We start from the raw sequence: 230,686 nt of genomic DNA, 5'->3' as shown, positions 1-230,686 counted from the left end.
GCGCCTTGGCGAGCACCGTCTTGCCGGTGCCGGGGACGTCTTCGAGGAGCACGTGACCGCCCGAGAGCATCGCCGTGAGCACGAGCGAGATGACCTCGCGCTTGCCGAGGATGGCCTGATCGACGTTGTCGACGAGCTTGCCGAATGCATCCTGGAACCAGGCGGCCTGCTCTTGCGTCACTGCCACGTTCGAACTCCATCCCCACGGCCCGAAGGCCTGTTCTCAACACCGATTTCGCACCCCGTAGACCCCGATCGGGGGGATGCACCGGTCAACCTAACACAGCGGAGGCCAGCCCCCGAATCGCCTGTGGATGAGGCGATTCGGGGTGCTCACCACGCGGCGGTCGCTACCAACAGGTGCCGACGGGCAGATTGCGCCAGTCACTGACCGAGGCGGTGCCGACGCTCACGGTCGTCGGGCCGACGACCGACACGGAGACGGGCCCGGTCGTGTTCCAGATGTAGTTCTGCAGTGTCACCGACCCTGTCCCGCTGAGGTAGATGACCGGCTTCGTGCCGGTCCACCCACCTGCGATCGTCGCGTGGACGGTGTAGTTGCCGGCAGGCACGTTGTAGTAGTTCAACCCGACGAGCCAGCCCCGCCCGCTCGAGAACTCTCGCTTGCAGACCTGTCCGTACACCGGGGGCGGCGGCGGCTCCTGTGGGACGCCGACCGCCCGCGAGGTCTCGGGTCCGGGCTTCCCGCTGCCGACGTTCACCGCACGCACGTACACCGTGTGCGAACCGACACCGATGTTCGAGAACGAGAAGCTCAGTCCGGACACGTCGTTCCATCCGCCGCTGTCGATCCTGGCCTGATACTTCACCGCCCCGCCGCCGGTCACGCCGGGCGCCGTCCAGTTCGCCGTGACCGTCGTCGGACCGTAACCCGGAGTGGGGATCGAGAGGGATCCGACCGCCGAAGGCGCACCGTACGGCGTCACCGCGACGGACTGGTCGGAGGCCGGGCTCGACCCCTTCGCGTTGATCGCGACGACGCGGAATTGATACGCAGTGCCGTTGGTCAGGCCGGAGATCGTCTGATCGCGGCCCGCTTCGGCAGCACCGAGGTCACGGGATCCGCCGTTCCACGTCAGCAGGTACCCCGTGATCGGCGAGTTGTTGTTCGCCGGCGCGGTGAACCGCACGATCGCGGTGCCGTCTCCGGCACTGGCCGTCGGCGGATTCGCCTTGTCGGGCGCCGCGCGCACGACGACCGTCACACGACCCTGCGCTTCGCGCGTCGCATCCTTCGTCGCATCGCCGATGCGGTAGATGATGCTGAGCGTTCCCGTGAACGTCGGTCCGGTGCGGACCGAAACGTTCGAACCCGACACCACAGCACTCGCGTTCGCGCCGACGCTCGCTTGGTCGATCGACGTGTCGATGATGCGCAGCGGCTGGCCGTCTTGGGCGAACGGATTGAAGTCGTTGTCGAGCACTGGGATGAGCTTCGTCTCGCTCCGGCCCATCTCGATCTCGCCTGCACCCGGATCGTTGACCGCGATGGGCTTCGGACGCGTCGAGGACACGACCTTCACATCGACGTAGCCGGGAACCGTGAACTCGTTGAACTTCAGATCGAACGTGATCCGCGTCGATGTGTTGGTCGGCGTGCCGAGCGGCGATGACACGCGCAGCTTCGATCCACCGGTGAGCTGCGCGGCGATCGCACCGGTCGCACCCTTGAGGTTCTGGTAGCCGACCTTCTGGATGTTGTCGCGGTTCGTGTGATCGGTCGACGCGCGCAGGTCGATCTCCACCGGCGACTCGCCTGCCTCGATCGTGAGCGTGCGCGGCGTGAACGTCGGCGGCTGGTCGTTGAACTCGGGGTCGCCGACGATGATCTGCAGCCGGAGGAGCGCGGTACGTCCGACGGGGTCGTCTGCATCCTCGCCGTCGGTCACCTCGAAGGTGAGGGTCGCGAGGCCCCGATAGTCCTTCGCGGGCTGGAACCGCAGCGTCGTGTCGTCGACCATCGGGTCGTTCTTCGCATGCGTCGCCTCGGCGGACAGCAGGAGTGCGGGCTGCCCCGACGGCACCTCGACCAGGTCTTCGATGTCCCACTCGATCTTGCCGTTCTGCGGGACGACGATCTCGTCGAGGTCTTTCAGGTGAGGCGGCGGGAACTTCGCCTTCTCCTCGGCGTCGAGCTCTTCCTGCGTCTTCGGCTTCACCGTCGGAGTGGGAGTCGGAGTCGGGGTCGCTCCGGCTGCCGTGGGAGCCGGCGGTGCAGTCGGTTCGATCGTCTTGCCCGTTCTCGGGTCGATCTGCGGCTCGTCGAGGAGCTCCGGCGGCAGCGGCGGCACGATGACGAACGCCATCGCCGACAGGTCGTCGACCTCGTTCGTCAAGCGGAAGGCCACGGCGTAGCGCTCCTGACCCGGCGTCACGGTGATCGTCCCGTCGGAAGCGACCTCGGCGCGCTTGGCGTTCGGCCCTTCGACCGTCACGGCCAGATCCTCGACGAGCCCGCCGGGGTTCGTCGCGTCATGGAGCGGGAAGACCGCGACCGGCTCCTTCGAGACGACCTTCTCGGGCTCGATGATCTGGTCCTCGGCGGTCGGCGGTTCGATGACTGCGACATCGCTCACGGCGATCTGCACGAACGCCGAGTCCATGCCGCCATGCCCGTTGGAGACCTCGTAGCTGAGGGTGTACGCGCCCTCGGACTTCGGTGTCTTCACGACCACGCGCTTGCCGTCGCGGATCTCGGCCGTGATGCCCTTGTCGATCTCGGGAAGGTCGGTGACGGTCAACGCGTAGCCGTTGGGGTCGGTGTCGTTCGCGAGGACTTCGATGCCGAACGTGCGACCGGGCTTCATCTGCACCGAATCGTCGACCGCGACCGGAGGCGCCTGGGTCAGCGGCCGCGGAATGACGCCGATGCGGATCGTCCCCGTCGCGCGTTCGCCGAACGCGTCCTGAACCTCGTAGGTGAACGAGTCGGTGCCGGCCGTGCCCGCGAACGCCTCGTAGGTGAACGACCGACTCGTACGGGACGTGATCCGTCCGAGCGCCGGCGTCGAGGTGAAGTCGAGGAGCGTGACCGAGTCGCCGTCTGGGTCGATGCCGTCGAGGGGCACGTCGACCTTGACTCCGGACGACTCGAAGGTGCGCGACGTGATCGGCAGCGGGCTGGGCGCGCGGTTCGACCCGTCGCGCGCGACGACGGTGAACGTCACCGTCGCCCGCGCCGTCTGCTCGAAGTCGTCGGTGATCGTGTAGGACACCGTCTGAACGCCGGCCGTCTCGGGCGCCTGGAAGCGGATGCTCTCGTCGTCGATGAACGCGAGACCGCCGGGCGCGCCCGACTGATCGAGGTCGTCCAGCAGGCGAATGGGCGAGGCATCCGGATGGTAGTCGTTCGCCAGCACGGGAACGGTGACGATGTCGCCCGCGCGGACGACCGTCCGGTCGTCGAGCGCGACGGGCGGCTGGTGCTTGACGAGCGGCGGGACGGGCACGACAGTGACGGTCGCCGTCGACGTCCCTCGTCCGTCGGAGACCGTGTAGGTGAACTGCAGTTGGCGATCGAGCGCTTCGAAAGCGCTCACCCGGACAACCGTGTTCGTCAGGAGTTCGACGGATACGAGCCCCTGGGTCGCAGTGTCATCGACCGACTGGACGGCGAGCACCAGGCCGGCCGGCGAGACGTCGTTCGAAAGCACGGGAACCACGACGGGTTCGCCCGGCCGCAGATAGGCGGTGTCCTTCACGGCGATCGGAGCGGCGTCGTCGGTCGGACGCTCGGCCACCTGCACCCGCACCAGGCCGACGCTGAGCTTCTCACCCGCCGCGAGATCGTAGAGGAAGACGTACTCGCCGGGTGCGGCGCTCGAGAAGGTGATCGTGCCGCGATCGGGGTTCGCTGTCACCGTCGCCCCATCGGGCGTCTCGCGGACGCCGAGGAGTTCGAGCGGTGCGCCCGACGGTGACCGGTCGTTCGCGAGCGGTTCGATCGCGATCGATTCACCGGGGAACACACGCGCGAAGTCCGGCGTGCCCACGGGGTTGAGCGATCCTGCCGGTTTGACGTCGACCGTGAGCGTGCCGGTCGCCGTCGCGGTGCCATCGGACACGGTGAACGCCACCTCTTTGAGCCCGAGTTCAGCGGACTTGTGCTCGAACGTGATCGAACCGTCGGGGCTCGCACGCACGGAGTCGCCGCCCGTGGGCGACGCGTCGACGAGAAACACGTCGTCACCGTCGGGATCGACCCAGTCCGTGAGCAGGTTGTACGAGATCTGCTGGTTCTGCTCGATGCTGAGCGCAGCGCTCCGCAGCGACACCGGGGCGACGTTCTCGCTCTCGGGGACGAGTCGGACATTGACGGATGCCTCGGCCACGCCTTCGCGGCCGTCGCTGACCGAATAGCGGAACGATGTCGTTCCCGCAGCCGCCTCGGCGGGCAGGAACTGGAGCGCTCGACCGCCGTCGATGACCTCGAGGCGCCCCATCGACTCGGGAACCGCGGTCGTCGATGCGACGGTGAGGACGTCGCCGTCGGGGTCCGAGTCGTTCTGGAGGACGTCGATGATCGTCGCGCGACCGGCGCGTACTCCATAGGTGTCGTCGTGCGCGACCGGGGGCCGGTTCTGCTCGGTTCGCTGGGCGAGCGTGTCTTCGAAGCTCTCGGTCGAGGCCTTCTCGTCGCCCTCTTCGCCGTCGCTTTCGTCGGGTGGGCTGACCTCGCCCCAATTGTCGACGAGGCGCAGGTCGGAGTCGATGAGCCAGGCGTCGCCGTTGTCGAGGTTGTTGAGCGCGACGACGTCGCGGTTCACTCTGAACTCGAAGCGGCCGCTGCCCGACGACTGGTCGAGCGCGACGGCATGCGGCTCCCTGCCGTCGCACACGGCGAGATACCGGGCCGAATCGGCCCAGGCGCCGTGGACGCACGTTCCGACCCGCACCGGGGCTGCGACACGATCCGGAGTGGACCCCGACGCGCCGTCGGCCGAGCGCTCGACGACCTCGCCTCCGCCGAGCGGGATCTCGAGAAGCCCGTTCGAGGTCGCCACGATCGCCGACTCCGCGTCGGGCCCGCTCTGCTGGAGTCTGAGACCGTCGTCGGGCAGGTCGACCCTGCGGTCTCCGACGATCACGGTGTTCTTCGCCCGATCGAGGATGACCGGTTGCTCGCCGACCGCAGCCAGCTGATGCTCCCCGAGCGAGCCGACCTCCACGCGTTCGGGCTCATCGACGCCGCGCGCGAGTTCGAGGAGCTCACCCTTCTCGGCGGCCGTGGCGAGTACCGTGCCTTCGCCCGAGACGGCGACCGCGCCCCCCTCGCCGAGCTTCGCAACCGGCTCGGTGCCGCGCCAGTCGAAACTCAACTCGCCACCGGTCGAGATCCGCCAAAGCTCGCCCTTCGGCGAAAGCACGGCGAGCACATCGCCCCCGTATGCGAGCTTGGACGCCGGCGGGACGTCGATGCGTTCGATCAGCTCGGTGTATGAAGGATCGACGCGCTCGACGGCACCCGCGACGGCGTCGTAGAGGAAGACGTCGTCGCCGTTCTGGAAGACGTCGGCTGTCGCTGAGGCGACCGCGACCGCCGCGTCGAGTTCTTCGATCTGACGGTTCAACCGCCCGGCGAGCAAGTCCGAGGCGTTCGTCACCCACACGTCGCGCACCCGCAGATCGGGATCGGTGACGGGGAACCCCTCATGGAGCACCGCGATGCCGATCGGAACACCCGCGAGCACCGCGAGAACCGCCGTCGACGCCACCGACTTGCGCGCCGGACCGCGCAGGGAGAAGAACCCCATGGAAACTCGTGACCCTCTCGACGCCCGACGCCTGCGCTCGACTGTCCGAGCCGGGCATCACCGTAACACGGAGACCGTTCTCCTCCGAATGGGGAGGACTCCCCTGTGGAGGGCGCCGACCGAACCCCGCTCCCCTACCGCCAGTCCTGCGTATTGCTCGAGTAGGTTGTGCCGTTCGCATGCACGACGACCCGCACCCCGTTGTTCGCGCAGTGACCGCCGGTGCCGCTCTGGTTGCCGTCGAACGTGCCCGCTCCGGCCCCGTTCGTCGAGATCGTGACCGTGCGGAGCGGCGAGGACCCGCCGCAGTAGGTGTCGAGTTGGAACGTGCCGTTCGCCGGGAAGTTCGCGATGTCGACGCGGTAGTAGTGGCAGCCCCAGTTGCCCGACGACTGGCACGTCACCGTGCCCGACTGGCTCAGCGACACCGAGGGCGGCGGGGGCGGCGGATCGCTCAGCGAGATCGTGTTGCTGGCGACCTTGCCGCTCTTGTTCCCGCCGGCGTTGACGGCGTAGACCTCGACCCGGTACGTACCGGCACCGTTGCTCGACCAGGACTTCGAGGTGGTCGTCACCTTGACCGCGGTGCCGCCGTTGAGGCTCACCATGTAGTAGACGCCTCCGCCTCCGTCCTGCGTCGAGGCCGGCCAGGACGCCGTCAACGACGTCGGCGCGTAGGTTCCGCCCTTCGTCAGGCTCACGCTCGAGGGCGCGTTGGGCGTGCCCCAGGGGCTGACCGCAGCCGACTTCGGCGATGCGGTGCTGTCGCCCATCTTGTTGTGGGCGACGACCGAGAACTGGAACGTCTGACCGTTGGCGAGTGGGATCGTCTGGTTCTTCCCCGCGTCGGAGCCGGTGAACTGCTTGCTTCCGGATCCGCCGCCCGACCAGGAGAGCACGTACCGGTCGATCGGGGCGTTGTTGTTCGCGGGGGCGGACCACTTCACGGTCGCCGATCCGTCTCCGACGCTCACGATCGTGGGTGCGTTCGGCTGATCGGGAGCCGCCCGCACGACGACGGTGACGCGACCCTGCGCCTGACGGTCGGGGTCTTTCGTGCCGTCTTCGACGCGGTAGAGGATGCTGAGCGTGCCGGTGAAGGCCGAACCGGTGCGGACCGTCAGGTCTTGGGGCGTGAAGGTCACGCTCGCGGCGCTGCCGACGGCCTGCTCGACTTCGGCTGCGACGATGCGCAAGGGCACGTCGTCTTGGGCGAACGGGTTGAAGTCGTTGCCGAGCACGTCGATCTTCTTCGACTCTGCCCGGGTCATCTCGATCTCGCCCGCGCCGGGGTCGTCGACGGCTCGGGGCTTCGCCCGCGTCGACGAGACGACCTTGACGTCGACGTAGCCGGGGACGGTGAATTCGTTGAACACGAGATCGAAGGTGATGCGCGCATTCGCGCCCTTCTGCACTCCGAGCGGCGCGGAGAGACGCAGGGTCGATCCGTCGACGATCTCGGCGTCGATCTCGGTGGTCTCGCCCGCGAGGTTCGTGTACTCGACCTTCTCGATGTTGTCGGGGTTGGGTTGGTCGGTCGACTCGCGGAGCTCGAGTTCGATGGGCTCTTCGCCGGCTTCGATCGTCTCGGTTCGCGGAGTGAAGGTCGGCGCCACGTCGTTGAAGCCCGGATCGCCGACCGTGATGGGAATCGTCAGGGTCGCCTTGCGCCCGACGGGGTCGTCGGCGCTCGTGCCGTCGGTGACTTCGAATGTGAGCGTGGCCGGACCGCGGTAGTCCTTCTCGGGCTCGTACTTGAGCTTCGTGGGGCCCTCGAACGGATCGGAGCGCGAGTTCGTCGCGGTCGCGCCGAGGATCGTCGCGGGCTGCCCCGACGGGACCTCGACGAGGTCGTCGACGGTCCAGTCGATGTGGCCGTTCATGGGCACGATGATCTCGTCGAGGGCGCGGAGGCGCGGCGCCGGGAACTTGGCGCGTTCTTCGGCGTCGAGTTCGTCCTGCGTCTTGGGCTTCTCGCTCGGCTCGGGCGAGTCGTCTCCACCGGGGACGGGCGGGACGATGACGAAGGCCATCGCCGAGAGGTCGTCGACGTCGTTCGTGAGCCGGAATGCGACCGCGTAGCGGTCGCCTCCGGGCTTCACCTCGATGCTGCCGTCGGCGGTGACCTCGGCGCGGTTCGCGTTCGGTCCCTCGACGGTCACGACGAGATCATCGACGAGACCGCCCGGGTTCGTCGCGTCTTTCAGGGGCCGGACGACGACCGTCTTCCCGGCCGCGACCTGGGTCGGCTCGATCACCTGGTCTTCCGCGGTCGGCGGTTCGATGACGGCCGCTTCGCTCACGGCGATCTGGACGAACGCGGTATCGGTGCCGCCGTGGCCGTTCGAGATCTGGTAGCGGATGGTGTACGCGCCCTCGCCTCGCGGTGCGGTCACGACGACACGGCGCCGCTCGGTGATCTTCGCTTCGATGCCCTTGTCGACCTCGGGCAGCTTCGTCACCTGCAGCGGATACCCGCTCGGGTCGGAGTCGTTGAGGAGCACTTCGATGCCCACGGTCCGACCGGGCTTCATCTCGATGACGTCATCGACGGCCTTGGGCGGCGCCTGGGTCGCCGGCCTCGGAATGACGCCGATCCTGATCGTCGCCCGTGCGCGCTCGCCGAACGTGTCTTGGACTTCGTACTCGAAGCTGTCGGTCCCCGTCGAGCCGGCGAACGCCTGATACGTGAACGAGGTGCTCGTGCGTTCCACGATCCGGCCGAGCGAAGGAGTCGCGGTGAAGTCGGTGAGAACGACGGAGTCGCCGTCGGGATCGATGCCGTCGAGCGGGACCTCGATCTTGACTGCGGACGAGTCGAAGGTGCGCGACGTGAGCGGCACCGGGAGCGGAGCCTGGTTCTTCCCGTCTCGGGCGACCACCGTGAACGTGATCGTCGCGGTCGCGGTCTGGTCGAAGTCGTCGGTGATGGTGTAGACGACCGTCTGGACGCCCGCGGCGTTCGGCGCCTGGAAGCGAACGTCGTCGCCATCGACGAAGGCGAGCGCGCCGGTCGCACCCGAGAGGTCGAGTTCGGACGTCAGACTGATCTTCGCCGCGTCGGGGTGGTAGTCGTTCGCGAGCACGGGCACCCTGACGATGTCTCCGGCCCGCACGACCGCGCGGTCGTCGAGGGCGACGGGCGGCTGGTGCTTCACGAGCGGCGGAACCGGCACCACCGTCACGGTCGCAGTCGAAATGCCGACGCCGTCGGACACCGTGTACGTGAACTGCAACTGGCGATCGAGCGCCTCGGACGCGCTCACCCGCACGACCGTGTTCGTCAGCAGTTCGACCGAGACGAGTCCTTCGGTCGAGGAGTCGTCGATCGACTGCACCGCGAGTACCCGCCCGGACGGAGAGACGTCGTTGGCGAGCACCGGCACCGTGACCGGCTCCCCCGGACGCAGGTAGGCGGTGTCCTTGACGGCGATCGGCGGAGCGTCGTCGGGCGCCGTCGCCACGTGCACCCGCACGAGGCCGACGCTCACGGTCGGCCCGGCCGCGAGGTCGTAGAGGAACACGAAATCGCCGGGCTGCGCGCTCGAGAAGGTGATCGTGCCGCGATCGGGGTTCGCGACCGCGGATGCCCCGTCGGCCACGTCTTTGACGCCGAGCAGCTGCAGCGGCGCGCCCGACGGCGAGAGGTCGTTCGCGAGCGGCTCGATCACGACCGACTCGCCGGGGAAGACGCGCGCGAAGTCGGGCGTGCCGACCGGGTTCAGCGATCCCTCGGGCTTGACGTCGACGGTGAAGGTGCCGCTCGCGGTCGCCGTGCCGTCGGACACGGTGTACACGACCTCTTTGACGCCGAGCTCGGCGGACTTGTGCTCGAAGGTGATGAATCCGTCGGGGCTCGCACGCACGGCGTCGCCACCGGTCGGAGACGCGTCGACCAGGAAGACGTCGTCGCCGTCGGGGTCGATCCAATCCGCGAGCAGGTTGTATGAGATCTGCTGCCCCTGCTCGATGCTCACGGCGCCGACGCGTGCGGGCGCGGGGGCTACGTTCTCGGTCACGGGGACGATGCGGAGATTCGCCGACGCCTCGGCGACGCCGTCGCGGCCGTCGTCGACCGAGTATCGGAACGACACGGTGCCGGCGGCGCCTTCGGCGGGCACGAACTGCAGCGCGCGGCCCCCGTCGATGAGCTCGAGGCGACCGGCGGCGTCGGGCACCTCGGTCGTCGATGCGATCGTGAGTACGTCGCCGTCGGGATCGGTGTCGTTCGCGAGCACGTCGACGATCGTGGAGCGACCGGTGCGGATGCCGAACTGGTCGTCGTGGGCGGACGGCGGGTGGTTCTGCGCCGTACGGTCGGCGAGCGTGTCTTCGAAGGTCTGCACCGAGGCCTTCTCGTCGCCGTCTTCGTCGTCGCTCTCGTCGGGCGGCGTCACCTCGTCCCAGTTGTCGACGAGGCGGAGGTCGGAATCGACGAGCCACGCATCGCCGTTCGCGAGGTTGTTGAGCACGACGACGTCGCGGTTGACGCGGAACTCGAGGCGACCGCCGGCGGTCTTCTGCTCGATGTCGGCGCCGCGCGGCTCTTCCCCGTCGCACACGGAGAGGTACCGGCCTCCGTCTGCCCAGGCGGCGTGCGCGCACGCGCCCACGCGAACCGGCGCGGCCACGGCTTGCGCAGTCGCCGCCGCGGCTCCCCCTCCGGCCGGGTACGAAGCGACGTCGCCTCCGTCGAGCGGCACTGCGAGCAGCGCATCGGATGTCGCGACGAGCACGTCGTCGGACTCACCGCCGCTCTGCTGGAGTCGCAGCCCGGGAGCGGGGAGCTCGATCGTCCTCTCCCCCGTGCGCAGCGTGTTCGTCGCGTGGTCGAGCAGGACCGCGCGTTCGCCGACCGCGGCGAGCTCGTGGTCGTGGTCGGCGAGCTTCCCGACCTCGGTGCGCTCGGCTTCGGCCGAGTCGCGAGCGAACCGGAGCAGTTCGCCGTCGTCGACCGCCGTCGCGAAGATCGTGCCCTCGCTGGACACCGCGACCGCACCGCCCTCGCCGAGCTGCGCGAGGGGCTCGGTGCCGCGCCAATCGAAGGACAGTTCGGCCCCGGTGGGAATCCGCCAGAGTTCGCCCTTGGAAGACAGGACTGCCAGCACGTCGCCGCCATAGGCGAGCTTCGAGGCGGGCGGCACGTCGATGCGCTCGATGAGTGTTGCGAACGAGGGATCGATGCGCTCCACCGAGCCGGCAGCCGGGTCGTAGACGAATGCGTCGTCGCCGTGCTGGAACACGTCGGCCTCCGACGAGTTGACCGCGACGCCTGCGTCGAGCTCTTCGATCTGCCGGTTCAACCGCCCGGCGAGCAGATCTTCGGCGTTCGTCACCCAGACCTCTCGGGCGCGCAGGTCGGGGTCGGTCACGGGGAAGCCCTCGTGCAGGACCGCGATGCCGAGCGGGACGCCAGCGAGTATCGCGAGTACGGCGGTCGTGGCGATGGCCTTGCCGGCAGGGCGGCGGGAGGCGAACCTCACGTTGTGTCAACCCCCATCTCGACGTCGGTCGTCGGCGCACGGCCGATCCGGAGACTCGGTCCGCGGATCAACCTAACACGCGGACTTCTGTCCCCCGAACGGGAGCGGGCAGGTTGTGGAGAGCAGGCCGGGCTTCCGCTCAGGCGCCACCCGAAGGCTTCCGGTCGAGAAGCGGGAGGTCTTCGGCGCTCACGAGTCGGGTCGCGACGGCGTACTCGACGAGCCGCGCGCGGCGGTTGGTGGCGAGTTTGCCCTTGCCGCCGCGGAGACCGTCGACGCCGAGTTTGTCGAGCTTCTCGCACACGTTGTCGAGTTTGCGGTTGAACGTCGTCATGCTCCACCCGAGGCGCTCGGCCGCTTCGGCCGAAGAGGGTACGACGCCGCGTCCGGCGGTGGGCTGGGCCAGGACGTGCTCGCACATGGCCAGAACGAGCAGTCGTTGGCTCGCGGTCAGCGTCACGGGCATGACCGTCGTGCCGTTGGGTGTCGCCTCCGCCGTCAGCGAGGTGCCGTAGTAGTCGGCCTCGGCGTGGATCGTGAGGTCGTAGGTCGTGGGCCCGGCCGAGAACATCACGTGCAGCGTCTGGAACACGATCGGCAGCTTCGCCCCCGGCGCGAGCCACGCCTGCACGCTGCCCGTCGAGTCGGAGACCGTCGCCGAGAGCAGTTGCCCGACGTTCGAGAGCCACCAGAGCCCGTGCTCGTCGGTGATCGTCAGGAAGGTGCGATGCAGGTAGGGATTCTCGTCGACCACGAGGTCTGCGTCGCGACCGATCCCGAAGGGCCGGCCGGCCTCGACCGGGTACCACTCGCCGCAGAACTCGATCTTGAGCGGGTTCACTGCGTGCACCCGCGCTGCGCCTCGGACGTCCTGCCGCCCCGCTGCACGGCGACGTCGATGCAGACGGCCTGTCCCGGCGTGAGCCCCTCGACGACGATCTGCGGCCCGTCGGACGACTGCGTGCCGCCGATACCGTCGGCACGGGTCCAGCGGTAGCGGTCGCCGTCTTCGGCGCCCTCGTGGCTCACGGCGAAGGTCGCCGACGTGCCGTCGGCGGAGATCGCTCCCGGCGCGACGACGGCGGAGGGGACGGATGCCTCGACGACGGCGTCTTCCGGCTTGGCCGCCGTCGTCGTCTCGGGCTGGGGCGTCGGCGGCGACACCGAGGCGAACACGACGGAGACCGCGACGACGATCGCGACGATGCCGCCCGCGACGAGACCCACGACGAGCCCGGCCCGAGAGCGCTTCGGTCCCGCCGCGGCCGGCGCGCCCGCCGTGAGCTCGTCCTGCCGAGGACGGAGCACCGTCGACTCGTCGACCTCGGTCGAGACGGCGACGCCGGGCGACGGCGCCGGCGCCGTGGCCGCGGGTGCGGACGGTCGGCTGACCACGGTGCGGTCGTCGACGGGCGACGGCGCGGGTTGCGGGCTGATCGAGATCGGCGCTCGCGCACGAGTCACGTCGGCGAGCCCGCCCGTCGGAGCGGCGGGCGGCTGCGCCGCGACGGACTGGACGGTCCGTGCGCGGGTCGCGTCGGCGGCGTCGGGCTCGTCGGGTTCTCCGCGGTCGTCGGGCTGCGGCTCTGCGAGGTTCGGCACCTCGATGCCGGTCGCGGCGTAGCCGAGTTCGAGTTCGACGCGCTGGAGCGCTCGGGCGAACTCGACGGCGCTTTGGTACCGGTCGGCGGGCTTGGGTGCCATCCCCTTGCGGAGCACCTCGACGAAGCTCGTCGGCACGTCGGGGCGTCCGATCGGCGTGATCGCTCCGCGTTCGATGCGACCGATGAGATCGAGGGCGCCGTTGGAGCGGCCGGGGATCTCGAACGGCGAGCGGCCCGCGAGGAGGGTGTGCACCGTCGCGGCGAGCGAATAGACGTCGCTGCGGGGATCGGCGCGCGGGTCGTCCTCGAAGAGCTCGGGCGGCGACCACGGAACGCTCATGCCGACCGCGGTCGACCCGCCGGTGGTGGCGCCCGGCGCCTGCCCGGGCATGACGGTCATGGTCAGTTCGGGGACTTCGCCCTCGAGGTTCGACGAGATGCCGAAGTCGGTGAGCGCCGGCCAGCCGTAGCTGTTCGTGAGCACGTTCGCGGGCTTGATGTCGCGGTGCAGAATGCCGGCGGAGTGCGCGGTCGCCACTGCGCCCGCGATGCGGATGCCGGTGCGGAGCGCTTCGGCGACCCCGAGCGGTTCGCGCTTCAGTCGCGTCGCGAGACTCGGACCCGGGCAGTACTCCATGACGAAGTACGGCCGACCGTCGGCGGAGACGTCGGCGTGGAAGATCGTCACGATGTAGGGATGCGCCGACAGCTGCGCCATGAGGTTCGCCTCGCCGACGAACTGGGCGCGCGTGTCACCCGTGAGGTCGTCGGCGAGGAGCACCTTGACGGCGACCTGACGACGCGGAAGCCGCTGCTCGTATCGGTAGACGTCGGCGAAGCCGCCGGATCCGAGGTGGTCGATGTACTTGTACCCGGGGAGCTCGGGCGGCGCAGCCGCCTGCCGGCGCATCAGGCGTGCTCCACGATGACGGTCCAGCCGCCACCGAGGTCGAGGAGGGTGCCGACGAGCACCGGCGTCGGTTCGCCGGCGCGGAGCCGCACGGGCGCGCGCCCCGGTTGCACCGTCGTGGTGCCGTTGCGCGAGTGGAGGTCGGTCACGACGACCGTGCCGCCTTCGAGTCCGATGCGGAGATGGCTGCGCGAGATGTCGGGGTCGTCGGCGCCGATCGTGATGAGTTTCGGCAGTCGGCCGCCGCTCGCGCGCGAGACGTTCGGGGAGCGGCCGATCACGGCCTCGCCCGAGAGCTCTTCGGTGCGACCGCCGGGCAGGAGGAGGCGAACGGAGGGTGAAGGTGCCGCGACGGCGACGGGATCCTCGGCGTTCGTGTTCGCGGCGCGACCGGCGTTCTCGGCCCTGAGCCGTTGGATGGAGGAGACGGCGATCGTCATGCCGTCATGGTCGCCCTCGTCGGCGGGCGTCGCCGCCTCGATCGGTTCCGGCTCGACGGCCGCCTTCGCACGAGCGCTTTCGACGGTTGCGCGCGAGACGACGACCGTGGCGTCGTCGAACGACTCCTCGGCCGCCGGTTCGTCGACCACCGGTGCGACCTCGACCGGCTCGCCCTCGACGAGGGTCTGCTCCTCGATCGCGTGGACGGGAACGTCGACGACGGCCGCGAGGTCGGCATGAGCGGGTTCGGATGTCCCGGCCGGCGGTGTTTCGACCGGCTCCGCCGGAGGCGCCCAGGCAGACGGCGCCTCGGACCGCACCTCCGCAGACGGAACGTCGGAGACATCCGGCGACCACGGAGCATCCGCCGTCGCGATGTCCGCGATCTCGGGCGCGTCGCCGGCTTCGGGAACGACTGGAGCCTCGGGAACGAGGGCGCCCACCGGCTCGACGTCCGCCTCGATGGACTCGGGCACCGCGACCGGCGGGCTCGCCGCGCCCTCGGGCGCAGCCGCCGCGACCCGCTCCCCGAGGCGCACGACCAACGCCGGCACGACGCCGTCGACCACCGGCAGCCCCTGATCGTCGCCGGGCGCCGCGAACGGCGCGGCGATCTCGACCCCCGCAGCGAACGGCACCTGCCGTTCGACCCACGTCGACACGCCGGCGCCCGTGACGGTCTCGCCTTCGGCCCGCACGGAGAACCCGCCCCGCAACACGACTCGAGCGCTCTCGGCTCCGCCGACGACGAGCGCGAACGGCGGAAGGTCGACGATGCCGTCTCGCGTGAGACGACCGAGCACCGCGGTGACCGGGTCGCGTTCGGACAGAGCACCCCAGGCGGCCCGCACGAGCTCGGCCGACGCGAGCGGCGCGATGAACGCGGCGCCGCCCTTGATCGCGGCGAGCCAGCGCCCGCTGCGGTCGACGATGTACTCGCTCATGACTGTGCTCCGTCTCTCGGGGTGGTCGCCTCGACGTCGACGGCGACCTCGACGTCGTCGCGGTCTCGGGTGGTTTCGTCGGCCGCAGCCGCGGGGTCGCCGATCGTGCTCTCGACGACGACCGCGGTCACGTTGTCGCGACCGCCCGCCGCGAGCGCCGCGTCGACGAGTTCGCTCGCCCGCCCGTCGGGGCTCGTCCCGCACGCGAGGACGTGCGCGATGCCGGCGAGGTCGAGTTCTTTCGTGAGCCCGTCGGAGCAGACGAGGAAGGTCTGGCGGCCCGTCGTCGGGAGCAGCCACACGTCGGGCTCGACGTAGGCGTCCGCGCCGATCGCGCGCGTGATGACGTTCCGATCGGGGTGCCGCTCGGCCTCGGACGGGTCGAGCAGGCCGGCATCCATCAATTCCTGAACCGCCGAATGGTCGACGCTCACCTGTAGGAGGGTGCGACCGTCCCACGAGTACACCCGGGAGTCGCCGATGTTGAACACCATCCATCGCACACCCTGACCGGCGCCGGCGTCGACCAGCGCGACTCCGGCGAGCGTCGTGCCCGCGACCGAGGTGCCCTCGTCGCCGTCGTCGCTCAGCGCCCGGACGGCGTCGTTCGCGGTGTGGATGGCGTCGAGCACCTGCTCGGGCGTCGACACCCGACCGAACTCGAGGTGGCGGCGGAACGTCGCGACGACCGCCTGGCTCGCCGCGTCGCCCCTCGCGTGCCCGCCCATGCCGTCGGCGACGAGGAACACAGGCGTCTCGGCGAGGAACGAGTCTTCGTTGACGTGGCGCACCCGGCCGACGTCGGACCTCGCGCTCGCGGCGATCAGCACCCGGCCGCCGGGCAGCTCCAACGTCTGTTCGGCGTCAGCTGGCACGGTCCACCTCATCGCAAGCATGTCGGGCGTCGCCCGGGTCCCCAGGGCGGAACCGGAGACTACCGTAGCAACTCGGCGGCGACGTGGTTCACTCGTCGCGACTCGGCGCGTCCTCGGTGAAGTGCGGGATCTCGTCCATGAGCTTGTGTCCGCGCTTGCGGGCGTCGACGCGCGCCTTCAGGACGCTCGCGACGGTCGCGACCGCCATCGCCGCGATGATGACGCCGAGCGACATCCACGTCGAGATCTCGGGCGCCCACTCGACATGCTGACCGCCGTTGATGAAGGGCAGCTCGTTCTCGTGCAGCGCGTGGAAGAAGAGCTTCACGCCGATGAAGGCGAGGATGAACGCGATGCCGTACTTCAGGTACTCGAGGCGTTCGAGCAGGCCGCCGAGGAGGAAGTAGAGCTGGCGGAGCCCCATGAGCGCGAAGACGTTCGCGGTGAACACGATGAACGCCGACCGGGTGACGCCGAAGATCGCGGGGATCGAGTCGAGCGCGAAGAGCAGGTCGGTCGTGCCGATCGCGACGAACACGATGAGCATGGGCGTGAAGTACTTGCGGCCGTCGATGACGGTGCGGACCTTGACGCCGTCGTACTCGTCGGTGATCGAGACGCGACGACGCAGGAGACGCACGATGAAGGTCTCGCTGTCTTCGTCTTCGTGGCCCGAGCGCACCTGCTGGATCGCCGTCCAGACGAGCCACGCGCCGAAGATGTAGAAGATCCAGCTGAAGTTCTCGATGAGCTGCGCGCCGAGGAGGATGAAGATGCCGCGGAGCACGAGGGCGATGATGATGCCCACCATGAGCACCTCTTGCTGCAGCTTCCTCGGCACTGAGAACCTCGCCATGATGATGACGAAGACGAACAGGTTGTCGATCGAGAGGCTGTACTCGGTGAGCCAGCCCGCGAGGAACTGCCCCGCGTGCTCTGCGTCGCCGAGCACATACATGAGGCCTGCGAAGACGAGCGCGAGCCCGACGTAGAACACGACCCAGAGGGTCGACTCCTTGAACGACGGCACGTGCGGGCGCTTGAGCACGAGGAGCAGATCGGCCACGAGGATGAGCGTGAGGACGACGAGGGATCCGACTTCGAACCAGAGGGGAAGCTGCAGCAACGTGCGCCTTTCGGGAGGGTCGACAAGAGAACGAACGTCTCTCCCGGCCGGCACATCGTGCGGCCTCCAACCCCGGGACGTCGACGGCGACGTCCGTACTGACGGGTGATGGTGCGTGGCTCTCGCCTCGCGGGATACTCCCCTTCGCTTGGGCGAGTCTAGCGGACGACGAGACGGGTCAGGGGCGTCGTGTTCCGCAAGGTGACGAGCGAGGGTGCGGATGCCTCGGAGTCGCGCCACGAGGCATCCGGAAACGACGAATGCCCCCGCTTTCGCGAGGGCATTCATGGTGTTGCATCGGTGACCCCAGCGGGATTTGAACCCGCGCTGCCGCCGTGAGAGGGCGGTGTCCTAGGCCGCTAAACGATGGGCCGAGTGCGTTCGGAACCTGTCAGTTCCGTTTTGGCAACTCGAAGAGTATGACACATGTTCTGCGGCACCTCCAAATCGCGGTGGACGCACGCTCAGGCGAAGACCGAGACGGCCTTCGGAACGAGCTCGATGTCGACCGGCAGCGGCCCGAGCCGCTCGCCGTCGGCGTACGCCGAGATGTCGTCGGCCTCGATGCGGACGTGTTTGGCCTGCACGAACTCCACCGCCGGGTGGTCGACGTGCGTGCCCGAGTACACCTTGGGGAACACGGCGACGAGCCCGAGCCGGCTGAGCGGGTGGACGATGAAGACGTCGAGCAGCCCGTCGGAGAGGTCGGCGTGGGGCACGATGCGCATGCCGCCGCCGAGCGACGGGCCGTTCGCGACCGACACGAGCATGGCGCGCTGTTCGCGGCGCACACCGTCGATCGTGATCGTGTACCGGCGCGGCTTGAACGTCGCGAGTTCGGCGACGAGCGCCAGCGTGTACCTGCTCGGGCCGCGCGGACGGCGCATGCGGTTCGCCCGCTCGTTCACGACCGAGTCGAACCCGGCCGACAGCACCGCCGCGTACCACGTCGTCGTCTCGCCGTGACGCGTGCGCGCGGCGTCGATCGCCTGCGGGGGCCGCCGCAGCGCCTCGACGAGGGCGTCGGTTCCGGCCGCGGGATCGTCGAACGGGAGTCCGAGCGCACGCGCGAGGTCGTTGCCGGTGCCCGCCGCGACGATGCCGAGCGGCACGCCCGTCTCGGCGACGAGGTTCACCCCGAGCGAGACCATGCCGTCGCCGCCGACGACGATCAGGCCGTCGGCGCCGAGCGCGAACGCCTGCTCGGCCTCACGGCGCAGGAGTTCGAAGTTGGCCTCGCGGAGCATCTGCACCTCGTAGCCCTCGGCGATGAGGCGCTCGACGACGGCAGGGCCGACGGCCAGGTTGCGACCGAAGGCGGCCGACGGGTTCACGGCGACGAGGAGTCGCACGGGGGACGTGTCACCCTGCGATTCTCCCAGGCCCGCGGGCGTGTTTCGTCGTCGAGGGCGTCGCGGCACGCCGCGGGACGCAGTACGCGTCGCGCAGGCGCGCGGCACAAGACATCCGGATGTCCCGTGGTTGCGGCCGACCCGACGACCGTGTTGGCTCGGACCATGCGACTGACCAAGCTCGAGCACGCGGCGTTCGTGATCGACGACGACGGAGCGCAGCTCGTCGTCGACCCCGGGAAGTTCACGCGGCCTGTGGCCGATGCCGTCGATGTCACGGGCGCGGTCGCGGTCGTCGTCACGCATGAGCACGACGACCACTGGACACCCGAGCAGCTCGAGGGCGTCCGTGCGCAAGCGCCCGGCGTCCGCTTCTTCGGGCCGGCCGGCGTCGTGCGCGCGGCCGCCGCCGCGGGGATCGCCGTCGAGGAGGTGCATGCGGGCGACGAGGTCGAGGTCGCCCCGTTCCGGCTGCGGTTCTTCGGCGGCCGGCACGCCGTCATCCACTCGTCGATCCCCGTCGTCGACAATCTCGGCGTCCTCGTCGACGAGCGCGTGTACTACGCAGGCGACTCGTTCGCCGTGCCCGAGGGCGTCGAGGTCGACGTGCTCGCCGCGCCCGCGTCGGCGCCCTGGATGAAGATCTCCGAGGTCATCGACTACGTGCTCGCCCTCGCGCCGTGCCGCGCGTTCCCGACCCACGAGATGCTCCTCTCCCCCGCCGGTCTCGCGCTCTCCGACGCGCGCATCGGCTGGGCGGTCGGGCAGAGCGGCGGCGAGTATCTCGCGCTCCGTCCGGGCGACTCGATCGAGATCTGAGGCTCGGCGCCTCCGTCGACTCAGCGACCGACGGGGTCGTTCGGCCCGTTCGTCGCGCGACCCCCGAGGTCGCTCAGCCCGTCGCGCCCGATGTCGGCGGGCACCGGTGCCGCGGGCGGCCCGGGCTGGGCCGGCGGAGTCGACGGCGCCGGCGGCGAGTACGACTCGAAGTCGCCCGATCGCGGGGCGACGGCGCCCGGCCCGTCCTCGGTGAAGGTTCCGCCGCCGTACTTCGCGTTCGCGACCGACATCACCATGGGCCACATCCGATGGCGCGCCGTCGCGGCCTGTCCGCTGTCGAAGTACAGGCCGCGCTGATTGGCGTCGCCCGTGACGCTCACGACGGCCGCCGCAGTCGCGACCGACGTGCTCGCGCCGACCATCCACGTGTCCTTGGCGCCGTCGGTGGTGCCGGTCTTGCCGATCGCGGGGGCCCACGGCGCCAACGCCCCGTTCGACTGACTGCCCGTGCCGCTCGTCATGACCCGGCGCAGCCCGTAGTGCATGCCCGCCGCGACCTCGGGCGAGACCGCCTGGGTGCACGTCGACTTCGGGACGGGGACCTCGTTGCCGTCGCGGTCGACGATGCGGTCGATCGCGATCGGTGTGCACGCGAGTCCGTTGTTCGCGATGCCGGCGAACGCGGTCGCCATGCTCAGCGGAGCGACCTCGTTGATGCCGAGCACGGCCGACGGGAACTGCACGAGCGGATCGCCGTCGGCCCGGTGCACGCCGAACGCCTGCGCCTTCTCGGCGATGTGGCACTGGTCGAGGAGCTTCGCCATGCCGAGGAAGCCCGTGTTGATCGAGCCGATCGTCGACTCGAGCGCCGAATAGTTGCCGCCGGCCTCGCCCGCGTCGTTCCGCGGGTTCCATCCGGGGTCGGCGATCTGCGTGCCGAGGCAGCTGTCGCGGAACGCGCCCCAGTTCGACTTGCGCCGGGAGTCGACGCGCTCGGAGTACGAGTGCCCGGTCGCGAGCCACTCGGCGAGCGTGAAGACCTTGTACGACGATCCGGGCTGGAAGCCGCTCGACCCGCCGTAGTCGTAGTCGGTGTTGTAGTTGATGCCCGTATAGTCGGCCCGGCCCGCGACGACAGCCGGGTCTTGGCTGTAGTGCTTGTTCTGCGCCATTGCGAGCACGCGCCCGGTGCCGACCTGCACGCTCGAGATCACCGCACCGACGTCCCACCCGGGGAACGTGTACGGCACGTTCTGATCGATCGCCTGCTGGGCGGCGGCCTGCAGGTCGAGGTCGAGGGTCGTGTAGACGTCGTAGCCGCCGCGGCGGAAGTTGAGGAAGCGCTCGTCGGCCGATTCGCCGAACGCCGGGTCGTTCTGGAGGATGTGCGTCACGTAGTCGCAGAAGTAGGCTGCGTTGCCCGCCGTCTGGCAGCCCGTGCTCGGCTCGGTGATGGCCGGCGAGACGGGTTCGGCGATGGCTGCGTCGTGCTCCTCCTTCGTGATCTTCTTGAACTCGAGCATCCGGTCGAGGATGTAGTCGCGCCGGACGTGGTTCGCCTCGAAACCGTTCGCGACGCCGTTCGTCTCACTGTCGGGCTTGTCGAGCTGGAACTTCACGGGGTTGTTGACGATCGCGACGAGCGACGCGGCCTGCGCGAGGCTGAGATTCGCCGCCGTCGTCGAGTAGTAGTAGTTCGCGGCCGCCTCGATGCCGTACACGGTGCCCCGAAGCCCGCGATGTTCAGGTAGCCGAGCAGGATCTGGTCTTTCGTGTAGCGCTTCTCGACGCCGATCGCGAGACGCATCTCTTTGAGCTTGCGGTCGATCGTCGTCTCGGTCGCCTGGTCGTAGCAGGCGAGCCGCCCTTCGTCGACGGCGGCGATGCGCTCGTCGACCGTCAGCTCTCCCGCCTCCTCGCGCTCGAGCGCCTCGGTGCCGGCGTTGCGCTCGCACTCCTGCACGCGGACGTTCTTCACGTACTGCTGCGCGAGCGACGAACCGCCCTGCGTGTCGCGGCCCGCCGCGGTCGTGAGTGCCGCCCGGATGGTGCCCTGCAGGTCGATGCCGCCGTGGTCGAAGAACCGCGGGTCCTCGCTGGCCACCGCGGCGTCCTTGACGTACTGGTTCACTTGGTCCCAGCCGACCTCGATGCGGTTCTGGTCGTAGAACGACGCGAGGTGGACGACGCTCCCGTCGGACGCCGTCGCGTAGATGTGGCTGACCTCGCTCAGGTCGCCGATCTCGAGGTAGCCGGGCAGCTTCTCGAACATGTCGATCGTGCTCGACGCGGTGACCCCGGCGAGCGAGATGGCGGGTGTCGCGGCCGTCACGATGAGCGCCGCGGCGGCGGAGCTCGCGAGCACCAGCCCGAGGAAGCCGCCGAGCACGCCGAGCGGCGTCCTCGTCTCCTGGAAGTCGCGGGCCCGCTTGTGCCGATACGGCGCCGGCGCCTCCTCGACGGACGCACCCTCGTCTCCGCTTGCGCCACGCTTCGCCGCCATCGTCCGCGAACCCCCCGATCGCTCTGCCCGTTTCCCCATGCAAGCGCAGCGACGTGCGCTTGTCCAGGGGGCGCGCATTCCGGGTCGGTATCGACCGGCGCGTTCGGCGCGCGAGGGGGCGGATGTCTGAAGCCGGATGTCTCGGGACTCAGCCGCGCGGCGCCTGCGCCCGTGCAGCTTGCGGCTGGGGCATCCGCCTGACCGTGCCGAAGCGCTCGGCGAGCGGAGCGAGCACGAGCGGCTTCGCGAGGAACCAGCCTGCGATCCACACCACGATCGCCCCCGCGAAGATCGCGAACCCGACCCAGTCGCCCGCGTCGCGCGAGGCGAACATGTGGTTGAGGTTGCGGAGGATGCCCGTCGTGAGCACGAGCACGACGTGCACGAACGTGAACGCGAGGAAGAAGAGCATCGTCGGGAAGTGCAGGGCCCGCGCGACGCGCTCGCTCGGCAGCTTCGCGAACCGGCCTTCGAGCGGCCAGACGGGCGAGAGCCGGAGGCCCGTGAGGATCGCGATCGGCGAGGCGATGAAGACGACGGCGAAGTACGAGAGCACCTGCGCGTCGTTGTAGAAGAGCCAGGAGTTCTCGGCGGGCCAGTCGAGCGATGCGTACTGGAGCACGACCGAGAGCGCATTCGGCACGACGCCCCAGTCGGTCGGGACGATGCGTACCCACTGGCCGGTCGCGAACAGCAGGACGACGTAGACGATGCCGTTCAGCACCCAGAACGCGTCGACCGTGAGGTGCAGCCACACCGAGATCCCGAGGCGCCTGGGCGTGCCCTTCGTACGTGGGAAGCGCGAGTTGTCGCGGGTCCAGAACGCCGGCGGGCGCTGCTTCGAGCGGATGTAGAGGCCTGTGCGCACGAGCAGCACGAGGAAGAAGACGTTGAAGAAGTGCTGCCATCCGAGCCACGCCGGGATTCCGACGGGCGCCCCTTCGGGCAGCTCGCGGTGGCCGGGGTAGGTCGCGACGAAGTCCTGTACCGACGGCAGCGTGCGCAGCCCGCGCGCCGCGAGCACGACGATCGCGGCGGCGACGAGCGCGCCGACGGAGAACCAGGCGAGCCGTTTCCACGAGACGCGCGCGAGGAAGGGGCGGGAGTCGGTCGGCACGACGTTCAGCGTCGCAAACGGCGACGCGGCGCGCAACTCGGCGCGGCACCCGATGACGCGAAGCGAGCGACTGAGGATGCCTCACCGAACCGACGTCGTCACACCCTTTCAAGACGACGTGCGTTCCGACAGACTGAACGCGCACGATTCACCCTTGAGAGGAGCACCAGGATGGCCGCACGGTTCGAGGTCTACGAAGGCGGCGACGGCTGGCGCTGGCGCCTGATCGCCGGCAACGGCGAGAACGTCGCCTCGGGCCAGGCGTACGCGAGCAAGGACGGCGCGAAGAAGGGCGTCGACGCCGTCAAGCGCGCTGCCGCCGAGGCCGAGGTCACCGAGGCCTGAGACATCCGCGTCCCCGGTCTGCTGCATCGACGCATCGGACCGGGGACGCCGTCGTTTCCGGGCGCGGACGCCGGTCGCGAGCGCTCAGTACGCGATGTGCAGCAGCGTGCGGTGGTGCGCCGGGCGCTCGATCTCGTCGAGGACCGCGAGCGCGAAGTCGGCGGCCTCGAGCTTCGACTCGCCCTGCTCGTCGAAGAGCGCGATGCCCGTGCTCGTGCGGTACGTGCCACGCGCCTCGCCGTGCGGATAGAACGCGCCGAACGAGCCCGCGGGGCTCAGGAACACCCAGTCGAGACCGTCGGGCGCCGAAGTCTCGAGCAGCTCGCGGATCGAGTCGCCCTCGCGGGCCTCGGCGGCGAACGCCTCGGGGATCTCGCCCTCGACGAACCGCGGGGCACCCTCGGCGGGCCTGGTCGAGCTGAATCCGCCGACGATGAACAACCGCGCGCCCTCGTCTGCCGCGGCCCGCGCGAGCTTCGTGTACGTCTCGCGGAGTGTGCCCTCGGTGCCCGCGCGCGGCGACAGCGCGCCGATCACGACGTCGGCGCCCGCGACGAACCGCTCGGCCCCGGCCGCGTCGGCCTGCACGTAGGCCACGCCGTCGACGGGCTGCTCGGGGGCCGTGCGGCTCACGGCGGTCACGGCGTGTCCGCGCTTCACGGCTTCGGCGACGATCGCCGCGCCGGCGTATCCGGTGCCTCCGATGACGGTGATGTTCGACATGTGCGTGCTCCTCGATGAGTGGTCGGCGGTGGAGGTCGAACGGCTTTCGGCCGATGCATCCGCATCGAACGCCGTCGGCGAATGGAACCACGCCGGCGGCGCGCCTATTCCAGGATGACGTGGCGGGTCGTCAGAGCGCCGCTTGCGACTCCCGCATCGTCGCGGGGTCGATCTCCTGGATCTGCACGACGACGCCGTCGGGGTCGGTGACGCGAAGGCTCCGCCCGAAGTCCTCCCCCGCGAGTTCGTATGCGTAGCCGCCGGCGGCGAGCCTCGCCGCGACCTCCTCGAGCTTCTCGTCGGTCGCGAACGCGAGTTCGACCGCGCCCGGCGCGCGGCCCTTCGAGGCGGCTGCGTCATGGAGGCCCACGGCGCCGGCGGCGGCGTCGAGCTGCGCCCACACGGGCACGCTCGCTTCGGGCAGGTAATCAAGGCCGAGTCCTTCGTAGAAGCGGCGAGACGCCTCGACGTCGGCGACGTAGCGGATCGTGAGCGCGGTGAGCATGACCCCAGGATGCCGCGAATGCGCGACGCCGACCAGTGCCGACACCCCGGGTCATCCCGCGCTTTCGCCGCCCTCGCCGTGCACGTGCACGCGTTCGCCGACGCGGCTCAGGAGGTTGATGACCTCGGCGGGCCCCGTCGTCGCGCTCACGAACCCGTGCGGTTTGCGGGTGTCGAACTCGGCCGCCTCGCCGGGCTGCAGCACGAGTTCGTCGTCGCCGATCGCGAGCCGGATGCTGCCGCTCAGCACGTAGATCCAGTCGTACCCCTCGTGCACGCGCCGCGGCACCGCGCCTTCCGGCGGATGCCCGGGCAGCACGATCTTGAACGCGTGCACGTCGGGGTTGTGCCTCGTGAGCGGCACGATCGCCTTGCCGTCGCGGTAGAAGGGCTTCGGGTGGATGCGCGCGTCGGCGATCTGCGGCGCACCGACGAGGTCGTCGAGGCTCGCGCCGTAGGCGGCGGCGAGGCGGATGAGGAGGTCGAGCGTCGGACGGCGGAGCCCCGACTCGAGCCGCGAGAGGGTGCTGACCGAGATGCCGGTCTCGGTCGAGAGTTCGGCGAGCGTGCGCCCCTTCCGGGCGCGCAGCGCGCGTAGCCGGTCGGCGACGCCGCCCAGCACGAGGTCGATGGCGTCGTCCTGCATGGTCGTTCTCCTCATTCGGATGTCTCGGTGCCGAGCCTCGCCGCGCGTTGCCGTTTCCGCAAGCCCCGTTGCCGTTGTTGCGGACCGGTCGTCGCGCTGGATCCCACCAGGCCGGCACGAGACATCCCCTCACCACGCCGCCTCCGACCACGAAAGCGAGACGCCATGAACGCCGCACCCTCGACCCACATCCGCGCCGTGATCACCTGGATCGCGATCTTCCCGCTCGTCGCCCTGGGCATGACCGCCATCGCCCCGATCTCGGCCGACTGGCACCCCGTGCTGCGCGCGCTTGTGCTGACGCTCGTCGTCGTACCGGTCGCCGTGTACCTCGTCGTGCCGCAGCTCTTCCGCGGCTACGCCGCGATCATGCGTCGACGCGCACGCGCCTGACGCTCGCACCTCGACTCGCGACGCGCCCTCGCGAGGAAAGCGCCTCGGCACCCGAGACCGCGAGCGCGACGGCGGGTACTACGGTTGACAGAATGCTGCACACCGCGCCGAGCCGCTTCCGGCTCGCACGGCCGACCCGCGCCGAGACCGCCCTGCTGCTCCTGACCGTCGTGTGGGGCTCGACGTTCCTCATCGTCCACATCGCCGTGCAGTACAGCGGGCCGTGGTTCTTCGTGGGCGTGCGCTTCCTCGCGGCGGGACTCATCTCGGCGCTCGTCTTCCATCGCGCGCTCCGCGGCATGCGCCTGCGCGACCTCGGTGCGGGCGCCGCGATCGGCGTCATGATCTTCCTCGGCTACGGGCTGCAGACCGCGGGACTGCAGACGATCGACTCGAGCACGTCGGCGTTCCTCACGGCGCTCTACGTGCCGCTCGTGCCGCTCCTGCAGTGGGTCGTGTTCCGGAAGCGGCCGAACCTGCCCGTGCTCGTCGGCGTGACGCTCGCCTTCGTCGGGCTCGTGCTCCTCGCCGACCCCGGCGCGGTCGATTTCGGCTTCGGCCCCGGCGAGACGCTCACGCTCGTCTCGACGCTGCCGATCGCGGGCGAGATCATCCTCATCAGCGTCTTCGCGGGCCGCGTCGACCTCGGGCGCGTCACCGTCGTGCAACTGCTCGTCGCAGGCATCCTCTCGATGTCGACGATGCCGCTCGTCGGCGAGACCGTGCCCGCGTTCTCGTGGATCTGGCTCGTGTGCGCCGTCGGGCTGGGGACTGCGAGCGCCGCCATCCAACTCACGATGAATTGGGCGCAGCAGACCGTCTCCCCCACCAAGGCGACCATCATCTACGCGGGCGAGCCCGTGTGGGCCGGCGTGATCGGTCGCCTCGCGGGCGACCGGCTGCCGCCCATCGCGATCCTCGGCGCACTCCTCATCGTCGCCGGGTCGGTCGTGAGCGAGTTGAAGCCCGCGAAGAAGACGGATGCCTCGGAGGCGGACACCTCGGGCGCATCGGATGCCTCGGGCGACGCCCCGATGCATCCACTCGTCTCGTCGGATGCGACCGCGACCGGCCTTCAGGCGCCGACCGCTCGGGTCGACGCCTGAAGACTCCGTTCAGAGGAGAGAGATCCGCAGGGTGCGGATGCGTTCTCCGTCGATCGTGAAGCGGTACCGGAACGAGAGCGGGCTCTGGGGGTAGTCGCCGTGCGCTCTCGCCACGAGCTCGACCTCCGGCCCGAACGCATACTCGCGCAGGAGTTCGTGCTCGATCGGCGGCGTCGCCGCGAACCAGCGGCGGATGGCCCGGGCGCCGATGTGGCGCTCGTTCTCGTCCTCGACGGACCCGAGGTCGGCGAAGAGCGCGGCGAGCGATCGCGCGTCGTGCGCGGCCATCGCCTCCATCGCCTTCGCGACCACGGGGTGCTCGGACGTCGTGCTGTTGCGGTTCATGCTGCCGCTTCCTTTCCGCTCGGAGTCGATTCGAGCGCTTGTGCGATCTCCTCCTCGAGGAGGGAGATGTTGATCTGCGTCGCGGACTGGACGCCCGCCGCGACGGCGAGCGGGACGAGCGACTTGAGATCGGCGACGTTCCCGATCGCCCAGACCCCGTCGACGCTCGTCCGACCGGTCGGGTCGGTCGTGACGACCTGCCCCATGGGGGTCTCGTGGATGTCGCATCCGAGCCCCGTGAGCAGTGCGTCCGACGGGCTCGGGCGGGCGCCGACGAACAGCCTGGCGACGTCGTGCTCGCCGTCGCTCGTCCGGACCCGGAGTTCGCCGGGCCCTCCGACGACCTCGATCGCGGGGGGTGCGACGCGGATCCCGCGCGCGGCGAACGCTCGGAGCTCGGCGTCTGCGATGCCGGCTTCCGCGGCGCCGAACACCGTGAGGTCGGCCGTCCACTGCCGGAGCAGCTGCGCCTGGTTCCGGCTCATCGGCGAGGTGGCGACGACGCCGAGGGGCCGGTCGCGGACCTCCCAGCCGTCGCAGTAGGGGCACATCACCGCGTCGGTCCCCCAGCGCTCTGCGAGGCCGGGGATCGCGGGAAGGTCGTCGACCAACCCTGTGGCGACGATCACCCGCCTCGCAAGGACGTCGTAGGCGCCGCGGAGGAGGAACCCTCCCTCGACCTGTTCGATCGCGATCACGTCGCCGTCGAGGATCTGCACGCCGTATCCGCGCGCCTCCTTCCGACCGCGTTCGAGGAACTCCGCCGGGGACATGCCGTCGCGTCCGAGCACGCCGTGCAGGTGCGGTGCGCGCCGGTTGCGCGGTCGTCCGCCGTCGATGACGACGGTCGACCGGCGGGCGCGGCCGAGGACGAGCGCGGCGCTGAGGCCGGCAGGGCCTCCGCCGACGATGCCGACGTCGACGGTGCGGAGCGCGGGTCGGACATGGTGTGCGCCGTCGGCCGTCGTGAAGTATTCGTTCATGGGTGGATCGCTTTCCGTGGTTCGATTTCTGTGGTTCGTCTTCTGCGGTTCGGTTTCTGCGGTCAGCCGCCGTAGCGGCGCACGTCGTTCACACGCTGCAACGCCTCCCTCCATCGCGCGTCCGCTCCCTCGTCGAATCGCCGCCGCTCGCGCTTCGGGCGGCGGGGCGGCGGCGTCCTCGGGACGAACCCCCGCTGCTCGGGGACGGTCCAGCCGAAGCGCATCGAGGCGAGGCGAACGCCCGCCGTGAGCGCGACACCCGCGGCGGCTGCGAGCGGGACGTCCACGCCCCAGGCGACGAGCACGACGAGCAGTGTGCTCCCGGCACCCGCGGCGAGGGCATAGAACGAGCCGACGTGCAGGAACGCGATCGGAAGCCCCATCGAGACGTCGCGGAGGATCGACCCGCCGACCGCCGAGAGGATGCCGACGGCGATCGCGGGCAGCGCCGGGAGGCCGGCCGCGAGCGCCTTCGACGTGCCGATCGCGCCGAAGAGCCCGATCACGACGGCGTCGAGCGCGTCGATCGCGGCGTGCCCGCGTGAGAGCGTCCGTTCGACGGCCATGCCGAGGAGTGCCGCAGCCGCCGCGACGAACACGTACCAACTGCTTCGGAACACCGCCGGGAGCGTGTCGAGCAGCAGGTCGCGCAGGAGGCTCCCCCGAGCGCCACCCCGATGCCGATGATGACCACTCCGAGCATGTCGATGCGGCGGTGCCTGAACGCGCCGGCGAACATCGCGCCCTGGAGCGCGCCGAGGCCGACGGCGAGGAGTTCCGCCCAGAGCGGGAGCTGGAACGGGATGAGCATTGCTGGAATCCTCCGATGCGTGATGGATGGCTCGGGCTCGGCGCCGAACGCACGAAGGAGCCTCCTGCGGGCGCTCGGCCCGCTGAAGGCTCCCTCGTCGGAGCGTTCGGATTCGGCTCAGCCGACGGTCTGGAGCGCGCCGGCCGTGGCGAGCGCAGCCTCCTGGATAAGGCTCGCCACCGCGTCGGGCGCCGAGACCGAGACCGCGTGCGAGGCCTCGATCTCGACCGTCGTCGACTTCGCGCGCGCCGACATGAACCGCATGGAGTCGGCCGGGATCGCGAGGTCCTGCAGCGTCACGAGGCTCCACGAGGGGATGTCCTTCCATGCCGCGCGCGACGCTCGGTCCCCGAGGGCGCTCGCCGCGATCGGTCGCTGGGTGGCGGCCATCAGAGCGGTCGTCGCCTCGGGGACGTCGGCGGCGAAGACCCGGCGGAACTCCGCGTCGTCGATGTACAGATCGGTGCCCGAGCCGCTCGAGGTGGGGAACGGCACCTCGACGAGTGCCGGGCCGAGCTCGCCGCCGGGGTACTTCGCGGCCAGCTCCCCCGTGCTCTCCCCGACGTCGAGCTGGAAGCTCGCGATGTACACGAGCGCTCGCACGTCGGCCGCGCCCGTCTCGGTCTCGCCGATGACGCTGCCGCCGTAGGAGTGGCCGACGAGGACGACGGGGCCGTCGATGCTCGCGATCACGCTCTGCAGGTACTCGGCGTCGTGGCGGAGGCCGCGCAGCGGGTTGGCCACGGCGATCGTGCGGTAGCCCTCGCGGTGGAGCGACTCGATGACGCCGTTCCAGCTGGCGGACTCGGCGAATGCGCCGTGCACGAGGACGACGGTCGGCTTCGCGGTGTTCGTGGACATGGTGGTTCCTTTCGATTCGTCCCCGAGGCGGATGTCCCGGGGTCCCCCGTGAGCTCGAAAATCGCTCACGTGGATTGGAACGAGTATTGCTAGCAATATATTGCATACCTGAGGAAGTTTCCGGAACTCGGGACGATTGGTCACGCGGTGGTCGCCGGACGTTCACCGATGAAACGCCGAGTCCGGCAGTTGACGAAGGCCCGCGAGTGTGTGGAATATATTGCATGCCGATACCAATGGATGCTCCGGCAGTCGACCGCACACTGCTCCGCGACGACGTGTTCCGACGACTTCGGGACGCGATCACCGACGGCACGTTCGCGCCCGGCGAGCAGCTCAAAGACAGCGAGCTCGCCGCCTGGCTCGGCGTCAGCCGCACCCCGGTGCGCGAAGCGCTCCTTCGGCTCGCTCAGGGCGGACTCGTCGTCGCACAGCCGGGCAAGTCGACCTGCGTGAGCACCATCGACCTGCGTGCCGTACGCGACGCGCGCGACGTCGTCGCCGCCATGCACGAACTGGCCGTCCGGGAGTCGGCCCGGAGCCTGACCTCGGGCGACCTCGCGAAGATGCGGGAGGCGAACGCCCGCTTCGGCGAAGCCCTCGAGACGGGCGACGTCGAGGCTGCGCTGCACGCCGACGACGAACTGCACGCCGTGCCGGTCGCGATCGCGGCGAATCGCGCCGTCGAGGTCGTGCTCGACCAGTTCACCCCGGTCGTCCGCCGCGCGGAGCGCCTTCGATTCACCTCGCTCGGCGGCGCCGCATCGGTCGAACGCCACGAGCTGCTCATCGGCCTGTGCGAACGGGGCGACGCCGAAGGCGCGGCATCCGTCGCCTTCGACACCTGGCACACGCTGCCCGCGTCCTGACCGCCCGGCGGATCGACGCCGGACGCCCCCGGCGCCCGCGGAGTAGCGTTGCGTCGACGAGGAAAGGCTCCGAGATGCGCGAAACGACCGTGACCCTCACGACCGCCGACGGCGAGTGCCCCGTGCACGTGTTCGCCCCCGACGACGGCGCGAAGCATCCGGGCGTCATCATGTACACCGACGCCTTCGGCATCCGCCCGGCCTCGCTCGCGATGGGCCGCCGCCTCGCCGAGCACGGCTACGTCGTGCTCGTGCCCGACGTCTTCTACCGGATCGGCGAGTACGGCCCGTTCGACCCCGAAGCGGTGTTCGCGGGAGAGAACCCGATGGCGACCCTCGCGCCCATGCTGGCGGCCACCGACACGCACCGGGCCGCCCTCGACAGCAGCGCGTTCCTCGACTACCTCGCCTCCCGCGCCGACGTCTCGGGCACCGAGGTCGGGGTGACCGGCTACTGCATGGGCGGCGCGCTCGCACTCACCGTCGCCGGCACCTACCCCGACCGGGTCGGCGCCGCTGCCGCCTTCCATACCGGGCGGATCGTCGGCGAGTCCGAGCTCAGCCCGAGTCGCGTCATCCCGAACATCCGGGGGCGCGTGTACGTCGCCGGAGCCGACCGCGACCCCGGCTACCCGCCGCACATGGCAAAAGACCTCGACCGGCTCCTCACCGACGCTGGCGTCGACCACCGGCTCGAGATCTACCCCGACGCCAAGCACGGGTTCACCCAGCCCGACTCCGCTGTCTACGACGAAGCGTCCGCCGAGCGCCACTGGCGCGAACTCTTCGCCCTCTTCGACGAGACGCTGAAGGCCGACGCCTGACGTCGCGCCGACACGGCGCGAGCGGGCCCGCGGCTCTGGCGCGGACCGGCACGCCTCCGCCAAGATGTCGTGCAGCGGCACGGCGGCACGTGCCGACATGCGACGGAGAGGTCGGGCGATGGCAGCAGGTGACGAGCGAGGCATCCGGTCGACCGTGAAGCCGACCCTGAACGCCCTCGCCGACCTGGCACGCCCGACCTCCCGCGGCACCCGCATCGTCGGCATCGTCGCGGTGTCGGTGCTCGTGCTCGCCGGCAGCGCGCTCGCGGTCACCGCGGTCGTCGTCGCGGACCACGATCGCCGTGTCGCACTCGAACGCGCCGCACTCGCCGAGGCCGCCGCGAACGAAGCGGCAGCAGAGGCCGCTGCGGTACTCGCCGAATCCCGGGAGCACGGGGCCGAGGTCAACGCAGGCTTCGACGGATTCACGAGATCGCTCGCCGGCGCCGTGGACGCCGACGCCGCCGCTGCGTTCGAACGCGCGCGCGTCGCGCTCGCGGAGGCGCTCGTCGACGGCGGCGCCGACGACGTGTCACGCGCCATCGGCGCACTCGACGACGCACTCGCCGCCCTCGCCGCGAGCGCCGGACCGCACGCCGAGACGCTCCTCGCGGCGAGCCCGCTCGCCGACCAGACGTCGAAGGACGCGCTCACGACCATCCTCGCCGACCTCGGGCGAGCAGAAGACGTCAAGGCGTCGCTCGCCCGCGTGAAGTCCGCGGTCGACGCGGTCGTCGCGGCCCAGTCCGTAGGACAGGCGGCAGCCGACGCGGCCGCTGCCGAGGCAGCCCGCCAGTCGTCCGGAGACTCAGGAGGCTCGGCGGGCCCGTGGGAACCGTCGGGCCAGCCGTGGGGCCTCTCGATCATCCCCGCGCCCGGCGCGGGCATCGGCCCCGCCGTGACCGGCATGTGGCCCATCGAACCCCTCCAGGACTGCGGCGAGTACCCGGCCGGGCAGACCATCCACTTCGGCATCGGCTGGCAGGCGCGCGAGGGCAACGCCGTCGAGATCTCCTACGCGTTCAGCGATTCGCCCTCCCCGATGACGAGCGGCTTCACCGTGCTCGCGTCGGGGCTTCCGAGTACGGGAACCGCGTGGGTCCCGCAGGTCTGTCCCGTCGGCCCCGGCGTCATGCCGAACATGACGGTGAAGATCTCGGCGAGCATCCCGGGACAGGTCTGGAACGCGTACTACTTCAGCGGCTGAACGGCGTGACGCTCACAGCGTCGAGACCAGGCGGACCGACACCGTGCAGCTCAGCGAACGGGATCGAGGAAGCGCAGCACCGATCCGTCGCCCACGATGTGCTCGCTGAGCGCGGCGTTGAACGGGACGCCCGCCGGGTCGGCGAGGTGCGCCCGGAACGCGGCCTCGTCGACGTACCGCTCGTACACGACGAAGTCGTGGTCGTCGTCGACGCCGGTGAAGGGCTCGAAGACGAGCGTGCCGGGGTCGGCGCGCACGTGGTCGGCGAACCCGGCGATGAGCTCGGCCACGACGACCCGATGGCCCGGGCGTGCCGTGAAGGTCGCGATGAGGGTGACGGTCATGCTCGGCTCCAGGCGAGGTAGGCGGCGGGGTTGTCCACGAGGATCGTCGTCGTGAGGGCGTCGCCGAGGCGCGCGCGGACGCGCCGCAGATGGCGATCGCCGAGGTAGGCGAGCCCGGGCATCCCGCCGTACGCGGCGAAGCTCGACCGGCGCGCGACGTCGCCGCCGAGGAGCACCCGATCGCCGTGCCCCGCCTCGACGACCGCGGCGAGGCAGTCGAGGAGCACCGACTCGGGGTGGTCGCGATAGCGCGCGGCGCCGTCGTACCCGAGGTAGGCGCCGGCGGCGGCGATCTCGGCGTGGAGTCCCGCGTCGGGGTTGCGATCGGCGTGCGCGATCGCGACGCGCGTCGCCGCGACTCCGGATGCCTCGAGCAGCCCGAGCAGTTCGGGCACGGCGCTCGCCCGCTCGGTGTGCACCATCACGGGCGCTCCCGTGACGAGGTGGGCCGCCGCCGCCGCTTCGAGCGCGGCCCGCTCGGTCGTCGAGATCCGCCAGTAGTCGATGCCCGTCTTGATGAGGCCGGCTCGGACGGGGCGACCGTCGATGAGGGCCGGCGCCGGGGCATCCGTGACGCCGTACTCGTCGTCGGACGCCGCGATGCCGACCGTCAACTCGCGCTCGAAGACCGCAGCGAGGTCGAGCGCGTCGAGCCGACCGCCGCCCGCATAGTGCGCGTCGCGGTGCCGGCCCGTCGCCGCGACGATCGCGCCGCGCGTGCGCGCCGCGATCGTCGCGAGCGCCCCGGGGCGGCGTCCCAGCCCGATGGGCGTCGCATCGACGATCCCGTCGAACCCGCTCCGCAGGAACGCCGCGAACTCGGCCTCGCTCGCGGCCGGATCGTCGAGGTCTTCGCCGGGAAGGATGGGCGACCGGTGGAACAGGTGCTCGTGGTAGTCGATCGCGCCGAGTGTCGACGGTTCGACGTCGCCGAGCACCGTGCGGACCAGACCGGTCGCCTCCGTCACCGCACCGACTCCGCGATCGCCGCGAGCTCGTCGACCGTGCCTGACGTCATCGGGACGTCGAACACCTCGGCGACGACCTGCGACCACCCGTGGATGAAGTACACCCAGCCGTCGGCGACCGTGAGCGAGCGCGCAGCCTCCTGAGCCCGTGCCTGGTGCAGGAACTCGAGGCTGCCGCGGTAGTTGAACTCCCACACAACGGCGCGCTCGGGGAAGACGACCGAGTCGTCGAGCGGCGATCCCGGACGGTCCTTGCCGAGCCCCGTCGCGTTGACGACGACGGCGCCCGCGCCCGCCGCCGAAACGAACGCGCTCGCGTCGGCGGCGGGGTCCGCCGGGTCGAGCAGTCGGTAGCGGAACAGCTCGGGGTCGAGGCCGCCGCGCTCGTGGATCGTGCGCGCATGGTCGAGGCTCGCCTGGCGGAGCGCCGTGAGCGTCACGACCCGCGGTCGGTCGGCGCGGTGCGCGAGGTACCAGCTGAGCGCGACGCCCGACCCGCCCGCGCCGAGGATGACGACCTCGGCATCGGTCGATGCGAAGTAGTCGTCGGGGATGATCGCCTCGAGCGCGAGGCCTGCAGTGATGGGGTCCTTCGCGTGACCGAGGAGCTGCCCGTCGCGCTTCGAGATCGACGAGACCTCGCCGCACGCGCGGCCGAAGTCGTCGACGGCATCGAACAGGCCGCCCGCGGCGTCGAAGAGCCGCACCTTGTGGGTCGTGACGAGCGCGCCGGCCTGGGCGGGGTCGTCGCGGATCTCCTCCACGACGCCGACGTAGGCGTCGTCGGTCGCGTCGAGCGGCAGGTCGAAGCCCCGGAGCTCCCGAGACGGCAGCCCCAGGTGGTCGGCCCACAGCGGGAAGACCTTCTGGATCGACGAGTGGCGCGTGTCGACGCCGACGAATCCCATACGTCCGGTCGCGATCACGCGCGGACCTCCTTCGTGAGTACGGCTGATCGTGCTGTGCGGTACGCGGCGATGAATTCCGCCGCGCGCTCGGTGACGGCGTCCCAGCGACCCACGGCGAGGTCGGCCGACGACACGAGGTCGCCGCCCGCACCGACGGCAACGACGCCCGCAGAGACCCAGTCGCCGACGTTCGACGCCGACACTCCCCCGGTCGGCATGAACGGCGTCGTCGGGAACGGGCCTGTCAGATTGCGGATGACGGCGGGGCCGAACAGTCCCGCAGGGAAGACCTTGACGACGTCGGCGCCGTGCGCCTCGGCGGTCATGACCTCGGTGGGCGTGAGCGCGCCGATCATGGTCGTGAGGCCGGTCGCGCGCATCGCGGCCGCGAGGTCGGGAGCGAACCCGGGCGAGACGAGGAAGCGGGCGCCGGCCGCGGCCGCCTCGGCGACCTGCTCGGGCGTGCGGAGCGTGCCGGCGCCGAGGAGCACACCGTCGCCGAACTCGACGTCGACGCGTCGGATGGCGTCCGCGGCGCCGGGCGTGGTGTACGTGATCTCGATGCCCGTCACCCCTCCCGCGACGAGGGCGCGCACGCCCTCGACTGCGGCGTCTGCGGAGTGGGCGCGGATGACGGCGATGACGCCGACTTCGGCGAGCGTCTCGATGGGGATCTTCATGGGAGGACCTTCTGCGAATCTGCGTGGGCCGGCGCCGGTGCGGGCGCTGCGACGGGGGTGACGGGGCCGAGACCTGCCAGGACGGCGAGCACGTTGTCGACGGCGCCTTCGCCCATGCGGTCGATCGCCTGGACGGTCTGGGCGCCGAGGTGCGGCGTGACGAGGACGCGATCGGCGAGATCGGCCGCGAGGAGCGGGCTCGCCGGGACGTCTGCGCACCCCGCGACGTCGGCGCTCGACGTGACGGTCGCCGTCTCGACGTCGAGCGTGTCGCCCGCGTACGACGCGACGCGACCATCGCGCAGCGCCTCGGCGAGCGCGGCCTCGTCGACGAGGTCGGCCCGGGCGGTGTTGACGAGGGCGAGATCGCGCGCATTCGCGAGCCAGTCGGCGTCGACGATGCGACGACCTCCCGGCGCATGGAGCGACACCGCGTCGCACACGGCGAGCTCGGCGACCTCGTGTGCGCGGCGGACTCCCGCGGGCAACGTCGCGTCGTCGGGGAGGAACGGGTCGAACGCGACGACGGATGCCCCGAGTGCGCGCGCGCGGTCGGCGAAGAGCCGGCCGATCCGGCCGAAGCCCGCGACGCCCACCGTGAGGGAGGAGACCTCTCGTCCGCGGATCGCCGCCCAGTCGCCGCGGCGGACCGCGTGGTCGCCCGCGCCGACGGTGCGGAGGGACGCGAGCAGAAGCGCGAGGGCGAGGTCGGCGACCGACTCGGAGTTCGCGCCGGGCGTGTTCGTCACGGCGATGCCGCGGCGTTCGGCCGCCGCGACGTCGACGGCGTCGAACCCGACGCCGTACCGCGCGATGACCCGCAGGGCGGGCGCGGCGTCGATGAGCGCGGCGGTGACGGGCGCCGTGCCCGCGATCCACGCGGATGCCTCGGACAGCACGGGTGCAAGCGTTTCGAGGTCGTGGCGGGTGTCGCCGCGGACGACGCGGTGGCCGGCTTCGAGGAGTCGCCGCTCGAGGTCGATCGCGCCGCTCGAGAACGACCGGCTCGTGACGAGGACGGTGGCGCCGCTCATCGAGCAGACTCGGCGGCGCGGTCGGCCGCACGTGCCGCGTTCCACGGCTCGAGGGTCCGGTAGGCGTCGAGGAATGCGTCGTGGCGGGCACGGTACTCGGCACGACGCGCGGGATCGGGCTGGAACTCTGCCGTGACCTCCGACAGCGACCGCGATGCGCCGAGGTCGGCGATGACGCCGGCGCCGACTCCCGCGACGACCGCGGCCCCGAGGCTGTTGCCCTCGTCGACGATCGTGCGGCGGCGCACGGTCGCGCCCCACATGTCGGCCATGAGCTGGAGCCATGCGTCGGAGTTCGCGCCGCCGCCGATCGCGTCGACGCGGTCGACCGGCGCGCCCGCCTCGCGGAACGCGTCGACGCACGTCAGCAGGTTGAACGCGACGCCCTCGAGCACCGCGCGGACGAGGTGCGACCGATCGTGGTGCCGGGCGAGGCCGACGAACGCACCGCGTGCGTCGGGATCCCAGTACGGCGACCGCTCGCCGAGGAGGTGCGGCAGGAAGTAGAGGCCGTCGCCCGAGGCGCTCGCGGTGCTCGCGTCACCGACGAGCCGGTCGAACGTCGACCCGTCGGCGTCGGGCTCGAGGAGTTCGGCGATCCACTGGAGCGATCCGCCGCCGGCCTGCATCGTCGCCGTCGGCACGTACCGGCCGGGGACGACGTGCGTGAACGACATCGTCCGCATGAGCGGGTCGTGGAGCGGGCGATCGGCCGACATCGACACCCACGACGACGTGCCGAGGTAGGCGTACGCGCCGTCCTCGGGCGCGACGATCCCTGTACCGAGCGCCGCCATCGGGCCGTCGCCGCCGCCCATGACCACGACGGTCGACGTGCTGAGCCCGAGCGCGTCCGCGGCGTCGGGGCGAAGCGCGCCGACGACCTCGGTCGACGGCACGATCTCGGGGAAGAGCTCGCGCGCGACGCCCGCCGCGTCGAGGATCTCGTCGGACCACTCCCCCGCGAGCTGGTCGAACGCGTTCGTGCTCGAGGCATCCGACGGATCGGTCAGCAGGCGCCCCGTGAGCCGGTGCACGACGAAGTCCTTCGCGAGGCAGATATGCCTGACGCGCCGGAACTCGTCGGGACGCCGGTCGGCGAGCCACATGACCTTCGAAATCGAATAGGTCGGGTTCAGCCGGTGGCCCGTGATCGCGTAGCCGCGCTCCATGCCGACGGCCTCGACGAGACGGTCGCACTGCTCGGTGCTCCGCGTGTCGGCCCAGATCATCGACGGCACGACCGGGCGGTAGTCCTCGTCGAGGTACACCGCGCCCATCATCTGGCCGCTGATGCCGATCGCCGTGACCGCGAGCGCGTCGGCGCCGTCGTGCGCGAGGAGCTTGCGGGTCGCGGCGACGACCGCCTCCCACCAGTCCTCGGGGTTCTGCTCGGCGACGCCGCCCGAGGCGAAATTGCTGCCGTAGCGCACCGTGACCGCGGCGAGGAGTCGCCCGTCGTCGTCATGCAGCGACGCCTTGTTCCCGGTCGTCCCGAGGTCGTGCGCGATGATCATCGTTCCACCCCTGCCGTCTCGCGCTCCGCGCGGGGCGCGTCCGAGGCATCCGCACCGACGCGTTCGCCGGACGTGTCCGCTCCATCTTCCTCTTCCGAGCGCGCCGTGAACTTGGCCTTGAGGCCCGGGAGCGACTTCGGAAGCTGGTCGACCGCGACCGCGACGAGGATGAGCGCGCCGATCGCGATCTGGAGCCAGAACGGGTCGATGCCGAGCAGGCTGCCGCCGTTGTTGAGCATGCCGACGATGAGCGCGCCGATGAGCGCGCCGACCGCCGTGCCGCGGGCGCCGAAGAGGCTCGCACCGCCGATGACGCACGCCGCGATCGCCTGGAGCTCGTACCCCGCGCCCGCCGTCGGGACGCCGTTGTTGAGACGAGAGGCGAGCAGGATGCCGCCGAGTGCGGCGAGGAGGCCCGAGGCCATGTACACGCTCACGAGCACCGACTTCACGGGGACGCCCGAGAGGCGAGCCGACTCGGCGTTCGAGCCGACGGCGTGCACGTACCGCCCCCACGACGTCTTCGCGAGGACGACGGAGGCGATCACGACGACGAGCACCGTCACGATGATGAGGTTCGACACGCCGAAGACGTCGCCGCCCGCGAGCTCCTCGAACTGCTCGGGAAGGGGCTGGATGGTCCGGCCGCCCGAGAGCAGCAGCGCGACACCGCGCGCGATGCCCATCATGCCGAGGCTCGCGATGAACGGCGGGATGCGGAGCACCGCGACGAGGAGGCCCGTGATGAGCCCGCACAGGGCGCCCGCGACGAGCGCCACGCCGACCGCGAACCAGATCGGGCCGGCCCCGGTCGTCTCGTAGACCGTCTGCGCGACGACGATGCCGGTCAACCCGACGATCGAGCCCACGGCGAGGTCGATGCCGCCGGTCAGGATGACGAGCAGCTGGCCGATCGCGATGATCGCGTAGATCGAGACCTGCCGGCCCAGGCTGTCGAGGTTCGCGGGCGTGAGGAATGTGTCGGTCGTGAGGGCGAGCACCACGGCCAGGACGAAGACGATCGCGAATCCGCTCGCGTTCGCCGTGAAGAAGCGAGTGGCGGCGTTGCCACGAGATCTCTCAGACATGTTCGGACTCCGGGACTTCAGTCGATTGCGGTGACCGAGGTGGTCACGTCTTCAGGGGCGAATGCGTGGGCGGTGTCGATGCTCGCGAGCTGCATGATCGACTCCTCCGTGGCATCCGCTGCGGGAACGTCGGCGACGACCTTGTGGTCTTTGACGACGAGGATGCGATCGCACAGCCCGAGCAGTTCGGGCAGGTACGACGACACGACGAGGAAGCCCATCCCGGCGTCGGCCATGTCGGCGATCGCACGGTAGATGTCGGCCTTGGCGCCGACGTCGACGCCCTTGGTCGGCTCGTCGAGGAGCAGCGTCTTCGCGCCGAGTCCCATCCAACGGGCCAACAGGACCTTCTGCTGATTGCCGCCCGAGAGCGAGGTGATGGGATCGTCGAGCGAGTGGTACTTCACGCGGAGTCCGCGGAGTGCATCGGCGACGTAGCGGTCGATCCGGCCCCGGCTGAGCCATCCGCCCGCTTCGAGGCGACGGTACCCCGCGACCGAGATGTTCTCGCGGATCGACAGGTCGGGGAAGATGCCCGACTCCTTCCGGTCCTCCGTGAGGAGGCCGATGCCCGATGCCGACGCCGTGCCCGGCCGCGAGACATCCGCCCTCGTGCCGCCGACGAAGACCTCGCCGCCGGAGTTCGGGTCGGCGCCGAACGCCGCACGGAGGATCTCGCTGCGGCCGCTGCCGAGGAGACCGGCGACGCCGACGATCTCGCCCGCGCGAACCGTGATCGAGACGGGTGCGCGGTACCCGACCACGCCGAGTTCGCGCAGTTCGAGCACGGGCTCGCCGGGCGACGGCCGACGTGCCGGGTAGAGGTCTTCGAGGTTCCGCCCGACCATCGCCTCGACGAGCGACTCGGGCGTGTACGCCGACATGGGCTTCGTCTCGACGAGCGTGCCATCGCGGAGGACGGTCACGCGGTCGCCGATCTCGAACATCTCCTCGATGCGGTGCGTGACGTAGAGGACGCCGATGCCCTGGTCGCGGAGCGCCGAGATGCGTCGGAGGAGGTCGGCCGCCTCCCGCTCGGAAAGCGCCGTCGTGGGCTCGTCGAAGATGACGAAGTCGGTCTTGTGGCCGAGCACGCGGGCGATCTCGACGAGCTGGCGGGTCGCCGTCGGGAGGTCCTGCACAAGGGCGTGGAGCGAGAGCTCCTCGAGGCCCACCCGGCGGAGGTGCTCGCGCGCCTCCTTGCTGTTCCGCGCGCCGCGGAGGAAGCCGCCGACGGTCGAGAACGCCCCCATGAGCAGGTTGTCGAGCACGCTCAGCTCGGGGAAGAGGCTGAGCTCCTGATACACGACCCCGACGCCGCGGTCGCGCATGTACGTGGGCGAGACCTGCACCGGCACGACGTCGCCGCCGACGGCCACCTCGCCGTCGGTGCGCGACACCGCGCCCGTCAGGATCTTGATGAGCGTCGACTTGCCGGCGCCGTTCTCGCCCGCGAGGCAATGCACCTCGCCGGGGAGGAAGTCGATCGAGACGGAGTCGAGCGCGCGCACGGCGCCGTACGACTTCGAGACCGAACGAAGACTCACCAAGGGCGTCGCCCCGGAGCCTCGAGGCTCCGAGGCGACGCTGGTCGTGATGGTGGAACCCATGGGGATCAGTCGCCCGATTCCTTGGCGGGGTTGAGCAGCGACTGCAGGGCGGCGTCTTCGACGTTGTCGGGGCCGACGAGCACGGCGCCCGGGTCGAGGTTCACCGGCGGCTGGCTCCCGGCGACGGCCATGGCTGCCTCGACGACCCCCTGGTAGCCGAAGAAGAACGGGTTCTGCACGACGATCGCGCCGATGATGCCGTCCTTGACGGCGTCGACCTCTGCCGGGTCGGAGTCGAACGCGACGACCTGGACCGTCGAGCCCTTGAAGGCCGAGACGGCACGAGCGGCACCCGTGCCCGACGTGTTGTTGTCGGCGAAGACGCCCGCGAGGTCGGGGTTGGCGTTGATGACGTCGGTGACCTGGCTGACGGCCTTGTTGAGGTCGTTGTCGTTCACGAGCGTCTGGATGATCTCGGCGTCGGGGCAGGTCGCCTTGAGACCGGCCGCGAAACCGTCGTAACGGTCGACGAGCACCTGCTGGCCCGAGGCTGCGGATTCGTGCAGGATCTTGCCGTCGGCGTTGCCCTGCGCGGTGATGAGCTCGCACATCTTCTCGCCGGCCTGCTGGCCGGCCTTGATGTTGTCGGTGCCGATGAAGCCGTCGGAGGCCGTGGTGACGGCGTTGTCGACGACGATCACCTTGATGCCGGCGTCGCGCGCCTTCTCGATGACCGAGTTGAGCGCGGTCGACGAGTTCGAGGCGAGGACGATGGCGTCGACCTGGCGCGTGATCGAGTCCTCGACCATTGCGACCTGCTGGTCGATGTCGGTCTCGGCCGTCGGGCCCGTGAGCTTGATGTCGATGCCGAGGTCCGTGCCCGCGGCCTTCGAGCCGGCGAGCATCGACTGCCAGAAGTCGCTCTGGGTCGCCTTGGTGATGACGTCGATCTTCGTGCCGGCGACACCGGTCTCACCGGCCGCGGAGGCCGACGAGTCGCCGCCTCCGAAGATGAAGCGGCCGGCGACGAGGCCGACGAGCAGGGCGACGACCGCCGTGATGACGATCACCACCGTGGAACGAGCACTCCGTGCTTGCGCCATTGGGAAACTCCTTTGTTCACATGGTTGGGGTGTTGGTGGAGCGTGCGGTTCGGGCGATGCCCGGGTTCAGCCGAGGGTGAGGGCCGGCTGCGGGTACGAACGGAGCTCTGCGCCGGCGGCGCCGGCGTAGACGCGCGCGCCGAAGCCGTGCTCGAGCACCCATCCGTAGTCGTGCCCTGCGCCGCCGGGGTAGACGGCGAGGAAGCTGTAGTCGTCGTTCGAACCGACGTTGACGCTGCGATGCGCCCAGCCCGGCGGGATGTACCCGATGCGGTCGGGGGTGATCTCGAGGAACTCGATGTCGGTGCCGTCGAACAGCAGGAGGCCGCCCTCGCCCTCGAGGCCGAGGTAGATCTCGCCCTCGGCGACGGGGTGCATGTGGCCCTTGGTGAAGTAGAGCTCGCCTGCCACGTCGCCGGGGCGGATGCGTGTGATCGACTGCGGCAGTTCGGTGGCGGTCTCGGGCACGGGCGACGAGGCGACCGTGTAGACGATCGGGTCGCCGTTGTCGACGTCGGCGCGCCAGGCGGCCTCGTCGGCGAAGAGGCCCTCGAGGTCGGAGAGTCGGCGGGTGAGCACCGGGCCGGCCGGGAGCAGTTCGAGCGACGAGCGGTCGAGCCTGATCGAGAACGGTCGAAGCGGCGGGGCTGCGAAGTCAGCCATGTGGAGATGCTCCTTCGGATCTGCAACGTGGTACGTGATGAATGTAGTCCTGTCATGACAGGTTCGCAACTTGTCACTACATTCTCGGAGACCGCGTTCCGTCGAGGCGTCGGATGTCACGCCCGCACGGCGCGAAGGCGGCGGATGTCACAACGCGCGCCGGAAGAGCGCCCGCGCGTGCGGGCGCTCAGCGCGAGCCTGTGCCGGCTACCGAGACGCCGAGACCGGGTCGGCGATGAGCGACGGGCCCGACGTCACGAAGACGAGCGGCGGAGCCGGGGTGCCGCTCGCCGACCGTGTGAGGTCGACCTCGAACCGGCTCCGGTCGCCGCGGTGGTAGGCGACGAAGCTCTCGACGGGGCGGCCGCCGGCATCACGGCTGACGCTGCGGAGCACCAGGATCGGCGCGCCGACGGGGATCTCGAGCGAGTCGGCCACGGCCTTGCTGGCGATGGCCGCCTCGATCGACCGGTGGCCCGTCGCGAGTCGCACGCCGAAGTCGCGTTCGAGCACGGCATAGAGGGACTGGTCGGTGAAATCGACCTCGAGGAGCCCGGGCGCCACGTCGAACGGCACGTGCGTGACGGTCAGCGCCCACGGCTCGCCGTCGACCTTGCGGAGCCGCTCGATGAGGATCACCGGCTGGAACGCGCCGATCTCGAGGTCGGCGGAGAGCTTCGCGTCGGCCGGGATCACCTCGAGGCGGCGGACGACGCTCACGAGCTCGCTCCCGCGGGCCGCGACGTCTTCGTGGAGGCCCGTGAGCGACTGCGCGAGCCCTTCGGCGACCTTGGGCGCCGCATAGAAGGTGCCCTTGCCCTTGACCCGCTCGATGACGCCCTCGTACTCGAGGTCGGCGAGGGCCTGCCGCACGACCGTGCGGGAGACGCCGTAGCGTTCGCACAGCTCGAAGTCGCCCGGTACGCGATCGCCCGGATGGAAGTCCTCGTCCTGGAAGAACGCGATGAGCGCCTCGCGCAGCTGGTAGTACAGCGGGATCGGCGAACCGCGGTCGAGCTCCTTCATGGCGGCAATTCTACTTGTCATCTTGAGATGACAACATCACATTCGGTCCCGGGTTTTCCGGATTTGCTGCGCACCCGGATCAGATCGAGCCGCCGCGGGCGCCGATCGCGCCGCGGATCGCGGCCGCGAGCGGCACCGGGTCGACATCGTGCCCCTGCCCCTCGAGCACCTCGAACCGGGCGCCCGGCACGGCCCCGGCGAGTGCGCGGGCACCCCATCGCAGGAAGTCGGGCGATGCTCCCCCGGCGAGCGCGAGCGTCGGCGCGGTGATCGCCGCCGCGGCGGAAGGCACGGCGCTGTCGCCCATGACGGCGTCGTCGTAGCCGAGCGTCGGCGCGATGGCGGTCATGCCGGCCCATGCGGGCGACCGCTTCATACCCTCGACGCCCTGCAGCGGCACGCCGACGCGTGCGAGGAACGCTGCCACGGCCGCGTCCCGATCGCCGGCCGCGAGCGCGCGGGTCAGCTCGGCGGTGTAGGCGGATGCCTCGAGGCGGTCCTGCTCGGGCAGGTACGGGGGTTCGAAGACGACGAGGGTCGACACGGCGTCGCCGAGACGGGCGGCCGCGAGCGCGGCGAGCGCACCTCCCGACGACATCCCGAAGAGTGCGGCGCGACCGCCCACCGCGTCGACGAGCGCTGCGAGGTCGTCGATCTCACGGTCGATCGCATACGGCAGGGTGTCGCCGCTGCGCCCGCGCCCGCGTCGGTCGTAGAGCACCGCGGAGCATCCGGTCTTCGTGGCCGATCCCACCAGTTCGGCCGCAAGAGCGCGCATGGGGCCCGAGTCGCGGAAGCACATCGCGCCGTCGACGAGGACGACCGCGGGGCCTTCGCCGACGACCTCGTACGCGACGCGGGTGCCGTCGGCGGACACGAGTTCGGTCATCGGGGTGCTCCGTCCGGTCGGCCTTCGCGTGTTCGCGCCGTGGCGAGCAGCGCTTCGAGCTGGTCGAGCGCGCGGGACATCCCGCCTTCGACGCCGCGCGCGAGCGCCCTCGCGGCTTCGTCTTCGGAGACGTGCTCGACGTCGATGAGGAGGAGCGTGCCGGGACCGTCGTCGTCGCCGTCGGCGACGAACTCGACGGTCGTGCGGGCGGCCGGGCGGTCCGCGGTGGGCGCGCCCGAGGCATCGGCGGATGTCTCGGTGAACACGATCCTCGTGGCGGGTTCGATCTCGTCGAAGACCGCGCGCGACCGGTATTCGACACCGGACGCCGCGGACCGCAGCCGGTAGAGCCACTCCCCGCCCGGCCGGAAGTCGAGGGCGCTTTCGACGATCGGGCACTCGGGCGGGCCCCACCAGCGGGCGAGCGTGTCGGGGTCGGCGAAGGCTGCGAAGAGCCGCTCGGGCGCCTGCCGATAGCGTCGGCGGAAGGAGAGTCCGGTCGGTCGCCGGATGACGGTCGTGTCGGTCATGCGCCCGCGTCCTCGTCTTCCGCTCGGAGCACCGCGTCGAGGCGGTCGAGGCGCCCCATCCAGAGCGACTCGAACCGCCGCGACCACTCGGCGAGCCGCGCGAAGCCGTCGGGGTCGAGGCTGCAGCGGCGCGTCTGCGCCTCGACGTGCCGGGTCACGAACCCGGCCTTCTGCAGCACGTTGAGGTGCTTCGACATCGACGGCAGGGAGACCCCGAGGTCGCCTGCGAGATCGGATACCGTCGCATCGGCGCCTCGGAGCCGTTCGAGGATGCGAATTCGCACGGGGTCGGCGAGGGCTGAGAACGACGCGCTCGCAGAGACATACGCCTTGTTTCCGCTCTCGGCAATTTCCACAAGAGGAAACTAACCTCGATCGCCGGGTGCGTCAAGGCCGCCGGTACACCCCGTACCACCACGTGGCCGCGAGCTCCCACGCGAAGGAGGCGTCCTCGGCGGGATCACGCCGCATGATGTGGTCGACGATCGCGTGCTGTCCGGCGACGACGATCAACCGACCCGAGATCTCGGCGTCCACGGAGCCGGGCGTTCGTCCTGCGTCGCGCTCGGCGTCGATCCCCGCGACGGTCGAGCCGACGAACCGCGAGAGCTGCTCGCCCCAGAACTCACGGACGGCGCCGTCGTACGTCGAGACTTCGGCGATCGCACGCAGCACGCTCGAATGCTCTCGGAACACGGCGACGACGCGAACGAAGGTCTGAGCGAGAGCGTCGAAACCGTCGTCCGGCGCCCAGGCCGAGGTGAGGTCGAACGACTCGCCCATGGTCCCGACGGCGAGGCGCATGAGCAGATCCGCCTTGTCTTCGAAGTGCGCGTAGAAGGTCGACCGAGCGACCTGGGCCTCGGCGGCGATCTGCTGCACGCCGAGTTCTGTGAAGCTCATGCCTTGATCGAGCAGTCGCCGCGTCGCTGCGAACACGTCGGCTTCGACCTGGGCTCGTCGGCCCGAGCTCTCGGACGGGCGCCTCGTGATCGATGGCATTCGCGCTCCTGACTGACGTCGTCGTGCTCGTCGGGCGGATCACCTGAAGGGTACTACACAGCGTCCGGACATGATGTAGCCTCACATTCGGACACGGTGTCCGACACAGTGTCCGACTCTGTTGAATCGAAAGGAACACACCATGCCCTACTCTCCGATCGCCGCGACTCGCGAGTTCGCCGTCCAGCACCCCACCGGGCGCCGCATCCAGGCCTACGAAGCGGGAGATCCGACCGGTGAGCTCGTGATCATGCACCACGGAACTCCGGGATCCGGGACGATCTACCGGCCGTGGGCCGACGACGCGCTCGCACGGGGCATCCGTCTCGTCGCCTACGACCGACCGGGTTTCGGCGGGTCGGACGAGGACCCGGGCCGCTCGGTCGCGCGCGTGGCATCCGACACCGCCGCCGTCGCCGACGCCCTCGGCGTCGAGAAGTTCCGCTGCTGGGGGCCCTCGGGCGGCGGCCCGCACGCGCTCGCGTGCGCCGCACTCCTCCCCGACCGGGTCGTCGCGGTCGCCGCCGTCGCGTCCCTCGCACCGTGGGACGCTCCCGGTCTCGACTGGCTGAACGGCATGGGGGCCACGAACGCCGACGGCTTCGTCATCGCGTCCGAAAGCGTGCAGGCTCTCAGAGAGCGTCTGGAGCGGTCGGTGGCCGACGACCACGCCGAAAGCTTCGAGAGCATCTCCCCCGCCGTCGACGTCCAACTCCTCGAGGGTGAGATCGGGACCTGGATCTCGGCCGCAATGGCGCGAGGCCTGACGCACGGTATCGAGGGCTGGATCGACGACCTCCTGGCCTTCGTCCGCGACTGGGAGTTCGACGTCGAGTCCATCACGGCTCCGACCCTCGTCCTCCACGGGCGGCAGGACCTGTCGGTTCCCGTCGCTCACGGCGAGTGGCTCGCCGACCGGATCCCCGGCGCGACGCGACTCATCACCGGCGACGGCCACGCGAGCGCCGTCCTCCGCATCGGGGCCGACGTGCACGCCTGGCTCATGGCGCAGCCGGCCTGACGCGGCCCGTACCAGCGGCCCGTACAGGCGGCCCGTACCTGCGGCCCGTACCGGCCGCCCGCCACCGGCCGCGCTGGATCGGCCGCTCGGAGCCCGACGCCGAGGGGGCCCGCTCGACGAGCGGGCCCCCTCCGTGTGCGGCCGGACATCCGGTCGCTCCGCCGACCGATCACCCGCCCGCGCTCGCAGCCTCCTTGATGAGCCGCGCCGTCGTGTACGCGTGCGACACGAACCCGGCGTGCGACGCGTCGATCTCGACGGTGTGCGAACCGGCCCGCTCGGCGAAGAACCGCTCCGCGACGGGCGAGATCGCCTTGTCGCGGCTCGACACCTGGTACCAGCTCGGAACAGTGCGCCACGCGGGCGCACCCGAGGGCTCTTCGAACACCGAGAGCGCGACGGGCCGCTGCCGGACCGCCATCTTCGTCGTGAGCTGCGCCGGCAGGTCGGCCGCGAAGATCGCCGCGAAACGGTCGGGGTCGATGCTCGCCTCGAGTCCGCCGGGATACGGGCGCACGACGAGCGCCTCGGGGCTCAGGAGGGCGCCGGGGTAGGCCACCGGGTCCGCGAACTTCCCGAGCGGTTCGCCTTCGTCGGGCACGAAGGCCGCGATGAAGACGAGCGCGGTGACGTTCGCGTTGTCCGTGGCGGCATTCGTGATGACCGCGCCGCCGTAGGAGTGGCCGACGAGCACGAGCGGTCCCGTCAGGGTGTCGAGGATGCTTCGCAGGTACGCGGTATCGGACGCGAGTCCGCGCAGGGGGTTCGCGAGCGCCAGCACGGGGAACCCGTCCTGCTGCAGTTCGCCGATCACGTCGTCCCAGCCGCTGCCGTCGGCGAAGGCGCCGTGGACGAGCACGACCGTGGGCTTCGCCCCGGTCGTCGAGTGTGCGTTGTTCATGAGGATGTCCTTTCGTTGCGTCGAGGGGTCGACGTCGGATATTGCGGATGTGTCGTGGGTGCCGCGTGCTCGAGGTTCATCGCGCGGCATTCGCCGCCGACTCGATGAGCTCCGCGGTCGCGCGTTCGTGCGAGATGAACGCGGCGTGGGAGGCCTCGACCTCGACGGTCTCCGATCCGGCGCGGTCGGCGAAGAATCGCTGTGCCGCCGGCGAGATCGCCTTGTCCTCGGTGGAGACCTGGTACCAGCTCGGGATGTCCCGCCAGGCCGCCGGGCCCGACGGCTCGCCGAACACCGTGCTCGCGACGGGCCGCTGGCGGGTCGCCAGATTGGCGGTCACGTCGGTCGGCAGGTCGGCGGCGAAGATCTCGCCGAACCGATCGGGATCGATGCTCACTTCGTCTTCACCGTCGGGCGACGGTCGGTGCACGAGCGAGTCGGGGCCGAGGAGTGCACCCGGGTACGCTTCGGGATCGGCGAACTGGCCGAGCACCTCCCCCTCGTCGGGCACGAACGCCGCGACGTAGACGAGCGCCGCGACATCCGGGTCGCCGGTGGCGGCGTTGGTGATGACGGCGCCGCCGTAGGAGTGCCCGACGAGCACGAGCGGACCGTCGATCGTGTCGAGGACGCCACGGAGGTATGCGCTGTCCTTCCCGAGTCCGCGCAGCGGGTTCGCGACCGCGAGCACGGGGTAGCCGCCGTCGCGCAAGCGATCGATGACCCCCTCCCACCCGCTCGCATCCGCGAACGCCCCGTGCACGAGCACGATCGTGGGATGCTCCGCGGAACCGCCGGCCGGGTCGGGGGTCTCGGTCGGCGGGTCCGCCGAGGATGTGCCCGTCGTGCACGCCGACAGGGCGAGTGTCGCCGCGGCGGCGAGCGAGAATGCCGCTGCCGCGATCTTGGATGTGGCGTTCATGGCCGTACTCCTCTTCGTGGGCCACCACCCGCCGGGAGCACGATCGCGTCGAAGAAGTCGGCAGTCGATGCAGGGGTGTGCGCGGCTTCGGCGCCATCGACTCCCGGAGGGCGGTGGGGGGATCGCCCGGGTTGCGGGCAACCGTAGTCCGACACTCTCGTCAACCGTCAGCTGCAGACGCGCTCGACTTCACGGTCGAATCTTTACACTGTGACAATGGTGATGCGACTCGAGGACCACTGGATGCCGCTCAGCGACGTGCTCGAGCTCCCGTCGGTGAAGCTGGCGCACCCGCGTGTGCTGACGAGTCCTGACCGACTGCCCACCACGAAGGTGAAGTGGGTGCACGTCTGCGAGCAGGCCGACATGACCGACTTCGTCGATCCCGACCATCTCGTGCTCACGAGCGGGGTCGGGTTCGAACCCGGCCCGGGCGGCTGGGAGCGCATGATCGACGTGCTCGCCGAGAAGCGCGCGAGCGGCATCGTCGTCGAACTGCATGTTTCGGTCGACGAGCTCTCCGACGATCTGGTGGCGCGCGCGGAGGCCGCCGAGCTCACGCTCATCGTGCTCGATCTGCCCTCGCGCTTCGTCGACATCACGCACGCGGTGCACCGCGTCATCGCCGAGCGGCAGACGTTCGAGCTCGAGCGGACCGCCCGCGTGCACGAGACGTTCACCCGGCTGACCGTCACCGGCGCCCGCAGCCAGGAGATCGTCGACGCCGTCGCCGACCTGACCGGGGCTGCGGTGATCCTCGAGGATCTGAACCATCGGGTCATCGCGTTCCGCGCCGATACGGCGATCCCGGCCTTCCTCGAGCAGTGGGAGGAGACCGCGCGGCGCCCCGACGGCCGCGAACGTCCCAACGACCTCACGATGACGGTCGGCGCCGGCGGGGTCTCATGGGGCCGACTCGTGCTGATGCTGCCGCATCCGCCGACCGCGTCCGACTACGCCGTGGCGGACCGTGCGATCGCCGCGATCGGCTTCGCGCACTCGCGGGAGACCGGCGCGAACCTCCTCGACCAGGACGCCCAATTGCGGCTCATGAACGGGGTGCTGTCGCCGGGGTACGCGGCAGCGGATGTCACGGCGGGGCTCGAGGCATACGGTCTCCCCGTCGCCGGGCGTTCGCTCTTCGCGTGCCTCGTCACCGATCCGAAGCCGGCCGACCGCGACCTCGTCATGTCCGCCCTCTCGGCGGTCTTCGCGGACGCCGCCGTCGAGGGCATCTCGGGCGAACTGTCGCCGGGCGTCCGCCATGTGCTGCTCTCCGTCGACTCCGGCCGCGACAGCGACGTGGTGCTCACATCGCTCGTCGAGAGCCTGCGACGACGACTTTCCCCCGTCGCCATCGCGATCAGCGACCGGGTGTCGTACGTGCGCGACCTGGAGTCGGCGTTCGAACAGGCCGAACACGCACTCGCCGAGGCGCGGTTCCGCCCCGACCTCCGGTTCGTGCGCCCCGCCGACCTCGGCGCCCGCGGTCTGCTGTGGCTCCTCAGAGGCGACCCTCGGGTTCAAGCGTTCGTGGAACAGCGACTCAGCGCCATCCTGCGGCTTCCACGCGCCGATCGCGAGCGCATGCTCGAGACGCTCTCGAGCTATCTCGCGTCCGGGCGCAACGTCTCTGTCGCCGCCCGGCACCTGCATCTCAGCCGTCCCGCGCTCTATTCGCGGATCAGGCGCCTCACGGCGCTCCTCGACGCCGACCTCGACCACCCCGAGACCGCGCTCGCACTGCAGGTCGCCCTCGCGGCATTCGAATCGGGCGGGCAGTCGCCGGTCATCGACTGAAGGCGTCGCCGCTCGGCCGTTCGATGGCAGCAGGAACGGTGACGACGACCCGCAGTCCGCCGCCGTCGCGGGCGGCGAGGTCGAGTCGCCCGTCGTGCGCCCGCACGATGCTGTCGGCGATCGCGAGCCCGAGTCCGACGCCCGCCTGATCGCCGCGAACCCGGTCGGTGCCGCGTCGGAACGGTTCGGCGAGGGTGGCCACGAGCGCCGGATCGAGCACGTCGCCCGTGTTCTCGACCACGAGCGTCGCGCGACCCCCTCGCACCGCCGTCGCGACGTCGACGCTGCCGCCGCCCGCGAGGTTGTGCACGATCGCGTTGTGCACGAGGTTCGTCGTGAGTTGCAGGAGGAGCGTCGGCGATCCGTCGACGATTGCGAGGTCACCGGATGTCTCGACGACGACGTCGTTCGCCTCCGCGAGCGGCAGGAGCGTCTCGGCCGCCTCCTCTGCGACGAGCGACAGGTCGACGGGCTCGGGCGTGAACGAGCGCCGATCGGCACGGCTCAGCACGAGGAGCGCCTGCGTGAGCTCGATCGCCCGTGCGTTGACCGTTCGCAGTCGTTCGATGAGCTCGCCCGGGTCGGCGTCGGGATCTGCGCGCGCGACGTCGAGCATGGTCTGGGTGATCGCGAGCGGCGTGCGGAGTTCGTGCGACGCGTTCGCCGCGAACCGGCGCTGCTCCTCGACGTGCGCCTCGAGCTTTGCGAGCATCGCGTCGAAGCTGTCGGCGAGCTCGTGGAACTCGTCGTTCGGACCCGCCAGGTCGATGCGGTGCGAGAGCGACCCGCTCGCGGCCGCGCGCGTCGCCGTCGTGATCTTCGCGAGTGGTGCGAGCATGCGCCCCGCGAGAACCCATCCTCCGAGGAGGCCGAACGCCGCAAGCGCGAGCAACGCCCACGCCGCCGCCGGCGCGAACGCGCGGACGAGGTCGTCGCGTCCGGGGAAGAAGCCCTGTTCCGTCCACACGGCAGACGCCGGAACGTATCGCAGGAGGAACACCCACACGACGGCGAGCAGCAGCACGCCCGCGACCATGAGGAAGCCCGCGTAGCTCAGGGTGAGCTTCACGCGGGCGCTGAGCCCGGGCGCCCTACCCACGGGGGCCCCACGAGACATCCGGCCCGTCGCGGTGATCGCCGCCCTCGGGCGCGACGTCGATGCGATACCCGACGCCTGGAACCGTCGCGATGACCCACGGTTCGCCGAGTCGCTTGCGCAGCGCCGAGACCGTGATGCGCACGGCGTTCGTGAACGGGTCGGCGTGCTCGTCCCACGCCTGCTCGAGGAGGGCTTCGGCGCTCACGACCCCGCCTCCCGCGACGACGAGCACCTCGAGCACGGCGAACTGCTTGCGCGTGAGCGCGACGTAACGACCGTCGCGGAACACCTCGCGCCGGAACGGATCGAGCCGCAGGCCCGCGATCTCGCGCACGGGCGGGCGGTGATGCGCTCTCCTGCGGTCGAGCGCGCGGAGCCGCAGCACGAGTTCCCGCAGCTCGAACGGCTTTGTCAGGTAGTCGTCCGCGCCGAGCTCGAACCCCGAGGCCTTGTCGTCGAGCCGATCGGCCGCGGTGAGCATGAGGATCGGCATGCCCGATCCCGATTCGACGATGCTGCGCGCGATCTCGTCGCCCGACGGCCCCGGGATGTCTCGGTCGAGCACCGCGAGGTCGTAGCTGTTGACGCTCAGAAGTTCGAGCGCGGCATGCCCGTCGTGCGCGAGGTCGGCGGCGATCGCCTCGAGGCGCAGTCCGTCGCGGATCGCCGCGGCCATGAGCGGTTCATCCTCGACGACCAGTACCCGCATGCCCTCGATGCTACGAGGCGCGGTGTATCGCGGGCGTATCGGAATCCTCGTACGCCCTCGCAACACGCGTACGCATGGACTGGTCGCATGCTCAGTTCCACTCCCCCGGACCGCGCTCAACGGCGGTCCGTCCTCTCCCTCATCGCGACCGTCTGCGCGGTCGCCGCAGTGGCCGCCGTCGCCGCATGCGCGATGCTCTGGCTGCGCGGTCTCCCGACGCCCGCTTCGGCCGCAAGCGAGGGCCCGTCGATCGCGCACGCGGCGCCGTCGCCCGACGACGCAGGTGCCTCCGACGCAGAGGCCGGCGCCGAGACATCCGACGGCCGCTCGTCTGTCGGCAGCGGAGACGCCGACGGACGCGTCCTCGGCGACGTCACCGTCTTCGACGACGTGCCCGCCGTGACGCGACTCGACCCCGCCCTCCTCGATGCGCTCCGCCGGGCCGCGACCGATGCCCGAGTCGACGGGGTCGCGTTCATCGTGAACAGCGGCTGGCGCTCGCCCGCGTACCAGGCCGAGTTGCTGCAGGAAGCCGTCTCCGAGTACGGCTCCGAGGCCGAAGCAGCCCGCTGGGTCGCGACGCCTGAGACGTCGCCGCATGTCTCCGGCGAGGCCGTCGACATCGGCATGATGGATGCCACGGACTGGCTCGCGCAACACGGCGACGCCTACGGCCTGTGCCAGATCTACGCGAACGAGATGTGGCACTACGAGCTGCGGCCCGAAGCGGTGGAGCACGGATGTCCGGCGCCATACATCGACCCGACCCACGACCCGAGGATGCAGGGATGAGCGAACCGCGCACGCCTCGGCACTTCGCGGCGATCCTGTTCCTCGTCTACCTTGCGCTACTCGTGTGGCTCGTGATGTGGAAGTTCGAGACGCCGTGGATCGGCAACGACTTCGACCGCCAGATCAAGCTCGTGCCATTCATCGCCGCCGGCGCATTCGGGGCGAGCCGACCGCTCGAAGTGCTCGCGAACGTCGTGATCTTCGTGCCGTTCGGGGTCTACCTCGCGCTCCTCGCGCCCAGTTGGCCGTGGTGGAGGACGGCGCTCGTCGCCGCGGCCGCGAGCACCGGACTCGAGATTGGCCAGTACGCGTTCGCCGTCGGGAGCACGGATGTCACGGACGTCATCGTGAACGCGGGCGGAGCGCTCGTCGGGTTCGCGCTCGCGAGCCGGACGCGACGGATGCGACGAACACAGGGGCGCCTCGGCGCCGACGACCTCGCTCGCGCGCGTATCGTGCGTCTCTGCACGATCGGCACCGTCGTCGCGCTCGCCGTCACCGCGGTTGTCGTCGCCTCCCCGCTGCAGTTCACCCCGGCCGACACCGGGCCGCTCATGCACGAGCGGGTGCGGGGCGGGTGAAGCTGGACCGGCTCAGTCCCGGCGCGGAGACGTGCGGCCGTGCGGGTGCCGCGCGCACCCTCCGATCAGACGCCACCCGCTTGCGGGCGGGCTCCGGCTCGCGCTTCACCCAACACCCGAACGACCTGACGAACGAATGCCCCCGCGATCTGCTCGTCGGTCGCCGTCCAGTCGAGCCCGAGCGGCTCGATGGTCGAATCCTTGTAGGTACGACCACGGCGGTCGTAGACGTAGATCGCCGGATGGGCCGGATCCGCCGAGAACTTCAGCTCCACGCTCCAGTCCGCCGATGGGAAGTAGTAGGCGTTCCAGGTTTCTTCACGGATGCCTCCGTGCGCTTCCCGACCGGTCGACAGACCCTCAGCTGCCAGCAGCTCAGCGATCAGCGGCTCCAATCGCTTCCGACGATCACGGATCAGGCGACCGATCGCACTCCGTGCATCCTCGAACGCTCTGATCGCCTCCCCATGCGTCTCGAGGAGGCTGCGCCATTCCTCGAGCCGCCTGGACTCGTTCTCAAGGTCGGTCATGTCGCCGTCTCCGCTCCTGGCTTCGATGAACTGCTGAAGGAGGTCGAGGCTTCGACGCTGATCGAGATCCTTCGGACTCAGCAGGAACTCGATGAGTTCGGGTGAACGCTTGATCTCGTCGGCGAGTTGCGCATACGTCACCGCGACAGACACAAACCTTCGCTGCTCGACATCGAGGTGTTCGCGCACGGAGGGCGCGAGCACGATGACGATCACATTCGCGAACCCGTCGCCGCGTGCGATCTCGGCGTACCTTCGCAACGGGTTGTTCAGGACGTGACCGATCTTGTTCTCGAGCACGATCGCGACGTCGAGCTCCCGATTCGCGGCATAGACGTCGATGAACTCGACCTGCGTCGCGATCTCCCATTCGTCGGAACCGAGGAAGTCGGCCGCGACGATGCGTTCGCCTGACCGACCCGCCGACCCGATCGTGGGGGCGCCGTCGCACAGACGAACCAACGCATCGATCACGAGCGATCCCAACGCGTGGCGCTCGTGCGGGTCGAGAAAGAACTGCAGCGTCATGTCGACCCGCGTCTCTCGCCAACCTTCGCGAAGAATGTCGTAGACGTTCACCGGCCGCGCACGCGTGCGCGCAGGCGACAGTGAGGCGTCGAGGAACGCCAGGTCGAGCGTCATGGCATGAACCGTACTGCGGCCTTCCTCACCCTTCGAAGAAGGAACGCTCATGACGATGCGGGGAAGAACGCCCGAAGATGCTCGCGCAGCGCCTCGTCGCAGACGTACACGAACGTGCCTCGGATACCTCGGGTGAGCAGCACCGCGTAGACGTTCTTCACGTATCTGGCGATGTCTTCATCGGTGTAGACGATGCCGCGCTTTCGATTGTTCTCGACGCCCTTCTTGTCGAAGTATGCGCGCCGATCGAACCGGATCTCACCGGCCGCCTCGTCGAAGTACAGGTCACGGCCGATGATGACGCCGGCGTAGTTGAGGTCGTAGCCCTGCACGGTGTGGATCGAACCGACCTCGTTCACCGAGTCCGCCGAACGGATCCAGTCCTTGTCGGCCGAGTTCCAGCGCCAGCGATGCCCCTCGATCTCGATGTCGTATGGGCGCTTCGCGAGCGGAAGCCGCTTGATCGCCTTCTTCTTGGGATCCGACACCCACTCCCAGGCGTAACCGGCGGCGAGCCGAGACAGACCGTACTTCTCATCGCATGCGCGGATTCGAGCGTCCATCGCGCCGATGTCGTCGAACAACTCGAACTCGTAGTCGCCGAAGTCCATCGGAGCCGGACTCGCGCCACCGAGCATTCCTCGCACGTAGCCGACATAGTCGGCGTCGGCCTTCACACGCATCTGAGTTCGCAACGGGAAGTAGTGATGGCTGACTTTCGCTTCGCCGATGACCTCGCCGATGACCTCGGGCGGGAGGTCGGCGGGTCTGACCGTCTGCGCGGGATCGAGGAGGAGCACCTGATGCGTGCTTTGCTTGCGAATCCAGTCGAGCTGGGTGATGTCGTTCGAGTCGGCGCCGAAGAGCCGCTCATTGATCTCGGTGAACGCCTTGTTGAGAGAACCCGACGGCTGGTTCGCGCGCTGGTTCAACCGGTGCGCCTCGTCGACGATGAGGATGTCGAACGGTTCCGTCGACTTTCCGACATCGAACGCGGTGAGCACCATCGACTTCTTCAAACCGGGTGCGCGGTCGAAGACGCGCTGAATCGAGGTCCGCAGCGATTGCTGGGGAATGACGAAGCCGATGCGCATGCCGTGGAGCATCTCCGGGTATCCACTCGCGAAGAAGTCGGAGATCGAGCTGCGTTGCTCTGCGTCGTCGACGCCTCCGGATGCCTCGATGTCGCGCAGCGTCTTGATGAGCGACACCCCCACGATGGTCTTTCCCGTGCCGGGATTGCCCGCGACCACCATCGTCGACGTGCGACCCATCTCGATGGCTTCGAACAGCGACTTCAGAATCTCGAGCACCGCCCGCTCCTGATCGGGAACGAGCGACTTGAACGGCGAGAGCTTGAAGAAGTCGCTGTTCTCGATCTCCGCCAGCGTGTGCTGGAAGAGTTGCCTGTCTTTCAGCGCCTCGAAGATCTCACGGAATCGCGGCTGGAACTCCGCTCGGCCCGCGTACTCCTCGTTCCGGTGACCGTCGTTCGCATTGATGACGGTGAACTTGCCATCTGAGTAGAACCACTGGATCAACAGCGACTCGAGGTCGTAGCACGCCGAGCGATGGAACGTGCCGTCGAGCAGGATGCGGGCCATCTCGAGGTGCTGCTTCTTGGGGTCGCGTTTATGCTGCACCATCCGCAGGAGTGCATTGCCGGACTCTCCGACGTAGACGTCTCGGTGGTTGTTGATGGCGTATACCGCAGGCCAGTTGCTCAGCCGACCGCTCGGGTCGGGATAGTCGCGCAGTCTCTCCGAGTCGAAGGGGATCTCTTCGACTTCAAAGCCGGTCATACTTGGCGCTCCGCCCACGGGAGACCTCAACGGGATACTTCCGCCTTGTGATCTCGAGTTTCTCGAGAATGGCCGCTTCGGGGTCGACGCCGAGACGGTCGGCGAGTTCGTAGCAGTAGGTCAGTACGTCTGCGAGTTCCAAGCGAACACGATCGGCGTCGAACTCGGGTGCCCACTGGAATTCCTCGAGCAGCTCCCCCGCCTCGATCGCGATCGACTTCGCGAGATTCTCAGGCGTATGGAACTGCTCCCAGTCCCGTTCTGCGATGAACGTGCGGAGGGCGGCCGTCACTTGTTCACTCGTCACGTCGCTCAGCATAGACAGACGAGGGCCGCCCGCCCCGCATTCGGGTCGGGCGACCCACCGAAGCGGGGTTTGAGCGTGTGGCGACCGCCTCAGGCCGTGAAGAGTCCGGCCTCGTGGGATGCGAGCACCGAGATCACCACCCCGCCCGAGATGAGCAGTCCCGCGAGGCCTGTGAGAACCTCACCCCACTTGCGCGCGAAACGGGTCATGGTGCCGGTTTGCTTCGGCATGGTGTCCTCCAGGTTCGTGAACGAATCGATGGCCACAGGCTAGGAGAGACGCCGGATGTCACTGGGGTGATGCCCTAGATGTGATGTCCAGGCAGGTTGTTGAGTCTGCTGGTGGGCGGGGCTCCGATCGCGGAGTGGTGCCTGTGGTGATTGTAGAAGTGCAGCCAGTCGGGCAGAGCGTCGCGACGTTCGGTCTCTGAGCCGTAGAAGCGCGCATAGGCCCAGCCGTCCGCGAGGGTTCGGTGGAAGCGTTCGATCTTGCCGTTGGTCTGCGGGCGGTACGGGCGGGTCTTCTTCATCGTGATGCCGAGCTCGATGCACGCGTCGCGCCAGTCGTAGGACTTGTACGCCGACCCGTTGTCGGAGATCACGCGTTCGACGGCCACGCCTCGCTCGGCGAACCAGGCGACCGCGCGACGCAGGACCTCGACTGCAGTCGCGGCCTTGTCGTCGGCACAGATCTCGGCGTAGGCGACACGGGAGTGGTCATCGATGACGGTGTGCACGTAGGCGGTGCCGACTTTCGGCTCATAGAGCGCATTGCGGTTGCCTGTGCGGCGGGCGGTGGCTTGCCGGTGTCTCTCGCCCTGCTGTCGTCCGACGTAGCGCCAGCCGCCGCCGTCGGGGATGTTGCCGAACTTCGTGACGTCGACGTGGATCAGCGAGCCGGGGTGGTCGTGCTCGTAGCGGCGGATCGCCTCGCCCGTGACGCGGTCGATGCGGCCCAGCCGGTTGATCCGGCAGCGCACCAGGACGGCGTGCACGGTCGAGGTCGGCAGGCCGAGTTCGCCGGCGATCTGCGCGGGACCGAGGCGGCGGCGCCACCGGGCTTTGACGATCTGTTTGACCATTGGCCGCGGCGTCTTGGCCGGCATCGAACGGGGCCGGCTCGAGCGGTCAGCCATCCCGGCGATCCCCTCGGTGCGGTAGCGGGCGGCCCACTTGCGGGCGGTCACGGACGAGACCATGAACATCTTCGCCGCGACCGGCGGCGACCAGTGCTCGTCGATGATCAGGCGTGCCAGGCGAAGTCGAGCGCGCGGAGTCAGCAGCGCGTTAGCGTGGGACATGAAGGCCTCCAGTCGTCGAAGCGCTTCCTTGAACAGCTCCACTTCACAACCGGAGGCCTTCGCCCTTCAGCAGATCAGGGCCGTGTTCCGATGCAACGTCCCTGGACATCACACCGCGACCGGCCTCAGCGGTCGACGGGCAATCGAACCCGATCGAGCTCCTGTTGGAGGCGCGGGCACCGCTTGTTCGCCAGGCGGAGGTCGGCGATGAATTCGTCGATGTCGGCGGCGTGCTCGGTGCCGTTCGTGAGCTTCCGAAGGTGTTCCAGGCGGACAGCCGCAGACCGGTAGTGCTGTAGGCCGGAGTGCTGCAGTTCGATCACCGTGCTGCAGTTCGATCGCCGTGCGCGGCGTACCCGTCTCCGAATGCCGCTCACGCCCGGCCCTTGCCGTGCTGCTTGCTCATCCTGGCGACGCGACGAGCCAGCGTGAACTCCGCCCAGAATTGGGGGATGCCGCCCGTCTCCGCTGCCCCGTAGCATCCAAGCGCCCTACTTCCCCTCTTCCTCCGACCCGAACGGAGCATCCATGCCCGGCTATGCCGTCGTCGATCTCGAGACCACTGGATTCAGCCCGCGCTACGGCGATCGAATCGTCGAGATCGCGGTCGTCCATGTGAACGAAGCCGGCCGAATCACCGGGGAATGGGACACGCTCGTGAACCCCGAGCGCGACCTCGGGCCGGTGCACGTTCACGGGGTGCGCGCCGCGGACGTGATGCGGGCGCCGCGGTTCATAGAGGTCGCCGACGAGCTGCTGCGGCTCCTGGCGGGTCGGGTCGTCGTCGCGCACAACGCGCGTTTCGACCTGGGGTTCCTCGCGGCGGAGTTCGCTCGCGCCGGCTACGCGGCACCGGCGTTCGACGAGGCATCCCTGTGCACGATGCTGCTCGCACGCCAACTGCTGCCGGGCGCGGGGCGTGCACTGGCCGACTGCTGCGCCGCCTTCGATATCGAGATCGGGGATGCCCACCAGGCCGCCGCCGATGCGCACGCGACGGCGCTCCTGCTCAGCGAGTACCTCCTGCTCGCCGAGGACGGATTCTGGTGGGGCACCCTCGATCGGGCTTCCGAGGCGAGCTGGCCGTCGCCCACCGGCGCGGCTGCGCGCGATTGGATGCCTCGCCCCGCGAACACGGCACCGGCACCGGCCGAGTTCCTGGTGCGGATCACTGTGAAGCTCCCCGAGTTCGCCGGCCCCGTCGAGCAGCAGCAGTACCTCGCCCTGCTCGACCGGGCCCTGCTCGATCGGCACCTCTCGGCCCATGAAGCCGACTCGCTCGTCGCACTCGCCGAGGAGCTCGGTATCTCCCGTTCGACCTGCGAGACGCTGCACGAGCGGTACTTCGACGCACTGGTCGACGTCGCGTGGGCCGACGGCGTGCTCGAGGTCGACGAGATCGCCGACCTCGCCGCGGTAGCGAAGCTGCTCGCGGTTCCGGGCGACCGCCTGGCTGCCGCGATCAACGGTCCGACCGGCGTCACCGAAGCTCGCGAAATCATCGTGCTGGCACCCACAGCCTTCGCGCTGCAGCCCGGCGACCACCTCGTCATCACCGGCGAGCTCTCGGCGCCCCGTTCGGAATGGCACCGCCGCATTGAGGCGGCGGGTTTCGTGCCCCGTCCCGCGGTGACCCAGCAGGTGAAGCTCGTCATCGCCGCTGACCCCGACTCCCTCTCGGGCAAAGCCGCGAAGGCCCGCGCCTACGGCATCCCGATCGTCGGCGAAGCGCACCTCGAGCGGCTGCTCGCCGGCTGACGGTCGCGGGGCAACGCCTCTGAGCACCGTCGGAATCTAGATCGCGCAGCCCCATGTCAGAACTCCCTGGTAGAAACGCACCCGTGACCGCTCCCCCCGAACCGTCCTACACCGTGTTCCGGCATCTCGATGTCGAGCTCTCGCCGCTGTACCGACGGGTGATGCGCGCATTCGTCGCTGCCAAGGACCGGTTCCAGGTGCACCTGCGACCTGAAGACGTGCTGGCCGGCATGCAGCGCAGCGATGCCACGGAGCCGGCGTCGATCGATGCCGTCACCGAGGCCCTCGATCGGCTCGTGGAATGGCAGAACCTGCTCGCGACCCCCGACACGGGGCGGGTCGCACAGGTCGCCGACTTCTATCGGCGTCGGCGGCTCTTCCAGCTCAGTCGTGCGGGCGAAGCCGCCGAGCGGGCGCTCGACGCCTATGACGAGCACCTCGGTCGGCGCGGCGCCCTGCAGGCCGTGGCGCTCGACGACATCGCCGTGTTACTGAAGCAGATCGACCAGTTGCTCGCGGCCGATGATTTCGATCTCGGCACATTGCAGGCGAGCCTGACCTCGCTCACCGCGCGCTTCACCGAGCTCGCCGAAAACGCGAGCGCGTTCATGGGTTCGCTGCAGCGCACTATCGAACTCACCGATGCCGACGAGTCCGCCTTCCTCGCCTATAAGTCACGCCTCATCGACTACCTCGACACCTTCATCCAGGATCTGACGGTTCGGGGCCCGCAGATCGCCGGCATTCTGCTCGCTATCGACGCGGGACGACTCGACGATGCGCTCGATGCGCTCGCCGAGCGCGAGGCTGCATCAGCAGCCCCCGACCCGGACGATCCGGACGCGCGAGCGGAGCGCGATCGGGTGAAGACCTCCTGGGCGACCCGCTGGGCCGGGCTGCACGCCTGGTTCGTCGTCGAGGACGGCCGCGAGAGCCAGTCGCGGCTGCTGCGCAAGTCGGCCCTCGCCGCGATCCCCTCGCTGCTCGACGCCGTGCGCGCCGTCCAGGCGCGGCGATCCGGTCGCAGCGACCGCTCGACCGACTACCTCACACTCGCCGTGTGGTTCGAGACCGCGCAGGATGACTCCGAGCGCCACGCCCTCGCTCGCTCGGCATTCGGGCTCTACGCGCCCCGGCACCTCGCCGTCGACGCCGAGACCTGGCAGCGCTGGAACGACGACCCGACCCTCGTCGGAGCTCCCTGGGCGGAGGCGCCGCCCGTCGAAATCTCCCCGCAACTGCGCCGCACCGGCTCGTACGAACGACAAGGCCGCCCGAACCGGGTCATCGACCGTTCAGCCGACCGCGCGATGCTCGCGCTCAAGCTGCGCGAGCAGTCGGAGCAGATCGTGTCCGCACGGCGCCGGCTCGCGACCGACGGGGCCGTCGAGCTCAAGGCACTCGCCGGGCTCGACTCGGCGTCCTTCGGGCTGTTCCTCACGCTGCTCGGCGACGCGCTCGTGCGCAAGCGCCCGGGCGAACGGCACGTTGCCACTGCTTCGAGCGACGGCACGATGCGCATCGAACTCACCGAACTCGACGACGGCCGCACCGTCGCCCTCCCCACCGAGCGCGGCACGCTGCACGGGCCGAACCACCTCGTGCGCATCGTCGACCTCTCGGTCGGCGACAAGGCGGCTTCGGCCCCCTCGCCGAGCGGAGCATCGCGTGAGCGCATCGGGCATCGACGACCGCCAACTGGCCGCCCGGCTGCTGCTGAAACGGCCGCTCATCCGATCGAGCGACGTGGAGGCGTTCCGGCTCGTCCGTCGGCACGCGCAGCACTTGCGCGACTGGTTCGACCGCGAGACCGGCTGGGTGCTGCACCTCGACAGCACGCTCGTACGACTGCACCGCGAGCCGGCCGTGCTCGACGACGGCACCCACCCGTTCGCGCTGCGCGGCGTGCCGTTCTCCCGACGGCGCTACGTGCTGCTCATGCTCTGCCTCGCCGTGCTGGAGCGCTCCGACGCGCAGATCGCGCTCGGGCGGCTCGCGGAGCAGGTGACGCTGCAGGCGCAGCATCCCGAGCTCGCGGCGATCGGGTTCACCTTCAGCCTCGAGGGCTACGACGAGCGCCGTGACTTCGTCGAGGCCGTGCGGATGCTCCTGGAGTGGGGCGTCCTCGATCGCGTCGTCGGCGACGAGCGCGAGTTCACCCAGTCGACGGGCGACGCGCTCTACGACGTCTCCCGGCACGTGCTCGCCGAGCTCCTCGTCACCCGTCGCCCGCCATCGACGGTGGCCGGCGGCGACACCCGCTCACGCATCGAGGCGATCCGCGACCGCGGCCTGCCGCCCACCGAAGAGCTGCGCAATCTGCGGCTGCGCCAGTCACTCACCCGGCGCCTGCTCGACGACCCGATCCTCATGTTCGACGACCTCGACGACGACGAGGCCGCGTATCTGCGCACCCAGCGCGGCGCGATCATCCGGCGGATCGGCGAGTTCTCGGGCCTCGTTCCAGAGATCCGGCTGGAGGGCATCGCGATGGTCGACCTCGACGACGACCTCACCGACCAGCGGATGCCCGCCAAGGGCACCGAAGGCCACGTCACCCTCCTCGTCGCCGAGCACCTGGCAGCGGTCGGCGACCGCACCATCGCGGACCTGCACGCGTACGTTCGCGGCATCGCGCCGCGTTTCGCGTCGTACTGGCGCGGCGGCGCGAGCGAGCCAGGCGCCGAGGTTGGCCTCGTCGAGACCGCCCTCACCACGCTGCACGCGCTGCGCCTCGTTGCCCTGGACGGGGCGGTCGTCCGCGTGAACCCCGCGATCGCCCGCTTCAGCGTGTCCGAACCCATCATCCTCGGAGGCCCGAAACCGTGACCGACCTCACCATCGCATCCCCGCGTACGGATGCCGCGAGCCGGCCCCTGCCGATGCCCACGTCGGCCAGGTGGATGCCCCTGCGCCTCGGCCTCGTCGACCTCTTCTACTACGACGACGAGGTGTTCCCGTTCGTCGATGGCCGACTGCTGCTGCGCGGCAACAACGGCGCCGGCAAGTCTAAGGTGCTCGCGCTGACGCTGCCGTTCCTTCTCGACGGCGATCTGTCGGCGCACCGCATCGAACCCGACGGCGACCGCCAGAAGCGCATGGAGTGGAACCTGCTGCTCGGAGGCGAACACCCGAACAGCGAACGAACCGGCTACACCTGGCTCGAGTTCGGTCGCCTCGACGAGCAGGGCGTCGCGCAATTCACGACCATCGGCGCCGGCCTCAAGGCGGTGCGCGGCAAGCCCGGCATCGCGAAGCACTGGTTCTTCGTCACCTCCGCGCGCGTGGGCGACGAGTTCTCCCTCACCGACGACTCCCGCGTTGTGCTCGGCAAGGCGCGGCTCGACGATGCGCTGGAGTCGCTCGGTGCTGGCCATGTCTACGAGTCGAAGACGCAGTACCGGCGGGCGGTCGACGAACGGCTCTTCAGGCTCGGTGAACGCCGCTACACCGAGCTCATGGAACTCCTGCTCCAGATCCGCGCCCCCCAACTCTCGAAGCGCCCGAGTGAGAGCGCACTCGACAGCGCGCTCTCGGGCTCGCTGACCCCGGTCGGCGACGACGTCATCGCTTCGGTCGCAAACGGCCTGCGCTCCCTCGACGAGGTGCGCGACGAGCTCGCCGGACTCGTCGACGTGCGCCGCTCCCTCTCGTCGTTCCTCGAGCACTACCGCGCCTACGCGCAGGTGCTCCTGCGCCGCCGCGCCGAGGGTCCGCGACGCGACCAGGCCGAGCACGACCGGCTCGGCCGCGAGATCATCGCCGTCACCGCCGACCACGACGCCCACGTCGCCGTGCGCGATGCGGCTGTCACCGAGCTCGCCGAACTGCGCGCCGAACGCACGGAGCGCGAGGCCGAGCGCGAGGCGCTGCGCGACAGCCCGCACGTGCAGAGCGAACGCGAGATCGCACGGGCCGAGCAGCACGCAACCGAGGCCACGGAGCGTGCAGCGACGGCGTCGAAGCAAGCGGCGCGCGCGGTCGAAGCCGCCCAGGCTGCTCGAACCGAGTCGGAGACCGCGGCCCGCACTGCCGGCGCGCAGCGCGCCGCCGTCGAATCGACGCTCGCGACCGCGACGAAGGCGGCGAAGGCCGCCGGGCTTGATGCTTCGCACGGCGTCGCGCTCGACGCCGCGAGCGAGTCGGCCGTCGCCGCGGACCGCACCGCCGCCGGTGCGCGCATCGCCGCACGTCGGGAGGCGCTCGCCCGCATCGCCCGGCTGCGCACCGACCTCGCGGCCGCCGAGCAGGATGCCGGCCGGGCACGAACGGCGGATGCCGACGCCGAGTCGCGCTGGGCGGAGGCGACGGCGCGCGCAGCCGAGGCCGACGACGCCGTTGAGACGGCGATCACGCAGCACCTCGACGCCGTCCAGGCCGCCGTCGGGCGGCTGGCCGAGCTGTCGGTCGAGGATGCGGCGGTCGAGGCGTACGCCGACTGGGTGCGCGTCCGGGACGGCGTCGACCCGCTCGCGTCGGCGCTGCAGGCCGCAGCTACCGTCCGCCGGGCCGAACTGCACGCCGAGCGTGAGCGCACGCGCCTGCAGCGCACCGAGCAGATCGGCGTCCGAGACGACCTCCGTGCCGAGATCGGGGCGCTGGAGTCCGGTACGGTGCGCGAGCCCGAAGCCTGGCCGACGCGCATCCAGTCAGGCCCGGAGTCCCTCCCGCTCTGGCGAGCCGTGGGCTTCGCCGACGGCCTCGACGAGGCCGAGTGCGCCGGACTCGAGGCGGCCCTCGAAGCGAGCGGCCTGCTCACCGCCGTGCTCCACGCCGACGGCGCCGTCCGCTCCCCCGATCACGGCGAAGTGCTCCTGAGCGCCGACGCACCCGCCGTCGCCGGGCCGAGCCTCGCCGACGTCCTCGCGGTCGAACTCCCCGCCGACAGCGCGGTCACCGCCGACGCCGTCGCTGCGGTGCTGCACGCCATCGGGCTCGGCGAACAGGATGCCCCGGCCTGGGCGAGCACCTCCGGCGCCTTCGGCCTCGGCCCCGCCCGCGGCGCGTGGACAGTCGACTCCGCGAGGTACATCGGCGAGACCGCGCGCGCCGCCGCGCGCGCGGCGCGGCTCGAGGTCGCCCGAGCCGAGCTCGCCGAGGCCCAGCGACTGATCGCCGGGCTCGAAGACGTATTGACCGGCATCGACGGACGACTCGGCCGAATCACTGCGGAGGCCGGCGCCGTCCCGTCGCCGAGCGCACTCGTCACGTTGGAGCGCGACGCGACGACGGCGCACGTCCGCGTCGAGTCGTCGGCGGCCGACCGCGTCCGCACCGCCAGCGCCCTCGCCACGGCGATCGCCAATCGGGATGCCCGTGCCGTCGAGCTCGAGACCGACGCCGCAATGCTCGGCCTTCCGACCGCGCCCGCCGAACTCGACGCCCTCGCCGGTGCGCTCGACGCCTACGAGCGCGCCACGACCGACTTCGCGCACGGCGCCGTGCAATGGCTGACGGCGGCCGAGTCTGCCGGTGGCGCCCGCCGCCGTGCGGACGCGGCCACCGCATCCGCCGACGAGTATGCCGTCGAGGCGAGCCGCACCGACGACGACGCCCTCCGAGCGCGCACCTACGCCGAGACCGTGCGGGCCCGTTTCGGCGCGGCCGTCGAGAGCTACCGTGCCGAGGTCGAGGCTGCGGACGCCGCACTTCGGAAGCTCGGGAAGACGATAGACGAGACCAACGCCTCGCGCGAGGCGTCCGCACTCGACGCGGCCAAGTCCGAAAGCCGCCTCGAAGCGCTCCGAGCCGATCTCGCGCGCGCAGCGGCCTCGCGTACTGCGTCCATCGACGCGCTGCGCGCCACGGTCGCACTCGGGATCGCCGAGGTCGCGATGCCCGCCGCCGAATTCCCGAGCACCATCGAGGAGTGGACGGCCACGGCGGGCGTGCACGCGGCCCGTGCGATCGAGAGCGGACTCGCCGACATCGACCATTCCGACGTTCGATCCGACCGCCTCACGACGGCCGTCGCGACCCGCATCACCGAGCTGCAGCGCGACCTCAGCCGGCACGACTACGAGGTGGCCGTCGTACAGGCCGACGCCGGCACCCGCGTGTTCGTCTCGGCGCGCGGGTCGGAGACCACCCTTCCCGCCCTCGACGCGAGCCTCGCGGCGCAGATCGAGCAGCACGAGCGGCTGCTGTCGGCGCGCGAACGCGAGATCATTCAGAACCACCTCGTCACCGAGGTCGGAACGCAGCTCTCCGAGCTCATCGGTGCCGCCGACCGGCAGATCGCTGAGCTCAACCAGGAGTTGCGCACGCGGCCGACCAGCACCGGCATGGTTCTGCGAGTCCGCTGGATCCCGCGCGGGGACGGCCCCGGAGGGCTCGCCGAGGCCCGGCGCATCCTCGGTTCGGTCGGCGACGTCTGGAGCGACGAGGAGCGCACGGCGCTCGGCGACTTCTTGCAAGCCCGCATCGCCGCGGTCCGCGACGACGATGAGACGGGCAACTGGTACGACCACCTCGGCGCGGCACTGGACTACCGCGGCTGGCACCGATTCGTCGTGGAGCGCAAGCAGGGCGACAACTGGCGCGCCGCCACCGGGCCCGCCTCCGGCGGCGAACGGGTGCTCGCGGCGAGCATCCCGCTGTTCGCCGCCGCGTCGTCGCACTACCGCACGGCGGCCGACCCGCACGCGCCTCGGCTCGTCATGCTCGACGAGGCGTTCGCCGGAGTCGACGACGACTCTCGCGCCAATTGCCTGGGCCTCCTCGCCGAGTTCGACCTCGACGTGGTCATGACGAGCGAGCGCGAATGGGGATGCTACGCCGAAGTGCCCGGCCTCTCGATCGCCCAGTTGAGCCGCTTCGACGACACCCCCACCGTGCACGTGCAGCTGTGGCGCTGGGACGGCCGGCGGCGTGAACGCATCGGCGAGGATGCCCCCACGGCGGCGGACGGCGAGCTCTGGTGAGCGGCAACATCGAACGCCTCCGTGCGGTGCTCGGAGCCCCCGATCTCGCCTGGCTGGTGGCCCGCCTGCGAACTCGTCTCGAGCGGGACGGCGAGCTCATCGGCGAACTCACGTCGTCGAAAGTCGACGTCGCCGAGCGCGCGGCCGTCGCGCGGCTGCTCGGGCGCCCCGTCCGCGCTGGTGCCTCGGTCTCGGTGCCGCTCGACGCGCTCGACGCGGTGCTGCGCCGACGGCTCTGGCCGGACGGTCTCGAGTCGGCCGTCGTCGCGCTCACCGGACCGTACCTGCACCCCGGTGAACGACGTCGCACGAAGGATGCCTGGCGCAATGCGCAGGAACGGCTCGAGGGCATTGCGACCGCGCACCCCGAGGCGTCCGCGTGGGTGGCGCGTGCGACGCGAACCGGTGCGCTGAAGCGGAACAGCTCAGATGCGCTCGACGCGGCCATCCTCGCCGCACGACTCGCCGCCCTCGCCGACGCAGTGCCCGTCGAGCCGGATTCGCTCGCGGTGCTCGCCGGGCGATTGTTCGCGGATGCACACGCGCTTGACGCCGACCGGCCGCTCGGGCGGCTCGCCGTCGGGCTCGTTGCAGCGCTCGGCGCCCTCGGGCCGACCGACGCGACGGGGGCGCACTTGCGCCGGGCAGCGTGGGCCTGCGTCGGCGTCGTCGTCGATGAACTGTCGTCGTCGGTGCTCACCGTCGGACTGCCCGGTGGCAGCGGCTCGCCGACGGCTCGCGCGCTCGCGGCGCTGTCCGTCGAGGGGCAGCCCGCCCTGCTCACGTATCGCCAGGTCGCCGGCGACGACATCGGCACGGTGCCGCGGCTCGTGTACGTGTGCGAGAACCCCGCGATCGTCGCCGCCGCGGCCGACCGACTCGGCGCATCCGCCCCGCCGCTCGTCTGCCTCGACGGGCAGCCCGGCGCGGCGGCGGTGCGCCTGCTCCGCCGGCTCGTCAACGGCGGCGCGGCGCTCGCGTACCACGGCGACTTCGACGGCGGCGGCGCGGCGATCGCGCGAACGCTCGCACGGCACGTCCCGTGGCAACCGTGGCGTTTCGAAGCCGCGGACTACCTCGCGGCCGTCGGCTCGATCACGGGGCTGACCTCGTTCACCGGTGCGATCGGCGCGACGGAATGGGACCCGGCCCTCGCCGAATCGCTCGAATCCCATCGACTTCGCGTCGAGGAGGAAGCCCTCGTCGAGACGCTGCTGGCCGACCTCGCCGCATTCGCAGCCGTCGAGGCGCCCACGGCGCCGTGAGGTAGGCCAGATGTCGGAGCCGAGCGCTCGGACCTTACGCGCTGCTGCTCGAGGGGCGGAATCCGTCGAGCTGCTTGCCCAGGTGCGCGCTCCGCTCAGCGGCGCGCTCGACGAGCGTCCGCGCGAAAGCCGCGTTCTCGCCTGCCAATGCTGCCTCATGGGCGGCGGAGCGGAGCGCATCGGGCAGCGCTTCGACGAGGTGGCGCGCGCGCTCGATTACCCAGTCTTCGGCCAAGCCCACCCCGGCGGCCTCCTGAACGAGATGCCCGGGTTCGATCTCGAACGTGCGGTAGTGGCCGGCATAGGACATCGCAAGCTTCGCTTTGCGGTTGTTGATCTCCGGGTACGCCAGCGCCGAACCGAGGTCGTACAGCGGCGCCAGAGTCGGGCGCGGACGTCGAGGATCGGGGTACACCAGCGCATAGTTCTTCGCGTGGGCATCGGTGCCAAGCGCAGCCCAGTTGAAAAGGGTCGCCTCGAAGAAGCGCTCGATCTCGCCCTGCACGATGAAGCCGGGGATGCTTCGCATCACAGCGCCGATTGCGGCGATCCCGGGGCCGCCCTCGTTCTGGTACTTCGCCGACGGGTGGACGCCCATCACCTGCGCGAAGTCCTCCTGGTGTCGGCGCACGATGCCGCCGTCAGCATCCGCCACTCGGTCGAAGCGCTCGACGACGATCGCCGACTCATCCTCGAACGTTGTCACCGAGCTGTGAGCCACCCGGAGACCGAGAGTTTGCGCGGCACGCATCGTGAGGTGCTCGTTCAGGTCGCTTCGCTTGAGGCCCACCACCCCGGGCTTGACGATGTGCGTCGACGCGGCTCGTCCGGTCGCCATCCCCCAGCCGTGCTCCGTGCGCACGAGCGTGAACTTCGACTGAGCACCGGCCAGCGAGAAGTAGCCGCTCTCGTACCCCGGTGTGACCCATGCGGACGGGTCCTGCCTGAGCTCTCGGAGGTGCACGGCGATCCGCGCCTCGCTGATCGGCTCGACGCCGGATGCACCGACCAGCTCGGCCTCGTCGTGCTCCTCAGCATCGACGAGCTGCACCGCGCCGGCGGCATCGAGACCGACGTTCGCCAGCAGACCGAGCTGGTTCTGCGATGACACTCCGAAACGCCTGCCCCACCGCTCGAGTACGTCGTTGTTGTCCGGCAGCAGATTCCACAGGTAGTTGCCCGGGGCAGCTCCGTCATGACGGCGGCGGGTCTTCGGCAGCGACCACGACAGCTCGGTTCGGTCGGCGCCCGACTGCCACGCGCGGTCGTATTCGAGTGTGATCCGACCACCGTCGAGCTGGTCGAACCAACCGACGCGATGGCCGTTCATGTAGGCGGTGAGTCTCATCGTTCGAACGGATCCGTGCTCGGGATGTCCATGAACATCGGGTCGGGATCTTCGAGATCAAGAGGGTCGACTCGAACATCGAGAGCGAGCGCCTCGAGCAGTTCGACGAGACTGTCGACGCTCGCACTTCCCGCATGACCGGACTCGAAGCGCACAACCCACTGCCGAGCTTTGCCGATGCGCTCGGCGAGCTCCGCCTGCGTCATGCCCAAGTCCGTGCGCCGGTCGCGCACAATGTTGCCCCAGTCGCGCGCTGTGCCGACGAACATGTCCGGATCTCCCACCCAGCTCATCCGGCGGATACCCATGTACGAAATCTCGCACACAGGTCCGCGTGTACGAATATTCTGACACTGCGGATCATGTACGTCAATGCGTACACGCCCAAGCGCCGAAGACGCATCAGAGCGTCAAGCTGCGCATGGGAGCGGGTGCACACCTACCAGTTATGACCGCCACCTGTCGATTCCCAGCGCCCCGTGCGTCGCTTTGCGCGAAGGCGCACTCGCCGAGCGCGGCGCCCGCCCTTCCGAGAAATGCCTGGTTGCACGGTGCCGATCCGGGTTCGGCACCGTGACAACCCAGGTCGTCGTCGAGACCGGCGACGGTCCGGCAGACTCCGAGAACCCCTGGTCCCACGGTCGCGCGTCGGACGCGGCACCGTCACGACCCCAAGATGCCGTCGAGGATCTGCGCCGTCACCGGGTCGACCACTTCCGCAGAGACGACGTAGCTCGCGCGAGTGATCTGCTCGTTCGCGTGCCCGAGCAGCCGGGACGCGATGGTGATGCCAGCCGCGCGCTCGACGAGGGTCGCGGCGGTTCGGCGATAGAGGTGCGTCGTGTACTCGTCGACGGGCACGCCGAGCGCACGGAGCTCCGGCTCGGCGTCGTCGATGAAGGTGCGCAGCAGCCGCTCGTAGTTGCTCACGCTCAGTGAGCGGCCCGTGGCCGTCGGGAAGAGGTACGCGTCCTCGCTCGGCTCCGCGAGCGCCAGGCGCCGGCGCACCGCTGCGGCCGCCATCGACGGCAGCGCGATCGTGCGTCGCTGTTGTGAGCGCTTCGGGGAGTCTTTCCGGTACGTGCCCTCGGTGCGGTTGGACACGATCGTCCCGTTGACGATGACCGTCGGCGGGCTGGTCGTCATGTCGACGTCGCGGCGGCGCAAGCCGATGCACTCGCCGACACGCATCGAGGTGCCGAGCATGATGTCCATGCCGTCGATCAGCGCGGTAGTTCGGGCGTGGTCCGCGCTTGCGCGTCCATCGCCCCATGAGGTCGCGGATGCCGTCGATCTGCTTCGGAGTGAGCGCCGATTCCTTCTTCGGTGCGGTGGGCAGCCGTTGCACATCGCGCACGGGGTTGGTCGGCATCGCGCCGTCGCGGACGGCGTAGCCGCAGACGAGGCTGAGCACCGAGCGCACCTTGCGCGCCTTCGAGTTCGACTCCTCGGCGAGCAGCTGCTGCAGGATGCGGTCGCATCGGCCGACGGAGAGGTGCTCGAGTCGGATCGCCCCGAAGCGCGGCTTGAGCACGAGCCGGGCGATCGTCTCGTAGTTCTCGAACGTCGAGTACGACAGACTGCCGGCCTGCGCACGCGTGCGGATCTGCGGGAGCCACGCATCGATCGCCTCGACGAGCGTGCTGAGCGGCGAGAGGCCGATCGCTCCCCGGTCGAGTGCTGCGCCGCGAGCCGCTGCAGCTCCTCGCGTGCCGCTGCCTCCGTGTCTGCGGTGGCGGTGAGCCGGTATCGGTAGCCGCCGTCGTCGCGCGTCGTTCCTCGGGCTCGGTAACGGCCGTTCGCCTCCCGGGAGACGTTGACGGTGCCGAGTTCGCCCGGAACGATCCTGGGGCCTAGCCATGTCGATGCTCCCGCACCCAGGCGAGCACCTCGTCGAGGTCGTAACGGACGTGCCGGCCGAGCTTGACGAACGGCGGACCGCCGGGCGAGAGACGCCAGTCCTCGAGGGTGCGGGCTGGGAGCTGCAGCAGTTCGGCGAGCTCGCCCTGCGTGAGGAACGTCGGAGCGGTGATGGAGTGCGCGATGTCGGTCATACCCGGAAGGTGCGCGGGCCGACCCGGCACTCCTCCGAACCGTGCCGGTCGCTTCCGTAGCCGCCGTGGCAGCGCGCCTGAACGTGTGCACAAACCGGGGTCTGTGTCATCGCTTGTGTACAAACGCCTCAGGAACGCCCACTCAGAGGGGCGAGGCGATGGGTCGTACTTCAGCGGAATTCCGCCGATTTCACTGCTGGGGTACCTGGACTCGAACCAAGAACAACTGAACCAGAATCAGCCGTGTTGCCAATTACACCATACCCCAATGGTCTCAGACCGCGTTTGACCGCGTTCCGAACCGAGAAGCAACTCTATCCGACGATCCGCTTGACTCCAAACTGAGCGACTCTCGGGCCGCGCCGCGCGCGGCGACACGGCCCGAGAAGCACCCCGATAGAGCTCAGGCGAGCCGCCCCGCGAGCTTCTCGAGCCGCGCGAGCGAGTCGATCTTGCCGAGGATCTGCATCGACTCGAAGAGCGGCGGCGAGACGCGTCGGCCCGAGATCGCGGTGCGCACGGGGCCGAAGGCCACGCGGGGCTTGAGCTCGAGCCCGTCGACGAGGGCGGCGCGGAGCGCCTCTTCGATCTCGGCGGTCGTCCACGACGAGGCGGGCAGCGCGTCGAGCGCGTCGCGGGCGGCCCCCAGCACCGAAGCAGCGTTCTCGGGAAGAGAAGACAGCGCGTCGCCCTCGAACTCGAGCCCCGAGGCATCCGTGAACAAGAACCCGAGCATGCCGGGAGCCTCGCCGAGCAGTCCGATGCGCTCTTGCACGAGCGGCGCGGCTTCGGCGAGCACGGCGGCGTCGGCCGCTCCCAGAGGGGCGGACACCACCCCGGCAGCCGAAAGGTACGGCACGGTGCGCGCGGCGAAATCGGAAGGCTCGAGGAGCCGGATGTGGTCGCCGTTGATCGACTCGGCCTTCTTCAGGTCGAAGCGCGCGGGGTTGGGGTTGACGTTGACGACGTCGAACGCGGCGACGAGCTCGTCGCGGCTGAACACGTCGCGGTCTGCAGAGAAGCCCCAGCCGAGGAGGGCGAGGTAGTTGAGCAGGCCCTCGGGGATGAAGCCGCGGTCGCGGTGGTGGAAGAGGTTCGACTCGGGGTCGCGCTTGGAGAGCTTCTTGTTGCCCTCGCCCATGACGTAGGGCAGGTGGCCGAAGCGCGGCACGAACGTCGTCACGCCGATGTCGATGAGCGCGTGGTAGAGCGCGATCTGGCGGGGCGTCGACGAGAGCAGGTCTTCGCCGCGGAGCACGTGCGTGATGCCCATGAGGGCGTCGTCGACGGGGTTCACGAGCGTGTAGAGCGGGGCGCCGTTGGGGCGCACGAGCACGTAGTCGATCGTCGAGCCGACGGGGAAATCGATGCGGCCGCGAACGAGGTCGTCGAAACCGAGGTCGACCTCGGGCACGCGCAGGCGCAGCGCGGGCTGGCGGCCCTCGGCGCGGAATGCGGCCTTCTGCTCCTCGGTGAGGTCGCGGTCGTAGTTGTCATAGCCGAGCTGCTTCGGTCGCCCATTCGCGAGATTGCGGGCGTCGATCTCCTCGGCGGTCGAGTAGCTCTCGTAGAGGTGACCGGCGGCTTTCAGCCGCTCGATGACGTCGGCGTAGATCTCGCCGCGCTGCGACTGCCGGTAGGGCTCGTTCGGGCCGCCGACGCCGACGCCTTCGTCCCAGTCGAGGCCGAGCCACGTGAGGGCGTCGAGGATCATCTCGTAGCTCTCTTCGCTGTCGCGTGCGGCGTCGGTGTCTTCGATGCGGAAGATGAACTTTCCGCCCGTGTGGCGCGCGTACGCCCAGTTGAAGAGAGCTGTGCGGATGAGCCCGACATGGGGCGTTCCGGTCGGCGAGGGGCAGAAGCGCACGCGGACGTCGCTGCCGGTGGCGGTGGTCGTGGGGTGGGCCGTGTCAGACATCGCCCACCATCGTATCGACCGACGCTCCGAGCGCTGCGAGAGCGGCGGCGATCGCGGGCACGCGTTCGGCGCCGCGGGCGGTCACGAGGTGGAGCGATCGCGAATCCTCGCGCGCGGTCGGGCGCACGACGACACCGGGATGCCTCGGGGTCGCCGCGAGCGCGAGGCCCGGCAGGAGCGCGACGCCGAGCCCTTGGGCGACCATGCCCTCGACAGCGACGAAGTTGTCGGTCTCGAACGCGATGCGGGGCGCGAAGCCCGCGGCATCGGCCAGTTCGAGGAGATGCCCGCGGCAGCGGGGGCATCCGGCGATCCAGGGCTCGTCGGCGCACGCGTCGAGCGCGACGACGTCGAGCGAAGCGAGCGGATGTCCCGCGCGCAGCACGAGACGGACGGGCTCGGTGCCGTACGGCCGCACGGCGAGCCCGCGCGCGCTCGCGCGGTGGGGGTCGTCGCGGTCGCCGGGATAGCTGAACGTGATCGCGAGGTCGGCGCGGTCGCGGCGCACGGCCTCGACGGCCTCGGGCGGCTCGGCTTCGACGTAGGTCACCTCGACGCCGGGATGACTCGCCCGCAGCTTCGCGATGAGCCGCGGCACGATCGTGGGCGACGCCGACGGGAACGCCACGAGACGCAGGCGCCCGGCACGGAGCCCCCGGAGCTCTGCGAGCTCACCCGCAGCCGCGTCGAGCGCGGTCGCGACTCCCCTGGCATGTCGCGCGAGCGCGCGGCCGGCCTCGGTAAGGCGGATGCCTCGGCCGACGCGTTCGACGAGGGCGACGCCCGTGCGCTCCTCGAACCGGCGCACCTGTTGGCTCACGGCGGGCTGGCTGTAGCCGAGCGCGGCGGCAGCGGCCGTGAGCGAGCCATGCTCGGCGATCGCATTGACGACGCGCAGGGTCTGCACGTCGATCGCCTGGGCGAAGGGCTCGGTCGTGGCATCCGTCATCTCGTCATCCTACGCAGGAATAAGCATCTGTGATCTGTTCGATTGAATACCTGCCATTGTCGAATGGATGCCTCCCGCCGAGACTCGTTCCATGCACCACGCCCGCTCCTCCTACCCCGCCGGCCGCGGCTACCTCGCCGCGTGCACGATGGGACTCCCGACCGCGGCGACGCGCGACGCCGTCATCCTCGACGCCCTCGCGTGGACCGAGGGCACGGCGAGCGCCGCCGACTACACGGCTGTCGTCGAACACGCCCGCGGGCACGCCGCGACCCTCCTCGGCACGACCGCCGACCGCATCGCGCTGGGCTCGCAGGTGTCGGTCTTCGCAGGGCTCGCGGCGGCCGCCGCGCCCACGGGCGCCGAGATCGTCTGCGCGCTCGGCGACTTCTCGTCGATCGTCGCGCCGTTCCTCGCGCGCGGCGACCTGAAGGTGCGGCACGTGCCGCTCCCGGAGCTTGCCGACGCGATCGGGCCGCACACGTGGCTCGTCGCGTGCTCGGTCGTGCAGTCGGCGACGGGCGAGGTCGCCGACCACCGGGCGATCTCGGCGGCGGCACGCGCGGCGGGCGCGCTCGTGCTCTTCGACACGACGCAGGCGACGGGGTGGCTGCCCACGACCGATCTCGACGCCGATCTCGTCGTCTGCCACGCCTACAAGTGGCTGTCGGCGCCGCGCGGAGCAGCGTTCGCGTCGCTTTCGGACGCCGCGATCGGCACGTTCACGCCGCACACGGCCGGGTGGTACTCGAGCGACGACCCGTGGACATCGTGCTACGGCCCCGCCCCCGCGCTTTCGGCGGGTGCGCGCCGCTTCGAGGTCTCCCCCGCGTGGCACGCGTGGGTCGGCGCCGAGGTCGCGCTCGGATTCGCTGCCTCGCTCGACCTCGGCACGGGCCCCGGCTCGGTGCACTCGCACGACGTCGGCCTCGCGAACGCGTTCCGTGCGCGGCTCGGGCTCGAGCCATCCGACAGCGCGATCGTGACGTGGCCCGACGAGTCGGGCGACGCGCTCGCCGCGCTCACGGCCGCGGGCATCATGGCGTCGGGTCGCGCGGGCCGCGCGCGCGTCGCGTTCCACCTCTGGAACGACGACGAGGATGTCGCGCTCGCCGCCGCCGCGGTCACCACGCGCCGTGTCGCGTTGCGCGGGCACTGATCCGACCGTCAGACTCGCGGGGTGACCTTCCTCCCCCTCACGTCGGCCTCAGGCATCCGCTGGACCGTCGAAGCCGTCGCCGCGTCCGCACCCGTGCCTGCCGAGGCATCCGCCCTGCTCGAGGGCCGCGCGATCGCCGCGACCGTGCCCGGACTCGTGCACACCGACCTTCTCGACGGTGGGCTCATCCCCGATCCGTTCGACGGCGACAACGAGCGGCGTCTCGCGTGGATCGGCCGCACCGACTGGCGCTACCGCGCGAGCTTCGACTGGCACGACGACGGAAACATCCGCCACGACCTCGTCGCGCGCGGCCTCGACACGGCCGCGACCGTGCGCCTGAACGGCGCCGTCGTCGCCGAGACCGCCAACCAGCACCGCTCGTACCGCTTCGACGTGCGCGATGCCCTCGTCGAAGGCCGCAACGAACTCGTGATCGACTTCCGCGCACCGCGCACGTGGGCCGAGGAGCAGGCCGCGATCTTCGGCGCCCGCCCGAGCCCCTACCCGAGCCCGTACAACGCCGTCCGAAAGGTAGCGTGCGACTACGGCTGGGACTGGGGCATCGACCTCGCGTCGTCGGGCATCTGGCGCGAGATCGGCCTCGACTCGTGGTCGGGGGTGCGCATCGCGTCGGTTCGGCCGCTCGTCGACGTGACGCGCGATGCCGAGGGGCGCGCACTCGGCTCCCTCGCCGCGCACGTCGCGCTCGAATGGGCGGATGACACGGCCGCACCCATCGAGGTCACCGCAACGATCGCGGGCCGCTCCGCACGCCTCCGCGCGGTGCCCGGTCACACCGAGGTTCTCCTCGAAGTCGACGCGGGCGAGGTCGACCTGTGGCACCCGCGCGGGTATGGCGATGCGACGCTCTACGACGCCCGCGTGACTGCCGGCGACACAGCCTGGGAGTCCCGCGTCGGCTTCCGCACCGTGTGCATCGAGCAGACCCCCGATGCGCACGGCACGTCGTTCGTGATCGTCGTGAACGACGAGCCCGTCAACGTGCGCGGCGCGAACTGGATCCCGCGCGACGCGCTCGTGACGCGCCTCACCGACGCCGACTACCGCCAGGGCGTCGCCGATGCGATCGACGCGAACATGAACCTCCTGCGGGTGTGGGGCGGCGGCCACTACGAAGACGACCCCTTCTACGCAGCATGCGACGAGCAGGGCGTGCTCGTCTGGCAGGACTTCACGCTCGCATGCGCGGCCTACGCCGAAGACGACCCGTTGTGGTCGGAGTTCGAGGCCGAGGCGCGCGAGCACATCACGCGCCTTTCGGTGCATCCGTCGCTCGTCGTGTGGAACGGCGGCAACGAGAACCTCGAAGGCTATGTCGACTGGGGCTGGCGGCAAGAGCTCGCGGGCCGCACGTGGGGCGAGGGGTACGCGTTCGACCTCTTCCCGGCCCTCGTCGCCGAGCTCGACCCGACCCGCCCGTACTTCCCGGGCAGCCCGTACTCGATGCGCTACGCGCACCCGAACGACCCCAAGCACGGCACGAAGCACATCTGGGACGTGTGGAACCAGCTCGACTACACCGCCTACGCGAACCACGAGCCGCGGTTCGTCGCCGAGTTCGGTTTCCAGGGCCCGCCCGCGTGGTCGACGCTCACCGGCGTCGTGCACGACGAGCCGCTCGACCCGTACGGCCCGCACATGCTCGTGCACCAGAAGGCCGCCGACGGCAATCTGAAGCTCGAACGCGGCCTCGGCGCGCACCTGCCGCAGCCGCGCACGATCGACGAATGGCACTTCGCGACCCAGCTCAACCAGGCGAACGCCGTCGCGTTCGGCATCGCCCACTTCCGGTCGCTGTTTCCGCGCAACACGGGCCAGGTCGTGTGGCAGTTGGATGACTCGTGGCCGGTCATCTCGTGGGCGGCCGTCGACTTCCACGGCATCCGGAAGCCCCTGTGGCACGCCCTCCGCCGCGTGTACGAGCCGCGCCTCCTCACGCTGCCGCCGCGCGACGGCGCACTCGCGCTCGTCGCGCTCAACGACACGGCCGAGTCGTGGACGGGCACGATCGAGCTCACCCGCGAAACGGTCGACGGCGACGTGCTCGCGAGCGAGCGCCTCGACCTCTCGGTCGACCCTCGGGGAGCTTCCACCCTCGCGCTCAGCGAGGCCGTGCGAATTCCGGATGACTCGAGCCGCGAGCTCCTCGTCGTGCGCACCGTGCACGACGACGGCGCGGCGGCCGTCGTGCATCCCTTCGCCGAAGACGCCGCGCTGTCGCTCAAGCCGCTCGCCGAGGCGGCATCGATCGAGGTCGTCGCCGACGAGGCATCCGGACGCATCGAACTGACCGTCACCGTCCGCTCGCTCGTGAAAGACCTCGTCGTGCAGGCCGACCGCCTCGACGCGAACGCACGCGTCGACACGGCGCTCGTCACGCTTCGCGCGGGCGAACGGCACACGTTCATCGTCACGGGCGTGGGCGCCGAGGCATCCTCGCGCGCTCGCGACGTCTTGACCTCGTTCCCGGGGCTCTCGTCGGTCAACGACCTCGTCGCCCGCTGAGCAGGCGGTGCGAGGTCAGCGGACGGGGTTCGACAGCGTGCCGAGGCCCGACACCGTCACGTCGACGCGGTCGCCCGAGACGAGCGGGCCGACGCCCGCGGGCGTTCCAGTGAGGATCACGTCCCCCGGCAGGAGCGTGAACACGGCCGACGCGTACGCGATGATCGCGGGGATCGAGAACACCATGTCGGAGAGCCGTCCGTGCTGACGCACCTCGCCGTTGACGCTCGTCTCGATCGTGCCGCCCTCGAGGTCGATGTCGGTGTCGATGACCGGGCCGAGCGGGCAGAACGTGTCGAAACCCTTCGCGCGCGACCACTGACCGTCGCGGTGCTGCAGGTCGCGGGCCGTCACGTCGTTCGCGATCGTGTAGCCGTAGACGACGTCGAGCGCGTCTTCTTCTTTCACGTTCTTCGCGATCGCACCGATGACGACCGCGAGCTCGCCCTCGTGCTCGACCTGCTGCGACTGCGGCGGCAGCACGATGTCGACGTTCGGGCCGATGACCGACGTGTTCGGCTTCAAGAAGATGAGCGGCTCGGCGGGCACGTCGTTGCCGAACTCGGTCGCGTGCTCGCGGTAGTTGCGACCCACGGCGACGATCTTCGATCGGGGGATGACCGGGGCGAGGAACTCGGCGTCGGCGAGCGCCACGCGCTCCCCCGTCGGCTCGTACCCCGCGAACAGCGGGTCGCCCTTCAGCACGACGAGCTCGTCCTCCTCTTCGTCGAGGATGCCGAACGAGATGGTCTCACCGTGACTGAACCGCGCGATCTTCATGCGTCCAGGCTATCCGGGATGAGGCGTTTGCCGAGGCTCACCGCTTCGTCGGGCACATAGCCGAGCCGGGCGTAGAACTCGAGCACCGCCGTGTTGGTCGACCGCACCTGCAGGTTGAGCTTGGGGCATCCGCGCTCGAGCAGCAGCCGCTCGGCCTCGGCCATGAGCGCACGGCCCAGACCGCCGCCGCGCAGCGACACGTCGACCGCGAGGTAGTTCACCCAGCCGCGGTGGCCGTCGTAGCCGACCATGGCGGTGCCCACGACACGCGCTGCAGCGCCGGCCGCCGACGCTTCGGCGACGAGGAACAGCTCAGGCTGCACCGTGAGCTTTCGCTCGATGTCGCGATACGGATCGTTCCACGGTTTCACGAGCCCGCTCGCACGCCACAGCGCGACGACCGGTTCGGTGTCGGCGACGGCGAACGGCCGGATCCGAGGGGATCCGGCCGTCGCCGACTGCGGGTCTGCTGCGCTCACGCGTCGAGCCGGACCATCCAGCCGTGACGGTCCTCGACGCGGCCGTACTGGATGCCCGTGAGCTCTTCGCGGAGGCTCAGCGCGAGCTTCTCGGCCTCGTCGCCCGTGTGCAGGATCTCGAAGTCCTCGGCGAGGAGGCGACCGATCGGAACGACGACGGCCGCCGTGCCGCACGCGAACGCGCCCACGATGTCGCCGGATGCCGCGCCCTCGCGCCACTCGTCGATCGACACCTGACGGCGCTCGACGACGTGGCCGCGGTCGGCCGCGAGCTGGAGGATCGAGTCGCGCGTGATGCCCTCGAGGATCGAGTCGGACTCGGGCGTGATGAGCGTGCCGTCTTTCTTGACGAGCACGAGGTTCATGCCGCCGAGCTCCTCGATGTTCCGGCCGTCGAGGAAGAGCACCTGCTGACATCCGTGCTCGTAGGCCTCGGCCTGCGGCAGCAGGCTCGACGCGTAGTTGCCGCCGGTCTTCGCCGCCCCCGTGCCGCCCTTGCCCGCACGCGCGTACTGCGTCGACAGCCAGATGTTGACGGGCTGCACGCCGCCCGAGAAGTACGCGCCCGCGGGACTCGCGATGAGGTAGTACGCGACCTTCTTCGCAGGTCGGACGCCGAGGAACGCCTCCTTCGCGAACATGAACGGACGGAGGTACAGGCTCGTCTCGGCCTGCGACGGCACCCAGGAGCCGTCGACCGCGATGAGCTGCTTCACCGAGTCGAGGAAGATGTCGCTCGGCAGCTCGGGGAGCGCGAGCCGGCGAGCCGAACGCTGCATGCGCGCGGCGTTCTCGTACGGGCGGAAGGTGTGGATCGACCCGTCTGCGTGACGGTACGCCTTCATGCCCTCGAAGATCTCCTGGCCGTAGTGGAGCACCGCGGCGGCGGGGTCGAGCTGGATGGGGCCGTACGGCGAGACGCGCGGCCGGTGCCAGCCGCCCTTCTCGCTCCAGCACACGTCGACCATGTGGTCGGTGAAGTGCTGGCCGAAGCCGGGCGCGGCGAGGATGGCGTCGCGGTCGGCGTCGGACTTCGCCGCGTCGTTGCGGCTGACCTGCCAGACGAGCCCGGCTGCGGTCGGGGCCTGGAGCGGGAGGTCGATGCTCATGTCGTCTTCTTTCGGATCGTGGGGCGGGGCCCCGGTCGGACGCTTATGCGGCGATGCGGGCGGCGGCGATGCCTGCGGCGATCGCGTCGCCGATCTCGGCCGTCGAGCGACGGGCGTCGCCGCGGGACTCGAGGTCGGCTGCGACCGCCCGCTCGACGCGGGTCGCGGCTTCGGCTTCGCCGAGGTGGCGGAGCAGGAGCGCGACCGAGAGGATCGCGGCGGTCGGATCGGCGATGCCCTTCCCGGCGATGTCGGGAGCCGAACCGTGCACCGGCTCGAACATGCTCGGGAAGCGGCCGTCGGGGTTGATGTTGCCCGAGGCCGCGAGGCCGATGCCGCCGCTGATCGCGCCGGCCAGATCGGTCAGGATGTCGCCGAAGAGGTTGTCCGTGACGATGACGTCGAATCTAGCAGGATCCGTGACGAGGAAGATCGTCGCCGCATCGACGTGCAGATAGTCGACAGCCACCTCGGGGAACTCTGCGGCGACGGCGTCGACCGTGCGCTTCCACAGGGCACCCGCGTAGACGAGCACGTTGGTCTTGTGCACGAGGGTGAGCTTCTTGCGGCGCTGCGAGGCCTGCGCGAACGCGAAGCGCACGACCCGCTCGACGCCGTAGGCCGTGTTGACGGACACCTCGTTGGCGACCTCGTGCGGGGTGCCCGTACGGATCGCGCCGCCGTTGCCGACGTACGGCCCCTCGGTGCCCTCGCGCACCACGACGAAGTCGACTTCGCCCGGGTTTGCGAGCGGGCTCGTGACCGACGGGTGCAGCACCGTCGGACGCAGGTTCACGTAGTGGTCGAGGTCGAACCGCAGCTTCAGGAGCAGCCCCCGCTCGATGTTCGCGCCGACCAGTCGCGGGTCGCCCGGCACGCCGCCGACCGCGCCCAACAGGATCGCGTCGTGCGACGCGATCGCGGCGAGGTCGGCGTCGGTGAGGACCTCGCCCGTCTCGAGATAGCGACCCGCCCCGAGCGAGAACGGCGTCTGCTCGACGGCGACGTCGGTGCCGGCGATCGCGGCGTCGAGCGCCTTGAGCGCCTCGGCGACGACCTCGGGCCGATGCCGTCGCCGGGGATGACCGCGAGCTTGACCGTGCGTGCCATGGAGGGGTGGGTCCTTTCGTATGGGGTGGAATCAGCGTAGCCGTGAACGCGCTCGGCGGCCGGTGCGAGGAGCACCGACCGCCGAGGCATCCGAACGCCTGGTGCCGCTTACTCTTCGGTGATGTCGATCTCGACGAAGACCTTCGCGTCGATCGCCGCGCGCACGCGGTCGATGACCTCGGCCGGAACGGGCGAGTCGACCGTGAGCACCGAGAGCGCCTGGCCGCCGGCTTCGTTTCGCGCGATCTGCATGCCCGCGATGTTGATGCCGGCCTCGCCGAACTCGCTGCCGTAGACCGCGACGATGCCGGGACGGTCGGCGTAGCGCATGACGATGTGGTGCTTCGCGATCGGCACCTCGATCTCGTAGCCGTCGATGCCGACGAGCTTCTCGATCTGCTTGGGGCCGGTCAGCGTGCCCGATACCGAGAACTGCGTGCCGTCGGAGACCGAACCGCGAAGCGTGATGACGTTGCGGTAGGCGGGGCTCTCGCCGTCGGTGATGAGGCGCACGGCGATGCCGCGCTGCTCGGCGAGGAGCGGCGCGTTGACGTACGAGACCGTCTCGGAGACGACGTTCGTGAAGACGCCCTTGAGCGCCGCGAGCTTCAGGACGCTCACGTCGTAGTCGACGAGCTCGCCGCGCACCTCGACGTCGAGGCTCGTGATGGGACCGTGCGCGAGGCCCGAGAACAGCTGGCCGAGCTTCTCGACGAGGGGGATGCCGGGGCGCACGTAGGGGTCGATGACGCCGCCCGCGACGTTGACGGCGTCGGGCACGAGCTCGCCCGCGAGCGCGAGACGCACCGACTTCGCGACCGACACGCCCGCCTTCTCTTGTGCGTCGTCGGTCGATGCGCCGAGGTGCGGCGTGACGACGACGTTCGGGAGCGAGAGGAGCGGCGACTCGAGCGGCGGCTCGGTGACGAACACGTCGAGGCCGGCGCCCGCGATGACGCCCGTCGAGAGCGCCGTGAAGAGCGCGGCCTCGTCGATGAGGCCGCCGCGCGCGACGTTCACGACGAACGACGTCGGCTTCATCTTCGCGAGCTGCTCGGTGCCGATCATGCCCGTCGTCTCGGGGGTCTTCGGCATGTGGATGGTGACGAAGTCGCTGCGCTCGAGGAGTTCGTCGAGCGAGACGGTCTGCACGCCGAGCTGCTGCGCGCGGGCCGCCGTGATGTAGGGGTCGTACGCGATGACCTCGACGCCGAACGCCTGCAGGCGCGCGGCGATGAGGGCGCCGATGCGGCCGAGGCCGATGATGCCGACCGTCTTCTCGAAGAGTTCGACGCCCGTGTACGCCGACCGCTTCCACTGCCCCTTCGCGAGCGCGTTGTGCGCGGCGGGGATGTGGCGGGCGAGGCTCAGGATGTGGCCGACCGTGAGCTCGGCGGCCGAGATGATGTTCGACGTCGGGGCGTTGACGACCATGACGCCGGCCGTCGTCGCGGCCTTGATGTCGACGTTGTCGAGGCCCACGCCGGCACGTGCCACGACCTGCAGCTTGGGGGCGGCGGCGATCGCCTCTTCGTCGATCTTCGTCGCGGAGCGGATGAGCACGGCGTTCGCGTCGGCGAGCGCCGACAGCAGCGCCGGGCGGTCGGTGCCGTCGACCGATCGGACCTCGAAGTCGGGCCCGAGGGCGTCGACGGTGGCGGGCGAGAGTTCTTCGGCGATCAGCACGACCGGCTTTGACACAACGGATCCTTCGATGCGGGCGCGCGCGAATGCGGCGGCTTGCGAACTGGGAAACGCCACACGCCTTCGGGGCGCCGCGACCATGCTACTTGAGCGGAGATGTCCGTCCGTGCATGTGACGGCCCCCGGACTCACCCGAAGTCGATGCCTCCGAGCGTGAAGAACGACGCGATGTCGGCCTCGAGCACCTGCACGAGCGCGTAGCCGACGACGTAGACGGCGAGCTGCGCGAGCACGCCTCGGCCGCGGCCGATCCAGAACGCGAGTGCGAACACGATGAGCGGCAGCACGATGCCCGCGATGAGCAGCGCGAGCCCCCACGCGGTGAACGGCACGTCGAGTTGCGTGGTCGTGTCGGTGAGGCCGACGAGATTGCCGACGGCCTCCCACACGTCGTAGGCGTAGAAGAGGCCGACGACGATCGCGATCGTGAGGTCGAGCCAGAACGGCGTCGCGCGCTTGGGTGCGACCGCTTCGAGATCTGCGGATGTCTCGGTCATCTCACCCTCGCAGCAGGAACGGGACGGGCACGAGCAGCACGGCGCCCGCGACGAGCCAGATGAGGCGGAGTCGCGGGCGTTCACGCGTGAGCCACAGGACCACCCCGAACCAGAGCGGCGCCGCGAGCACGGTGAACCACCGCCCGAGCCCGTACATGAACGTCGCGACGGGGTCGGCGAACACGGGCGCGGCGCCGAGTGCCGCGATGAGCCAGCCGACCGTGTAGAGCAGGTACGCCCCACCGAGGACGCCGAGGACGACGAGTTCGACCGAGCCGGTCTGCGCGGAGGCGCCTGCGGCCGGAGCGGCGAGCGCCGCGCCGCCGGTCGAGGTCTCGCCCGAGGCATCCGCGCCGTCGGGGACATCCGTCATGCCCGAGACATCCGAACCGCCCGTCGCAGGCGCCGCCGGCGACCCGACGACCTTCCAACCGGGCGCAAGCGTGGGGTCGTCGTCGCCCTCCCAGCGGAGGGCGTCGTCATCGGGGTCGGCGGCCATGCGCCAACCCTATCGACCGGCGTCGGCGGGCGCAGACGGCTCGCTCGCGACATCACCCGTGATCGCGACGGTCGTGAGCGACTTCGCGTACTGCAGTCCGACGTGCTCGACGACGAACTCGTCGTCCTCCGCCGTGTAGCGGCCCTGTACGCCGCGCTCCACGATGTTCCACGGTCGCATCTCGCTGAGCTCGTCGGCGCTGCCGTGCGCGGGATCGAACTGCACGTAGTCGTACGGGTAGCTCGCGTGCGCGTCGAGCGTCGACGAGTACGCGTCGACCGCGATCGCCCCGCCCGCGAGATCGAACTGCAGGAGCCGCTGGAAGCCCGTCGCGCGCACGCCCTCGTGGGTGCGGAACTCCTGGTAGTCGGCGACCATCTCGACGACCGTGTGACCGGGGAGGCCGCCCGCGTCCTCGGTCGTGATCGCGCCGAGCCCGTGGAAGTGGCCCGACAGCACGACGACGACGTTGCGATTCGGCGCGATGACGCGCGCCCACAGTTCGTCGGCCCGCGAGAGCCACCGCGACGACGTCGAGCGCTGCGCGGGCGCCTCGAGCTCCTTCGGCGTCACGTGCTCATGCGTCGACACGATGACGTTGCGATCGGGGTGGGCGGCCACGACCTCTTCGGCCCACGCGATCTCGCGCTCGCCATAGGCGTACGGCAGCGACAGCATGAGGAACGGCGCGCCCGCCTGCTCGAAGAGCGAGAAGTTCGCGGTCTGGTCGTCGGGGCCGATCGAGCCGCCGTACCAGGGCTCGTCGGCGTAGCGCGACGGCGGGAAGTACTCGTTGAAGAGTGCAGGCGACGTGCCGCGCTTCGTGTCGTGGTTGCCCGGCAGCACGCTGTTCGGCACGCCCGCGTCGTCGAGCACGGCTTGCATGCGCGACGCCGTCTCGTACTCGCGGCGGGCGAGCGGCTCGCTCTGATCGGGGTCGACCCAGTTCTGCACGAGGTCGCCCGTGTGCGTCGCGAACGCGATCTTCCGGCTCGGCGCGTTCGCGGCCACCCAGCCCACGATCTCGGCGTACGCCTCGGGGTGCGACTCGGTGAGGTACTGCGTGTCGGTCAGATGGCTGATCGCGAGGTCGTAGTCGGCGGGGTCGTCGAATCCGCCCCCGCGCGCCTTCCTCAGCGTCGAGGCGCGCGGCACGACCTGGACGAGCAGTTCGGCGGATGCCTCGGTGCCGGCGCCTGCGGTGTCGCCCGGCGCGATCTCGCCGTCGAGGAGCGCGCCCGCGAGGGCGACGCTGCCGTCGGCGCCCGCGGTCGCCTCGGCGAGCATGCGCCACGAGGCATCCTCCGCGTTCCACGCCGAGAGGCGCACGGCCGTGCGCGGCTCGGCGGAGCCCCGCCACGCAACCGTCGCGCCCGTCTCGAGCGCGGCGCCGGGGTCGGATGCCTCGACGGCGAGCCGCACGTACGGCAGGCCGTAGCCGTCGTCACGAACGGTCGTGTCCGCGGTCGTGTCCGAGTCCGTCGACGCCAGCGGGCGCTCGGCGGGCGCCCCGTGCGCCGTGAGCGGGGCATCGCTCGTGCCGGTCCACCCGGCAGTCACGCGGAGCGGCGTCGCTGCGGACGTCTTCAGGGCGGTCATCGGACCGGCCGTACGGGATGCCCCGATTGCGCGTATGCCGTCCGAGGCATCCGTCCCTCGAGCGAGCGCCGCCGCGCGCCGCGCGCCCTGCTGCGCCGCGCGTTCCTCGGCCGCGACCGCACGCACGAGCGCCGAACGCGCCTCGGCGAGCGCCGGAGCGACGGGGTCGACGGCGGGATGCACGGCACCGTCGCCCGGCGTCGCAGGACGCGCCGCGAAGTCGTCGGCGTCGACGCCCGTGAACGCGATCCGCTGGTAGGTCTCGCCCGCGTAGCGGTCGAGCGCGAAGGTCTGGAGCGACATGCCCTTCGTGCAGAGGCTCGGGCGTTCGACGCTGCGGTCCATCTCGTTCGCGCGGTAGACGCCGACGCGGTCGACGACGCGGCCGTCGGCGTCTTCGACCCACACCCCCGTGCCGCGGAAGTCGAAGCCGTCGTCGAGCACGGCGTCGGCGTTCGCGGCGAGCGCCGTGCCCCGGAGCGCGGCGACCCACGCGTCGCCCGGCGCGAGCGTCGTGCCGCCGACGATCGTCGTGCCGCCCGAGAGGACGCGCGGGCCCGACTCGGTGCACCGCACGAGCGTCCACCCCGAGACGTCGACGGGCGCGTCACCGACGTTCGTCAGCTCGACGAAGTTCCTCCGCTCGAAGCCGTCGGGCAGGTCACCGGGGTCGGTCGCGAGTTCGGTGACGACGACGCCGGGGCGCGCGGGATAGGCGGTCGGTTCGTCACGGAGGGCGCGCTCGGTCGCCGCATTGGCCGCGCCGGGCGTGCGCGGCGCGACGACCCACTCGGCGTCGTCGCCGGTGGCGTCGACCCGCTGCCACGACTCCCCCGTGCGGCCGTCGACAAGGAGGCCGAGCTTCTCGTCGCCCGACTGGCATGCCGAGTCGCCGTACGGGGTCGCCGCGACGCCGTCGACGCGATAGCCGTCGGCGTCGACGAGGAGCGCGCCGAACCCGCGCGCGTCGAGCGCGAGCCGCGAGCGCAGGTCGGCATCGGCCGAAGCGCCGTCGGCTGCCACGACGAATCGCTCTCCCGCCCGAAGGCGTGTGCCGTCGGGCACGACCGCGACCGCGCGGTCGGCCTGCTGCCGACCGTTCACGCCGCACGTGAGGAGGCGCCAGCCCGAGACATCCGTGTCGGAAACCGCCGCGAGTTCGACGAACTCATCGTCGCCGCCCTCGGGCCCCGTCGGGGCGAGTTCGGCGATCCGCACAGGCGCGGCCGGGGCATCCGTCGCCTTCGTCGCGTTCACGCCCCCGGGCGTCGCGACCGCGCGCACGAAGTCCGCGCGCGCGTCGCCCGTGCGCCCGACACGCTGCCAGCTCTCGCCGAGTGCCGCAGACAGCGAATTCGGCAGGTTGCCGCCGCGCGAGCACTCGCTCGTGGTCGGCCACGGCTCGTTCGGGTAGACGCCGACGGCATCGACGATCTCGCCCGCCGGGTCGAGCACGACGAGCCCGAACCCGGTGTCGGCGAACGGCTGCGAGAAGCGGCCGTCGGCGTCGACGCCGCCGAGATCGGTGCCGATGCGCGCCCCGGTGTAGAACTCCCCCGGCTCGAGCACGACGCCGTGCAGGTCGGTTTCGGTGCGTCCGAGGTTCGCGCGGAGCCCCTGCATGCTGCACCGTGCGACCTCCCACCCCGTGAGGTCGACCGGCGTGTCGCCCGCGTTCACGAGCTCGAAGAACGAGTCGGAACGCGACCCGCGGCCGCCGTTCGCGAGTTCCGAGATGAGGATGTCACCCGGCGCGCTCGTCCGCGAGGTCCTGGCCTCGCTCGACGGGGCCGCGAGTATCGGCTCGGACGCCGAGAGCGGTCCGGATGCCTCGGCCTGCGAATCCACGACGGGCCGGACCTGCGCTGCTGCCGCAGCGGCGGGCGCATCGCCCACCGGGCCGGCCGCGACCGCGACGAGAATCGCGGCGAGCGCGGCGAGGACCCGTGCGACGACGGCGCGGATGCCTCGGCGTCGCCGTCGCTCGGATCGTGCATCATTGCGTGGAGCCGACGGGTGGAGCGTTCGCGTCACGCCCAGAGCGTCGCCGGAGCGGGTGAACGGGCGGCGTCATGCACGCCGAGTGCGCGTGAACGACGCGCGAACCGCAGCGCTCAGCGCTCAGCGCTCAGCGCGAGGCGGCCGCCGACCGCGCCGCGTCGACCGCGGCACGCACGAGCGAGGCATCCGTCGCATCGAACGCGTCGACCCCGCCGCCGGGGCCGCCCTTGCCGCGCACGACCGACGTCCTCGCGGACAGGTGCACGGCGTCGACGCCCGCGCCGACGAGGAGCGCGATGTCTTCGACGCGCACGCCGCCGCCCGACATGAGTTCAAGCGCGTCGCCGACGGCGGCGCGCATCGCCGCGATGCCCGCGAGCCCCGAACGGCAGTCGGGCGCGCCGCCCGACGTGAGCACCCGGCGGACGCCGCGAGAGCCTGCGCCGGTGAAGGCGGCGAGCGCCGTGACGGATGCCACGGGGTCGGCCGACGCGTCGACCGCGCGGTGCACCGTGACGTCGAGGTCGCCCGCCGCGTCGATGAACGCCGTGATCGCCTCGAGGTCGAGCGTGCTTGCGTCGGTCAGCGCGCCGACGACGACGCCGTCGGCGCCGAGCCGCGCCGCGAGCCGGATGTCTCGCACCGTCGCCGCGACCTCGTCGGCGTCGTACACGAACCCGCCGCCCCGGGGCCGTACGAGCACGTGCACGAAGCCCGACGCGCCGTGTGCGTCGGCAGCCTCGGCAGCCGCCTCGATGAGCCCCGCCGACGGCGTCAGCCCGCCCAGCGCGAGCGCCTGGCACACCTCGACGCGTGCGGCACCGCCTTCGAGGGCGATGCCGACGCCTGCGGCGTCTTGGACGGCGATCTCGATGGGAAACGCGGTGGGCATTGCGACACACTATCCGGCCGCCGCCCATCGCGCCGCGTCAGCGATGGATCCTGGGGACGCCGTGGCGCCCGCGCGGATCGTCATCGGAGAGCCGGCGGAGGTCGTCAACCCCGGGCACGTCCGACTGATCGGGCGTCGGCGTCGGCGTCGGGCGGACCATTGGGCCGTCTTCGCCGCGCTGCAGGTCCTCGATCGAGCGCACCGACCCGCCGCCCGGCGCACCGTGGAGTCCCCTCGGGTCGGCGTCGGCGATCGGCCGAGGCGGAAGCAGCTCGAACCCGCCCGTCGGCACGCCGTGCCGACCCCGCGGGTCGTGGTCGTTCATGAGGATGCGCGTGGCCCGGTCGAACGGTACGCGGGCGGCGGCGGAGTCCGTGCCGACGTCGGCGGCGGGGACGGTTGTGCAGCCCGACACGACGGTCAGGGCGGCCGCCGAACAGACGACGGCAGCGGTGGTTCGGAGACGAGTGGTGGTGTTCATGACTGCAGCGTCACGCTCGGCGGTATTCGCTCCACACGCAGTCGGTATCCATCCGGTATCCGTCCGCACCCGCGTTCATTGCGGGGTATCCGTATGGCGAGCACAATGCGGAACGTGAGCGTCGACGTCCTCGGGCCGCTCGTCGTCGACGGCGGCCCGATCAGTCCTCGGGAGCGATCCGCTCTCGCGGCGCTCGTCCTCGCGGGCGGGGTCGTGTCGGCTGACGAACTGGGCGACGCGGTCTGGGGCGACGCGCCGCCGCCCACGTGGTCGAAACAGGTGCAGATCGCGATCGGTCGACTGCGGAGACATCCGGGCGTTCCAGCCATCGAGACCGCCGGCGGCGGCTACCGGGCCGTCGTGTCGCGAGACGACGTGGATGCCGCCCGCTTCGAGCGCGACGTCGGAGCGGGCATCGACCACCTCCGCGACGGCGCCCCCGATCGCGCGGTCGCCGCGTTCGAGCGTGCGCTCGCCCTATGGCGCGGTCGCCCGTACGCCGATCTCGCCGACTGGCCGCCCGCGATCGCCGAAGCACGACGCCTCGGCGAACTGCGCGCCGTCGCCGAAGAAGAACGCGTCGCCGCCCTCAGCGAACTCGGCGAGTCGGCGCGCGCGATCGGCGACGCCGAACGCCTGGTCGCCGAGGCGCCGCTGCGTGAACGACGGTGGAGCGCGCTCGCCCTCGCGCTCTACCGAGGCGGGCGGCAGGCCGACGCGCTCGCCGCCATCCGCGAGGCGAAGCGGCGGCTCGCCGACGAACTCGGCGTCGAACCCGGCGCCGAACTCGCGGCCCTCGAGACCGCGGTGCTCCGGCACGACGTCGTCCTCGACGGGACGACGGCGCCCGCGCAATCGGCGGAGTGCCCGTACCGCGGACTCGCGGTGTTCGACGAAGACGACGAGGAGGCGTTCTTCGGCCGCGAACGCGAGGTGCGGGCGGCGCTCGCGCGCATCGACCGCTCGACGCTCGTCGCGTTCGCCGGACCGAGCGGATGCGGCAAGTCCTCGATCGTCCGTGCCGGCATCGTCCCCGTGCTGCGCCGACGTGCGCGCCGTGCCGAGATCATCCTCCCTCGGCGGTCGACCGCGTCTACCGTGCGCGATCTCGACGCCCGGCTCGACCCGGGCGACGCGATCATCGTCGATCAGTTCGAAGAACTCCTCCACCTCGGGCTCCCGTCCGACGAGATCGAATCCGTCTGCCGCGTGCTCGCCGAATTCGCCGCGCGCGGCGGGCGCGTCCTCGTCACCGTCCGGAGCGACTTCCTCGACGAATGCGCGCGCCTCCCCCACCTCGGCGCCTCGTTCCGCGACGCCGTGCACCTCGTCGCCCCGATCGATCCCGACGGGCTCCGGTCGGCGATCGTCGATCCGGCCCGTGAAGCCGGGCTCCGCATCGAACCCGGCCTCGTCGAACTCATCCTGCGCGATGCAGAGGGCAGGCCCGGCGCGCTGCCGCTCGTCTCGCACGCGCTCGTCGAGACGTGGCTCCGCCGCGACGGCGCGACCCTCACCGTGGCCGGCTACGAAGCCGCGGGCGGACTGTCGGAGGCGATCGCCCAGTCGGCGGATCGGCTGTACCACCGGATGTCCGGCGCGCAGCGCGCACTCTGCCGGGCGACGATGCTCCGGCTCGTGGCGCTCGCCGACGACGGCAGCCCCATCCGCCGGCCGCTGCCCGTGCGTTCCGTCCACGGCGACGCCGAACGCGACGAAGTGCTCGCCCTGCTCGCCGACGCACGCCTTGTGAGCGCCGACGATGCCACGATCGTCGTCACCCACGAAGCCCTCGCGACCGCATGGCCGAGACTGCGCGGATGGCTCCACGACGACGCCGAGACCCAGCGCACGATGCACGCACTCGCGAACGCGGCGGGCGTCTGGGACGCAGGCGGTCGCGCCGACGCCGACCTCTACCGGGGAGCCCGGCTCGCGGCCGCCCTCGAGTGGCGTGACTCCGACGGTGCCGACCCGACCGACTCTGAGATCGAGTTCCTCGACGCAGGCGCCGCGCTCGAGGCATCCGAACGTCGTGAACTCGCCGAACGCGAACAGCGCGAACGTCGCCAGAACCGCCGACTGCGGGCCGTCCTCGCAGCCGCCGTCGCCCTCATCGTCCTCCTCGTCGGCGCAGGCTCGGTCGCGATCGTGTCGGCCGTCGAGGCCGACCGTCAGCGCACCGCGGCGGGCATCGGATCGCTCGTCTCGACGGCGCTCGCGCTGCGCACGTCCGAGCGCGACGTCGCCGCGCTCCTCGCCGCCGAGGCGTACCGTCGAAGCCCCGACGATCCACGTACCCAGGCGGGACTCATGGGCGTGCTCGCGACCGCGGGAGGATTCCTCGGGAACGCGTTCGTCGACGGTGCGACGACGATCTACGGCGTGCGCATCCCCGACCGCGAACAGGCCGTCGTATTCGCCGACGACGGTTCGGGCGGTATCCGCGACCTCGCGACCGCCGATCTCGTACGTCCGCTCGACCTCGGGTTCGACCCAGAGTTCCCGGCGCCCTACCCTCTCATCGAACTGAGCGGCGACGGCCGCACCGCGGCGGTGCTCTGGTCCTCGGAGCGCGAACCCGCTGGCGTCACCTGGTATGGCACCTCGCTCAGGTCGAAGCTCGTGGTCTTCGACCTCGACTCGGGCGAACGCACGCTCGGCCCGCTCGACCTCGACATCGGCACGGGCTCGCTCGAGGTGTCGCACGACGGCGGCCTCGCCGCCGTCGCCGACTCGACCGACGGACACGTCGTGCTCGTCGACCTGGCCGACGGCGCCGTCCGCGACGTCGGGGCGCAGTCGCCGAAGCCGATCGAACTCGACTCGTACGCCGCCGCGCTCCTGTTCGATGACGCCCGGCGGCTCCTCATCGGCCGGGTCGGATCGCAGATCGAGATCGTCGACCCCGAGTCATCCCGCGTCACCGGCGCGATCGACGTGCCCCAGGGCTCCGCGAACGTCGCGATGGCGAACACGACGAACGGCGTCATCGTCGCGAGCGGCGACCATGCGATCATCGCGTTCGATCCGTCGGACGGACGAGTGGAGTGGACGCGCCCGCTGACGAACGGCTATCCGGCTTCCTGTCCCTGGATCGCCGTGTCCGAGCCCGCAGATACCGTCTTCTGCGCAGGACCATACGGGCGCATCGCTCGATACGCACTCGACGACGGCATGCCGGCGGGGCCGCCCCTCGATGCCCTCCTGGGCACCGTCGGTCAGATCTCGGTGTCGTCCGACGGCTCCGAACTCGCCGCGGTCGGAATCTTGTCGGCCATCTCCCGATGGCGGCTCGACGGCACCGGACTCGCCAACCGTCTCGTCGGACGCGGGATGTACGCGCTCTGGGGCGGGTACGCCGACGAAGGAAGCTCCCTCCTCGTCGCCCCCAGAGTGCCGGGCGAACTGCACGACGGTAGCTCTCGATCGCTCTCGGTGCTCGACACCGGCGACGATCGCCTCGTCTCGACCCTAGACCGTGTGCTCGGCGATCCGTCGTGGGCGGGAGAACGACGGATCGTCGCCTGGCACGAAGCAGAGCAGGTAATCCGCATCATCGACTCCGACACGGGCGCGGCGATCGGCGAACCGCTCGACGGCGTTGAGCGCACTTGGACGACCGACCGCGGCACGCGCATCTTCGCCCTCTTCGGCGACGGACGACTCGTTCCGTACGACTCCGCGACAGCGGAACCGAACGGCCCGCCCATCGTCGTCGAAGGCTGGCCCGTCTGGCTCTCGGTGTCCCCCGACGGTCGGCGCGTCGCCATCACCCACGTCACCGACGACCGAGAGCTCATGCTCTCGATCGCGGATGCCTCGACGGGCGCGATCCTGCGGAGCACCCGCGACGGGATCGGCGCGCACGCGCTCTTCGACGACGGCACCCTCATCGGTGCGAACGACAACCGCATCCTGCGGATGGACACGTCACGCGAGCCCTTCATTCAGACGGGCACTCTCCCGGGCGGCGCCGGCGGTTTCGGTGTCCCGACGCTCAGCGACGACGGACGCACCTTCCTCATGACATCGGCGGGCGGCATGGAACTGCTCTACGACCTCCCGAGCGGCACCCAGCTGGGCGACCCGTTCATCGCCGAATCCCCTACGCTGACGGGCGCATTCCTCCGCCCCGACGGCGGCGAACTCGCCCTCAACGTCGCCGACGGCATCATGGTGTGGAACCTCGACTCCGAGGCGCAGTTCGAGGCCGTATGCCGCATCGCCGGGCGCGAGCTCAGCGCCGACGAGTGGCGCACGTACCTGCCCGACGCGGGCGTGCCACGTGCGACGTGCGGGTGAGCGGCACCCGCACGAGACATCCGATGCCGTGTCGTCACGCGCGGTTTCACGCCGTCCAATATGCTCATCGTCGCCCCAAGACCCCTGAAAGGAACAGCGTGGCTGAGCAGAAAAAGAAGGTCGTGCGCGTCGAGCAGACGAAGCCGGCCGAAGGCGGCGCCGTCGACACGGCCGAACCGACCTGGACCCCGACCCCCGAGGCGAAGCAGCAGGCACTGCGATTCCGCCTCATCGCACTCGGCTTGTGGATTCTCGCGATCGCCGGCGAAGCCGTCGCCATCTTCTGGGTGCTGCGTCAGCCCGAGGTGAACCTCTGGATCCTCATCGGGCTCATCGTCGTCATCGGCGCCCTCGCGCTCACGGGCTCGTTCCTCTGGAAGAAGGCCAACCGCCTCGACCCCGCGAAGAAGAGCGACACGGTGCGCTTCTTCGTGCAGAACCAGCTCGGCGCGATCATCGCCGTCATCGCGTTCCTGCCGCTCATCATCCTGATCTTCACGAACAAGAACATGGACGGCAAGCAGAAGGCCATCGCAGGCATCATCGCGATCGTCATCGCGGGCGGCGTCACGGCCGCGAGCGTCGACTACAACCCGCCGTCGGTCGAGCAGTACTCCGAAGAGTCGAACATCGTCGCTCAGCTCACCGGCGAAGACCTCGTGTTCTGGACCAAGTCGGGCAAGGTCTTCCACGTCTGCGAGGAGGTCCCCGACGTCAACAAGGAGTCGCAGGACGGCACGATCTACTCGGGCACCGTCGCCGACGCGCACGCTGCCGGCAAGGACCGCCTGGTCAGCTACTGGGACCGCGAGGCGATCAACTACTGCGGCTTCACGCAGGAGCAGGTCGATGCCGTCAAGGCCGGCATCGAGGCGCCCGCGACCGACGCGCCCGCCGAGGAGGAGGCTCCCGAGGAGACCCCCGCGGCCGAGTAGCGTCGCGCGCAACGCACGAAGGCCGGCTCCGGATGTCTCGGAGCCGGCCTTCCTCGTGAGGTCGGCCACCGGTCTACCGTTCGAGCAGCGACCGCAGCTCGGCGTACTCCGTGGCGGACATGCCATGCCGCCCGCGAGGATCAAGGTCGTTCGGGACGGATCGGACGGAGTCTTCGGCCGGCGAACTCGGCGCGACCTGCTTGCGGACGGTGTGCCGGCCCCGCGGGTCGTCGTCGCTCGGCACGAACTCCGAGGGCGCCGGAGCCGACGGTGTCGGCGTCGGCGTCGGCGTCGGCGACGGCGTCGGCGTGGGCGACGGCGTTCCCTTGGCGCGGGCCGGCCCGTCCGCTCGTTCGATCGAGCCGAGACGCGCCTCGGCGAGCTCGCGGGCCAGCTCGGCCCGTTCCTCTGCGAGTTCGCGAGATGCCCGGCTCAGTACGTCTCGTTCGGCGCTCGAATACTGCGGCGCCGGTTCGACCGGCGGCGTCGCGCACGAGGCGAACGTCAGCGCGGCTCCGACGGCGGCGACCGCCGTGGCGATCGTGCGTTTGGAAAGCTGCCGGTCGCGAGAAGCGGCCTGCCGGGAGACATCCGTCGCCGTCCTTCCCTCGGCGCACGACGACGGCCCGCCTCCTCGTGGGAGACGGGCCGCCGTGGTTCACGCTGAGACGATCACCTCAGCGCGGGATTCAGTACTTGCCGAGGTCCTGCCAGGGACCGTACGGGTCGCCAGGCACCTGGTTGCGCGTCCACCACTTGGCCTTCCAGAGGTGGCCGTTGTAGGCGATGGTCTCGCCGCCCGTGTAGATCCACGAGTCCGTCCACTTCAGGAAGGTGCCCGTGGGCGTCGAGACCGGCGCGCCGACCTCCGACCAGGCGCCCCACGGCGACGACCCGGGGGTCTCGCCAGACGTCCACCACTGCGCCTCGAACACGCGGCCCTGGTAGGAGACGCGGTCGCCGAGGAGGTACACGGCGCCGCGGTTCCAGGCGGGAACCGTCGGCGTCGCGGCGGTGATCGTGACGGGCAGGGTCACGGTCGTGCCCGACGGCGTCGCGACGAGCGTGAGCACGTGCGCACCCGCCGACGTCGAGGCCGGGATGACCGTGCCGACCGTCGCGGCGCCGGCCGTGACCGTCACCGAACCGATCTGCGTGCCGTCGAGCTTCACTTGCAGCGTCGTGTTCGCGGGCGAACCGAGGCTCGTGAGGTCGAGCCCCGCGACCGGGATCGACAGCGCCGTGCCGGCCTGGACCGTTCCAGGAACCTGGGGCACCTGCACCGCCTGGCGGGCGAAGTCGGGTGCGAGGCCCTGGTGCGCCGTCAGGTAGTCGATCCAGGCGTCGCGGTCGATGAGACCCGAGTCGACGGTGCGGGCGCCTTGCTGGAATGCCCAGAAGTTGTCTCCGCCCTGCGCGAGGAACGAGAACGTGCCGATGCGGTACTCGGCCGCCGGGTCGAGCGGCACGCCGTCGATCGTGACCGAGGTGATGTGGTGGTCCATCGCCGCGTTCGGGTCGAACGTGTACGTCACGTTGTCCGAGAGGCCGAGCTGCAGGTACGGGCGCGAACCCGATCCGCTGATCGGCACACCGGCCGCCGTCCGCTGCCACTGCTGCTCGAGCAGCGTCTGGAACTGGGCGCCCGTGAGCGTCGTCGTCCAGAGGTTGTTGAGGAACGGCAGCACGTTGTTCGCCTCGGCGTACGTGATGACCCCGTCGGGCGCGTACAGCAGGTCGGCGCGCAGACCGCCCGGGTTCACGACGCCGATCTCGGCGCCGCCGCGCGAGCTCGACGCGAGCGAGTCGCGCAGCGAGTTCGCGACCAGGTCGCCCAGGGTCGACTCGCTCGCGCGGTCGTCGCGCGAGCCGCCTGCGAACGCCGTCGTGATGTCGGCCGTGACCGACCCGATCGGCTGGTTGCCGATGATGTCGGCCTGGATGAGGGCGGCGTCGACGATCGACTTCACGGCGGCCACGCGCGGGTACGTCGCCGCGAGGGTCGCGTCGTCGGCCGTCGTGCGCGCCACGATCTTCGACGTCGAGCCCGTCACGACGCCGCGGTCGCGGTCGTAGCTGACCGTGACCTCGCCGATCCGCTCGCCGTAGTTGCCGGCCTGCACGACCGGACGGTTCGCGGCCTCGGCGCCCGACACCGGCGCCTGCCAGGCGTACGGCTGGTGGGTGTGGCCGTTGAAGATCACGTCGACCTCGGGCGAGGTCTCGTTCACGATCTTCGCGAACGTCGGGCTTTCGGCGATCTCGGACTCGAGCGTCGAAGCCGCCGTGACGGTGTCGGCGCCCTCGTGGTACTCGGCCACGATGACCTCGGCCTCGCCGTTCGCGACGTTGCCGTCGCTCAGCTGCGCGGCGACGCGGTTGACCGCGTCGACCGGGTCGCCGAAGTCGATCGTCGCGACGCCGCCGGGCGAGACGAGCGACGGCGTCTGCTGGGTGACGGCGCCGATGACGCCGACCTTCACCCCGCCGACGTCGATGATCGCGTACTCGGGCAGCACGGGCGTCGTGGTGCCCTTGGCGTAGACGTTCGCACCGAGGTACGGGAAGTCGACGTCGGGGGCGACGCGGTTCTTCAGGTCGTCGAAGCCCTGGTCGAACTCGTGGTTGCCCACTGCCGAGGCCTTGACTCCGAGCGCGTCGAGGACGTCGAGCGTCGGCTTGTCGCGCTGGCTCGCCGAGGCGAAGAGGGATGCTCCGATGCTGTCGCCCGCCGAGAGGACGGCGACCGCACCGCCCGCGGCTTCGGCCGCAGCGCGCTCCTGCTCGATCGTGCCCGCGAACTTCACCGTGTTGGCGTCGATGCGCCCGTGGAAGTCGTTGAAGTTCAGGAACGTGAGGTCGATCGGGCCGAGGAGGCCGTCGTCGAAGCCGACGACCACGGGGTCGTGGTCGCTCGAACGGTACGGGCCGGTCGCGAAGAAGTTCGTGCCGTGGTAGTTCGCCCGGCTGTACTCGAGCGCGATCGACTCCTCGGCGTTGATCTCCCACACGTCGGCGCCCGTCGCACGGGCGAGCGCGGCTTCGTTGAGGAGCACGTGGTCGAGCGAGCCCGAGAGCCCGTCGAACGAGTACGAGTACTGGCCGGTCGCGAGGGTCTTCGCGGCGTCGGCGTAGCCGGCCGCGTAGAGCACCTGCAGCGGGTCCTCCTCGGTGTACGAGTTGAAGTCGCCGACGAGCGCGACGGCGTCGCCCTCATCGGTCAGCGAGTCGACCCAGTCGCGCAGCGCACCGGCCTGGCGGACGCGCGACTCGTTCGAGGCGCCCTGCCCGTCACCGGCGTCGGCGTCGCCCGGCCACGGACCTGCCGAACCCTTCGACTTGAAGTGGTTGACGCTCACGAAGATCGACTTGCCGCCGCCCACGGGCGCGAACTCCTGGCCGATCGGCTCGCGGGCGTTCTCGAACGCGCCGCCCGAGCCGCTCTGCGTGCCGAGCGCGTGCGATGCGCCGACGCGTTCGACCGCCGCCGGGCGGTAGATGAGCGCGTTCGTGATGACGTCCTGGAGGGAGGTCGAGGGCAGGTCGGCCGACGAGGGCACGTACGCCCACGTGCTGGCGCCCGCAGCGGCGTTGAGCGCCGCCACGAGGGTCTCGAGCGCCTCGTCGGCGTCGCCGTCGACGACGGCCGAGTTCTCGATCTCGAGGAGGCCGACGACATCGGCGTCGAGCGCGTTGATCGCAGCGACGATCTTGCCCTGCTGCGCCGCGAGGTCGCCCGCGTCCCACGCACCGCGCGGCCCGTCACCCGGGCAGGTGTTGACGGTCACGCCGTCACCCGCACGGTCCTTGTACGAGCTGCACCCGCCGTAGTCGACGCCGAGGGTCGTGAAGTAGTTCAGGACGTTGAACGAGGAGACCTCGATGTCGCCGCCGACGCTCTCTGGTGCGGCGGTGCGGGTGTTCGCGAACGAGACCGGCGCGGTGCCGCCCGCGACGAACTGCGCGGTCGGGTTGAGCTTCCACACGTTGTTGCGGAAGTCGACGATGACCGGCGCGTCGAACGTCACCGCGGCGCCGACGCGCACCGGCGCGGTCGTCGAGATGTACGGCGGGGTCAGGCCGGAGTTCGCGGCGTTCAGGAAGTTCGTCGTCGCGCCGTCGTCGAGCACGACCGCACGGGCGGCGTTGTCGGCGACCTGGGCAGCGGCCTCGGCCGAGCCGGCCTCGCCGACCTCGGTCGGCTGGATGAGCGGCTTCGTGCCGGCGGCGAGGCCCACCTCGCCGTACTGGTTCGTCGCGTACGTGTTCGAGACCGTGAAGTCGCCTTCGGGGGCGACGAGCATCGACTCGAGCGACTCGCGCTGGGCGTCACCGGCGGGCCAGCCGACGACGGCGGGCGTCACGGGGGCTGCCGCCGGCAGCTTCTCGAGCCCTGCGGCGTTCGCGACGGTGATTTCGGTGAGCCCGTTGAACTCGCTCACGGCGCCGGTCACGCGCACCGTGTCTCCGACGGCGACCGAAGCGACCGTCGACGACGAGAAGACGAAGATCGCGTCGGACGCGACGTGCGTCGCGAGGTCGATCGCGCCGCCGGTGCCGGGCGTCTGGATGACGTAGCCGTTGAAGCCGCCGGCGGGGTATGCCGCGGTGACGACACCAGTCGTGGTCACGGTCTGCCCGACCTTCGGAGACGCGGCGCCCGTGCCCTGGATCTCGGCAATCGTCAGGGTGCCGGGGTCCGTCGGGTCGGTCGGGTCCGTCGGGTCAGTGGGGTCGGTCGGGTCGGTCGGGTCGGTGGGGTCCGTGGGGTCCGTGGGCGTGCCCGGCTCGGCCGGCGCCGCCGAGTTCAGCGGGGTCGCCGTGCCGACGGTGAAATCGGCACCGTTCTCGCCCGTGTTCGCGTGGGTCGTGCTGCGCGAGATCGAAGTGGCGTTCGACGTCGCGGGGGCGGCAGCGGTGCCGGCCCACGCGCTGACGCCCGAGCCCCAGCCCACGAGGTCGACGACACTCGCGGTCGTCGCGCAGGCCGCGCCGGCGCACGACAGTCGCGTCGTCGAGTTGACGAGGGCGACCTTGGCGCCCGTGCCCGACATCGCTATCGTGCCGGTCGTGTCGGGCGTCGGCAGAGCCGTGAGCGCCGTGTTGCTGCCGAACGCCTCGCCGACGAGGTAGTACCCGCGCGCGGGGATCGATCCGGTCAGGTTGGTCTGCCCGCCTGCCGTCCACGCGCCGGCACTCGACGCGTACTGCACCGACCACCCGGCGAGCGAGACGGGCGCGTCGGTGGGGTTGAAGAGTTCGATGAAGTCCTGGCTGTGTGTGGCTCCGTTGTTGCCGCCACCGCCGTAGACCTCGTTGATGATGACGGGCGAGGTCGGCGACACGGCCGCCATGGCCGGCGCGCCGACCGCGGTCACACCCCCGATCGCGAGAACGGCGGCCGTCAAGCCGCCGAGCAGAGTTCTGGATTGCAGACGCAAGATTCGCTCCCCTTCTGAAGATCCGACCGCCGGATTCCGGCACAGACAGTCGTCAGACTGGCGTGATCTTGCGTCCTGGACAAGAGAAGTATGTGAAGTTGGCGTGAACACTCCGTTTGGAACGGAAAACGTGCTCATCCGAGCAACGTTGGTTGGGACATCCGCTCATTCGTTGCCGCGAAACGCGAAACGCGGCCCGCCCCGGAGAACCGGGACGGGCCGCGAATCAGAGCTGACGCTTAGCGCGCGACCTCGCCGTCGACGTAGTCGTCGTCGTCCGACGAGTTCCACGCGAAGAGCTTGCGGAGCTCGCGGCCCGTGACCTCGATGGGGTGCTGCTCGCCCTTGGCGCGCAGCGCGAGGAACTCGGGTGCGCCGGCATCCTGGTCGGCGATGAAGCGCGTGGCGAACGTGCCGTCCTGGATGTCGGCGAGAACGGCCTTCATGTTCTCTTTCACGCGCGGGTCGATGACGCGCGGGCCCGAGATGTAGTCGCCGTACTCGGCCGTGTCGGAGACCGACCAGCGCTGCTTGGCGATACCGCCCTCCCACATGAGGTCGACGATGAGCTTGAGCTCGTGGAGCACCTCGAAGTAGGCGATCTGCGGCTGGTAGCCCGCCTCGGTGAGGGTCTCGAAGCCGTACTGGACGAGCTGTGACACGCCGCCGCACAGCACGGCCTGCTCACCGAACAGGTCGGTCTCGGTCTCTTCGGTGAACGTCGTCTTGATGACGCCGGCGCGCGTGCCGCCGATCGCCTTCGCGTACGACTTCGCGAGGTCCCACGCCGTGCCCGAGGCATCCTGCTCGACCGCGATGATGTCGGGGATGCCGCGACCCGCGACGAACTCGCGACGCACCGTGTGACCCGGCGCCTTCGGCGCGACGAGGATCACGTCGACGCCCTCGGGCGCCTCGATGTAGCCGAAACGGATGTTGAAGCCGTGGCCGAAGACGAGGGTGTCGCCCGCCTTCAGATTGTCCTTCACGGACTCGGCGTAGATGTGGCGCTGGAACTGGTCGGGCGCGAGGATGACGACGACGTCGGCCCACGCGGCCGCGTCGGCGACGTTCTTGACCTCGAAGCCGGCCTCTTCGGCCTTCTGGGTCGACTTCGACCCGTCCTTCAGGCCGACGACGACCTCGACGCCCGAGTCGCGGAGGTTCTGCGCGTGAGCGTGGCCCTGCGAGCCGTAGCCGATGACGGCGACCTTCTTGCCCTGGATGAGCGAGAGGTCGGCGTCCTTGTCGTAGTAGATCTCAGCCATGTGGTTCTTTCTCCTTGTTTCAGGTCTGCGGTGACGCTGGTTGCGGTTCTGGTGTGTCGGATGTCAGCTGCGGAAGACGCGCTCGGTGATGGACTTGCCGCCGCGGCCGATCGCGAGGAGGCCCGACTGGGCGATCTCCTTGATGCCGTACGGCTCGAGCACCTTGAGGAGCGCCTGCGTCTTGCCCGAGTCGCCCGTGACCTCGATCACGAGCGCGTCGGTCGACACGTCGACGACGCGGGCACGGAAGAGGTTGACGGCCTCGAGCACCTGCGAACGCGTCGTGTTGTCGACGCGCACCTTGATGAGCAGGTGCTCGCGCTGCACCGACTGCGCGGGGTCGAGCTCGACGATCTTGATGACGTTGATGAGCTTGTTGAGCTGCTTCGTCACCTGCTCGAGCGGGAGCTGGTCGACGTCGACGACGACCGTGATTCGGCTGAGGCCGGCGATCTCGGTGTGGCCGACGGCGAGCGACTCGATGTTGAAGCCGCGGCGCGAGAACAGCCCCGCGACGCGCGTGAGCAGGCCGGGCTTGTCCTCGACGAGGAGCGACAGCACGTGGGTCGACATGGTCAGTCCTCCTCGGTGAATGCCGGCGCGTGGTCGCGCGCGTACTGGACGTAGCTGTTGGAGACGCCCTGCGGCACCATCGGCCACACCATGGCGTCGGCCGAGACGACGAAGTCGATCACGACCGGGCGGTCGTTCGTCTCGAGGGCGAGCTTGATCGCCGCATCGACCTCTTCGGCCTTCGTGACGCGGATGCCGAGGGCGCCGTACGCCTCGGCGAGCTTCACGAAGTCGGGCACGCGCGCGGTGTCGTGGCCCGTGTTGAGGTCGGTGTTCGAGTACCGGCCGTCGTAGAAGAGGGTCTGCCACTGCCGCACCATGCCGAGCGACGAGTTGTTGATGATCGCGACCTTGATGGGGATGTCGTTGAGCGTGCAGGTCGCGAGCTCTTGGTTCGTCATCTGGAAGCAGCCGTCGCCGTCGATCGACCACACGACGCGGTCGGGTTCGGCGACCTTGGCGCCCATGGCGGCGGGGACCGAGTAGCCCATTGTGCCCGCACCGCCCGAGTTCAGCCACGAGTTGGGGCGCTCGTACTTGATGAACTGCGCCGCCCACATCTGGTGCTGACCCACGCCCGCGGCGTAGACGCCCTCGGGGCCTGTGAGCTCGCCGATGCGCTGGATCACGTACTGCGGGGCTAGGAGTCCGTCGGAGGTCGGCGAGTAGCCGAGCGGGTACTCGGCGCGGAGCCCGTCGAGGGTCTCCCACCACTCGGTGAGGTCGGCCGAGCCGCTCGCCGACTTGAGTTCGCCGAAGGCGGCCCCGAGGTCGACGAGGACGTCTTTCAAGTCGCCCACGATCGGCACGTCGGCGACGCGGATCTTCGAGATCTCAGCCGGGTCGATGTCGACGTGCACGACCTTCGCGTTCGGCGCGAAGAGCGCCGCCTTGCCCGTGACGCGGTCGTCGAACCGCGCGCCGAGCGCGACGAGGAGGTCAGCCTCCTGCAGGGCGAGCACGGCCGGGACCGTGCCGTGCATGCCCGGCATGCCGAGGTGCTGCGGGTGCGAGTCGGGGAACGCGCCGCGCGCCATGAGGGTCGTCACGACAGGGGCGCCGGTCGACTCGGCCAGGGCGAGGAGCTCTTCGGAGGCGCGGCTGCGGATGACGCCGCCGCCCACGTAGAGCACCGGGCGCTTCGCCTCGGCGATGAGCTGCGCCGCAGCCGCGACCTGCTTGCCGTGCGCCTTCGTGATGGGGCGGTAGCCGGGCAGGTCGACCTTCGGGGGCCAGCGGAAGGGCACCTTGGTCTGCTGCGCGTCCTTCGTGATGTCGACGAGCACGGGGCCGGGGCGGCCCGTCGTCGCGATGTGCACGGCGGCCGCGATCGTCGACGGGATGTCTTCGGCCTTCTTCACGAGGAAGCTGTGCTTCGTGACGGGCATCGTGATGCCGACGATGTCGGCCTCCTGGAATGCGTCGGTGCCCATGAGGTTCGAGAACACCTGGCCGGTGATCGCGAGGAGGGGCACCGAGTCCATGTGCGCGTCGGCGATGGCGGTGACGAGGTTGGTCGCGCCGGGGCCCGACGTCGCGATCGCGACGCCGAGCTTGCCGCTGGATGCCGCGTACCCTTCGGCCGCGTGACCTGCGCCCTGCTCGTGGCGCACGAGGATGTGCCGCAGCTTCTTGCTGTCGAGCAGCGGGTCGTAGACGGGGAGGATGGCTCCGCCCGGCAGGCCGAAGACGTCTTTGATGCCGAGCAGTTCGAGTGTGCGGACGACCGCCTCGGCGCCCGTCAGCTCCTCGGGCACGCCGGAGGGCAGGGTCGCGGGCGATGGCACGGGAGTGGATTCCGTGGTCATTCGATTCCTTCTGGTGACTGGGTATGCGAAAGAGCGCAGCGACTCAGCCCGTGGTGGCGCCTTCTGCGGCGGAACGCACGAGCTTCGAGTACTTCGCGAGGACGCCTCGGGTATAGCGCGGGGGAAGCGGCGCCCAGCCTTCACGGCGGGCGGCCAGCTCGGCCTCCTCGACAAGTAGGTCGATGGACCGGGCCGCGATATCGACCCGAATCAGATCACCATCGCGCACCAAGGCGATCGGACCTGCGTCCACCGCTTCGGGTGCCAGATGGCCGATGCACAGGCCGGTTGTGCCGCCTGAGAATCGACCGTCCGTCAAGAGTAGTACATCTTTTCCGAGGCCCGCGCCCTTGATGGCTGCCGTGATGGCGAGCATCTCGCGCATGCCCGGCCCGCCCTTGGGGCCTTCGTAGCGGATGACGACGACGTCGCCGGCCTTGATCTCGCCGTTCGTGAGCGCGTCCATCGCGCCGCGCTCGCGCTCGAACACGCGCGCGGGGCCCTCGAACACGGCTGCGTCGAACCCGGCCGTCTTGACGACCGCGCCCTCGGGGGCGAGCGACCCGTGGAGGATCGTGAGGCCGCCCGTCTCGTGGATGGGGTCGTCGAGCGTGTGGAGCACCTCGCCGTCGAGGCCCGGAAGGTCGAGCTCTTCGAGGTTCTCGCGCATGGTCTTGCCCGTGACGGTGAGCACGTCGCCGTGGAGCAGGCCCGCGTCGAGGAGCGCCTTCATGAGCACGGGGACGCCGCCGCGGCGGTCGACGTCGTTCATGACGTACTTGCCGAAGGGCTTGAGGTCGCCGATGTGCGGCACCTTCGAGCCGATGCGGTTGAAGTCATCGAGGGTGAGCTCGACCTCGGCCTCGCGCGCGATCGCGAGGAGGTGGAGGACGATGTTCGTCGAGCCGCCGAGGGCCATGCCCACGGCGATGGCGTTCTCGAACGCCTCCTTCGTGAGGATCTGGCGGGCCGTCATGCCGTGCTTCAGGAGGTTCACGACGGCCTCGCCCGAGCGGTGCGCGTAGTAGTCGCGGCGGCGGTCGGCCGACGCGGGCGACGCCGAGCCGGGGAGCGAGAGGCCGAGCGCCTCGGCGACCGAGGCCATGGTGTTGGCGGTGTACATGCCGCCGCACGCGCCCTCGCCGGGCGCGAACGCGCACTCGATGCGCTTTGCGTCGGCCTCGCTCATCTTGCCGGCCTTGACGGCGCCGACCGCTTCGAACGAGTCGATGATCGTGATGTCCTTCTCGGTGCCGTCGGACAGCCGCACCCAGCCGGGCGCGATCGAGCCCGCGTAGAGGAAGACGCTCGCGAGGTCGAGACGCGCGGCCGCCATGAGCATGCCGGGGATCGACTTGTCGCAGCCGGCGAGCAGGACCGAGCCGTCGAGCCGCTCGGCCTGCATGACGACCTCGACCGAGTCGGCGATGACCTCGCGCGACACGAGCGAGAAGTGCATGCCCTCGTGGCCCATCGAGATGCCGTCGGACACGGAGACGGTGCCGAACTGCAGCGGGTAGCCGCCGCCGCCGTGCACGCCCTCTTTCGCGGCCTGCGCGAGGCGGCCGAGCGAGAGGTTGCAGGGGGTGATCTCGTTCCACGAGCTCGCGATGCCGATCTGGGGCTTGTCCCAGTCGGCATCGCCCATGCCGACGGCGCGGAGCATGCCCCGGCTGGTCATGGCTTCGATGCCGTCCGTGACGACGCGGCTGCGCGGTTTGGGGTCGAACTGGGAGGACATGGAGACGAGTCTATGTCCAGCGAGAGGCCCCTCGGCGCGCGCTCGACCTGACCTGCACAAGGAGCTCCAGCAGCTCCGAGACCTCCTCGGGACCGCGCACCCGATGGGCGGCGATCGACTTGCCCTGGCCGACCTTCACGCCGAGGTCGCCGTCGCCCAGCACGGCGAACGCGTCCTCGTCGGTCACGTCATCGCCGAGGTAGAGCACGGCGTCGGCGCCGACATGCTGTCGGAGCCTCGCGAGCGAGTCGCCCTTGTCGCTCGCGCGCACCGCGAACTCGAGAACCGCCTTGCCGGTTCTGGTCGTCACGTCGGGCAGTTCGGATGTCACGAGCTCGCGCACCTCCTGCTGCAACGCGATGCCGTCGTTGGCGGGCATGCGCCGTGTGTGGAGCGCCACCCCGGCGGGCTTCCGCTCGATCCACGCGGCGGGCGAAGCGGCGATCGCGCCTTCGACGAGCTCGGTGAGGCGGCGGAGCCGCGCGAGTTCGGCGTCGCGCAGGTCGACCGTGACGACGCCGGCGTCGAGCTGCAGTTCGACGCCGTGCGAACCGCTGAGGAGCGTTCCCGCGGGCGGGTGCACGACCTCGAGCAGGCTGTCGAGCGCGCGGCCCGACACGATCGCGACGCGCGTCTCGTCGAGCTCGGCGAGCTGCGCGATCGCTCTGCTCGCGCGGTCGGTCGCGCGCGCGTCCTCGGGCCGCTCGACGATGGGGGCGAGGGTGCCGTCGAAGTCGAGGGCGACGAGGAGCCGGTCGACGTCGGCCAGCGCGGCGATGGCGACTTGGAGCGGCTCAGAGATGCCCGCCGCGATCTTGCCCGTGCCCGTGAGCGTCTCGAGGAAGGAAGCCGACCAGTTCGCGACGTCGTTCGTGCGCACGCGCCGGCGGAGCGCGCGCATGCGCCGGGCTCGCTCGCGGTGCGGCATCTCGATCGCCTCGACGATCGCGTCTTTCAGCCCCTCGATGTCGTGCGGGTTCACGAGGACGGCCTGGCGGAGTTCGTCGGATGCCCCGGTGAACTCGCTCAGGACGAGGACGCCGTCGTTGTCGAACCGGCATGCCACATACTCTTTCGCGACAAGGTTCATGCCGTCGCGGAGCGCGGTCACCAGCATGACGTCGGCGGCGAGGTACAGCGCGACCATCTCTTCGCGCGGGTACCCGTGGTGGAGGTACGCGATCGCCTGGTGCCCGAGGGTCGCCTGGTCGCCGTTCAGCCGCCCGACGGTGAGCTCGATCTCGTCGCGGAGCTGGCGGTAGGTCTCGACGCGCTCGCGCGACGGACTCGCGACCTGCACGAGGATCGCGTCCTCGACCTTGAGCCGGCCGTCGCGCAGGAGCTCGCCGAAGGCCTTCATGCGGTGGCGGATGCCCTTCGTGTAGTCGAGGCGGTCGACGCCGAGCATGACGGTCTTCGGGTTGCCGAGGCTCTCGCGGATCTCGCGTGCGCGCGCCTGGATCTCGGGCCTCCGCGCGAGCTCCTCGAAGCCAGCCGAGTCGATCGAGATCGGGAAGTGCCGCGCGACGACGCGGCGCGACTCGCCGTCGCCGGTCGGCACCTCGATCGTCGTGCCGCGGGTCGTGTAGCCGTACAGCCGCCTGACCGCCCGCGCGAAGTTCGAGGCATCCGTCGCCCGTTGGAAGCCGATGACGTCGGCGCCGAGCAGTCCGTCGACGACCTGGCGACGCCACGGCAGCTGCGAGTAGATGCCGTACGCGGGGAACGGGATGTGGTTGAAGAACCCGATGACGAGGTCGGGACGGCTCTCCCGGAGCATCCGCGGAACGAGCTGGAGCTGGTAGTCCTGCACCCACACGACGGCGCCCTCGGCGGCGGCGCGCGCCGCCGCCTCGGCGAAGCGCCGGTTGACGCGCACGTAGGCGTCCCACCACTCGCGGTGGAACGAGGGCGGCGCGATGACGTCGTGGTAGAGCGGCCAGAGGGTGTCGTTCGAGAAGCCTTCGTAGTAGTCCTCGAGCTCCTCCGCCGAGAGCGGCACGGGCACGATCGAGATGCCGTCGTGCTCGAACGGGTCGAACTCGCGGTCGGCGACGCCCGCCCACCCGACCCACGCGCCGTCGGCTTGGCGCATGACGGGCTCGAGCGCCGTCACGAGCCCACCGGGCGAGCTCTTCCACCGCGTCTCGCCGGCCGGCCCCTCGTCGTAGTCGACGGGCAGCCGGTTGGAGACCACGACCATGTCGTAGGCCGCGTCGGGATAGAGGTCAGGTGGTTCGGGGGATTGCGTCATGGCGGTCCTCCTCGCTGGGTTCAGGCTATCGCGCAGCCCCTCACCCGAGGCACCGGCTCCCCGAGACATCCGTCACCCGATCGCGGCCGCCGCGAACCCTGTCGACCGGATGCCTCTGCGCCGCGCGACGACCGCGGCCGTCGCGACGACCGCGCCGATGCCGAAGAGCGCGAGCACGCCCGCCGCTCCCGCGACCTGGCCGCTCGACGCCCCCGCGACGATGCCCTGCATGCCCTCGACCGCCCAAGTCAGCGGGAGCAGCCGGCTGATCGCCTGGAACGGCCCGCTCAGCACCTCGACCGGGTAGAGCCCGCCCGTCGACGCGAGCTGCAATGCCACGAGCACGAGCGACACGAGCGTGCCGGCGCGCCCGAGCGCGGTCTGCAGGAACCCGTGCAGCGCCGTGAACACGAGCGCGAGGAGCGCCGAGAACGCGAGCGTCTGCGGCAGGAGCGTCCACGACACGCCGAGCGCCGTGTGCAGGAGCGCGACGACCGCGGCCGCCTGGGCGAGGGCGATGAGCCCTGTGCGCCAGAGCGCGCGTCCGACGAGGCCGCCGGTCGAGGTCGTGCTGCGGAGCGCGTCGCGCGGGAACGGGCGCAGCACGAGGAAGAGCGCGAGCGCGCCGACCCACAGGCCGATGGGCGCGAACAGCATGCCGATGACCTCGCCCGAGCCGGAGATCTCGTGGTTGCGGGCGGTGTCGACCGTGACGGGCTGCGAGACGACGTCGGCGGTCGTCGCGGCGTCGATGTCGGAGAGGGCGCTCGCGTCCTTCGCGCCCTGCGTGAGCCCGTCGGCGAGCTGCGTCGCGCCGCCCGCGAGATCGGTGGCTCCGGATGCCGCGCTCGACGCGCCTGCCGACAGCTGACCGAGGCCCGTGGCGAGGCCGTCGACGCCCGACGCGAGCGAGGTCGCGCCGTCGCGAAGGCCCGCCGAGCCCGCGGAAAGCTGCGCCGCTCCCCCGGCGAGGTCGGCAATGCCGCCCTGGATGCCGTCGATCGCGCCGCGCGAGGCGGCGGCGAGCTGCTGCCCGCCCGACGCCATGTCGCCGAGCTGGGTGCGGACGCCCTCGATCGTCGCCGAAACGCCGCCGAGCTCGGGGTACTGCGTCAGGAGGTCGGGGTTGTCGGCGAGGATCTGCGCGAGGGTGTCGGAGGCCGGGCCGAGGTACCCGTCGACCGTCGCGACGCCTTGCGCGATGCCGCCCGTGTAGGCGTCCCAGTTGTCCGAGATCTGATCGAGCCCCGCGGCGCCCGTGCTGAGGCCGCCGAGGCCCGAGGCGATGCCGTCGACGCCCGCGGTGTACTGGCGCACGCCGTCGGCGTAGGCCCAGGCGCCGGCCGCGGCATCCGACGCTCCCGTGGCCGCCTGCGAAACGCCTGACGACAGATCGCCGAGCCCCGTCGCGAGCGAACCCGCGCCCGACGACAGCTGCGTCGCGCCGTCGGCGGCCTGCCCGAGCGAGCCGCCCATGCCCGCCAGGTTCGCATAGAACCCCTCGAGGTACTGCGCCGTGAGCTGCTGGCCGAACGTCGCCGTCATGGCCTGGCCGACCGACTGCGCGACGGCGCCCGCGAGGAACCCGTGCGCGTCGTCGGTGCGGATCGAGAGGTCGGCCTTCTGCGGGTCCTCCCCGAGATCGACACGATCGACGAAGAGAAGTCCGACGGGATCGTGAGCACCGCGTAGGCGTCGCCGCGCGCGAGGGCCTGCTCGGCCTCTTCGTCGTTCGAGATCGTCCACGAGAAGCCCGCCGTGTTCGGGCCGGTCAGCTCGGTCACGAGCTGGCGGCCCGCGAGCACGGGCTGCTCGGCGCCGTCTGCGCCCGTCATCGTGACCATCTCGTCGTTGTTGACGACGATCGCGGGGATCGTCTCGAGTCGTTGGTCGGCGCCGCCGAGGGCGCCCGCGACGAGGCCCGCGACGGCGAGCGGCACGAGGATGACGGCGGCGATGAGCACCCCGAAGCGGGTGCGGCGCTGCGCCGCGGTCGTGCCCAGCAAGGACTGGAGTCGGAGCTTGGGGCTCATCGGAGGGCCTCCTCGAGTGCGGGGCTGAGGGTGACGGTTCGGATGCCTCGCGCCGCGAACGCGGCGGCGTGGTGGCCGTGTCCGACGCCGACCACGACGGTCGTGCCGGCGGGGACGAGCCGCGCAGCGGCGGGCCAGAAGGCGGCCTGCTCGGTCGCGGTCTCGTCGTCGAGGTCGAGGACGACGGCGTCGGGGCCTTCGGCGAGCGCGGCGGCGAGTGCGACGAGGGCGCGGTCGCGGGCGCCGAGCGAGCCGATCGCGGCTTCGCGGTCGATGCGGGCGGTGCGGGTGCCTGGCTGGTCGAGTGCCGCGTTGAGCCGCTCGACCCACAGGTCGACTCGGCGGCCGGGCGGGGTGAGCCGGTACCAGGGCCTCGTCGCGTCGACGCGTGCGGCGAGCACTTCGCCGACGGTCGCGCCCGTGCCGGCGTCGGCGGTCGCCTCGGCGACGGCGACGCGGCGCTGCACGCGCCCGGCCGCCGTCGGCAGGGGTTCGCCGAGCACCGCGAGCCGTCCCTCGACGGGGTCGAGGCGGCCCGCGAGGGTCGCGGCGACGACGCGGCGATCGACGGAGGCGCCTTCGACGAGGAGGAGCGCGCCCTCGGGCACATCGAGGTCGAGGGGCCGATGGGCCGCTCGGCGAGGCCGAACACGGCGCCGTCGGCGCGGATCGCGGCCTCGCTGCGGCTCGCCCAGGCGGCCTGGTCGAGGTGCTCGCGGAGCCCCTCGCCCTCGATGTCGACGCTCGGGAGGATCCGCGCGAGCCACTTGGGCAGCCACCACGCGGCCTTTCCGGCGAGCGCCATCGCGGCCGGCACGAGGGTCATCCTGACGAGGAATGCATCGAACGCGACGCCGATCGCGAGCGCGAACGCGATGCCCTTGATGACGCCCGACCCTTCGGGCACGAAGGCGAAGAAGACGAAGAACATGATGAGCGCGGCGGCAGTGACGACGCGCGCGGCGTGCTGGAAGCCGTGGGTGATCGCGCGGCGCGGCTCTTTCGTCTTGACGTACTCTTCGCGCATGCCCGACACGAGGAACACCTCGTAGTCCATCGCGAGACCGAAGAGCACGGCCATAAGGAGGATCGGCAAGAAGCTCAGGATCGGCCCGGGCTCGATGTGCAGGAGGTCGGCGAACCATCCCCACTGGAACACCGCGACGGTCGCGCCGATCGCGCCGAACGCCGACAGGAGGAACCCGACGGCGGCCTTCACAGGCACGAAGACCGAGCGGAACACGATGAGAAGGAGCACGATCGAGAGCCCCACGACGATGAGCGCGAACGGCAGCAGGGCGTCGTTCAGGCGGTTCGAGATGTCGATCGAGACGGCCGTGTAGCCCGTCACGGCGATCGGCGTGCCGAGGTCTTCGGTGATCGACGGCTCGAGCTCGCGGATCTCCTCGACGATGCGCTTGGTCTCGGGGTCGTTGGGCGCGGTCTCGGGGATGACCTGGATGATCGCCGTGTCGACGGTCTCGTTCGGCAGGCCCTCGCCGACGTAGGCGACGCCGTCGAGCGCCGCGAGGCGATCGCGGATGTCGTCGAGGTCGGTGAAGATGTCGGTCGTCTGGGTGATGTCGACGGTGACGACGAGCGGGCCGTTGTAGCCGGGCCCGAAGCCCTCGGCGATCATGTCGTACGCCTTGCGCTCCTGCGTGCCGTGCTCGGCGGTCGCGCCGCTCGGCAGGTTCAGGTCGAGGCTCGCCGCGGGGATCGCGGCGGTGCCGAGCACGCCCGCGACGAGGACGACGGCGACGGCGGGGGCCTTCAGCACGAGGTCGACCCAGCGCCGGCCCATCGTGCGCTTCCCGCCCTCGTCGTCGGCGTTCGCACGGCGGTGGGCTCGGCTGCCGGGCTTCGGCGCGAGCTTGGTGCCTGCGAGCCCCATGATCGCGGGGAGGAGGGTCGTCGCGGCGAGCACGGCGACGAGCACGGCGAACGCCGCGCCGACGCCCATGACCGAGAGGAACGGGATGCCGACGACGAGCAGGCCGAGGAGCGCGATGATGACCGTGAGGCCCGCGAAGACGACGGCGCCGCCCGCCGTCGCGACCGACTCGGCCGCGCTCTCTTCAGGGTCTTGCCCTCTCGCGAGGCCGGTTCTGTGCCGCGACAGGATGAAGAGCGCGTAGTCGATGCCGACCGCGAGCCCGATCATGACGGCGAGCATGGGGGCGGTCGACGAGACGGTCGTGAAGGCCGCGACGAGTGAGATGCCGCCGAAGGCGACGGCGACGCCGACGAGCGCGGTGAGAAGGGGCATCCCGGCCGACAGCAGCGAGCCGAACGTGATGAGCAGCACGACCCCCGCGAACACCACGCCGAACACCTCGGTGATCGAGAGCCCGAAGCTCGTCTCCTGGAACACCTCGCCGCCGAACGCGACGTCCATGCCGGCGTCGGACGCGAGGTCGCCCGTCGCCACGACGTCGGCGATGGAGGCATCCGTGACATCCGACACCTGACCGTCGAACTGGACCTGGATGTAGGCGGTGCGACCGTCGGCCGACACCTGGTCGCCCGCATACTCGTCGAACGGGCCGAGCACGCTCGCGACGCCGTCGACGCCCTCGAGCTGCGTCTCCATCGCGGTGATCGCGTCGCGGTACGGCGCGTCTTCGACGGATGCTCCGTCAGGCGCCTCCACGACGGCCTTCGCCGAGGCGCCCGCCGTCTGGGGGAACACCGCCGCGAGGTGGTCGATGGCCTCTTGAGATTCGGTGCCCGGGATCGCGAACGACTCCTGGAGCTGGCCGCCGAGGCCGAGCCCGACGCCGAGGATCGCGGCGATCGCGACGATCCAGCCGACGAGCACGAGCCAGGCCCGACGGTACGCGAACCGGCCGATGCGGTGGAGAAGAAGTGCCACGGTCGTTCAAGCCTTCCGGTCAGCGGCCCGAGACGGGCGAGAGGAGTTCGAGGAGGACGGTGACGAGCGCGTCGCGCACGCTCGCCTCGTCGGCGTCGGGCAGCGGCTCGCCGAGGAACGTGGCGCCGGCGACGAGCACGTAGGCTGCGCCCGCGAGCGCGACGCCGAAGCGCATCTGCTCGACGACGGGGGCGTCGTCGGCGCAGATCTCGTCGGCGAGGGCGCGGATCGCGGTGCTCGCGCGCTCGGCGATCGGGAGTCCTTGCATGGCCTGCGCGTGGTTCACGAAGACGTACACGGCGAGCCGGTGGCCGAGGAGGAAGTCGACGAAGCGCTCGGCGAACGAGGCTTGCGCGGCGGCGGCGCGGCCGCCCCCGGCGAGCTCGGCGACGAGCGCCTCGAGTTCGACGAGGGTGGGCTCGACGGCGGCTTCGAGCAGCGCCTCCTTCGACCCGTAGTGGTAGAGGACGCTCGACTTCGCGTACCCCGCATGGTCGGCGATCTGCTGGAGCGAGGTGCCCGCGAAGCCGACTGCGGCGAACTGCTCGAGCGCCGCCTGGCGGAGCTCGTCGCTCGCACGCACGCGTGCCGGGACGGTCAGGTCGGAAGGCATGCCCCGACGGTAGCTGACCGATCGGTCGAATCCTGACCGATCGGCCAGATTCAGGGTGGTCTCCCAGGCTTTCTCCCGGCGAGCCGCGCCGACCGGTAGCGTGGCGGCATGCGCAAGTACCTCTTCAGCGGGGCCGTCATCAGTGCGATCTTCAGCGGCATCGGCGTGCTGCGCGCCTCGATCGCGGGCCCTCGCGACTGGCGCCTCCTCCTCGCGTGGGTCGCGTGGGCCGCGAGCCTCGCCATCGCGATCGGCACGGTCGCCGAAGACACCAAGCGCCCCGAGATCGACGGCTGAGCGCGGCCGTCGTTTCGAGCGGATGCCTCGGCGGAGCCCCGCGGACGAACGGCGCCCCGAGGCATCCGAAACCGGAACTTATGCTCCCGTTCCTGCTTACGGCGTGTCAATTGGCACCGACTACGGCGATTCCGACAGACTGAGCGCACGGGCACCCTACCGCCCGACCCGCCCGACCGAGAGGGGCTGCCGATGTTCCGCCGCTGGCGCCGACGAGCGAGGATCGCCGCTGAAGCCGCATCCGCGTCCACCGGTCAGACCGCAGAGCGGGCATCCGCCGCAGACCTTCGCGGCGAGCACATCTTCGAACTCGTGAACCAGAAGCTCGCCGAGTTCATCGGCGGCAACGGGCAGTGGGCGCTCACGCGCCGCACCGAGCGCGACACCGACCGCATCTTCGACGCCGTCGTCACCCACCAGATCGCCGCCGAACTCACGCGCGCGATCCTCGACGAGCGCGAGACGGTCGCCGTCGTCGTGCCCGAGGGCGAAGACACCATGGCGCTCAGCTGGACGCCGGCGCCGCTCGTCGTGTGGGCCGAGCCCGTGCGCGAGGCCGCCGACCTGCCGTCGATCGCGCCGGTCGAGTTCGAGGCGCGCGCGGCGTAGCGGCCCTCCCGACCACGGTCGTTCAAAGTTCGCCCGCGTTCTTTGTAGGGCGTTTCCTGCGCCGCCCCTCCCCGATTCGTAGCGTGAAGCCAAGGCACACCGCCCGAGACTTCTCGAACACGATCCCAAGGGGAACCATGACGACCGCGACCGCACCCGCTCGCAGCGCTGCCAAGACCACGGCGCGCGACCTCGCCCAGATCGCCGTGTTCGCGGCGCTCATCGCCGCGCTCACGCTGCCAGGCGCCATCCCCGTGGGCATCGGCGTGCCGATCACGCTCCAGACCCTCGGCGTCATGCTCGCGGGCGCTGTGCTCGGTGCACGCAAGGGCGCGCTCGCGGTGCTCGTCTACGTCGTGCTGGGCCTCGCGGGTCTCCCGATCCTCGCGGGCGGCGCGGCCGGTCTCGGCGTGCTCGCCGGGCCGACGGGCGGCTTCCTCGTCGCGTTCATCCCGGCGGCGTTCGTCGTCGGCTGGCTCGCGGCACGCATCCCCCCGCGTCTGAAGTTCTTCTCGCTGCTTCTCGCAAGTCTCATCGGCGGCGTCATCGTCGTCTACCTCGTCGGAGTGCCGTGGCTCTCGGTCGCGACAGGCCTGCCGCTCGGCCAGGCGATCGTCGTCGGCGCACTCCCCTTCCTCGTGGGCGACGTCGTCAAGGCCGTCGTCGTCGCGGGCGTCGCGGCGGCCGTGCATCGGGCATGGCCGGGGCTCATCCCGGCACGCGAGTGGCCGTGGGCGAAGCGCGCGGTCCCCTCGACCGAGGCATCCGCCGCAGAATGACCGAGATCGTCTTCGAGCACGTCACCCACCGCTACGACGGGGGCGACGTGCTCGTCGACGTCTCGGTACGGCTCACCGAGCGGCGCATCGGGATCGTCGGCGCCAACGGCTCGGGCAAGTCGACGCTCGCGCGGCTCATCAACGGACTCGTCGAGCCGACCGAGGGCCGCGTCACGGTCGACGGGCTGGATGTCTCGCGGAACGCGCGCGAGGTGCGGCGCCGGGTGGGGTTCGTGTTCACGAACCCCGACACCCAGATCGTCATGCCGACGGTGCGCGAGGACGTCGCGTTCTCGCTCCGCCGGCTGAAGCTCGATGCCGCGGATGCCTCGGCGCGCGTCGATCGTACGCTCGAGCGATTCGGGCTCGCCGAGCTCGCCGACCGGCCGGCGCACCGTCTCTCCGGCGGGCAGAAGCAGCTCCTCGCGCTCGCTGCGGTGCTCGTGTCGGAGCCGTCGATCCTCGTGACCGACGAGCCGACGACCCTCCTCGACGCACGCAACGCCGCGCTCGTCGACCGCCATTTCGCCGCCCTCGACCAGCAGCTCGTGGTCGTCACGCACCGCCTCGAGACGGTCGAGCACTTCGATCGCGTGCTCGTCGTCGACGGCGGGCGCATCGTCGCCGACGGCGCTCCCGCCGAGTCGCTCGCCGCCTACCGCGAGCTCATCGACGCCGTGGAGGCGCCGTGATCGGCACCTACGTCACGGGGCGCTCGATCATCCACCGCATGCCCGCGGGGTGGAAGCTCGTGCTGCTCGCGGCATCCGTCGTCGTCATCGTGGCGCTCCGCCCGTGGTGGGCGACCGCGATCGCGACCGCGGTCGCCCTCGCGCTCTTCGCGGTCGCGCGCGTGCCGACGCGAACCCTCGCACAGCAGCTCGTCCCCGTCGGATGGCTCCTGCTGCTCGCGGTCCCGCTCAACGTCATCTTCCAGGGCTGGGAACAGGCCGCCCTCATCGGGTTCCGCATCGTCGCATGCATCGCCCTCGCCGCCCTCGTGACGCTCACGACGCCCGTGACGGCGATGCTCGACGCCATGCGCGCGGCGCTCCGCCCGTTCGAGCGCTGGATCGACGCCGACCGCGTGGGGCTCGTGCTCGCCATGACGATCCGCGCCGTGCCGCTCATGACCGAGATCGTGCGCGAAGTGCTCGACGCGAGGCGAGCGCGCGGCGTCGAACACTCGCTGCGTGCGGTCGCCGTGCCCGTCGTCGTGCGTGCGCTCCGCACGGCCGAGGGCATGGGCGAGGCGCTCATCGCGCGCGGCGCGGACGACTGAGCATCGACCCGACTCCGCTCACCCGTCGTCCTCGACGCACGCTTTCGCGGCGGCGATGCCGTCGTCGTCGCCCGCGAACCCGATGCCGTTGACCTCGCTGGGCCAGACCGTGAGGATCTGGGCGAGCGGGTCGACCGCGAGGATGGGCTGCGCTTCGGATGCCTCGAGCGAACCCGTGACGAAGGCCGCGGCCCGGGTCGCTCCCTCGGACGCCTCGACCGGTCTGAACGTGACTGCGACGATGTAGGAGCCGTCGGCATGGACGGCCGAAGCCGGGTCGGCCTTCACCGCGGCCCCCGAGACCGGTTCGATGACCCCTCTCGTGGCGGCGCCGGCGATGACGGCGAGAAGCTCGGTCGGCACGTCGAGACACGTCCGACCGACGCCGCCCGAGCATCCGCTGAGACCCGTCGCGGTGAAGATCGCAGCCGCCGCCGCGACCGCGGTCGCGATCGTGCGGCGCGGTGCGCGCACGTCGTGATTCTCCCGCGACTGGCGGTTTCCCGCCAGTGCGAGGTCGAATCGATTCGCTCGTTAAAGATCAGATCTCCATCCGCTTTCAACGACGAGGGCGGTCCCGGAGCCGGTCGACTGAGGCGCGCGCGTCGTCGGCGACGAGGTCGTTGTTGATCGCGATCGCGGCGGCGGATCCCTGTCCGGCCGCGGTGATGACCTGGGCTCTCGGGTCGGATGCGTTGCCTGCGACATACAGACCGGCGACGCTCGTCGCACCGTCGGCGTCGTGGGCGGTCCATCCGCGCTCGTCTCGCTCGCAACCGAGACCGCGCAGAATGGCATCGTTGGGTGCGAGTGTCGGGCGGACGAAAAGGGCCGACCGTGGGATGACCTGGCCGTCTTCGAGTTCGACCCCGCGCAGTGCATCTTCTACGACGCTCACCCGGCGGACCGGTCGCGACTCGACGCCCACCGCGCGAGCGCGAAGCGCCTCGTGCTGCTCGGGCGTCGGAGGCTGGCCGCGCGTGAACAGGATCACGTCGTTCGACCATTGTCGGATCAGGAGCGCGTACGCGATCGCATCTTGATCGCCGCCCAGCACCCCCAGAGCCCGGTCGCGGACTTCATAGCCGTGGCAATACGGACAGTGGAGCACATCGCGGCCCCATCGTTCCGCCAACCCCGGGATGTCCGGGATCTGATCCCGCAGTCCGGTGGTCACCAAAACTCTGCGAGCGAGAATCGAGGTCCCGTCGTCGAGCGTCGCGCGGAATCCTCGGCCGAGGGTCGTGACGGTCCCGGTGATCAGGTCGGCTCCGTAGCCGACGACCTCTTCGCGGCCGAGGGAGAGGAGCTCGGCGGGGGGCAGGCCGTCCCTCGAGAGGTACCCATGCATGTGGGATGCCGGAGCGTTCCGCGGTCGCCCGTCGTCGACGACCGCAACACGGCGCCGGGCCCTCGAGAGGACGAGGGCTGCGCTGAGACCGGCGGCTCCGCCGCCGACGACGAGCACGTCGTATTCGTTCATGGCCCAAGCATCGGCGCCTGAGCGCTCGGACCGCAAAGCCCGTTGCCGTTTCCGGGAACGCCCGTGCACACTGGGCTCGTGGAAGGACCCGAACCCGTCATCCTCACGACGAAGCTTCATGTGCCGCAACCTCGAGCATCGAGCATCACCAGGGCGAGACTGACGCGGCTGTTCGCGAACGACGCGGCCACGGTCACCGTGGTCGCCGCGCCTGCGGGATTCGGGAAGACGACCGCCGTCGTCGAATGGCTCGCATCCGACGACCATCGGGAAAAGGCCGTCGCGTGGCTTTCGCTGGATGCGCGCGACAACGACGCCGCGACCTTCTGGCGGTACGTGGTCGCCGCGATCGAGCTGGCCTCGCCCGGAGCGGTTTCCCTGACACCTCGGGGCGATGGGCACGGGCCCCCGCCGGCGCCCGAGGCTGTCGTGGATCTGCTCATCAATCGTCTGCAATCCGGTCCTCCGATCACGCTGGTCCTCGACGACCTCCACCTCATCGATGACGCGACGGTGCATGACGGCCTGTCGTACCTTGTGGAGCACCTGCCGTCGCAGGTGCATCTCGTGGTCGCCACGCGAGCAGATCCCCCGCTTCCACTCGCTCGACTGCGTGTGAATGGTCGGCTCGGGGAGATCCGCGCCGGCGATCTCCGGTTCACCGAGACGGAGGCCGCCCGATATCTGACCGACATCATGGGGCTCGAGGTGAGCGCCGGGCAGATCGCCGCTCTGGATGAGCGGACCGAAGGCTGGATCGCGGCGCTCCAGTTGGCCGCACTCTCCCTTCGTGGACACGACGACCCAGCCCGATTCATCGCTCGATTCGCGGGGGACGACCGCTATGTCGTCGACTACCTCGTGGAGGAGGTGCTGCAGCAACAGCAGGAGTCGGTCCGCAGATTCCTCCTGCACACATCGATACTCGGGCGGCTGACGGGAGGGCTCTGCGACGCCGTCACGGGTGGCTCCGGAAGCAGCGTGATCCTCGACGAACTGGACCGCGGCAATCTCTTCGTCGTGCCCCTCGACGATCAGCGACTCTGGTACCGGTACCACCATCTCTTCGCCGAGATGCTGCGCGCGCGGCTCGCCGCCGAGGAGCCCGAGCTCTCCCGTGAGCTGCATCTCCGCGCGAGTGGCTGGTATGAGCGAAACGGGCTGATCGAACAGGCGATCGAACACGCGTTCGGCGCGGACGCGTTCGTTCGCGCGGCAGACCTGCTGGAGGCTTCGTCCAACCTGCTCCGCCAGAACAGGCAGGAACTCGCGCTCCTCGCCTGGTTGGAGATGCTTCCGCCGGAAGTGATCGACGCACGGCCTTCGCTCGGTCTCATCTTCGCCGGCACGCTGCTGTCGGCGGGGCGGATCGACCGCGTCGAAGAGCTGCTGAGCGATGTCGAGGCCGCGGATCCGACGGCCTCGGACGAAGCCCGCGCACTTCACGCCGGCATCGCGCTGTACCGCGGCGCTCAGTCGATGGTCGTGGGCGACGGCGCAGCGGCCCTGTCCGCCTCGCAGCGCGCGGTGCAACTCGCCGCCGAAGGCAACGACATCGAGCAGGGAGCTTCGGCGGGTCTGCTGGGGCTCGCCCTGTGGGCTCATGGCAACCTCGACGCGGCCGCCGCGTCCTGGACCGTCGCTCTCGAGCACCTCGAGGCCGCCGGGTATCTCTCCGACGTGATCGGCGGATCGCTCGCGATGGCCGATATCCTCCTCGCGCGGGGACACCTGACCGCGGCCGAAGCCGTCTATCGACACGGCCTGGAGTTGGCGACGCGCTCACAACCGCCGCTGCGCGGGGCGGCCGACATGCACGTCGGGCTGAGCGGGGTGCACTACGAGCGGAACGACCTCGCAGCCGCGCGTGCGGAGCTGCGATCGGCGGAATCGCTCGGGGAGCACTCAGGTCTCCCGCAGAACCGACACCGACGTCGGCTCGCGAGAGCCCGACTCCTGCTCGCGGAGGCGGCTGCGAACGAGGCGATCGAAATGCTCGACGAGGCCGAACGCCTGTATGTGTCGGACATGTTCCCCGACGTGCGGCCGATCGCCGCCGTCCGCGCCCGCGCGCACCTTTCGGCGGGCAGGCCACGCGAGGCTCGGGAATGGGCACGCCGTCGATCGCTCACCCCGGCCGACGCCCTCTCGTACGCCCGCGAGTACGAGCATGCGACGCTTGCCCGCGTGCTCCTGGCGGATCCCACCACGGTGGGCGACGCAGAGGCGCTCGCGACGCGCCTGGTCGACGCCGCACGCGACGCTTCGGACCGTGGGGGCAGCCTCATCGAGCTACTCGTTCTCCTCGCGCTCGCCCGATCCGCGGCGGGCCATGAGGATGCGTCGCTCGATGCGCTCGAAGAGGCCGTGACGCTCGCCGGCGCAGAGGGGTACGTGCGCGTCTTCGTCGACGAAGGCGCTCGGATGTCTCATCTGCTCACCGCGCTCGCGAAACGGGCCACGGGGAATCCCGACGCGCTCAGACTTCTCGGGAGGCGGAGGCGACGGCGACGGCGACGGCGCCGCGAGTCCAACCGACGAGCCTCCCGGCGTCGTCGCTGACAGCGCGCGAGCTCGAGGTTCTTCGACTGCTGGCCTCCGACCTCAGCGGCCCCGAGATCTCCCGCCACCTCTCGGTGTCGCTGAACACCGTCCGCACCCACATCAAGAGCATCTACCTGAAGCTCGAGGTGAGCAGCCGCCGGGCCGCCGTGCGTCGAGCGGCCGAACTGGGGTTCCTGCGCTGAATTCACCCGATCTGGTGATGTCGGCTCACCACATCGGCTCCTACCGTGCCAGGCGTGAACCACTCCGCAGACACCTCTTGCACATATGAGTTCCGCGTGTCGGGACGCCTCGAACCGCGGTGGGCTGCGCACTTCGAGGGGCTGACACTCGCGCCCGGCATCGACGGGACGACATCGCTGCGGGGTGAGCTCACCGATCAGGCCGCCCTCCACGGAGTCCTGCAGCGACTTCGCGATGCCGGCCTGTCCATCATCGCCGTCACTCGACTGGACCCCTGAGTCCGCTCCTCACCTCCTCGCACACGCGTCATTCCCGATGACCGCCGGACCAACCGATCGGAGAAGATCATGACCACCACCGCAGCAACCACACATCGGGGGCGCCGATGCCCCTCCACCGCAGGGCCTCGATCGCCGGAGGCGTGCTCTACCTGCTCACGTTCGTCTCGATCCCGACCTTCGCCCTCTACGACGCGATCAAGGGCGACACCGCTTGGGTCGTCGGCGCCGGGCCGGATGCACCCGTGGTCGTGGGCGGCGTGCTGGAACTGATCGTCGCCCTCGCGTGCATCGGCACCGGCATCGCACTTTATCCGATCATCAAGCTCCACAGCGGCTCCCGGGCTCTCGGTTTCGTGGCCGCGCGCACGTTGGAGGCTGCTGCGATCTTCGCCGGCGTCGTCGCTCTCATGTCGATCGTCACGCTCCGACAGGCCGACCTCGGCCAGGACGCGGTGGTCGCAGGACAGTCGCTCCTCGCCCAGCACACCTGGACGACCTTGTTCGGCCAAGGACTGATCCCGGCTCTCAACGCTTTCCTGCTGGGTTCGATCATGTTCCGCTCGAGGCTGATCCCCCGCGCGCTCCCGGTCTTCGGATTCATCGGCGCACCGATGCTCGTCGTCGCCGATGTCGGAACCCTGTTCGGCGCTTGGGGCCCCGTCTCCCCGGTGGCGGGCGCTGCCGCACTGTTCCTGAGCATCTGGGAGTTCGGGATGGGAGCGTGGCTCGTCGTCCGCGGCTTCAACCTGGACGCGATCCGCAGACTGACCGATCCGGATCACAACGTCGCCCCGGCCGCCCCCGTCGCCTCGGGTGTCGAGGTCGAATCATGAGGGCCGCGATCCACCGGCGATTCGGCGGACCCGACGTCCTCACCGTCGCCGACATCCCCACCCCGGCCCCACGCGCGGGAGAAGTCCTGATCCGCGTCCACGCGAGCACCGTCAGCGCCGCCGACCGCCGGTCGCGGGCGAAAGATGTCCCGGCCGGACTCGCCATCCCCAGCTCGCTCGTGCTCGGCTTCTTCCGACCGCGCCGCCGCGTCCTCGGAATGGACGTCAGCGGCACCGTCGTCGCCGTGGGCCGCGACGTTCGCAGGTTCGCACCTGGCGACGAGGTGATCGCAATGCTCGGAAGCCGCTTCGGCGGTCACGCGGAGTACGTCGTGATCGACTCGCAGGCGGCGGTCACCGCCAGGCCTCGCGGCCTGAGCTTCGAGGATGCCGCGGCCCTCGTTTTCGGCGGGGTCACTGCGCACGCGTTCCTCGACCAAGTCGACGTGCGGCGAGGGACGCGAGCGCTCGTCAACGGCGCCTCCGGTGCCGTCGGCTCTGCGGTGGTCCAGCTCGCCCACGCCCTCGGCGCCCACGTCACCGCGGTCACGAGCGGCGCCAACCGGGCCATGGTCACGGCACTCGGCGCTGACGAGATCATCGACTACCACGTGGACGACTTCACGACCGCCGGACGGTCGTACGACGTGATCGTCGACTGCGTCGGCAACGCACCGGTTCGACGTGTCGGGCACCTCGTCGCGCCCGGGGGCGCCGTGCTGCTCGTCGCCGGAGATCTGCGATCCATGATCGCCGCACGGCGAGACGAGAAGCGCCTCGGCATCACGGTCGTCACCGCTCCCGGCCCCTACCGGGCGGAAGATCTCGGCCACCTCGTGGAACTCGCCGAAGCCGGCGTCTTGCGACCGATCGTCGACCGCACCTACTCGCTCGACGCGGTCGCCGACGCCCACCGATACGTCGACGGCGGCCGCAAGCGCGGCAGCGTCGTGCTGTCCATGACCACCACCGCACCGGAGATCCGATGAGCACCTCGACCGACCTGAAGGCGAGCCCGCTCCGCCTGACCGGCACGCTGCAGGCCGGACTGTCTCGCTGGCTGTGGCTCGCCAAGATGCTCCTGGCGATTCCCCACTTCGTCATCCTCGCGGCCCTCTGGCTCTGGTTCATCGCCACTACCCCGATCGCCGGGATCGCGATCCTCGCCACCGGCCGCTACCCGCGGCGGCTGTTCGAGATCAACACCGGAATCCTGCGCTGGAACTGGCGAGTCGGCTTCTACGTGTACGCGGCTCTCGGCACCGACGACTACCCGCCGTTCACGGCCCGGCGGACGAGCTACCCGGCGACGCTGGAGATCGAGTACGCCGATCGGCTCTCGCGCCCTGCAGTCCTCGTCAAGGCGCTCCTCGCGCTCCCCCAGATCGCGATCGTCGCGCTGTTGGGAGCAGACATCTTCCTCTACCCGATTCCGGCGCTCAACGAGCTCAGCACGGGACCGCTCCCCCTCGGCGGCTACTCGATCCTCAACCTGCTGGTGGTCGTCGCCGGATTCCTCCTGCTGGTCACGGGACGGTACCCGACCGGCTACTTCGACTTCCTCGTCGGCATCAGCAGGTGGATGTACCGGGTCCTGATCTACCTGGCGCTCATGACCGACGAGTACCCGCCGTTCCGACTCGACGCCGGCGGCGACGAGCCCGACCATGCGACCTCGCTTCCCGCCGCAGCAAGTAGGACGGCATGAGCACGGCGTCACCGCCTGCGCCCATCCTGCGCACCCCGATCACCACGCGTCGCCTCGTCATCCGCCCGGGCACGTGCCGTGATGCGGGCGCGACCTGGGCGTACCGACGTCTCGAGACGGTGAACGAGTGGCTCGGCGGAACACCCGCCACCTTCGAGGAGTACCGCGACCTCTTCACCGAGCCCGATCGGCTTGCCGACACCGTCATCGTGGAGCTCGACGACCGGCACGGAGGTGGGGTCATCGGAGATTTCATGGTGCGAGGAGCGGATGCCTGGGCCCAGCAGGATGTCGCGGAGCTGGCGCGGCGAAGCCAGGTGGAACTGGGCTGGGTGCTCGACCCGGCGCACGAGGGCCGCGGCTACGCGACCGAGGCCGTGCAAGCGCTCATCCGGTACTGCTTCGACGAACTCGCCATTCGACGCATCGTCGCGACCAGCTTCCTCGACAACGAGCGGTCGTGGCGCCTGATGGAACGAGCCGGCATGCGCCGCGAACTCCACGCCGTCGGAGACGCGCTGCATCGCTCCGGTCGGTGGCTCGACAGCGTCGGATACGCCATCCTCCGCGAGGAGTCGGGGCAGGGAGCCGCCGACAACGAACAAGCCCCGGCAGAATGATCTGCCGGGGCTTCGTGGTGCACCCCCAGGGACTTGAACCCTGAACCCACTGATTAAGAGTCAGTTGCTCTGCCGATTGAGCTAGAGGTGCATGGCCTCGGAATCTTGCGTTCCGAACCGAGGCACTACGTTATCAGAGCATTCGCGCCAATGCGAAATCGGGGCGCGAAGCGCGGTGAACGCCGAGCGGCCGGCCGCCTGCCGATCGGTGAACTTCCCCCGAATGCCGGCACATCCGCGCCCACAAGGTCGTCAAGCGAGGCATCCGGGCACCTCGCGACGCGTACGCTGAACCTCATGCCCGCGCCCTTCGCCGACGACCTCGCCCTCGCCCTCGCCCTCGCCGATCGCGCCGATGCGATCTCGCTCGCGCGCTTCCGCGCGGTCGATCTCGAGGTGTCGACGAAGCCCGACCGCACACCCGTGACCGAAGCCGATCTCGCGGTCGAGCGCGCACTGCGCGACGGGCTCGCCGAGGCGCGGCCGGGCGACAGCGTGCTCGGCGAGGAGTTCGGCGTCGAGGGCGATTCGGACCGGCAGTGGATCATCGACCCGATCGACGGCACCTCGAACTTCCTGCGCGGCGTGCCCGTGTGGGGCACGCTCATCGCGCTCGCGGTCGACGGCGAGCCGGTCGTCGGCGTCGCCTCCTCCCCCGCGCTCGGGCGGCGTTGGTGGGCGTCGCGCGGCGAAGGCGCGTGGACGACGGATGCTCCGGGCACGACGTCTGCAGACGCGAACGACAGCGACGGAGCGACCCCGGCGACGACGGCTCCCCGCCGTATCGGCGTCTCGCGCGTCGAAGACCTGGCCGATGCATCCCTCAGCTTCCAGAGCCTCGCGCAGTGGCGCGAGGCCGGCTACCTCGACCGTCTGCTGCCGCTCTCCGAGCGCGTGTGGCGCGACCGCGCCTACGGCGACCTGTGGTCGTACATGCTCCTCGCCGAAGGGCTCGTCGACATCGTCGCCGAGTTCGACGTCAAGACGTACGACCTCGCGGCGCTCATCCCCATCGTCGAAGAGGCGGGCGGGCGATTCACGTCGGTCGAGGGCGAACCGGGCCCGTCGAACGGCAACGCGCTCGCGACGAACGGCCTGCTGCACGACGCCGTGCTCGACGCACTCCGCTGAGTCGCCCATCGTCTGCGGCGGTAACACGTCCGCCGGATTGCATAGGGTGGAACGATGGAGATCGGCGTCTATGGAATCATCGCGGTCGCCGTCATCGTCGCGGTCGCGGCCTTCTCGAAGAAGCTCGGCATCGCGGCGCCGATCATCCTCGTGCTCGTCGGCGTCGGCCTCTCGTACCTGCCGGGCGTTCCCGACATCGAGGTGCCGCACGAGATCATCCTCGACGGACTGCTGCCGCCGATCCTCTACGCGGCCGCGATCAGCGTGCCCGTCATCGACTTCCGCCGGAACCTGGCGCCGATCGCGAGCCTCTCGGTCGCGCTCGTCATCATCACGGCATTCGCGGTCGGGTTCCTGCTCTTCACGCTCCTGCCCGAGCTGAGCCTGCCCGCCGCCGTCGCGCTCGGCGCGATCATCAGTCCGCCCGACGCCGTCGCCGCGACCTCCATCGGCCGACGACTGGGCCTGCCGCCGCGCCTCTTGACGGTGCTCGAGGGCGAAGGGCTCGTGAACGACGCGACGGCGCTCGTGCTGCTCCGCACGGCCGTCGCGGCCGCCGCGGGCGCGCTCGCGACGCCGTTCGCGGGCGTGCTCGACTTCTCGTACGCGGTCGTCGTCGCGGTGGCGGTCGGCCTCGTCGTGGGCTTCGTGACGGTGTGGGTGCGATCGAAGCTCGACGATCCCGTGCTCGACACGGCGCTCTCGCTCGCGGTGCCCTTCGTGGCGTTCATGCCCGCCGAGGCCTTCCACGCCTCCGGCGTGCTCGCGGTCGTCGTGGCAGGCCTCTACACAGGGCACGCGGCTCCTCGCGCGTTCTCGCCGCAGTCGCGCATCAGCGACAAGATCAACTGGCGCACGATCCAGTTCCTGCTCGAGAACGGTGTCTTCCTCCTCATCGGCCTCGAGATCCGCACCCTCATCGAGCACGTCGACCCCACCGTGCTGGGCGTCGCCGACTCGATCGGCCTCGGACTCATCGCGACCCTCGCGCTCATCGTCGTGCGGTACGCCTGGATCGGCCCGCTCGTCTACGCCCTCGGCCGCCGCGAGGAGCGCAACGAGAAGCGCACGTATCGCGCCCTGCTCGCGCTCTACTACTTCCGCAGCCATCCGGTCGACACCCCGCGGCAGGCGAAGTTCCGCGACCGCCTCGAACGCGACTACGGTCGCCGTCGCGCCGACCTCGAACGGCAACGCCAAGAGCAGATCGACTGGCGAGGCGGGGTCATCCTCGGCTGGTCGGGCATGCGGGGGGTCGTGACGCTCGCGGCGGCGCAGTCGTTGCCCGAGAGCACGCCGTACCGTCCGCAGTTGATCCTCATCGCCTTCACGGTCGCGGTCGCGAGCATCGTCGTGCAGGGCGGCACGCTGCCCTGGCTCATCCGACTCTTGAAGGTCGAGGGCGTCAACGCCACCGAAGATCGGAAGGAGCTCGCCGGCCTTCTCGAGACGCTCAGCAACGCCGGCCTCGACGCGATCGACGACATCGAGTCGGAGCGCGAGCTCAGCGATGATCCCATCGACCCCGACGTGATCGAACGGGTGCGCCAGTCATCGTTCATGCGCACCGAAGCGGCTTGGGAACGCAGCCAGAGTCCGCGAGCGGTCGGCGAGAAGCCTCACCAGTTGTTCCGCGATCTGCGCCTCGCAGTCGTCGCCGCGGAGCGCGAGCGGCTCATCGAGTTCACCTCGCAAGGCACCTACTCCTCGCGCGCGATCGCCGAGGCGCAGGCGCTCCTCGACCTCGAGGAGACGCGGCTCTCGCGCCGGCCCGGCGAGCACTAGCTGGCGGCGCACGGCGCACGGCGCAGCCGCGAGCGACTCGCGGCCGTTGCCTCAGCGGACGAGCCGGTGCCGCCCGAGCGGAATGACCATGGGCGTCCCGCTCCGCGGGTCTTCGATGACGTCGCACGCGAGCGAGAAGACGTCGTCGACAAGTTGGGCGGTCACGATGTCGTTCGGCGCGCCCTCGGCGGCGATGCGGCCGTCCTTCATGGCGATGAGGTGATCGGCGTATCGGCACGCGAGTCCGAGTTCGTGGAGCACCATGACGACGGTCGTGCCGCGGTCGCGGTTGAGGTCGGCGAGGAGGTCGAGGACCTCGATCTGGTAATTGACGTCGAGGTAGGTCGTCGGTTCGTCGAGCAACAGGATGTCGGTCTCCTGCGCGAGCGCCATCGCGATCCACACGCGCTGGCGTTGTCCGCCTGAGAGTTCGTCGACGCGTCGGGAGACGAGGTCGGCGGTGCCTGTGGCCTCGAGGGCGGCGTCGACTGCGGCCTCGTCGGCCTCGGTCCAACGGCGGAACCAGCCCTGGTGCGGGTAGCGGCCGCGACCGACGAGGTCGCCGACGGTGATGCCGTCGGGGGCGATGGGCGCCTGCGGCAGCAGGCCGATGACGCGCGCGGCGTCGCCCGAGCGCATGGCGTGAACCGAGGCGCCGTCGAGCAGCACGCTTCCCGAACGCGGCGTCATGAGTCGCGCGATGCCCCGGAGCAGCGTCGACTTGCCCGAAGCGTTCGCGCCGATGATCGCCGTGACCTTGCCCGACGGGATCTCGGTCGACAGGTCATGCACGATGTCGACGCCGTCGTAGCCGAGGGTGAGGTCGACGGTTTCCAGCGTGCGCTCGGTCATCGCCGGGCTCCTCTGCGGTCGGATCGGATGAGCAGCCATGCGATGTAGGGCGCTCCGACGAGGCCGGTGACGATGCCCGTCGAGATGGGGGTCGGCAGTGCGTGCTGGGCGATCAGGTCGGCCGCGGTCACGAGGATGGCGCCGACGAGGGCGGATGCGACGACGCGTGCGCCGCCCGTGCCGAGCAGGCGCTCGGCGATCGGGCCGGCCATGAGGGCGACGAACGCGATGGGGCCGGCTGCGGCGGTCGCGGCGGCGACCAGGACGACGGATGCGCCGAGCACGAGCGCCGTCGCGGCCTGCGGCCGGAGGCCGAGCCCGCGGGCGGCGTCGGTGCCGAGTTCGAGCACGCCGCTCGCCCGGCCGATGACGGCGAGGAGCGGGACGAGCGCGAGCACGGCGAGGACGAGCGCGGTCAGGACTTCGGGCCCGGCGAGTCCGACCGATCCGACGAGCCAGGTTATCGCCGCGCGCGCGTCGGAGATCTCGGCGCGCGTGAGCAGATATCCCGTGATCGACTCGAGGAGGGCCGCGACGCCGATCCCGACGAGCACGAACCGGTTGCCGGCCACTCCTCGGCGCCACGCGAGCAGGTACACGACGATCGCGGTCGCGAGTCCGCCGACGACGGCCGCCGCGGGGAGCAGGAGCCCGCCCGCGGACGTGAAGACGATCGCGGCGACGGCCGCCGTGCTCGCACCGGCCGAGATGCCGATCATGTCGGGCGCCGCGAGGGGGTTCCGCAGCAGCCGCTGGAAGACGATGCCGGCGGCACCGAGCGCGAGGCCGACGAACACGGCGGTGAGGGCGCGCGGCAGGCGAAGTTCGCGCACGACGAAGACGGCGGATGCCTCGGCCGGCAGGCCGAGCGTCGCCGCGACCACCGAACCGGCGTCGAGCACGTAGCTGCCGAGCATCATCGAGACGACGAACCCGACGGCGACGGCGACGGCGAGCGCCGAGGTGACGAGGATCGAGCGTGCGCTGCGGGCTCGGCGGTCGCCGCGGAATGCGCCCGTCGACGAGCGGGGCGCGGTCGAGACATCCGGACTCGCGGTCGTCGTCATCGTCAGAGCTCCACGTTCCGGCGCAGCCGCACGAGCGCGATGAAGACGGGAGCGCCGACGACGCCGACGATGACGCCGACCTGCACCTCGCCGGGGGCGGCGACGAGCCGCCCGAGAAGGTCGCAGCCGAGGAGCACGATGGGCCCGAGCACGAGGCTGTACGGCAGGATCCACCGGTAGTCGGGGCCCGTGATGAGCCGGGCGAGATGGGGCACCATGAGTCCCAGGAAGGCGATCGGGCCGCACGCGGCGGTCGCGGCGCCGCAGAGCACGGCGACGACCGCGAACGTGAGGGCGCGATTGCGGCCGACGTGCTGGCCGAGCGAGCGGGCGAGGTCGTCGCCCATCGCGAGCGCGTTGAGCGGGCGTGCGAAGCACATCGCGGCGATGAGGGCGACGACGAGGTAGGGGGCGAGCGCCTGCACGATGGGCCAATAGCGACCCGCGAGTGCGCCGACCTGCCAGAACCGCAGTTCGTCGAGCACGTCGGCGTCGGCGAGGACGATCGCCGACGTGACCGACGAGCAGGCCGCCGTGACGGCGACGCCCGCGAGGGCGAGCTTCACCGGGATCGCCCCTCGCGCCCGAACGACGCGATGCCGTACACGAGCACCGTCGCCGTGGCAGCACCGAGGAAGGCGAACCAGACGTAGGCTCCGGCGGTCTGGGCGCCGACGAGCAGGATGCCTCCGACGACCGCGACGGCCGCGCCCGCGTTGATGCCGAGCACGCCGGGGTCGGCGAGCGGGTTGCGGGCGACGCCCTGAAGCAGCGCGCCGCCGACGGCGAGCGCCGCTCCCACGAGCACTCCGAGGACCGTGCGCGGCACGCGCATGTCGAGGATGACGGTGAGGTCGGTCTCGGCGGCCCGGCCGAGGTCGATCGCGCGCGATCCGAAGAGGATCGATGCGGCCGCGACGACCGCGAGCACGACGACCGCGCCGACGAGCCCCGCGGCGAGCCCGACGCGGGTGCGCGGGCTCGCCTTCGGAGTCTCCAGTGCGGTCGTCATGCGGATGATCCGGCGAACGGTCGCTACTCGCCGACGTTCGGGTCGGCGCCGTCGACGACGGTCGTGAGCTGACGGAGCTGTGCGGCGTAGTCGCTGTACGTGTGCAGCCAGTAGGCCGGCCACGTGGTCGTCTGCCCGGCGGAGTACGCCGTGATGGTCTTCGCGATCGGCTGGGCCGCGAGCACCTCTTCGTTCGCCGGGTGGTTGCGGTCGTCGAAGAGCAGCAGGTCGGGCTGGTAAGTGTCGGCAGTCTCGAAGCTGAGGCTCTGCCAGTAGGGGAAGTCGGGGTCGGGCGTGTCGGGGACGATGACGTCGAGGCCCCACTTCTGAAGGTCGAGCAGCTCGGGTGCGTACTCGGGCACGGCGACGGCGTAGATGTCGTCGTAGGGGCTGATCGCGAGGGCCGTGAGGCCGGGCTTCGCCGCGGTCGCGGCCTCGAAGCCGGCCACGGCGGCGTCGAACTCGGCACGTTGCTCGTCGATGACCTCGGGGTCGGCGCCGAGCGACGCGGCGAGGTCGGCGTACCCCTCGATGAGGTCGACGATCGAGTCGCCCTGGGCGGCGCCGACGACGGGCGCGAGGTCGGCGAGCTTCTTGCTCGACTCCTCGACGCCGTCTTCAAGGCCCGAGTAGGCCTCTTCGACCGGCCACCAGTCGCCGACGATGAGGTCGGGCTGGAGTTCGGCGACCTTCTCGACGTCGATCTTGCCCCACTCTTCGCCGACGATCTCGATGCCGTCGAAGTCGGCGCCGGCGAGGCCGACGTCGCTGCCGATGTCGCCGTCGGCGTAGATCGCGATGGGCGTGATGCCGAACTCCATGAGCGCCTTCGCGGCGTAGGCGTGGGCGACGATGCGGGTCGGCACGTGGTCGGCGGTGTAGGTCTTGCCGTCGCCCGACACGTAGCTCCAGGCGTCGCCGCCCGACGCCCCGTCGGCGGTTTGGGCGCAGCCGGCGAGCGCGACGATGCCGGCTGCGGCGAGGGCGATGAGGGCGGGGCGGTTTCGGCGCACGGTCGAACTCCTCGGAAGTTTGGGTGTTAGGCGAGCCTCACCTTACCGACTTCGGCGGGCCGGTCGCACCCCCGAGACATCCTCATGTCCCTCGAACGCGGCTGGCCCGCGCGTCGATCCTTCACGAGCCCGATGGCCACGCCGGCGATACTCGCGCTCGAGACATCCATGCCACGATCGCCCCTGTCGCACACCCGAAGCGACACGATGAAGGATCGGACATGGACGAGTACGCGCCCGGCGCGCCGGAGCACTGGTACTGCGACGAACCTGAGTGCGACTACTGCACCTCGGCATTCACCGACTGACCGAGGCCGTCGACGAGGCATCCGCCGCGGCGACCGGCCGCGCCCGCTCGGGCAGGAGCGCCGCTGCGAGGCATCCCTGCACGTAGTGCACGTGCGAGTCGACGAAGCCGGCGGTCACGATGGCGTCGGGATAGTGGTCGAGATGGATGTCTCCGAGCGATCCCTTGACCGTCTCGTACGGCCCGACCGCGGTGATGAGCCCGTCCTCGACGATGACGACCCCGTCGGCGATGTCCACGAGGACGGCGTCGTCGCCTTCGACGAACGGGTCGCCTTTCACCGTCACGATGTGCCCGCGCACCGCGTGCGTGCCGGCGCCCCCGTGCGCTGCCGCGTAGAACACCATCGCCATCCCCCCAGACACGACCTCGAGTCGCTGCGACCATGCGAAGGCTAGACCCGTTGCGGTGCGACGGCCACCCCCTTCACCCGCGGGGAATGACGTGCGCTCACCCGCGTCGTACGGGCGGATCGCGGAGCAGCAGGCTCGCGACGACGCCCACGACGAGCACCGCCGGCATGATCCAGAGAATCCCCTGGAAGTCGGCGAGCGTCGGATCGTTCGGGAGGAAGGCGGTCGGGATCGAGGCGAGCAGCCCGCTCACGATGAATGCCGACCCGTTGACGATCGCCGACGCGCTCCCGATGAGCGATGACGGCACCGACTCCCCGGCGACCGTGAACCCGAGCATCTGCGCCCCCGAGAAGAGCCCGACGGCGAACATGAGCACGACCGCGACGGCGGACGACTCGTCGGGCAGGTAGACGACGAACCCGATCGCGAGCGCCTGGAGGGCAAGCGCGATCGCGGCGGGCAGCTTTCGGCTCCCCCAGCGATCGGAGACGATGTTCACGAGCGGCGCCCCGACTGCCAGACCGAGCCACGCCACGGCCGTGAGCACGGTCGCGAACGCCGTCGACGCGCCGCGCGCCTCCATGATCCGCGGCCCCCAGAGGGTGCCGACGGCGAGCATCGTCCCGAACGATGCAGCGGTCAGCAGCGCCGCGAGGATGACCTGCCGGTTCGCGAAGCAGCGGCCGAGATCGACGAGGATGCCTCGGACGACGCCGTGCTCGCGGCGGGGCCGCGCGGAGACCGACGAGTCGGCGCCTGCCGCGCCGGTGGGCGCCGGATCACGCACGAACATGACGAAGAGCACGACGAGCGCGAGCCCGAAGCATCCGAACGCGACGAGCAGTTGCTGCCATGTCAGCGCCTGCAGGAGTGCGAGGATCGCGGGCTGCGAGACCGCCGACCCGAGCGACGCGCAGGCTTGCACGAGCCCGAACATGAGCCCGTACCTGGCCGCGACGAACCATTTGCCGCCGACGTATCCGGCGCCCACGAAGCCGAACGACGCGCCGATCGCGAGCACGGTCTGGGCGACGGCGAGCACCGCGAAATCGACCGAGCCGGCATAGAGGAACGCCCCGACGGTGACGAACCCGACCGCGATCGCGAGCAGAGGCCGACTGCCGAACCGGTCGAGGAGCGCTCCCGAGAAGAACTGCACGGCCGCGAACACCCACGTGTAGATCGCCGCCGCGACGCCGATCTGCTTGAGACTCAGCCCGGCGGACTTCTGGATCTCGGGCGACACGACCGCGTACCCCGTCTGGATCGCGAAGAGCCACACGACGAACGTCGTGGCGAGCACCCACACGAGCCAGGCGCGTGGGCTGCCGAGCCGCGTGCGCGGATCGACGATCGCGTCGGTCGAACCGCTCATGCGAACCCCCTCGTCCTGTCGCCAGACTAGGCAGGGAAGCGGGGTCGACGGAAGACGTCGCGGATGAGGCATCCGTCGACCGATCGTCGAGAATCCCAGTGTGCGACGACGACTCGTCTGCCGGAGGCAGAGCCCCGACAGACACAGGGTGGAGATGGGGGGAATCGAACCCCCGTCCATCGCTGTGATTCCACGCCTTCTCCGGGCGCATCCTGTCAAGCGTTCTCGTCGGCCCCGACTCTTGCGACAGGCATCTGAGTCGACGGGCCCAGCCTGAAGAAGTCCCACGCACCGTTCAGGCGCCGGTGCGCAGCAAGTCCCCTAAATGACGCCAGTGACCGGGGCGGGAACGAACCCGGACTGACGGACTTGTGGCTCTACTGCTTACGCAGCGAGAGCGAAGTCGATCTGCTTCTTATTGGCAGTTATTGTTTCGCAGAGATCGTTTACGAGATAACCCTGCATCCTCGGCCCGCTTCTCGCGGTTTCGCAGGCGATGTCGAAACCGATCATCCCCATGGGTCACCAGACTCGCGCTCGTTCGAGCTCGACTGCTGGCGGGCCGTCGTCGCACACTGTGGAGTTCTCAAATGTCCGCCCACCCGGAGGTGCGCGGCCTTACAGTCTAGAACAGGCGCGACGCGCGCGCCATTCCGGATCGATGAGGAGACCGCACGTGAGCATCCAGATCGCCGTCAACGGCCGCGCCGAGGTCAAGATCGCCCCCGAACTCGGCGCCGTGTCGGTCACCGTGTCGGCGTCGGGCCCTGACCGCCAGCGACCGTTGCGCGACGTCTCCGAGTCGCACGAGCGCCTGCTCGCGAGCGTGCGCGCACTCGACGCCGAGGGTGTGCTCGACCGCTGGTCGGCTACCCAGTTGCGCACGTGGGCGCACCGCCCCTGGAACTCCGACGGCAAACAGCTCGCGCTCGTCTACAACGCGAGCGCCGCGGTCGAGATCGTCTTCAGCGACCTCGGTCGGCTGTCCGAGTGGGTGGGCAGCGCAGGCGAAGAAGCGCGGCTGTCGGTCGGCGGCGTCAGCTGGCAGTTGACGGATGCCACGAACCGCCGTGTGCGCGAAGAAGCTCAGCGTGAGGCCGTCGCCGACGCCGTCGCGAAGGCCGTCGTCTACGCCGACGCGGTCGGCGCAGGGCGGCCGGTCGCAGTGGAGATCGCCGACACCGGCATGCTGTCGGCGCACCCCGTCGAACCGCCGCAGCCCGTCTACGCGATGGCGCGCGCGAGCTTCGCGAAGGCCGACGCGGCACCGCCCGCGCCCGAACTCGCACCGGCCGACCTCGTGATCGCCGCGACGGTCGATGCGCGGTTCTCGGCCGAGCCGCGGGCCTGAAGCGCCGCGCGCTTCAGAAGACGCGCGTCATCCCTCGTCGACGAGGAGCTTCTCGAGCGCCGACAGCTCGTCGAGCGAGAGGCCCGATTCGAGCAGGTACCGCCTGGCCGACCCGTGCGAGCGCTCGACGACGTCGATCGCCGAATCGATCGCCTCGGGCGGGCTGCCGCCCATGAGCACGCGCAGTTCGGGGGTGTCGGGCACGCCGTAGCGGCCGATCATCTCGACCATGCCGTCGAGCCACTCGCCTGCGAGGTACTGCTCGGTGCGTTCGTAGTCGGCGATGACGGAGTCGCGGTCGACGCCCACCGCGAGCAGGGTGAGCGCGACGACGACGCCCGTGCGGTCTTTGCCCGCGGTGCAGTGCACGAGCACCGAGCCGTCGGTGGTGGTCGCGATGTCGCGCACGGCTTCGACGACGATGCTCGAGTGCTGGGTGACGATGCGACGGTAGAGCGCTTCGAGCGAGATGCCCTTGGCGCCTTGCGACGCGCCCGACCCCTCGAACACGGGAAGCCGCCGCACGTCGAGTCCGAGTCCGGCGACGTCGTCGGGCATCGCCTGCGCCTCTTGCTCGTCGCGCAGGTCGATGACGCGGCGGAGGCCGAGTTCGCGGAGCTTCGCCCGCCCCGGCTCGCCGATGCGGAAGAGCCCGTCGGAGCGGTACAGCGTGCCCGAGCGCACGGGGCCGCTCGCGGCAGGCAACCCGCCGACATCACGGAAGTTGTAGGTGCCGGGTACGAGGATCCGAGTCGAGGTGTCCATCACGGGCGAGCCTAGTCGAGACATCCGTCACCGCGGCCGCGAGGCCGCCGAGAACCCGCTGTGCCCTACTCCCCCATGTGGCGACGGCTCGCCATGGCGCGATCGGCCTCGCGCTTGTCCTGCTTCTCGCGCAGCGCCTGCCGTTTGTCGTACTCGCGCTTGCCCTTCGCGACCGCGAGCTCGACCTTCGCCCGACCGTCGCTGAAGTAGATCTTGAGCGGGATGAGCGTGTACCCGCCCTGCGCCGTGCGGTGGCTGATCTTGATGATCTCCTGCTTGTGCAGCAGGAGCTTGCGCTTGCGCCTGGGCGCGTGGTTGTTCCACGTGCCCTCGGTGTACTCGGGGATGTGCACGGCGTCGAGCCACATCTCGCCGCCGTCGATGAACGCGTAGCCGTCGACGAGCGACGCGCGCCCCTCGCGGAGCGACTTGACCTCGGTGCCGGTCAGCACGATGCCGGCCTCGTAGGTGTCCTCGATCGTGTAGTCGTGGCGCGCCCGCCGGTTGGTCGCGACGACCTTCTCCCCGCGTTCCCTGGGCACGGCTCACTCCTTGTTTCGTTGATGTTCGACAGAGGGATGTCTCGGCCAACGCCGAGCAGCCTGCCAGTCTAGCGGGTGATCGGGCACCCGCCGCCTACACCCGCAGATACCGCCGGATCGCGATGCCCGCCGACACGGCCGCGAGCGCGACGCCCACGAGGATCAGGAGCGGCACGACGAGCCACGCGTCGCCGAGGTCGACGAACGTGAACGACAGCGTCTTCGCGAGGTAGCCCTGCACGAAGAACTGCACGATCGCGAGCACGGCGGCGCCCGCGAGAAGCGAGCCGATGAGCCCGGCGAGCACGCCCTCGAGCACGAACGGCGTCTGGATGAACCGGTTCGACGCGCCGACGAGTCGCATGATGCCGAGCTCTCTTCGGCGTGAGAACGCCGAGAGGCGGATGGTCGTCGCGATGAGCAGCGCGGCCGCGACGAGCATGATGACGGCGACGGCGATGGCCGTGAAGCTCGCGGCGTTCAGCACGTCGAAGATCTGGTCGAGCAGGCTCCGCTGGTCCATGACCTGCTCGACACCGGGGAATCCGGCGAGCGCTTCGGAGATGATCTCACTCTGCGACGGGTCGACGAGGTTCACCCAGAACGTCTCGTTGAGCTGATCGGGGGTGACGTACTCGGCGGCGGGCGTGCCGGCGAACTGCTGCTGGAAGTTCGCATACGCCTGGTCGTGGTCTTCGAACGTGACGTCGTCGATGAACTGCGCGAGCGTGTCGGAGTTCAGTTGCGCTTCGATCGCGGCCTTCTGCTCCTCGGTGGCCTCACCCGACTCGCAGCCCGCCGTCGTCGACAGTTGGGTGCACAGGTACACGGCGACCTGGGCTCGGTCATACCAGTAGCCCTTCATCTGCGCGATCTGCAGCTGCATGAGCGCGGCGACGCCCACGAACGTGAGCGAGATGAACGTCACGAGCACGACCGACACGACCATCGAGGCGTTGCGTCGGAGTCCGCTCGCCGCCTCGGCGAGCACGAGTCCAAGCCTCATGTGGTCGGCCCCACTTCCTGGTCGCGGTCGTCGTCGCGCGGCCCGCCGGGTGCGCGGAGGCCGAGTCGCTCGGCGAGCGTGAGCGGGGCGGATGTCTCGTCGGCGTCGGATGCCTCGGGCACGAGCGCCTTGGGGTCGATGGCGATCTTGCCCGTGGCGGCCGCGGTGATCTCGGCGGCTTCGTCGGTCACGGCGTCGGTCGCCTCGGGCTCGATATAGAGCGGTGCGGCGTCGCGCATGACCTCGGGGGTGACCTTGGGGGCGGCTGCCGTGATGGGTGCGGCGCCGGTCGTCGTCGCGGGTTCGGGCGAGGCATCCGGCTTCGTGCCGTCGACCTTCTTGCGCGCCGACGCACCCGCGGCACCGGCCGCGGCTGCACCGGCCGCGGTGCCCTTCGAGGTCGAAGCGGGTGCTGCGGTCGGAGCCGGCTTGTCGCCCGCCGCCGCCTTCGTCGAGGGTGCGCGCTTCGCGGCCCCGGCCTTGCCTGCGGTCCCTGCCGCGCCGCGCTTCGCCGGCTTCGCGCCTGCGGCGTCGGCCGAGACATCCGCGTCCTGCCCTTCGGTGACGGGCTCGTACTCGACGTCGCGCACCGTCTGGCCGTCGTAGCCCGCGCTGCGCTCGTCGCGCACGATGACGCCCGCCGAGAGCTCGATGACGCGGCGGCGCATCTGGTCGACGATGCCGGCCTCGTGGGTCGCCATGACGATCGTCGTGCCGCTCGCGCTGATGCGCTCGAGGAGGGTCATGATGCCGGCGCTCGTGACGGGGTCGAGGTTGCCCGTCGGCTCGTCGGCGAGGAGGATCTGCGGCTTGTTGACGATCGCGCGCGCGATCGCGACGCGCTGCTGCTCACCGCCGGAGAGCTCGTGCGGCATGCGCTTCTCTTTGCCCTCGAGGCCGACGAGCTTCAGGGTCTCGGGGACGGCCTGGTGGATGAACCCGCGCGACTTGCCGATCACGCGCAGCGTGAACGCGACGTTCTCGTAGACCGACTTGTTCGGCAGCAGGCGGAAGTCTTGGAAGACGACGCCGAGATTGCGGCGGAAGTACGGCACCTTGCGGCTCGAGATCGTGCCGAGGTCTTGGCCGAGCACATGGATCTTGCCCGACGTCGGCCGCGCCTCTTTGAGGATCAGCCGGAGGAAGCTCGACTTGCCCGAGCCCGAGGCGCCGACGAGGAAGACGAACTCGCCGCGCAGGATCTCGACCCCGACGTCGTCGAGAGCGGGCCGACCTTGGCCCGGGTACTTCTTGGTGACGTGGTCGAAGCGGATCATCGGGAACGAGCCTAAACAGACTCGCGCCGTTTGTCGTCAGCGACTCGCGCGAGCGTGCTTAGTCGTCGTCCTTGCGCTTGCGCCACTTGATGCCGGCAGCGATGAGGCCGTCGAGGTCGCCGTCGAAGACGACCGCGGGGTTGCCGACCTCGTAGCCCGTGCGCAGGTCTTTCACGAGCTGCTGGCCGTAGAGGAAGTACGACCGCATCTGGTCGCCCCAGCTCGCCGTGATGACGCCGGCGAGCTCCTTCTTCTTGGCCGCCTCTTCCTCCTTCTTGAGGAGGAGGAGGCGGGTCTGGAGCACGCGCATGGCGGCCGCACGGTTCTGGATCTGCGACTTCTCGTTCTGCATCGAGACGACGAGGCCCGTCGGGATGTGCGTGATGCGCACCGCCGAGTCGGTCGTGTTGACCGACTGCCCGCCGGGGCCCGACGAGCGGAACACGTCGACGCGGATGTCGCCCTCGGGGATGTCGACCTCGACCGCTTCTTCCATCACGGGGATGACTTCGACGGCCGCGAAGCTCGTCTGCCGCTTGTCGGCCGAGCCGAACGGGCTGATGCGCGCGAGGCGGTGCGTGCCGGCCTCGACCGACAGCGTGCCGTAGGCGTACGGGGTGTCGACCTCGAACGTCGCCGACTTGATGCCCGCGCCCTCGGCGTACGAGGTGTCCATGACCTTGACCGGGTACTCGTGACGCTCGGCCCAGCGCAGGTACATGCGGAGCAGCATCTCGGCGAAGTCGGTCGCGTCGTCGCCGCCTGCGCCCGAACGGATCGTGACGACGGCGCCGCGGTCGTCGAACTCGCCGTCGAGGAGGGTCTGCACTTCGAGTTGGCTCACGACGCCCTGGAGCTCGACGAGCTCGGCCCGCGCCTCCTGCTCTGCGTCGTCGTCCTCCATTTCGTTCGCGAGCTCGACGAGGACGTCGAGGTCGTCGAGACGGCGACCGACGTCGGTCACGCGCTTGAGATCGGCCTGCTTGTGGCTCAGGGCGCTCGTGACCTTCTGCGCCGCAGCGGGGTCGTCCCACAGATCGGGGGCGCCCGCCTGCTCGGAGAGTCGGGCGATGTCGGCCTCGAGGGCGTCGACGTCGACGACGGCGCGGATGTCGTCGTACGTGGAGCGCAGGGCGGCGATCTCTTGCGTGAAGTCAGAATCCAACATGGCCGTCCCAGCCTAGTCGTCGCGTCTGGGAGGCGGATGCCGCGGGTGTAGCGTCGAATCGATGTCCGTCGCCCAGCCCGCTCCCTTCGATTGGCGCTCGGTCGTCGTCCCCGTCTACCTGCCGACGCTCGTGTTCTCGCTCGGCGAAGGCGCGATGATCCCCGTCATCCCGATCGTCGCAACCGATCGCGGCGCCTCCCTCGCCCTCGCGGGCCTCATCGCGGCGCTCCTCATGGTGGGCGAGCTCGTGGGCGATCTGCCGGCGGGATGGCTCGTCGCGAAGGTCGGCGAACGGCCCGCGATGATCGGCGCCGCCGCGCTCGCGGTCGTCGGCGTCGTGCTCGCGCTCCTCCTGCCGACGGTGTTCTGGCTCGGCGTCGGCGTGTTCCTGCTCGGGCTCGCGACCTCGGTCTTCGGCCTCGCCCGACACGCATTCCTCACGAGCTATGTGCCTGCGCGCATCCGCGCCCGCGCGCTCTCGACCCTCGGCGGCGTGTTCCGCGGCGGCTGGGCCGTCGGCCCGTTCGTCGCTGCCGCGCTCATCGCATGGACGGGCCACACCGAGTCGGTGTTCTGGGTGCTCGTCGCCGCGTGCGCGGCCGTCGTCGCCGTGCTGCTGTTCCTGCCCGACCCCGAGCGGGTCTTCGGTGCGGCACAGCTCGCGCGCGAGACATCCACCGCCACCGGCAGCGTTCGCAAGGTGAGCGGCACTGCGAATCCGGATGCCTCGAAACCGGCCGATGCACCGTCGCCGAGCGTGTTCCGGGCGATCCGCGAGAACGCGGCTGTCCTCGTCCGGCTCGGAACGGGTGCCGGGGTGCTCTCCGCGCTCCGCGCGAGCCGCACGGTCGTGCTGCCGCTGTGGTCGGTGTCGATCGGATTGCCAGCCGAGCAGGCCGCGCTCATCGTCGGCATCTCGGGCGCGATCGACTTCGCCCTGTTCTACTCGAGCGGGCAGATCATGGACCGCTTCGGCCGGCTGTGGAGCGCGATCCCCGGCATGCTCGGCATGGCCCTCGGGCACATCGCGCTCGCGTTCACGCACGACCTGCCCGACCGCGTCGGCTGGTTCACGGCGCTCGCCGTCGTGCTGGGCTTCGCGAACGGCGTCACGAGCGGATTCATCATGACCCTCGGCGCCGACCTCGCACCCAAAGACAACCCCGCGCCCTTCCTCGGCGCGTTCCGCATGATCGCCGACACGGGCAACGCGGGCGCGCCCCTCCTCATCGCCGGCATCACCGCGGGGGTGTCGCTCGTCGCAGCGAACATCGTCGTCGGCGTCATCGGCATCGTCGGCGCGGCGATGCTCTGGCGGTGGGTGCCGCGGTACGTGCCGCACCCGCACAGGCGGCGGTAGAGACCCCGCCCCTAGACATCGCGTGCACGCGGACGCGCGTAGCGCGCCCGCATCTGTTCGCCCGCGGCGGGGCCGGAACGGAACGCGAAGCGCGGGTCCGACACGGAGACTCCCGAGACGGGATCGATCGTCACCGGCTCCACCTCGCGACCGGTCTCGGAATCGACGAGCACCATCGCACGTTCGGACGGAGCGAGTTGCTCGTTCCTCCAGGCCGCCATCGCCACGAGGATCGGACGCAGCGAGCGACCGAAGTCGGTGAGCACGTACTCGTAACGCACGGGGCGCTCCTGATACGCGCGCTTGGTCAGGATCCCGTTGTCGACGAGCGTCTTGAGCCTCGCCGTGAGCATGCTCGACGACAAGCCGATGTTCGCCTGGAACTGGTCGAAGCGCGAATAGCCGTCGAAGCAGTCGTGGAGGATCAGCATCGTCCACCACTCGCCGACATACGACATCGCCGTCGAGAGCGGACACTCGCGGTCTTCGACCCGTACGCGCGCGGACATGCAGCCTCCTGTCGAGCGCCGGCCTCCGACGCATCCTGCGTTAGTGGTTAGTGCTATTCTAGCAGTTACCATGACTGCTGAAACAGAAGTGACCCAGCCTTCCCCGTCGGGAACGGGCGACCACGCGCTCCGCGCCGTCGTCACCGGCGGGTCTCGCGGAACCGGCGCAGCCGTCGTACGACGCCTGCGCAACACGGGCATGGATGTCACGGTCATCGCGCGTACTCCGCCCCCAGGCGACGCCGACTCGGCCCGCTTCGTCGCAGCAGACCTCACGGACCCCGCTTCGGTGCACGCGGCGGCCCGACTCGTGCTCGCCGACGGCACCCCCGACGTGCTCGTCCACGTCGCAGGCGGGTCGCACTCGCCGACCGGCGGCTTCGCCGCCCTCGGCGAAGAGGAGTGGGAGCGCGAACTCGACCTGAACCTGCTCTCCGCGGTGCGCGTCGACCGCGAGCTCGTGCCCTCGATGATCGAAGCCGGGCGTGGAGCGATCATCCACGTCGCATCCATCCAGGCACGCATGCCCCTGTGGGACGGCACGCTCGCCTACGCGGCCGCCAAAGCGGCACTGCGCACCTACAGCAAGGGGCTCGCCGGCCAACTCGCGCCGCACGGCATCCGCGTCAACACCGTCTCCCCCGGCGGGATCCAGACCGAGGGCGCCGACCGCCTGCTCGACCGTCTCACCGAGCGTCACGACGGCGACCGGGATGCCGCGTGGGACTCCCTCGTCGCGGCACTCGGCGGCGTGCCGCTCGGTCGCTTCGCGACCCCCGAAGAGATCGCCGGAGTCATCGCGTTCCTGGCCTCGGAGCACGCTGCCGGCATCCTCGGCTCCGACATCGTCGTCGACGGCGGAACCGTCCGCACGACCTGAACCCGCGCACACCCTGCCCGACGAATGGAGATCCCGATGACCGACACATTCACCGAGTACGCCCCAGGCATGCTGCCGGCGCCCGTGCTCGCCTATCTCGATGCGCGCGACGCGAGCCGGTACAGCGACGCCACCGCCCTCTTCGCGGCCGACGCCGTTGTCTTCGACGACGGCAAGACCTACGAGGGCGGCGATGCCATCGACGCCTGGATTCGAGAGTCCTCGACCGAGTACACCTACACCAGTACCCGCATCGGACAAGAACTCGTCGATGACGACCACGCGGTCGTGCTCGTGCGACTGGACGGCGACTTCCCGGGCGGCACCGTCACGCTCCGCTACGGCTTCGAACTCCGCGACGGGCGCATCGACCGGTTGGCGATCACGGTCTGATCAGTTGAACACCGACCGCGCCGTCGCGGTCACCTCGACGGGGATCTCGATCGGCACGAAGTCGGAGGCGACCGGCGGGCGCCACACGGCGCGGAGGGTCACCGTCGCAGTGAGGGTGTCGTCGGCCGTCGCGTGGACGATCTCGAGTCGGTCGAATCCGCCGCCGTAGTCGAGCGCGCCCGCATCGGCGAGGTAGTCGCGGACGGCGCGGTCGACGGCGTCCTCCGCGAGGTCGAACGCGAACACGCCGTCTTCGATGTTCACGCTCTCGAGCGACCATGCCTCGGCCGCGGCGAGCGCGGCCCCGTCGGCGACCGTGAAGAGTTGTTTGCGTTCGAGGTAGAGCGAAGTCGCCGAGACGCCGACGACCATGAGCGCCAACGCGAAGAGCGCGTAGACGAGCACGAGCGGAAGCGTCGAGCCCGAGTCATCCCTGAGCCGTCGAGACATCCGCTCCCGCATCGCCTCACCCGTTCGCCGGATCATCCGCCGACCGCCGCGAATCGCGACACCGTCTGCGTCGCATGTCCCGCGACCGCGACGTTCGCGAACCGATCGAGCCCGAGGAACGACGGCACGAGCGGCAGCACGACGCGTGCGTCGACGTCGACGCGCACGCGCGCGCCTGGCGCGCTGCAGTCGTTCGCGCGGCCGCAGTCGAGACGAACGGATGCCGCATCCGCATCAATTCCGTAGTCGGCCAGGGCGACCCGCACCGACCGCTCCACCACGATCTCGGCCGACCGTTCGTCGCCCGCGAGCGACGCGACCCGCGCCGCGTGGCGAGCTGCACCCTCGACGCCGAGCGCCGCCGACTGCACCGACGCGAGGGCGAGCACGAGATACACGACCGGCACGAGCAACAGCACTCCGACGGTCAGGAACTCGAGGGACGCCGAGCCCCGGTCGTCGCTCGCGAGCCAGGCGCGAAGCCGTTCGCAGAGTGCGCTCCGCGGTCGCGCCCAGTCAGTCGAGCGCCTCGATGGCCGCATGACCCGTCACCTCCAGCCCGCCGTCGATGCCGATGAGCCCGAACACGGGAAGCGCGGCGCGCACGGTGACGGCGACGACGGGCACTCCCCCGACCTCGGTGCGGGTCGCGTGCACATCGGACGCGTACCCGGGGCTCAACGCCGTCGACACGAGCTCGACCGTGCGCTGCGCGCCCTCGGCGTCGGTCGTCCCGGCGAGAGCCGCGTACCGCGCGCCCTCGGCGGCCGCATCGAGCAGCGTCGTACGGACGTGGAGCGCGAGCGCGAATTGCAGCACCGCGAGCACGAGAGTCGTCAAGAGGGCTGCCACCATGACGAACTCGGCGACGGCCGACCCGCGCTCGTCTGCGAGGGTCAGGGGTGATCGAGCACGCGCGACATCGCGTCGTCGAACACGCCCTGCAGTGCCGGCGCGGCGAAGGTCCAGATCACGATGACCAGGCCGGCCGTCATCAGTGTGATGAGCACCCAGCCGGGCACGTCGCCGCGCTCGTCGCGCAGTCTCTCGTGCAGGGTGCGGATGATTCGGTCGCGGAGTCGTCGCATGGGGGTTCCCTTCGAGGAGGTCGGAAGATCGATGAGGAGCGGTGGTCACGAGGTCAGAAACCCGCCTGGAGCACGACGAACCCGGGGAAGAGTGCGAAGGCCACCGTCACGGGGAGGATGAGGAACACGAGCGGCACGAGCATCGCGATCTCTTTGGTGCCCGCGAGCTCGATGATCGTGCGCTTCGCCTCGGCTCGGGCATCGGCCGCCTGCGCGCCGAGCACGGCGGCGAGCGGGGCGCCGCGTTCGAGTGCGCCGAGCACCTGGTCGAGTGCCCGGGTGAGAGCGGGGTGGGCGAGGTCATCGCGGAGCGCCGCCAAGCGGGTCGTGAGCGGCACTCCGGTGCCGACGGCGGCGATCACGTCGGCGAACTCGTGAGAGAGCTCACCCGACCCCATGCGGGCGATGCGCCGGACCGCGTCGAGGATGCCTTCACCGGCGGTGAGGCTCAGTGTGAGGAACTCGAGCACGGTCGGAAGTTCGGCCGAGATGCGCGCGAGTCGTGCTTTGGCGGCCCGCTGGAGCAGCCAGTCACGGCCGACCGCACCGGCGGCAGCTGCGAGCACAGAGATCGCGAGGCGAGCGATCACCGGCATCGTCTGGAACGTCGGCGCGAACCCGGCGATCGCGGCGGCGGCGACGAGCGCCCCCACGGCCCATGCCAGTTGCTCGCCCCGGAACCGTTCGACGGTGTGCGTGGAGCCGGCTTGTCGGAGCCGCTGCGCGATCGTCTCGTTGCCGCCGAGGAGACGGGACAGCAGATCGCGACCGCGTCCGACGACGGGCGCGACGAGGACGCCGAGCACGGCAGACGGGTCGTTGGCTCGAGGCACGAGCATCGCGCGAGCGGCTTCGGATCGATCGGCGATGTACGGGGCGACGCGCTCGATGAGACGAGGGCGTCCGAGGGTGGGGATCGTCGCGAGCACGAGCCAGAGGCCGATGCCGAGGACGACACCCGCCACGAGTGCGAGCGCTGCGGTGGCGTTCATCCGAACCACCGCCGTTCGCCGGGGATCGCGCCGAGCGCGATCATCACCCGGTACGCGATCAGTGTGACGACGAGCCCGATGAGGAGGAGCGCCGTGCCCGCCGGCGAATCGTAGGCGCGGATCGTCTCGGGCTTGGTCGCGAGCACGAGCAGGAGAAGCCAGGGGGCTGCGACTCCGAGGCGGGCGGCGTTCCGCACCCACGACTGACGAGCGCGCACCTCGCCGCGGAGCGCGGCGTCTTCACGAAGATAGGACGAGAGTGCCTGGAGCACACGGACGATCTCGCCGCCACCCACGTCGCGCGCCATCCGAAGGGTCTCGAGGATACGGTCGGCGACGGGGTCGGCCAGTCGGTCTTTGAGCCGATCGAGGGCGGGTTCGAAGACGCCCGTGCGCCGGTACTCCGCGCCGAACTCCGCGAACGGTGCACGAGTGGCCGCGGGACCGAGGTCGCCGAGCGCGGCGACCGCGTCGGGCAGCGACATGCCGGCCCGCACCGACGAGACGAGGTGGTCGACGACTTCGGGCCACACCGCCTGGTTGGCCGAACGTCGAGCCGTGGCTCGCGCCCGGACCACGAGCGGCACCACAGCGAACCCTGCGACCGCCGCAGCGAGGGTCATGACGGGCAGCGCGAGCGTGGCGTGGGCGACGGCCGCAGCCACGACCGCCACCACCACTGCGACGAGCACGACGACCACGATCGGCACTTCGCCGAGGCCTGCGAGGTGCAGTTCATCGCGCACGAGGTCGCCCGCGCGACGGCCGCCGCGTCGCCCGTCCGTGCCGCCGACACCGGCGCCTGCGCGCGCCGACCAGAGGAACGGAGACACCACGAGGAGGATGCCGAGCCCGAGCACGGCTCCGAGGACGAGACTCATGCAGCACCCAGCACGATCTCGGGGTCGTACCCGGCGGCGCGCAGCTTCCCGAGGCGTGCGGGCCTGGCATCCGTCGCTCGCAACCGACCGCCCTCGAGGCGGAACACGATCTCGGTCTCGACGACCCCGTCGTCGACGCAGCCGGTCGTGACCGCGATCTCCTCGACCCGGCGCACGCCCTGCCGATCGATCGCGAGGTGCACGACGACGTCGATGCAGCTCGCGACCGTCGGCACGACGAACGCGGCGTCGATGTTGCGGCCTGCGAGGAGCGGCAGCGTGCAGAGCTTCACGAGCGCGTCGCGCGCCGAGTTGGCGTGGATGGTGCACATGCCGGGCAGGCCGCTGTTGAGCGCGATCAGCAGGTCGAGGCTCTCGGCCTCGCGCACTTCTCCGACGAGGAGCCGGTCGGGCCGCATGCGGAGCGCCTCTTTGATGAGCCGACGGAGGGTCACTTCGCCCGTGCCCTCGAGGCTCGGCTGCCGACACTGCATGGCGACGACGTCGCGCACGTCGAGGTCGAGTTCGAACGTCTCCTCCACCGTCACGACGCGGTCGCTCGGGCGCGCGCTCGACACGAGCGCATTGAGCATCGTCGTCTTGCCCGTGTGCGTCGCGCCCGAGACGAGCACGTTGGCGCCCGCGAGCACCGCCATGCGGAGGAACTCGGATGCCTCGCGCGTGAGCGACCCGCGCTCGACGAGCTGCGGCAGCGTGCGGATGCGCCGCTGGAACTTGCGGATGTTCACGGCCCAGTGCGACTGCGTCACATCGGGGATCACGACGTGGAGCCGAGACCCGTCGGGCAGCGAGGCATCCACGAACGGGCTGCTCAAGTCGACGCGGCGACCCGAATGCTGCAGCATGCGCTCGACGAGTTCGCGGATCTCGCGGTCGGCGAGCACGAGGTTCGTGAGCTCGGAGACGCCGTTCCGCGCGACGAAGACGCGCGCCGGCCCGTTGACCCAGATCTCTTCGACCGTCGGATCGTCGAGGAACGGCTGCAGCGCACCGAACCCGACGAGCTCGGCGACGACGTCGCGCTCCGCGCCCGCCTCGTCGGCGACGGCCTCGTGCACGCCGCCGAGCGCGAGCTCGTTGTGGCGGCGCACCTCGTCGCGCGCGAACCGCGCGACGACGGTGTCGTCGGCCGCGAGGTCGACGCCTTCGCGGAGCACCCTCTGACGCACGCGCTCGGCGATGGTGCGGGCGGCGTCTGGCATGCCCCCACCCTTTCAGAGGGCCGGATGCCACCCCGCGAAGTTATCCACACGCAAAGGTTCGGATGTCTCGGGCCGACCCCGCTCGCACCGCTCACCGCTCCTCCACACGGCGTGCGCCTCACCGTTCTTCCACCGTCGCCGGGATCGACCGCCCGGAGAGTCGCCCTGCACGCGAATCTCGCAGACGACCGATCTGTTCGAATCCGTGTGAAGGAGTCCCCCGATGTCACTGTCCCCCGCCCTCGCCGCCGTGCGATCCGCTTCCGCTGTCCGCGGGCGCGGACTGTCTCGCCTCAGCCTCGCCGTGTCGACCACGTCGCTCGCCGTGTACTACGTCACCGCCACCGTCGTCCCGTTCGCCATGCTGCTCGCCATGGAGCTCGCGGTGCTGACGCTGGCGTCCGGGAGCACCGCGCCCGGCGAGGCGATCCTCCGCCAGGTCGGGTCCACCTCCTCGGGTATCGGCCTCGCGTTCGCGGTCGCCGCGATCGGCGCGGCGATCTGGGCCCGCTCGCTCGCGAAGCGTGGAGCTGTCGCCGAGCCCGATCGTTCGGTCCCTTGGGTCGCCGTGATCGCGCTGGTGGTCAACGCCGTTTCGGGCCTCGGCCTTCTCCTGCTCTTCGTGCTCTCGAATCTGCCGTGAGCATCCACAAGGCGCCCGGCGAGACATCCGCCCGTCGTTACACTCGGTGCACGCCCTACCGAGGAGTCCGATGTCGAACGCCCTGACCGCCGCCGAGCGCGCCGCCCTGATCGCGAAGCGCGATCTCGTGGTCGACCTGGCTCGCGTGTTCTGCGTGCTCCTCGTGGTGGTGATCCACCTGCTCATGATCGGCGTGGGGCTCGACGCATCCGGTGCGATCGTCATGTCGCGGCCGCTCGAGGCGCAGACCTGGTTCCCGGCCGCGACCTGGGCGGGGCAGATCATGCCGCTGTTCTTCGCGCTCGGCGGGTTCACGGCCTACACGTCGTGGCGGAGCACGCAGCGCAAGGGCGGCGACGCTTGGGACTTCGTGCGCGGCCGCGCGATGCGGCTCGCCACGCCCGCGCTGCCGCTCTTCGTGTTCTTCGCGGTCGCGCTCGGCATCGCGACCATCGTCGGGGTCGACCCGGTGCTGCTCGACGGCGTCGCGACGGGAACGGGTTCGCCGCTGTGGTTCCTCGCGGCGTTCCTCATCGCCCAGTGCCTCGTGCCGGTGTTCGCCCGCCTGCACGAGCGCGCTCCGCGCGCGACCCTCGCTGCCCTCGCGGCGGGCGCGGTCGTGGTCGACGCGATCCGCGCGGCGACGGGAGTCACCGAGATCGGGCTCGTGAACCTCGTCTTCGTGTGGGGCTTCGTGCAGCAACTCGGCTTCTGGTACGCCGACGGATGGTTCAAGGCTCGCCCGGCATGGCAACTGATCACACTCGCCGCGGCGAGCTACCTGCTCCTCTGGCCGGGTGTCGGCGCGGGCTGGTACTCCCCCGACATGCTCGTGAACCTCAATCCGCCGACCGTGCCGCTCGCCCTCCTCGGCATCGCGCAGCTCTCGCTCCTCACGTTCCTCCATCGGCCGCTCTCGGCGCTCATGCGCACGCGAGTCGCGCAGAACGTCGTCGGGCTCATCGGCTCGCGCGCCATGACCGTGTACCTCTGGCACCTGCCCGTCATCGTCGCCGTCGCGGGGCTCACGTTGCTCATCCCGAGTGCCGCACCCGAACCCGCGAGCGGGGCGTGGTGGTGGACGCGCATCCCCGTCTTCGTCGTCGTGCTCGTGCTCGTCTGGCTCGTGACGATCCCGCTCGCGCGGTTCGAGACGGTCTCGCCGGCGATCCCCGTCGGCTCACGCCGACCGTCCCCGGTCGCGATCGTCGCCGCCGCGGTCCTCGCGATCGCGCCGCCGTTCGCGGTCATGCAGTTCTTCCTCGACCTGCCGATCGCGCTATGGGGCAGCGTCGCGCTCGCGGCGTCGGTGCTCCTCGTGCGAGCGCGCGGCAGGCGTCAGAAGGGCCAGACGAGCGGCACGTACAGCACCGCGAACGCGAGGTAGACGAGCGCGAGCGGCAGACCGAGCCGCCAATAGTCGCCGAACTTGTACCCGCCCGGCTGCATGACCATGAGGTTCGCGGGCGTCGCGATGGGCGTGAGGAACGCCGCCGCGCCCACGACCGTGAGCGCCATCATGAACGGCAGCACGCTGAGGTCGAGCGTTCGCGCGATCTCGACCGCAATCGGCGCGACGACGAGCACCGTCGCGACATTCGAGATCGTCTGCCCGAGCACGAGCGTGACGACGCACAGCACGAGGAGCGCGAGGTAGGGGGATGCTCCGCCGACCCATGACAGCACGAGATCGGCGACGATGCCCGCCGCGCCCGTCGAGATGAACGCCGTCGAGAGCGGGATCATGCCGGCGATGAGCACGACGACCGTCCACGGGATCGATCGGAACACCTGCGGCACGGGCAGCACGCCGGTGACGACGATGAAGAGCGCGGCCAGGAGCCCGGCGACCACGGGCGGCACGAGCCCCGAGGCGAGGAGCACCACCATGATCGCGAGGGCGACGAGCGACCGTTTCGCGCCCTTCCCGAGCGGCACCGACCGGCGCAGCGCCTGCGGCGGCGTGATCGAGATCACGTCCGGCGACCGCACGTAACGGTCGAGCGCCTCCCACGGGCCCTGCACGAGGAGGGCGTCGCCGGCGCGAAGTTTCGCTTCGCCCTCCAGCAGCGTGAGCCCCTCGCTGTCGTGACGCCGCACGGCGAGGATGATGAGGTGCTCCTGGCGGGTGCGCATACCCGGAGAGACCTTCCGACCGATGAGCTCCGAACGCGGCGCGATCATGACCTCGGCGACTCCCTCGGCGACGCCGATCTGGAGCTGCGCGGTCTTGACCTCGTACTCCTCCCGCCACGTGCGCTTGGTCTCGTGGACGTCGTGCAGGTCGTCGAGTTCTTCGGCCTCGCGCACGGGCAGCAGGCGATTTCGCCCGAGCACGACGATCACGACGGTCACGACGACGAGCGGGACGCCCACGAGCGCGAACTCGAAGAATCCGAACGCGCGGCCGCCCGCGCTCGCCGCGGTCTCGGACACGAGCAGGTTCACGGGCGTTCCCGTGAGCGTCAGGAGCGAACCGGCGCTCGCGGCGAACGCGAGCGGGATGAGCATGCGCGACGGCACGATGTCGGCGCGAGCGGCGACCACGACGACGACGGGGATGAGCGCCGCGACGGCGCCGTTGATGCTGATGAACGCGGCGAGCGCGGCGGCGATCGTCATGACGATGACCGTGAGGCGCACACGCCCCGTTCCGGCGCCGCCGATGACCTTCTGCCCGACCCACGAGGTCACGCCCGTGGCATCCAACGCCTCCGCGACGACGAAGAGGCACGCGATCAGGATGACGGTCGGATCGCTGAACCCTGCGAGCGCCTGACCGATCTCGAGGACGCCGGTCGCCCACAGCGCGACGGCGACGCCGAGCGCGACGACGGCGATCGGCACCCTGCCGGTGATGAACGCGACGACGGCGAGGACGAGGATGACGAACGTGGCGACGGCCGGATCCATACGCTCACGATAGAGGGCGCGGGGCCCGCCTAGACTGTTTCCGCACGCGGGAGTGGTGAAATCGGCAGACACGCAGGATTTAGGTTCCTGTGCCTTCGGGCGTGCGGGTTCGAGTCCCGCCTTCCGCACTCGTTCACGCAACCCCGCGATTCGGCTTCGGCGGGGGGCGGATGTCTCGGGCCCGTCGCCCGTACGATGCACGCATGAGCACACCCGACCGGCCCGAATCGCTCGTGACGCCGGGCCTCTACGAGCACTTCAAAGGCAATCGCTACGAGGTGCTGCACCTCGCGCGCGACAGCGAGACCGAGGCCGAGGTCGTCGTCTACCGCGCGTTGTACGGCGCATTCGGCGTGTGGGTGCGCCCGCTTGCGATGTGGGTCGAGCAGGTCGAGTGCGACGGGCGCGTCATGCCGAGGTTCCGCCGCATCGGCTCCGCCGCGACCGACGCGGGCTGAGCCGGCCTACGGTCCGTCGAGCACGGGCGCGTGCGGCGCCGTCGGGCTCGACGCGAGCCAGCCGACCTCGACGCCGCGCTCGAAGAAGTGGCGGAACGCGTACACGAGCGGGTTCCACCGGGTCGGGTCGATGTGCTCGCCGGTCGGGTCGAGGATCGCGGGATCCGCATGGACGCGCACTACTTCGGCCTCGACCATGAGATAGCCGCCGTCGAGGCCCTCGGTTGTGCGCCGCACGGTCGCTTCGAACTGCAGCCTGCACTCGGCGACGCGAGGCGGTCGGACGAGATCGGATGCCTCGGGCGTGAGGCCGGACGCCTCGAACTTGTCCTTCTCGTACCGGTATCGGGCGGCCTTCGCGTCGGGCACCGGGTCGCGCCCGGTGAGGGCGCCGAGGCGCGCGACGGCCTGCCACAAGTCGCTCGAGGGAAAGTTCACCGTGATGCCGGGACGTACGAGGAGGTTCGCGGCGGTCTGCCCGTCGACCTCGATGCCGAGGACGAGCATTCGTCCGAGCGCCCAGTACGACGACGCGGGCGCGAGGTTCGGCGTCCCGTCGGGGTTCTCGGTCGCGATGAGGTAGGCCGGGGTGCCGACGTAGAGCACGCTGGGTTCGACGACGACGTGGGCCGGAGCCGAGACGCGCGCTGCGCCGGGAGGTATGGGGGCGGGCACCGTCTGACACTATGGCGAGATGACCGATGCCGACGCGAATGTGACACGACCGCAGGGTCCGGCCGGCGATCCGGTCTGCTGGCTCGACCGCGTGTGCGACGCGTGCGGTGCGTTCGTGGAGGGCGTCGACGCGACGCCGTGCTGGAACTGCGGTGCGGTCGCCGACTCCGGTCGGTGAACCCCGGTCAGCCGCCCGGCGGCCCCGCTTCGAGTCGCGCTCGCGCGGCTCCTTCGATCCGCTCTGCGGGCAGGGACCAGTCGGATTCGAGCCACCACGTCGCACCCGCCTCGGCCCACGGCCGCACGATCGCCGCGTCCGCCTGACGGTCGAGGCCCGACGTCGTGCCCTCCTGGACGATGTCGAACGGCCGATCGGCGAGCCCGAGTTCGGCGCGCTCGCGCGCGATCCACGCGACGCCCTCGGCGAGGATGTCAGGTGTGAACTCGGGTGAGCCCGGCACTTGCGCCACGCCGGGCGGCGCGTAGTTGGGCAGCCATCCGTCGTACCGGGCGACGCGCCGCATCGACTTCTCGCGCGGCCACGCACCGACGACCCAGATCGGGATGCGCGGCTGCTGCACCGTGGGCGGCGGGAGCATCATCGTGGCTTCGGCGGCGCGGAAGTGCCGCCCCTCGTACACGAACGGCACGCCTCGCCACATGCGTTCGAGGAGTTCGAGCGACTCGTCGAGTCGTTCGGCGCGCACACGCCGACCGGGATCGTTCTCGAAGAGCCAGAACCGCTGCTCGACCTCTTGCGGCACCCCGAGCCCGGCCGAGAGCGTCACGCGCCCGCGCGAGAGCCGGTCGACGGTCATGGTCTGGCTCGCGAGCTCCCACGGCCGCCGTCGCGGCACGGGTGTGAGCATCGTGCCGAGGCGGATGCGCTCGGTCACGACGGCGGCCGCCGCGAGCGTCGACCATGCGTCGGTCGCCCAGATGCCCTCCCACACGAAGAAGCCGTCCCACCCGTGGAGTTCGGCGAGGCGAGCGAGGTCGACCGCGAGGACAGGGTCGTCGCCCGTGTAGATGAAGCCCGATCGCATGACAGCGACGCTAGCCGGACCCGCCGACACGAGCTTCGCCCGAGACATCCGTCCCTCGATTCGCGTCAGCTGCCCGCAAACGAGGTAAGGTAAGCCTTACCAACCCGACCCGAAAGGCCGAGATGTCGATCGCACCCCCCGCACCCGACACCCGCACCACCGCGGAGGACCCCGCTGACGTCGCCGCCCTCGTGCGCGCCGCGACCGCAGAAGACCACCGCAACGCCGAGACCCGAGGCTTCATCACCGCGCTCATGGGCGGCGAACTCTCGCTCGCCGACTACACGCGCTACCTCGCGCAGTTCGCGTGGGTCTACGAGGCCCTCGAGTCGCGCGGGCACCGCGTCGGCGACCCCGAGATCTTCGACCCGAAGCTCGACCGCCTGGCCGCGATCGAAGCCGACCTCGCCGCGCTCGGCGCCGCCGACTGGCGCGAGACCCACCCGCCGCTCGCCGCGACCACGGCGTACACGACGCACCTGCACGACCTGCTCGACAACGACGTGCGCTACCTCGCCCACCACTACACGCGCTACCTCGGCGACCTGTCGGGCGGCCAGGCGATCGCCGCCCTCGTCGCGCGCCACTACGGCGCGACGCCCGAGCAGCTCAGGTTCTACGACTTCGGCCTCGGCGACGAGGGCCCGGTCCGCTACAAGCGCCGCTACCGCGAGGCCATGAACGCGCTCGCGCTCGAGCCCGAGCAGATCGATGCGCTCGTCGGCGAGGCGCGCGCGTCGTTCCGGCTGAACGGCGCGATCTTCGAGGCGCTCGGCGCCTGAGAATCCGGATGCCCCGGGGTCGCTGCGTGCGACAACGGCGCCGCGTGCGGCGCGCGCCCCGGGGCATCCGCGGTTCGAATCATCCGGCCGGATGATTCAGCCTTCTCCCGGTTCGGCGTTCGCCTCGGATCGGTAGACTTGCGCGAACCCGCCCAGACCGAGTCGTCGCAAGCGACCCGGCACGCCCGTTGCGTCAGACGCCGACAGGAGCCTCAGTGATCCACACCGCCCTCATCCCGTGGCTCGATCCCGAAGGCATCATCCAGGCTGCGGGGCCGTGGGCACTCGCGGTCGTGTGCTTCATCGTGTTCGCCGAGACGGGCCTGCTCATCGGGTTCCTCCTTCCGGGCGACACGCTCCTCGTGATCGCGGGCATCCTGTCGCACTCGCAGCCGTACGCCGTCGACGGCGCGTTCGGCATCTCGGTGTGGTGGGTGGCGTTGCTCATCGGCCTGTCGGCGTTCGTCGGCGGCGAAGTCGGGTACTACATCGGCCACAAGGCAGGGCCGTCGATCTTCGAGCGCAAAGAGTCGGGCCTCTTCAGCATCAAGAACGTCGAACGCACGAACGCGTTCTTCGAACGCTTCGGCGCGCTCGCCGTCATCCTCGCCCGCTTCGTGCCCATCGTGCGCACGTTCGCGCCGATCGCCGCGGGCGTCGGCCACATGAACAAGGCGAAGTACACGCTCTACAACCTCATCGGCGCGATCATCTGGGGCTTCGGCCTCACGATGTTCGGATACCTCATCGGGTTCATCCCGCCCATCGCCGACTTCGTGACCGAGTACATCGACCTCATCCTCATCGCCGTCGTGGTCTTCACCGCGGCCGTCACGGTCTGGCACTACCTGCGCGAACGGTCGAAGGCGAAGAAGGCCGAAGCGGCCGGCGAAGACGTCGTCACCGACGCCGACGAGGCCGAGGAGCTCGTGCTCGACGCCGACGTGTTCGACCGCGGCCAGCACCCCGACGAGTCGAAGTAGCGCACAGGCGTCGACTCGTCGCGGCATCGCGGGCCGTCAGCCGCGGCGAGGACGACGCCGAGACATCCGTCATGCGCTCTGCACCGCGAGCCGGGGCGGCTCGCTACCTGTGCGACGGATGCTCGTGCGCCGCGTGCGCGGCCGACTCGAGCTGGAACGTCGAGTGGGCGACGTCGAAGTGGTCAGCGAGGCAGTCCTCGAGTTCGTCGAGAAGGCACCGCTGCTCGGCCTCGCCGCTCACCGCGGCGGGGTCGGCGACGACGTGAGCGCTGAAGACGTGCGCGCCGGTCGTGATCGCCCAGATGTGCACGTCGTGCACGTCGACGACGCCCGGCGTCGCGAGCAGGTGCTCGCGGACGTCTTCGACCTTGACGTCGGCCGGCACGCCCTGGCTCAGCACGCGCATGACATCGCGGAGCAGCACGAGCGCGCGGGGCACGATGAGTGCGGCGATCGCGAGGGAGGCGATGGGGTCGGCGGCGTCCCACCCGGTCGTCAGGATGACGATGCCCGCGACGATGACGAGGAGCGACCCGATCGTGTCGCCGAGCACTTCGAGGTAGGCGCCGCGCAGATTGATGCTGTCCTTCGCTCCCCCGCGCAGCACGAGCATGGCCGCGATGTTGGCCGCGAGGCCGATGATCGCGATGACGAGCATCGGTCCGCCCTGCACCTCATGGGCCTCGCCCGCGGCGCCCGAGACGAGACGGCCGATCGCGCCGATCGCGACCGTCACGGCCACGACGATGAGGATGATCGAGTTCACGAGCGCGCCGAACACCTCGAAGCGCTGGAACCCGTACGTCTGCCGATCGGTCGCTGGGCGTGCGGCGACGACGGCCGCGACGAGTGCGACGACGAGGCCGACGAGGTCGCTCGCCATGTGGCCGGCGTCGGCGAGGAGGGCGAGCGAGCCGCTCAGAAGCGCGCCGACCACCTGCACGACGAGGAACGCGCCGATGATCGCGATGGCGATCACGATGCGCGTGCGCGCGCCGCTCCCCCGCCCCGCGGCGAGGTCGTGCGTGTGGTCGTGCGAGTGGCCCATGATGCTTCGAGCCTACGTCGGAAATCCCAGGTCACGCCGAGATGGAAGTGGGAACGAGTAGCGTTCTCAGGCGAGGAGCGACGCCACCCGGCGCAATTCGGGCACGAGCGCCGTGAACGCGCGGGCGCGGTGGCTCTCGGCGCTCTTCACGTCGGGCGCGAGCTCGGCCGCCGTGATCTCGCGGCCCTCGGGCTCGAAGATCGGGTCGTAGCCGAACCCGTGGGAGCCCCGCGGCTCGTACGTCACCGATCCGGGCCAGACGCCCTCGGCGACGAACTCCTTCGCACCCTCGGTCGTGAGCCCAGGCGGCACCACGAGCGCGATCGTGCAATGGAACGAAGCGTCGCGGTCGGAGCGCCGGATATCGGCGAGCTGATCGAGCAGGAGACGCACGTTCGCCTCGTCGCCCCTGCGCGCCCCGGCCCAGCGGGCCGAGAAGATGCCGGGAGCGCCGCCCATCACGTCGACGCACAGCCCCGAGTCATCCGCCAACGCGATGAGCCCCGTCGCCGCAGCCGCCGCGCGCGCCTTGATGAGCGCGTTCTCGGCGAAGCTCGTGCCGTCCTCGACGGGCGACGGCCCCCCGTAGGGCCGAACGACGAGGTCGGGCATCTGCCCACCGAGGATCCGCTGGAACTCGGCGACCTTGTGGGCGTTGCCCGTCGCGAGCACGATCTCGAGCGACATCGGTCACTCCCCCTTCGCAGCGGCGAGCGACTGCGCGAGCGCCGCCCGCTGGAACTCGGCGAGCGAGAGGTTGCCCGCGAGCGCGAGGTCGAGGAGGGCGTCGAGTTCGCGCCGGTCGAACGGTGCGCCCTCGGCGGTGCCCTGCACCTCGACGAAGAGTCCGCGGCCCGTCGCGACGACGTTCATGTCGGTCTCTGCGCGCACGTCTTCGACGTAGGCGAGGTCGAGCATGGGCGTCCCGTCGATGATGCCGACCGACACCGCCGAGACGGTGTCGATGAGCGGCGTCGCCCTCTGCCCGATGAACTTCTTGCCGCGCGCCCACTCGATCGCGTCGGCGAGTGCGACATACGCACCCGTGATCGCGGCCGTGCGCGTGCCCCCGTCGGCCTGCAGCACATCGCAGTCGATCTGGATGGTGTTCTCGCCGAGCGCCTTCGTGTCGACGACGGCGCGGAGCGACCGTCCGATGAGCCGGCTGATCTCGTGCGTGCGCCCGCCGATGCGGCCCTTGACGCTCTCGCGGTCGTTGCGGGTGTTCGTGGAGCGCGGCAGCATCGCGTACTCGGCCGTCACCCAGCCCTTGCCCGAGCCGTTCATCCACCGCGGCACGCCGTTCGTGAAGCTCGCGGTGCACAGCACCTTGGTGTTGCCGAACGAGATGAGCGCGCTGCCTTCTGCGTGCGCGCTCCACCCGCGCTCGATGGTCACTTCGCGGAGGTCGGCGGGCGTACGGCCGTCGGCGCGGACGATGGATGCTCCGGTGCTGGTGCTGTCGGTCACGAGAGGGGTCCCTTCGGAAGGTGGATGACTCCGGTCTGCACGAGCTCGACGCTCGGGATCTCGGGGGCGATGAGCCGGTGGGCGAGGTCGAGGAATGCGCTCGTCGAGGTGCCTGTCGCCTCGTAGCGGTAGGCAGGCGGTTCGGGCGAGCGGCGCTCGAGCCCTTGGGAGACGAGCACGCGGTAGACGTCGTTGGCGGTCTCGACGTCGCTCGACACGAGCGCGACCTCCTCGCCCATGACGTACGAGATCGCGCCCTTGAGGAACGGGTAGTGGGTGCAGCCCAGCACGAGCGTGTCGATCTCGGCCCGCTTGAGCGGCGCGAGGTACTCCTCGGCGAGCGCGAGGAGTTCGGGTCCGGTCGTGACGCCCGCCTCGACGAACTCGACGAACCGCGGGCACGCCCGGGTGAAGAGCTCGAGGTGGGGCGCCGCTGCGAACGCGTCGTCGTACGCGCGCGACTGCACCGTGCCGACCGTGCCGATGACGCCCACGCGCCCGTTGCGGGTCGTCGCGACCGCACGGCGCACGGCCGGCTGGATGACCTCGACGACGGGCACGTCGTAGCGCTCGCGCGCGTCGCGCAGCATCGCCGCCGAGGCCGTATTGCACGCGATCACGAGCATCTTGACGCCCTGCGCGACGAGGTCGTCGAGCACCGCGAGGGCGTAGCGGCGGACATCCGCGATCTTCTTCGGCCCGTAGGGCGAGTGGGCGAGATCGCCGACGTAGAGGATCGACTCGTTCGGCAACTGGTCTTTGACCGCGCGCGCGACGGTCAAGCCGCCGACGCCGGAGTCGAAGATCCCGATCGGTGCGTCCGTCACGATCGACAAGCCTAGACGAGCGGATGCCTCGCCGACGCCCTCCTCGCTAGGCTCGGGTGCGTGACCGGCTCAGCTGCCCTTTTCACCGACCGCTACGAACTCACGATGGTCGACGCCGCGCTCCGCGACGGCACCGCCCACCGCGAGTCGCTCTTCGAGACGTTCGCGAGGCGTCTGCCCGACGGCCGCCGGTACGGCATCGTCGCGGGCACCGGGCGTCTCCTCGAACTCATCGGGCGGTTCCGCTTCGACGACGCCGAGCTCGAGTGGCTGCGCGCCAACGAGGTCGTGCGCGACGAGACCCTCGACTGGCTCGCCGACTACCGGTTCACGGGCGACGTGTGGGGCTACCGCGAGGGCGAGGCGTACTTCCCCGGCTCGCCGCTCCTCACGATCCAGGCGAGCTTCGCCGAAGGGGTCGTGCTCGAGACGCTCGTGCTCTCGGCGCTCAACTTCGACACCTCTGTCGCGAGCGCCGCCGCGCGCATGGTGTCGGTGGCCCTCGGCCGACCGATCGCCGAGATGGGATCTCGCCGCACGAACGAGCGCTCGGCGGTGGCCGCGGCGCGCGCGGCCTACATCTCGGGCTTCGACGCGACCTCGAACCTCGAGGCGGGACGCGCCTGGGGCATCCCCACCATGGGCACGGCCGCGCACGCGTTCACCCTGCTGCACGACTCCGAGGAAGACGCGTTCCGCGCGCAGGTCGCCGCCTTCGGCCCCAAGACGACGCTCCTCGTCGACACGTACGACATCCCGACAGGCGTCGAGACGGCCGTGCGGGTCGCGGGCACAGAGCTCGGCGCCGTCCGCATCGATTCGGGTGACCTGCCGACCGTCGTCGCGGCCGTCCGCGAGCAGCTCGACTCGCTCGGCGCCGTCAACACGAAGATCACCGTCACGAGCGACCTCGACGAATTCACGATCGCCGCCCTCTCGGGCTCTCCCGTCGATTCGTACGGCGTGGGCACCTCGGTCGTGACCGGCTCGGGGCATCCGGCTGCGGGGTTCGTCTACAAGCTCGTCGCGCGCCGCGACGACGCGGGCGAATGGGTGTCGGTCGCGAAGGCGTCGACGTCGAAGGCCTCCGTCGGTGGCCGGAAGAACGCCGCCCGACGCCTCGACAAGACCCGCACGGCGCGCGAAGAGCTCGTCTACATCGGTGACGGCCCCGCGGGCGACGACGAGTTCGAGGCCGGCGATCAGTTGCGGCCGCTGCTCGTGCCGCTCATCGTCAAGGGCGAAGCGGATGCGTCGTACCTGGGCGCCGAGGGCACGCGCGCGGCCCGCGAGCACCGCGCGAACGTCATGCAGGAGCTGCCGATCGAGGCGTTCCGTCTCGGCCGCGGCGAACCGGCCATCCCGACGACGTACCGCTGAGACCGGGCTGCCTACTCGGCCTTCATGCGGTCGTAGATCTCTTTGCAGGTCGGGCAGACCGGGAACTTCTCGGGGTCGCGACCGGGCGTCCACTTCTTGCCGCACAGCGCCTTGACGGGCTTGCCGGTGAGCGCCGACTCGAGGATCTTCTCTTTCTTCACGTAGTGGGAGAAGCGCTCGTGGTCGCCGGGCTCGAAATGCTGCTCTTCCTTGAGGAGCTCTTCGAGTTCGCGGTCGAGCACGCTCGTGCCGCCACCGGGCTGATTCGGGTCGGCGATGCTCGCGCGCGGGGATTCGGACATGCCTGAGATTCTACGCGGCGCGAAGCGCAACGAGCCCGGTGCCCGACGGTCGACGTCGCGCCGGGGGCCGAGCCGCTTACGCCTTGATCGCCGCCGCGAGGATCTCGGGGCCGCGCCGATCGAACACGCGCCCGCCGACCCAGACGCCGATCACGAGCGCGACGAGCCCGACCCCGACCCCCGCGACGAGCGAGAGCACGTACCACTCGGGGTCGCGCGTGATGCCGAGCCACCCGAACCACAGCGCCGGCGCCGCGAGGATGAGCGCGCCGACCATCGTCAGGGACTGCACGAACGCCGTGAGCGTGCCGCTCGACTGCGGCTGTTGGAACGGGCTGTCGCCCGGCTTCACGACGGGGTACGGGAACCGCGCCGACGTGATCGATCCGAGGCCGAGCCCTGCGAAGAGCAGCACCGTCGAGACCCCGATGACGGCGGGAAGCATCCGCCAGTCGGCGATGACCGCCGCCGTGGCCGCGCCGCCGATGCCGATCACGAAGAGCCCCGCGAAGAGCACGGGGATGATTCGGCCGACCCGATCGTCGGTGCCGCGGATGCCCGACGCGACGTGGAGCCACACCGCGGTCGAGTCGTAGGCCGTGTCGTTGTGCACACTCCACCCGAGGAAAAGGCAGATGAGCGGCACGGGGATGAGCGGCAGATAGTCGCCGGGGATTCCCGCGAGCGTGAGCGGCAGCACGACGATCACCGGCACGATCGGGATCATGACGAGCGACACCCAATAGCGCGCGTCGCGAACCCAGTAGGTGAAGCTGCGCGCCGCGACCGTCGCGGCGGGCGTGTGCGGCAGACGGTCGAACCAGCCGAGTCCGCGGTAGCTGCGGGCGGAGGCCTCACGACCCGGCGTCACGAGCATCTTCCTGACGAGCGCTTTCCACCCGAGCCACACGATCCAGAGCGTCGCCGCCGCGATCAGGAGCTTCAGGATCGCCGGGAGCCACTGCCCGTCGGAGGCGTCACCGCCGAGCGCGAAGGCCGCGCCGAGCGGCGTCCACCCGAGGAAGCCGGCGAACCCTTCGAGCACGCGGAGGCCCGAACGCGACCAGTCGATCGTCGCGACCATGACGAGGACCGGTGCGATCGCGACCACGAGGAGGATGCCGAGCACACCCGTGAACTCACGTGCCCGACGCGTCGAGAGCAGCAGCGAGGCGAGCCCCGTCGAGACGCGGGCGAGCAGTAGGCACGTCGCGAATGCGAGCGCAGCGCCGAGGACGGCGAGGACGATCTCGCCGAACCCGCGCGACCACGTGACGACGGTCCCGAGGAGCACGATGCCGAGCACGAGCGCCGGCACGCCGACGAGGGCCGCCACCGCGAGGCCGAACGCGAGCTTCGAGTCGTCGATGCCGAAGAGCGCGAACCGCCGTGGCTCCATCGTGTCGTCGACGCCGAACACGAGCGGGATGAGGATGAACCCCACCACCGTCGCCGACCCCGCGACGATGAGTGCATCGCGGACGATCGCGACGTCGTCGACCGTGCGGAGCCCGACGAGCAGCGCGAACAGCAGGGCCGCGGCGCCCAGTCCGTAGACGAGCCCGAGCACGATCCCCACGACCTGCCATGGGCTGCGGCGGAAGATGTTCGCGAGCAGCGCCAGCTTCAGTCGGAGAAACTGTGCAACCATTCCATCCCCTCCGCTGCCTTGCGCCCGCCCGCGAGTTCGACGAAGCGGTCTTCGAGGGTCTGGCCGGCGCGCACCTCATCGAGCGCGCCCTGCGCGAGCACCCGGCCGGCGATGACGATCGCGGCCGAGTCGCACACGCGCTCGATGAGGTCCATGCTGTGGCTCGAGAGCACGACGGTGCCGCCGCCGGCGACGTAGCGTTCGAGGATGTCGGTGAGGTTCGCCGCCGACACGGGGTCGACCGATTCGAACGGCTCGTCGAGCACGAGCAGGCGCGGCGAGTGGATCATCGCGCACGCGAGCGCGATCTTCTTCGTCATGCCCGCCGAGTAGTCGGCGACGAGGCGGTCGATCGCGTCTTCGAGGCCGAACGCATTCACGAGGTCCGCCGCCCGCGCCCGCACGGTGCGCGGGTCGAGGCCGCGGAGCGTGCCCGAGTAGTCGAGGAGCTGGGCGCCTGTGAGCCGGTCGAAGAGGCGCAGCCGGTCGGGCAGCACGCCCGTGATGCGCTTGGCGGTGAGCGGGTCGGCCCAGGCGTCGATGCCGTGGATGCGGACGCGCCCCTCGTCGGGGCGCAGGAGGCCCGTGATGATCGAGAGCGTCGTCGTCTTGCCTGCGCCGTTCGGTCCGACGACGCCGAAGAACGAACCGGTGCGCACTTCGAGCGAAATGTGGTCGACGGCGGTGTTCTGCCCGAACCGCTTGACGAGCCCTTCGACCTCGAGCACTGGGATCGCGCTCGCGGGCGGCGCCGGACGGGCGACACGGAGGGTGCGCTTCTTCCGCACTGCGGCGGCAGGCTCGGCGACGACGACCGGCGCCTCGACGACGGTCACCTCGTCGACGACGACCGGGAGGACGGCGGATGACTCGGGGGCCGCCGCCGGTTCGGGCGCGACGGATGCCTCGGGCACGACCGATGACTCGATGACGGGCTCGGGCTCCTCGACGACCGCCGTCGCTGCAAGGATCTCGGCGATACGCGAGGCGGGCGTCGTCTCCTCAGGATCGTGGTCGATCGCCTCGACGACCGGCTCGGACTCCACGACCGGCTCGGGCGCTTCCGGCACGACCGGCGCCGACTCGACCGCCGCTGCGGCGGTGACCGCTGCTGCCGGCGCAACCCTCGGGCGGGTGTCCTCGACCGGAGTCTCCTCGAGCGGCGCGACCGCCACGGGCGTCGGCTCCACCTGGGCGGCTTCGGTCACGGGCGCCCGGCGAGGTCGTTCGGCGGCCGTCGTCTCGGTCGTGAGGGACGCCGCGATGCGCGGCGTCTGACGCTTCGTCGCGGCGGCCTCCGCCGCGCGGCTGCGGGCTGCCGCAGTGGACGCCGCGCCCTTCGACGCCGAGGTGCCCGCGGACTTCGCCGCGGCGCCTCGGGCGGAGGTCGCCGACTTCGAGGCGTCGCGAGACGCCGCGGTTCGGGCCGACGTGCCCGTGCCACGCGCCGCGCGCGCGGTCGACGTCGGCTTCGCAGCCGAAGCATCGCCCTTCGTAGCGGTCTTCTTCGCGGCAGCGCTCTTCGCAGCTGTGCTCTTCGCGGCGGTGCTCTTCGCAGCCGTGCTCTTCGCAGCGGGACGCTCGGCAGCAGTCGGCTTCACCCGGGAAGAGGTGCCCGTCGAGGCATCCGCCCGCTCCGAGGCATCCTGATCGCCGGACGCGGCCCGCCGATTCACGGCCGCCCTCGATGCTGCGCCCGTGCTGCGCGTGCGCGCAGCGCCGCGCCCGGTCGACGTGGCGCGCGGCGTGCGACCGGCCGTGGAACCCGTCCCCTCGACGGCAGCCCCCCGGCCGGTGTCATCGCGAGCCTCGTCGTTCTGTTCTGAGCGCGAAACTGGAGTCACCCCGCCACGGTATCAACCGACCATGCCGCTCGTCCTCCCCTGGGGATGGATTCGCGTGTCGGAATGCCTCGAACCTGAACGTCGCCTGAACGAAGAATCACGATCGAGTGACGACCGTCCACATTCCACAGGTTCGCGCGGGGCCTTCCCGCTAGTCTGTTGAAGGCATAACGGCGTGTCTCAATCAATACTTCCGGGTGAACGACTTGTAAACGATCCTCGACGAGAGGGCGACCGTCGCTGCATCCGACCACCGAAGGAGATGCAGTGACCACCCAGATCGTGATCCTCGCAGCCGGCATGGGGAGCCGGCTCGGGCGTTCGCTCCCCAAACCCCTCACCGAGCTGAGCGACGGCCGCACCATCATGCGCCAGCAGTTCGACAACGTCGAGCACGCGTTCGGCAAGAACCCCAACGTGACCATCGTCGTCGGCTACAAGCTCGAGCACATCATCGAGGCGTTCCCGCAGGCGTCCTTCGTCTACAACGAGGAGTACGACCAGACGAACACGTCGAAGTCGCTCATGCGCGCGCTCCAGGCATCGCAGCCCGGCGGCGTGCTGTGGATGAACGGCGACGTCGTCTTCGACCCGGCCATCCTCGACAGGGCGCTCCCGTTCATCGAGCGCGACCAGTCGTTCGTGACCGTCAACACGGCGAAGGTCTCCGACGAAGAGGTCAAATACACGACGAGCGCCGAGGGCTACATCAAGGAGCTCTCGAAGACGGTGCGCGGCGGACTCGGCGAGGCCGTCGGCATCAACTACATCTCGAGCCGCGACAAGGCGATCTTCCTCGCGCACCTGCGCGCGGTCGGCGACCAGGACTACTTCGAGCGCGGCCTCGAGCTCGCGATCGAGAAGAACAGCCTTCTGGTCGAGCCGATGGACGTCTCCGACCTCTACGCGGTCGAGATCGACTTCGCCGAAGACCTCGAGCGGGCGAACCACTTCGTCTGATCAGACCTGCAATCGCGCAGCACACAGCGCACCACGGGAAGCGGATGCCTTTCGAGGCATCCGCTTCTCGCGTCTCGGGATGTCTCTAGCCGGCGTTCTCGCGCGCCGATTGCCGCGCGACGCCCGACCGTTCGAGCGCTCGCGCGATGAGCCGACCGATCCAGATGAAGAACACAGGGCTCGCGACCCAGCACGCGAGGGCGACGACCCACGCCCACCAGGCGTAGTGCTCGGCGCCGAGCGCGAAGAAGACGCCGATGCCGAGGATCGCGCCCGCGAACGCGCCTGACGCGTACCAGAGCCAGGCGTCCCACCGCTTGTAGCGCGTGATGAGGAACGGGATCTCGAGGAGGACGCCGACGAGCAGGCCCGTGCCGACGTACCGCCAGAACCACTGCGGGCCGAAGGCGGCGCCGACGAGGCCTGCGATGACGCCCGCGAGGATGCCTGTGCCCGGGCGCTTGAGGAGCGCGAGCGAGACGACGCTCGGGAGGAAGTGCGAGCCGACCGTCAGCCCGTAGAACAACGGGCCGAACACGGCGAACGCCGCCGCGAGATACCCCGACGCGCCCGCGATGAGGCCGCCGCCGACGCCGATCGCGGCGCTGCTCAGGAGGACTCGGGTGCTGATGCGAGGGGCCACTCTGCAAACCTACCCCGGTCGGGCATCTACGATTGGGGGCGTGATAGGCGAAGCGACTGCGACGACGCGTGCGGATGCGCATCCGCTGCTGCGCACGCCGTGGCTCCGCTACCGTCACTCGCTGTGGCTGCTCACGACGCGCGACCTCAAGGTGCGCTACTCGACGTCGGCGCTCGGGTACGTGTGGTCGATCCTCGACCCGCTCGTCATGGCGGGCATCTACTGGTTCGTGTTCACGCAGGTGTTCGATCGCGGTGCCGGGCAGAAGCCCTACATCGTGTTCCTGCTGATCGCGCTGCTGCCGTGGATGTGGTTCAACGGGGCGGTCGGCGATTCGACGCGTGCGTTCTTGAAAGACGCGAAGCTCGTGCGCTCGACGAAGATCCCGCGCACGATCTGGGTCAACCGCATCGTGCTGTCGAAGGGCATCGAGTTCGTGCTCGCGCTGCCCGTGCTCGCGCTCTTCGCGATCGTGTTCGGGGCATCCGTCTCGTGGGAACTCGCACTCTTCCCGCTCGCCATCGTCATCCAGGCCGTACTGACGGCGGGCATCTCGCTCATCGTCGCGCCCCTCGTCGTGTTCTTCCGCGACCTCGAACGCGCCGTGAAGCTCGTGCTGCGATTCGTCTTCTATGCGTCACCCATCATCTACGGCACGTCCGACCTGCCCGAGAGCCTGCAGTTCTGGGCGGCGTTCAACCCCCTCTCGGGCATCTTCGGGCTGTATCGCGCGGGCTTCTTCCCCGACGAGCTCAACTGGTTCGACGTCGGCGTCTCTGCGGCGATGTCGGTCGCCTTCCTCGTGATCGGCGTGCTCGTGTTCCGCCGCTGCGAGCGTGCCGTGCTGAAGGAGATCTGATGGTGGATGTCTCGCGCACGGCGCCTGCCGCCGCCACGACCGACGTCGCGATCCGCACCGAAGGACTCGGTGTGCGATTCCGCCGCAACCGTCGCGGCCGTCGCTCGTTCAAAGATCTGTTCAGCGGCCAGTCGCGCCGCACGCGGCCGGGCGAGTTCTGGGCGCTGCGCGACGTGTCGATCGAGGTGCGCCAGGGCGAGTCGATCGGCGTCGTCGGCCGCAACGGCCAGGGCAAGTCGACGCTCCTGAAGCTCGTCGCGGGCGTCATGCTTCCCGACGAGGGCAGCGTCACCGTCAACGGCGGCGTCGCCCCGCTCATCGAGATCACGGGCGGCTTCGTCGACGACCTCACGGTGCGCGACAACGTCTACCTGACCGCGGGCCTGCACGGCATGACGCACGCGCAGGTCGACGGCAAGTTCGACGAGATCATCGGGTTCGCCGACATCGGTGACTTCCTCGACACGCCCTACAAGCACCTGTCGAGCGGCATGAAAGTGCGCATCGCGTTCGCCGTCATCTCGCAGCTCGAAGAACCGGTCATCCTCGTCGACGAGGTGCTCGCGGTCGGCGACAAGGCGTTCCGCGAGAAGTGCTACGCCCGCATCGAGGAGCTCCTCGCGGGCGGCCGCACGCTCTTCTTCGTGTCGCACAACGAGCGCGACCTGCGCAGGTTCTGCACGCGCGGCCTCTACCTCGACGGCGGCACGCTCGTGCTCGACGCCCCCATCGACGAGGTGCTCGACCGGTACAACGCCGACTACGGGACCGCGTAGGGCGGCCCGGCCGTTCGCTCGTCGCACACGGATTCGGCACGTTCGTGCTGAATCAGCGGGTAACCGGGTGTGTTGATCGCAGGTAGGAGCCGATTCAGCACGAACGTGCGGATTCTCCTGGATATCGCAACAATTAGCTACTAGGCTCTCAGAAATCAGCACGTTCCTGCCGATTTCAGGAGGTCGAAATGGATGCCTCGGCGATCGGCGCCGCCGTCCGCGCCCGGCGGCGCTCGCTCGACCTGACGCAAGAAGAGCTCGCCGATCTCGCGGGCGTCTCCCCGAGATTCCTCGGCGCGCTCGAACGCGGCCGACCCGGCGCACGGCTCGACCACGTCGTCGCCGTGCTTCATGCACTCGGCCTCGAGCTGGAGGTGCGCTGAGTTGGTCGACGCCGCCGATGTCTACAAGTCCGGCGTTCTCGCCGGCTCACTCACGCGCACGCCGGCGGGGATCGCCTTCGACTACGCGGACTCGTACCCGGCTGACGCGCCTCAGGTCGCGACGACGCTCCCCCGAACGGATGCCCCGCTCGTCACGCCCGCGGGCGCGGTGCCGCCCTTCTTCGCGGGACTCCTCCCCGAGGGCCGTCGGCTCACCGCACTCCGCCGCGCGGTGAAGACCTCGGCCGACGACGAGCTGAGCCTCCTCGTCGCGGTCGGCGCCGACACCATCGGCGACGTGCAGGTCGTCGCACACGGCGAACAACCGCCCGCCGAGTCATCCGGAATCTCGATCGACGCACGCGCAGGATTCCGGTTCGACGACCTGCTCGCCGAAGCCGGTGTGAGCGAACGGCCCGCACTCGCCGGCGTGCAAGACAAGGCGTCGGCCGCGATGCTGTCGCTGCCCGTGCGAAGAAGAGGCGAACGATTCATCCTGAAACTCGATCCGCCCGACTACCCGAACCTCGTCGACGACGAAGCGTTCTTTCTGTCGCTCGCGCATGAGACTCACCTTCCGGCGGTGCGAGCGTCGGTGCTCACGGACGCCTCGGACCGGCACGGTCTGCTGGTGACGCGATTCGATCGCGTCGCCGACACCTCGCTCGCCGTCGACGCCGTTCGTTCGATCGCCGTCGAGGATGCCGCGCAAGTGGCGGGTGTGTGGCCGGCCGACAAGTACAACCTGAGCTTCGAGCAGGCCGCGAGCGCGCTCATCGGCGTGACGAAGGCCCCCGCAGTCGCAGGACTTCGACTGCTCGAGCAGCTCGCATTTGCATGGCTCACGGGCAACGGCGATCAGCACGCGAAGAACCTGTCGGTGTTCGAGGCGGTGCCGGGCGAGTTCCGCGTCGCTCCCGCATACGATCTGCCCGCGACGCTCTTCTACGGCGACGAGACGCTCGCGCTCACCGTCGGTGGCCGCGACACCCTCACGGCCGCCCGATTCGTCGAGGCTGCGAACGAGATCGGTGTGCCGCCGCGCGCCGCGACGCGCGCCCTCTCATCTGCTCTGAACACGCTCGCGGCGCTTCCCGACCGCATCGAGGCGGGCGCACTCCCGTTCGACCGACGGGTGAACGTGAAGGCGGCACGAACGCTTCGTCGACGGCATCGCGAACTGGGTGAGGGGCTCGCCCGACTCCGCGAGGCTTGACGATCACCTCGCATCCGACTCGCGGCCCCGCCACGTACAATCCCTGCATGCCCGAGCGCGTGCACAAGATCACCACGATGAAGTCGGATGCCCCGCATGAGCCGGGTGCGGATGGCGACGCGTTCTTCGACGGATCAGGTGCGGCCGGGGCATCCGGATCTCAAGGGGCGGCGGGGGCGACCGGCGCTCCGCGCGCGCACGGGTTCGAGCGCGGCATCGACGCCGTGCTGTCGATCCAGCGACCGGTTGTCGTGGCGCACATCCGGAGCATCCGCCGCCACTCCCCCGACGCGACGCCCGCGCAACTCGTGCGCATCCTCGAGCGCCGCTACCTCGCCGCCGTCACGACCGGTGGCGCCGCGGTCGGTGCGACGGCGGTCGTCCCCGGCATCGGCACGGGTGTGACGCTCGCCCTGTCGGGCGTCGAGACGGCCGGATTCCTCGAGGCGACCGCGCTCTTCGCCCAATCGGTCGCCGAGGTGCACGGCATCCCCGTCGACAATCCCGAGCGCGCGCGGGCGCTCGTCATGACGCTCATGCTCGGCAGCGAGGGCGCCGACCTCGTGAAGCAGTTCGCCGCGCAGGCGAGCGGAGTCGGCGTCGCCCGCAACGCGTACTGGGGCGAACTCATCACGAACACGCTGCCGAAAGCCCTCGTCGGCACCGTCACCGACCGCCTCAAGCACGTGTTCGTCAAGCAGTTCGCGGTGCGCGGCGGCGCAAGCTGGATCGGCAAGGCCCTGCCGTTCGGCGTGGGCGCCGCGATCGGCGGCATCGGCAACCACGTGCTCGGACGCCGCGTGCTCACCCAGTCCCGCTTCGCGTTCGGGCAGCCGCCCGCCGTGCTGCCGTTCGAACTCGAGTCGGCCGGCAGCGAGACGTTCGCCCAGGCCGGGCTTCGCCGCGCCGCGCGAGTGGGTGCGGCGGTGGGCGGCGTCGCGAAGGCGTCGGCGCGAGGCATCCGCGAGGTGTCGGTCTTGACCTCGACCGCTGCGCGGCGGGCGATCGGGCGGCGCGGGGCCGGGGATGCTTCGGATGCCTCGGATGGGTCCGATGGGTCGGGCGCAGCGGATTCGGAGCCGCTGCACCCGGTCGACTGACCTTCGTTCAGGAGTCCGAGGCACCCGCCCCGTCGGTGCCCGGCGCGACGACCTTGATTCCGAAGCCAGCGGCCGCCGCTGCCAACTCCCGGTCGTAGGTGATGATCTCGCCCGCGCCGAGCCGAATCGCCACCGCGAGGTGAATGGCATCGTTCGTGCGCAAAGGTGCATACGCACTCGCCGCGATCAGGTCACCGCGGGTGAGATCGACCAGTTGTACCGTGTCGAGAACCTCTTCGATGGCCGCTGGCAGAATGCGCCCGCCTCGTCGGCCGCTTGCGCAGTGGAGTTCGGAATGCAGGAGCCAGGAGGCGACGATCGTGCCGTCGGTTGCCGTGGTGATTGTCTCAAGCAGCGCAGCTGTCTCGACTTCGCTCACAAGAAGCTTCATCGCCGCCGAGGTGTCGAGATAGATCAGCCTCACCGGTCGCCTCGGAGGTCCGCGAGGATCTCCTCGGTCGACTCATCAAGCTGGACCGGGTGTAGCCCGCGAAGAGAGCTTAGTGGTTTGGTCGCCCGCCGCAACTGCCCTCTCGCCTCAAGCTCGTCGAGCACCGAGTCGGGCATCGGGATCAACTGCGCGACAGCTCGGCCACGATTCGTCACCGTGATCGTCTCACCGGATTCGACACGGCGCAGCACCTCAGCACTGTTGTTGCGCATCTCGCGGTGACTGATCGTGCTCATGTAGCACAGCGTAGCACTCGCGCTCATTCGAGCCTCGATCTCTTGTTCTCCATGTTGCGATCGAATCATGAGCCGCCGACATTTAGTCGAACAGGTGTTCGAATCGATGTCGGCGGCCGCTCGTACAGTCATCACGTCCCCAGCTCGTGCCGCCGAACCGAGGAGACGACGGATGCCGCATCCGCTTGTCGGCGCGCGCGTTGCGACGCTGCGACCCCAACCGATCACCCGCTTCGACGACGAGCCGTGGCCGCTCGCCGAGCCCGCCTACCGCGTTCCGTGGAGGGTCGACCGATCGCGAGACCCGTGGTTCACGCTCGTCAACGACGGCGACGAGCCGGCGAGCGGGGTGCAGATCTCGCTGAGCGGCGACGGCAGATTGCTGTGGCGTCCCCTGCTCACTGTCGCCGCAGGCGACCAAGTGACGTTTGTCGTGCAGGCCGACGACCCGGCGCGCAACTGCATCGCTTGCGTGCGATGGTTCCGGCCCGACGGAACGGAGTATCTGTGGCGGATCTCGTTCTGATCGGCTGAGCCGCAGCGCCGGATCAGCCGGCCTGTGCCTTGCGCGCCTTGATGAGATCGGTGGCGGTGAGCTGATGCGAGCGCGGCGGCAGGTCGCCGAGCTTGATGCCGCGCACGAGCGTGCCCGGATCAATCTCGAGCACACCTGCGATCCGCACGATCGTCGTGAGACTCGGATTCGCCTGCCCGCGCTCGATCTTGCCGAAGTTCGTGACGTGCATCTCGGCAAGCGCGGCCGCGTCCTCCTGACTGAGACCTTTCGCGGTGCGTGCGTCCTTCACACGCTCGCCGAGAATCCTGGCCGCGGCGGACTGAGGTGAAGGCATCTGTCTTGTTTATGTGCCCCTCGAAGTGGTGACCAGAGTCTGCAGCACTCATGCGTCTGTACCTCTAGTGTTTAACGCGCCTCAGACCTGAACCGCGGGTCGGCGCGACTCGGATTCCCTTCACATTCCCGGTCGACCGGCTCGTGTCGCACCGAAGGAGCTTGCGTGTCCGTCTCGACCGACCGATCTGATCGTGCATTCGGGGCCGAGCAGTGAGCGATCTCGGCGGATTCGTGTGGTCGATCGCCGATCAGCTTCGCGGTGTCTACAAGCCGCACCAGTACGGCGACGTCATCCTGCCGATGACGATCTTGCGTCGACTCGACTGCATCCTCGAGAGCACTCGCGACGAGGTACGGGCGATCGTCGAGAGCACCGAGCGAGAAGAACTGCGTGACGCGCTCATCCGCAAACAGCTCGGGCTCAACTTCTATAACACGAGCCCGTGGAACTTCGCTCGTCTGCTCGGCGACCCCGAAGGCCTCAAGGCCAACCTCGTCGACTACCTCGCCGGCTTCTCGAAGAACATCGACGTATTCGAACGCTTCCGGTTCGAGAATGAGATCCAGCAACTCGCCGAGAAGAACCGTCTGCTGCTGGTCGTGCAGAAGTTCGCCGAGATCGACCTCCACCCCGACGCAGTGTCGAACGCGGCGATGGGAGACCTCTTCGAGGAGCTCATCCGGAAGTTCGCCGAAGCCTCCAACGAGACGGCGGGTGAGCACTTCACCCCGCGCGACGCGATCCGACTGCTCGTCGACCTACTCTTCGCCGAAGACACCGAGGCGCTGACGGTCCCCGGCGTAGTTCGATCCGTCTATGACCCGACAGCAGGCACTGGCGGCATGCTCTCGGTCGCCGAAGAGCGGATGCATGAACTCAATCCCGACGCGCGACTGACCCTCTACGGCCAGGAGATCAACGATCAGTCGTACGCCATCTGCAAGTCCGACATGATCGCGAAGGGGCAGGACGCCGGCAATATTCGCCTGGGCGACACCCTCGCCGACGATTTGCTCGCCGGCCAGACCTTCGACTACTGCCTCTCGAATCCGCCGTACGGCGTCGACTGGAAGGCTTCGCAGGAGGCGATCAAACGGCACATCCAGGATGCCGGCGATCGCAGCCGATTCCCGGGCGGGCTTCCACCGATCAGCGACGGGCAGATGCTCTTTCTCCAACATCTGGCAACCAAGATGCGACCGGTACACGAAGGCGGCGGACGTGCCGGAATTGTCCTCAACGGCTCGCCATTGTTCACCGGTGGCGCGGAATCCGGCCCGAGCAACATTCGCCGCTGGCTACTCGAGCACGACCTCGTCGACGCGATCGTCGCGCTGCCGACCAACATGTTCTACAACACCGGCATCGCGACCTACGTCTGGGTCCTTGACAACACCAAACGCGCCGATCGCATCGGCACCGTGCAGCTCATCGACGGCTCGGGATTCTTCACGAAGATGCGGAGGAACCTCGGTCAGAAGAGCCGCGAACTGTCGGTCGAAGATCGGAGGAAGATCGTCGAACTCTACGACGAGCACGCCGAGTCCGAGCACTCGAAGATCTTGCCGACCGACGCCTTCGGGTACTGGACGATCACCGTGGAGCGACCGCTCCGAGACGAGACCGGCGAAGTCGTTCGCGACCGCAAGGGGAACCAGAAGCCCGACGCGAAGCTTCGCGACACCGAGAACGTGCCGTTCACGTATGGGGGCAATCTCGCTGGGGCCGAAGGTCGGGATGCCACGGTGCACGCGTACTTCGAGGCCGAAGTTCGACCGCACGTTCCCGATGCCTGGGTGGACCCGGCGAAGACCAAGGTCGGCTACGAGATCCCCTTCACTCGTCACTTCTACACCTATGTGCCTCCGCGGCCACTTGAGGAGATCGACCGGGATCTCAACGAGCTTATCGCCGAGATCATGGAGTTGCTCCGTGAGGTGGAGCGATGACGCTCCCCGGCACCCCGAACCGCGGCTGGTATCTGGACTGGGTCGGACCGCTCCCGGCCGGATGGGAGACTCGGGCGGTCGGCCGTGTGTCGTGGGTGAGAGCCCGACTCGGCTGGAAGGGACTCACTGCAGACGAGTACGTCGACAGTGGCGGCGTCGCGATGATCGCGACTCCAAATATCAAGCACAGTGCGATCGACTACGCGAACGCCAACCAAATCACGTACGAGCGATACGAAGAGTCCCCCGAGATCATGCTCGCCAGAGGAGACGTGCTTCTAACCAAGGACGGCTCGACTATCGGCACGGTCAACATCGTACGAGACCTGCCGGCCCCTGCCACCGTGAACGGATCGATTGCCGTGATCACACCAGCCTCAACCTTGGACGGCCGCTTCCTCTATTGGACGCTGGCAAGCCAGTACGCTCGATCGCTATTCGATCGGCTGAAGGACGGCATGGGAGTGCCCCACCTCTTTCAGCGCGATATCAACAGAATCGCAATTCCGTACCCGACCATCAACGACCAGCGATTGATCGCCGACTATCTCGACCACGAGATCGGCAGCATCGACACCCTCATCGCGAAGCAGCAGAGGCTCATCGCATCTCTCGGCGAACGGCGGCGGTCGACCATTCAGAGTCTGGCGCTAGCCGGCTTCGCGCCTCTCGGCCAAGCACAACGGGAATCAATCCCGATCGGCGCACTGTTCACTGTGGTCCTCGGCAAGATGCTCGATGCAGGCAAAGCGAGAAGCACGTCGGACTCTGACCTCCCATATATTCGGGCGGCCAATATTCAAGATGGCGGCCTCGCTCTGAGCGACGTCAATCGCATGCCCTATTCACTCGACGAGGCACAACGACTGAACCTGCAGAACGGCGACCTTCTCGTGGTCGAAGGCGGCGCGGTCGGCACATCTGTGCTTCTGAGGGAGGACATGCCTGGCTGGTCGTTCCAGAAGACGGTCAACCGCGTGCGATCGGTGGACAACGCCTCAACCGCCTGGCTTGGCTACGTGCTTCGGTCTTACCGCGATTCCGGTGTCATTGACATCCTCTGCGACGGCTCGACCATTGCTCACCTCACAGCGGAGAAGCTTCGCGCACTACGCATTCCGTTACTGCCCGTCGAGCGCCAGGCGGAGATCGCGCTTGAGCTAGATGCACGAACCGCGAAGATCGACACCCTCATCTCCAAGACCGAGCAGTTCATCGCCCTCGCGAAGGAGCGCAGGGCGGCGCTCATCACGGCCGCGGTAACCGGGCAGATCGACGTAACCACGAAGGCGGCGTGATGGGCATCGAGCACGAGCGGGCGTTCGAAGACGAGATCTGCGAGTATCTCGGCTCCCACGGCTGGATCTACGAGTCCGACCCGGCGCAAGGGTACGACAAAGCTCGCGCCCTCTTCCCCGCCGATGTGCTCGCCTGGCTCGAGGCCACCCAACCCGTCGAGTACGCGAAAGCGGTGCGCCCCGAGGCATCCGAAGCCGATCGAATCAAGGCCGAGCAGCAACTCCTCGATCGCCTCGTGAAGACGCTCGACACACCGCTCGACGCGGGCGGCGGTACGCTCAACGTCCTGCGCCGTGGGTTCAAGAAGACGCCCGCGACGTTCGCGATGGCCGAGTTCAAGCCCGCGACCTCACTCAACCAGGCCGCGAACGAGCGGTACGCGGCGATGCGCCTACGCGTGATGCGCCAGGTCTACTATTCGTCGAAGAACACGCAGTCGATTGACCTTGTGCTGTTCGTCAACGGCCTGCCGGTCGCGACGATCGAGCTCAAGACCGACAACACGCAGTCGCTGGACGACGCGATCGCCCAGTACCGGCAGCACCGCGATCCGAAGGGCGAGCCGCTGCTCGGATTTGCGAACCGATGCCTCGTGCACTTCGCCGTCTCGAACGACGAAGTCGCGATGACGACACGTTTGAACGGCAAGTCGACCCACTTCCTGCCGTTCAATCTCGGGCGCGATGGGGGCAAGGGCAATCCGGTCAACCCGTCGGGCGCGGCATCCGCCTATCTCTGGGAGCGCGTGCTGCACCGCGACGCATGGCTGCACATCATCGGGCGCCTCCTTCACCTCGAGAAGAAGACGAGCACGGACCCCATCACGGGCGCGGTCACGAAGTCGACGGCGCTCCTCTTCCCGAGATTCCATCAGTGGGAGCTCGTCACGGAACTGCTCGACACGGTCAAGCACGAGGGTCCGGGACATCGCTATCTCGTGCAGCACTCCGCGGGCTCGGGCAAGACGAACTCGATCGCGTGGCTCGCACACGGATTGTCGAGCCTGCACGATGACGACGATCGCAAGGTGTTCGACACCGTCATCGTGGTGACCGACCGCACCGTGCTCGACGACCAACTGCAGACGGCGATCAAGCAGATCGAAGGGGTTGGCGGAACCGTCGCGACGATCAACGCCGATGAGGTGCGCAAAGCCGGCGAAGAGGTCACGTCGAAGTCAGGACTCTTGGCGAAGGAGCTCCTGAGCGGCAAACTCATCGTCATCGTCACGATGCAGACCTTCCCGTTCGCGCTCGCGGCGATCCGTGAGACGAAGGGCCTCTCCGACCGACGCTTCGCGATCATCGCCGACGAGGCGCACTCGTCCCAGACCGGTCGCGTCTCGCAGAAGCTGCGTCAGGTGCTCACCGCCGAAGAACAGGCCGACCTTGCGGACGGCGGCGAGATCGACAGCGAAGCCGTGCTCGCTTCTGAGATGGAAGCGCGCGCGACATCCCCCAATCTGTCCTTCTTCGCGTTCACTGCGACCCCGAAGGCGAAGACCCTCGAACTCTTCGGACGCGTACCGAGCAACGCGGCGAGCGTCGGCGACGCGACCCCGCAGCCGTTCCACGTCTACTCGATGCAGCAGGCGATCGAAGAGGGCTACATCCTCGACGTCCTGAAGAACTACACGACCTACGACACCGCATTCCAGATCGCCGAGAAGTCGAAGCGTCACCTCGAAGCGGTCGACCTGGTGGATGAATCGGAGGCCACCAAGGGCCTCATGCGGTGGGTGTCGCTCCACCCGACGAACATCGGCCAGAAGGTGCAGATCATCGTCGAGCACTACCGCGAGAACGTGCGGCACCTGCTCGACGGGCACGCGAAGGCGATGGTCGTCACCAGTTCGCGTGAACACGCCGTGCGGTATAAGGAGGCCATCGACGCGTACATCTCGAAGAAGAGCTACCCGATCGCCACGCTCGTCGCGTTCTCGGGGAGTCTCACCGCCGACCAAGCGCCCGGAGTCGCGTTCGCAGGCGTCGTGCCGCCTTTCACAGAAGCGAACCTCAACCGCGGGCTCCGTGGCCGCACGCTCCCCGTCGCGTTCGCCTCGGATGACTTCCAACTCCTCCTCGTCGCGAACAAGTACCAGACCGGCTTCGACCAGCCGCTGCTCTGCGCGATGTACGTCGACAAGCGGCTCTCCGGAGTGACCGCGGTGCAGACGCTCTCCCGCCTCAACCGCACGTATCCGTCGGCCGGCAAAGACACGACCTATGTGCTCGACTTCGTGAACGACCCGCGGGAGATCCTCGACTCGTTCCTGCCCTACTACCGCACCGCCGAACTGACCGAGACGACCGACCCCGACCTCGTGCACGACGTCGTCGCGAAGCTCGACGTCGCGGCGATCTACACCGACGCCGAGGTCGAAGCGTTCGCCGTCGCGTTCCTCGCCGAAGCGCGCCACAGCGCTCACACTGCACCGCTCAAAGCAGCAGCCGATCGATTCAACACGCGCTACGCGAGCGCGGTAGCCACCGACGACAAGGCCGCGATCGACGAGCTCGACCTCTTCCGCAAGGACGTGGGCTCGTTCATCCGCCTGTACGATTTCCTCTCCCAGATCGTCGACTACGGCGACACGAGCCTCGAGAAGCGCTCGCTCTACCTTCGGCTGTTGCTCCCCCGGCTGACCGGCCGTGTGTCGAACGACCCCATCGATTTCTCGGCCGTCGAGCTCACACACATCAAGCAGGCTCGGTCGGGCGATCACAGCATCGATCTGAGTGCCGGGGAGGCCAAGGCACTCAGGCCTGCGGGCGAAGCAGGATCGGGGACGGCACGGGACCCGCGTCTCGCGCGGCTCGCCGAGATCCTCTCGCGGATCAACGAACTGTTCGCGGATGAAGACTTCAACGCGTCGGCGATCGAGTCGTGGGTCCAGGGCGTCGTCACCGTGCTCGCCGAGAACCCCCAGATCCGCACGCAGGCGGCCGCGAACACGACGACGCAGTTCGTCGAGTCGCCCGACCTCAGCAATGCCGTGACCGACGCCGTGCTCGGCAACCAGACGAACCAGAACGAGATCGTCGACTTCTACTTCGGTCGCCCCGAAGTGCAGATCGAACTCGTCAAGCGGTTCGGGGAACTCGTCCATGAGAACCTGCGCATCGAACGTGAGGAGCGGCTCGACGGCGAAGCGGCCGGCTGAACCCGGTCGAGAACTACAGCGATAGGTGCACGCGAAGCGCCTCATCGACTTCGGCCATGAGTTCGGCGTCGAGCCACCCGATCGCGTTCACCACGCGCTCGGTCGAGATGCTTCTCACCTGCTCGGTCTGAGCCTTCGAGTCGACGGGCAGTCCACTCCGGTCACGAGGAATCAACGCTTGATAGGGCCGGATGGTGCGTACGTTGCTCGTGAGCGGCACAACCGTGATGACGCCGTAGTCGGATCGCGCTGCGGCAGCATTTGCCCCATCATTGCTGACGATCACCGCCGGTCGGGTCTTCCCCTGCTCCGCACCGCGATGCGGATCGAGTTCGACGAGCACGACGCGCCCCCGCACGAGCTCTCGCTCCGGACGATGGGTCACTTGGAGACCAGTCCGTCGCCCGACGCAGCATCCCACGCGTCGGCCTCGCCCGACTCGCCCCACTCCTGGAACTCCTCGAGATAGCTCTGAGTGAGTTCGCGCTCCCGAAGCAAGCGGATGGACGCCGCGACTGCGGCTGAGCGAGACTCGTAGACGCCGCGTTCTACATCGGCGTCAAGGAATGCAACATCCGCCTCGTCGAGACTCACGCTGACCTTCATACCCCAATACTACCAGCGGTAGGAGCAGGGTAGCCAGGACCTACCCCGTCGCCTCCAGCTCCTCCTCGGCCTCTTCGCCCTCCACATCGTGGTCGTCGGGCTCGTCTTCGCCCGCGTGCAGGGCCGCGAAGCGGTCCCACTCCGCGAGCAGATGCTCGACGGCACCGTGAAAGCGTGCGGTCGTCACTCCGGGGGTCGTGTCGCCGAAGTAGCGCTCGACCCAGTAGCCGAGGCGCGCGAGGGCGTCGGGGTCGTGGGCGATCTCGTCGACGCGGGCGAGCATCGTCTCGCCGGGGCCGGCGACGAGCCAGTCGCACGCCGAGAGGTAACCGCCGGTGTCGATCTGGGCGGCGGGGTTCGCAGGCCGCGTGATGAGGAGCGGCTTTCCGGCGGCGAGCCGGTCGTAGACCATCGCCGAGATGTCGACGATCGCGACGTCGGCCGCGGCGAGCTGCCAGCCGAGCTTGGCACCGTCGTCGAAGATGTGGTGCGCCGACGGGTCTTCGACGTTCGCAGAGCGGATCGCGTCGATGATCTCGCGGTTCGCGGCGCCGTAGGCGGGGTCGACGACGCCCGAGCGCGGGTGTGGGCGGTAGATGACCCGGTGGCGTCCGGTGGCGAGGAGCGCGCGCACGAGGTGCACGCCGTGGGTTGCGATCGAGCCGTAGGCGGCAGCGGCGCGGTCGCCCTCCCACGTCGGCGCGTAGAGCACAACTTCACGATCATCGGACGGGTACGGCAGTTCGAAGTCGTCGAGATAGTGGTCGGCCTGCGGTCGCCCGATGGGAATGGCGCGCTTGTCGAAGTCGAAGTCCCACAGCACCTTCTCGAGGCGCGCGCGCGCGGCGTCGCCCGCGATGAGCGCGTAGTCGTACGCCTTGAACTGGTTGGTGGTCATGTACATCTTGTCGGACTCGCCGTGGTTGATGAACACGTGCCAGCGGCGCCCGTAGCGCATCATCTGGAAGTTCTTGGCGTTCTGGTTGACGTAGAACACGATGTGCAGGTCTTGCTCGTGGATGACCCGCTCGAGGTCGGCGACCCGGCGCACGTAGGCGACGTCGACGGGCGACTCCTCGAAGAGCGTGAGCGCAGCGCCGGAGGCGCGGGTCAGGATGAGTACGGGGTGCGTCTTCGACAGTTCGGCGAGCGGCGCGTACCATTGCCGCAGCTGGTACATGTTGACCTTGCCGTCGGCGAAGTACACCGCGATCTTGTACTTGTGCGGCTCGAGGGCCGGGCGCTCGGCGAGCTTCGCCTTCACCTCGCGCTGTGCGCGACGCGAGGAGAGGATGTTCTTCGCGAGCTTCACGGCGCGGCGCGCGTCAGTCTTCAATCCCACTGTCCAAGGGTAGCGAGCGGCCCTGAGCGGATGCCTCGCGGCCGGTGCCTCACGCGGGATCGCGAGGGGATCGTTACCCGAACCGGTGCAGCCTCACACGACGGGCAGGCGCCCCGCCCGAGTCATCCGCCAGACCGTCTTCCACGTGAGCGGCCGCCGCCCACCCGGATTCTCGCGCCACCCGGCCGCCCACCCGCCGAACCACGCACGGAGCGCCTTCGGCTTGCGCGCCCACCGGAGCACCTGGATCGCCGTCCACGACCCGACGTAGAACGGCACGAGCACCCACGGCAGGTTGCGCTTGGCGAGCCACACGCGGTTGCGCGCGTTGAGGCGGAAGTACTCGGCGTGGCGGGCGGGATCGATGACCGGATGTCCCGCTTCGAGATCGCCTGCGTACCAGGCGCGGTGCCCGGTGTTCCAGACCCGCCACGCGAGCTCGATGCCCTCGTGCGCGTAGAAGTACGGGTCGCCCCAGCCCCCGGCGGCCTCGAACACGGCGCGCGGGAGGAGCACGGCGCCCTCCCAGCAGCTGAAGACGTCGCTCGAGTGGGTCGCCTCGCCCTTGCGGATGCGCGGGATCCACCGTCGCGGCGAGACCGCACCGGTCGGGTCGACGACGCGCGGCTGGACGAGACCCAGGTCGGGCGTCGCCGCGAGCATCGCGCAGCCGCGCGCGAGGAAGTCGGCGTGCGGCAGGAACGCGTCGTCGTCGAGGAAGAAGAGCACGTCGCCGGTGACGTGCGGCACGCCGCGGTTGCGTCCGGCGGGGATGCCGAGATTCTCTGGCAGGTGCACGGTCGCAACGCCCGCAGGAAGAGCGGGGTCGGATGTCGCAGGGTTCCACCCGTTGCCGACCACGACGACATCGGTCGAGACATCCGTCTGATCGAGGACGCTCCGGATGCCTCGCGCCAGGTCTTCGGGGCGCCGGCCCATCGTGAGCACGACGACGCCGACGCGCGGGTCAGGACCGGACACGGCGGCTCGCCATGATTGCGAGGAAGTGCCCCCGAGCGCGAGGATCGACAGCGGCAGGAGCGCGCTCAGCACGACCCGGTCCACGACCGGCTGCCCGGCGAACAGCCCGACGACGGCCGCCGCGAAGACGATGAGCGTGAGCTCGACCGAGTGGTAGAGGCGGTGGAACGGCACGAACCGGGCCGCCTTGCGGAGCGTCGCGATGAGTCCGCCGCGGGGGTCGCTCTCGCCCTTGGCGTCGGCGAGCTTCGCGAGCCCGGCGTTCGCGCGCGCGACGTGCACCATGTCGTTGAGCGCTTTGTTGAGCACGATCACGAGGGCGAGGAGCGCGGCGATCGTCGTCCACAGGAAGTCGGCCGGGAACTCGAGCGGGTACGCGGCGGCGCGGATGCCGAGCGCGAGCGGGATGAGCGCCTCGGTCGAGTAGTGGCCGACCTTGTCGAGGAACACGCCCGCGGGCGACGACGTGCCGCGCCAGCGCGCGACCTCGCCGTCGCAGCAGTCGACGAGCATCTGCAGCTGGCCGAGGACGACCGCGAAAAGCGCCCCCCAGATGCCGGGGATGAGCAGGGCGGCGGCCGTCGACCAGCCGACGAGGATCATGATCCCCGTGACGCCGTTGGCCGAGATGCGCGTGTGCAGGAACAGCCACGTCAGGTACGGCGAGACGCGCCGGAGGTACAGGTCGGCCGTCCAGTGCTCGGCGTTGCGGCGACCGCGCACCTCGGGCGGCTGCGCGACAGCCTTGAGCTCGGCGATGCTCGTCGGCACCCCTCGCCCGGGCGCGCCCGGCCCGGGCACGCCGGGAGCGTCGGTCTGCGACATCCGTGTCACCTTCCCGTGTGCCGCGCGATGTTCTTCGCGAGCGACAGATAGCCGAGGATGAATCCCGCTCCCCACGACACGTGGATGCACGGAAGCACGAGCAGGAACCGCCACGCGGTTGCGCGATCGGCACCGCGAGCGTACACGAGGGTCGCGAGCGCGAGGAACGCGAGGTACACCGCCGGGACGACGAAGCCGAGAAGGAGCCACGGGGAGGCGCCCACGATCGCCTGCACGATGCCCGCCACGCCCACGAGGGTGCCGAGCACGACGCCGACGACCATGGCGGGCGGGACGAAGTAGCGGATGCCGTTGGACGCCGGGAACCGACGTGCGAGTTCGCCGCGCCAGAGGCCCGTCGAGAACATCTGCCGCGCGAGCCGCTCGACGCTCGAACGCGGACGATACGTGACCGAGAGCTCAGGCGTGAACCACACCGTGCCGCCCTGCTCGCGGATGCGGCGGTTGAGCTCCCAGTCTTGGCCGCGCTTGATCTCCTCGTCGAAGAGCCCCACGCGATGGAGGGCCGCCGTGCGGAAGACGCCGAGGTACACCGTCTCGGCGGGGCCCTCGGAACCGCCGACGTGGAACGACGACCCGCCGAGCCCGACGGGCGTCGTGTAGGCAAGCGCGACAGCCCGCTCGAACGGCGTCTCGCCGTGGGCGGCCATGACGCCGCCGACGTTGTCGGCGCCCGTGCGATCGAGGGTCTCGACCGCGATCGCCGTGTAGCGGGGCGACAGCACCGAGTGCGAGTCGACTCGCACGACGACGGGGTACTGCGCCGCACGGATGCCGATGTTGAGCCCCGCGGGCGTCGAGCCGACTTCGTTCTCGAGGACGCGAACGCGGGGGTCGCGCGCGGCGAGGTCTGCCACGAGTTCGGCCGTGCCGTCGATCGACGGGCCGAGCGCGATGAGCACCTCGATGGGGCCGGCGACCTCTTGCGCGAGGATCGATTCGACCGCCTGCCGCACGTGCGATGCGTCGTTCAGGACGGGCATGACATAGGACACGCCCGGGGCCGACGATGCCGTCGCCTCCGCTGGTTCTTCGGGCATGTTCCTCACTCGTGCTCGTTCGATCGAGCGTACCAGTCGAGGCCCGGCGCAACCTGTGCGCCGGGCCTCGTGGAAGGGCTCGTGAAGGAGTGGGCGGAGCGAGACGGATGCCTCGTGGTGCAAGCCGTGGGCGACCCGATCCCGAGCGGGCCGCCCACGGCCGCGCGTCAGCCTTCGAACGTGCCGAGCTCGACCTCGACGGTCTTCGTCTCGCCGTCGCGCACGAACGTCAGCTCGGCGGTCGAGCCGCCCGCGCGGGCGCGGACCTGGGCCGTGAGGTCGGTCTGATCGGTGATCTTCACGCCCTCGAACTGCGTCACGACGTCGCCGGCCTGGAGGCCCGCCTTCGCTGCGGCGCCGCCGTCCGAGACCTCGGTGATGAGCGCGCCCACGACGGTCGCGTTCTCGGCCGACTGGGCACTGGTGACGGTCGCCCCGAGCAGGCCGTGAGTGGCCGCGCCGTTCTCGATGAGCTCGTTCGCGACGCGCTTGGCCAGGTTCGACGGCACCGCGAAGCCGACGCCGATGTTGCCCGCCTCGCCCTGCGCCGAGCCGCCTGCCGAGAGGATCGCGACGTTGACGCCGATGAGCTTGCCCTCGGAGTTCACGAGCGCGCCGCCCGAGTTGCCGGGGTTGATCGCCGCGTCGGTCTGGATGACGGGGATCGCGATCGTGCCGCCGCCCTGCTGCTGTTGCTGCTGGCCGCCGCCCTCCTGGCCGGGGATGTCGAAATTCCAGAAGTCGAACGGGCTGTCGCCCTGACCGCCCTCGCCGCCGTCGCCCTGCTCGGCGCCGTCGTCGGGCGTCGCGGGCGCAGCCGACGACTGCACGTCGATCGAGCGGTTGAGCGACGAGACGATGCCGTTCGTGACGGTGCCCGAGAGGCCGAGCGGCGCGCCGATCGCGATCGCCGTGTCGCCGACGTTGAGCTTGTCGGAGTCGGCGAACTCGAGCGGCTGCAGCCCCGAGGCATCCTGGAGCTTGATGACGGCGAGGTCGCTCAGCGGGTCGGTGCCGATGAGCTCGGCCGAGTAGAGGCGGCCGTCGGCGGCCTTCACCTGGATCTGCGGCTCGCCCGTCGTGCCGTCGAGCGTCACGACGTGCGTGTTGGTGAGGACGTAGCCGTCGCTCGACAGGATGATGCCCGACCCCGTGCCGGCGCCCTGGCCGCCCTGCACCTCGATCGTGACGACGCTCGGGCTCGCCTTCGCGGCGACGGCCGTGATCTGGTTCACCGAGTCGGGGTTGTTGACGACGATGTTCTGCGGGCTCGCGGTCGCGGTGGGCGTCTGCGACTGGTTCTGGCTGTTCACGATCGCCGTGATGCCGGCGCCCGACGCGCCGCCGAGGATGGCCGCGGCGACCGCGATCGCGGCGACCGAGCCGAACCCGACCTTGCGCTGCGGGCGCTCGGCCTTCGGCGCGCCCTGTCCGACGCCCGGCTGAGCGGCGTACTGCGGCGCGCCGGGTGCGGCGGGTCCGCCGAAGGCGGGCGGCACGCTGCCGGACAGCGGCTCGGTCGGCTGGGTCGCGTACTGCGGCTGCGCGGGGGCCTGCGGCTGCGGCAGCGTCGGGTACGCGGCGGTGGCGGATGCCGCCTGGTGCGTGTACTGCGGCGCGTGGTACGGCTGCGCGGGCTGGCCCGGCGTGTAGACCGTGCCGGTCGGCTGCGGCGGCGCGCTGTGCTCGCCGGGGACGGTCCAGCCGGCGGGGGCGGCGGGCTGGGCTGGCTGAGCGGGCGCGGCGGATGCCTCGGGCGCGGCCGGCGCGGGCGGCTCGGCCGCTGCGGTCTCAGGAACGGCGGTCTCAGGAACGGTGGTCTCGGGGGCGGATGCCTCGGGCGTCGCGCTCGCGGCGGCCTCGGGCTCCTGGCTTTCGGGCTGACCCGGCTGGTTCTCGGTCATGTCTGCTCCTTCCAAGCGCTAACACTTTCTCGCCGCAGTCTGTGGAGCGGATCGGGGAAGTCTATGCATCCGCTATCCCTTCACCGGGAGTCATCCGGATGCCTCGCCCAGCGTAGTCATTGCCCGCCTGACGTACGGTGTGAATCGTGAAGCACGACGCATCCGCACTTCTCCCCTGGCAGCGCACCGCGCGAGGCGCGGGCCTGCTCGCCGCCGATGGAACGGTGCGGCCCACGATCTTCGCCGAGATGAGCGCGCTCGCACTCCGGACGGGCGCCTTGAACCTCGGCCAGGGATTCCCCGACGAGGACGGTCCCGCCGAGGTGCTCGAGGCTGCGCGGCAGGCGATCTCGGACGGCGTCAACCAGTACCCGCCGGGCATCGGGCTGCCCGTGCTGCGCGAGGCGATCGCCCGACATCAGCAGCGCTGGTACGGGCTCGCGGTCGACCCCGCGACCGAGGTCCTCGTGACGGCGGGCGCGACGGAGGCGCTCGCGGCGTCGATCCTCGCGTTCGTCGACGCGGGCGACGAGGTCGTCGTGTTCGAGCCCGCGTACGACGCGTACCAAGCGCTCGTCGCGCGCGCGGGCGGCGTGCTTCGGACGGTTCCGTTGAGGTTCCCCGACTGGCGCCCCGACCACGACGAACTGCGCCGTGCGGTGACCGATCGCACCCGGATCATCCTCGTCAATTCGCCCCACAACCCGACGGGCGCCGTCTTCGACCGCGCGACCCTCGAACTCGTCGTCGAGCTCGCGAACCGCCACGACGCGCTCATCGTGACCGACGAGGTGTACGAGCACCTCGTGTTCGACGGCGCTCCCGATTTCGAAGGACACATCCCCGTCGCGACGCTGCCGGGCGCGCGCGAACGCACGATCTCGATCTCATCGGGCGGCAAGACGTTCTCGACGACGGGCTGGAAGATCGGCTGGGTGACGGCGCCCGCGCCGCTCGTGACGGCCGTGCTGGCCGTCAAGCAGTATCTGACGTACGTCAACGGCGCGCCATTCCAGCCCGCGACGGCCGTCGGTCTCGACCTGCCCGACTCGTACTTCGCGGGAGCCGCGGCGACGCTCGCGGCCAAGCGCGACGTGCTCGCGGCGGGGCTCACCGCGGCGGGCTTCGACGTGTCGCTCCCGCAGGCCGGCTACTTCATCGTCGCGGATGCCTCGGGGCTCGGCTTCTCCGACGCCGACGAGCTGTGCCGGCGCCTGCCCGAGCTCGCGGGCGTCGTCGGCGTGCCCGTGTCGGCGTTCGTGCCGCCCGCGAGCCGCGACTCGGTCGCGAGCCTCGTGCGCTTCGCGTTCTGCAAGCGCCGCGAGGTGCTCGACGAGGCATCCGCCCGGCTGGCCGCGCTCGCACCCTGAGCCGAACTTCTCTCTGCCCCCGGCCACCACGGCCGACGTCGCGCAAATGGTCGTTTCACTGCGTCGATGGCGACGATTTGCGCGACTTCGGCGAGTTCGGTGGCGGGGCGGGAAGCGGGAGCGGGAAGCGGGAGCGGGAAGCGGGAGCGACGGTCGACAAGCGGCCGGTCAGATCGGCTCGACCCGGAACCGTCGGAGCGCGAGCGCCGGGTTGACGCGGCGCACGGCCTCGATGCGGTCGCGCGAGAGCCACGCGACGGCGACGGCGGAGGTCTCGTCGCCGATCGTCACGAGTTCGACGCCCATGGGGTCGACGATCATGCTGTTGCCCGCACCGACCGGCGGCGCGTGGTCGGCCGCGACGACGTAGACCGTGTTCTCGATCGCGCGCGCGGTCGTGAGGGTGCGCCAATGCGCCTCTTTGAGCGGGCCGCGCACCCACTCGGCGGGCATGCAGATCACATCGGCGCCGGCATCGACGAGCCGGCGGGCGACCTCGGGGAACCGCACGTCGTAGCACGTCTGCAACCCGAACGTCAGCCCGCCCGCCTCGAAGAGCTCGGGCTCGCCGATCTCGCCCGGCGCGACCCACTCGCTCTCGCGCTGGCCGAACGCGTCGTAGAGGTGGAGCTTGCGATAGCGGGCGACGACGGCGGCCGACGCGGCGGCGCCGGATGCTTCGGACCACGGCCCGTCGCCCACTCGCGGTGCAACCGCGACGACCGTGTTCGACACCCGCCGCGGATGCTCCGGCCGCCGCTCGATGAGCCCCGCGACGACGTGGATGCCGAGCCGCGCCGCGACCTCGGCGAGCGCCGTCGTGAACGGCCCTCCGTCGACGTCTTCGGCGTGTTCGAGCCAGTCTTCGCCGGGTTGCGGCGTGAAGTAGCTCGAGTATTCGGGGAAGACGACGAGCTTCGCGCCGCGTGCGGCGGCGAGTTCGGCGAGCCGGGCGACCTCGGCGCGGTTGGCCGCGGGGTCGGCGCCGGGCGCGAACTGCGAGACCGCGACGGGGAACGCGTCGCTCGAGACATCCGGCTCGCGCGAGACATCCGCCGCATTCGAGACATCCGGAACCGTCATGACGACAGACTACGCAGCGTCACGCGCGCGCCGCGTCGAGGGCTTCGAGCGCCCACGCGTAGTGGCCGCCGAGGCATTCGTGCACGGGCTCTGCGAGCGGGCCGCCGAGCCAGTCGCGGCGGGCGGGCTCGAAGAGCTCGTCGTCGTCGAGCGACTCGATGCGCGTGAGCACGGCGAGGTGGCTCGCGCGAAGGCGCTCGCGGGAGTCGGCGAGGCTCAGTCGGTCGCGGTAGCGATCGCGGAGGTCGTGGTTGAGTGCGTCGAGCGCGGCCCATGTGTAGCCGTCGGCGGGGTACGCGGGCGTCTTGCCGGCGCGTTCGGCGTCGAGCCAGCCGAGCAGCAGCACGTGCCACGCGTGCAGATGGTTGACGAGGTCGCGGATGTCGCGGTCGCGGCCGGGATCGGGGAAGGGATCGTCGCGTTCGCCGACCGGGATGGCCTCGATGGCCTCGTCGAACCGGTGGAAGCCGCGCACGGCGGATGCTTCGAGCTGAACGCGATTCGCAGGTACCCCCATGCGCCGATCTTAGGGGAGCGATTCCTGCCACTACCAGGATATCCGAGGGAGGGGGCCTTGCGGCAAGGGCCCCTCGGGGGCGCAGAATGGTCGGCCGCGCCCGGTTCGGCGTGCGTCCACCGCCCGCTCGCCCTCCAGAGGAGACATCCTGACTTCCACCGTCTTCGCCCTACCCGACCGCCTCGCCCGGAAGGCCGACCCGGCCCTCATCGCCGACGACGAACGGCACTTCGCCGCGATCGCCGCGACGCTCGCCCGTTCGATCGCCGACGCGTCGGCCCGACTCGACGAGGTGCGCCGCGCGCCCGGCGGCGCCGGGCAGGCGGCCCTCGAGCGCGATCTGGAAGTGCACCGGCTCACGGCGCGGCTACGTCTGCTGCGGCGGTACGGGCTCGATCTGTGCCTCGGGCGGATGGTTCCGGATGTCTCGGCCGACGCCGAACCGATCTACATCGGACGCATCGGCCTCGCCGACGCCGCCGGCCGGCGCCTGCTCGTCGACTGGCGGGCGCCCGCGGCCGAGCCGTTCTTCGCGGCGACCCTCGCCGACCCTATGGGACTCGCGAGCCGCCGCCGGTACCGGTGGACGCTCGGGCGCATCACGGACTACTGGGATGAGGCGCTGGCGCCCGTCGCGCCCGCCGGGGACGGCGCGGCGCTCGCGCTCGACGACGAGTCGGCGTTCATCGGGAGCCTCGGAGCGAGCCGGTCGCCGCAGATGCGGGATGTGCTCGCGACGATCCAGGCCGACCAGGACGCGATCATCCGCGCCGATTCGCGCGGCGCGCTCGTCGTCGACGGCGGGCCGGGAACGGGCAAGACCGTCGTCGCGCTGCACCGCGCCGCCTACCTGCTGTACTCCGACCCGCGGCTCGGCGCGCATCACGGCGGGGTGCTCTTCGTGGGGCCGCACGACGCGTACCTGTCGTATGTCGCCGACGTGCTGCCGAGCCTCGGCGAGGAGGGCGTGCAGATCGCGACGCTCCGCGGGTTCCTGCCGGAAGGCGCGTCGGCCGGCCGCGAGGCCGATCCCGTGGCATCCGCCCTCAAGTCGTCGGCGACGCTCCTCGACGTCATCGAGCCGGCCGTCGCATGGCACGAGCGCCCGCCGACCGAGCGCCTCGTCGTCGCGACGCCGTGGGCCGACCTCGTCGTGACGCACGCCGACTGGGCCGAGGCGTTCTCCGCAGCCGAACCGGGCACGCCGCACAACGAGGCGCGCGACGACGTATGGGCCGCGCTCCTCGACCTCCTCGCGGAGCAGCTCGTCGACGAGGTCGGTGAGAGCGACGACGTCTCCCCCGCGCTCATGCGCCGAACGCTCGCGCGCGACGAGTCCCTCGGCGCGCGGTTCAACCGGGCCTGGCCGCTCCTCGACCCGCTCGGCGTCGTCGCCGACCTGTGGTCGTCGCCCGCATATCTCGCGGCATGCGCGCCGTGGCTGAGCGCGCACGACGTCGGATCGCTGCAACGCCCCGACGCGCGCGCCTGGACCGCCGAGGACCTGCCCTACCTCGACGCCGCCCGCAGGCGCATCGGCGACCCGGCGGTCGCCCGTCGCACCCGGCTGCGAGAGGCCGAGCTCGCCGACGAACGCGAGCAGCGCGAACGCGTGCGCGACCTGCTCATCGCGGGCGACGACTCGGAGCTCGGCGTCATGTCGATCCTGCGCGGCGCCGACGCGGAGCACTCGCTCCAGTCGACCGAGGCACGCCCGCTGCTCGACCATGAAGCGCTCGCGGGGCCGTTCGCGCACCTCATCGTGGACGAGGCCCAAGAGCTGACGGATGCCGAGTGGCGCATGCTCCTCGATCGGGTTCCGTCTCGGAGCATCACGGTCGTCGGCGATCGCGCGCAGGCGCGGCGCGGGTTCACGGAGTCGTGGGAGGCGCGGCTCGCGCGCGTGGGCGTCGATGCAGGTGCGGGTGCAGGTGCAGGTGCAGGTGCAGGTGCAGGTGCGAACCGCGTGCGGGTCGCGGGACTCACGGTCAACTACCGCACGCCCGCCGAGATCATGGCAGTGGCCGAGCCCGTCATCCGCGCGGCGATTCCCGATGCGAACGTGCCGGTGTCGATCCGGTCGACGGGCGTCGCGGTCGAGTATTCGGGTGTCTCGGAGCGCGACGCGATCGTCGACGGATGGCTCGCGGCGAACGCCGAGGGCACGGCAGCGGTGATCGGCGATCCGTCGTTCGTCGCGCTCCCGCGTGTGCGCTCGGTCGACCCCGTCGAGGCGAAGGGGCTCGAGTTCGACCTCGTCGTGCTCGTCGACCCCGATGGCTTCGGCGACGGCATTGCGGGCGCGGTCGACCTGTACGTCGCGATGACGCGCGCCACGGGGCGACTCGTCGTGCTGTCGTGAGATCAGGTCGGGCCACCGAGACATCCTGAGTCTTTCTCATGTTTGCTGGCGTGTCGGCGATCGCGCCCAATAGCCTTCCCTCGAACCCGACCCACTCCCCACCCCTGGAGGAAACGATGTCAGACGCGACGAAGCCGACGATCGTACTCGTGCACGGCGCATGGGCCGACGCATCCAGCTGGGATGCCGTCACGAGAGCCCTGCAAGCGCAGGGCTACACCGTGCTCGCACCGCCGAACCTCCTGCGGGGGCTCACCGACGATGCGGCCTACATCGCGTCGTTCCTCGCGCAGCGCACGGCCGGGCCCGTCGTGCTCGTCGGCCACTCGTACGGCGGCGCCGTCGTCACGAACGCCGGCGGCTCGGCGCCGAACGTCAAGGCGCTCGTCTACGTCAACGCGTTCATCCCAGACGAAGGCGAGACCGTCGTCGGCATCCTCGACGGCTCGGGCTCGGCGCTCGGCGTGCCCGACCCGACGACGATCTTCGACATCGCGGGCTATCCGGGCGCGCCCGAGGGCGCCGCCGAGGTCTTCCTCAAGCCCGAGGTCGTGCATGCGTCGTTCGCGCAAGACCTCGACGAGGCCACCCGCTGGACCATCGCCGCCGGGCAGCGCCCCGCGTCGCTCGTCGCGAACGTCACCCCGTCAGGGCCGCCCGCGTGGAAGACGATCCCGAGTTGGGCCGTGTTCGGCGACGACGACCGGGTCATCCCCGTCGCCGTGCTCCGCCGCCTCGCCGAACGCGCGGGCGCGACCGTCACCGAGGTGCCGGGGGCGTCGCACGTGTCGATGGTGTCGCACCCCGACGAGACGGTCGCGACGATCGTCGCGGCGGCTTCGTCGGTCTGAGGCGGCGCCTACGTGCCGCCTTCGGCGGCGACCTTCCGGGCGGCGGCGGTCGCGGCATCCGCGTCGAGGTACCGGCCGCTGCGCGGAACCGGCACCCCTCGTTCGTCGGAGTTGTAGACGAGCGGGTAGCCCGTCGGCAGATTGAGGTCTTCGATCTCGCGCTCATCGAGGTCGTCGAGGATCGCGCACAGCGCCCGCAGCGAGTTGCCGTGCGCGACGACGAGGACGTCGGCGCCGCTCGCGAGCGCCGGGACGATCTCGTCGAGGTACACGGGCGCCACGCGCACGACGACGTCGGCGAGGCTCTCGGTCCGGCCGACGAGGAGCGGCGGTTGGATGCCTCCTGCCGGAAACAGTTCCGCCCACTGCACGTCGTCGAGCGCGGGCGGGCGCCCGTGCAGCGACCGGCGCCAGAACCGGAACCGCTCCTCGCCGAACTCGGCCCGGACCTCGGCCTTCGTACGGTTCGTGAGCGCGCCGTAATTGCGTTCGGCGAGACGCCAGTCCTCGACGACGGTGACGTCGGCGGCAGACGCCCCCAGCGCTTCCTGAAGCACCTCGACCGTCGCCGTCACCCGTTGCAGCGGCGAACTGAACCACTTCGCAGGCCGAAGCCCTGCGGCATCGAGCAGCCGCGCGGCGTGCGCCGCTTCTTCGCGCCCCCGCTCGGTGATCGGCACGTCGAGCACGCCCGTGAAGAGCCCGTCGGCGTTGCCCTGGCTCTCGCCGTGGCGGAGGAGGATCAGGGTGCCGCCGTGCCGCCCGCCCGCTGTGCTTTCCCCCACGGGCTCAGGATAGGCGCCACGCGCGCGCGAATGCCTGCCCGCGTACCGGCGCGTCAACCCCCTGCCGGGCGGCCGCCGCCATTCCTAACGTGGAGGAATCTGGTCGCGGACCTTCCGCGCCCACGCCTGAGGAGGGATCGATATGAACATCCTGCTCATCATCATCGTCGTCATCGCCGTCGTCCTCGCGATCACCGGCGGACTCGTGCAGTCGCTCAACTTCCTGCTGTGGGTCGGCCTGGTGCTGCTCGCGATCGCCGTGATCGCGTGGTTGCTGCGGGCCATCTCCGGCCGAACCGGGGCATGAGCCTCGAGACGTCGAAGCACATCGCGAGAGACATCCCGACCCCGACCGAGCGCCACCACGCGCCCGGATCGGGTCCGCGGTTCCAGCCGATCCGGCTCGTGAATCCTGACCGAACGGCACTCGAGCGGGTGCAGGATCGCATCTCGCTTCACCCGCTCGTCGTCGACGATCTGCTCGAAGGCCGCCAGCATCCGAAGTTCGAGAACCTCGACGGATGCCGCTATCTCACGATCTGGGACGTCGACCCCGGCGGGGTCGAACCTGCGACGACCGACGGCGACCTCGCGTTCGTCTTCGACGAACGCGAACTGCTCATCGTCCAGCGAGGGCCGGCGAACGGGATCCGTGACCTCGACGTCGCCCTGGCGGGCACCGAGCCTGTGCCGGCTGCGACGCCGATCTCTGCGCTCTACCGCGTGCTCGACGCCGTCGTCCACGACTTCATCGAACTCGGCGCCGACGTCGAGCGCGAACTCGACGAGGTCGAAGCCGAGGTGTTCGACAGCCGCGTTCGAGAGGACTACCGCCGCATCTACCGACTGCGCCAGCGCATCGGCCGGATCGACCGAGCCGCGTCGGGACTCGCCGACGCACTCCTCGACGCTCGCCGCGAGATCGAGGCCGCGACTTCGGCCGAGCCGGAACTCCGTGCCTACTTCACTCACCTCGAACACGACGTGCAGGGCGTTGCGAAACTCGCGGCCGACGAGCATGCGGCCCTCGACGCCGTCGTGTCGAGTCACCAGTCGAATGTCGCGACCCGCCAGAACCAGGACATGCGGACCATCTCGGCATTCGCGGCGCTGCTCGCGATCCCGACCGTCATCGCCGGCGTGTACGGCATGAATTTCAAGAACCTTCCGATGCTCCACTGGGAGTTCGGCTGGATCGGCGTCGTCGTCGTCATGCTCGCGCTCGATCTCGTCGCCTACCTCATGTTCCGGCGCCGGGGATGGCTCGGCGGGGTGGCCGGTCGGCGGCACGATGGGGACGAGAGCTGACAGGGACGAGAGCTGACGGGGACGACGAGCGCACACTCGCCCGCGGTCGCGCGTGCATGCCACGATCGGAGGGTGGATCGCATCGGGGTGCTCGCCGAGGTGCCGTTCCTCGCGGTCGCGTCCGCTCCAGCGCTCGAGCGGCTCGCGGCGGCAGGCGAGATCCGCGCGTTCGCGCGCCACGAGTTCCTCTTCCACGAGGGCGACCCGGTCGAGTGGACGTACCTCCTCGTCGAGGGCCGCGTCGCAGCGACCATGACCTCGCCCGAGGGCGCGACCGTGACCGCCCACATCGCGGGGCCCGGCGAACTGTGCGGACGCGTCGACTTCCTGGCCGGCCCCGTCTTCACCGTCTCGGCGCACGTCCTGACAGCCGGGACGGCGCTCGCCCTGCCGGCGACCGCGCTCCGGCGCGTGCTCGAGACCGAGCCGCAGTGCCTACTGCGCTTCGCGACCGATCTCGCGGTCGTCGTCACGACGCTCACGACCGCCGTCGCCGACCTCGTCTTCGTCGATGTCACCGGTCGGCTCGCCCGGGTCCTGCTCGACTGGGCCGATGAAGCCGGCTCGGTCGCACTGCCCGGCACCCAGTCCGAACTCGCTGCGCGCCTCGGCGTGACCCGGCAGACGCTCAACACGGCGCTCGCGCGCCTCGCCCACGACAGGCTCATCCGCGTCGACTCGCCCCGACTCCTGCACCTCTCCTACGTTGCAGCGCTCGCGAAGCTCGCGAGAGTGTCGCCCAGGTGACAGACGGATGCCTCGGCTCGACGGATCATGCGACCGGGCCGCAGCGCGGGCTGCGGCTGGAGCGGAGGGGTCGTGGCCGTCACACGTCGGACACTCCTGCTGGGTGCAGGCGGGGCGTTCGCCGCGGGAACGCTCGCCGCGTGCGCTCCCGGAGCGACTGAACGACTGGCGGATGAATCGGGGATCTTCGACTTCACGGCCGACGACGCGTTCGTCGCGGCCTTCACGGCCGACCCGACGATGCCGTGAGCCTCGACGACACGATCGCGGTCCTCAGACGGAACGACCCGCTCTTCGCCCCGGGCGACCAGGTGTCGTACTGCGACTCGAACTACGCCCTCCTCGGCGCGATCGCCGAACGGCTCGACGGAGCGCCGCTCCACGAGCTCGTCCAGCGGCGCATTCTCGACCCGCTCGGGCTCGACCGCACCTCGTATCCGACATCCACGACCCTCCCGGCACCGCACCCGACGCCGTATGTGCCCGAGGTGCTCGTCGACGGCCGACTGCTCACCGCCGAGACCCAGCGCGCGCGGTTGAAGACCTCGAAGTTCGCGGGGCAGACGCTCGACTTCGGCTACGGCCTCGGGATCACGAACTTCAACGAGTATCTCGGCCACGACGGCGCCATCTTCGGCTTCTCGTCGGTCGTGCTCACGCGCCCGAAGACCGGCACGCAGATCGCGATCGTCGGCAACGAGTCGACGAACTCGACGACGCCGACCCTCTCGATCGCCGTCGCGATCATCGACGCGATCGACCCGTCCCAGGGCACGGGCTCGTGACATCCGGAGATCGCAGCACCCACCCCACGGAAGGCCCGACCATGACCGCCCGACCGAACTTCGTGCGACGATTCCCGCTCGTCAGCTACTTCGTGATCGCCCTCGCGATCTCGTGGATCGTCGTGCTCGCGCACGTGCTGCCCGATCCCGACCTGCCGACGACGTGGGTCACGATCGTGTGCATCACGGCCGGCCCGTTCGTCGCGGCGTTCACCGTGCAGGCGATCGTCAACGGGCGCGCGGGCATTCTGCGGCTCCTCCGCGGACTCGTGCGGGTGCGGGTCTCGTGGGTCTGGTACGTCGTCGTGCTCCTCGGCATCCCCGCCGTGCTCGTCGCGGGCACGGTCGTGCTGCCGGGCGCGCTCGCATCGATGGATGTCTCGATGCAGGCCGTGCCGGGCGGGTGGGCGAGCTATCTGTGGAACTTCCCGCTCGTGCTCCTCGTCGGCGGGCCGCTCCTCGAAGAGCCGGGCTGGCGCGGGTTCGCGCTCCCCCGGCTCGAAACCCGCTTCGGGCAGTGGGGGCCGATCGTCGGCACGCTCGTACTCGGGGTGATCTGGGCGCTCTGGCACTTCCCGCAGTACATGATGCCCGCGTGGGCGGCGCAGAACGGCGGGGTCGACCTTCCCGCGATGCTCGTCTACATCGCGTCGGTGCTGCCGATCGCCGTGCTCCTCACGTGGATCTACAACCGCACACGCGGCAGCCTCTTCATGACGGTGCTCGCTCACACGTCGATCAACGCGTTCTCGATCTACATCGGGCCGATGTTCCCCGCCCAGGCGGGGAGCCTCGTGAACGGCTTCGTCGGATTCGGCGGCGCGGCACTGCTCATCGTGCTCTTCACACGCGGGCGGCTCGGGTTCGACCACTACCTGCGCGAGACCTCGGCGCGGGACCTCGCGCTCGACGGCGTGACGGCGACCGCGGTCACCGTGTCGGTGTCGCGCTCACACGCCTGAGCGGCTGCTCCGGTCGGCGAAGGCATCGAGCGCGGCGATGATGTCGCGTGCCACCCAGATGCGGTTGCGACGGCGCGAGTTGCCCTGGACGAGGATTCCGCGTGCGACGTTCCCGCGGAACCTTCACTCTCGCCGATCCTTAGGTTGGCAGGCCAACCTTCACTACTCAGTCGAGCGCCGCTCACCACGGCACCCGGCCGGCATCGTCGAAGAAGCCGCCCGTCGAGGCATCCGGCCCCGCGGTCGCCCACTCCACGACCGCCGCCGCGCCCTCCTCGGGCGTCTTGGTGCCGCGGAAGCCGTTGAGGTCGGTCGCCGTGTAGCCGGGCGTGACGGCGTTGATCTTCACGTGTGCGAGCGCGGGGTCGGCCGCGAACGCGAGCGCGTACTTGAGGGTCAGCATGTTGACCGCGGCTTTCGCCGCCGAGTAGACGAACGACTCGTGCGACTGACCGAACATCGTCGCGGGGTCGGCCGTGTACGCGAAGCTCGCGGAGTCGCTCGACACGTTCACGATGCGCGGCGCCTCCGCGCGGCGAAGGAGCGGGAGCATCGCGTGCACGACGCGCACCAGTCCGAAGACGTTCGTCTCGAACTCGGCGTGCATGTCGCCCGCGGTCACCTCGAGGGCGGGCCGACGCACGAGCACGCCCGCGTTGTTCACGAGGACGTCGAGGCGACCGTGCCGCTCGTCGATCTCGCGCGCGGCGGCCGCGACCGAGTCGTCGTCGGTGAGGTCGATGACGAGCAACTCGACGGCAAGGCCCTCTGAACGCAACGCGGCGACGGATGCCTCGCCCCGCGCCGCGTCGCGGCTGCCGAGCAGCACCGTCAGGCCGCGCTCGGCGAGCAGGCGCGCGGTCGCGAACCCGAGGCCCTTATTGGCTCCCGTGACGAGGGCGATGGGTGCTGCGTTCATCGCTTCCTCCAGGTGAGCAACGCGTGCGTCGACGCGGTGACGAGGCCGAACACGAGATGCGCGGAGAGGTCCTTGCCGAGCGTGCCGGCGTCGTACTTCCAGATCGGCCGGTACACGCCGAGCAGCGGCAGTGTCGCGTAGCTCGTGAGCCAGGCGGCGGGGCCGAGCGACGCGGCGAGCGCGACGCGGGCCGCGATCGCGCGCGTGCCGCCCGTGCGCGAGGCCGTGGCGTACGAGGCCGTCGCCCGCGAGACGACCGCCCCGGCGAGGCCGAACACGGCGCCCCATCCGACCCCCGTCGCCCAGTGCACGGCGTTCGTCGCGGGCCTCGCCCACGAGTCGGGCGGGGTCTCTCCTGTGAGGAGCTCGAGGGCCTTCCGGCCCACCTGTCCCGGTGCGGACGCGTCATCCCATGTCGTGACGTCGTCGGCGAACTCCCAGCGCGTGAAGCGCGCCCGGCCGCCGCCCTTCCGGTATCGGCGGTACCAGACGGCGTCCATCGCGATGGTGCCGGCGGCGCCCGCGACGGCGCCCGCCGCGACACCGGTTGCAAGCGATCTGATGAGACTCATGGGCGGATCCTTCTCGTGAGGTTGGTTCTCGCGAGCTCGATGAGCTCGTCGGCGCGGCCCGAGAGCACGCTGCGGGTGGCGTAGAGGGCGAAGCCTTCGGCTTGCGCCGCGCGGATGGCGGGTGGCAGCGCGAGCTCTTGACGGGCCGTCATGACCTCGATGAGTGCGGCGCCGTCGTGGGCGAACGCCGTGCGCAGGGCTTCGGCGAGATCGTCGGGGTGGTCGACGCGGCGACCGTGCATGCCGAGCGCCCGGGCGACGTCGGCGAAGTTCGGGTTCGCCAGGTCGGTGCCGAACGTCACGTACCCGGCCGCTTTCATCTCGAGTTCGACGAAGCCGAGCGATCCGTTGTTGAAGACGACGACCTTCACGGGCAGATCGAGTTGCTGCAGGGTGATGAGGTCGCCGAGCATCATCGCGAGCCCGCCGTCGCCCGAGAGCGTCACGACCTGGCGCCCGGGATGCGACGCCTGCACGCCGATCGCGTGCGGCACGGCGTTGGCCATGCTGCCGTGGTTGAACGAACCGATGAGACGCCTGCGGCCGTTCATGCGCAGGTAGCGGGCGGCCCAGATCACGGGCGTCCCGACATCGGGGATGAAGACGGCGTCGTCGGCGGCGAGTTCGTCGATCATGCGTGCGACGAACTGCGGGTGGATCGGCGTGCGGTTGCGGTCGTCGTCGGCGAAGCCGTCGAGCTCGTTGCGGGTCGCCGCGTAGTCGCGGAGCGCATGGTCGAGGTGCGCGGTGTCCGTCTTGGCTCGGACCCGGGAGGCCAGGGCGGCGAGCGTCTCCTTCGCCGATCCGACGAGGGGGGCGTCGACCACGGTCCGGCGGCCGAGCTGCTCGCCGCGCACGTCGATCTGCACGACGACGGCATGGTCGGGGTAGAACTCGCGGTACGGGAAGTCGGCGCCGACGATGAGCAGCGCGTCGCACGCCTGCATGGCGTGATAGCCCGACGCGACGCCGAGGAGGCCCGTCATCCCGACGTCGAACGGGTTGTCGGGTTCGACCCACTCCTTGCCGCGCAGGGTGTGCACGACGGGCGCCCGCAGCCGTTCGGCGAGGGCGACGAGCTCGTCGTGCGCCCCGGCGCAGCCGGCGCCCGCGAGGATCGTCACGCGTCTGGCACGGTCGAGCGCGGTCGCGGCGGCGTCGAGTTCGACGTCGCTCGGCACGACGATCGACCGGCTCGCACGGATCGGCGCGCGTGTCTCGGGTCGGGGAAGCTGGGCGACGAGGATGTCTCCGGGCACGACGAGCACGGCGACGCCGCGCTGCTCGACCGCGGTGCGGGCGGCGATCTCGAGCACGTACGGCAGTTGTGCGGGCGTCGAGACGAGCTCGGCGTAGACGCTGCACTCGCGGAACAGCTCTTGCGGGTGGGTCTCTTGGAAGTAGGTCGAGCCGATCTCGCTCGACGGGATGTGCGCCGCGATGACGAGCACGGGCACGCGCGAGCGCTGCGCGTCGAAGAGGCCGTTGATGAGGTGCAGGTTGCCGGGGCCGCAGCTCGCGGCGACGACCGCGAGCTCGCCCGTGATCGCGGCCTCGCCTGCCGCGGCGAATGCCGCGGCCTCTTCGTGGCGGGCGTGCATCCACGTGAACCCGCGGCTCCGCCGGATCGCGTCGGTGAGTCCGTTGAGCGAGTCGCCCGGCAGCCCGTAGACGCGGCGCACGCCGGCCCGCTCCAGGGTGTCGACGATCAGTTCCGCGACGGTGAACGACATGCTCCGACCTCGTGCTCTCTTCAGGGGGACGACTCCACGGTCGCAGCGACCTGCCCGGCGGCGCGCCCGTGTGCGCACCGGCCGATGCCCCAGTCGTTCCCCAGGTGGGCTCCACGCCGGCTCCCCGGTGCGTCCGAGCCCCGGGTGTCCGCCCGGGACATCCACTGGCGCGCCTCGTCGCCGCCGCGGGACATCGTCGAGACATCCCGAATCACACGAACCGAGGAGTCATCCGCATGTCCATCCAAGAAACCGCCACGAGCGTCCGCACCGGATCCGTCGACACCGAAGGCGACACCATCGTCTTCGACGTGCGCGGGCAGGGCGCCCCGCTCGCGCTGCTCTCCGGCACGCCGGGCGATGCGAGCGCCTTCGCGCTCGTCGTCGACGACCTCGCCGCCGATCACACGGTCGTGACCTACGACCCCCGCGGATTCGGCCGCAGCTCGGGCAACGAGCCGCGCCGGTACGAGATCGGGCAGCTCGCGCGCGACGTCGTCGCGGTGCTGCAGGCCGCCGGCACCCCCGTGCGCTCGTGTTCGGCAGCAGCGCCGGGGCCGAGGTCGGGCTCGAACTCGCGACGAACCATCCCGAGGTCGTCGCGGGGCTCGTCGCGCACGAGCCGCCCGTCGTCCGGGTGCTGCCCGACGCCGACACGGTACAGACCGAGATCGCCGAGATCTACCGCACGGCGTGGGCCGAGGGCAGCAAGGCGGCCTTCTTCGACTTCCTGCTGCTCACGCAGCTGCCCTTCAACGCGGGCAAGCCGTTCTCGGCCGAGGAGGTCGCGGCGATCCGCCCCGGCGCCGACCAGGTGCCCGGGCTCGACTTCGTCGAGTTCTACATGAAGCACCAGATGCTCTCGCTCACCGACTACGCGCCAGCGCTCGACCGGATCCGCGCGAACGGCGTGCCCGTCGTCGCGGCCGCCGGGCAGTTGAGCCTCGAGCTGCCGCTCGGTCGCGCCGCGCGCGCGGTCGCAGAGGGGTTGGGTGCCCCGTTCGCGGTCTTCCCGGGACACCACGGGTCGTACTCCGACCCGTCGGTGACCGACGACTGGATCGCCTCGCTCCGCGGCGCGCTCGCGACGGTCTCGGCGGTCGAGGCGACGCGATGACGACGCCGGCGCCCGACCCGTTCGGCGGACTCCGGTTCGTCGACGCGGGCGACCTGCGGGTCGCCTACGTCGACGCCGGGCCGGCGAACGGCACGCCCGTGCTGCTCCTGCACGGCTGGCCGTACGACATCCGCAGTTTCGCCGAGGTCGCGCCCGTGCTCGCAAGGGCCGGGTACCGCGTGCTCGTGCCGTATCTCCGCGGGCACGGCGCGACCGCGTTCCGCGACGATGCGACGCCGCGGAACGCCCAGCAGTCGGTGCTCGCCGCCGATGCGATCGCGTTCCTCGACGCGCTCGGCGTCGAACGGGCGATCGTCGGCGGCTTCGACTGGGGCGCGCGCACGGCCGACATCCTCGCCGTGCTCCACCCCGATCGCGTGACCGGACTCGTCTCGGTGAGCGGGTACCTCGTCGGCAGCCAGGCTGCCGGCGGGGTGCCGCTCCCGCCCGAGGCCGAACTGCAGTGGTGGTACCAGTACTACTTCGCGACCGAGCGGGGCCGGCTCGGGTACGACCGGTACCGGCGCGAGTTCGCGAAGCTCATCTGGCGCCTCGCGTCGCCGCGGTGGGCGTTCGACGATGCGACGTTCGACGCGAGCGCGGTCGCCTTCGACAACCCCGACCACGTCGCGATCGTCGTCCACAACTACCGCTGGCGGCTCGGCCTCGCGGCGGGCGACGCCCGCTTCGACGACGTCGAGGCGCACCTCGCGACCGCTCCCCCGATCGCCGTGCCGACGATCACGCTCGAGGGCGACGCGAACGGCGCGCCGCACCCCGACTCCGCGGTCTACGCCGCGAAGTTCACAGGCCCGTACGAGCACCGCGTGATCGGCGGCGGCATCGGGCACGACCTCCCGCAGGAGGCGCCGCGCGAGTTCGCGCAAGCGGTCATCGACGTCGACCGGATGTCCCGGCCGACGTGATCCGCGTCATCGACGTGGCGCTCGCCGCGATCGCGACCAGGGTTGCGAACGCGGCGAGCGCCGCGAACGCGGGAAGCATGACGGATGCCCCGCCGACGACGATCGCCGCAGCGCCCGCCGTGATCGTGCCGGGCCCGCTCCAGGCGCCGGTCATGAGCCGGGCGAAGAGGTCGAGGCCGAACAGATAGCACGCGAGGCCGCCCGCGAGGACGGCGACGGCGACAGGCGACGCCGGGGCGAACGGCGTCACGACGACGTCCTCGAGGAGGAGCCGCACACCGAGCGCGACGTAGACGATGCCGACCAGGAGCGGCAGGTGCCCGAGCGTGTACCCGTCGCGTGCGAGCGCAGGCCGCAGCCGCGGCGGGGCGGCCACGAGCGCGTCCGCCGCGGCGGTCGACGGCCCGCGGAAGTACGCCCACCAGAGCCCGACGACGATGACGAACGCGAGGAGCGCCGCGGGGACCGCGAGCACCCGCGCCGAGGTGTCCGCCATCGCCGCCCCGAGCGCACCGCCCGACGAGAGCACGGTCTCGCCGAGCGCGATGATGAGCACGAGCCCGTGCCGCTCGACGAAGTGCGCGGGGCTCGTCACGCGCCACCCGTTGTAGCGGGAGGCGAGCCAGCCGACGCCGAAGTCGAGGGCGAACGCGGCCGCCCAGCACACGACCTGGAGATCGCCGCCGAGGAGCGCCCCGACGATGAGGAGCACGCTCCCAGCGGTCTGCGGAATGAGGTCGATGAGCACTTGCGTGCGAAGTCGCCGGTCGTCGCGTGCGGCCCGGATGAACGTCGCGACGTAGCTCGATCGCACGACGATGAAGGCGATCGCGAGCACGAGCGCGGAGCTCGGCGAGCGGGGACCCGCACCCGCTCCTTGCTCCCACGCCGACGGGATGACGAGTGCTGCGACGAACAGCGCCCCCATCGAGACGAGGATCGTCGCGACGACCCCGCCCCGGTCGAGCCGCACGCGGTTGCCGAGCCAGATGTACGCGCACCACGCCCACCAGAGGAGCAGCAGCACGACCGCGCCCCGCGCGAGGCCGGCCGGGCCCGGCTGCTGCTCCATGAGTTCGACGACACGCATGAGGGCGAACACGAAGACGAGGTCGAAGAAGATCTCGAACATCGTGACGCGGTCGCCCGCGCCGCGGGAGCGTGAGGGGGTTGTGCGCTGCCGCGGCGACGCGCCCGGCCCCGCGGGCGCCGGCCCCGCGGGCGCCGGCCCCGTCGGCACCGACCCGGTCGGCACCGACCCCGTCGCGTCGCCCCGCTGCTGATTCACGGCACGTCGGGCGGGAAGTCCGCGGGGTACGGCTCGGCGAAGTCGGCCGAGCGGCTCACGAGCCGCCACGCGGTCGCCTCGGCGAGCTCGCGCTGCGAGTCGCGCAGGGCGAGCTCTGCGGCGTTGACGCCGAGCGGGAGGTGCGTCGGCGGGTGCTCGCGTTTGACCGCGCGCACGATGATCGCCGCCGCACGCGCGGGGTCGCCCGCGCGAAGCGGCGAGTCTGCCGCTGCGGCACGCATCTGCGGATGACGGATCGTGTCGCCGTACTCGGCGGGGAAGTCTTCGACCTGCATCGACGAGCCCGCCCAGTCGGTCGCGAACCCGCTCGGTTCGATGACGACGACCTTGATGCCGAACGGCGCGGTCTCGGCCGCGAGCACCCGACTGAACCCGTCGACGGCGAACTTCGCCGCCTGGTAGCTCGCGATGCCGGGTGAGCCGCCGACGCGGCCGCCGATCGAGGAGAACTGCACGACGACTCCCCCTCCCTGAGCGCGGAAGATCGGGATGACCGCGCGCGACACGTGGTAGACGCCCCAGAAGTTCGTCTCGAACTGGGTGCGGAAGTCGGCGACGTCGCCCGTCTCGATGGGGGCGACGTTCGCGTAGCCCGCGTTGTTGACGACGACGTCGAGGCGGCCGAAGCGCTCGAGGCCCGCAGCGAGCGCGGAGTCGACCGCGGCGGGGTCGGTCACGTCGAGCGCGACGGGCAGCACGCGGTCGCCGTACTCGGTGACGAATTCGTCGAGCTGTTCGGGGGTGCGGGCGGTCGCGACGACGGAGTCGCCGGCGTCGAGGGCGGCTTGCACGAGGGCGCGGCCGAAGCCGCGCGAGGAGCCGGTGATGAACCAGGTCTGGGTCATGGGAGTGCCTTCGTTCGTTCGAAGCGGGTCGCCGCCGAGCCCGGCGGGCGACGCCCCCAGTCTGCGCGCGGAGGCGCCCGTGAGAACCCTGGCGTTCGCGACCCCAGGGGGATGACCCGTGGTCGCCCTGGTATCGTCGAGGCCGTGCTGACCCCTGAAATCGACAGAGCCTAGCCGCCGAGCGTTCGGCGGCGGCCCCGAGGCATCCGTGCCCTTCGCACATCGTCGTTCGCCCGTCGCGGCGAGGCGAGCGCGACGGTCGGACGTCGTCGGCGACGCCGCGCGAGGGCTCGAACCGCAGGTTCCCGATCGATTTCCGCCCCCGCGTTCCGCGGCGGGCGCTTCCCTCAAGGGGTTTCTCATGGCATCATCCAGCGCAGCCATCGTGCTGAACGATCTCACCTTCGTCTGGCCCGACGGCGAACCGGCCGTCACGGGCCTCACGGCGAGCTTCACGACCGGGCGCACCGGTCTCGTCGGCGACAACGGCGCCGGCAAGTCCACGCTCCTCCGCCTCATCGCGGGCGAGCTCACGCCGACGTCGGGCACGATCTCGACGACGGGCGCCGTCGGCTACCTGTCTCAGTCGCTCACGTGGCGCGACGAGACGACAGTCAAAGACCTCCTCGGCATCGGCCCGATCGTCGACGCGATCCGCGCGATCGAGGGCGGCGACGTCGACGAGCGGCATTTCGAGACGATCGGCGACGACTGGGACATCGAGTCGCGCGCCGACGAGCAGCTGCGGGGCATCGGGTTCTCGGTCGCCGACCTCGACCGGAGCGTCCGCACCCTGTCGGGCGGCGAGGTCATGCTCATCGCGATCACGGGCCTGCGGGTGCGGCGGCTGCCGATCACGCTCCTCGACGAGCCGAGCAACAACCTCGACCGCGCAGGCAAGGCGATGCTCGCCGACCTCGTCGCGACCTGGCCGGGCACCCTCGTCGTCGTGAGCCACGACCTCGACCTGCTCGAGCTCATGGACCAGACGGCCGAGCTCTACGCGGGCCGGCTGACCGTGTTCGGCGGCCCGTACAGCGAGTGGAAAGCGAACCTCGACCGGCAGCAGGCGCTCGCCGTGCAGCAGGCGCAGGCCGCCGACCACGCGATCAAGGTCGAACGGCGCCAGCGCGTCGAGGCCGAGCAGAAGCTCGCGCAGCGGGCGCGGTCGGCGAAGACCGCGAACGAGCAGAAGCGGGGGTCGAAGATCCTCATGAACGGGCTCGCGTCGCGGGCCGAGAAGTCGGCGGGCAAGCTCCGCTCGGGGCTCGACGACCGGCTCGACGCCGCCAAGGCGGCGCGCGTCGAGGCCGCCGCGCGCGTGCGACCCGATCAGAAGATCAGCCTCGACCTGCCCGACCCCGACGTGTCGTCGAGCAGGCGGATCGCCGAACTCCGCGGCACGAATCGCACGATCATCGTGCAGGGGCCCGAGCGCATCGCGCTCGTGGGCGCGAACGGGGTCGGAAAGACGACGCTCCTCGAGCGGTTGGTCGGGCTGCGCGAGGGGGCTTCGGATGTCTCGGCGGCGGATGCCTCGGGCGCGCCCGTTGCCGAAGACGCGCGCCCCGAGGCATCCGGAATGCTCTTCACCGACCGCGTCGGGTACCTGACCCAGCGCCTCGACGGGCTCGACGAGCGCGCGAGCGCGCTCGAGAACGTGCGCGCGGCCGCGCCGAACGCGACCGACGGCGAGATCCGCAGCCGCCTCGGGCGCCTGCTCGTGCGCGGTGCCGACGTCAATCGGCCGGTGTCGACGCTGTCGGGCGGCGAACGGTTCAGAGTGTGCCTCGCGAAGCTGCTCTTCGCCGACCCGCCGGCGCAGCTCCTCGTGCTCGACGAGCCGACGAACAACCTCGACCGCACGAGCGTCGACCAGCTCGTCGACGCGCTCGCGGCGTATCGCGGGGCGCTTCTCGTCGTGAGCCACGACGAACGGTTCCTCGGGCGCCTGGGCCTCACGTCGCTGCTCGAGCTCCGCGCCGACGGGGCGCTCCTCGAAGAGCCGTTCGCGAACGCCTGACCGGCGGGTCCGGTACACGTGCCACCGCGCGCCGCACGCCCCGGTGCTCCACGTGCCCGACCAGTGGTCGGGCCAGTGACGCACCGGGGCGCGCCGCGCGCAGGCCCCGCCGCACGCTGGAGCCATGACTCACATCACCTTTCACATGCACTCGTCCCTCGACCCTGCCGGCGTCTTCGCCGTGCTGACCGACTTCTCGTCGGCCCGCCCCGAGCAGTGGCCGTCCATCGACGCCGAGCACTTCGTCGTCCACGATCGCGGCCCGAACTGGGCCGAGGTCACCGAAGGCACCGAGGCCGCGTGGGAGCGATCCCGCTACGACTGGGACGCCTCCGCAGGCCGGGTCGTCATCACGACGCACGAGTCGAAGGTGTTCGGCGAGGGCGGCGGGTGGGTCTTCGACCTCTCCCCCGAAGGCGACGGAACGCGCATCGACGTCGAGTTGACGCGCGTGCCGAAGACGTTCGGCCAGAAGGCCATCGCGGCGCTCCTGCCTCTCGTCGGGCCATCCTCGTTCAAGCGCTCCTTCGCGGGCCCGCTCAAGGCGGCGTGACATGTTCCCGGCACGAGGTCCGAGCGCCGTCGCCGCGAGGGGCAGCGACCGCCGCGCACGTCGCGAGGTCTGCCGCGTCGTCGACCGCTACGAGCGGATGCTTCGTGCCGGCGCCGACGACGCGGGCGACCCCGCACTGCATCAGGCGTTCGATCCCGCGTACGTCGCCGCGTTCGAGGCGCTCCTGCCGACCGAACTCGACGAGCTGTTCCGCAGGTATCTCGTGCGCGCGGCCGCCGCGCGCCGGCGTGCGCGGGTGGGGCGTGTGCTCGCCGCCGTCGTCGACGCGTTCGCGTTCTGGGGCGACGCCCTCGGGCCGTACGCGCCGCTCTGGCCCGGGTGGGATGCGACCGCGTTCCGATCCGTGCCGGCGGGGCAGACAGAGCCGCATCCCGGCGCGTCCGCCGAGGACGAGTCCGTCGGCGTCAAACCGCAGCGACGGCGTCGGCCTTCTTGAGCGCTTCGCCGAGCTCGCGTCGTGAGGCGATGTCGAGCTTGCCGAACACCTTCCGGAGATGCCACTCGACCGTGCGCGGGCTCACGAAAAGCTGTGTCGCGATCTCGGGGTTCGTCTGCCCCTCCGACGCGAGCCGGGCGATCTGGGCCTCCTGCCGCGTGAGCTCGACCTGCGCGCCGGGGGCGCGACGATGCACGGTCTCCCCCGTCGCGGCGAGCTCGCGTCGGGTGCGCTCCGCGAACGCGTCGGCGCCGATCTCGTCGAACACGTCGTGTGCGGCTCGGAGTTGCTCGCGCGCATCGACCCGGCGCCGCTCGCGTCGCAGCCATTCGCCGTACAGCAGGCGTGCGCGAGCGAGCTCGCTGCGGAGCGGCGTGCGCGCGAGCCGATCGATCGCGAGCCGGTAGTCGGACTCGGCAGGGTCGCCGTCGGCGAGGAGCGCCCGGGATCGCGCGGCGACGCCGACGATCCAGTCGGTGCCGCAAGCTTCAGCCATCTCCGAGAGCCGCCGGTTCGCGTCGATCGCCCGTTCGGGCTGACCGCTGCGCACTGCTGCTTCGACGAGTTCGACGAGCGCCCAGTTCGCGAGCGCGAGCTCGCTCGCATGCTCGCCGCCCCGTGCCGCGGCCTCGAGCGCCCGGTCGTAGCGGCCGAGTCCGTTGTAGAGCACCGCCTCGGCCCACCCCGTCGCCGTCAGCCACTGACCTTCGCCGCGCTCGACGGCGAACGGCGTGGCCTCGGCGATGACCCGCTCGACGTCGACTTCCCGCCCCTTCCACGCGGCGACCATGAGCACGCCGTACGGGGGCTTCGGGATCGTGGTCGCTTCTCCGATGAGCTCGCACTCATCGGAGAGCGCCTCCGCTCCCGCAATGTCGCCTTCGAACAAGCGGCACCCTGCGCCGAGCATGAGCGCGGTGTGGAGCATGCTGAGCACGCCGTTGCCGCGGGCGTAGTCGATCGTGAGGGTCGAGAGCTTCCTCGCCGAGTCGTCGTCCCACACGGCGAACGACACGAGGCACGTGAAGGGAAGCCACCGAGGCGCCTGCGCGCTCGCGAGATCGGTCGGCGACAGGCTCGCGAGTCCGTCGAGCACCATCGGGGCGCCCGCGCGGTAGCCCTCGGCGACGACGGCTGCGACCCCCTGGAGGATGCGGTCGAACGGATTCTCGATCGGATCCGCCGACCGCGAGGAGCGTCTCGTCGCGGCCGCGACCGCCTCCATCCGGTGTTCGGCGAGGCGCCCGGCGATATGACTGGCGTAGAACGCGTCGCGGTAGGTCTCCCGCGCGAGTGCATGATCGATGGGTTCCAGACGCGCGGCCGCAGCGAGCAGGGGCGCACCGTCTCCGGGCCGCAGCCGGCTCATGATGCGAGCCCGCACGAGCTGCGCCTGTGCCCCGAGCGGCTCGTCGGGCGTGCCCGCCTCGGCGATCGCGAGCAGGCGAAGTGCGCGCTCGGGTGCTCCCGCCTCGTACTTCGCGGTCGCGGCCGCGACCGCACGCTCGGCGCGGAGCGCCGGATCGGGCGTCAACTCGGCGGCACGTTCGAGGAACGCCGCCGACGCGGGACATCCGCCCCTCGCCTGCGCGAGCATCGCCGTCCGCTCGAGTTCGGCTGCGACCTCCTCGTCGAGACCCGATGCGGCCTGCGCGCGATGCCACGCGCGGCGTTCGGGGTCGACGGCGGGGTCGGTCGCGTCGGCGAGCGCCTGATGCGCGGCGCGTCGTTCGTCGGGCGGTGCGGCCTTGTACACCGTCGAGCGCGCGAGCGGATGGCAGAACCGCACCAGTCCGGCGAAGCTCGCGAAGCCGTCGGCCGACGCCGGCTCGGCATCGTCGGGGCCGACCCCGAGCCGCGCTGCGGCCCGCCAGATGAGCACGGCGTCCTGGCCGGGTTCTGCGGCGGCGACGACGAGCAACCGGCGGGTCGCGGCGGGCATCGGCGCGAGGCGGCGGCGGAAGCTCTGCTCGATGCGGCCCGTCAGCGCGCCGAGTCCCGAGAGCCCGAAGCCGCCCGCGACCTCGTCGGATTTGAGGCCGAACGGCACCTGCAGGAGCGCGAGCGGATTGCCGCGCGTCTCGGCGACGATCCGCTCGCGCACACGCTCGTCGAGCGGGCCGGTGAGCGTCGACGCGAGCAAGGCGCGCGCACTGACATCCGGAAGCCCTTCGACGACGAGCCGGGGCACACCCGGCAGCGCCGTGTCGTCGTCGCCGTCGCGTTCGCCGAACACGATGCCGACCGCGTCTTCGCGAAGGCGCCGGGCGACGAACGCGAGCGCGGCCTTGGTCGTCTCGTCGAGCCACTGCACGTCGTCGACGAGGCAGATCACCGGCCGCGCGCTCGACGCCTCCGACAGGAGGCTCAGCACCGCGAGGCCGACGAGGAACGGGTCGGGCGCCCGCCCGCCCGTGAGCCCGAAGGCGGTGCCGATCGCGTCACGCTGCGGCTCGGGGATGAGGTCGAGCAGGTCGAGGAGCGGCGCGCAGAGCTGGTGGAGGCCCGCGTACGCGAGCTCCATCTCGGACTCGACGCCGTCGACGCGCACCACGGTGCATCCGTTCGCGTGGTGGGCGACGAAGTCGAGGAGCGCCGTCTTGCCGATGCCGGCCTCGCCGCTCACGACCACCGAACGGCTGCCGCCGCCGCGCACATGCGTCACCAGCTCCGACAATCGGGCGCACTCGCGATCGCGCCCGATCAACGTTCGAGGGGCGGCCCAGGCACTCGTCGTGCTGTCAGCGGCCGACATCGTCTCATCCAATCACGTCATCGCCCGTGCGGCGAGGTCGTGATCTCCTGCAGCACCCAGCCGTTGCCGTCGGGATCGGCGAACGACGCGTACGACGCGCGACTGCGCCGGCGCGGGTCGAGGCCCGGCACACGGAACTCGGCGCCCGCACGGCGGAACACGCCGCCCGCGTCGTGGAAGATCTCGCTCACGTCGGCGCCGCGCGCACGCAAGTCGGCTCGGGCCGCCTCGAGGTCGGCGACGGCGAGCGTGAGCCCCTGCACGCTGCCCGGTGCCGCGCCCGTGAGGTCGATTCCGAACACGATCGAGCACGCCGAGCCGGGCGGCGTCATGCGCGCGGCTCGCAGGTCGTCGGTCGCGACGGCCGCGTCGACCCGCCAGCCGAGCGTCTCGTAGAACGCGCGGGCGCGGTCGACGTCGGACACCGGCAGCACGACCACCTCGAGTCTCATATCCATCGACGGCTCGCTCCTTGCTTCGGGATTCGGTGCGACGGCGACTTGTGCTCGGCGTCGCGTTCGGTAGGGATGTCTCCAATGCTGCGGATGTCTCGGCGCTCGTCGCACCAGTGGGAGTCCCTGGTCTCGCGCACGACAGGATCGAGCAGGGTGCCGCCGGGGTGCTGCCCGGGGTGCCGACCAGGGTTCGCCACGGGCGCGTCGATGCACCGGCCGATCCGAGGCTCGTGGCATGAACGAGAACCGGAATCCCCAAGATCCGCCGCCCTTCACGGCCTCCGACGCCCTGTTCGGCACGGAGTCCGTCGACCCGCGCGTCGCGCCCGACGCATCCCACACGCTCGTCGCGACTCGCGCCCGGCCCGCCCGCACGTTCGCCGTCGTCGCCGCCGTCGTGGGCCTGCTCGCGGGCTGGTCGATCGTCGCGCCGCAGATCGCGCATGCAGATGAGCCCGACCCGGCGAGCGCGCTCGTCGTCTCGACCGACGCGGGCGCATTGCAGGGCATCGCGGGCGACGGCGTGAACGAGTTCCGCGGGGTGCCGTACGCGGCGCCGCCGACGGGAGATCTCCGTTGGCGCGCGCCGCAAGCGGTCACTCCGTGGACCGACGTGCGCGAGGCATCCGTCTTCTCGCCCGTCTGTCCGCAGGACGTGCCGAGCCCCAACGGCTCGAGCGAAGACTGCCTGTACCTGAACGTCACGGCGCCCGCGGGCGCTGCGGCGAGCGCCGGCAAGCTGCCCGTCATCGTCTTCATCCACGGCGGCGGCTTCAGCCTCGGGGAAGGCGCCGACTACGACGCCACGAAACTCGCCAAGTCGGGTGGTGGCGCGGTCGTCGTGACGATCAACTACCGGCTCGGCCTGCTCGGCTTCCTCGCCCACCCGGCGTTCGCCGAGAAGCCAGGCGGCCCGGCGGGCAACTACGGTCTCATGGACCAGCAGGCCGCGCTCAAGTGGGTGCAGCGCAACATCGCGAACTTCGGCGGCGACCCGCGCAACGTCACGATCGACGGCCAGTCGGCGGGCGGTCTCTCGGTGCTCGCCCAGATGGTCTCGCCCGGTGCGAAGGGCCTCTTCCACCGCGCGATCGTCGAGAGCGGTGCGTTCGCGCCCAAGCAGCGTTCGCTCGCCGACGCCGCGACCGAAGGCCAGGCGATCGCCGCCGCGGCCGGATGCCCCGACCAGAGCGCCGCATGCCTACGCGCGCTGCCCGTCGAGACGCTGCTCGCGAACGCGCCCAAGTCGTTCACACCGGGCGTCATCGACGGCGCCGTCATCAAGGAGTCGGTGCTCGGCGCGATCGCCGCGGGCGACTTCAACCGTGTGCCGCTCATCAACGGCACCAACACCGAAGAGGAACGGCTCTTCGCACTCATCCACCTGAGCGTTACGCGCGGTGCGACGATCGACCTCCCGCCCATCGACGCGACGAACTACGAATCGGTGCTCGCGTCGAACTTCGGCGTCTCGGCGCAGTCGGCCAAGCGCATCGCGAAGGAGTACCCGATCGCGAAGTACCCGCGGCCCGAGCTCGCGTTCACGGCGGCGAACTCCGACGCGAACTTCTCGTGCCCGGCGCTCCTCCTCGACGCGGCCGCGTCGCTCTGGGTGCCGACCTACGGGTACGACTTCAACGACGACACCGCCCCCGAGCGCTTCATCGCGCCCGACTGGGGACTCGTCGCCACCCACCAGACCGAGCTGCAGTACCTCTTCGACCTGCCGAACGCGTACATCGCGGGCGAGCTGTCGGCCGACCAGGAGCAGCTCGCGTCGGCCATGCGCGAGGCGTGGGTGACGTTCGCGAAGACGGGCTCGCCCGCGACCGCGACCCAGCCGTGGGCGAAGTTCGACGTCCTGCGGCACCGCACGATCTCGCTGAAGTCGCCGACCTCGGCGATCGAGACGGGCTTCTCCTCGAAGCACCACTGCGGCTTCTGGGCCGGGATCGCGATCACGAACCTCCGCTGAGGATCTCGGCGGAGCCGGGACATCCGACACCTGATGGATGTCCCGGCTCCGCCCCTCGATCTCGAAAGGAAGCACCCATGGAACTCAAACTCGAAGTCGTCGTCATCCCCGTCGGAGACGTCGATCGCGCGAAGGTCTTCTACGAACAGCTCGGATTCCGGCTCGACGCCGACTTCGCGACCCCGCGCGGGCTCCGGGTCGTGCAACTCACACCTCCCGGCTCCGAGGCATCCATCATCTTCGGCGACGGCCTCACCGACGCCGCCCCGGGCTCGCTCCAGGGCCTCCACCTCGTGACCGACGACATCGCCGCCGCACGCGACGACCTCGCCCGCCGCGGCGTCGACGTGAGCGAGCTCTGGCACGACGCCGACGGCGTCTTCCACTGGGCCGGCACTGCGAATCGCGTGCCCGGCCCGCACCCGGGAAGCGACAGCTACGGCACCTTCTGCTCGTTCGCCGACCCCGACGGCAACGGTTGGATCGTGCAGCAGGTCGTCACGCGGGCGCCGGGGCGGTGAGGGCGATGAACTCCGCCTCGAACCCGTCCGGCGCCTCGCTCGGCGGCGCCCCGCTCGACCGCGCTGCGCTCGAAGCGCTCATCCTCGACCTCCTGACCGCCGCCGCGACCGCGCACGGCATCCACGAGGCCGAAGATCTCGGCGGTGTCTATGACGAGCAGTGGCCCGCGTGGTACACGGCGCACATGGTCGACGCGCTCGTCGCCCGCGGGTACGCGGTGACGAAAGGCCGGTAGCCGACCGGGCTCACCCGTCGACGTCGGGCCACGCTGCGATGTCGACGCCGTGGTTGTCGGGCGACGCGAGCGTCCACCAGTCGGGCGCACGCGAGTCGTCGACGAGACGACCGCCCGCGGCGATCGCGGCGTCGACCCTCGCCTGGGCTTCGTCGGCGGGAACGTAGACGTCGAGGTGCGAGCGACCCCTGCCCTGGATGTCTCCCGCGATGGGGTTGAACGCGAGCTGCGGCCCGCACCGCACCGGGTCCACGGCGTCGGTGTCGCCGAGCTCGTCGTACCCCAGCGCGGCCAGGAAGAACGGCCTTGTGTCGGTCTGCGAGTGCTGGGCGACGTAGAGTTGGATCGACTTCGCGAGTTCGGGCGTCGGTATGAGGCCGAGCTCGGCCGCCGCGATCGAGACGGCGGCGGCGAACCCCGGGGCCGCCGCGGGAATGCCTTCGAACGTACGGTCGGGGATCCGCACGACGACGCCCTCTGGCCGCACGTCGACATCGGGCAGCACGCCGAATCGCTCGGCGGCCGCGACGACCGGTGCGACGAGGCTCGCGGCATGGACGATGGATGTCGCGGTGAACACGGCCTGCGGTCCGGTGCCCATCACGCGCCAGGCCGAGACATCCGGCGCCCGGTGGAACTCGGCCGCGGAAATCCAACCCGATTCGTTCGCGGACTCGCTCATGGAGACCCCCTCCCGCTCTCCACACGGTGACGTGAGCGGCCGGGAAATGCAAGAGGCCGGTCTCGGATTTCTCCGAGACCGGCCTCTCTCTTGTTGCGGGGACAGGATTTGAACCTGCGACCTCTGGGTTATGAGCCCAGCGAGCTACCGAACTGCTCCACCCCGCGGCACAAGAGATGACTCTAGCACGGGATTCGGGCGCCGTCGAATCGGGCCGTCTCCGAGGCATCCGGATGTCACGACCCCGCGCCGATCCGTCGCAAACGGCCCGAATTCTCGCTAACGAAGGGCGACGAGCGACGGATCGACACTCGCGCCACAACACCAGGTGAACGTTGCACATACTGCACACCACGAAGCATCCATTGTGCATTCACAACAGACCTCAGCCCATCCCCTGCAGATTGCCGAAGTCCCGGTTAAGAAACCTTCCTTACCTCTCGCCGGATTGATACCTTCCCGACTGACCCGCACCCATTCGGGGGGCACCCGAATCCATCCGATCGAAGGGGATCAATGTCCAGACGCACTCTGCGCCGCTCGGCACTCGTGATCGCGGCGGCAGCCGCGACCGCGGCGACGAGCTTCGCGACACCTGCGTTCGCCGCGCAGCCCGCGGCCACCGGGCCGAGCGACATCAACGGCTACCGCGCCGTCGGCTACTTCATGGCCGACAGCCCCGTGACGCGCGACTTCCAGGTCGCCGACCTCGTCACATCGGGCGCGATCGCGAACCTGACCCACCTGAACTACGCGTTCGGCAACGTCACGACCGACTTCGTGTGCGACACGCTCGACGAGCCGGGCGAGGGCGACGCGCAGAACGACTTCCTGCGCCAGGTGTCGGCGGCCGACTCGGTCGACGGGGTGGCGGATGTCCCGGGGCAGACTCTCGCGGGCAACTTCAACCAGCTCAAGAAGCTCAAGGCCGTGAGCCCGTATACGAAGGTGCTCGTCTCGCTCGGCGGCTGGACCTGGTCGGACAACTTCTCCGAGGCGGCCTCGACGGCCGAGGGCCGCACGCGCCTCGTCGACAGCTGCGTCGACCTGTGGATCAAGGGCGACCTGCCCGTCATCGACGGCAAGGGCGGCCCGGGCGCCGCGGCGGGCGTTTTCGACGGCATCGACATCGACTGGGAATGGCCCGTCACGGGCGGTGAGACCGCCAACGCGCGCCCCGAAGACAAGGAGAACTTCCTCCTGCTCATGGAGGAGTTCCGCGCGGCCCTCGACGAGGCCGGCGCCGAGACGGGCGAGCACTACGAGCTCAGCGCGTTCGCTCCGGCGGGCGGATGGAACGCCGGTGAGGGCGGATGGCTCGACCCGCGCCTCTTCGCGGCGGTCGACTTCCTGAACGTGCAGGGCTACGACTTCCACGGCGGCTGGGTGCCGAACACGACGGGCCACCAGGGCAACCTGCACCCCGACGGCGCTGAGAACTGGGGTCTCGGCCTCGACGGCGCGCTCGGCATGTACGTCAACGCGGGCGCCGACCCTTCGCAGATCAACGCGGGCCTCGCGGCCTACGGCCACGGCTGGTACGGCGTGACCGACGGCTCGGCCGGGTGGACGCCCGCCGCGGGCTACATCGGCACGAAGACCTACGCCGAGCTGCGCAACATCGGCAAGGCCTACTTCGACCCTGCGATCGGCGCGTCGTGGCGCTACGACGGCGACCAGTGGTGGAGCTACGACGACCCGACGTCGGTGCAGGCGAAGGCCGAGTACGTCGCCGAGCAGGGCTACGGCGGCGCCATGTGGTGGGATCTCACGGGAGACTACAAGAACGAGCTCGGCAACGCGCTCGGCTCGACGCTCCGCGCGGCGACCCCCGGCCCGGCCATCGACGACTCGTGCGCCGCACCGTGGTACGCGACCGGCGTCTACAACGCCGGCGACGTCGTCTCGCACAACGGCGTCGAGTACACGGCCAAGTGGTGGACCCGCAACCAGGTCCCCGGAGACAAGAACGGGCCGTGGCAGCAGGTCGGCGGCTGCGGCACGACGCCCGACCCCGCGCCCGTCGCGTGTGCGGGCACGTGGGACGCGAAGGCCGTCTACAACGCCGGCCAGCGCGTGACCCGCGCGGGCGTCACCTACGTCGCCCAGTGGTACACGAAGGGCGAACTGCCCGGCTCGGTCACGTGGGGCTCGTGGGACCCGGTGGGCCCCTGCACCTCCTAGTCCGAACCTGAACTCTAGTCCGAACCTGAACTGACGAAGGGTCGGTCCGCGCAAGCGGGCCGGCCCTTCGGTCGTCACGCGGCTTCGGTCAACGCTCGGCGGATGTCTCGTGCCGCGCGACGATCTCGACGGCGAGCGGGATCCACGGCTCGGCCGGCCACCCGTACATGCCCTCGCCGAGCTCGGAGAGCCCCGGGAACGCCTGCCACGGCAGCCGGTAGTGCTCCTCGAACTCGTCGATCGCGAGCCCTGCGTCGCGGAGCGCGCGCATGGTCTCCGAGAGCGGGTGCGCCCACTCCCACGTGCGGGCATGCTCGATGGATGCCCCGGGGTCGGCGTAGTCGCTCGGATCCTCGAGCACGTCAGGGCCCTCCTGCGCGTACGGGTAGCGCACGACGGGCAAGACCGGCCGCGAGGCATCCGTCGCCTTCGAGACATCCGCCTCGCTCTTCGCGACCGTCTCGGGCGCGTCGAACATCCACGCCGTCGGGTGCCCGTCGGCGAAGTACAGCCTCCCGCCGGGCTTCAGGAACCACGCGACGATGCGCGCCCACTCGGCGACGTCGGGAAGCCAGTTGATCGTGCCCCACGTGACGAACACGAGGTCGAACGACTCGGGCTCGGGCAGAAGCCGCCGTGCGTCGTAGACGTTGCCCTCGATGAACCGGGCCCGATACGAGTCGTAGCCGAGCGCCGCCGCGGCGCTCCGCGCCTCTTCGACCGCAGGCCGCGAGAAGTCGAGCCCGATGACCGTCGCACCGAGGTTCGCGAGCGAGAGCGTGTCGGAGCCGAAATGGCACTGCAGGTGCAGCACCCGCACACCGTCGAGCCCCTCGGGGAAGAGTCGCTCGACGCCCGCCTTCGAGATGGGGTCGAGCACGCTGCCGCCCGAGCGCACGGTGTCGCGGTCGTAGAACGGGCTCGCGACGTGCACCGGCACGCGGTCGTCCCAGTTGGCGCGGTTGTCGTCGAGCCAGTCGCCCTCGTGCCGGTCGACCGTCGTCATCGGTGCTCCTTCTGCGTCGTCCGTGCTACTGCGTCGTCCGTGCTACTTCTTCACACTGCTCGGCGCCGGCGTCGCAGGCGCTTCGGTCGCGGGCGGCTGCGAACCGCTCGCACCGTCGTCGGCGAGCGCGACGAGCTCCGACACGATCTCGGCGAGTTCGGCGTCGGCCTGGCCGTACGCCCCCCAGTCGCCCTTCGCGAGCGCGTCCTGCTTGTTCTTCAGCGCCTGCTGCGCGCGGTTGAGGAGCGCCTGCAGCTCGGTGCTCTGCACACCCTCGCCTGCACCCGCGTCGGTGCCGTCGCCAGTGCCCGGCTCGGCACCGGGCTCGGTGCCGGGCTGGTCGGGCTCGACGGTCTCGTCTCCCGCGGCCGCGCCCGAGTCGCCGCCGAACAGTACGTTGAGCGCCTGGTCGAGCGTGTCCTGGAACGCGATCCGGTCGCCGAACGCGACGAGCACCTTCCGCAGGAGCGGGAAGCTCGTGTTCGTCGTCGACTTGACGTAGACGGGCTGCACGTAGAGCAGACCCCCGCCGACCGGCACCGTCAGCAGGTTGCCGTTGATGACGTCGGACTGCCCCTGCGCGAGGATGTTGAGCTGCTGGCCCACCGCCGTGTCGGAATTGAACGTGTTCTGCACCTGACCCGGGCCCGGCACGTTGTCGTCTTCGGGGAGCGAGAGCAGGCGCAGCTTGCCGTAGCCGTCGGACTTCTTCCCCGCGACCGAACCCGCGTCGGAGTCGACCGCGAGGTACCCGCGCAGGACGTTCCGGCTCTGGTCGCTGCGCGACTCGGGGATGAACGTGGAGTACAGCGAGTACGACGGCGCATCTTGGCCGGGCATCTGCATCGTCAGGTAGTACGGCGGCTGCAGGAGCTCGCTCGCGGGCGGCTGCGTCGGATCCTTCGGCGTCGACCACGCGTCTTCACGCGAGTAGAACGAGCCCGCCTCGTCGACGTGGTAGCGCCCGAGCACCGCGCGCTGCACCTTGAAGAGGTCGGCCGGGTACCGCACGTGGCTCATGAGCTCGCCCGACATCTCGCTCATGGGCTTGATGGTCGCGGGGAAGATCTTCTGCCAGGTCTGGAGGATCGGGTCGTCTTGGTCCCACGCGTAGAGCGTGACCGTGCCGTCGTAGGCGTCGACCGTGGCCTTGACCGAGTTGCGGATGTAGTTGATCTCGTCGAACGCGAGCGTTGGCGTGAGCCCCTCGCTGTCGGCGATCGCCTCACTCATGCTGACCTTGTTCGAGTACGGGAACTGGTCGGACAGCGTGTAGCCGTCGACGATCCACACGATGCGGCCGTCGACCACCGACGGGTACACGTCGGAGTCGGGCGTGAGATACGGCGCGACCTTCTTGACGCGCTCGATGGGGTCGCGGTCGTAGAGGATCTGCGAGTCGTCGTTGACGGCGTCGGAGAGGAAGATCTGCTCGGACTGGAACTTGAGCGCGTAGACGAGCTTCTTGAACGCGTTGTCGAGCTTCGGACCGCCGTCGCCGTCGAAGGTCGTCTGCGTCTGCTCGGCCTCGTTGCCGCCCGCAGGGTAGTCGAGTTCGACGGGCTTCGCCCCGTCGGGTGCGCCGACGATCGAGTACGCGGGCGAAGTCTGCCCGAAGTACACGCGCGGCTGGAAGTCGCCGAGCTGTCCCGCCGACGGGATGCCCGACTGCAGGAACACCGGCTGCCCGTCGACCGAGCGCTGGTTGCCCGCCGCGGCCACGAGACCGTAGCCGTGCGTGTAGACGATGTGCGAGTTGTACCAGGTGCTCGCGTCGCCGAGCCCCTCGAGGTTGACGTCGCGCACCGCGACGATCGAGTCCTGCGTGCCGCCGTCGGGCAGCGGGTAGCGATCGACGTCGAGGTCGTCGGGGAACTGGTAGTACTGACGGAACTGCTGGAGCTGCTGGAACGCCGAGCTGATGACGGCGGGGTCCATGAGGCGGATCGACGCGGTCGTCTCGGCGTCGGAGCGGAGTGCCCCCGGCTCGGCGTCGGTCTTCGCCTCGTACGGGATCTCGTCGATGTCGGCGACGCCGTAGGCGTCGCGGGTGAGGTCGATGTTCCGCTGGATGTAGGGCTCTTCGAGCACACGCTCGCTCGGGTCGACCTGGAAACGCTGCACGACCCACGGATAGAGGGAGCCGATGATGAGGCTCGACACGATGAGGAGCGCGGTGCCGACGAGCGGGAACCGCCAACGGCCGATGATCGCGGTGATGAAGAACAGGATCGCGACGGCCGCGGCGATGATCGCGAGGATGCCCCGGCCCGGGATGACGGCATGCACCTCGGTGTATGCCGCACCCGTGATGAGCGAGGACTGCTCGGTCACGGCCGCATACTGGTCGAGCCAGATGCTGACGGCCTGGAGCGCGAGGTAGAGCCCCGCGGTCACGGCGATCTGGATGCGGGCCGACTTCGAGATGACGACCTCGCGGCCCGAGACGCGGATCGCTCCATAGAGGTAGCTCGTCGCGATCACGAGGATCGTCGAGAGCAGCACGACCGCCGAGGCGAATCCCACGACCGACCGGTAGAAGGGCAGCTCGAACACATAGAAGCCGACGTCGAAGCCGAACTGCGGGTCGGTCTGGCCGAACGGCGTGCGGTTGAGCCACGTGAGCACGAGCTCCCAGCGCGAGGCGGTCGCGACGCCCGCGAAGATGCCGAGCACGGCGGGGATGCCGTACATCGCGAGGCGGCGGAGCGGCTCGAAGACCTCTTGGTAGCGGTCGAGCTGGCTGTTGAGCTTCGCGTAGACGGGTCGCGAGCGGTAGGCGATCTGGATCGACGCCCAGACGGGCGCGGCCATCGCGACGAACCCGATGAAGAAGAGGATGGCTCGGGCGAACCACTCGGTCGTGAGCACCTCGACGAAGCCGAGCTGGTCGTACCAGAGCACGTCGGCGTACAGACCGGCGAACACGAAGAACCCGATCACGAGCAAAGCGACGATCGCGATGGTGATCGCGATCGGGGCTCTCCGGCGGGCGGTTCTCGGTTCGTGCGTCTCTGCGGTCACTCGCGGCCTCATCGTTCGTCAGGGGGACTGGAACGGGTCTCATCCTAGGCGCGCGAGGCTTGGAACTAGCTGGCGGGCGCCTCACAAGACGGGAACGATGAGACATCCTCGCCCTCGCCGACCGCTTCGACGACGTCGCGCGCCTCGTCGAGCGTCTCGACGGCGAAGACGCGCATGCCGTCGGGGACATGTCCGACGACCTCGTCGCAGTTCGACTTCGGCGCGAGGAACCAGTCGGCGCCCGCCCGGTCGGCACCCCACAGCTTCTGACGGATGCCGCCGATGGCGCCCACGGCGCCCGCCGAGTCGATCGTGCCGGTTCCGGCGAAGATCTCGCCGCCCGTCAGCTTCCCTTCGGTCAGCTTGTCGACGATGCCGAGCGCGAACATCATGCCCGCGCTCGGGCCGCCGACGTCGTTGAGCTGGATCTCGACGTCGATCGGGAACTCGTAGTGCATGCGCACCCCGATGCCCAGCACCGTGGCAGTGCCGTTCCGGACCGGGGTCACCTCGACCGTCACGGGCACGTCGTCGCGGAGGACGTCGATCTCCGCCGGAGCATCCGTGCCGTGCTCGGCGACCGCCCGGCGCAGTTCGTCGACCGTGTGCACCGAGCGCCCGTCTACCGCCTCGACGACGTCGCCGTCCTCGAGCACACCCTGTGCGGGCGACCCGTCGATGACGCTCTGCACGGTTACCTCGCGCGGGAACTCGTAGCCGAGCTCGACGAGGGCCGCCGCGATCGCGTCCTGCTGCGAGTCGACCATCGCGGCCTCGTTCTGCTCGCGTCGGTCCTCGGACGTGACGCCCGGAGGGAAGATCTCTTCGGCGGGGATCGCCGAGCGCGTGCGGTCGAACCACGCGGAGGCCACCTCGAGCCAGTTCGGGGTCTGGCCGGGACGCCCCACGACGCTCACCGTGAGGAGGTTGAGCTCGCCGTCGGTCGGGAAGGTCTCTTCGTCGGGGATGGTGATGAGCGGGACCTCGTCATCGCCCGAGAGCGCCGTGCCGAGGGTGTCGAAGACGGGCCCCGGCTGCTCGATGACGTACGGCGACGGCAGCAGTGCGAACACGATGCCGATGACGATCGCGACAGCGATCGCCCACCAGCCGAAACGCTCGCGGAACGGTCGCTTCGGCGCGGTCCGGGAGATGCCCCAGCGGCGGTCGCCGCGCGGGGCGACCTCGTCGTCGAAGATGCTCAACCGTGGTCCTTCCGGCGATCGACAGGCAGGGATTCTGCGGTGTTCGCGGCAGGCGGACAGCCGATGGCTCAGCCTAGGCCATTTCCCAGCGTGGGCGGTGGGAGGCGGCGCTAGCGTGGGATCACCGCGACCAGGAGGTACCCGTATGGCCGACCGCGACGACACCGGCGAAGGTGCGAGCCCCGAAGACGAGTTCCGCGACATGTTCCGCGAGTTCCTGTCGGGCTCGGGCGGCATGGATGCCGCGAACCTCGCGAAAGCGGCGGGCCTGCCGAACGACCCGGCCGCCCTGCAGGCGATCTTCTCCCAGCTCCAGCACGCGATGGCGAACGCCGGCGACGGCATCGACTGGTCGATCGCCCTGAAGCAGGGCGAGCAGCGCGCGTCGGTCGAGCAGCGTCAGCTCGACGACGCCGAGCGCGCGCGCTTCGATCAGGCGTTCCAGGTCGCATCCCTCTGGCTCGACGAGGCGGTGGATGTCTCCTCCCTCCCCCAGGGCCCCGAGCTCTTGACCCGCCGCGCGTGGGTCGCGGCGACGATGCCCGTGTGGACGCAGGTCGCCGAGCCCGTCGCGCTTTCGATCGCCGACTCGCTCACGAAGGTGATGAGCGAGCAGGCGCCCGAAGAGATGCGGTCGATGATCCAGGGCGCGACGGGGATGCTCCGGGGCATCGGCGGGACCCTCTTCGCGATGCAGCTCGGCCAGGTCGTGGGCCAGCTCGCGACCGAGGTGGTCTCGGGCGGCGACATCGGCATCCCCCTCATGGAGGACGGTCGGGCCTCGATCCTGCCGCAGAACGTCGCGGAGTTCGGCGCCGACCTCGAGATCGCCTCCGACCAGATCGAGCTGTACCTCGCGGTGCGCGAGATCGCGCACGCACGGTTGTTCCGTCACGCGCGCTGGCTTCGACTGCACCTCGTCACGGCCATCACGACGTACGCGCGCGGGATCGGCATCGACATCGAGAAGCTCGAGGAGCTCGCCGAGGGCTTCGACCCGTCGAACACCGACGCGCTGCGCTCGGCGGTCGAGAACGGCGCGCTCATCAAACCGCGGAGCGACTCGCAACAGGCGGCGCTCGACCGGCTCGAGACGATGCTCGCGCTCGTCGAGGGATGGGTCGACGTCGTCACGGCGGATGCCACGACTCGCCTGCCCGGCGCCGACCGCATCGCCGAGACCATCCGTCGCCGCCGGGCGTCGGGCGGTCCCGCCGAGTCGGCGCTCGCGACCCTCGTGGGTCTCGAGCTGCGGCCGCGTCGCCTCCGCGAGGCGGCCGCGATGTGGCGGGCCGTGACCGATGCGGTCGGCGTCGCGCAGCGCGACGCGCTGTGGGCCCACCCCGACCTCCTGCCGCTCGCGGCCGATCTCGACGACCCCGCCGGGCTCGTCGCGCGACTCACGGGAACCGACGCCGAGGTCAACTCGGCCGACGACGAATTCGACCAGGCGCTCGAGCAGCTCCTTCGAGGCGAGACGCCGGCGGCGCCCGGCGAAGACGGCGAAGACCCCGCGTAGGGCTGAACGGGCGCCGACCGTGCGCTGACCGACCGCTGCGCGTCGGTCGACCGAGCGCTGCGAGCCTTCCGGATGCCCTGTGGAGGAGTCGTCCTGTGGACGGACGGCGCGTCGTGCGGCCGTCTTCCGGCAGGCTCTCGCCCATGACGCCGCGCATCGACCCCGATCTTCCGTTCGTCTGGCGCACGCCCGAGACGCTGCAACTCGGCGCGCCCGAAGCGCTCGTCGTACTCGATCGGCCCGCGGGCGCCGAGCTCGAACTCCTGAAGCTCCTGCGCCGCGGCGCGAGCATCCCGACGCTTCGCGCGATCGCCGAGGGTCTCGACTTCCCGGCCGGAGAGTTCGACGGGTGGCTCGCGGGGCTCGCACCCGTGCTCGTCGAAGGCGGGCCGGCTGTCGCGCGCGACGGTTCGCAGTCGACGGATGCCCCGCCCGCGCCAGTGCACGCGGGCTCGAGCGTGCTCGTGGCCGGCGAGGGTCGGCTCACGGCATTCGTGCGGCAGGCGCTCGGAGCGCTCGGGCACGACGTGCGGTCATTCGGCGGTGGCACACACGCCGACGCCGCCGACTCGGCGCCCGCTGCCATCTCGGCGGTCGTGCTCGTCGCCGACCGGGTCGTGCTGCCCGCCCAGCACCTCCCCCTCATGCGTCGCGACATCCCGCACGTCCCGATCGTGCGCCACGGCGCGACCGCGACCGTCGGACCGTTCGTGCTTCCGGGCGATTCCGCGTGCCTGCGGTGCATCGATCTCGGCCGTCGCGATGCCGACGACGCGTGGCCCATGGTCGCGAGCCAGCTGGCTTCGGCCCCGTCGCCCGGGCAGCACGTGCGTGCCGACTTCGAGGCGGCCGCCCTCGCGGCCGCCGCCGTCGACGACTACCTCGGCGAGCGGCTCCCGTCCCTCGTCGACGCGACCGTCGAGGTCAGCGGCCGGGGTGCTCCGCCGCGGCGGCGGGCGGTCGCTCCGCACCCTGCGTGCGGATGTCGAGCTCTCGAAGGAAGCGTGACGGCTCTCGATCTGCACGAGGACCTCCCCGATCCGGCGCGCCCAGCTCAGTTCGAGTCGTCGCCGTGCCCGCGTGATGCCGACGTAGAACAGGCGGCGCTCCTCGTCGATCGCCGCAAGGCCTTTGGCGTACGCGATGGGCACGAGCCCCTCGGTGAGTCCCACGATGAAGACTTCGTCCCACTCGAGACCCTTCGCCGAGTGCAGCGTCGCGATCGTCACCGCTTCGACCGTCGGCTCGTGCTGTGTCTCGGCGCGAGCTCGCAACTGATCGGCGAACTCGCGGAACGTCGTCGAGGGCGGCACGTCGTCGACGAGCTTCGCGATCGCGTTGAGCGACTCCCACCGCGACCGCACGGCACCCGGGCCCTCGGGCGCCGCGAGCGACCAGCCGAGCGAGCGCAGCACGTCGCTCACCGACTTGAACAGCGGCTCGTCGGTCGGCGCGAGCGCCGCCGCGCGGAGCGCGTGCACGGCCTCGCGGACCTCGGGCCGGTCGAAGAAGCGCTGCGCGCCCCGCACCCGCACGGGCACACCCGCATCTTCGAGGGCCTGTTCGTAGACGCCCGACTGCGAGTTCACCCGAATGAGGATCGCGACGTCTTCGGGCTTCACGCCCGCCGCGAGCCGATCGCGGATGAGCGCCCCGACCGCTCGTGCCTCGACGAGCTCGTCGGGGTGTTCGCACACGACGGGCTCGGGCGCCCCGGAGGCGCGCGCCGAGGCATCCGTCGAGACATCCGCGACATCCGCCCGCAATCGCAACGCCCCCTCGCGACCGCGCATGAGGCGGTTCGCGGTCTCGACGATGGGCGCCGTCGACCGGTAGTTGTGCTCGAGGCGCACGAGCGTCGCGTCGGCGTACGTCCGCTCGAATCCGAGCAGGTAGTCGGCGGTCGCGCCCGCGAAGCTGTAGATCGTCTGGCTCGCGTCGCCGACGACGCACAGGTCGCGGCGGTCGCCGAGCCACAGCTCGAGCAGGCGCTGCTGGGCGGGCGAGACGTCCTGATACTCGTCGACGACGAAGTGGCGGTACTGCTCGCGCACGTGCATCGCGACCGACGGCTCGGTCTCGATCATGCCCGCGGTGACGAGGAGCACGTCTTCGAAGTCGAGCATGCGGCGCTCGTCTTTCAGCTCTTCGTAGGCGTCCATGATCGCGAGGTGCTGCGGGATCGTGAGGTCGCCCGCCGGACCGCGCGACGGCAGCCGCTGCTCGTACTCGGCGGGACTCAACAGCTGCACCTTGCGCCACTCGATGTGCGCCGCGACATCCCGTAGCGTCGCCGTGTCGACCCTGACCTTCGCACGCTCGGCGGCCTGGCCGAGCAGCCGCCCCTTGAAGTCGAGCACGCGCGGCGCCGGCCCGCCGACGACGAGCGGCCAGAAGTGCCCGAGCTGCGCGAGCGCCGCCGCGTGGAATGTGCGCGCCTGCACCCGGCCTGCGCCGAGCAGGTTGAGCCGCGACCGGAGCTCTGCCGCCGCGCGCGCCGTGAACGTGAGCGCCATGACGCGCGCCGGATCGTACGTGCCCGACGCGACGCCGTACGCGATGCGGTGCGTGATCGCGCGCGTCTTGCCCGTGCCCGCTCCCGCGAGCACGCACACCGGACCGATGAGGGCCTCGGCGACGATGCGCTGCTCCTCGTCGAGCGCGGCGAGGATCACGTCGGGCTCGGTCACGAAGCGGCCTTCGGGGCGGCGGATGTCTCGGAGCCGGCGGATGTCTCGGCCGCGATCGCGGGCGTCGCCGACGTCCACGCCGCGTCGCCGCCGGGGAGGGCGCCGCCGTACCAGCCCTCGAGAAGCCAGCGGGCGATCGACACCGTGCCGGGCAGGACGACGTCACCGGTCGCCGATGCGAGCTCGTCACGCGTGAACCAGCGCAATTCGAGGATCTCCTCGCCGTCGGGCTCCGCGACCTTCGGGTCGACGCCGGCCGCGACGCGCGCCGTGAGGCCGATCATGAGGCTCGCGGGGAACGGCCACGGTTGCGAGGCGCGGTACTCGATCCGGTCGACGGCGAGGCCCGCCTCCTCGCGGATCTCGCGCACGACCGCGGCCTCGAACGACTCGCCCGGCTCGACGAATCCGGCGAGGAGCGAGAACCGGCCCTTCGCCCACATCGCGTTCGACCCGAGCAGTACGCGATCGTCGTCGTCGGTCACGAGGACGATGACCGCAGGGTCGGTGCGGGGGAACTGGAGGCTGTCGTCGACGAGGCAGCGGCGGGCCCACCCGCGCTGCACGGGTTCGGTCGCGCCGCCGCATCGAGGACAGAACGGGTTGCGCTCGTGCCAGGTCGCAAGGGCGACGGCCTCGGTCGCGAGCGCGGCCGCGAAGTCGGCCTCGCCGCTCGACGCGCCGCCCGATTCGTCGGCCGCTTCGTCGGCCGCTTCGTCGGCGGCTTCGTCGGCGAAGATCATGCCGGCAACGCGAAGCCCCGCCCACCGCGCGTCTTGCGGTTCGATGGCGTCCGCCGCATCGTCGTCGAAGACGCGCGCCTCGAGCGGCGCACCGTCTGCGCCACGCCCGAGATACAGACGCAGGATCGGCTCGGGAAACGCCGACGGATGTCTGAGGTCGAGCGCGGGCGCCGAGCCGTCGACACGCTCGGCGAGGAGCATCCGCCCCGCGCGAAGCGCGAGCACTCGGGCCGTAGGATCGGCGTCGAACCGCTCGGGGAAGCCCTCGTCGACGCGCGACTCGGCGTCGCGATCGACGACGGCGCGCGTGAGCGGCGGCGGGGACTGCACGGGTTCGACCACCTCTCGACGCGGGCTCACGGAGTCGGCGGGAAGGCGTGGCGCTCGCAGCCGCGGCGGCGATGCCTGCTTAAGCTGTGTGCCATGGCCAGACCCCCTCTCACTCTAGCCGCGTTGGCCACAGCGGCGGTGCCCGGCCTGGAGGTTCGAGCGGCTGCCCCGCACACGCGGCGATCGGGCGGCGGCTACGACGCCGTGCTCTTGCACACGACCGACGGTCGGCATCTCCTCATCCGCGTGCCGCGGTCGCAGGCCGCCGAGACCGAGCAGTCCGCCGACCTCGTCGCGATCCGCTCCATCACGACCGGCATCCGCTCGCGGCTGCCGTTCGACGTGCCCGCGTTCGTCGGACAGACGCCGATCGACGGCACACGCGCGATCGTCACCGAGTTCGTGCCCGGCGCCGTGCGCACTCCTGACGAACTCACCGCCGAATCGCGGCTCGCCGAGTCGGTCGGGCTCGCGATCGCCGCCATCCACATGCTTCCGGCGGGGTTCGTCGCCGATGCGGGCCTCCCCCGCGCGACCGCCGCAGACTGCCGCGACGACGTCGTGGCCCTCATCGGGCGCGCTGCCGACACGGGCCGGCTCCCGGCCGCCCTCGTGCGCCGGTGGGAGCAGGCGGCCGACGACGCAGCCCTCTGGCGGTTCGAGCCGACCGTCGTCAACGGGCTCCTCACGGCCGATTCGATCCTCGTCGACGGCGACCACGTCTCGGGCGTCGTCGGCTGGTCGGCCCTCGCCGTCGGCGACCCCGCACGCGACCTGCACTGGCTGCTCACCTCTCGCGGTGAAGCCGCAGAGCGTGCCCTCGAGGCCTATCTCGTCGCGCGCCAGGGCGCCGCCGACGAGCACCTCGCGCGCCGCGCCCTGCTCTACGGCGAACTCGAACTCGCGCGCTGGCTCCTCCACGGCGTCGACTCGCACGACGCCGACATCGTCGCTGACGCCGTCTCCCTCCTCGACGGGCTCGTGCAGCGGGTCCACGACCACTCGAGCGAGCCGCTCGGCGTCGAGACCGGCCCCATCATGACGGTCGGGGAGGTCGAGCGGATGCTCGACGACACGCCTCGCGAACACCGCCAGCGCGAAGCGGGAGATGCGTTCCTCACCGACAGCTACGACTTCTCGGAGCTCCGCCGCGACGGGCTCGCAGGCGACGAGCCCGCCGACCTTACCGCACCGCTGCCACTCGACCTGAGCGACTGGGGCGACGCCGATCCGGCCGCGACGCAGCCGATCGACGTGCTCGACGCGGCCGAGGCGGCTGAGGCGTCCGCAGGTGCCGGTGCCGGCGAGGCATCCGCCGCTCAGTCCGACGCCGCCGATGCCGCGAGCGCCGACGCCCAGGCCCCGCGCAACGCCGCTTCGTCGTAGAGGTCGCCCGGTCTGATGACCTCGTCGTCCTCGACGAAGTAGAAGCACGCGTCGATCGTCTCGGGCGCGACGCCCGCCCAGTTCGCGTACGCGAGCCGGTAGAGCGCGAGCTGGGTCTGCTTGAGCTCGAGGTCGCGATCATCGCGGGGCGCCTTGCCCGTCTTCCAGTCGACGACCTGATGACGGATGCCTCGTGCCCCGAGCTCGCTCGCAGGGTCGACGTCGTAGACGGCGTCGAGCTTGCAGACGAACACGTGGCCGTCGAGCGGCAGGTGCAGTTCGATCTCGACCGCGCTCGGCCTCCGGCCGCCCCACTCGGACGCCTCGAACGTCGCCTTGAGCGAACGGAGGCGCTCCTCGGTCGGGTCGGCGAGCACTCCGGGGTCGGCCTGCCCGCCCGGATTCGACCCCTCGTGCTCGTCGGCACCGCCGAAACCGCCCGCACCGGCGCCGACCGGCAGCCCGAACAGGTCGACGTCGTCGATGCGCTCCGCCTCGGCCTCGCCCGTCGAGCGGTGCTCGACCCACCGGTGGAAGAGCGTGCCGATGCGCGTCGCGCGGAACGGGCGCTGCGGCATCGGCCGGCGGAGGTGCGCCGCGACCGCCGCCGGGTCGTCGACGTAGTCCTTGAACCGCGAGGCAGGCACGCGCGTGGGGATCGCCGTGGTGCCGGGGCCGAGTTCTCGCAGCCGGCGCTCTTCGAGGAGGAGGTCGATCTCTTCTCGCAGCAGGCGCCCGATGCCCTCGCCCGTCGGCCGCTCGGCTGCGTCGCGCACGGCCGCGGCCGCGGCTTCGACTGCCGCGCGGCGCGGGCCGAGCGGGTCGAGCGGCCACGTCACGGTGTCGGTACGTCCCGCGAGCGGGTTCTCGTCGTGCTCGGATGCCACGGGAAGCGCGTCGGCGGCGACGATGCCCGCCTGCACGAGTTCGCGCAAGAACGGGCTCGGTTGCCGCGGCGTCTTCTGCGTCGCCCACCACGAGCCCGCCAGCAGCAGATCACCGCGCGTGCGCGTCACGGCGACGTAGGCGAGCCGACGCTCCTCCTCGGCGTCGCGTGCCGCATTCTCGGCGCGGAACGCCTGCTCGGCCTCGTCGTACTCGAGTTGGCTCTGCACACCGCGCCAGCACAGTTCGGGCAGTTCGTCGCGGTCGCCCTTGAAGTCGTTCGGCAGCTCGCCGACCGCGAGCCAGCCGGCCGTGGTGCGCGGCTTCGCGGGCAGTTCGTCGTCGACGAGCCGCGGGATCGCGACGAGATCCCACTCGAGCCCCTTCGACCCGTGGATCGTGAGCACCTGCACGGCGCCCGGCTCGGGGTCGTCTTGGCGGGGCGCGAGCCGGTCACGCTGTTCGGCCTCCACGAGCCAGCCGAGGAAGGCCCCCAGCGTCGCGTGCTCGGCGACGTCGACGAACCCGGTGAGGAGTTCCTCGAACGCGTCGAGGCTCGGTCGGCCGAGCGAGCGGTCGGCGTTCGCTGCGACCTCGATGTCGAGGAGGAGTTCTTGCGCGACGAGCGCGACGAAGTCGACGAGCCCGAGCCCGGCCCGTCGGCGGAGGCCCTGCAGTTGCGCGCCCGCTCGACGGAGACGCGAGAGTCCGGTCTCGCTGAATCCGGCGAGGGCACGGTGCGAATCGGGTGTCGAGAGCAGGAAGTCGAGCGCGTCGACGATCGAAGGCGACTCGTCGGCCGCGATCGAGGCGCGGATGCCTCGGCGCACGTCGTCGGCGAGGCGCCGGCTCGAGGCATCCCGCTCGGCGAGCCAGCCCGCGAGCGAACGCAAGGCCGCGAGGTCGGCGACTCCGATGCGCCACCGCGCGCCCGCGAGCAGCCGGATGAGTTCGGCTCCGGCTGTGGGATCGTGCACGACGCGGAGCGCGCACACGAGGTCGGCGATGACGGGCTGGTCGAGCAGGCCCGCGAGGCCGAGGACGTGCACGGGAACTCCGCGGCGGCGGAGTGCGCTCGCGAACCGGTCGACGTGGGTCATCGTGCGGACGAGGAGAGCGCCGCTCGGAGGCGTTGCGGCACCACGCGCATCGACGCCTGCGAGTCGCTCGGCGAACCACCTCGCGATGCGCTCGGCCTCGTCGTCGATCGTCTCGTGCCATGCGACCTCGATGCGGCCCTGCGCGGCGAACGGCGACGGCGCGAGCGGCGCCTTCGGCACGCCGGAGTCGAGCGGCGCGATGAGCGCGTTGGCGGCGTCGAGGACGGTGCGCGGGTTGCGCCAGCTCGTCGAGAGGTCGAAGAGGTCGGCTCCGGCTTCGCCGCCGAAGTCGCTCCCGAACCGGGCGAGATTCGCCGCGCTCGCGCCGCGCCAGCCGTAGATCGACTGGTCGGGATCGCCGACGGCCATGACGGCGGTGCCGCCGAACAGGGTTGCGAGCAGTCGGGTCTGCACGACGCTCGTGTCTTGGTACTCGTCGAGGAGCACCGCCCGGTAGCGGTCGCGCGCGAGGTCGACGACCTCGGGGTTCCGCTCGCAGATCGCGAGGGCGAGGGCGACCTGGTCGCTGAACTCGACGTACCCGCGCTCGCGCTTGGCCGACTGGTACGCCTCGGCGAGGTCGAGGAGGAGCGGGAGTGCGTCGACGACGGCGAGCGCCTTCTCGAACGACTCGTACGGCACCTTCTTGCGCGGGTTGCCGAACGGCAGGTCATCCATCGCGAGGAAGTCGCGTGCGAACGCTTTGACGTCGCGCGGGTCGGCGACGTTCTCGGCGAGCGCACGGCTGAGTTGCAGCACCGACGCGGTCACCTGGTCGAGCGATCGGTCGAGGTCGACGAGGCGCGGGTCGGCCGAGGAGGCGACGACCGTTCGCGCGAGCTGCCACGAGGATGCCTCGCCGAGCACCGCCGCGTCGGGCTCGCGCCCGATGAGGAGCGCGTGCTCACGGTAGATCGTGCTCGCGAACGAGTGGTAGGTGCCGACCGACGCGGCCTCGAGCGGGTCGAGATCGAGCTCGGCGATGCCCGCCTCCACGAGCTGGGCGACGCGGTCGCGGATCCGCTCGGCGAGTTCGCCGGCGGCCTTGCGCGTGAAGGTGAGGCCGAGCACCTCGGGCACGTCGACGTGCCCGTTGGCGAGGAGCCACACGACGCGGTTCGCCATCGTCTCGGTCTTGCCGCTTCCCGCGCCCGCGACGACGAGGTGCCGCCCGCGCGGGTCGGCTTCGATGACGGCGCGCTGCTCAGGCGTCGGCGCGTCGAGGCCGAGCGCCTCGGCGATCGAGAGCGCCGAGAGCCCCGGCGCGTTCGCCGCGGCCCCGTCCGCCCCGGTCACGCCGACACCGCCGGAACGAGCTGCACGCGGTACTGCCATCCTGAGAACCTCGATCTGTAGGGCAACTCGGCGGGACTGTCGAACGTCGCGCCCGCCATCGTGCGGGCGACGGCGTCGAGCCGTTCGAGGAACGCCTGCTCGGCGTCGTCGTCGAACGGCTGCTGTGCGCGTTCGCTGTAGTCGCGCCCGCTCGCGGGCTTCGCGACGTACACGAGCTTGGCGCCGCCGAGGCGGCCCGCATTCGGCACTTCGGCGGCACGCGCGGCGAGCTGGTAGGCGGCGAGCTGCGGATGCTTCGCCGTCTGCGGGCCTGTCGGGGGCGTGCGGCCGGTCTTGAGGTCGACGATGACGGTCGTGCCGTCGGGCGAGGCCTCGATGCGGTCGATCGTGCCCGTGAGCTTTGCGCGGCCGGCGACGAGGGTGAACCGCCCTTCGGCGCCGAGCAGCACTTTGCCCTCGTCGGCGAACGCCGCGAGGTACCCGGCCGCGCCCTCGGTCATGGTGCGGGCGCCGCGGCGCTCGCGCTCGGCGACCCAGCCTGCCTCGAATCGCAGTTCGTCGAGACGCGCCTCGACATCGGCCCACAGGGTCTCGACGCTCACGTCGCCGTCGTCACGAGCACCGGCGGCCTCGACGACGGCGTGCACGATCGTGCCGATCGAGGCCGCGATCCCCGACGGCGAGGACGCCACGTGGTCGACGAACCATCCGAGCGGCGACTCTTCGGCGCGGTCGATCTGCGACGGAGACACCGCGACGACCGCCTCGGGGTCGCCGTCGAGATCGACGAGGGGCGCCGTCGTCGACGGCTCGCGGAGCCCGTACCACTCGTCGGGGTGGGCACCCGCAACACCCGCCTCGGCGAGCATCCAGAGCGCCGCAGGCGCGTCGCCCGAGGCATCCGCCGCCGCTTCGCGCCGGAGCGCGCCCACGAGCCCGCGAAGGTGCAGCGGACGCTTGCGCACCGCACGGACGCGCTCGCGCGCGTACCCCATGAGCACCGACGGCTGCTCGTCGTCGTTCGCCGTGCACGAGAGCACGAGCTGGCGGGTCGCGCGCGAGATCGCGAGCACGAAGAGCCGCAGCTCGTCGCTGCGGACCGAGGCGCGCGCCTCGGCGACGGTGTCGGGTGCGGGCGCCGGTTCGCCCGATTGCGCCGCAGCGAGCGCGCGGGGCAGGAGCGACGCCTGCAGGATGGTGCCGCGCGGGCGCAGGTTCGGCCACACGCCCTCTTGCAGCCCCGCGACGACCACCACGTCGAACTCGCGCCCGACGAGCGCGGGCGGGGTTGCGACGAGCACGGTCTCGGCCGTGCGCTGCGGCGCGAGCGTGTCTTCGGGCAGTTCGCTCGCGAGCACCTCGTCGACGAATCGCACGGGCGGCGCCCCCGACTCGCGCTCGGCGAACCGCTGCGCCGCCGAGAAGAGCGCCACGGCCGCGTCGAGCGACCGGTTCGCCTCTTCGGCCAGTACGCCCGTGCCGGCCGCCTGGGCCGCCCACTCGGTCGCGAGGCCGCTGCGGTCCCACAGCGCCCACAGCACCTCTTCGATCGTGCCGCCCCGCCCGGCGACGGTGCGCGCCGCCGACAAGAGCTTGGCGAGCCGCCCGGCGCGGCGTGCCGGCGCCGCGTCGATGGTCTCGAATCCGCCGGGTGCGCCGAGCGCGTCGACGAGGAGTTCGTCGGAGGTGCGCCCGCCGCCCGCCGCGAGTTCGTCGTGCCGTAGTGCGAGCCGCAGCCTTCGAAGCCCGACCGCGTCGAGCCGCCCGAGCGGCCCGATGAGGAGCGACACGGCGAGCCCCGCCGTGAGCGGCTCGCGGCCGAGCACGACCGATGCCGCCGCGAGCAGCGCCGCCGCGACCGGCGCGTCGCGGAGCGGCATGCGCGCGACGCCGCCCGCGGTCGGCACGTCGGCGAGCGCGAGCGCGCGCTCGAAGCCCGGCACGTCGCCCCCGGAACGCAGCACGACGGCCATGCGCGACCACGGCACGCCGTCTTTCAGGTGCCGTTCGCGGAGGAGCGCGGCGATCGACTGGCATTCGGCGGCGTGCGAGGGCGCCTCGATGCCGAGGATCGGCGCGAGGGGATCGGATGCCTCGAGCACAGGGCCGGATGCCTCGGGGCTCGCCGACGAGACATCCGGCGACGAGACATCCGACGTGTTCGAGGCATCCGCCCCCTCGCCCCGCCCGCGGTGCGTGCCGCCGAGCGCCGCCCCGATGCGCGACGACACGGCCGCCGTGAGCGCGCGCAACTCGGGACGGCCGCGGTACCGGCCGCCGAGT

Annotated in this window: 201 protein-coding genes, 5 tRNA genes, 1 other RNA gene and 6 pseudogenes (2 of these 213 cut by a window edge); 79 read left to right on the top strand and 134 right to left on the bottom strand. The window is 70.4% G+C overall.

Features of this window, described 5'->3' with window-relative positions; all coding sequences use genetic code 11:
• The 10 genes from ET445_RS10820 to ET445_RS10775 form a co-directional block, all read right to left on the bottom strand.
• A protein-coding gene (locus tag ET445_RS10820) for an AAA family ATPase (protein ID WP_208008379.1) crosses the window boundary here: on the bottom strand, positions 1-187 show its 5' portion. Its footprint begins 782 nt before the window's first position; 187 of the gene's 969 nt are visible here — the first part of the coding sequence; it begins with the start codon at positions 185-187; its stop codon lies off the left edge, out of view.
• A 163-nt stretch (positions 188-350) separates the two neighbouring features.
• Positions 351-5,774, bottom strand: coding sequence for an Ig-like domain-containing protein (locus tag ET445_RS10815; protein WP_129191253.1), 5,424 nt, complete (start codon positions 5,772-5,774; stop codon positions 351-353).
• A 134-nt stretch (positions 5,775-5,908) separates the two neighbouring features.
• Positions 5,909-11,257: an Ig-like domain-containing protein gene (locus ET445_RS10810; RefSeq protein WP_129191252.1), complete on the bottom strand. Its 5,349-nt coding sequence runs from the start codon at positions 11,255-11,257 to the stop codon at positions 5,909-5,911.
• A 139-nt stretch (positions 11,258-11,396) separates the two neighbouring features.
• Positions 11,397-12,107 carry a hypothetical protein gene (locus tag ET445_RS10805; protein WP_129191250.1) on the bottom strand — a complete coding sequence of 237 codons (711 nt, stop codon included), beginning with the start codon at positions 12,105-12,107 and terminating at the stop codon, positions 11,397-11,399.
• The gene (locus ET445_RS10800; RefSeq protein ID WP_129191248.1) at positions 12,095-13,771 is read right to left on the bottom strand and encodes a serine/threonine-protein kinase; all 1,677 of its coding nucleotides are present in this window, start codon (positions 13,769-13,771) and stop codon (positions 12,095-12,097) included. Before ET445_RS10800 ends, ET445_RS10805 begins: the two co-directional genes overlap by 13 nt.
• The gene (locus tag ET445_RS10795; RefSeq protein ID WP_129191246.1) at positions 13,771-15,156 is read right to left on the bottom strand and encodes an FHA domain-containing protein; all 1,386 of its coding nucleotides are present in this window, start codon (positions 15,154-15,156) and stop codon (positions 13,771-13,773) included. The genes ET445_RS10800 and ET445_RS10795 overlap by 1 nt, the downstream gene beginning before the upstream one ends.
• Positions 15,153-16,031 carry a PP2C family protein-serine/threonine phosphatase gene (locus tag ET445_RS10790; protein WP_243695172.1) on the bottom strand — a complete coding sequence of 293 codons (879 nt, stop codon included), beginning with the start codon at positions 16,029-16,031 and terminating at the stop codon, positions 15,153-15,155. Before ET445_RS10790 ends, ET445_RS10795 begins: the two co-directional genes overlap by 4 nt.
• An 88-nt stretch (positions 16,032-16,119) precedes the next feature.
• Entirely contained in the window at positions 16,120-17,154 is a 1,035-nt protein-coding gene (locus ET445_RS10785) for a TerC family protein (protein WP_129192513.1), read from the bottom strand.
• Positions 17,155-17,458: 304 nt separating this feature from the next.
• A tRNA-Glu gene (locus ET445_RS10780) sits at positions 17,459-17,530 on the bottom strand.
• Positions 17,531-17,621: 91 nt separating this feature from the next.
• Positions 17,622-18,509: a diacylglycerol/lipid kinase family protein gene (locus ET445_RS10775; RefSeq protein ID WP_129191242.1), complete on the bottom strand. Its 888-nt coding sequence runs from the start codon at positions 18,507-18,509 to the stop codon at positions 17,622-17,624.
• Between the two features lie 165 nt (positions 18,510-18,674).
• Here ET445_RS10775 and ET445_RS10770 point away from each other — a divergent pair, with 165 nt between their 5' ends.
• Positions 18,675-19,328, top strand: a complete 654-nt coding sequence (locus ET445_RS10770; protein WP_129191240.1) for an MBL fold metallo-hydrolase — start codon at positions 18,675-18,677, stop codon at positions 19,326-19,328.
• 20 nt (positions 19,329-19,348) lie between these two features.
• On the opposite strand, the gene ET445_RS10765 is transcribed toward ET445_RS10770, so the two are convergent.
• From ET445_RS10765 to ET445_RS10755, 3 genes and pseudogenes are all read right to left on the bottom strand, one after another.
• A complete protein-coding gene (locus tag ET445_RS10765) occupies positions 19,349-20,461 on the bottom strand; it encodes a penicillin-binding transpeptidase domain-containing protein (protein ID WP_243695400.1) in 1,113 nt (370 codons plus the stop codon).
• A gap of 408 nt (positions 20,462-20,869) precedes the next feature.
• Positions 20,870-21,561: pseudogene (locus ET445_RS10760) on the bottom strand (transglycosylase domain-containing protein); the annotation flags it as partial.
• Between the two features lie 379 nt (positions 21,562-21,940).
• Positions 21,941-22,909, bottom strand: coding sequence for a cytochrome b/b6 domain-containing protein (locus tag ET445_RS10755; RefSeq protein ID WP_165314381.1), 969 nt, complete (start codon positions 22,907-22,909; stop codon positions 21,941-21,943).
• A gap of 171 nt (positions 22,910-23,080) precedes the next feature.
• Here ET445_RS10755 and ET445_RS10750 point away from each other — a divergent pair, with 171 nt between their 5' ends.
• Positions 23,081-23,254 (top strand): YegP family protein, encoded by a 174-nt coding sequence (locus tag ET445_RS10750; protein ID WP_129191232.1) that lies wholly within the window; start codon positions 23,081-23,083, stop codon positions 23,252-23,254.
• An 84-nt stretch (positions 23,255-23,338) separates the two neighbouring features.
• Here ET445_RS10750 and ET445_RS10745 read toward each other — a convergent pair whose 3' ends face one another.
• The 3 genes from ET445_RS10745 to ET445_RS10735 all read right to left on the bottom strand — a co-directional run bounded on the left by ET445_RS10745 (position 23,339) and on the right by ET445_RS10735 (position 25,127).
• Positions 23,339-23,977 (bottom strand): NAD(P)-dependent oxidoreductase, encoded by a 639-nt coding sequence (locus tag ET445_RS10745; protein WP_129191230.1) that lies wholly within the window; start codon positions 23,975-23,977, stop codon positions 23,339-23,341.
• Between the two features lie 130 nt (positions 23,978-24,107).
• The gene (locus ET445_RS10740) at positions 24,108-24,482 is read right to left on the bottom strand and encodes a VOC family protein (RefSeq protein WP_129191229.1); all 375 of its coding nucleotides are present in this window, start codon (positions 24,480-24,482) and stop codon (positions 24,108-24,110) included.
• Between the two features lie 51 nt (positions 24,483-24,533).
• Positions 24,534-25,127, bottom strand: a complete 594-nt coding sequence (locus ET445_RS10735) for a helix-turn-helix domain-containing protein (RefSeq protein ID WP_129191228.1) — start codon at positions 25,125-25,127, stop codon at positions 24,534-24,536.
• A 165-nt stretch (positions 25,128-25,292) separates the two neighbouring features.
• Between ET445_RS10735 and ET445_RS10730 the strand changes: the two genes are divergently transcribed.
• Together ET445_RS10730 and ET445_RS10725 are read left to right on the top strand one after the other, a co-directional pair.
• On the top strand, positions 25,293-25,520 hold the full coding sequence (locus tag ET445_RS10730; protein WP_129191227.1) for a hypothetical protein: 228 nt from the start codon (positions 25,293-25,295) through the stop codon (positions 25,518-25,520).
• A 92-nt stretch (positions 25,521-25,612) separates the two neighbouring features.
• The gene (locus ET445_RS10725) at positions 25,613-26,626 is read left to right on the top strand and encodes a DMT family transporter (RefSeq protein ID WP_129191226.1); all 1,014 of its coding nucleotides are present in this window, start codon (positions 25,613-25,615) and stop codon (positions 26,624-26,626) included.
• A 9-nt stretch (positions 26,627-26,635) separates the two neighbouring features.
• On the opposite strand, the gene ET445_RS10720 is transcribed toward ET445_RS10725, so the two are convergent.
• The 4 genes from ET445_RS10720 to ET445_RS10705 all read right to left on the bottom strand — a co-directional run bounded on the left by ET445_RS10720 (position 26,636) and on the right by ET445_RS10705 (position 29,626).
• On the bottom strand, positions 26,636-26,971 hold the full coding sequence (locus ET445_RS10720; RefSeq protein WP_129191225.1) for a nuclear transport factor 2 family protein: 336 nt from the start codon (positions 26,969-26,971) through the stop codon (positions 26,636-26,638).
• Entirely contained in the window at positions 26,968-27,954 is a 987-nt protein-coding gene (locus tag ET445_RS10715; RefSeq protein ID WP_165314380.1) for an NAD(P)/FAD-dependent oxidoreductase, read from the bottom strand. Before ET445_RS10715 ends, ET445_RS10720 begins: the two co-directional genes overlap by 4 nt.
• A 62-nt stretch (positions 27,955-28,016) precedes the next feature.
• The gene (locus tag ET445_RS10710) at positions 28,017-28,574 is read right to left on the bottom strand and encodes a trimeric intracellular cation channel family protein (protein WP_341769701.1); all 558 of its coding nucleotides are present in this window, start codon (positions 28,572-28,574) and stop codon (positions 28,017-28,019) included.
• 308 nt (positions 28,575-28,882) lie between these two features.
• A complete protein-coding gene (locus ET445_RS10705) occupies positions 28,883-29,626 on the bottom strand; it encodes an alpha/beta hydrolase (protein WP_129191223.1) in 744 nt (247 codons plus the stop codon).
• A 236-nt stretch (positions 29,627-29,862) separates the two neighbouring features.
• Here ET445_RS10705 and ET445_RS10700 point away from each other — a divergent pair, with 236 nt between their 5' ends.
• From ET445_RS10700 to ET445_RS10690, 3 genes are all read left to right on the top strand, one after another.
• Entirely contained in the window at positions 29,863-30,495 is a 633-nt protein-coding gene (locus tag ET445_RS10700) for a GntR family transcriptional regulator (RefSeq protein ID WP_243695171.1), read from the top strand.
• A gap of 74 nt (positions 30,496-30,569) precedes the next feature.
• Positions 30,570-31,319, top strand: coding sequence for a dienelactone hydrolase family protein (locus ET445_RS10695; protein WP_129191221.1), 750 nt, complete (start codon positions 30,570-30,572; stop codon positions 31,317-31,319).
• Between the two features lie 118 nt (positions 31,320-31,437).
• On the top strand, positions 31,438-32,526 hold the full coding sequence (locus ET445_RS10690; RefSeq protein WP_129191220.1) for a hypothetical protein: 1,089 nt from the start codon (positions 31,438-31,440) through the stop codon (positions 32,524-32,526).
• Between the two features lie 50 nt (positions 32,527-32,576).
• On the opposite strand, the gene ET445_RS10685 is transcribed toward ET445_RS10690, so the two are convergent.
• The 15 genes from ET445_RS10685 to ET445_RS10615 form a co-directional block, all read right to left on the bottom strand.
• Entirely contained in the window at positions 32,577-32,870 is a 294-nt protein-coding gene (locus ET445_RS10685; RefSeq protein WP_129191219.1) for a putative quinol monooxygenase, read from the bottom strand.
• A complete protein-coding gene (locus ET445_RS10680; protein WP_208008377.1) occupies positions 32,867-33,838 on the bottom strand; it encodes a phosphotriesterase family protein in 972 nt (323 codons plus the stop codon). Before ET445_RS10680 ends, ET445_RS10685 begins: the two co-directional genes overlap by 4 nt.
• Entirely contained in the window at positions 33,835-34,764 is a 930-nt protein-coding gene (locus tag ET445_RS10675; protein ID WP_243695170.1) for a shikimate dehydrogenase family protein, read from the bottom strand. Before ET445_RS10675 ends, ET445_RS10680 begins: the two co-directional genes overlap by 4 nt.
• Positions 34,761-35,426 (bottom strand): bifunctional 4-hydroxy-2-oxoglutarate aldolase/2-dehydro-3-deoxy-phosphogluconate aldolase, encoded by a 666-nt coding sequence (locus ET445_RS10670; protein WP_129191218.1) that lies wholly within the window; start codon positions 35,424-35,426, stop codon positions 34,761-34,763. Before ET445_RS10670 ends, ET445_RS10675 begins: the two co-directional genes overlap by 4 nt.
• The gene (locus ET445_RS10665) at positions 35,423-36,460 is read right to left on the bottom strand and encodes an NAD(P)-dependent oxidoreductase (RefSeq protein WP_129191217.1); all 1,038 of its coding nucleotides are present in this window, start codon (positions 36,458-36,460) and stop codon (positions 35,423-35,425) included. Before ET445_RS10665 ends, ET445_RS10670 begins: the two co-directional genes overlap by 4 nt.
• Positions 36,457-37,977: a xylulokinase gene (xylB, locus tag ET445_RS10660; protein ID WP_129191216.1), complete on the bottom strand. Its 1,521-nt coding sequence runs from the start codon at positions 37,975-37,977 to the stop codon at positions 36,457-36,459. Before xylB ends, ET445_RS10665 begins: the two co-directional genes overlap by 4 nt.
• Positions 37,974-39,065 (bottom strand): ABC transporter permease, encoded by a 1,092-nt coding sequence (locus ET445_RS10655; RefSeq protein ID WP_129191215.1) that lies wholly within the window; start codon positions 39,063-39,065, stop codon positions 37,974-37,976. The genes xylB and ET445_RS10655 overlap by 4 nt, the downstream gene beginning before the upstream one ends.
• 17 nt (positions 39,066-39,082) lie before the next feature.
• A complete protein-coding gene (locus ET445_RS10650; protein WP_208008375.1) occupies positions 39,083-40,612 on the bottom strand; it encodes a sugar ABC transporter ATP-binding protein in 1,530 nt (509 codons plus the stop codon).
• Positions 40,613-40,680: 68 nt separating this feature from the next.
• Positions 40,681-41,718 carry an ABC transporter substrate-binding protein gene (locus ET445_RS10645; protein WP_129191213.1) on the bottom strand — a complete coding sequence of 346 codons (1,038 nt, stop codon included), beginning with the start codon at positions 41,716-41,718 and terminating at the stop codon, positions 40,681-40,683.
• Between the two features lie 66 nt (positions 41,719-41,784).
• Entirely contained in the window at positions 41,785-42,381 is a 597-nt protein-coding gene (locus tag ET445_RS10640; protein WP_129191212.1) for a glucose-6-phosphate isomerase family protein, read from the bottom strand.
• Between the two features lie 207 nt (positions 42,382-42,588).
• The gene (locus tag ET445_RS10635) at positions 42,589-43,407 is read right to left on the bottom strand and encodes a GntR family transcriptional regulator (protein ID WP_129191211.1); all 819 of its coding nucleotides are present in this window, start codon (positions 43,405-43,407) and stop codon (positions 42,589-42,591) included.
• A gap of 79 nt (positions 43,408-43,486) precedes the next feature.
• Complete coding sequence (locus ET445_RS10630; protein ID WP_129191210.1) at positions 43,487-44,296, bottom strand: alpha/beta fold hydrolase; 810 nt, start codon at positions 44,294-44,296, stop codon at positions 43,487-43,489.
• The gene (locus ET445_RS10625) at positions 44,293-44,826 is read right to left on the bottom strand and encodes an SRPBCC family protein (RefSeq protein WP_129191209.1); all 534 of its coding nucleotides are present in this window, start codon (positions 44,824-44,826) and stop codon (positions 44,293-44,295) included. The genes ET445_RS10630 and ET445_RS10625 overlap by 4 nt, the downstream gene beginning before the upstream one ends.
• Entirely contained in the window at positions 44,823-45,182 is a 360-nt protein-coding gene (locus tag ET445_RS10620) for an ArsR/SmtB family transcription factor (RefSeq protein WP_129191208.1), read from the bottom strand. The genes ET445_RS10625 and ET445_RS10620 overlap by 4 nt, the downstream gene beginning before the upstream one ends.
• A 31-nt stretch (positions 45,183-45,213) precedes the next feature.
• The gene (locus ET445_RS10615) at positions 45,214-45,729 is read right to left on the bottom strand and encodes a TetR/AcrR family transcriptional regulator (protein WP_165314379.1); all 516 of its coding nucleotides are present in this window, start codon (positions 45,727-45,729) and stop codon (positions 45,214-45,216) included.
• Positions 45,730-45,970: 241 nt separating this feature from the next.
• Here ET445_RS10615 and ET445_RS10610 point away from each other — a divergent pair, with 241 nt between their 5' ends.
• Positions 45,971-46,849, top strand: a complete 879-nt coding sequence (locus ET445_RS10610) for an alpha/beta fold hydrolase (protein WP_129191206.1) — start codon at positions 45,971-45,973, stop codon at positions 46,847-46,849.
• Positions 46,850-47,018: 169 nt separating this feature from the next.
• On the opposite strand, the gene ET445_RS10605 is transcribed toward ET445_RS10610, so the two are convergent.
• Entirely contained in the window at positions 47,019-47,750 is a 732-nt protein-coding gene (locus ET445_RS10605) for an alpha/beta fold hydrolase (RefSeq protein ID WP_208008373.1), read from the bottom strand.
• Between the two features lie 76 nt (positions 47,751-47,826).
• A complete protein-coding gene (locus ET445_RS10600; protein WP_129191204.1) occupies positions 47,827-48,672 on the bottom strand; it encodes an alpha/beta fold hydrolase in 846 nt (281 codons plus the stop codon).
• A gap of 216 nt (positions 48,673-48,888) precedes the next feature.
• On the opposite strand from ET445_RS10600, the gene ET445_RS10595 reads away from it, so the two are divergent.
• Positions 48,889-50,472, top strand: coding sequence for a PucR family transcriptional regulator (locus ET445_RS10595; protein WP_129191203.1), 1,584 nt, complete (start codon positions 48,889-48,891; stop codon positions 50,470-50,472).
• Here the strand turns inward: ET445_RS10595 and ET445_RS10590 are convergent.
• Both ET445_RS10590 and ET445_RS10585 read right to left on the bottom strand, forming a co-directional pair.
• Positions 50,462-51,571 (bottom strand): sensor histidine kinase, encoded by a 1,110-nt coding sequence (locus ET445_RS10590; protein ID WP_208008371.1) that lies wholly within the window; start codon positions 51,569-51,571, stop codon positions 50,462-50,464. The genes ET445_RS10595 and ET445_RS10590 overlap by 11 nt on opposite strands.
• Positions 51,564-52,280 (bottom strand): response regulator transcription factor, encoded by a 717-nt coding sequence (locus tag ET445_RS10585; RefSeq protein WP_129191201.1) that lies wholly within the window; start codon positions 52,278-52,280, stop codon positions 51,564-51,566. Before ET445_RS10585 ends, ET445_RS10590 begins: the two co-directional genes overlap by 8 nt.
• Positions 52,281-52,367: 87 nt before the next feature.
• Here ET445_RS10585 and ET445_RS10580 point away from each other — a divergent pair, with 87 nt between their 5' ends.
• A complete protein-coding gene (locus tag ET445_RS10580) occupies positions 52,368-53,072 on the top strand; it encodes a M15 family metallopeptidase (RefSeq protein WP_243695169.1) in 705 nt (234 codons plus the stop codon).
• Positions 53,069-53,653, top strand: coding sequence for a VanZ family protein (locus tag ET445_RS10575; RefSeq protein ID WP_165314378.1), 585 nt, complete (start codon positions 53,069-53,071; stop codon positions 53,651-53,653). The genes ET445_RS10580 and ET445_RS10575 overlap by 4 nt, the downstream gene beginning before the upstream one ends.
• Before the next feature lie 65 nt (positions 53,654-53,718).
• On the opposite strand, the gene ET445_RS10570 is transcribed toward ET445_RS10575, so the two are convergent.
• From ET445_RS10570 to ET445_RS10550, 6 genes are all read right to left on the bottom strand, one after another.
• Positions 53,719-54,825, bottom strand: a complete 1,107-nt coding sequence (locus ET445_RS10570; RefSeq protein ID WP_165314377.1) for a PD-(D/E)XK nuclease family protein — start codon at positions 54,823-54,825, stop codon at positions 53,719-53,721.
• 47 nt (positions 54,826-54,872) lie between these two features.
• The gene (locus ET445_RS10565; protein WP_129191198.1) at positions 54,873-56,627 is read right to left on the bottom strand and encodes a DNA/RNA helicase domain-containing protein; all 1,755 of its coding nucleotides are present in this window, start codon (positions 56,625-56,627) and stop codon (positions 54,873-54,875) included.
• Complete coding sequence (locus ET445_RS10560; RefSeq protein ID WP_129191197.1) at positions 56,614-56,946, bottom strand: nucleotide pyrophosphohydrolase; 333 nt, start codon at positions 56,944-56,946, stop codon at positions 56,614-56,616. Before ET445_RS10560 ends, ET445_RS10565 begins: the two co-directional genes overlap by 14 nt.
• A gap of 77 nt (positions 56,947-57,023) precedes the next feature.
• Positions 57,024-57,164, bottom strand: coding sequence for a hypothetical protein (locus ET445_RS17270; protein ID WP_165314376.1), 141 nt, complete (start codon positions 57,162-57,164; stop codon positions 57,024-57,026).
• Between the two features lie 74 nt (positions 57,165-57,238).
• A complete protein-coding gene (locus ET445_RS10555) occupies positions 57,239-58,234 on the bottom strand; it encodes an IS481 family transposase (RefSeq protein ID WP_129192509.1) in 996 nt (331 codons plus the stop codon).
• Positions 58,235-58,359: 125 nt separating this feature from the next.
• Entirely contained in the window at positions 58,360-58,611 is a 252-nt protein-coding gene (locus tag ET445_RS10550) for a hypothetical protein (RefSeq protein ID WP_129191196.1), read from the bottom strand.
• Positions 58,612-58,762: 151 nt separating this feature from the next.
• Between ET445_RS10550 and ET445_RS10545 the strand changes: the two genes are divergently transcribed.
• The 5 genes and pseudogenes from ET445_RS10545 (at position 58,763) to ET445_RS10525 (ending at position 68,180) form a co-directional block, all read left to right on the top strand.
• On the top strand, positions 58,763-59,992 hold the full coding sequence (locus tag ET445_RS10545; protein ID WP_129191195.1) for an exonuclease domain-containing protein: 1,230 nt from the start codon (positions 58,763-58,765) through the stop codon (positions 59,990-59,992).
• Between the two features lie 53 nt (positions 59,993-60,045).
• A pseudogene (locus ET445_RS10540) lies at positions 60,046-61,545 on the top strand (TIGR02677 family protein); the annotation flags it as partial.
• Positions 61,546-61,660: 115 nt separating this feature from the next.
• Entirely contained in the window at positions 61,661-62,821 is a 1,161-nt protein-coding gene (locus ET445_RS18030) for a TIGR02678 family protein (RefSeq protein ID WP_129191194.1), read from the top strand.
• Positions 62,818-66,915, top strand: a complete 4,098-nt coding sequence (locus tag ET445_RS10530) for a TIGR02680 family protein (protein WP_129191193.1) — start codon at positions 62,818-62,820, stop codon at positions 66,913-66,915. Before ET445_RS18030 ends, ET445_RS10530 begins: the two co-directional genes overlap by 4 nt.
• The gene (locus tag ET445_RS10525) at positions 66,912-68,180 is read left to right on the top strand and encodes a TIGR02679 family protein (RefSeq protein ID WP_165314375.1); all 1,269 of its coding nucleotides are present in this window, start codon (positions 66,912-66,914) and stop codon (positions 68,178-68,180) included. The genes ET445_RS10530 and ET445_RS10525 overlap by 4 nt, the downstream gene beginning before the upstream one ends.
• Before the next feature lie 34 nt (positions 68,181-68,214).
• On the opposite strand, the gene ET445_RS10520 is transcribed toward ET445_RS10525, so the two are convergent.
• From ET445_RS10520 to ET445_RS10490, 7 genes are all read right to left on the bottom strand, one after another.
• On the bottom strand, positions 68,215-69,528 hold the full coding sequence (locus ET445_RS10520) for a type II toxin-antitoxin system HipA family toxin (RefSeq protein WP_129191191.1): 1,314 nt from the start codon (positions 69,526-69,528) through the stop codon (positions 68,215-68,217).
• Positions 69,525-69,836, bottom strand: coding sequence for a helix-turn-helix transcriptional regulator (locus tag ET445_RS10515; RefSeq protein WP_129191190.1), 312 nt, complete (start codon positions 69,834-69,836; stop codon positions 69,525-69,527). The genes ET445_RS10520 and ET445_RS10515 overlap by 4 nt, the downstream gene beginning before the upstream one ends.
• 355 nt (positions 69,837-70,191) lie before the next feature.
• Positions 70,192-70,743, bottom strand: coding sequence for a tyrosine-type recombinase/integrase (locus ET445_RS18025; RefSeq protein WP_243695168.1), 552 nt, complete (start codon positions 70,741-70,743; stop codon positions 70,192-70,194).
• 638 nt (positions 70,744-71,381) lie between these two features.
• Positions 71,382-71,582 (bottom strand): helix-turn-helix transcriptional regulator, encoded by a 201-nt coding sequence (locus ET445_RS10505; RefSeq protein WP_129192508.1) that lies wholly within the window; start codon positions 71,580-71,582, stop codon positions 71,382-71,384.
• A gap of 196 nt (positions 71,583-71,778) precedes the next feature.
• Positions 71,779-71,850: transfer RNA gene (locus ET445_RS10500), tRNA-Gln, on the bottom strand.
• Positions 71,851-71,985: 135 nt separating this feature from the next.
• Positions 71,986-73,500: a glutamate--tRNA ligase gene (gene gltX / locus ET445_RS10495; protein ID WP_129191189.1), complete on the bottom strand. Its 1,515-nt coding sequence runs from the start codon at positions 73,498-73,500 to the stop codon at positions 71,986-71,988.
• On the bottom strand, positions 73,493-74,449 hold the full coding sequence (locus ET445_RS10490) for a LysR family transcriptional regulator (RefSeq protein WP_129191188.1): 957 nt from the start codon (positions 74,447-74,449) through the stop codon (positions 73,493-73,495). Before ET445_RS10490 ends, gltX begins: the two co-directional genes overlap by 8 nt.
• 91 nt (positions 74,450-74,540) lie before the next feature.
• On the opposite strand from ET445_RS10490, the gene ET445_RS10485 reads away from it, so the two are divergent.
• On the top strand, positions 74,541-75,608 hold the full coding sequence (locus ET445_RS10485) for an aminotransferase class V-fold PLP-dependent enzyme (RefSeq protein ID WP_129191187.1): 1,068 nt from the start codon (positions 74,541-74,543) through the stop codon (positions 75,606-75,608).
• A 21-nt stretch (positions 75,609-75,629) separates the two neighbouring features.
• Positions 75,630-78,137 (top strand): glycoside hydrolase family 2 protein, encoded by a 2,508-nt coding sequence (locus ET445_RS10480; RefSeq protein WP_129191186.1) that lies wholly within the window; start codon positions 75,630-75,632, stop codon positions 78,135-78,137.
• Between the two features lie 15 nt (positions 78,138-78,152).
• On the opposite strand, the gene ET445_RS10475 is transcribed toward ET445_RS10480, so the two are convergent.
• The 10 genes and pseudogenes from ET445_RS10475 to ET445_RS17265 all read right to left on the bottom strand — a co-directional run bounded on the left by ET445_RS10475 (position 78,153) and on the right by ET445_RS17265 (position 89,288).
• Complete coding sequence (locus ET445_RS10475; protein ID WP_129191185.1) at positions 78,153-78,917, bottom strand: fumarylacetoacetate hydrolase family protein; 765 nt, start codon at positions 78,915-78,917, stop codon at positions 78,153-78,155.
• Positions 78,914-79,396, bottom strand: a complete 483-nt coding sequence (locus tag ET445_RS10470) for a GNAT family acetyltransferase (protein WP_129191184.1) — start codon at positions 79,394-79,396, stop codon at positions 78,914-78,916. The genes ET445_RS10475 and ET445_RS10470 overlap by 4 nt, the downstream gene beginning before the upstream one ends.
• Positions 79,393-80,505 (bottom strand): branched-chain amino acid aminotransferase, encoded by a 1,113-nt coding sequence (locus ET445_RS10465; RefSeq protein ID WP_129191183.1) that lies wholly within the window; start codon positions 80,503-80,505, stop codon positions 79,393-79,395. Before ET445_RS10465 ends, ET445_RS10470 begins: the two co-directional genes overlap by 4 nt.
• Before the next feature lie 43 nt (positions 80,506-80,548).
• Positions 80,549-81,615 (bottom strand): annotated as a pseudogene (locus ET445_RS10460) (3-isopropylmalate dehydrogenase).
• 108 nt (positions 81,616-81,723) lie between these two features.
• A complete protein-coding gene (gene serA / locus ET445_RS10455) occupies positions 81,724-83,316 on the bottom strand; it encodes a phosphoglycerate dehydrogenase (protein ID WP_129191182.1) in 1,593 nt (530 codons plus the stop codon).
• 131 nt (positions 83,317-83,447) lie between these two features.
• Complete coding sequence (locus ET445_RS10450; RefSeq protein WP_129191181.1) at positions 83,448-83,816, bottom strand: hypothetical protein; 369 nt, start codon at positions 83,814-83,816, stop codon at positions 83,448-83,450.
• Between the two features lies 1 nt (position 83,817).
• Entirely contained in the window at positions 83,818-84,315 is a 498-nt protein-coding gene (locus tag ET445_RS10445; protein ID WP_129191180.1) for a DNA polymerase III subunit gamma/tau, read from the bottom strand.
• A 9-nt stretch (positions 84,316-84,324) separates the two neighbouring features.
• Positions 84,325-87,948, bottom strand: a complete 3,624-nt coding sequence (locus ET445_RS10440) for a lamin tail domain-containing metallophosphoesterase family protein (RefSeq protein WP_129191179.1) — start codon at positions 87,946-87,948, stop codon at positions 84,325-84,327.
• A 94-nt stretch (positions 87,949-88,042) separates the two neighbouring features.
• The gene (locus ET445_RS10435) at positions 88,043-88,807 is read right to left on the bottom strand and encodes a copper homeostasis protein CutC (protein ID WP_129191178.1); all 765 of its coding nucleotides are present in this window, start codon (positions 88,805-88,807) and stop codon (positions 88,043-88,045) included.
• A gap of 37 nt (positions 88,808-88,844) precedes the next feature.
• A complete protein-coding gene (locus tag ET445_RS17265) occupies positions 88,845-89,288 on the bottom strand; it encodes a hypothetical protein (RefSeq protein ID WP_165314374.1) in 444 nt (147 codons plus the stop codon).
• Between the two features lie 114 nt (positions 89,289-89,402).
• Between ET445_RS17265 and ET445_RS10430 the strand changes: the two genes are divergently transcribed.
• Together ET445_RS10430 and ET445_RS10425 are read left to right on the top strand one after the other, a co-directional pair.
• Entirely contained in the window at positions 89,403-93,593 is a 4,191-nt protein-coding gene (locus tag ET445_RS10430; RefSeq protein ID WP_165314373.1) for an nSTAND1 domain-containing NTPase, read from the top strand.
• 98 nt (positions 93,594-93,691) lie between these two features.
• On the top strand, positions 93,692-94,528 hold the full coding sequence (locus tag ET445_RS10425) for an ATP synthase subunit I (RefSeq protein ID WP_129191176.1): 837 nt from the start codon (positions 93,692-93,694) through the stop codon (positions 94,526-94,528).
• Positions 94,529-95,217: 689 nt separating this feature from the next.
• Here the strand turns inward: ET445_RS10425 and ET445_RS10420 are convergent.
• From ET445_RS10420 to ET445_RS10385, 8 genes are all read right to left on the bottom strand, one after another.
• Positions 95,218-99,882, bottom strand: coding sequence for an ExeM/NucH family extracellular endonuclease (locus ET445_RS10420; RefSeq protein WP_208008685.1), 4,665 nt, complete (start codon positions 99,880-99,882; stop codon positions 95,218-95,220).
• 326 nt (positions 99,883-100,208) lie between these two features.
• Complete coding sequence (gene ilvC / locus ET445_RS10415; RefSeq protein WP_129191174.1) at positions 100,209-101,237, bottom strand: ketol-acid reductoisomerase; 1,029 nt, start codon at positions 101,235-101,237, stop codon at positions 100,209-100,211.
• A 63-nt stretch (positions 101,238-101,300) separates the two neighbouring features.
• On the bottom strand, positions 101,301-101,810 hold the full coding sequence (ilvN, locus tag ET445_RS10410) for an acetolactate synthase small subunit (protein WP_129191173.1): 510 nt from the start codon (positions 101,808-101,810) through the stop codon (positions 101,301-101,303).
• A gap of 2 nt (positions 101,811-101,812) precedes the next feature.
• Entirely contained in the window at positions 101,813-103,618 is a 1,806-nt protein-coding gene (locus ET445_RS10405) for an acetolactate synthase large subunit (RefSeq protein WP_129191172.1), read from the bottom strand.
• Positions 103,619-103,661: 43 nt separating this feature from the next.
• Positions 103,662-105,359: a dihydroxy-acid dehydratase gene (ilvD, locus tag ET445_RS10400; protein WP_129191171.1), complete on the bottom strand. Its 1,698-nt coding sequence runs from the start codon at positions 105,357-105,359 to the stop codon at positions 103,662-103,664.
• 10 nt (positions 105,360-105,369) lie between these two features.
• Positions 105,370-107,613, bottom strand: a complete 2,244-nt coding sequence (locus ET445_RS10395) for a bifunctional alpha,alpha-trehalose-phosphate synthase (UDP-forming)/trehalose-phosphatase (protein WP_129191170.1) — start codon at positions 107,611-107,613, stop codon at positions 105,370-105,372.
• Between the two features lie 72 nt (positions 107,614-107,685).
• Positions 107,686-112,521, bottom strand: coding sequence for a YhgE/Pip family protein (locus ET445_RS10390; RefSeq protein ID WP_129191169.1), 4,836 nt, complete (start codon positions 112,519-112,521; stop codon positions 107,686-107,688).
• A gap of 19 nt (positions 112,522-112,540) precedes the next feature.
• Positions 112,541-113,134, bottom strand: coding sequence for a TetR/AcrR family transcriptional regulator (locus tag ET445_RS10385; protein WP_129191168.1), 594 nt, complete (start codon positions 113,132-113,134; stop codon positions 112,541-112,543).
• Positions 113,135-113,242: 108 nt separating this feature from the next.
• On the opposite strand from ET445_RS10385, the gene ET445_RS10380 reads away from it, so the two are divergent.
• From ET445_RS10380 to ET445_RS10360, 5 genes are all read left to right on the top strand, one after another.
• The gene (locus ET445_RS10380; protein ID WP_129191167.1) at positions 113,243-113,431 is read left to right on the top strand and encodes a hypothetical protein; all 189 of its coding nucleotides are present in this window, start codon (positions 113,243-113,245) and stop codon (positions 113,429-113,431) included.
• A gap of 192 nt (positions 113,432-113,623) precedes the next feature.
• Positions 113,624-114,040 carry a hypothetical protein gene (locus ET445_RS10375; protein ID WP_129191166.1) on the top strand — a complete coding sequence of 139 codons (417 nt, stop codon included), beginning with the start codon at positions 113,624-113,626 and terminating at the stop codon, positions 114,038-114,040.
• A 137-nt stretch (positions 114,041-114,177) separates the two neighbouring features.
• Positions 114,178-114,819, top strand: a complete 642-nt coding sequence (locus ET445_RS10370; RefSeq protein WP_129191165.1) for a biotin transporter BioY — start codon at positions 114,178-114,180, stop codon at positions 114,817-114,819.
• On the top strand, positions 114,816-115,511 hold the full coding sequence (locus ET445_RS10365; protein WP_129191164.1) for an energy-coupling factor ABC transporter ATP-binding protein: 696 nt from the start codon (positions 114,816-114,818) through the stop codon (positions 115,509-115,511). The genes ET445_RS10370 and ET445_RS10365 overlap by 4 nt, the downstream gene beginning before the upstream one ends.
• Positions 115,508-116,101, top strand: a complete 594-nt coding sequence (locus ET445_RS10360) for an energy-coupling factor transporter transmembrane component T family protein (protein ID WP_129191163.1) — start codon at positions 115,508-115,510, stop codon at positions 116,099-116,101. The genes ET445_RS10365 and ET445_RS10360 overlap by 4 nt, the downstream gene beginning before the upstream one ends.
• A gap of 18 nt (positions 116,102-116,119) precedes the next feature.
• Here the strand turns inward: ET445_RS10360 and ET445_RS10355 are convergent, their stop codons facing one another.
• Positions 116,120-116,575: a hypothetical protein gene (locus ET445_RS10355; protein WP_129191162.1), complete on the bottom strand. Its 456-nt coding sequence runs from the start codon at positions 116,573-116,575 to the stop codon at positions 116,120-116,122.
• 85 nt (positions 116,576-116,660) lie between these two features.
• A complete protein-coding gene (locus tag ET445_RS10350) occupies positions 116,661-117,584 on the bottom strand; it encodes an NAD(P)/FAD-dependent oxidoreductase (RefSeq protein WP_129191161.1) in 924 nt (307 codons plus the stop codon).
• Between the two features lie 78 nt (positions 117,585-117,662).
• Between ET445_RS10350 and ET445_RS10345 the strand changes: the two genes are divergently transcribed.
• The 7 genes from ET445_RS10345 (at position 117,663) to ET445_RS10315 (ending at position 123,774) form a co-directional block, all read left to right on the top strand.
• On the top strand, positions 117,663-120,146 hold the full coding sequence (locus ET445_RS10345; protein ID WP_129191160.1) for a winged helix-turn-helix domain-containing protein: 2,484 nt from the start codon (positions 117,663-117,665) through the stop codon (positions 120,144-120,146).
• Entirely contained in the window at positions 120,143-120,331 is a 189-nt protein-coding gene (locus tag ET445_RS10340) for a response regulator transcription factor (RefSeq protein ID WP_129191159.1), read from the top strand. Before ET445_RS10345 ends, ET445_RS10340 begins: the two co-directional genes overlap by 4 nt.
• 54 nt (positions 120,332-120,385) lie before the next feature.
• A complete protein-coding gene (locus tag ET445_RS10335; protein ID WP_129191158.1) occupies positions 120,386-120,610 on the top strand; it encodes a hypothetical protein in 225 nt (74 codons plus the stop codon).
• 107 nt (positions 120,611-120,717) lie between these two features.
• Positions 120,718-121,446, top strand: a complete 729-nt coding sequence (locus ET445_RS10330; RefSeq protein ID WP_129191157.1) for a DUF4386 domain-containing protein — start codon at positions 120,718-120,720, stop codon at positions 121,444-121,446.
• Positions 121,443-122,435, top strand: coding sequence for an NAD(P)-dependent alcohol dehydrogenase (locus tag ET445_RS10325; RefSeq protein WP_129191156.1), 993 nt, complete (start codon positions 121,443-121,445; stop codon positions 122,433-122,435). Before ET445_RS10330 ends, ET445_RS10325 begins: the two co-directional genes overlap by 4 nt.
• The gene (locus ET445_RS10320) at positions 122,432-123,154 is read left to right on the top strand and encodes a DUF4389 domain-containing protein (RefSeq protein WP_129191155.1); all 723 of its coding nucleotides are present in this window, start codon (positions 122,432-122,434) and stop codon (positions 123,152-123,154) included. The genes ET445_RS10325 and ET445_RS10320 overlap by 4 nt, the downstream gene beginning before the upstream one ends.
• Positions 123,151-123,774: a GNAT family N-acetyltransferase gene (locus ET445_RS10315; protein WP_129191154.1), complete on the top strand. Its 624-nt coding sequence runs from the start codon at positions 123,151-123,153 to the stop codon at positions 123,772-123,774. The genes ET445_RS10320 and ET445_RS10315 overlap by 4 nt, the downstream gene beginning before the upstream one ends.
• 15 nt (positions 123,775-123,789) lie before the next feature.
• On the opposite strand, the gene ET445_RS10310 is transcribed toward ET445_RS10315, so the two are convergent.
• A tRNA-Lys gene (locus ET445_RS10310) sits at positions 123,790-123,865 on the bottom strand.
• 206 nt (positions 123,866-124,071) lie between these two features.
• Between ET445_RS10310 and ET445_RS10305 the strand changes: the two genes are divergently transcribed.
• Both ET445_RS10305 and ET445_RS10300 read left to right on the top strand, forming a co-directional pair.
• Complete coding sequence (locus ET445_RS10305; protein ID WP_129191153.1) at positions 124,072-124,905, top strand: inositol monophosphatase family protein; 834 nt, start codon at positions 124,072-124,074, stop codon at positions 124,903-124,905.
• A gap of 54 nt (positions 124,906-124,959) precedes the next feature.
• Complete coding sequence (locus tag ET445_RS10300) at positions 124,960-126,690, top strand: cation:proton antiporter (protein ID WP_129191152.1); 1,731 nt, start codon at positions 124,960-124,962, stop codon at positions 126,688-126,690.
• A gap of 51 nt (positions 126,691-126,741) precedes the next feature.
• On the opposite strand, the gene ET445_RS10295 is transcribed toward ET445_RS10300, so the two are convergent.
• From ET445_RS10295 to ssrA, 8 genes are all read right to left on the bottom strand, one after another.
• A complete protein-coding gene (locus tag ET445_RS10295) occupies positions 126,742-127,542 on the bottom strand; it encodes an ABC transporter ATP-binding protein (RefSeq protein WP_129191151.1) in 801 nt (266 codons plus the stop codon).
• Positions 127,539-128,609: a FecCD family ABC transporter permease gene (locus ET445_RS10290; RefSeq protein ID WP_129191150.1), complete on the bottom strand. Its 1,071-nt coding sequence runs from the start codon at positions 128,607-128,609 to the stop codon at positions 127,539-127,541. Before ET445_RS10290 ends, ET445_RS10295 begins: the two co-directional genes overlap by 4 nt.
• A 2-nt stretch (positions 128,610-128,611) precedes the next feature.
• A complete protein-coding gene (locus ET445_RS18295; RefSeq protein WP_279433472.1) occupies positions 128,612-129,175 on the bottom strand; it encodes a FecCD family ABC transporter permease in 564 nt (187 codons plus the stop codon).
• Positions 129,172-129,621, bottom strand: a complete 450-nt coding sequence (locus ET445_RS18290) for an iron chelate uptake ABC transporter family permease subunit (RefSeq protein WP_279433471.1) — start codon at positions 129,619-129,621, stop codon at positions 129,172-129,174. The genes ET445_RS18295 and ET445_RS18290 overlap by 4 nt, the downstream gene beginning before the upstream one ends.
• A gap of 23 nt (positions 129,622-129,644) precedes the next feature.
• Positions 129,645-130,634, bottom strand: a complete 990-nt coding sequence (locus ET445_RS10280; RefSeq protein WP_129191149.1) for an ABC transporter substrate-binding protein — start codon at positions 130,632-130,634, stop codon at positions 129,645-129,647.
• Positions 130,635-130,931: 297 nt separating this feature from the next.
• The gene (locus ET445_RS10275; RefSeq protein ID WP_129191148.1) at positions 130,932-131,288 is read right to left on the bottom strand and encodes an amidohydrolase family protein; all 357 of its coding nucleotides are present in this window, start codon (positions 131,286-131,288) and stop codon (positions 130,932-130,934) included.
• A 103-nt stretch (positions 131,289-131,391) separates the two neighbouring features.
• Positions 131,392-132,672, bottom strand: coding sequence for an MFS transporter (locus tag ET445_RS10270; protein WP_129191147.1), 1,281 nt, complete (start codon positions 132,670-132,672; stop codon positions 131,392-131,394).
• Positions 132,673-132,818: 146 nt separating this feature from the next.
• Positions 132,819-133,189: a transfer-messenger RNA gene (ssrA, locus tag ET445_RS10265) on the bottom strand.
• A gap of 159 nt (positions 133,190-133,348) precedes the next feature.
• On the opposite strand from ssrA, the gene ET445_RS10260 reads away from it, so the two are divergent.
• Positions 133,349-134,023, top strand: a complete 675-nt coding sequence (locus tag ET445_RS10260; RefSeq protein WP_165314372.1) for an SIMPL domain-containing protein — start codon at positions 133,349-133,351, stop codon at positions 134,021-134,023.
• Between the two features lie 27 nt (positions 134,024-134,050).
• Here the strand turns inward: ET445_RS10260 and ET445_RS10255 are convergent, their stop codons facing one another.
• From ET445_RS10255 to prfB, 5 genes are all read right to left on the bottom strand, one after another.
• A complete protein-coding gene (locus ET445_RS10255) occupies positions 134,051-134,788 on the bottom strand; it encodes a tyrosine-protein phosphatase (protein ID WP_129191145.1) in 738 nt (245 codons plus the stop codon).
• A gap of 65 nt (positions 134,789-134,853) precedes the next feature.
• Complete coding sequence (gene smpB, locus ET445_RS10250) at positions 134,854-135,330, bottom strand: SsrA-binding protein SmpB (RefSeq protein WP_129191144.1); 477 nt, start codon at positions 135,328-135,330, stop codon at positions 134,854-134,856.
• A gap of 94 nt (positions 135,331-135,424) precedes the next feature.
• Positions 135,425-136,336, bottom strand: coding sequence for a permease-like cell division protein FtsX (gene ftsX, locus ET445_RS10245; protein WP_129191143.1), 912 nt, complete (start codon positions 136,334-136,336; stop codon positions 135,425-135,427).
• Positions 136,333-137,613 carry a cell division ATP-binding protein FtsE gene (gene ftsE / locus ET445_RS10240; protein ID WP_129191142.1) on the bottom strand — a complete coding sequence of 427 codons (1,281 nt, stop codon included), beginning with the start codon at positions 137,611-137,613 and terminating at the stop codon, positions 136,333-136,335. The genes ftsX and ftsE overlap by 4 nt, the downstream gene beginning before the upstream one ends.
• A 58-nt stretch (positions 137,614-137,671) precedes the next feature.
• A complete protein-coding gene (prfB, locus tag ET445_RS10235; RefSeq protein WP_129191141.1) occupies positions 137,672-138,781 on the bottom strand; it encodes a peptide chain release factor 2 in 1,110 nt (369 codons plus the stop codon).
• Between the two features lie 61 nt (positions 138,782-138,842).
• Between prfB and ET445_RS10230 the strand changes: the two genes are divergently transcribed.
• Positions 138,843-140,141: an MFS transporter gene (locus tag ET445_RS10230; protein ID WP_129191140.1), complete on the top strand. Its 1,299-nt coding sequence runs from the start codon at positions 138,843-138,845 to the stop codon at positions 140,139-140,141.
• Between the two features lie 11 nt (positions 140,142-140,152).
• Here ET445_RS10230 and ET445_RS10225 read toward each other — a convergent pair whose 3' ends face one another.
• On the bottom strand, positions 140,153-140,650 hold the full coding sequence (locus ET445_RS10225; protein WP_129191139.1) for a winged helix-turn-helix transcriptional regulator: 498 nt from the start codon (positions 140,648-140,650) through the stop codon (positions 140,153-140,155).
• A 70-nt stretch (positions 140,651-140,720) separates the two neighbouring features.
• Between ET445_RS10225 and ET445_RS10220 the strand changes: the two genes are divergently transcribed.
• Both ET445_RS10220 and ET445_RS10215 read left to right on the top strand, forming a co-directional pair.
• Positions 140,721-141,530: an SDR family oxidoreductase gene (locus ET445_RS10220; RefSeq protein ID WP_129191138.1), complete on the top strand. Its 810-nt coding sequence runs from the start codon at positions 140,721-140,723 to the stop codon at positions 141,528-141,530.
• 36 nt (positions 141,531-141,566) lie between these two features.
• Positions 141,567-141,923, top strand: a complete 357-nt coding sequence (locus tag ET445_RS10215; protein WP_129191137.1) for a nuclear transport factor 2 family protein — start codon at positions 141,567-141,569, stop codon at positions 141,921-141,923.
• On the opposite strand, the gene ET445_RS10210 is transcribed toward ET445_RS10215, so the two are convergent.
• From ET445_RS10210 to ET445_RS10180, 7 genes are read right to left on the bottom strand one after another with little or no spacing between them, the layout of a single operon-like run.
• Entirely contained in the window at positions 141,924-142,373 is a 450-nt protein-coding gene (locus ET445_RS10210; RefSeq protein ID WP_165314371.1) for a pilus assembly protein TadG-related protein, read from the bottom strand. It lies immediately after the preceding gene.
• A 32-nt stretch (positions 142,374-142,405) separates the two neighbouring features.
• Complete coding sequence (locus ET445_RS10205; protein WP_129191135.1) at positions 142,406-142,915, bottom strand: TadE family protein; 510 nt, start codon at positions 142,913-142,915, stop codon at positions 142,406-142,408.
• The gene (locus ET445_RS10200) at positions 142,890-143,228 is read right to left on the bottom strand and encodes a TadE/TadG family type IV pilus assembly protein (protein ID WP_129191134.1); all 339 of its coding nucleotides are present in this window, start codon (positions 143,226-143,228) and stop codon (positions 142,890-142,892) included. The genes ET445_RS10205 and ET445_RS10200 overlap by 26 nt, the downstream gene beginning before the upstream one ends.
• 41 nt (positions 143,229-143,269) lie before the next feature.
• Positions 143,270-143,461 (bottom strand): hypothetical protein, encoded by a 192-nt coding sequence (locus tag ET445_RS10195; RefSeq protein ID WP_129191133.1) that lies wholly within the window; start codon positions 143,459-143,461, stop codon positions 143,270-143,272.
• Between the two features lie 53 nt (positions 143,462-143,514).
• The gene (locus ET445_RS10190) at positions 143,515-144,453 is read right to left on the bottom strand and encodes a type II secretion system F family protein (protein WP_129191132.1); all 939 of its coding nucleotides are present in this window, start codon (positions 144,451-144,453) and stop codon (positions 143,515-143,517) included.
• On the bottom strand, positions 144,450-145,334 hold the full coding sequence (locus ET445_RS10185; protein WP_129191131.1) for a type II secretion system F family protein: 885 nt from the start codon (positions 145,332-145,334) through the stop codon (positions 144,450-144,452). Before ET445_RS10185 ends, ET445_RS10190 begins: the two co-directional genes overlap by 4 nt.
• On the bottom strand, positions 145,331-146,557 hold the full coding sequence (locus ET445_RS10180; RefSeq protein ID WP_129191130.1) for a TadA family conjugal transfer-associated ATPase: 1,227 nt from the start codon (positions 146,555-146,557) through the stop codon (positions 145,331-145,333). Before ET445_RS10180 ends, ET445_RS10185 begins: the two co-directional genes overlap by 4 nt.
• Positions 146,558-146,780: 223 nt before the next feature.
• On the opposite strand from ET445_RS10180, the gene ET445_RS10175 reads away from it, so the two are divergent.
• Both ET445_RS10175 and ET445_RS10170 read left to right on the top strand, forming a co-directional pair.
• The gene (locus ET445_RS10175) at positions 146,781-147,200 is read left to right on the top strand and encodes a hypothetical protein (protein ID WP_129191129.1); all 420 of its coding nucleotides are present in this window, start codon (positions 146,781-146,783) and stop codon (positions 147,198-147,200) included.
• A gap of 70 nt (positions 147,201-147,270) precedes the next feature.
• Positions 147,271-148,587 (top strand): acyltransferase family protein, encoded by a 1,317-nt coding sequence (locus ET445_RS10170; RefSeq protein ID WP_129191127.1) that lies wholly within the window; start codon positions 147,271-147,273, stop codon positions 148,585-148,587.
• Here the strand turns inward: ET445_RS10170 and ET445_RS10165 are convergent.
• Complete coding sequence (locus tag ET445_RS10165) at positions 148,539-150,113, bottom strand: SLC13 family permease (protein ID WP_129191125.1); 1,575 nt, start codon at positions 150,111-150,113, stop codon at positions 148,539-148,541. The genes ET445_RS10170 and ET445_RS10165 overlap by 49 nt on opposite strands.
• Before the next feature lie 46 nt (positions 150,114-150,159).
• Here ET445_RS10165 and ET445_RS10160 point away from each other — a divergent pair.
• Both ET445_RS10160 and ET445_RS10155 read left to right on the top strand, forming a co-directional pair.
• A tRNA-Leu gene (locus ET445_RS10160) sits at positions 150,160-150,241 on the top strand.
• Positions 150,242-150,316: 75 nt separating this feature from the next.
• Positions 150,317-150,571, top strand: coding sequence for a DUF1653 domain-containing protein (locus ET445_RS10155; protein ID WP_129191123.1), 255 nt, complete (start codon positions 150,317-150,319; stop codon positions 150,569-150,571).
• 6 nt (positions 150,572-150,577) lie between these two features.
• On the opposite strand, the gene ET445_RS10150 is transcribed toward ET445_RS10155, so the two are convergent.
• On the bottom strand, positions 150,578-151,246 hold the full coding sequence (locus ET445_RS10150) for a flavin reductase family protein (RefSeq protein ID WP_208008364.1): 669 nt from the start codon (positions 151,244-151,246) through the stop codon (positions 150,578-150,580).
• Positions 151,247-151,265: 19 nt separating this feature from the next.
• Here ET445_RS10150 and ET445_RS17260 point away from each other — a divergent pair, with 19 nt between their 5' ends.
• Entirely contained in the window at positions 151,266-151,424 is a 159-nt protein-coding gene (locus tag ET445_RS17260; protein ID WP_165314370.1) for a hypothetical protein, read from the top strand.
• Between the two features lie 7 nt (positions 151,425-151,431).
• Here the strand turns inward: ET445_RS17260 and ET445_RS10145 are convergent, their stop codons facing one another.
• Positions 151,432-152,292 carry an LLM class flavin-dependent oxidoreductase gene (locus ET445_RS10145; RefSeq protein WP_129191121.1) on the bottom strand — a complete coding sequence of 287 codons (861 nt, stop codon included), beginning with the start codon at positions 152,290-152,292 and terminating at the stop codon, positions 151,432-151,434.
• A 122-nt stretch (positions 152,293-152,414) separates the two neighbouring features.
• Between ET445_RS10145 and ET445_RS10140 the strand changes: the two genes are divergently transcribed.
• Together ET445_RS10140 and ET445_RS10135 are read left to right on the top strand one after the other, a co-directional pair.
• A complete protein-coding gene (locus tag ET445_RS10140; RefSeq protein ID WP_129191119.1) occupies positions 152,415-153,074 on the top strand; it encodes a biliverdin-producing heme oxygenase in 660 nt (219 codons plus the stop codon).
• 215 nt (positions 153,075-153,289) lie between these two features.
• Positions 153,290-154,057 carry a DedA family protein gene (locus ET445_RS10135; RefSeq protein WP_165314369.1) on the top strand — a complete coding sequence of 256 codons (768 nt, stop codon included), beginning with the start codon at positions 153,290-153,292 and terminating at the stop codon, positions 154,055-154,057.
• A 103-nt stretch (positions 154,058-154,160) separates the two neighbouring features.
• Here the strand turns inward: ET445_RS10135 and ET445_RS10130 are convergent, their stop codons facing one another.
• The 4 genes from ET445_RS10130 to murI all read right to left on the bottom strand — a co-directional run bounded on the left by ET445_RS10130 (position 154,161) and on the right by murI (position 157,402).
• Positions 154,161-155,105, bottom strand: coding sequence for a cation diffusion facilitator family transporter (locus ET445_RS10130; protein WP_129191117.1), 945 nt, complete (start codon positions 155,103-155,105; stop codon positions 154,161-154,163).
• Positions 155,106-155,171: 66 nt separating this feature from the next.
• On the bottom strand, positions 155,172-155,792 hold the full coding sequence (gene rdgB / locus ET445_RS10125; RefSeq protein WP_129191115.1) for an RdgB/HAM1 family non-canonical purine NTP pyrophosphatase: 621 nt from the start codon (positions 155,790-155,792) through the stop codon (positions 155,172-155,174).
• A 3-nt stretch (positions 155,793-155,795) separates the two neighbouring features.
• The gene (gene rph, locus ET445_RS10120) at positions 155,796-156,575 is read right to left on the bottom strand and encodes a ribonuclease PH (protein ID WP_129191113.1); all 780 of its coding nucleotides are present in this window, start codon (positions 156,573-156,575) and stop codon (positions 155,796-155,798) included.
• The gene (gene murI, locus ET445_RS10115) at positions 156,572-157,402 is read right to left on the bottom strand and encodes a glutamate racemase (protein WP_129191111.1); all 831 of its coding nucleotides are present in this window, start codon (positions 157,400-157,402) and stop codon (positions 156,572-156,574) included. The genes rph and murI overlap by 4 nt, the downstream gene beginning before the upstream one ends.
• 60 nt (positions 157,403-157,462) lie before the next feature.
• Between murI and ET445_RS10110 the strand changes: the two genes are divergently transcribed.
• On the top strand, positions 157,463-158,782 hold the full coding sequence (locus ET445_RS10110) for a nicotinate phosphoribosyltransferase (protein ID WP_129191109.1): 1,320 nt from the start codon (positions 157,463-157,465) through the stop codon (positions 158,780-158,782).
• A gap of 11 nt (positions 158,783-158,793) precedes the next feature.
• Here ET445_RS10110 and ET445_RS10105 read toward each other — a convergent pair whose 3' ends face one another.
• The 3 genes from ET445_RS10105 to ET445_RS10095 form a co-directional block, all read right to left on the bottom strand.
• Entirely contained in the window at positions 158,794-159,084 is a 291-nt protein-coding gene (locus tag ET445_RS10105) for a DUF3039 domain-containing protein (RefSeq protein WP_129191107.1), read from the bottom strand.
• Positions 159,085-159,160: 76 nt separating this feature from the next.
• On the bottom strand, positions 159,161-160,735 hold the full coding sequence (locus tag ET445_RS10100) for a hypothetical protein (protein WP_129191105.1): 1,575 nt from the start codon (positions 160,733-160,735) through the stop codon (positions 159,161-159,163).
• Complete coding sequence (locus ET445_RS10095; RefSeq protein WP_243695167.1) at positions 160,711-161,943, bottom strand: ABC transporter ATP-binding protein; 1,233 nt, start codon at positions 161,941-161,943, stop codon at positions 160,711-160,713. The genes ET445_RS10100 and ET445_RS10095 overlap by 25 nt, the downstream gene beginning before the upstream one ends.
• Before the next feature lie 115 nt (positions 161,944-162,058).
• Between ET445_RS10095 and ET445_RS10090 the strand changes: the two genes are divergently transcribed.
• Positions 162,059-162,385 carry a hypothetical protein gene (locus ET445_RS10090; protein ID WP_129191102.1) on the top strand — a complete coding sequence of 109 codons (327 nt, stop codon included), beginning with the start codon at positions 162,059-162,061 and terminating at the stop codon, positions 162,383-162,385.
• A gap of 461 nt (positions 162,386-162,846) precedes the next feature.
• The gene (locus ET445_RS10085; RefSeq protein ID WP_129191100.1) at positions 162,847-163,539 is read left to right on the top strand and encodes a phosphocholine cytidylyltransferase family protein; all 693 of its coding nucleotides are present in this window, start codon (positions 162,847-162,849) and stop codon (positions 163,537-163,539) included.
• An 85-nt stretch (positions 163,540-163,624) separates the two neighbouring features.
• Here ET445_RS10085 and ET445_RS10080 read toward each other — a convergent pair whose 3' ends face one another.
• The gene (locus ET445_RS10080; protein WP_129191098.1) at positions 163,625-164,182 is read right to left on the bottom strand and encodes an ECF transporter S component; all 558 of its coding nucleotides are present in this window, start codon (positions 164,180-164,182) and stop codon (positions 163,625-163,627) included.
• A 40-nt stretch (positions 164,183-164,222) separates the two neighbouring features.
• Here ET445_RS10080 and ET445_RS10075 point away from each other — a divergent pair, with 40 nt between their 5' ends.
• The 5 genes from ET445_RS10075 to ET445_RS18020 all read left to right on the top strand — a co-directional run bounded on the left by ET445_RS10075 (position 164,223) and on the right by ET445_RS18020 (position 168,516).
• Positions 164,223-165,041, top strand: coding sequence for an ABC transporter permease (locus ET445_RS10075; RefSeq protein WP_424922841.1), 819 nt, complete (start codon positions 164,223-164,225; stop codon positions 165,039-165,041).
• Positions 165,041-165,817 (top strand): ABC transporter ATP-binding protein, encoded by a 777-nt coding sequence (locus ET445_RS10070; protein ID WP_129191096.1) that lies wholly within the window; start codon positions 165,041-165,043, stop codon positions 165,815-165,817. The genes ET445_RS10075 and ET445_RS10070 overlap by 1 nt, the downstream gene beginning before the upstream one ends.
• A 188-nt stretch (positions 165,818-166,005) precedes the next feature.
• Positions 166,006-166,200 (top strand): type II toxin-antitoxin system Y4mF family antitoxin, encoded by a 195-nt coding sequence (locus tag ET445_RS10065; protein WP_129191094.1) that lies wholly within the window; start codon positions 166,006-166,008, stop codon positions 166,198-166,200.
• A 1-nt stretch (position 166,201) separates the two neighbouring features.
• Entirely contained in the window at positions 166,202-167,416 is a 1,215-nt protein-coding gene (locus ET445_RS10060) for a type II toxin-antitoxin system HipA family toxin (RefSeq protein ID WP_165314368.1), read from the top strand.
• 47 nt (positions 167,417-167,463) lie between these two features.
• A complete protein-coding gene (locus ET445_RS18020) occupies positions 167,464-168,516 on the top strand; it encodes a hypothetical protein (RefSeq protein ID WP_243695166.1) in 1,053 nt (350 codons plus the stop codon).
• Positions 168,517-168,523: 7 nt separating this feature from the next.
• On the opposite strand, the gene ET445_RS10050 is transcribed toward ET445_RS18020, so the two are convergent.
• A complete protein-coding gene (locus ET445_RS10050; protein WP_129191089.1) occupies positions 168,524-168,940 on the bottom strand; it encodes a type II toxin-antitoxin system VapC family toxin in 417 nt (138 codons plus the stop codon).
• Complete coding sequence (locus ET445_RS10045) at positions 168,937-169,203, bottom strand: type II toxin-antitoxin system Phd/YefM family antitoxin (RefSeq protein WP_129191087.1); 267 nt, start codon at positions 169,201-169,203, stop codon at positions 168,937-168,939. The genes ET445_RS10050 and ET445_RS10045 overlap by 4 nt, the downstream gene beginning before the upstream one ends.
• 172 nt (positions 169,204-169,375) lie before the next feature.
• Between ET445_RS10045 and ET445_RS10040 the strand changes: the two genes are divergently transcribed.
• Positions 169,376-169,729, top strand: coding sequence for a hypothetical protein (locus ET445_RS10040; protein WP_243695165.1), 354 nt, complete (start codon positions 169,376-169,378; stop codon positions 169,727-169,729).
• Positions 169,730-169,751: 22 nt separating this feature from the next.
• Here ET445_RS10040 and ET445_RS10035 read toward each other — a convergent pair whose 3' ends face one another.
• Entirely contained in the window at positions 169,752-170,054 is a 303-nt protein-coding gene (locus tag ET445_RS10035; RefSeq protein ID WP_129191085.1) for a helix-turn-helix domain-containing protein, read from the bottom strand.
• Positions 170,055-170,266: 212 nt separating this feature from the next.
• On the opposite strand from ET445_RS10035, the pseudogene ET445_RS18460 reads away from it, so the two are divergent.
• From ET445_RS18460 to ET445_RS10020, 4 genes and pseudogenes are all read left to right on the top strand, one after another.
• A pseudogene (locus ET445_RS18460) lies at positions 170,267-170,608 on the top strand (type I restriction-modification system subunit M N-terminal domain-containing protein); the annotation flags it as partial.
• 102 nt (positions 170,609-170,710) lie between these two features.
• On the top strand, positions 170,711-172,006 hold the full coding sequence (locus tag ET445_RS10030; protein WP_341769750.1) for an HsdM family class I SAM-dependent methyltransferase: 1,296 nt from the start codon (positions 170,711-170,713) through the stop codon (positions 172,004-172,006).
• The gene (locus tag ET445_RS10025) at positions 172,003-173,304 is read left to right on the top strand and encodes a restriction endonuclease subunit S (protein WP_129191081.1); all 1,302 of its coding nucleotides are present in this window, start codon (positions 172,003-172,005) and stop codon (positions 173,302-173,304) included. Before ET445_RS10030 ends, ET445_RS10025 begins: the two co-directional genes overlap by 4 nt.
• Positions 173,304-176,468 carry a type I restriction endonuclease subunit R gene (locus ET445_RS10020; RefSeq protein WP_129191079.1) on the top strand — a complete coding sequence of 1,055 codons (3,165 nt, stop codon included), beginning with the start codon at positions 173,304-173,306 and terminating at the stop codon, positions 176,466-176,468. The genes ET445_RS10025 and ET445_RS10020 overlap by 1 nt, the downstream gene beginning before the upstream one ends.
• A gap of 13 nt (positions 176,469-176,481) precedes the next feature.
• Here the strand turns inward: ET445_RS10020 and ET445_RS10015 are convergent, their stop codons facing one another.
• The 7 genes and pseudogenes from ET445_RS10015 to ET445_RS09990 form a co-directional block, all read right to left on the bottom strand.
• Entirely contained in the window at positions 176,482-176,811 is a 330-nt protein-coding gene (locus ET445_RS10015; protein ID WP_243695164.1) for a type II toxin-antitoxin system PemK/MazF family toxin, read from the bottom strand.
• A 38-nt stretch (positions 176,812-176,849) separates the two neighbouring features.
• Positions 176,850-177,074 (bottom strand): ribbon-helix-helix domain-containing protein, encoded by a 225-nt coding sequence (locus ET445_RS10010; RefSeq protein WP_129191075.1) that lies wholly within the window; start codon positions 177,072-177,074, stop codon positions 176,850-176,852.
• Positions 177,075-177,114: 40 nt separating this feature from the next.
• A complete protein-coding gene (locus tag ET445_RS10005) occupies positions 177,115-178,416 on the bottom strand; it encodes a CDP-glycerol glycerophosphotransferase family protein (protein WP_129191073.1) in 1,302 nt (433 codons plus the stop codon).
• A gap of 93 nt (positions 178,417-178,509) precedes the next feature.
• Positions 178,510-179,355 (bottom strand): glycosyltransferase family 2 protein, encoded by an 846-nt coding sequence (locus ET445_RS18015; RefSeq protein ID WP_243695397.1) that lies wholly within the window; start codon positions 179,353-179,355, stop codon positions 178,510-178,512.
• A gap of 28 nt (positions 179,356-179,383) precedes the next feature.
• A pseudogene (locus tag ET445_RS18010) lies at positions 179,384-180,222 on the bottom strand (CDP-alcohol phosphatidyltransferase family protein).
• Between the two features lie 5 nt (positions 180,223-180,227).
• Positions 180,228-181,283: a glycosyltransferase family 2 protein gene (locus ET445_RS09995; protein WP_129191069.1), complete on the bottom strand. Its 1,056-nt coding sequence runs from the start codon at positions 181,281-181,283 to the stop codon at positions 180,228-180,230.
• A 167-nt stretch (positions 181,284-181,450) separates the two neighbouring features.
• Positions 181,451-183,187 (bottom strand): trypsin-like peptidase domain-containing protein, encoded by a 1,737-nt coding sequence (locus ET445_RS09990; protein WP_129191067.1) that lies wholly within the window; start codon positions 183,185-183,187, stop codon positions 181,451-181,453.
• 146 nt (positions 183,188-183,333) lie between these two features.
• Between ET445_RS09990 and ET445_RS09985 the strand changes: the two genes are divergently transcribed.
• Positions 183,334-184,557: an aminotransferase class I/II-fold pyridoxal phosphate-dependent enzyme gene (locus ET445_RS09985; RefSeq protein ID WP_243695163.1), complete on the top strand. Its 1,224-nt coding sequence runs from the start codon at positions 183,334-183,336 to the stop codon at positions 184,555-184,557.
• Positions 184,558-184,725: 168 nt separating this feature from the next.
• Here the strand turns inward: ET445_RS09985 and ET445_RS09980 are convergent, their stop codons facing one another.
• A complete protein-coding gene (locus tag ET445_RS09980; RefSeq protein WP_129191065.1) occupies positions 184,726-185,640 on the bottom strand; it encodes a carbon-nitrogen hydrolase family protein in 915 nt (304 codons plus the stop codon).
• Between the two features lie 19 nt (positions 185,641-185,659).
• Entirely contained in the window at positions 185,660-186,157 is a 498-nt protein-coding gene (locus ET445_RS09975; RefSeq protein WP_129191063.1) for a ClbS/DfsB family four-helix bundle protein, read from the bottom strand.
• 145 nt (positions 186,158-186,302) lie between these two features.
• On the opposite strand from ET445_RS09975, the gene helR reads away from it, so the two are divergent.
• Positions 186,303-188,519 (top strand): RNA polymerase recycling motor ATPase HelR, encoded by a 2,217-nt coding sequence (gene helR, locus ET445_RS09970; protein ID WP_129191061.1) that lies wholly within the window; start codon positions 186,303-186,305, stop codon positions 188,517-188,519.
• A gap of 116 nt (positions 188,520-188,635) precedes the next feature.
• Entirely contained in the window at positions 188,636-189,370 is a 735-nt protein-coding gene (locus ET445_RS09965) for an alpha/beta fold hydrolase (RefSeq protein ID WP_129191059.1), read from the top strand.
• Positions 189,371-189,378: 8 nt separating this feature from the next.
• Here the strand turns inward: ET445_RS09965 and ET445_RS09960 are convergent, their stop codons facing one another.
• On the bottom strand, positions 189,379-190,155 hold the full coding sequence (locus ET445_RS09960; RefSeq protein WP_129191057.1) for a 2,3-bisphosphoglycerate-dependent phosphoglycerate mutase: 777 nt from the start codon (positions 190,153-190,155) through the stop codon (positions 189,379-189,381).
• Positions 190,156-190,297: 142 nt separating this feature from the next.
• Between ET445_RS09960 and ET445_RS17255 the strand changes: the two genes are divergently transcribed.
• The 6 genes from ET445_RS17255 (at position 190,298) to ET445_RS09940 (ending at position 193,957) form a co-directional block, all read left to right on the top strand.
• Positions 190,298-190,462 carry a hypothetical protein gene (locus ET445_RS17255; RefSeq protein ID WP_165314367.1) on the top strand — a complete coding sequence of 55 codons (165 nt, stop codon included), beginning with the start codon at positions 190,298-190,300 and terminating at the stop codon, positions 190,460-190,462.
• Positions 190,459-191,463 (top strand): CorA family divalent cation transporter, encoded by a 1,005-nt coding sequence (locus ET445_RS09955; protein ID WP_129191055.1) that lies wholly within the window; start codon positions 190,459-190,461, stop codon positions 191,461-191,463. The genes ET445_RS17255 and ET445_RS09955 overlap by 4 nt, the downstream gene beginning before the upstream one ends.
• 72 nt (positions 191,464-191,535) lie before the next feature.
• A complete protein-coding gene (locus tag ET445_RS09950; protein ID WP_129191053.1) occupies positions 191,536-192,210 on the top strand; it encodes a Crp/Fnr family transcriptional regulator in 675 nt (224 codons plus the stop codon).
• 72 nt (positions 192,211-192,282) lie between these two features.
• Positions 192,283-192,459, top strand: a complete 177-nt coding sequence (locus ET445_RS17250) for a hypothetical protein (protein ID WP_165314366.1) — start codon at positions 192,283-192,285, stop codon at positions 192,457-192,459.
• Entirely contained in the window at positions 192,456-192,995 is a 540-nt protein-coding gene (locus ET445_RS09945; RefSeq protein WP_165314365.1) for a serine hydrolase domain-containing protein, read from the top strand. Before ET445_RS17250 ends, ET445_RS09945 begins: the two co-directional genes overlap by 4 nt.
• Before the next feature lie 41 nt (positions 192,996-193,036).
• Positions 193,037-193,957 carry a CPBP family intramembrane glutamic endopeptidase gene (locus ET445_RS09940; RefSeq protein ID WP_129191050.1) on the top strand — a complete coding sequence of 307 codons (921 nt, stop codon included), beginning with the start codon at positions 193,037-193,039 and terminating at the stop codon, positions 193,955-193,957.
• Between the two features lie 181 nt (positions 193,958-194,138).
• On the opposite strand, the gene ET445_RS09935 is transcribed toward ET445_RS09940, so the two are convergent.
• From ET445_RS09935 to poxB, 3 genes are read right to left on the bottom strand one after another with little or no spacing between them, the layout of a single operon-like run.
• The gene (locus ET445_RS09935; RefSeq protein ID WP_129191048.1) at positions 194,139-194,876 is read right to left on the bottom strand and encodes an SDR family NAD(P)-dependent oxidoreductase; all 738 of its coding nucleotides are present in this window, start codon (positions 194,874-194,876) and stop codon (positions 194,139-194,141) included.
• The gene (locus ET445_RS09930; protein WP_129191046.1) at positions 194,873-195,448 is read right to left on the bottom strand and encodes a hypothetical protein; all 576 of its coding nucleotides are present in this window, start codon (positions 195,446-195,448) and stop codon (positions 194,873-194,875) included. The genes ET445_RS09935 and ET445_RS09930 overlap by 4 nt, the downstream gene beginning before the upstream one ends.
• Positions 195,445-197,181 (bottom strand): ubiquinone-dependent pyruvate dehydrogenase, encoded by a 1,737-nt coding sequence (poxB, locus tag ET445_RS09925; RefSeq protein ID WP_129191044.1) that lies wholly within the window; start codon positions 197,179-197,181, stop codon positions 195,445-195,447. Before poxB ends, ET445_RS09930 begins: the two co-directional genes overlap by 4 nt.
• Positions 197,182-197,417: 236 nt before the next feature.
• Between poxB and ET445_RS18655 the strand changes: the two are divergent.
• The 3 genes and pseudogenes from ET445_RS18655 to ET445_RS09915 form a co-directional block, all read left to right on the top strand.
• Positions 197,418-197,690: pseudogene (locus ET445_RS18655) on the top strand (alpha/beta fold hydrolase); the annotation flags it as partial.
• Positions 197,691-197,716: 26 nt separating this feature from the next.
• Positions 197,717-198,298, top strand: coding sequence for an alpha/beta hydrolase (locus ET445_RS18000; RefSeq protein WP_243695160.1), 582 nt, complete (start codon positions 197,717-197,719; stop codon positions 198,296-198,298).
• Positions 198,295-199,224, top strand: coding sequence for an alpha/beta fold hydrolase (locus tag ET445_RS09915; RefSeq protein ID WP_129191040.1), 930 nt, complete (start codon positions 198,295-198,297; stop codon positions 199,222-199,224). The genes ET445_RS18000 and ET445_RS09915 overlap by 4 nt, the downstream gene beginning before the upstream one ends.
• Here ET445_RS09915 and ET445_RS09910 read toward each other — a convergent pair.
• Both ET445_RS09910 and ET445_RS09905 read right to left on the bottom strand, forming a co-directional pair.
• Positions 199,190-200,512, bottom strand: a complete 1,323-nt coding sequence (locus tag ET445_RS09910; protein ID WP_165314363.1) for a low temperature requirement protein A — start codon at positions 200,510-200,512, stop codon at positions 199,190-199,192. The two genes, ET445_RS09915 and ET445_RS09910, sit on opposite strands and share 35 nt — an antisense overlap.
• The gene (locus tag ET445_RS09905; protein ID WP_129191036.1) at positions 200,509-201,378 is read right to left on the bottom strand and encodes an SDR family NAD(P)-dependent oxidoreductase; all 870 of its coding nucleotides are present in this window, start codon (positions 201,376-201,378) and stop codon (positions 200,509-200,511) included. The genes ET445_RS09910 and ET445_RS09905 overlap by 4 nt, the downstream gene beginning before the upstream one ends.
• A gap of 361 nt (positions 201,379-201,739) precedes the next feature.
• Here ET445_RS09905 and ET445_RS09900 point away from each other — a divergent pair, with 361 nt between their 5' ends.
• The 3 genes from ET445_RS09900 (at position 201,740) to ET445_RS09890 (ending at position 204,411) form a co-directional block, all read left to right on the top strand.
• Positions 201,740-203,401 carry an ABC-F family ATP-binding cassette domain-containing protein gene (locus ET445_RS09900; protein WP_129191034.1) on the top strand — a complete coding sequence of 554 codons (1,662 nt, stop codon included), beginning with the start codon at positions 201,740-201,742 and terminating at the stop codon, positions 203,399-203,401.
• A gap of 124 nt (positions 203,402-203,525) precedes the next feature.
• Positions 203,526-203,954 (top strand): SRPBCC family protein, encoded by a 429-nt coding sequence (locus tag ET445_RS09895; RefSeq protein ID WP_129191032.1) that lies wholly within the window; start codon positions 203,526-203,528, stop codon positions 203,952-203,954.
• A 1-nt stretch (position 203,955) separates the two neighbouring features.
• Positions 203,956-204,411, top strand: a complete 456-nt coding sequence (locus ET445_RS09890; protein ID WP_129191030.1) for a hypothetical protein — start codon at positions 203,956-203,958, stop codon at positions 204,409-204,411.
• Here the strand turns inward: ET445_RS09890 and ET445_RS09885 are convergent.
• Together ET445_RS09885 and ET445_RS09880 are read right to left on the bottom strand one after the other, a co-directional pair.
• Entirely contained in the window at positions 204,380-207,076 is a 2,697-nt protein-coding gene (locus ET445_RS09885; RefSeq protein WP_243695159.1) for a helix-turn-helix transcriptional regulator, read from the bottom strand. The genes ET445_RS09890 and ET445_RS09885 overlap by 32 nt on opposite strands.
• 107 nt (positions 207,077-207,183) lie before the next feature.
• On the bottom strand, positions 207,184-207,624 hold the full coding sequence (locus ET445_RS09880) for a VOC family protein (protein WP_129191026.1): 441 nt from the start codon (positions 207,622-207,624) through the stop codon (positions 207,184-207,186).
• A gap of 232 nt (positions 207,625-207,856) precedes the next feature.
• Here ET445_RS09880 and ET445_RS09875 point away from each other — a divergent pair, with 232 nt between their 5' ends.
• The 3 genes from ET445_RS09875 to ET445_RS09865 all read left to right on the top strand — a co-directional run bounded on the left by ET445_RS09875 (position 207,857) and on the right by ET445_RS09865 (position 210,353).
• The gene (locus tag ET445_RS09875; protein ID WP_129191024.1) at positions 207,857-209,596 is read left to right on the top strand and encodes a carboxylesterase/lipase family protein; all 1,740 of its coding nucleotides are present in this window, start codon (positions 207,857-207,859) and stop codon (positions 209,594-209,596) included.
• 77 nt (positions 209,597-209,673) lie between these two features.
• Positions 209,674-210,117: a VOC family protein gene (locus ET445_RS09870; protein ID WP_129191022.1), complete on the top strand. Its 444-nt coding sequence runs from the start codon at positions 209,674-209,676 to the stop codon at positions 210,115-210,117.
• 5 nt (positions 210,118-210,122) lie between these two features.
• Entirely contained in the window at positions 210,123-210,353 is a 231-nt protein-coding gene (locus ET445_RS09865) for a hypothetical protein (protein WP_129191020.1), read from the top strand.
• A gap of 10 nt (positions 210,354-210,363) precedes the next feature.
• On the opposite strand, the gene ET445_RS09860 is transcribed toward ET445_RS09865, so the two are convergent.
• Both ET445_RS09860 and ET445_RS09855 read right to left on the bottom strand, forming a co-directional pair.
• On the bottom strand, positions 210,364-211,035 hold the full coding sequence (locus ET445_RS09860) for a VOC family protein (RefSeq protein WP_129191019.1): 672 nt from the start codon (positions 211,033-211,035) through the stop codon (positions 210,364-210,366).
• Positions 211,036-211,128: 93 nt separating this feature from the next.
• Positions 211,129-211,202, bottom strand: a tRNA-Met gene (locus ET445_RS09855).
• 349 nt (positions 211,203-211,551) lie between these two features.
• Here ET445_RS09855 and ET445_RS09850 point away from each other — a divergent pair.
• Positions 211,552-213,219 carry a glycosyl hydrolase family 18 protein gene (locus ET445_RS09850; protein ID WP_129191017.1) on the top strand — a complete coding sequence of 556 codons (1,668 nt, stop codon included), beginning with the start codon at positions 211,552-211,554 and terminating at the stop codon, positions 213,217-213,219.
• An 88-nt stretch (positions 213,220-213,307) separates the two neighbouring features.
• Here the strand turns inward: ET445_RS09850 and ET445_RS09845 are convergent, their stop codons facing one another.
• The 3 genes from ET445_RS09845 to ET445_RS09835 are packed head-to-tail and all read right to left on the bottom strand — an operon-like array spanning position 213,308 to position 218,454.
• Positions 213,308-214,225 (bottom strand): class I SAM-dependent methyltransferase, encoded by a 918-nt coding sequence (locus ET445_RS09845; RefSeq protein ID WP_129191015.1) that lies wholly within the window; start codon positions 214,223-214,225, stop codon positions 213,308-213,310.
• Positions 214,226-214,267: 42 nt separating this feature from the next.
• The gene (locus ET445_RS09840) at positions 214,268-217,261 is read right to left on the bottom strand and encodes a UPF0182 family membrane protein (protein WP_165314362.1); all 2,994 of its coding nucleotides are present in this window, start codon (positions 217,259-217,261) and stop codon (positions 214,268-214,270) included.
• A 53-nt stretch (positions 217,262-217,314) separates the two neighbouring features.
• The gene (locus ET445_RS09835) at positions 217,315-218,454 is read right to left on the bottom strand and encodes a YlbL family protein (RefSeq protein WP_243695157.1); all 1,140 of its coding nucleotides are present in this window, start codon (positions 218,452-218,454) and stop codon (positions 217,315-217,317) included.
• Positions 218,455-218,599: 145 nt separating this feature from the next.
• Between ET445_RS09835 and ET445_RS09830 the strand changes: the two genes are divergently transcribed.
• Positions 218,600-219,973, top strand: a complete 1,374-nt coding sequence (locus ET445_RS09830) for a zinc-dependent metalloprotease (protein WP_129191011.1) — start codon at positions 218,600-218,602, stop codon at positions 219,971-219,973.
• A 533-nt stretch (positions 219,974-220,506) separates the two neighbouring features.
• Here the strand turns inward: ET445_RS09830 and ET445_RS09825 are convergent.
• A complete protein-coding gene (locus ET445_RS09825) occupies positions 220,507-222,741 on the bottom strand; it encodes an ATP-dependent helicase (RefSeq protein ID WP_243695156.1) in 2,235 nt (744 codons plus the stop codon).
• Entirely contained in the window at positions 222,660-223,736 is a 1,077-nt protein-coding gene (nudC, locus tag ET445_RS09820) for an NAD(+) diphosphatase (protein WP_243695155.1), read from the bottom strand. The genes ET445_RS09825 and nudC overlap by 82 nt, the downstream gene beginning before the upstream one ends.
• A gap of 123 nt (positions 223,737-223,859) precedes the next feature.
• On the opposite strand from nudC, the gene ET445_RS09815 reads away from it, so the two are divergent.
• Positions 223,860-225,122 (top strand): phosphotransferase, encoded by a 1,263-nt coding sequence (locus ET445_RS09815; RefSeq protein WP_208008360.1) that lies wholly within the window; start codon positions 223,860-223,862, stop codon positions 225,120-225,122.
• Here ET445_RS09815 and ET445_RS09810 read toward each other — a convergent pair.
• A complete protein-coding gene (locus ET445_RS09810; RefSeq protein WP_243695154.1) occupies positions 225,056-228,403 on the bottom strand; it encodes an ATP-dependent DNA helicase in 3,348 nt (1,115 codons plus the stop codon). The two genes, ET445_RS09815 and ET445_RS09810, sit on opposite strands and share 67 nt — an antisense overlap.
• Positions 228,400-230,686 carry the 3' portion of a PD-(D/E)XK nuclease family protein gene (locus ET445_RS09805; protein WP_129191005.1) on the bottom strand. Its footprint extends 962 nt past the window's final position, so 2,287 of the gene's 3,249 nt are visible here — the last part of the coding sequence; the start codon falls outside the window, past its right edge — the gene reads right to left on this strand; the stop codon is at positions 228,400-228,402. The genes ET445_RS09810 and ET445_RS09805 overlap by 4 nt, the downstream gene beginning before the upstream one ends.

Source organism: Agromyces protaetiae, from assembly GCF_004135405.1.
GTDB lineage: Bacteria > Actinomycetota > Actinomycetes > Actinomycetales > Microbacteriaceae > Agromyces > Agromyces protaetiae.
Note: the sequence above shows the minus strand (reverse complement) of the source record. Positions and strands in the feature narration are given on the sequence as shown.

Bases quoted from the DNA above. Each gene is read 5' to 3' on its own strand.
- ET445_RS10815 (WP_129191253.1), bottom strand. From the start codon at position 5,774: ATGGGGTTCTTCTCCCTGCGCGGTCCGGCGCGCAAGTCGGTGGCGTCG.
- ET445_RS10800 (WP_129191248.1), bottom strand. From the start codon at position 13,771: ATGCGCCGGCAGGCGGCTGCGCCGCCCGAGCTCCCCGGGTACAAGTAC.
- ET445_RS10795 (WP_129191246.1), bottom strand. From the start codon at position 15,156: ATGAGCGAGTACATCGTCGACCGCAGCGGGCGCTGGCTCGCCGCGATC.
- ET445_RS10770 (WP_129191240.1), top strand. From the start codon at position 18,675: ATGCGACTGACCAAGCTCGAGCACGCGGCGTTCGTGATCGACGACGAC.
- ET445_RS10765 (WP_243695400.1), bottom strand. From the start codon at position 20,461: ATGGCGCAGAACAAGCACTACAGCCAAGACCCGGCTGTCGTCGCGGGC.
- ET445_RS10750 (WP_129191232.1), top strand. From the start codon at position 23,081: ATGGCCGCACGGTTCGAGGTCTACGAAGGCGGCGACGGCTGGCGCTGG.
- ET445_RS10745 (WP_129191230.1), bottom strand. From the start codon at position 23,977: ATGTCGAACATCACCGTCATCGGAGGCACCGGATACGCCGGCGCGGCG.
- ET445_RS10740 (WP_129191229.1), bottom strand. From the start codon at position 24,482: ATGCTCACCGCGCTCACGATCCGCTACGTCGCCGACGTCGAGGCGTCT.
- ET445_RS10735 (WP_129191228.1), bottom strand. From the start codon at position 25,127: ATGCAGGACGACGCCATCGACCTCGTGCTGGGCGGCGTCGCCGACCGG.
- ET445_RS10730 (WP_129191227.1), top strand. From the start codon at position 25,293: ATGAACGCCGCACCCTCGACCCACATCCGCGCCGTGATCACCTGGATC.
- ET445_RS10725 (WP_129191226.1), top strand. From the start codon at position 25,613: ATGCTGCACACCGCGCCGAGCCGCTTCCGGCTCGCACGGCCGACCCGC.
- ET445_RS10720 (WP_129191225.1), bottom strand. From the start codon at position 26,971: ATGAACCGCAACAGCACGACGTCCGAGCACCCCGTGGTCGCGAAGGCG.
- ET445_RS10715 (WP_165314380.1), bottom strand. From the start codon at position 27,954: ATGAACGAATACTTCACGACGGCCGACGGCGCACACCATGTCCGACCC.
- ET445_RS10705 (WP_129191223.1), bottom strand. From the start codon at position 29,626: ATGTCCACGAACACCGCGAAGCCGACCGTCGTCCTCGTGCACGGCGCA.
- ET445_RS10700 (WP_243695171.1), top strand. From the start codon at position 29,863: ATGGATGCTCCGGCAGTCGACCGCACACTGCTCCGCGACGACGTGTTC.
- ET445_RS10695 (WP_129191221.1), top strand. From the start codon at position 30,570: ATGCGCGAAACGACCGTGACCCTCACGACCGCCGACGGCGAGTGCCCC.
- ET445_RS10690 (WP_129191220.1), top strand. From the start codon at position 31,438: ATGGCAGCAGGTGACGAGCGAGGCATCCGGTCGACCGTGAAGCCGACC.
- ET445_RS10685 (WP_129191219.1), bottom strand. From the start codon at position 32,870: ATGACCGTCACCCTCATCGCGACCTTCACGGCACGCCCGGGCCATCGG.
- ET445_RS10670 (WP_129191218.1), bottom strand. From the start codon at position 35,426: ATGAAGATCCCCATCGAGACGCTCGCCGAAGTCGGCGTCATCGCCGTC.
- ET445_RS10665 (WP_129191217.1), bottom strand. From the start codon at position 36,460: ATGAGCGGCGCCACCGTCCTCGTCACGAGCCGGTCGTTCTCGAGCGGC.
- xylB (WP_129191216.1), bottom strand. From the start codon at position 37,977: ATGATCATCGCGCACGACCTCGGGACGACCGGGAACAAGGCGTCGCTG.
- ET445_RS10655 (WP_129191215.1), bottom strand. From the start codon at position 39,065: ATGTCTGAGAGATCTCGTGGCAACGCCGCCACTCGCTTCTTCACGGCG.
- ET445_RS10645 (WP_129191213.1), bottom strand. From the start codon at position 41,718: ATGGCGCAAGCACGGAGTGCTCGTTCCACGGTGGTGATCGTCATCACG.
- ET445_RS10640 (WP_129191212.1), bottom strand. From the start codon at position 42,381: ATGGCTGACTTCGCAGCCCCGCCGCTTCGACCGTTCTCGATCAGGCTC.
- ET445_RS10635 (WP_129191211.1), bottom strand. From the start codon at position 43,407: ATGAAGGAGCTCGACCGCGGTTCGCCGATCCCGCTGTACTACCAGCTG.
- ET445_RS10630 (WP_129191210.1), bottom strand. From the start codon at position 44,296: ATGACCGAACTCGTGTCCGCCGACGGCACCCGCGTCGCGTACGAGGTC.
- ET445_RS10625 (WP_129191209.1), bottom strand. From the start codon at position 44,826: ATGACCGACACGACCGTCATCCGGCGACCGACCGGACTCTCCTTCCGC.
- ET445_RS10615 (WP_165314379.1), bottom strand. From the start codon at position 45,729: ATGAGCTTCACAGAACTCGGCGTGCAGCAGATCGCCGCCGAGGCCCAG.
- ET445_RS10610 (WP_129191206.1), top strand. From the start codon at position 45,971: ATGCCCTACTCTCCGATCGCCGCGACTCGCGAGTTCGCCGTCCAGCAC.
- ET445_RS10605 (WP_208008373.1), bottom strand. From the start codon at position 47,750: ATGAACAACGCACACTCGACGACCGGGGCGAAGCCCACGGTCGTGCTC.
- ET445_RS10600 (WP_129191204.1), bottom strand. From the start codon at position 48,672: ATGAACGCCACATCCAAGATCGCGGCAGCGGCATTCTCGCTCGCCGCC.
- ET445_RS10595 (WP_129191203.1), top strand. From the start codon at position 48,889: ATGGTGATGCGACTCGAGGACCACTGGATGCCGCTCAGCGACGTGCTC.
- ET445_RS10585 (WP_129191201.1), bottom strand. From the start codon at position 52,280: ATGCGGGTACTGGTCGTCGAGGATGAACCGCTCATGGCCGCGGCGATC.
- ET445_RS10580 (WP_243695169.1), top strand. From the start codon at position 52,368: ATGCTCAGTTCCACTCCCCCGGACCGCGCTCAACGGCGGTCCGTCCTC.
- ET445_RS10575 (WP_165314378.1), top strand. From the start codon at position 53,069: ATGAGCGAACCGCGCACGCCTCGGCACTTCGCGGCGATCCTGTTCCTC.
- ET445_RS10570 (WP_165314377.1), bottom strand. From the start codon at position 54,825: ATGACGCTCGACCTGGCGTTCCTCGACGCCTCACTGTCGCCTGCGCGC.
- ET445_RS10565 (WP_129191198.1), bottom strand. From the start codon at position 56,627: ATGACCGGCTTTGAAGTCGAAGAGATCCCCTTCGACTCGGAGAGACTG.
- ET445_RS10560 (WP_129191197.1), bottom strand. From the start codon at position 56,946: ATGCTGAGCGACGTGACGAGTGAACAAGTGACGGCCGCCCTCCGCACG.
- ET445_RS17270 (WP_165314376.1), bottom strand. From the start codon at position 57,164: ATGCCGAAGCAAACCGGCACCATGACCCGTTTCGCGCGCAAGTGGGGT.
- ET445_RS10555 (WP_129192509.1), bottom strand. From the start codon at position 58,234: ATGTCCCACGCTAACGCGCTGCTGACTCCGCGCGCTCGACTTCGCCTG.
- ET445_RS10545 (WP_129191195.1), top strand. From the start codon at position 58,763: ATGCCCGGCTATGCCGTCGTCGATCTCGAGACCACTGGATTCAGCCCG.
- ET445_RS10520 (WP_129191191.1), bottom strand. From the start codon at position 69,528: ATGAGACTCACCGCCTACATGAACGGCCATCGCGTCGGTTGGTTCGAC.
- ET445_RS10515 (WP_129191190.1), bottom strand. From the start codon at position 69,836: ATGGGTATCCGCCGGATGAGCTGGGTGGGAGATCCGGACATGTTCGTC.
- ET445_RS18025 (WP_243695168.1), bottom strand. From the start codon at position 70,743: ATGGACATCATGCTCGGCACCTCGATGCGTGTCGGCGAGTGCATCGGC.
- ET445_RS10505 (WP_129192508.1), bottom strand. From the start codon at position 71,582: ATGACCGACATCGCGCACTCCATCACCGCTCCGACGTTCCTCACGCAG.
- gltX (WP_129191189.1), bottom strand. From the start codon at position 73,500: ATGTCTGACACGGCCCACCCCACGACCACCGCCACCGGCAGCGACGTC.
- ET445_RS10490 (WP_129191188.1), bottom strand. From the start codon at position 74,449: ATGACGGATGCCACGACCGAGCCCTTCGCCCAGGCGATCGACGTGCAG.
- ET445_RS10485 (WP_129191187.1), top strand. From the start codon at position 74,541: ATGCACCACGCCCGCTCCTCCTACCCCGCCGGCCGCGGCTACCTCGCC.
- ET445_RS10475 (WP_129191185.1), bottom strand. From the start codon at position 78,917: ATGAAGATCGCGCGGTTCAGTCACGGTGAGACCATCTCGTTCGGCATC.
- ET445_RS10465 (WP_129191183.1), bottom strand. From the start codon at position 80,505: ATGAGCATCGACCTCCCGCTCCAGGCCCCGACCGCAGCCGGGCTCGTC.
- ET445_RS10450 (WP_129191181.1), bottom strand. From the start codon at position 83,816: ATGACCGAGACATCCGCAGATCTCGAAGCGGTCGCACCCAAGCGCGCG.
- ET445_RS10445 (WP_129191180.1), bottom strand. From the start codon at position 84,315: ATGGCCGCCGACCCCGATGACGACGCCCTCCGCTGGGAGGGCGACGAC.
- ET445_RS10435 (WP_129191178.1), bottom strand. From the start codon at position 88,807: ATGCCCACCGCGTTTCCCATCGAGATCGCCGTCCAAGACGCCGCAGGC.
- ET445_RS17265 (WP_165314374.1), bottom strand. From the start codon at position 89,288: ATGAACACCACCACTCGTCTCCGAACCACCGCTGCCGTCGTCTGTTCG.
- ET445_RS10420 (WP_208008685.1), bottom strand. From the start codon at position 99,882: ATGGCGGCCGTGTCGCCGACCTCGCCCGTCATCATCAACGAGGTCTAC.
- ilvC (WP_129191174.1), bottom strand. From the start codon at position 101,237: ATGGCTGAGATCTACTACGACAAGGACGCCGACCTCTCGCTCATCCAG.
- ilvN (WP_129191173.1), bottom strand. From the start codon at position 101,810: ATGTCGACCCACGTGCTGTCGCTCCTCGTCGAGGACAAGCCCGGCCTG.
- ET445_RS10405 (WP_129191172.1), bottom strand. From the start codon at position 103,618: ATGACCACGGAATCCACTCCCGTGCCATCGCCCGCGACCCTGCCCTCC.
- ilvD (WP_129191171.1), bottom strand. From the start codon at position 105,359: ATGTCCTCCCAGTTCGACCCCAAACCGCGCAGCCGCGTCGTCACGGAC.
- ET445_RS10395 (WP_129191170.1), bottom strand. From the start codon at position 107,613: ATGACGCAATCCCCCGAACCACCTGACCTCTATCCCGACGCGGCCTAC.
- ET445_RS10385 (WP_129191168.1), bottom strand. From the start codon at position 113,134: ATGCCTTCCGACCTGACCGTCCCGGCACGCGTGCGTGCGAGCGACGAG.
- ET445_RS10380 (WP_129191167.1), top strand. From the start codon at position 113,243: ATGCGCAAGTACCTCTTCAGCGGGGCCGTCATCAGTGCGATCTTCAGC.
- ET445_RS10375 (WP_129191166.1), top strand. From the start codon at position 113,624: ATGTTCCGCCGCTGGCGCCGACGAGCGAGGATCGCCGCTGAAGCCGCA.
- ET445_RS10370 (WP_129191165.1), top strand. From the start codon at position 114,178: ATGACGACCGCGACCGCACCCGCTCGCAGCGCTGCCAAGACCACGGCG.
- ET445_RS10365 (WP_129191164.1), top strand. From the start codon at position 114,816: ATGACCGAGATCGTCTTCGAGCACGTCACCCACCGCTACGACGGGGGC.
- ET445_RS10350 (WP_129191161.1), bottom strand. From the start codon at position 117,584: ATGAACGAATACGACGTGCTCGTCGTCGGCGGCGGAGCCGCCGGTCTC.
- ET445_RS10330 (WP_129191157.1), top strand. From the start codon at position 120,718: ATGCCCCTCCACCGCAGGGCCTCGATCGCCGGAGGCGTGCTCTACCTG.
- ET445_RS10325 (WP_129191156.1), top strand. From the start codon at position 121,443: ATGAGGGCCGCGATCCACCGGCGATTCGGCGGACCCGACGTCCTCACC.
- ET445_RS10320 (WP_129191155.1), top strand. From the start codon at position 122,432: ATGAGCACCTCGACCGACCTGAAGGCGAGCCCGCTCCGCCTGACCGGC.
- ET445_RS10315 (WP_129191154.1), top strand. From the start codon at position 123,151: ATGAGCACGGCGTCACCGCCTGCGCCCATCCTGCGCACCCCGATCACC.
- ET445_RS10305 (WP_129191153.1), top strand. From the start codon at position 124,072: ATGCCCGCGCCCTTCGCCGACGACCTCGCCCTCGCCCTCGCCCTCGCC.
- ET445_RS10300 (WP_129191152.1), top strand. From the start codon at position 124,960: ATGGAGATCGGCGTCTATGGAATCATCGCGGTCGCCGTCATCGTCGCG.
- ET445_RS10295 (WP_129191151.1), bottom strand. From the start codon at position 127,542: ATGACCGAGCGCACGCTGGAAACCGTCGACCTCACCCTCGGCTACGAC.
- ET445_RS10290 (WP_129191150.1), bottom strand. From the start codon at position 128,609: ATGACGACGACCGCGAGTCCGGATGTCTCGACCGCGCCCCGCTCGTCG.
- ET445_RS18290 (WP_279433471.1), bottom strand. From the start codon at position 129,621: ATGACGACCGCACTGGAGACTCCGAAGGCGAGCCCGCGCACCCGCGTC.
- ET445_RS10275 (WP_129191148.1), bottom strand. From the start codon at position 131,288: ATGGTGTTCTACGCGGCAGCGCACGGGGGCGCCGGCACGCACGCGGTG.
- ET445_RS10270 (WP_129191147.1), bottom strand. From the start codon at position 132,672: ATGAGCGGTTCGACCGACGCGATCGTCGATCCGCGCACGCGGCTCGGC.
- ET445_RS10255 (WP_129191145.1), bottom strand. From the start codon at position 134,788: ATGGACACCTCGACTCGGATCCTCGTACCCGGCACCTACAACTTCCGT.
- ftsX (WP_129191143.1), bottom strand. From the start codon at position 136,336: ATGAGGCTTGGACTCGTGCTCGCCGAGGCGGCGAGCGGACTCCGACGC.
- ftsE (WP_129191142.1), bottom strand. From the start codon at position 137,613: ATGATCCGCTTCGACCACGTCACCAAGAAGTACCCGGGCCAAGGTCGG.
- prfB (WP_129191141.1), bottom strand. From the start codon at position 138,781: ATGTTGGATTCTGACTTCACGCAAGAGATCGCCGCCCTGCGCTCCACG.
- ET445_RS10230 (WP_129191140.1), top strand. From the start codon at position 138,843: ATGTCCGTCGCCCAGCCCGCTCCCTTCGATTGGCGCTCGGTCGTCGTC.
- ET445_RS10225 (WP_129191139.1), bottom strand. From the start codon at position 140,650: ATGTCCGCGCGCGTACGGGTCGAAGACCGCGAGTGTCCGCTCTCGACG.
- ET445_RS10220 (WP_129191138.1), top strand. From the start codon at position 140,721: ATGACTGCTGAAACAGAAGTGACCCAGCCTTCCCCGTCGGGAACGGGC.
- ET445_RS10215 (WP_129191137.1), top strand. From the start codon at position 141,567: ATGACCGACACATTCACCGAGTACGCCCCAGGCATGCTGCCGGCGCCC.
- ET445_RS10210 (WP_165314371.1), bottom strand. From the start codon at position 142,373: ATGTCTCGACGGCTCAGGGATGACTCGGGCTCGACGCTTCCGCTCGTG.
- ET445_RS10205 (WP_129191135.1), bottom strand. From the start codon at position 142,915: ATGCGGCCATCGAGGCGCTCGACTGACTGGGCGCGACCGCGGAGCGCA.
- ET445_RS10200 (WP_129191134.1), bottom strand. From the start codon at position 143,228: ATGGTGGCAGCCCTCTTGACGACTCTCGTGCTCGCGGTGCTGCAATTC.
- ET445_RS10195 (WP_129191133.1), bottom strand. From the start codon at position 143,461: ATGCGACGACTCCGCGACCGAATCATCCGCACCCTGCACGAGAGACTG.
- ET445_RS10190 (WP_129191132.1), bottom strand. From the start codon at position 144,453: ATGAACGCCACCGCAGCGCTCGCACTCGTGGCGGGTGTCGTCCTCGGC.
- ET445_RS10185 (WP_129191131.1), bottom strand. From the start codon at position 145,334: ATGAGTCTCGTCCTCGGAGCCGTGCTCGGGCTCGGCATCCTCCTCGTG.
- ET445_RS10180 (WP_129191130.1), bottom strand. From the start codon at position 146,557: ATGCCAGACGCCGCCCGCACCATCGCCGAGCGCGTGCGTCAGAGGGTG.
- ET445_RS10175 (WP_129191129.1), top strand. From the start codon at position 146,781: ATGTCACTGTCCCCCGCCCTCGCCGCCGTGCGATCCGCTTCCGCTGTC.
- ET445_RS10170 (WP_129191127.1), top strand. From the start codon at position 147,271: ATGTCGAACGCCCTGACCGCCGCCGAGCGCGCCGCCCTGATCGCGAAG.
- ET445_RS10165 (WP_129191125.1), bottom strand. From the start codon at position 150,113: ATGGATCCGGCCGTCGCCACGTTCGTCATCCTCGTCCTCGCCGTCGTC.
- ET445_RS10155 (WP_129191123.1), top strand. From the start codon at position 150,317: ATGAGCACACCCGACCGGCCCGAATCGCTCGTGACGCCGGGCCTCTAC.
- ET445_RS17260 (WP_165314370.1), top strand. From the start codon at position 151,266: ATGACCGATGCCGACGCGAATGTGACACGACCGCAGGGTCCGGCCGGC.
- ET445_RS10145 (WP_129191121.1), bottom strand. From the start codon at position 152,292: ATGCGATCGGGCTTCATCTACACGGGCGACGACCCTGTCCTCGCGGTC.
- ET445_RS10140 (WP_129191119.1), top strand. From the start codon at position 152,415: ATGTCGATCGCACCCCCCGCACCCGACACCCGCACCACCGCGGAGGAC.
- ET445_RS10130 (WP_129191117.1), bottom strand. From the start codon at position 155,105: ATGGGCCACTCGCACGACCACACGCACGACCTCGCCGCGGGGCGGGGG.
- rdgB (WP_129191115.1), bottom strand. From the start codon at position 155,792: ATGTCGCTCGAGATCGTGCTCGCGACGGGCAACGCCCACAAGGTCGCC.
- ET445_RS10105 (WP_129191107.1), bottom strand. From the start codon at position 159,084: ATGTCCGAATCCCCGCGCGCGAGCATCGCCGACCCGAATCAGCCCGGT.
- ET445_RS10100 (WP_129191105.1), bottom strand. From the start codon at position 160,735: ATGGTTGCACAGTTTCTCCGACTGAAGCTGGCGCTGCTCGCGAACATC.
- ET445_RS10070 (WP_129191096.1), top strand. From the start codon at position 165,041: ATGGTGGATGTCTCGCGCACGGCGCCTGCCGCCGCCACGACCGACGTC.
- ET445_RS10065 (WP_129191094.1), top strand. From the start codon at position 166,006: ATGGATGCCTCGGCGATCGGCGCCGCCGTCCGCGCCCGGCGGCGCTCG.
- ET445_RS18020 (WP_243695166.1), top strand. From the start codon at position 167,464: ATGCCCGAGCGCGTGCACAAGATCACCACGATGAAGTCGGATGCCCCG.
- ET445_RS10045 (WP_129191087.1), bottom strand. From the start codon at position 169,203: ATGAGCACGATCAGTCACCGCGAGATGCGCAACAACAGTGCTGAGGTG.
- ET445_RS10040 (WP_243695165.1), top strand. From the start codon at position 169,376: ATGCCGCATCCGCTTGTCGGCGCGCGCGTTGCGACGCTGCGACCCCAA.
- ET445_RS10035 (WP_129191085.1), bottom strand. From the start codon at position 170,054: ATGCCTTCACCTCAGTCCGCCGCGGCCAGGATTCTCGGCGAGCGTGTG.
- ET445_RS10030 (WP_341769750.1), top strand. From the start codon at position 170,711: ATGGGAGACCTCTTCGAGGAGCTCATCCGGAAGTTCGCCGAAGCCTCC.
- ET445_RS10025 (WP_129191081.1), top strand. From the start codon at position 172,003: ATGACGCTCCCCGGCACCCCGAACCGCGGCTGGTATCTGGACTGGGTC.
- ET445_RS10020 (WP_129191079.1), top strand. From the start codon at position 173,304: ATGGGCATCGAGCACGAGCGGGCGTTCGAAGACGAGATCTGCGAGTAT.
- ET445_RS10010 (WP_129191075.1), bottom strand. From the start codon at position 177,074: ATGAAGGTCAGCGTGAGTCTCGACGAGGCGGATGTTGCATTCCTTGAC.
- ET445_RS18015 (WP_243695397.1), bottom strand. From the start codon at position 179,355: ATGGGCCGGCGCCCCGAAGACCTGGCGCGAGGCATCCGGAGCGTCCTC.
- ET445_RS09995 (WP_129191069.1), bottom strand. From the start codon at position 181,283: ATGCCCGAAGAACCAGCGGAGGCGACGGCATCGTCGGCCCCGGGCGTG.
- ET445_RS09990 (WP_129191067.1), bottom strand. From the start codon at position 183,187: ATGACCGAGAACCAGCCGGGTCAGCCCGAAAGCCAGGAGCCCGAGGCC.
- ET445_RS09980 (WP_129191065.1), bottom strand. From the start codon at position 185,640: ATGACGGTTCCGGATGTCTCGAATGCGGCGGATGTCTCGCGCGAGCCG.
- ET445_RS09975 (WP_129191063.1), bottom strand. From the start codon at position 186,157: ATGGGGGTACCTGCGAATCGCGTTCAGCTCGAAGCATCCGCCGTGCGC.
- ET445_RS09965 (WP_129191059.1), top strand. From the start codon at position 188,636: ATGTCAGACGCGACGAAGCCGACGATCGTACTCGTGCACGGCGCATGG.
- ET445_RS17255 (WP_165314367.1), top strand. From the start codon at position 190,298: ATGAACATCCTGCTCATCATCATCGTCGTCATCGCCGTCGTCCTCGCG.
- ET445_RS09955 (WP_129191055.1), top strand. From the start codon at position 190,459: ATGAGCCTCGAGACGTCGAAGCACATCGCGAGAGACATCCCGACCCCG.
- ET445_RS09940 (WP_129191050.1), top strand. From the start codon at position 193,037: ATGACCGCCCGACCGAACTTCGTGCGACGATTCCCGCTCGTCAGCTAC.
- ET445_RS09935 (WP_129191048.1), bottom strand. From the start codon at position 194,876: ATGAACGCAGCACCCATCGCCCTCGTCACGGGAGCCAATAAGGGCCTC.
- ET445_RS09930 (WP_129191046.1), bottom strand. From the start codon at position 195,448: ATGAGTCTCATCAGATCGCTTGCAACCGGTGTCGCGGCGGGCGCCGTC.
- poxB (WP_129191044.1), bottom strand. From the start codon at position 197,181: ATGTCGTTCACCGTCGCGGAACTGATCGTCGACACCCTGGAGCGGGCC.
- ET445_RS09915 (WP_129191040.1), top strand. From the start codon at position 198,295: ATGACGACGCCGGCGCCCGACCCGTTCGGCGGACTCCGGTTCGTCGAC.
- ET445_RS09905 (WP_129191036.1), bottom strand. From the start codon at position 201,378: ATGACCCAGACCTGGTTCATCACCGGCTCCTCGCGCGGCTTCGGCCGC.
- ET445_RS09900 (WP_129191034.1), top strand. From the start codon at position 201,740: ATGGCATCATCCAGCGCAGCCATCGTGCTGAACGATCTCACCTTCGTC.
- ET445_RS09895 (WP_129191032.1), top strand. From the start codon at position 203,526: ATGACTCACATCACCTTTCACATGCACTCGTCCCTCGACCCTGCCGGC.
- ET445_RS09890 (WP_129191030.1), top strand. From the start codon at position 203,956: ATGTTCCCGGCACGAGGTCCGAGCGCCGTCGCCGCGAGGGGCAGCGAC.
- ET445_RS09880 (WP_129191026.1), bottom strand. From the start codon at position 207,624: ATGGATATGAGACTCGAGGTGGTCGTGCTGCCGGTGTCCGACGTCGAC.
- ET445_RS09875 (WP_129191024.1), top strand. From the start codon at position 207,857: ATGAACGAGAACCGGAATCCCCAAGATCCGCCGCCCTTCACGGCCTCC.
- ET445_RS09870 (WP_129191022.1), top strand. From the start codon at position 209,674: ATGGAACTCAAACTCGAAGTCGTCGTCATCCCCGTCGGAGACGTCGAT.
- ET445_RS09865 (WP_129191020.1), top strand. From the start codon at position 210,123: ATGAACTCCGCCTCGAACCCGTCCGGCGCCTCGCTCGGCGGCGCCCCG.
- ET445_RS09860 (WP_129191019.1), bottom strand. From the start codon at position 211,035: ATGAGCGAGTCCGCGAACGAATCGGGTTGGATTTCCGCGGCCGAGTTC.
- ET445_RS09850 (WP_129191017.1), top strand. From the start codon at position 211,552: ATGTCCAGACGCACTCTGCGCCGCTCGGCACTCGTGATCGCGGCGGCA.
- ET445_RS09845 (WP_129191015.1), bottom strand. From the start codon at position 214,225: ATGACGACGGTCGACCGGCACGAGGGCGACTGGCTCGACGACAACCGC.
- ET445_RS09840 (WP_165314362.1), bottom strand. From the start codon at position 217,261: ATGAGGCCGCGAGTGACCGCAGAGACGCACGAACCGAGAACCGCCCGC.
- ET445_RS09830 (WP_129191011.1), top strand. From the start codon at position 218,600: ATGGCCGACCGCGACGACACCGGCGAAGGTGCGAGCCCCGAAGACGAG.